Raw genomic sequence first — 230686 nt, forward strand, 5'->3', positions numbered from 1 at the left:
ATGAATTGATGCTCGCTGATTTTGTCAAGGAAATGGACGAATTGCAGAGTAAAATGTATGCGCACAACCGTTACGGACTGCTCATAATTTTTCAGGCTATGGATGCTGCGGGAAAAGACGGAACAATCAAACACGTGCTCGCTGGTGTAAATCCCGTAGGTGTTAAAATTCACTCCTTTAAAAGACCATCAGAAACTGAACTTGGCCACGATTTTCTCTGGAGAACGAATAACTTACTGCCTCAGCGTGGTACAATTACAATTTTCAACCGCAGTTATTACGAAGAAGTACTGGTTGTGAAAGTTGATCCGACCATCCTGACAAATTCACAGAGACTGCCGGTGGAATTGACTCAGGATATGGATAAATTGTGGGATCAGCGTTATTCTGATATTAAAAATCTTGAAAAATACCTGTATCGTAACGGAATTCGCGTAATCAAGTTTTTCCTGAACGTTTCAAAAAAAGAACAGGCTGAACGCCTGATTGAACGGATTGAAGATCCAAATAAAAACTGGAAATTTGAGGAGCAGGACGTTAAAGTCCGCGATCACTGGGACGAATATATGGAGGCATATCAGGAAGCTATCAATGAAACAGCAACAAAAAAATCGCCCTGGTTTGTTGTTCCGGCTGATGACAAAAAGAATATGCGACTAATTGTGGGTAGTATAATTATTGAAGAATTGAAAAAAATGGATATGGATTATCCAGAAGTCAGTCCTGCAAGAGCAGAAGAGCTGCAACGTTTTATTGAGATAATTAAAAATCAGAACGAGGTGTAATTAATGCTTTTATATAACAAAACAGAGCCGGACATTTGCCCGGCTCTGTTTTTATTCGCAAACACTGTCAGAGTTATTATTTGATCGTGAAATTAGTTCCACCGATTTTATAACCTTCTGAATAAAGTTCTACACTGTATTTTCCAGGACGAAGCTGCGAGTTATCATAAAGCATCTCAACTTTCTGATTGTTGTTCTGGTAAGCAACTGATTCACGTGCTGTGAATTTAGAAGGCGCACCGTCAACTTCAAACTCTCCTGAACCTGTTGCGTCATTGGCAACCACTGCTCCTTGCGGATCAAGAACTCTTAAATAAATATCTTTTGATTCCTGTGCTGTAAGTGCATTTTCAGGTAGGTTGAAAACCAGTTTCAACTTATCAACTCTTTTAGCTTTGTATTCTTCTTTGTCTTTTGTTTTTCCTCTCGAATTAACGGTTAGTACTTTCAGGTTTTGCGCTTTCAGAGCTGCTGCCTGACTCACCTTTGCAGAAAGTTCTTTATTAACAGCGGTAAAGGTTACTACTGAATCCGATAATTCCGTTTGACGTTTAACCAACCTTTCACGTTCGCTAGTAAGCGTTCCTACGTGGGTACTAAGCGAATCATTTGAAGCTACCAATTGCTCGTTTTCAAGTTTAAGCTGAGCGATAACTTCGTCTTTTTCAACCAGGAATTTTTCGTATTCTTTGATCTTAGCAAGATATTTTCCAGTTTCAACTTTGTTGCTTCTTCTGAAAGCTGCTTTATCTGCTTCCAGCTGCGTTTTCATTTTGGTAAGCTCTGAAACATCTCCGCCCAACTTTTCGATTTCAGCAATTTTTGTGTCAAGAACTGTCGATATAGAATCAAGTTTTGTTTTAGTAAGTGCCAATTCTCTGGCCTTTTCTACAACCATTGATTCTTGTTGAGTCAATTCACTTTTCTGTGTTGTGAAAAGATAGCCAAACATGGCTGTCGCTAGACCCAGGACAACTACCATTGCCCATGCTATTGTTTGCTTGTTTTTTTGTTCTGGCTGCTGCATTGATAATAATTTAGGTTATGTAATGTTTGATTTATTTAGATTTCAGTTAAATTCTGAGAGTTCAATAAACAATATCATTCCCTAGCCTTTCAATCAACTGAAAATTATCAATAACAACTGAAAAATATATTTACACAAAACAAAAAACTGCGAATTCTTTAAAATTTGGCATATAATGAATTATTAAAGCAAATCACAGAATTTAACGCATCATGTAACAGGTAATTCATTCAAAGAAAAATCCTGAGGACACCACACACAAATTAGGGCAAAATAGGACAACTTGTAACATAGAATTTTAATGCTTTACTTTTGCGCTTACATCAAATTCTTTCTTCTCCATGGTAGCGAGTTTTTGATATCCTTTAATTATGTAATTTTCTAAATGCCACTTGCCGCCTTGAAATGATCCATGCATTTCTATATTTTTTTCCGATTGATATAGTTTGTTCTCAGAGCGTAATAAGGCCTGAATAACAACCGGCGTTCCGGATATTTTATCCATTTCTATTTTCAAATATCGTACAGGCAAACTTTCTTCTGTTTTTAGCTTATATAAAACTGTCAGAGAATCCGGTTTAGTAATTGCATAACTTTTGCTATACGCCGGCTTATTGATATCAGCCTGTATAAATAATTCCAGTTCCTTTTTCCAATCCATATTACGTGACGTCAGCGTTTCGTTTTTACCGGATACGCGCATGGTCTTGGTAACTTCCGGCTTTTCTTTATTGAGCGAGGAAACCTGCGATTCAATAAATCCTTTTAGATCATAATAAGTCATGACCTTACTTTCCCGCTCCTGCGCAGAGTCACAGCTGGTCAGAAAAAGTAAGACATATAGAATAGGGGTAAATAAGGAAAATTGAAAAGATGAAATTGTTACTTTATTATTCATATTTCTGTGAAGAAGCAAAATCGAAAATCTAACAGTTATAGCACAAAAAAATCAGAGAGCCTGATGCAGACTCTCTGACAAAAATAACACCTTTTATTGGCGTATAGTTTAAAGAATACTATTACCGGACATTTCCAGCGGTTTTTCAATCCCCATTAATTCGAGAATTGTCGGTGCCATATCAGCAAGTTTACCGTCTTTAATCGGTTTTTGATAATCATTGTCAACCAAAATACACGGAACCAGATTCAGCGAATGCGCCGTATTTGGTGACCCATCATCATTGGCCATATAATCAGAATTGCCATGATCTGCAATAATTATCGAAGTATATCCGTGTTCCAATCCGGTTGTCACAACTGATTGTACACACTGGTCAACCGTTTCGCAAGCTTTTACAGCAGCTTCAAAAACCCCGGTATGGCCCACCATATCCGCATTGGCAAAATTCAGACAAACAAAGTCAACCTCTTCTTTTATCAGCTCAGGAACGATCAGATCACGAAGACCAAAAGCAGACATTTCTGGTTGTAAATCATAAGTCGCCACTTTTGGAGAAGGACTTAACAAACGGCTTTCACCTTCAAACGGTTTTTCACGTCCACCGGAAAAGAAGAATGTTACGTGTGGATATTTTTCAGTTTCGGCAATGCGGATCTGTTTTTTACCGGCACCTTCCAAAACTTCTCCCAAAGTATTGTTAAGATTATCTTTGTCAAAAATGACAGATACACCTTTAAAGGTATCGTCATAATTAGTCATTGTAATGTAACGCAGGTTCAGTTTGTGCATATTCTGCTCATGAAAATCCTGCTGCGTAAGTGCTTCTGTTATTTCGCGCCCTCGATCTGTACGGAAGTTGAAACAAACAACTACATCGTTCTCTTCAATAACCGCAACCGGCGAACCATCTTCCTTTACAGCAATAATCGGCTGGATAAATTCATCCGACACGCCTGCTTCGTAAGATTCCTCAATTGCTGCCAAAATGCCGTCCGCTTTTACATGTTTACCTTCGCCTAAAACCATGGCATCGTAAGCAAGTTTCACACGTTCCCAGCGTTTGTCACGGTCCATTGCGTAATAGCGACCTGTAACGCTTGCAATTTGCCCGGTTGAAGATGTCATGGTTTCCTGCAACTCCGTAAGAAAACCCAGACCACTTTTTGGATCTGTGTCACGGCCATCCGTAAAAGCATGAACAAATACATTGCTTAAACCCTTATCAGCCGCGATTTTGCAAAGCCCTTTTACGTGATCAATATGAGAATGCACACCACCATCAGAAACCAATCCGATGAAGTGTACCTTTTTATTATTTTCTTTTGCAAAAGTAAATGCATCTACCAATACCGGTTCGTTGGCCAGTGTTCCCGAAGAAACCGCCAGATTTATCTTTACCAGATCCTGATAAACAACACGGCCGGCACCCAGATTGGTATGTCCAACTTCCGAGTTACCCATTTGACCATCCGGCAAACCAACGGCCAGGCCGCTTGCTTCCAGTTTACTATGAGGATATTTTGTTAATATGCTGTCGTAAAATGGAGTGTTGGCAGCTAAAACCGCTGAACGATTTTCCTCTCCGGCCTTGGCGATTCCCCAGCCGTCCATGATGATAAGAATTACTTTTTTTCCCAATTTCGTACTTGTTTAAAATTCCTGCTTTATATTAATTAGCTGACACCAGATTACCGGGCTTAATTTTCCTGATAATTTTTCTCTTTTGTCAATCCATGTTTTTCTATCAAAAAATCTAAAAAAGCATTTCCGCTGCGTTCAACAATTTCATATACATTGTCAAAGGCCGGAAGCTCTTCGTAATAAGGATCTGGCACAATAACGGCCTCACCTCGCTCAGGATCGAACATTCTGTATAAATATAACTGATCTTCGGGCAAATAAAATCCATGCGCACGGAAGCTTTCCTTTCGAATATTTTCGAAATTGGATTTGTCCATGGCCATGATATAGTTGAAATTTATAAAATCCTCGAAAGAAAGTTGTCTTGCCTGGTGTGTCAGTGTGATGCCATGAGACAATGCTACTTTTCTCATGCGCTTATCCGGTAAGCTGCCAATATGATAAGCTCCCGTACCGGCAGAATCGCATTGGATAATATGATCTAGTCCCTTTTCATTAACAAGTGCTTTAAAAACGCCTTCTGCAATGGGAGACCGGCAAATATTCCCTAAACAAATAAAAAGTACGTTAATCAAGGCGCAGGAGTGATATTGGTTAATGTTTGAAGAATAGCTAAAAATTACTCTTCCTGTTTACTTTCAATGGGCTGGTTGTTTTCATCTACGATTACATAAACATCTTCATGCGGTTTGCGCATCAGATATTTTTCTCTTGCCCATTTTTCAAGCATTTTAGGCGTACCGAATACTTCGTTACGCTCTTTTTTAACTTGTTTAATTTTATCTTCCAGGATTACTTTTTCCTTTTCCAGCTCTTTCATTTTGACACGGTTTGACAAAACTACTTTGAGATTATTGTTATCCAAAAACAAAATCCAGACAAGCCATACCACAAATGTTGCGGTATAGAATTTGCGCATGTGCGGTATAAGACTTTTAAAATCGATCATGCCGGGAAAAGAGAAAACCGGAGCCTGAGCTCCGGTTTTATTAAACTTAAATTAGAATTTCAATCCTGGGAAGTAAGCGCTTTCTCCCAATTCCTCTTCAATACGAAGAAGCTGGTTGTATTTCGCCATACGGTCAGAACGGGAAGCAGAACCAGTTTTGATCTGTCCTGTGTTCAACGCTACTGCAAGGTCAGCAATTGTAGAATCCTCAGTTTCACCAGAACGGTGAGACATGATTGTTTTGTAACTGTTTCTTTTTGCAAGGTTTACAGTATCAATTGTTTCAGTCAAAGAACCGATCTGGTTTACTTTAACCAAAATAGCGTTAGCGATCTGAGATTCGATTCCCTGTTGTAGACGCGTTACGTTTGTTACGAACAAATCATCTCCTACTAACTGACATTTAGAACCAACTGATTCAGTAAGTGTTTTCCAACCTGCCCAGTCATCTTCGTCCATACCATCTTCGATCGAGATAATTGGATATTTAGCAACCCACTGAGTCCAGTAGTCAGCCATTTCAGGAGATGTCAGTTTACGGCCATCTGATTTTTTGAAGTGGTAGAAACCATCTTCGTAGAATTCAGAAACGGCAGCATCCATAGCGATGAAAATATCTTCGCCTGGTTTGTAACCTGCTTTTTCGATCGCCTGAATAACGATTTCGATCGCTTCTTCATTTGATTTAATGTTTGGAGCAAAACCACCTTCGTCACCAACGTTAGTAGAATATCCTTTGCTTTTCAATACAGTTTTCAAAGTGTGGAACACTTCAACACCCATACGAAGAGACTCAGAGAAAGTATCAGCTTTCGCAGGAAGGATCATAAATTCCTGGAAATCGATTGAGTTATCTGCATGGCTACCACCGTTCAAAATGTTCATCATCGGAACCGGAAGTGTGTTTGCATTAACACCACCGATGTAACGGTACAAAGGAAGACCAGCTTCCTGTGCCGCAGCTTTGGCAACTGCCAGAGAAACACCAAGGATTGCGTTAGCACCCAGCTTGCTTTTGTTTGGCGTACCATCCAATTCAAGCATTATTTTATCAATCAGGTTTTGTTCGAAAACAGAAGCGCCGATCAATTCAGGGAAAATGATATCGTTAACATTTTCAACAGCTTTCAAAACTCCTTTTCCAACGTAAACGCTCTTGTCGTCATCGCGAAGTTCTACTGCTTCGTGTTTACCGGTTGATGCTCCGGACGGCACCGCAGCGCGTCCTAAATAACCATTTTCGGTACGAATATCTACTTCTACTGTAGGGTTTCCTCTTGAATCCAGAATTTGTCTTGCATGTACTGACTGAATCGTACTCATTTGCAGCTTTGGGTTTGATTTGAAATTGGATATATTAACGGTACAAAATAACACAAAAAAAATGTCATACGTGAGCCGGCAATCTATTTTAAGGTAAATTTACATTATCATAGAATTAAATTTTATAACATGAAAAGTATTCTCATATCATTTCTGGGCATATTGCTAACTGGCTCCGCTGTACTGGCGCAGACCCAGTTATCTACAAATGATTTTCAAAATAAGCTGAATGCGACCAAACAGGCGCAATTGCTGGATGTTAGAACACCCGAGGAATTTGGCCAGGGGCATTTGGAAAGTGCAGAAAATATCGATTACAGAAATGCTGCGTTTAAAGAAAAGGTTGAAAAACTTGATAAAAATAAACCGGTATTTGTTTATTGCCTTTCCGGCGGACGCAGTTCAGCAGCGGCCAAAGTCCTTCATGAAAAAGGTTTTACCGATATTTATGAAATGCAGGGTGGTTTTATGAAATGGACTTCATCCGGCAAATTGATCGATGCACCAAAGGATGCAAGTGCCGTGAATAAGGGAATGAGCACAGCGGATTTCAAAAGACTTATAAGCTCTGATAAACTGGTTATGGTCGATTTTTACGCAACGTGGTGTGCTCCCTGTATCAAAATGCTTCCAACAGTGCATAAGCTGGCAGAAGAATATAAGTCAAAAGCTAACATTGAAACAATCCACTACGACCAGAATAAAGCACTGGCAAAGGAGCTTGGTATTGATGAAATTCCTGCGTTTCTGTTTTACAAAAAAGGAAAATTGATTCTTCGGAAAAATGGGTTGATGGAAGAAGCAGAGTTTAAAAAGTTGATTGATGAAAATATTTAAATTATTATTCAACACCAAAAAATCCCGCCGAATTTCGACGGGATTTTTTGGTGTATTTCTATTTTAATTCTAAACCTCTGACAGAAGCTTGGCAAACTCGTCAAATAAGTAACGCGAATCATGCGGTCCTGGTGAAGCTTCCGGGTGATATTGTACCGAGAACGCTGGATAATCTTTACGACGAATTCCTTCAATCGTTTTATCATTCAGGTTAACGTGGGTAATCTCAACGTCCGGGTGACTCTGGATTTCGTCAGGATTAACAGCAAAACCATGATTTTGAGATGTGATCTCGCACATACCCGTGATCAGGTTTTTAACCGGATGATTTAAACCACGGTGGCCATGGTGCATTTTATATGTATTAATTCCGCTTGAAAGCGCCAGCAACTGGTGACCAAGACAAATACCAAACAATGGCTTGCCTGTTTTCACCATTTCGTCCACTGTCTTTATTGCGTAAGGCATCGCTGATGGATCGCCGGGTCCGTTGGAGATAAAAAATCCGTCCGGGTTCCAGCTCATTACTTCTTCGAAAGACGCCTGTGCAGGAAAAACCTTGCAGTAACATCCGCGCTGTGTAAGATTATTCAGAATGCTTTTCTTGATACCATAATCCATTACCGCAATTCTCCATTTGCTTCCAGCTTCCGTGCCCATGAAATAAGGCGTGTCCGTGGTTACAAGGGACGATAATTCAAGACCATCCATGGAAGGCACTTTGTGCAATTCGTCCATCAATTCTTTTTCATCCAAGATCTGGGATGAAATAATGGCGTTCATTACTCCTTTTTCACGAACGTGGCGAACAATATGTCTGGTGTCAACATTACTAACACCAACAATTTTCGCCCTTTCAAAATATTCTTGAAGAGAATAATCAGCTGTATCCCGTGAATAAATCGTAGAGAAGGTATTGCATACCATTCCTTTGATTTTTACTGAACTTGATTCTTCTTCATCTTCCAGCTGAACACCATAATTTCCGATGTGGGAATTGGTGTTAACTATGATTTGTCCAAAATAGGAAGGGTCAGTATAAATTTCCTGATACCCCGTCATTCCCGTGTTAAAGCAGATCTCGCCACCGGTTGTGCCGTCTATCCCTAAAGCTAACCCTCTATATGCTGTTCCGTCTTCCAGCAGTAATAAAGCCTCTTTCTTTTGATTCATATATGGTTAAATCGATTTGCTAATTATAACGCTCTTACTGATAAAGCAGTTCAATTCATGCACAGTAAGAAACAAAGCACCATCTTGCTATTAAATTTGGCGCTGCAAAAGTATATATTTTTAGTCAAAAAAAAGGGTTAAACGAAAACGTTTAACCCTTTTAATTAATATTTATCGGATGCTTTCCACAAAACTATTCGCTTTTAGCATCTTCTTGAGATTCATCAGACTCAGCTTTTGGAGCTTCTGGTGTTTCGTCTTCAGCTACGATCGGGAAATCAGCTTTCGGCGCAGCTGGTGCTGCTTCTACTGCTGATGTTTCTGATCCGCCTTCTTTCTTACCACCACGACGGCTACGACGAGTTTTCACAGGTTTGTCTGCGTTAGCAAGTAGTAATGCATCGTTGAAATCAACAAGTTCCATCAAAGACATTTCAGCAGCATCACCCAAACGGTTACCCAATTTGATGATACGCGTGTATCCGCCCGGACGGTCAGCAATTTTATCAGAAATAGTACCAAAAAGTTCTTTAACTGATTCTTTGTCGTTCAAATAACCAAAGATCACACGACGATTGTGGGTCGTATCTTCTTTCGCGCGAGTTAACAAAGGCTCAACAAACTTTTTAAGTTCTTTCGCTTTTGCAAGCGTTGTCTCAATTCTTTTGTGAAGAATCAACGAGGAAGCCATATTCGCAAGCATTGCTTTTCTGTGTGAATGCGTTCTTCCCAGGTGATTTACTTTTCTTCCGTGTCTCATTTTGTTTTTGTTTAGTTGCTTCGAGCTGCGCATTGCTACGCGCTACAGAATACATACTTATTATGGAATTTATTTTATTCTTCGTCCAAACGATATTTGGCAACATCCATTCCAAATACGAGTTGTTTGTCAGCAACAAGTTGCTCCAACTCAGTCAGAGATTTTTTACCGAAGTTACGGAACTTCATCATGTCCGAAATTTCAAGTCTTACTAAATCACCCAAAGATTTCACGTCAGCTGATTTCAAACAGTTGTATGCACGAACTGAAAGATCCAACTCTGACAATGAAGTTTTAAGCAATTTCCTCATACGCAACATTTCTTCATCAACCTGATTATCTTCTTCGGCTTTCTGTTTCTCAAACGTCATCGTCTGATCAGAGAATAGCATAAAGTGTTGAATCAAAATATTCGCAGCTCCTTTAAGAGCATCTTCCGGGTGGATTGACCCATCAGTTTGAATATCAATTAAAAGACGTTCGTAATCGGTACGTTGTTCAACACGCGTATTTTCAACGCTGTATTTAACATTTTTAATCGGCGTATAGATCGAGTCCATTGCGATGTATCCGAAAGGCAATTCATTTGCTCTTGGCTCATCAGCAGGAACGTATCCTCTTCCTTTATCCAACAAAAGTTCCATTTCGAACTCCTTGTTGTCGTCAATATGACAAATTACTTGATCAGGATTTAAAACTTCGAAAGCGCTGGTAAACTTGCTGATGTCACCGGCTGTGATAACCGAAACATTTTTAAGATTAACAACTATTCTGCTTTCGTTTAAATCCGATACTTTTTTAAATCGAACCATCTTAAGGTTCAGGATGATTTCTGTTACATCCTCAACAATACCTTCAATGGACGAAAATTCATGAAGAACACCAGGGAACTTCACGCTCGTGATGGCATAGCCTTCCAAAGATGAAAGAAGAATCCTGCGTAACGCATTACCGATTGTTACGCCATACCCTTTCTCTAAAGGCTTAAATTCAAACAACCCGTGAAAGTCGTCTGCTTTTTCCATGACGACCTTATCAGGCATTTGGAAAGCTAATATTGACATAGTCCTTGCTCCTTTTATAGTAGTAAATGATAGTTGATCACGCTACCGTTACCTTTGCGATCGCAAATATTGCCGTTTTTCGGCTACAAGCACGCTCCAAGACTGAAGCGTGCTCATAAAATTTTGAAGATTACTTATTATTTCGAGTACAACTCAACGATAAGTTGCTCGTTGATGTTTTCAGGAATCTGCTCGCGGTCAGGGAAAGTTATGAACTTACCTGAAAGCTCTTGTCCATTCCATTCCAACCAGTTGAATCCTTTTGAACTGTGGCCAGCTAAGCTTTCCGAAACAGCTTCAAGAGATTTAGATTTTTCACGAACTGTAACAGTTTGTCCAGGACGTAAAGAATAGGAAGGAATGTTAACGATTTCTCCATCAACAAGGATGTGTTTGTGAGAAACCAGCTGACGAGCTGCACGTCTTGTAGGTGCGATACCTAAACGATAAACTGTGTTATCAAGACGAGCTTCGCAGAAACGAAGTAAGTTTTCACCAGTAAGACCTTCTTTTACAGACGCTTTTTCGAATAGATTACGAAACTGTCTTTCAAGAATACCGTAGATAAACTTAACTTTTTGCTTTTCCATTAATTGTAAAGCGTATTCCGATTTTTTGGAACGACGACCCTTTCCGTGTACTCCGGGTGGGTAATTTTTCTTTGCAAGTGCTTTGCTAGGGCCTAAAATTGGTTCTCCGTAGCGTCTTGCAATCTTTGATTTGGGACCTGTGTAACGAGCCATTTGATACTAATTGTTTGTAATGTTAATGATAACCATTCTGTAACCCCAGTGTCCAAATTACGAATGAAGGAATCATTGGATAAAAAATAAACTAAACTCTTCTTCTTTTCGGAGGACGACATCCGTTGTGAGGAAGTGGAGTAATATCACGAATCGTGGTTACTTCAATTCCTGCATTCTGAATCGTACGGATTGCCGACTCACGACCTGAACCAGGTCCTTTAACAAAAATTTCAGCTTTACGCATTCCAAGATCAAACGCAACCTGAGCACAGTTCTGTGCCGCAGTCTGTGCTGCATAAGGTGTGTTTTTCTTAGAACCACGGAATCCCATTTTACCAGCCGAAGCCCATGAGATCACCTGTCCATTGCTGTTAGTGATAGAGATGATGATGTTGTTGAAAGAAGCTCTGATGTGTACCTGACCCACCGATTCTACTACAACAACTCTCTTCTTTGCCTTGTCTTTTCTTTTATTTTGTGCCATTGCTTATGGAATAAGATGTGGCTGTGATGCCACACTCATTGTTTATTTAGTAGCCTTTTTCTTGTTCGCGATTGTCTTGCGTTTACCCTTACGAGTACGAGAGTTATTCTTGGTTCTCTGTCCGCGCAATGGCAATCCCTTACGATGACGAAGGCCACGGTAACAAGCAATATCCATTAAGCGTTTGATACTCAATTGAACCTCCGACTTTAGTGCTCCCTCTACTTTATATTCGCCTGTAATTACAGAACGAATAGCCCCTGACTCTTCATCTGACCAGTCAAGTACCTTTTTATCCAGATCCACACCTGCTTTGTCCAGAATTTTCTTCGCAGTACTGCGACCAATTCCAAAAATGTAAGTTAAGGCAATTTCGCCTCTTTTACGGTCGGGGATATCAACTCCTGAAATACGTGCCATAATTATTAACCTTGTCTTTGTTTATACCGTGGGTTCTTCTTATTAATTACGTAGACCTTACCCTTCCGGCGTATGACTTTGCAGTCTACACTGCGCTTTTTTACTGATGCTTTAACTTTCATGTTACTTACAATAGTTATTTCCTAAACTAATCTATTCAAATTCTTAGCTTATTTGTATCGGTATACAATTCTCGCTTTTGATAAGTCGTATGGAGACATTTCAAGCTTTACACGGTCGCCAGGTAAAATTTTAATATAGTGCATCCTCATTTTACCTGAAATGTGTGCTATTACTTCGTGCTTATTTTCCAATACTACACGAAACATTGCATTTGAGAGTGCTTCTAAAATGACTCCGTCTTGTTCAATTGATGCTTGTTTTGCCATTCGTAGCTTTTATTACTTTACTTCAACCATTAGGCTGGTATTCGCCGTGACTTGTTCTATATAATCAAAAGTGGTAAGAATTTCAGCTTTTCCTTTACGCACTACAACCGTATGTTCAAAATGAGCTGAGTATTTACGATCCGTTGTCCTGATTGTCCAGCCGTCTTTTTCCTGCATAACTGACTTAGTACCTAAGTTAATCATCGGTTCGATCGCCAGGACCATTCCCTCTTTCAAACGTAATCCCTTTCCTCTTTTTCCGTAATTAGGAACTTCCGGTGCTTCGTGGAGTTCTCTTCCCACGCCATGGCCAACAAGTTCGCGAACGACGGTGTAACCTTTTTGTTCACAATAATGCTGTACTGCAAATCCGATATCGCCTACTCTTAATCCGTCAACTGCCTGCTCAATTCCCTTATAAAGAGATTTTTTGGTTGCAGTTAAAAGATCCATTACCTCTTTCGATACTTCACCCACAGGATATGTATAAGCACTGTCGCTGTGGAATCCATTTAACTTAACACCGCAATCAATTGAAACAATGTCTCCGTCTTTTAGTTCATAATTCCCGGGAATACCGTGAACTACAACTTCATTTACAGACATACAAAGTGAAGCAGGGAAATTGTTGAAGCCTTTGAACGAAGGTATTCCTCCAAAACTTCTTATATAATCCTCAGCGATTGTGTCAAGCTTTTTAGTTGTGATACCTGGTTTAACCCATTGCGCCACTTCGGCATGTGCCTTACCTAAAACCTGAGCACTTTCTTTAATGAGGTTTATTTCCTCCTCTGTTTTCAAATAGATCATTCCAAATCAGATAGCGACACTTTCAGTCCTACCTTTTACACGTCCTGATTTCATTAGCCCCTCATATCTCCGCATCAACAGGTAACTTTCAACTTGTTGCAATGTATCCAGAACAACACCTACCATGATAAGTAAAGATGTCCCACCGAAGAAGTGCGCAAAGTCTGTTGACACACCAACCATACTTGCAAAAGCAGGCAGGATAGCTACCAGCGCCAACATAAGTGAACCAGGGAAGGTAATGCGATCTAATACAGAACTGATATATTCAGAAGTCTGCTGACCCGGTTTCACACCTGGAATAAAACCACCTCCTCTTTTCATATCATCTGCAATTTGCTGCGGATTAACCGAGATTGCAGTATAGAAAAAAGTAAAGACGATGATAAGAAATGCAAACAACAAATTGTATTGCCAGGTTGTATAGTTTGCAAAAATCGTGGCTACGTTACTGGCGAAGTCACTTTTTTCAGCAAAGTATGACGCTCCAAGAGAAGGAATAAACATCAGGGCCTGTGCAAAAATAATTGGCATAACACCTGCTGCATTCAATTTCAATGGAAGGTATTGACGCTGGCCACCCATAACCCGGTTACCAACTACCTGTTTTGCGTATTGTATCGGTATACGGCGAACTGCTTGTGTTAACATCACAGCACCCATGATTACGAAATACAAGGCTACAATTTCTAATACGAAAAGCAGAATTCCGCCCGTTCCTCTTGATTGAAATTCTTTAAGAATCGCACCCGGAAAACGGGAAACAATACCAATCATAATCAACATCGAGATACCATTTCCTACACCTTTATCAGTAATACGCTCCCCCAGCCACATACAGAACATAGTGCCGGCTGCAAGAACAAAAACTGATGATATAGAAAACAAGCTGCGGGAAACAAGCAATGCTTCATCAGGAACAGTTGTATTCAAATACGCTGTTCCTTGTACCAGTGTCACAACAATCGTCAGAACCCTTGTAATTTGATTTAACTTCTTACGCCCTGACTCTCCTTCTTTTTGCATCTTCTGGAAATACGGCAACGCCATAGTCAGAAGCTGAATAGCAATGGAAGCAGAAATGTAAGGCATGATACCAAGTGCAAAGATGGAAGCTTTACTAAAAGCTCCACCTAAGAAAGTATCAAGAAGACCTAATAAACCCTGTGATGAAAAATTCATCTGATCCGGTTCTACACCAGGCAAAGCTACATAAGACCCTAAACGGAATATTGTTATAAACAAAAGAGTGTTGAGAATTCTGGTTCTCAACTCCTCAATCGAAAATATATGTTTTATCGTCTCAAAAAATCGTTTCATGTTATGGGGCTTACATTATCTGTTCGATAATCAAACATACACGGTTTAGAACTGAACCAACAAGGTTACAATTTAACTGCCTTACCACCTGCTTTTTCAATCGCTTCGATGGCCGATGCAGAAAAACCATTTGCCTGAACTTCAACAGCAGATGTAATCTCTCCACGGTTAAGAATTTTCACAAGGTCTTTTTTCGCACAAAGTCCGTTCTCACGAATCAATTCAAGCGTAATTACAGTAGCATTTGTTTTTTCAACAAGAGCCTGAATTGCATCAAGATTTAATGCTTTGTATTCTACTCTGTTAATGTTGTTAAAACCGAATTTCGGCAAACGTCTTTGAAGCGGCATCTGGCCACCTTCAAAACCCAATTTACGGCTGTAACCTGAACGAGACTGTGCTCCATTATGTCCACGTGCAGAAGTTCCGCCTAAACCGGATCCCTGACCACGTCCGACACGTTTTCCGACTTTAACGGATCCAGCTGCCGGTTTTAATGAACTAAGATTCATACTTTTAGTATTTATTAGATTTCTTCAACTAAAACTAAGTGACTTACCTTACGGATCATACCCGCAATGGCGTCGGTATTTTCCTGCTCAACCGAACGGTTAATCTTACCCAAGCCTAAGGCTTTGATAGTTAACTTTTGTCTTTCCGGACGATCGATAACACTTTTAATTTGTGTAATACGTACTTTTGACATAATTACTCTCAGATAAAAGGATAATCCCTTGTAAGGATTATCCGTTGAATACTTTGTCCAATTTAACTCCACGTTGGAAAGCAACCTGATGAGGAGCTCTCATTTTTAAAAGAGCGTCAATTGTAGCTTTGATAACGTTATGCGGATTCGAAGATCCTTTTGACTTAGCAAGGACGTCTTTGATACCGGCACTTTCAAGAACGGCGCGCATTGGGCCACCCGCAAGAACCCCTGTACCAGGAGCTGCTGGTTTGATCAATACAAATCCACCGCTGAATTTACCTTCCATCGCATGAGGAACAGTGTTTTTCAGCATAGGAATTTGAATCAAATTCTTTTTAGCATCGTCAATTCCTTTGGCAATAGCATCTGTTACTTCATTTGCTTTACCTAGTCCATGACCTACCACACCTTTTCCGTCACCCACAACCACGATGGCAGAGAAACTAAAACGACGACCGCCTTTTACTACTTTTGCTACCCGATTGATCGCAACAACGCGTTCTTTCAGATCCGATTCGTTAACCTTTGAAGGTTTTGTATTTGTAGACATAGTCTTTGCTTATTCTTAGAATTTCAGGCCACCCTCGCGAGCTCCTTCGGCCAATGCTTTTACTTTACCATGGTACAAATATCCGTTACGGTCAAATACTACCGCAAGAATACCTGCTGCCTGCGCCTTTTCGGCAATCTTCTTTCCAACTGCAAGAGCTGCCTCTACGTTAGAACTTTCTTTTCTCTCACCAAGGTCAAGCGTCGAAGCACTTACCAGGGTTATACCTTGAATATCATCAATGATTTGAGCATAGATGCTAGTGTTTGAACGGAAAACCGAAAGACGGGGACGTTCAGCACTACCTTTCACTTTCTTACGAATGTGATATTTAAGGCGTTGTCTTCTATCTACTTTTGAGGTAGCCATTTTAAATCTTATCTAAACTTAGTTAACAAAATCATCCTGTGGCTACGCACTATTTCTTAGCAGACTTACCAGCTTTGCGGCGAACGATTTCACCAACAAAACGGATACCCTTACCTTTATAAGGTTCTACTTTACGTAGAGACTTAATTTTAGCAGCAACAGAACCTATCAATTCCTTGTCAATACCTTCCAAAATTACTTTTGGATTCTGACCCTTTTCGGAAGTGGTTGTAATTTTTAGTTCATCAGGTATAGACATAAAAATATTATGTGAATAACCCAATTGCAACTCCAAAACGTTACCAACGGCGCTGGCTTTGTAACCCACACCGATGATTTCCATTTCCTTTTTGTATCCGGCTTCAACACCAATAACCATATTGTTAATTAGTGAGCGGTACAAACCGTGCAACGCTTTGTGGCGCTTTTGTTCGCTAGGACGTTTTACTTTCAATTCATTTCCTTCGATTTCGATTGCGATATCGGTGTCAACAGACTGAGTAAGCGTTCCTTTTGGACCCTTAACTGATACCAGGTTATCGTCAGATACAGAGATCGTAACGCCTGCTGGTATAGTGATTAATTTATTTCCTATTCGTGACATTTCCTGAATAACTTTAAAATATTAGTACACGAAACATAACACCTCTCCACCTACATTCAGTGTTTTGGCTTCCTTATCTGTCATAACACCTTTCGATGTCGAGATAATTACAGTTCCAAGACCACCCAAAACGCGAGGTAGTGTAGATGTCCCGGAGTACTTGCGTAACCCTGGCTTACTAACACGCTGCAATTTTACAATTGCATTTTGTTTCGTAACAGGATTGTATTTCAAGGCTATCTTGATCACACCCTGAGGGCCGACTTCGTCAAATTTATAACTCTGGATATACCCTTTATCAAAAAGTACCTTCGTTATTTCTTTTTTTATGTTGGATGCAGGTATCTCAACAACCCTGTGCTTCGCTTTGATGGCGTTTCTGAGTCTCGTCAGATAATCTGCTATGGGATCCGTTAACATTTTTTATGCCTAGTTTAAACACTCCCTTAAAACGGGAGTGCAAAGTTAAGTAATTGAAATCAGAATTGAAAGTATTCCTACCAACTTGATTTTGTAACACCCGGAATTTTACCATCAGAGGCCATTTCCCGGAACAGAACTCTTGAGATTCCGAATTTGCGCATATATCCACGAGGTCTTCCTGTGATCTTGCAACGATTGTGCAGACGTACAGGCGATGAGTTACGGGGTAATTTATCCAGGCCAACCCAATCCTCAGCAGCCTTTAATGTTTTACGCTTTTCAGCATAACGAGCTACTAATGCTTGTCTTTTTCTTTCCCGTGCTTTTACTGATTCTTTTGCCATTGTCGGTAAATATCTTAATCTTAAGAATTATCCTTGTTTGTTCGCATTAGTGAAAGGCATACCAAGTGCTTTCAACAATTCGTAACTTTCTTCGTCAGAATTAGTTGAAGTAACAAATGTGATATCCATACCTGTGATCTTGTTTACCTTTTCGATAGAGATCTCAGGGAAGATGATTTGTTCTTTCACACCAAAAGTATAATTTCCACGACCATCAAATCCTTTGTCGCTGATTCCTTTAAAATCACGTACACGAGGCATCGCGATAGAAGTCAAACGGTCAAGGAATTCGTACATACGGTCTCCGCGTAGTGTAACTTTTGCTCCAATCGGCATGTTTTCACGCAACTTAAAGTTGGAAACCGCCTTTTTAGAAATGGTAGCAATTGCTTTCTGTCCTGTAATCAATCCAAGCTCTTCAACTCCTGTATCAACCAATTTCTTGTCAGATACGGCTGCGCCGATACCTTTGTTGATAACAATTTTAGTCAAGCGAGGTACTTGCATTACAGACTTGTACTCAAACTTTTCTTTCAGTTGCGAAACTACTTCGCTAACGTACTTTTCTTTTAATCTTGGCTGTGCCATTTTTCTGAGTTAATTATGTGGATTGCCGACCCACGCGCTTCGTATATAAAACTAACAACTGGTCCGGAAACCGGGAGACCTATAAAAAGTCTCCTGATTTTTTAGAGAACCGTTGTAACTTTCCTTTATCGTTTGCTTTACGGCCCGTACGAGTCGCTTCGCCAGTTTTAGGATCTACTACCATCAGGTTACTGATATGAATAGTACCTTCACGTTTTTCGATGCTTCCCTGTGGGTTCTGTGCATTTGGTTTTACGTGTTTCGTAATCAAATTTACACCTTCCACAGTTGCTCTTGATTTCTCAATAAGCACAGTTTTGATAACCCCTGTTTCACCTTTCGCGTTTCCGGAAATTACTTTTACAGTATCTCCTTTGCGGATATGCAATTTTGCAGGTACGTTTTTATTTTTGCTTTCCATTTGAGGTATTCTCTAATCGGTTCTGAAGAAATACTTTTGTCTTTATTTCTTACAACACTTCCGGTGCCAGGGAAACAATCTTCATAAATTGTTTTTCACGCAATTCACGCGCTACTGGACCGAAGATACGTGAGCCACGTGGTTCGTCGTTGTTGTTAAGTAAAACGGCTGCATTATCCTCAAAGCGAATGTATGTACCATCCTTGCGGCGTACTTCCTTTTTAGTCCGTACAACCACGGCTTTTGAAACCGTTCCTTTTTTCATGCTGCTCGAAGAAAGAGCAGACTTTACTGTTACGACGATCTTATCGCCTACTGAAGCATAGCGTTTGCCAGTTCCGCCAAGTACACGAATAACGAGTACTTCCTTCGCCCCACTGTTGTCTGCTACCGACAGTCTTGATTCTTGCTGTACCATTTGTTACTTAGCTTTTTCAAGGATTTCAATTAATCTCCAACGCTTATTCTTACTAAGCGGACGGGTTTCCATAACTTTGATTGTATCACCGATACCAACCTGGTTATTTTCGTCATGCACCATAAGTTTGGTAGTTTTAGTCATAAACTTACCATATTTCTCGTGCTTAACTTTACGTTCAACAGTGATCACGCAGGATTTCTCCATTTTGTTGCTCACTACTTTACCGACTCTTTCTTTCCGTAAATTTCTTTCTGTTGCCTCCATAATTTCTTAAACTGATTTACTGTTGGTTAGTTTTAGCCGACAGTTCGGTCAATAGTTTTGCAATTTCCTTACGCGAGGCGCGAATACGCAAAGGGTTTTCGATCGGCGAAATAGCGTGCGCGAATTTCAAACGAAGTAGGCGCTCTCTTTCTTGTGCGATCTGTTCTTTCAGCTGATCCTGCGACAGGTCTTGTATTTCTTTACTAGTCATTGCTTTTAATAATTAGCGTTCTTAGATAACGTTCGGGGTTGGTCTATTCTTGATAATCCCGACGTACCACGAACTTTGTTTTAACTGGCAGCTTTTGTGCAGCCAGACGCAATGCTTCGTTAGCAGTTTCCAGTGGAACACCGGTTGCTTCGAAGATGATTGTTCCCGGCTTGATTGGTGCAACCCAATACTCAGGAGCTCCTTTACCTTTACCCATACGAACCTCTGCAGGTTTCTTTGTAATAGGTTTGTCAGGGAACACACGAATCCATACCTGGCCTTCACGTTTCATAGCACGTGTAACTGAAATACGCGCTGCTTCTATTTGACGTGCTGTTAGCCAGCCTGGCTCAAGCGACTTGATTGCGAAAGATCCGAAAGCGATTTCAGCACCACGAGTGGCTAGTCCCTTTTCTGAACCTTTGTTTTTTTGTTGCTTGCGAAATTTTGTTCTTTTCGGCTGTAACATGATTCTAATCTATTTGAACCGATTTCACAAAATCGGAAAATGTCTGATTACTTCTTCTTATTTCTACTTCTCTTACGACGATCAGCTTCGCTTCCGCCGCCACCGCCTTCACTACCACCGCCACGGTTACTATCGTTTCCGCCGCGACCACCTCTTCTGTCCTTGTTACGGTCGTTTCCGCCGCCTGATCCTGTTCCTCTGTCGCTTCTGTCAGCAGCAGCTGTTGCAGCACTTGGGGTCAAATCACGCTTTCCGTACAATTCACCTTTGAAGATCCAAACTTTGATACCTATTTTACCATAGATAGTTTGTGCTTCCGAGATTGCATAGTCAATATCCGCTCTCAGTGTATGTAGAGGAATACGTCCTTCTTTATACTCTTCAGTACGAGCCATTTCAGCTCCACCCAAACGTCCCGCAAGACGGATTTTGATACCTTGAGTTCCTACACGCATAGCAGAAGCGATTGATTGCTTCATAGCACGACGGTAGGAGATACGAGCTTGTAGTTGTTGTGCAATTGCTTCTCCAACTAATTTTGCATCAATCTCAGGACGTTTGATTTCGTAGATGTTAATCTGAACGTCTTTTCCTGTGATTTTTTTAAGCTCTTCTTTGATCTTGTCAACTTCACTACCACCTTTACCAATTACGATACCCGGACGAGCCGTGTGAATTGTAAGTGTGATACGTTTCAGTGTACGCTCGATAACTACTTTAGAGATTGATCCTTTTGGGATACGTGCTTTTATATAGTTACGAATTTTTTCGTCTTCAACTAGTTTATCAGAAAAATCTTTTCCTCCATACCAGCTAGAGTCCCAGCCTCTAACAATTCCTAGTCTCAGACCTATAGGATTAACCTTTTGTCCCATTCGAAATAGATCGTTTACTTATGATTCGGTGATTACTTTGTTTTCAACGCTTGCGGCAACATCCGTTGTAGCAACTTCCGCTTTGTCATCAACCACAAGTGTAATGTGATTTGAACGCTTACGGATTCTGTGTGCTCTTCCTTGCGGTGCAGGGCGCAAACGCTTCAACATACGTCCACCGTCAATAAATACGGTTTTAACATAAAGATCAGCGTCTTCCAGCTTTGCATCTTCATTCAATTGCTGCCAGTTGGCAACTGCAGAAAGTAAAACTTTATGCAAAATTGGTGAAGAAGCTCTTGGTTGAAACTTTAACAGCGCCAACGCTTTGCTGACCTTTTGTCCGCGAATCATGTCGGCTACTAATCTCATCTTACGAGGAGAAGTAGGCACATTTCTTAATATAGCTCTTGCTTCCATGTTCTTTCAGATATAGGCTGGTTCCGATTGACGAAACCCAGCTATCGTCGACTAATTATTTTCTACCTTTATCTTTTTTGGCGGTGTGACCACGGAAGTTACGCGTTGGCGAAAACTCTCCTAATTTGTGTCCAACCATGTTTTCAGTTACATAAACCGGTATGAATTTGTTACCGTTGTGAACTGCGAATGTATGTCCAATAAAATCCGGAGAGATCATTGAGCGTCTTGACCATGTCTTTATTACCGACTTACGTGCTGCGCTGTTCATCGTCTGAATCTTGATGTCCAGACGAAAGTCGATGTATGGTCCTTTTTTTAATGAGCGTGCCATATTATTCTAATTATTTTTTACGACGGCTGATAATCAATTTCTCAGAATGCTTATTACGATCACGAGTCTTAAGTCCTTTTGAGAACTGTCCGTTTCTTGATCTAGGCTGGCCTCCTGATGAGCGGCCTTCACCACCACCCATTGGGTGATCGACTGGGTTCATAGCAACACCACGAACTCTTGGGCGACGACCTAACCAACGTTTACGGCCTGCTTTACCGTAATTCACATTCATGTGACTTGAATTGGAAACTGTTCCAACCGTTGCGATACAAGTTGAAAGAATCATACGCATTTCGCCGGATGGCATTTTAATTACTGCGTATTTACCTTCACGCGCTACAAGCTGAGCATAAGCTCCCGCGCTTCTTGCAAACTGACCACCTTTACCAGGAGTCAATTCAATATTGTGAACAATTGTACCAATTGGCATTGAACCTAGTGGAAGCGCATTTCCCATTTCTGGTGCTACTGAACTTCCTGAAACAATTACTTGTCCTACTTTCAATCCGTTTGGAGCGATTACGTATCTTTTTTCGTCATCAGCATATTGTACCAGTGCGATACGTGCTGAGCGGTTTGGATCGTATTCTATTGTAAGAACTGTTGCTGGTGCATCAAAACGATTTCTTTTGAAATCGATAACACGATATCTGCGTTTGTGACCACCACCTATATGACGCATGGTACGATGTCCGGAGCTATTACGACCACCTGTTCTTTTAACAGGCTCTAATAGGCTCTTTTCAGGTTTTGACGCTGTGATCTCCTCAAAAGCAGGAGCCATGCGAAAACGTTGACCAGCACTTGTCGGTTTTAATTTTTTAACTGCCATTGCTATACTTAACTCTTCTAAGATTTGAATAGATCAACCAAAATTCTAAGCTTCACCGTAAATGTCGATGATCTCACCTTCAGCTACTGTTACAATAGCTTTCTTAATGGTTGACGTTTTTCCACTTACAAACTTTCCACCCGATGTACGGGATTTGCTTTTACCAATGCTACGCATTGTATGAACGCTCTCTACGGTAACCCCAAACAGTTTCTCGATAGCCTTTTTGATTTCAACCTTGTTTGAAGTAAGTGTTACTTCAAAGGCATACTTTCCCTGACCACCCTGAGCCGTTACCTTTTCTGTTATAATCGGTCGTTTCAGTACACTCATCACTATTTGTTTAATAGGGTTTCCAAATTAGACAGAGCAGATTCACTTATTAAAAGGCGGTCTGCATTCATCAGATCATATGTATTTACCAAATCAACAGTAGTAACTTTCGCTTTAGGAATGTTTCTGCTTGACAGGTACACATTGCTATCAACCTCAGGAAGGATCAACAATGTTTTTGTGTTCACTAATGAAAGTGAATTAAGTACAGTCAGATATGACTTTGTTTTTGGGGCGTCAAAAGTAAATGACTCCAAAACAGATATTGCGTCAATTTTCGCTTTCGCAGAAAGAGCAGAAATACGCGCTAACGTTTTCACTTTTCTGTTGATCTTGAAAGTATAATTACGAGGGCGAGGACCGAATATACGACCACCACCTACGAACACCGGGGATTTAATGCTACCTGCACGTGCTCCACCTGTACCTTTTTGTTTCTTGATCTTACGTGTTGAGTGATTGATCTCAGCACGTTCTTTTGACTTGTGTGTACCTTGGCGCTGATTGGCCAAGTACAATTTCACATCGAGATAGATCGCATGCTCGTTAGGTTCGATTCCGAAAATTTCTTCAGACACACTTACCTTCTTGCCGGTATCTTCTCCTTTTATATTTAATACGGACAGTTCCATGGTACTATTTCTCAATGATTAGAAATGAATTCTTTGAACCCGGTACTGAGCCACTTACAACTAGCAAGTTTTGCTCAGGTATCACTTTCAGAATACGCAAATTCTGAATTTTTACACGATTGTTACCCATGCGCCCACCCATACGAATGCCTTTAAATACGCGTGAAGGGAACGAACAAGCACCAATCGAACCTGGGTGACGTGCACGGTTATGCTGACCGTGAGTTTGTCCACCAACCCCTGCGAAACCATGGCGCTTTACAACACCCTGAAAACCGCGGCCTTTGGCAGAACCAACTACATCTACGAATTCACCTTCTGCAAAGATATCTTGCACTGATAGTGAAGTTCCAAGTTCATGCTCCACTTCAAATTCCTTGAACTCTACAAGCTTGTGCTTTGGAGTTGTTCCGGCCTTTTTGAAGTGACCTATTAACGGCTGAGTAGAGTTTTTCTCTTTTCTCTCGCCAAAACCTAATTGGAGGGCCTTATACCCATCCTTTTCCTCGGACCTAACTTGTGTAACAACACAAGGACCAGCTTGAATCACAGTACATGCCAGAGCCTGCCCGTCAGCATTGTACAAACTAGTCATTCCGATTTTTTTACCTATTAAACCAGACATCGTAATTAATTTAAATTAGCAGGTAAAACCCTATTCTTTAAAACGGACTGCAAAGATAGAAATTTGAAATTTTATATCAAAGCGGTATTTTATTATTTCTCACTGATAATCAGCAAAAAAGGTCAGATGTACTAAACATCTGACCTCAGTTAATTCCTGGCATTGATCGAACACAAAAAAACATTCGAATTATTACCTGAATGAGCTCAGATGTGGTTTCCAGAATTCCGGACCTTCATCCAATTATGTAATAGGTTTAAATAATAAACCTGTAAGAATCACTAAACTTTGATCTCTACGTCAACTCCGCTTGGCAATTCAAGCTTCATTAGTGCATCAACAGTTTTTGCACTTGTAGAGAAAATGTCTACCAGACGTTTGTAAGTACAAAGCTGGAATTGTTCACGGGATTTTTTGTTCACGTGAGGAGAACGTAAAACAGTGAATTTTTCTGTTTTAGTCGGCAAAGGAATTGGACCACTAACAACGGCACCAGTTGCCTTAACAGCCTTAACGATTTTCTCAGCTGATTTGTCAACTAAGTTGTGATCGAATGACCGCAGTTTGATACGAATTTTTTGATTCATCTTATTTGCTTATTTCCGGTTCTTGAAAAACTTGATGGGAACTGATCCCGACAATCCACCAGCGAAAGAACCATTTACTTCACTGGCTTAAATATTTTTAGCCACTGCCCTTTTCTGAGCAGTGGCTAATATTTTTATTAAGCTTTAACTAAGCCTTTTGCTTTTTCAATTACTGTATCAGAGATATGCTGAGGCACAACTTCGTAGTAAGCGAATGTCAGAGAAGCAGTAGCGCGTCCTGATGACATCGTACGAAGATCCGTTACATAACCGAACAATTCTGACAAAGGAACGTCCGCTTTGATAACCTGAGCACCATTACGTGAATCCATACCTCTCATGATACCACGACGACGGTTAAGGTCACCTGTGATAGGTCCAGTGTATTCATCAGGCGTAAGTACTTCAACATGCATGATAGGCTCCATCAATTTCGAACCTGCGTGACGTGCTGATTCTCTGAAACCAATTTTAGCAGCTAATTCAAAAGATAGCGCATCTGAATCGACATCGTGGAATGAACCGTGGTACAAACGTACTTTCATCGAATCCAAAGGATAACCTGCAAGGGCACCATTTGACATAGATGCTTCGAAACCTTTTTGGATTGGTGCGATAAATTCACGAGGAATAGTACCACCCACTATTTGGTTAACGAACTGTAAACCAGTTTTTGGCTCTTGTCCTTCTTCGTTGTCGTCTCTCGGTCCGATTTCAAAAAGGATATCGGCAAATTTACCACGACCACCTGTTTGTTTCTTGTAAACTTCACGGTGCTCATAGTTCTTCGTAAGAATCTCTTTGTAAGCAACCTGAGGTGCACCCTGGTTTACTTCCACCTTAAATTCACGACGCATACGGTCGATGATAATTTCAAGGTGAAGCTCTCCCATTCCTTTGATGATCGTCTGACCAGTTTCCTCGTTACTTTCAACCTGTAACGTAGGATCTTCTTCGATCAACTTCGTGATTGCCTTAGAGAAGTTATCACTATCCGCAGCTTTCTTAGGCTCGATTGCGTAACCAATTACCGGCTCAGGGAATACCATTGATTCAAGAACGATTGGGTTCTTTTCGTCAGATAACGTATCACCAGTTTTAATATCTTTGAAACCTACTACCGCTCCAATATCACCCGCTTCAAGACGATCGATTTGATTTTGCTTGTTTGCGTGCATTTGGAAGATACGAGAGATACGCTCCTTATTTCCTGAACGGTTGTTCAATACATAAGAACCTGAATCCAGATATCCTGAATAAGAGCGGATAAAGCAAAGACGTCCTACATAAGGGTCAGTTGCAATTTTAAACGCAAGTGCACAGAAAGGATCTGCATCCGTTGGCTGGCGAGAAATTTCAAGACCAGTACGTGGATCAGTTCCGATAATGCTTTCACGATCCTGAGGAGAAGGCAAAATTGCCATCACGTAATCAAGCATCGTTTGAACACCTTTGTTTTTGAAAGAAGAACCACAAACCATAGGAACGATTTTCATGCTGATTGTCGCTGCGCGCAAAGCTGCAAGAATTTCGTCTTCTGAGATTGAAGCTGGATCTTCAAAATATTTTTCCATCAAAGTGTCGTCAAATTCAGCAACAGCTTCAAGAAGTTTTTCTCTCCATTCAGTTGCCTCTTCCAACATATCCTCAGGAATAGGAACTTCTCTGAAAGTCATTCCTTTATCTTCTTCATTCCATTCGATACCACGGAAGTTAACCAAGTCAACTACTCCTCTGAACGTATCTTCAGCACCGATCGGCAATTGAAGAGGTACAGCGTAGCTACCAAGCATTTCTTTCACCTGCGCACAAACTTTAAGAAAGTCTGCACCAGAACGGTCCATTTTGTTTACGAAACCGATACGTGCTACATTATAATTGTTAGCCAGACGCCAGTTAGTTTCTGACTGAGGCTCAACACCATCAACCGCACTGAATAAGAAAACCAATCCATCCAATACACGAAGGGAACGGTTTACCTCAACAGTAAAGTCAACGTGACCCGGTGTATCAATAATGTTGATATGGTATTTTTCATTACGGTAAGTCCAATCAACTGTTGTAGCCGCCGAAGTAATGGTAATACCACGCTCCTGCTCCTGCTCCATCCAGTCCATTGTAGCAGCACCATCATGTACTTCTCCAATTTTGTGGCTTACTCCTGCGTAATAAAGGATACGCTCGGTGGTTGTAGTTTTACCCGCATCGATGTGCGCAGCAATACCAATATTTCTTGTTAATCTTAGATCACGTGCCATGGCAAATGGTGCTGTTATTTATATTCGTTGCAATTCAATTCTTGTAGGAAGCTCTGAATAATATTAGGGCATTTTCACACCACTGCAAAAAATTCAGAGTGCAAAAGTATAAATAGTTGATTATAAAAACAATGAGTATGGATTATTTTTTGAATAAAATTTGAAAAATGACATGATCATTGGCATTCCTTAAACAACGTGATGAACTTACGTAAGCAGGTAGTTAGCGAGAGAACCAAAAAAAAACCAGATTATTTAAAAATATTTATCAAAATATATGACTATTTGTAATTATTATTTACAAATTATCAACAGTCATTGAGAAACACTTTTTCCTTAGTCTGCTTGACTATTTCATGATTCCGCAAGTTGCCATTATCACCGGGGAATAAGAAAGTTAGTGATCAGACATTAAAATCTAAACCCTCATACACAAAAACAGGTACTGCTATTTACATGCAGTACCTGTTTCATATTGTATCAAAACGCTTTCCTAGAAACGGAAATGCGAGAATGCTTTGTTCGCATCCGCCATACGGTGCGTATCGTCTTTTTTCTTAACAGCAGCTCCTTCACCTTTAGCGGCAGCAACGATTTCGCCAGCCAAACGGTCTACCATAGTTTTTTCTCCACGCTTACGAGCGTAGTTGATCAACCATTTCATACCCAAAGCTTGCTTACGTTCCGGACGTACTTCTGTTGGAACCTGGAAAGTAGCACCACCAACACGACGGCTTTTTACTTCAACAGATGGAGTTACATTGTTCAATGCTTTTTTCCAAGTTTCAAGACCACTTTCGCTGGTTTTTTTCTCAACCACTTCTAATGCGTCATAAAAAATTGTGAAAGCAATGCTTTTCTTGCCTTGAAGCATCAGGTTGTTTACAAATTTTGTAACCTGTACATCTCTGAACTTAGGATCAGGCAGGATATATCTTTTCTTTGGTTTGGACTTTCTCATTTTTGTACTTAATGTTTTACACGAGGTTTCGTTTTGCAACTTATTCACCCTGAACAGAATCCAGGATTACTTCCCTTTTATTTATCAGAATAGTTCTTTAATAAAAGCAGAGAGAGTTACTTTTTATTTTTTCTTACCTTTTACCGGTGCTGCAACTTGTCCTGGTTTAGGGCGTTTTGCACCGTATTTAGAACGACGTTGTTTACGTCCGTTAACACCAGCTGTATCCAATGCACCACGGATAATGTGATAACGCACACCTGGTAAATCTTTAACACGACCACCACGGATCAAAACGATCGAATGCTCCTGCAAGTTGTGGCCTTCACCCGGGATGTAGGCATTCACTTCTTTGTTGTTAGAAAGACGAACACGCGCAACTTTACGAAGTGCTGAGTTCGGTTTCTTTGGCGTTGTGGTATATACACGAGTACATACTCCACGACGCTGAGGGCAAGAATCCAAAGCCGGTGACTTGGATTTCCATGTAATGGTCTCTCTACCTTTACGGACTAATTGTGAAATAGTTGGCATTTAATGAATTGATTTTAATCTAGTTAATCAACTAATCGATTGTTTTACAAACGGTTTTCCCGAAAAATCGGACTGCAAAAGTAACAGACCAAGACTGATTTTCAAAATGTTAATTCCTTTTTTTTTATTAATTAGTCTATAAACGTTACTCAAAATCCATAAATGATTAATTACTGCGCTCACTTTCAAGATTCTCCTTTTATGAGTTGCGATGCAAATAGCGGGTTTTGTTATATTAAAAACTTACTTTGCAACAAAAGAGCGGTATATTTCGATTGATAGGAGTATCCTGAAAATATGAATTCTGATTTGTCCGGGATCAAAATAAATCTTTAATAAAAAAATTAAATAAAAGTTGCCGCAGCGAATAATCAAGATTTGTAACTGTTATTAAACAATAAATAACGTAAAACGATTAATTATTGACTGCGAGTCACTATTTTAGGAGATCATTTTATTTTTTCATTAAAAATATTTGTCCTTCATATCCAGAATTTTATTTCCAAACGTTGTTTAGTAGTATTGTCTTTTAGAACCCATAAACGCTCATCAAATTCGTTAGCATTTATACATAATTATATGAAAATATTGCGGTGTAATTTTACCCTCGTTATTAGTATTCTGGTACTGGGCACGTTGCTGGCTGGTTGTAATTCTGCCATGCAGGCTTACAAAGACGGAGTTAAGAAATTTGATAATGGCGAGTATGATCTTGCTATTAAAGGACTGGAAAAAGCGGCAGCCGCCAACTACGAACCAATTCAGACCAGTTTCCTGATCGCAGAATCTTATCGCTTATCCAACAGGTTTAAACAAGCTATTCCTTATTACAAAAAAGCATTGGATGCCGGTGTTACAAATCCGGAAGCGCAATTCCAATATGCTTACGCGTTAAAAACAGCAGGCCAATATAAAGAAGCCGCTGATCAGTTTGCATTATTCGCCAAAGCACCGAACAGCCCTAAAAATTTGCAGGAGCGTGCTTTACGTGAAATTGAAATTCTAAAAATTACAGATAAACTTAGCATTGAGAAAATGCCGGATATTGAGTTGAAAGATATTCCTTTCAATGGCCCGGGTTCTGAATTCTCTCCAACTGTGCTTGGTAACGAACTTGTTTTCTCTTCTTCCAAAAAAGAAAAGGTATATAAAAATAACGGCCAGTCTATGCTGGGCCTTTATAAAATAACACTTGGAAAAGATGCGGGCGAAACCCAGGGAACGTCTGAATTATTTAGCAAAGAGATTTTTGCCCCGGATGCAAATGAAGGTTCGCCGGCATTTAGCCCGGATGGTAAGACCCTGATTTTTGCACGCGGTAATACCGGGAAAAAGAAAGGAACTGCTGATGTGGATTTATACCAGAGCCGTAATGTCAACGGACAATGGACACTACCGGCGATTTTACCGATCAATGATTCTCTGGCCTGGGACGGTTCTCCGTCTTTCTCCCGTGATGGCAAAACATTATATTTCGCCTCCAACCGTGCTGGCGGAGCAGGTGGTATTGATTTATACAGAACGAATATTGATGCATCCGGCCGTTTTAGCAAACCTGTGAATATGGGCCGCGATATCAATACCGCTGGTGACGATATGTTCCCATATGTTGCCGAAGGTGGCAAACTTTATTTTGCTTCCGATGGTCACCCGGGCCTGGGAAAACTGGATTTATTTTCGGCAACCCGTACGCAGGGTGTGATCACAATTGAAAATCTTGGCTTGCCCTTTAACAGTCCGCAGGATGATTTTGGTTTGATGTTCTATAAAGACAAAGACCAGGGATTTTTTGCTTCAAACCGTGAAGGCGGCAAAGGTGATGATGATATTTACTATTTCTTTACACCAAAAGCGCCGGATACTACAATTGCTGTACTTGATCCGATGGATCCTTTGAATCCAAAAAATCCGAATTATATTGAAGGAAAATTAAAATCAGTGCGCTATTTCCTGGCGGGTGATGTTTATGACAATTCAACAAATCCTACGCCGATCGATTCTGCCATCGTTCATATTCTACCTGATACTTCCGATACTCAAATTACAGAACTCAAAACAAATGCTGCCGGTAAATTCGGAACGCAGCCTGTTGAAGAAGGAAAATCCTATGTTCTTTTAGTAACGAAAAAAGGTTTTATAAGTAAAAGAGAGCCGTTCTCAATGAATGGACGCAGTATTCCGCCAATCTTTTTGACCAAAGCATTAACGGATACTACATACCAGGTTTCTATCAAACTGGACAGATTGGAATTGAACAAAACATTTGTTCTTGACAATATTTATTACGATTTGAATAAATACAATATTCGTCCTGATGCTGCTGTCGAACTGGATAAACTTGTTCAGATCCTGAAAGATAATCCTACGATGAATATTGAGCTGAGTTCTCACACGGATGCGCGTGCTACGGATGCCTATAACATGACACTTTCTCAGAACAGAGCGGAATCGGCTGTAAAATATTTAAACCTGAAAGGGATTGAAGCCGAAAGATTAACTGCCAAAGGTTACGGAGAGCGCCAGCTTATCATTCCAAACGCCAAAACAGAAGAAGAACATCAGCGTAACCGTCGTACTGAATTTACGATTTTAAGCTATTAAAATTCTTTTTGAAAATTTAAGAATCCAACAAAATCAGTCATCACGAGACTATTTTGTTGGATTCTTTGTTTCGTAGCCACTTGCCGGTAGCATCGGCTATCCGGACGAATTTTAGTATACTTGCAACAACAATAAATTTTTCTTCTATTATTTCCTTCAATGATTCACCGTATAATTTATTGGTTCCGTAACGACCTCAGACTTCAGGATAATGAAGCCTTTTTTGCTGCAACGCAATCTGCTCAGGAAGTTGTTCCGGTTTATGTATTTGACCCTCGTCAATTTGAAAAGACAAAATTTGGCTTTCGTCGTGCAGGTGCATTAAGAGCTCAGTTTTTGTTGGAATCAGTTTTGGATTTAAGAAACCGGCTGCGTGAAAAAGGTGGAGATCTGCTGATACGTATTGGTGAACCCGAAAAGATCATCGCCGAGCTCGCAGAAGAATATAGTGCTCAATATGTATACACAAGTAAGGAAATAGCACCAGATGAAACCAGTGCAGAGACTTCACTGAGCAAAAATATCAAGGTGATGAACGTTGATATCAAACTTTTCTGGATGACAACTTTGGGAAGTGCAGTTGACCTGCCATTCTCTATTGCCAAACTTCCTTTTGATTTTCCTGAGTTTTATGAAAAGATGAAAGCGGGGCTAAAAGTGAAAGCTGCTTCCAAAGAGGCAGATCATATCAACTTGCCGCAAGGATACGAAGCGGGACTGATCCCGTCGCTTCCAATGCTTTCTATTGATCCGTTTGAAATAACAGAATCAAATAAAAAATCATCCGGTTTTTTACAAAAAGGCGGTGAAACCACAGCATTGGCCAAGTTGGATCAATTTATAGAAGAATATATTAAACCCGGAAAAGCACTCAATTCCACGGAACCTATTGTCGACCATGAATTATCGACCTGGATTTCATTAGGATGCCTTTCACCCAGAACGGTCTATTATGCTTTGCTTCCTTATTTAGATCAGAATCCCGATGCAACAATTGTTGTCAGAGATCTCTTGAAAAGGGATTTTTCCAACTGGACATTACTTCGCCACGGTTCACGGCTTTTTAAACCAGGGGGTATTAAACACGAAATCAATAAACGCTGGCTCAATGAGCTGCCGGTTTTTGAAAAATGGACCAGCGCAACGACGGAAAACGAAGAAGTAAACAATGCCATCAATAAATTGACCACAACCGGATATCTTACAACAACAGAAAGAAATCTCGCCGCAGATTACCTGAGCAATGAACTTGGCATTAACTGGACCTGGGGTGCTATGTTCTTTGAAAGTTTTCTGATCGATTATAATGTTTCAGGAAACTGGGTTCGGTGGAATACCGTGGCTGGCGTAGGTAGTATTTAATCCTGTCATCACGGGCTGGGACACTGTATACTGTCCCGTTGCCGGTTATGTAGTTTTTCTTAAAGATTTTGCTAGCTTTGGCCAACTTTGGACCAAATCATTAACTCTAAATCAATTATTACAATGTCAAAAGGACTAATCGCAGTTGTTGTCATTCTGCTTATTTTCGGATTTGTTGGATGTGGCAAATATAATGGCATGGTAGGCAAGGACGAAGTCGTGAAAGAATCATGGGCAAAAGTCGAAAGCCAGTATCAGCGCCGTGCTGACCTTATCCCTAACTTGGTAAGTACTGTAAAAGGTGCAGCGGATTTTGAAAAAAGTACATTGACAGCTGTTATCGAGGCACGTGCCAAAGCAACATCAACAACGATAAACGCTGACCAGTTAACGCCAGAAAACATCAAACAATTTCAGGGAGCACAAGATCAGTTAGGCGGCGCACTTTCCCGTCTTTTGGTTTCTGTTGAAAAATACCCGGATCTGAAAGCAAACCAGAATTTCCTTGAACTTCAGGCACAATTGGAAGGAACTGAAAATAGAATCACGGTAGCCCGTAATGACTTCAACACCGTGGTAAAAGATTACAATCAGGAAGTACGTACCTTCCCGACCAATCTCTTTGCAGGTATTTTCGGCTTCGCTCAGAAAGGTTATTTCACCGCAGCAGCAGGTTCTGAAAAAGCACCTTCAGTCAAATTCTAATATAAAGAGTTGGCTTTTATACCCTTATGAAAGCCAACTCTCAACTGCCTTCGGCCCGGTTTCCACTTTTAACTTTCAACTAATCCATGCCTGATTCACTTTTTTTCTCAGACGAGGAACAAAAGCAAATTATTGCTGCAATTCAGGAAGCTGAAAAACAAACTTCCGGTGAGGTCAAAGTGCATATTGAGAAAAATTGCACTGCAAGCGACGTCCTGGAAAGAGCAAAAGAAGTTTTCGGTATCCTGGGTATGCATGCAACTCAGCAGCAAAACGGGGTCCTGTTTTATCTTGCTTATGAAGACCGGAAATTTGCTGTTTTGGGAGACAAAGGAATCAACGAAAAGGTGCCGGCTGATTTTTGGGATAGTACAAAAGATTTGCTCCGAAGTTATTTCTCTCAAAGCAAATTTACCGACGGGCTCTCTGCCGGAATAAAAGAAGCCGGAATTCAATTAAAAATTCATTTCCCATATCGTTCAGACGACGTCAATGAACTGCCTGACGATATCTCTTTCGGGTAATTATTCTATGAAAAAATACATCATTTTTTCTTTCCTGTTTCTTACTATCCTTTGTCGCGTTGCGGCTCAGGATATACCGGCGAAGCCTAATCCGCCTCGTTTGGTAAACGATTTTGCCAAGCAGCTCAATCCGACAGAAATCAGTGCGCTTGAAAGAAAACTGGACGCTTATAATGACTCAACCTCTTCACAAATCGCCATAGTTGTGGTTCCGACAACCGGAGATTATGCCATTGCCGATTATGCGCTAAAACTTGGTAGAGAGTGGGGTGTTGGAGGAAAAGGAAAAAACAATGGTATTGTTATCCTTTGGGCATCAACGGACCGGAAAATTTATATTAGTACGGGTTATGGCATGGAAGGCGCAGTGCCAGATGCGATAGCTAAAAGAATTATCACTCAGGTTATAACACCGGAATTCAAGAACGGTATGTATTATCGGGGCCTTGATAAAGGTGTTGATACAATTATTAAATATGCCACAGGAGAATATAAAGCAGATCCAAAAGAAGAAGAAGGCGGCGGTGGTACTTCTCCGATATTAATCCTGGTAGTCGTTTTCATCGTGATTGTATTTATCATTTCCCGTAACAGAGGCGGTGGAGGTGGCGGCTTCCGTAATATGGGAGGCGGCGGCCCAATATTCTTTCCATATACAACACATTCCAGCGGAGGAAGCTCATCAGGAAACTGGGGAGGAGGCTTTGGTGGAGGTGACGGCGGTGGTTTCGGTGGTTTTGGAGGCGGAAGTTTTGGTGGTGGCGGAGCCGGAGGAGACTACTAATTGCGGAATTATTCGCCAATTTGCATTAAAAATGGGTTTCCTTAAATCCAGAAGAGCTAAAAATAAAAGGAAAAACCCGTTCAAAGTATCTGACTTTGAACGGGTTTTTCCTTTTTAATTCAAAACTGAATATAAACGTATAGCATGGCACAGTTCTTTATAGAACATTAACAAGAATAAGTGTAACCTAAATTAAATGTTATGGAAAATAAGAATAATACCGGCCTTGTAATAGGCCTAATCATTATGACCGTTGTTGCTGCCGTCTTCGGTTATCTATATTATCAGGAGCGTAACATCACAACAAAACAGGAAGCAGATTTAGAAGTCCGGGTTAACGAACTGGCAATGAACGAGATTAAACTCGATTCTATTTCCAAACAACTTGATGCAAAGATTATTGAAGTACAAGGGCTGGGTGGGAACATTGAAGAACTTGAAAAAGCAAAGGCAAATTTGGAAAAAGACCGTGCAGCTTTGCGTAAAGGCACGATGACTTTGGGAAATAAAATAAAGGAATATGAAAGTTTCCTTACCAAAAAGGACGAAGAAATTGCTCAGTTAAGAGAAGAAAACCAGCAATTGATCAGTAAAACTGAAACATTGACACAGGAAAAAGCTGAGTTGGAAACCAGCAAAAAAGCAGTATCGGATTCCTTAACCGGAGTTGTTACAAAAAATGCTGAACTCGAATCCAAAGTGACAATGGCAGCTGCGTTGCGTGCACGTAATGTGAAGGTTTATGCGATTTCATCCAAAGGAAAAGTTCGTGAAGGTGAAAACGTAAAGGCTAAAAGGATTGATAAAATACGTGTGGATTTTATTCTTGAAAAAAATCCTTTGACTCAAAATGATACAAAGAAAATCTATTTGAGAGTCATCGATCCGAGCGGAGCGACGATTGCTGACGACGCAACGGGTTCTGGCAAGTTTGAATATAACGGACAGGAACAAGGATATACAATCAGTCAGGATGTATCTTACAGTAACAACAATCAGGATGTGAGCATTTTGTATGACAGAAATGCTGGTTTCAAATCCGGAACTTATACAATTGAATTGTATTCGGAAGGATTCCAGGTTGGACAAGGATCATTTTCTGTGAAATAAATATAAGTAGTTACAAAAAAAGGGGTAATATGGTTGATAGCCATATTACCCCTTTTTTTATGATAAAGAAAATCAATTTCGTTCGTAGTAATTTTATTGAATTATGACATTAATTAAAAGGCAGGAAATAATTGCTTAAACAAATAAATATTTAAAATTTGGTCATAATTCCTATCTTGCGCTATTAAAACCACCTGGCGCACGCGTATTGCCAAATAAAATACTTGTATTCTCTTTATGACTTCGACTCTATCACAGAAGCACCCTCGTGGTCTTTATGTTTTGTTTTTTGCTGAAATGTGGGAGCGTTTTAGCTTCTATGGTATGCGGGCTATTTTACTTCTTTTCCTTTTGGATAATGTCCGGGGAGGAATGGGACTAGAAGCAGCCGAAGCAGCCGCAGTATATGGTCTTTATACATCATCCGTTTATTTATTAACACTTCCCGGAGGCTGGCTGGCCGACAATATTCTTGGGCAGAAGAAAGCAATCTGGTATGGTGGTATTGTGATCATGATTGGTCATATCATCCTTGCCATTCCCGGAGGCACGAGTGTTTTTTTTATTGGATTGATCACTGTTGCTATTGGGACGGGATTACTTAAAGCGAACATTAGCTCTATCGTTGGGGAATTATATCCGGAAGGCGGAGCAAGACGCGACGCAGCTTTCTCCATTTTTTACATGGGAATTAACCTCGGCTCTGTACTCGGTATCACAATTGTAGGATTTCTCGGCCAGAAAATCAACTGGCATATGGGCTTTGGTGCAGCGGCAGTTGGTATGTTGCTTGGTTTAACAGTATTCCACTTTGGCAGTAAAAAATATCTTCAGGGCTTTGGGGAAGTTCCGGCTGCGAAAATCAGCACGCCGGAATCTGTCGCAAAATCCGGCACAGACAAGAAACTTGGTTACGGACTCATTGCTCTGCTTGTTTTGTTCTTATCTGTGATGCAATTGAAAGGGTACATAGATATGACCACCGCTCAGGGTCTGGCCCAGGGGGCAGGTATTATCATCGTAACGGTTTCTTTGTTCTACTTCATATATATTCTGGTAGCAGGAGGATTGGATCCTGTTGAAAGAAAGAGAATTTACGTATTGATCGTTTTCTTCCTTGCCGCAGCCATCTTCTGGTCAGGGTTCGAACAGGCAGGTTCTTCGCTTCAAATTTTTGCAGAACGCTATACGCAGCGGACATTTGGCGGCTGGGAAATGCCTTCAAGCTGGTTCCAGAATTTTAACGGTACATTTATCCTGATATTCGCGCCCGTAATGGCAAGTTTGTGGATCTATTTATCCGCAAAAGGAATAAACCCGGCGACGCCTATCAAGTTTGCAATTGCTTTGCTACTGGTTGGAACCGGATTTTTCATTATGGAAATGGCATCTAAAATTGCGGTTACAGGTCAGCTTGCTTCTCCCCTCTTTTTAACATTTACTTATCTGGTCCATACCATAGGCGAACTTTGTCTGAGTCCGGTTGGATTAAGTTCTTATACGAAACTGGCACCGAAACGTTACGTCAGCCAGTTAATGGGAATTTGGTTTGTGGCTGCCTCACTAGGAAACCTGATCGCCGGATTATTTGCAGGTGGTTTTGATGAAGAAAATTTACAACAAATGCCTGCCTTATTCCATCAGGTGACTTTATTTTCAGTCGGATTTGGACTGTTGCTATTGATATTCTGGAAGCCGGTTAAAAATTGGATGGGAGGAATTCAGTAGTCAATGAAACATCTGAAAACCGGGATGTTATCATATGAAACTGATATACAGACAGGGAACAATTCTCGATTTGGCAGAGATGAAAGATCTGGCAGTCAAGTCATGGAGCCAATTTCAACAACAACTGACTGAGGAAAACTGGGCAAAGCTTTACAGTACGCTTACCGACATCAATACCTTTACAGACTTGCTTAACCTGGCAAATTGTATTGTTTGCTGTGACAATGACAAAATTATTGGTATGGCTTTTCTTGTGCCAAGCGGAAATCCAACGGTAATATATGATCAAGCGTGGAGCTACATTCGTTTTATCACCGTTGATCCGGATTTTGCAGGTCGGGGAATTGGCAGGAAATTAACGACTACTTGTACTGATCTGGCAAGACAAAGTGGTGAAAGTGTCATCGCTTTGCACACCTCAGAACTTATGAATAATGCAAGGCATATTTACGAAAGTCTGGGATTTAAAATAGTAAGAGAAATTGATCAACGTCTGGGAAAGCGGTTCTGGCTATACAAACTTGATTTGATATCATAACCCACTTAGAGAGTCAACCTTAAAAAAGTTGACTCTCTTTCATTTTAAAATATCATTTCCCCAAAGACTTTTCTCTGACCGCCTTAAATTCCGAACCCTTTTTCCAGCCTGGAAACGTAGCTTCGTTACTCAAACTATACCCAACATTAAACAGCAGCTGCATATCTTCAATAATTCCAGAGATATCCCAGGATGTTGAATATTCATCTGCCGGCGAATGATATCTGTTATCGTTATAATCCTTTTTCTGAGCTTCGCCCCACGCCTCTCCGTGTTCTACCGAGACTGATCCGTTTTCAATATACAAAGCCGGAATTCCAACTTTGGCAAAATTGAAATGATCAGAACGGAAATACCAGCCACCTGACGGATTCGGTTCTCCGCGTGTTGTACGCCCTTGTCTGGCGGCGGCTTCATCCGCATAATCATCCAGATCGGATTGGCCTTTTCCCACCAGAATTATATCTTTCATTTTGCCAAACGGCTGCAAAACGTCCATATTGATATCCGCGACTGTTTTATTGACCGGATAAACCGGATGCGATGTATAATACTCGGAACCCAATAAACCCTGTTCTTCTGCTGTAACCGATAAAAACAAAATGGATCTTGACGGCTTTTTTTTCAGTTTGGTAAAGGCACTGGCAATTTCAAGCAAAGCCGCAGTACCGGATGCATTATCCGCTGCACCGTTATAGATAGAATCTCCACTGATTGCCTCACCTTTTCCAAAATGGTCCCAATGCGCGGAATAAATGATATATTCATCCTTTCGGTCAGTTCCGGGCAATAACGCCAGGACATTGTTTGAAGTTGATTTTTTGATCTTGTTATTGATTACCAGTGAAGTTTTAAGATTTAACGCAACTGGCTTAAATCCTTTTTGCCCCGCTTTGATCAGCAAACTATCCGAAACGCCCGACAATTGAAATAATTTTTTTGCAGATTCGGAAGTGATCCAGCCTTCCACGTTAGCCCTTGACATATTATTATCTTCGGAATCCAGGTATAATTTAGATTTTGACCAGCCGCTTCTGACCACTGCCCAGCCATAACTCGCCGGTTTTGTATCATGAATGATCAGAACCCCTGCCGCACCCTGACGCGCTGCTTCTTCAAATTTATAAGTCCAGCGACCATAATATGTCATCGTTTTTCCTTTAAACAAAGTACTATCAACAAAACCAGGATCATTGACCATCACGACTACTGTTTTCCCTTTGACGTCCAAACCTTCGTAATCATTCCAGCCATATTCAGGTGCCACAATGCCATAACCCGCGAAAACCAATTCTGAGTTTTCAATTTTTACCTGCTCCTGAACGCGTCGCGAAGCGGCGACAAAATCATCCAGATATTTCAGCGTTACCTTTCCTTTTTTGTTTTTAATAACCAATGATCCGGACGGTTTTGACATAATATCAACCATAGGCACCTTCTGAAAATAACTGTCGCCATTACCGGGTTTTAATCCAAGTTTTTCAAACTCTGTTTTCAAAAATTGAATCGTTTTTTCCTCCCCGGTTGAAAAAGGCTTTCTCCCTTCCAGAGAATCAGAGGCCAAAGCAGCAATTTGTGTTGAAAAAACTTTGCCGTCAATGGGCGACAACGGTACATCCCTTTCCAATTTTTCAGACTTTTTACAACCGGTAAGTATCAAACCAAAAAGGGCAGCGTAACAGAAAATGCGTTTAAATTTCATTTGATAAGCGATAATGTGTTGAGAAATCTCAGTCGGGAAACAGAAATCATAATACTTTTTGATAAAAGATAAAGATAAACCGATCATCATTATGTTAATAAACTTATTTGTTTAAATAATTACATTTGCTTACGTAGTTTAATCAACAGCAAAATATATTTTATGAAATCAGCTTTTTTGAAATGGTCTCTGATGGCGTCTGTGGTCGTGGTCGGTGCTTCCTGTAACAAAGAAAAAGACAAAGAATCAACGACTGAAAAAGTCCCTGGATTTTCTCTCACGTCACTGGACTCAACCGTTAAGGCTTGCGACGATTTTGACAGTTATGTCAACGGAGGCTGGAAAAAACTCAATCCGATTCCAGGCACAGAAAGTCGCTGGGGTGCATTCGGGATTCTGGACAAAGAAAACAAGGAAGTAAGACTGAAAGGAATTATTCAGGAAATTACTGATCAGAAAGACCGCAAAAAAGGCAGCGAAGAACAACAGATCGCCGATTATTACCAGTCTTTCCTGGATACCACAACGGTTGAAAAACGTGGTATACAACCATTAAAACCTTATCTGGATAAAATTGATGCAGTTAAATCACTGAAAGATCTTGCTTCGGTCGCTGGCGAACTGCAAAAAGTTGGTGTTTCAACCGTATTGGGTTTTGGTGTTGAAGGCGATTTGAAAAACAGCAAAATGAATGTGCTTTATGAAGGTCAGGATGGATTAAGCCTGGGTGAAAAAAGCTATTATGAAAGAACTGATTCAAGCACAGTTAAGGTGCGTACCGAGTTTGTAAAACATGTAGACAAAATGTTTGGTTTTGCAAGTTTCAAGGACGCAAATCCTGGTAAAACGGTTCTTGATTTTGAAACAAAAATAGCAAAACTTCAATTGAGCAATGTGGAGTTGCGCGATCCTGTAAAAACTTACAACAAGACTTCTTTCAAAGATTTCAAACTTCTGGCTCCTGATTTTGATTTGCAGGAATTCGCCGACAAACAGGATATCAAAACGGATACTGTCATTGTTCAGAATATTCCTTATTTGAAAAGTGTAAATGCCTTACTGAAAGCTACGCCGCTGGAAACTTTGAAATTATATACCCGCTGGCAGTTGCTTTCTACTTTTGCGGCATACCTTCCAAAAAGTTTTGATAAGGAAGATTTTCATTTTTTCAGTACGGTGATGCGTGGAACAAAACAGCAAAGAGCCCGTACCGAACGTGCGATCCGATCAACAGACGGACTTTTGGGTATGCCATTAGGAAAGTTATTCTCAAAGAAATACTTCCCCGAAGAGGACAAGAAAAAGGTGTCTGAAATGATTGAAAACGTGCGCAGCGTTTATGGTGAAAGAATTGACAAACTTACCTGGATGAGCGATTCGACCAAGGCAAGAGCCCATAAAAAGTTGAAAGCGTTTACCTATAAAATCGGGTATCCGGACAAATGGAAAGACTATTCATCTATTGAAATTGCGCCGGATAAATTATTTGAAAATGTAATTTCTTCATCTTTATTTCAACATAAAGAAAGCATCAGGAAAATTGGTAAGGAAGTTGACAAAAGCGAGTGGCTGATGACACCACAAACTGTAAATGCTTATTACAACCCGTTAAATAATGAAGTGGTTTTTCCTGCCGGAATTTTACAACCACCATTTTATAACAGAAATGCGGACGATGCCATCAATTATGGCGGAATTATCGCGGTAATCGGCCACGAATTTACGCACGGTTTTGATGACCAGGGATCGCAGTTTGATGAAGAAGGAAATCTTAAAAACTGGTGGACTGCTTCCGATCGTACCAATTTTGACAAACTGACTAAAAAGTATATTGACTATTTCAGCGGAATTGAAGCATTACCAGGTTTTAAAATCAACGGTGCTTTAACGATTGGTGAAAACGTAGCAGATTTAGGCGGATTAACATTGGCCTATTACGCTTTGGAAAAATCATTAAAAGGAAAACCGGAACCGGCACCCATTGATGGCTTTAACTGGAAACAGCGTTTCTTCTTAGGCTGGGCGCAGGTTTGGCATATGAACACAACAAACGAAGCACTTCAAAACCAAATTCAAACGGATCCACATGCACCGGCAAAAGATCGTATCAACGGTCCATTGCCACATTTGAAAGAATTCCAGGATGCATGGAGTTGTGGTGCAGGAAGTAAAATGGTTTTGCCGGAAGCATCGAGAGTTGTTATTTGGTAGATTATTTAAAAAATATAGAAAAGCGGAATCAGGTTTTCATATCTGATTCCGCTTTTCATTTTATAAGCAGATCATTACTTCCCTGCCAGATGCCGGTTGCGGTACTCGCTCGGGTTGCATCCTTTTACCTGCCGAAATTGCCTGGCTATATTCTTACTGTCGGTTAATCCCATATCCAGCGCAATTTCAAAAACCGACATATCGGTATCCAATAGTTTCTGTGTAAATTTTTCAATCCGGAGATTGTAAATGTATTTGTAGATCGGATAACCCATAACCTCAATAAAACGTTTTTCCAAAGCCCGCCTGGACAAAGGAACCTGTTTTACGACTTCATCCACATGCAGGTTTTTATCAATATTCTGATGAATGTATTTTAAAGAAGTAGCGATGTGATCATCATTCGTTGCATAAATGTCGGTTGAATGCCGGGTAAATATCTGGGTTGGTTTCACGATGATATCATGAAAATCATGCATTCCGTTTTTGATCATGTGATGCAGCAATTTGGCCGCATCGTATCCGCCTTTTTCCGCATCCTGACCAATACTTGAAAGTGGCGGATCAGAAAATTCACAGATCATTTCATCATTATCAACACCCAAAACAGCCATATCTTCCGGAATCCGGATTCCATAAAGCCGGCAGGCTTCGGTGATATGCTGGCCCTGATTGTCGTCGCAAGCCATTAAGGCAATCGGCTTGGGAAGAGATTTAAGCCATTTTCCGATTGAATTGGGTTTATAATACCAGAGCTCGGAAGGTCGCGCCATTTTATGTTCAAAAAAATGAACCTTATAACCTGCCCGCGTTATACGTTCCTCAAATCCTTCCGCCCTTTCCTGTGACCAGACGATGTCTTTGAAACCATAAAAGGCAAAGTTTTTAAAACCCTTTTTCAAAAAATAATCTGCACCCATACCGCCGGCTTCATGGTGCGCGCCGGTAATGTTCGGGATCTCATCAAACCGTTTTTTGAAATCCTGAGCGATAACCGGAATACCCGCTGCTGTAATTTTACCGATATTAGGATCATTGTAAAACTGTCCGATCATACCATCAGCGCCCCATTCCAGAGCCCATTTCAATATACCTTCAATACCGACAGTTTCACGATGAAAAAGCGGCATTCGGGTAAAAATCCACGGTCCGTGCTCTCTGGAATATTTGGCGATGCCCTTTAAAAGTGCCTTACTATATTCCTCCGCAAAATCAATCAGTAAGATTATTTTATACATAACAGGCTGTACATTAAAACGCCGGAAGTATTACTGTTGTTAAAAATTAAGAATTTTCCGGCTAAGTTTTGTCACGCAAATAATTCTTTGAAACTTTTAACCGTATCATTATTAACCAAAGGTTTGGCCCAGATACCTATACTCAGAATGTAACCCAGCGTAACCAGCAGAAAAAGCATCGCCAGTTTTAAACCAACAACTTCACCTAAGCCGCCAATGATAAGCGGAACAACGGCACCACCAGCGATTCCCGCACATAAAATTCCGGAAAATGTTCCATGATGGTTAGGGACGGAATTAAGCGCGAGTGAAAAAATAACAGAATACATGACCGATGCGAAAAACCCGGTTATGGCAAAAGCATAAAGACTAATTTCTTTTGATCCGAAAAGAGCTGCGAGTAAAGATATTATGGCACCAATGGTAAAGAAAATTAACACTTTCCGGCTATCAATCAACTTTAAAAGTATCAATCCAAGAAAACAACCGATGGTTAATAATCCCCAGAAATAAGAAATAACTGAAGCGCCCGTTGTGGCCGGATCTACATTGTGATAGGTTTGTAAAAACTTGGAGATCCAGTTGGCAATTCCCTGCTCGGTACCCACATATGCGAATATGCCAAAAAAGAAAAGTAATACCGATTTGTTAGCCAGCAGCTCGCCAAAAGTTTTTCCAACATCTATTTTCTCATCTTCTTTCAAATCAACTTTTGGGAACTTCACTACCGCAATGATCACAACCATCAATAAAGAAATGACTGCAAAAACCCAGTAAAGCGAAACCCATTTCAAATTTTCCGGAACGAGTTTATTTAAAATATCAATCAGAAAACCGGAGTTGGAAGAATGAACATTCAAAACCAGATAACTATAAAGCAGCGGACTAAGAAATGAAGCTGCTCCAAAAAATAACTGGGCAAGAACTGAATTAAAGGCAAATTTCTCTTCGCCGCCAGCTACCCGTAAAAGCGGATTAATCACAACCTGCAACATCGCCATACCCACGCCAATCAGAAAAAGCGACAACAGGGCGATTGAAAATCCGGGGATAACTGCAAAAAGCAGCGCGCCGCCGAAAGCAAGAATGAAAGCCAAAAGCAATACTGTTTTCTCCCCATATTTTTCAACCATTAAACCTGCGGGAATCGACATCACGCCATAGGCGACAAAAAAAGCAAAGGGAAGAAAACCGGCAAGACCGATACTAAGGTCAAAACTTTCAACAATGTCAGGAATGATGGGTCCTAAAATGTTGGTAAGAAAAGATATGACAAAGAAAATCAGTAAGATCAGGACAACAATAAATACATTTCGTTTCATAAAGGTGGGTTTGGAAGGGTATACTTTCTGAATTGCAAGATACCATTATCCGGTCAGGATTATTGATCCATCAGGGCTGCGGCACCTAACAGCGCAATATTTTCATTTTCAGAAAGTAATAAAGTTAGCCTTTTGATGGATTCCGGATAAGCAAAATCTTTAAGACTATCCAGCATTCTGGCTTTGAAAAACTGGTGTGCCTTGGTCAACGAACCTCCTAAAATAATCGCTTCCGGATCGTAGGTATACAGGATCGTTTTAATAACAACGCCCAAATGACCACCAAATTCTTCCCAGATTTTTATGACTTTAGAGTCTCCCGCTATCGCAGCCTCATGCGCCTTGAAGGCATCCATTCCTAATGTATCCTCAAAAAAACGGTTGCAGACATAATTTTCCAGGATAGAATCACGGTAAGGCAGCATACCAATTTCCCCGGCACCACAATTATTTCCCTGATACAACTCATTATTGATAATGACACCGGAACCAATTCCCGTCCCGATAGCCATTCCAACCACGGACTTATATTTTTTTGCAGCACCAAAACGATGCTCGCCCAACGTAAAACAATTGACATCGTTATTAATAGAGACGGGAAGATTAAATTCCTTTTCCACGAGGTCTCTTAACGCTACTTCCTCCCAGGAAGGAATATTCATCACATTGTAAACAATTCCCTTGTCAACATTTACGACTGAGGGAACACCAATACCAATTCCTTTTACCGGATATTTGGTATAGGGACGGATCAAATCCATGAGCTGGGTCAAGGTAGAGGAAAGTGAATCCTTATTTTCGAGCAGCACATTACTCTGACTGGTAATGGATCCGCCCAATTCTATCCCGGCACGCATGTTGGTCCCTCCGATATCTACGCCTATATTCATCAAAAAACAGAAGTAATAAATTTTATTGGATATGCTTAGGTAGTAGTCTTTTTGATCGATAAAGGGCTATTGTTTTCCGGATCAATTTTAAAAAATTGATCCGGAAATGATCAGGTTATTTTGCCTCCACAACACTGGCCCGGCTCGATTTGCCTGCTTTATCAAAACTTTTCAGTTTCACAATACCCGAAACTTTCACAGGTGCGCTGTATAACGCCGATTGCGCAGTAGGTTCGGAACCATCCGTAGTATAACGAATGTCCAATCCGGGTAAGTCAACATTTGCTTTCAGCATTCCGCCTTCCACAATGGCACCCGGAAGTGGCAACCGATAATTGTAGCCGCCGTTCAGATAACTCAATCTTGGAATTTCTTTTTGTGCGATAGAATTGGCAAAAATATTCCAGCCTGCTGCAATGGCCTTGTCACGGGTTGTCTTGTCTTCTATTGTTTCCCAGGTTCTTTCCTTAGACCAGGCGCTTTCTGAGAACCCTAATAATTTAGGAAGAATGGAATATTCCATCATATCTCTGCCTTTGATCGTTTCAGCCCAAAGCTCCGCTTCCAGGCCGAGAATATTCTTCCTGGCTTCCGGTTTCAATTTCTCTTTCCCCACAAATTCTTCCTTCATAGGTTTTCCCATCCCGGTCGAAAACGTTGTTTTGAACATATCAAAAGGAGCAAATGCCCAGTTGTCCCAGGTACTTACAAAACCTCCCCAATACAATCCCGGCTCTTTCGGATCATTGTTGTATGACATGTCGAAGTAGAAATTGGTAACATTACAGAGTACCACCTGATACCCTGAATTCGCCAGACGGTTTCCAAGATCCACATCAAATACGTTATTCCAGATATAAGGCACCACGTTGCGACCAACAAATTCAGGATTTGGTAAATATTTTCCGGCCGGTGTTTTGGTCAGAGCAATTTCTTCCCAGCCATGAATTTTAAGATTCCGCTTTTCCAGACGTGGCACCAGTCTTCTGAAAAAGTAAGATTGCAGATTTCGCGCGCTTTTTATTTCCGGGTTTTCTTTGATCAGTTTTGCAGCCATGGGAGAACCTGTCCACGCCCCCTCAGCTACTTCATCTCCGCCGGTATTAAAAGTATCCATTGTCAAACCTGCTTCCTTATACATTTTCGCCATCTCATCCACCACTTTTTCAAAAAAATGATAGGTTGATTCACGGGCAACGCTTACGACATTATCCTTATATCCCTGGGCAGAAAGATAAACCGACTTATCATCCGGATCGATCAAACGATATTCGTTGGCCTCCTTCTCTTTTCCTTCCTTCATCAGGCGTTCATAACGCGCTTCCATGGATTTGATCGCAGCACGTGCATGTCCCGGGAAGTTCAGTTCCGGAATTACCTTGATATGTCTTTCATTGGCATATTTCAGGATTTCGATAAAATCTGCTTTCGTGTAAAATCCGCTTCCATATTTCCCCTCCGCGTTTGCAAACGGGCCAGAACCATAAGAAGGGTGTAAAACAGACGTTTCTTTACCGGTTGTATGCTGGCGTTGCGCACCCACTTTTGTCAGTTCAGGCAAACCATCAATTTCTACACGCCAGCCTTCATCTTCTGTTGTATAAAATAAGAGATGATTGATTTTATAGGTAGCTAGTAAATCCAGAATACGTTTGACAGATTCTTTCGTCTGGAAATTACGGCTCACATCCAGATGTAAACCGCGGAAATAAAAACGCGGTGCATCTTCAATTTGGGTAAAGCCCAATGCAATTGTAGCAGCCGGTTTTTGATAAATTTCCAGCGGAATAAGTGCCAGTAAGCTTTGTATACCGTAAAAAACACCAGCCGCATCATTTCCTGTAATCGTAACACCACTACCATTTATTCCCAGATTATAAGCCTCACGCGAAGCACCGTTAACCTGGATTTTCCCTGATTTCAAAATGATATCATTCGTTCCTGCTGTTGCCGGCAAACCGCTTTTGGGCTGATAATCCTTGCCGGTAAGCGTTTTTAACTTTTCACTTAAATATTTCACCTCTCCTTCAAGTCCCGCTTCGAAGTAAATAGCCGTTTCATTATTCAGATTGAAAGTACCGGCACTGTTCACAACTTTCACCGGAGCCGGGAAAATCTTTTGAAGCTGATCTGTACCCAACGTGGACATCACCAGATTTTGATTGTAACGAAGTTCTGCTGTGGGAAGTGGCTCCAAATCCATTTTTCCACGTAAAATTTGTTCTTTCGTTGTGAAAGGCTCAACCGTGTAATTGGCAACTTCAACGATATCCTGCTCCTTTCCATCATTGTCATAAAAAACAAAATACAATCCCATGGGTGCGTCCGTTTCCTTGATTACACCTTCCGTTCCGGTATAGTTGATAGTAATGGAATCGCCGGCATTCAATTTAAAATCTTTACCGGGTTTCAGTTTATACCAGTCGCCGTTGATATGCTCCACAATGGCTGGCTCAGGTGTTTTATTGGTTTGGATCGGCCTTGGCGACATGTTGAAAAACAATGTCCAGTTCTTATCATTCAGGGCAATATTACCTCCGTTTTTAATTGTGAATTTTGCCTGAAACACCCCGTCAACGTCAGTAAAGTTTGTAATGAGTTTCCAGGAAACGGCAATTTTTTGCGCTTCTTCTTTGGAAAATTTTCCGGATGGACTGCATGAAGCCAACATCATAAAAGAGGCAATAATGAATGAGAAAGTTTTCTTCATTTTAAATATCTATGAATTCGTTAAGGTTTTTTTTCAAAGTTACTTCCCGGAAATAAATTGTCTCGCCTGATCGTAATGATGATACTGCAAATTCGGTAAAACATACCATTATAAAAAGGATTTCAAACGATTACGGAATTCACAATCTTATTTCCTTAAACCGATAGCCCTTAACATATTCAGCTACGTATATAAATCTAAAAACGTGAAATATGATTAATCGGAGCGGAACATTAACGCGCTTAATTTCTCTGGACGCCATGCGCGGTTTTACCATTGCGCTGATGATCACGGTAAATTTTCCGGGAAGCGAAGCATATGTTTACGCCACTTTGCGTCATTCCAAATGGAACGGACTTACTTTCACTGATCTTGTTGCACCATTTTTTCTCTTTATCGTCGGCGTTTCCATTGTTTTTGCTTTTTCAAAAAAGTTGGAAGAGAAAAGTCCCAAAACTGAGTTATACAAAAAGATCATTATCCGGTCTTTTAAAATATTCGCCGTTGGCATGTTTCTGAACATGATGCCGGATTTTGATCTGATGCACTTGCGGTGGACCGGCACTTTACACAGAATCGCCCTCGTTTTTCTTGTTTGCGCCATTTTATTTTTGAATACCAACTGGAAACAGCAAGCGATTACCGGGATAATTATTCTGATTCTCTATTGCCTCGTCATGACATTGATCCCGACACCAGGATACGGAAAGATAATGCTTGAACGCGGGGTGAATCTGGCCGCCTGGGTTGATCAGCAATATTTACCCGGAAAAATGTGGCAGGGAACCTGGGATCCGGAAGGGATTTTAAGCACTTTTCCTTGCATAGTGACGGGAATCACCGGAATGCTGGCTGGAAAACTGATGCTGACTGATTATTCTCCAACAGAAAAAGTTAGTTATCTGATGACAATTGGCCTTTTCACCGCCGCTGCCGGCTATTTCTGGGGACTCGGTTTTCCTGTGAATGAAAATCTCTGGACAAGTTCTTTTGTGCTGGTCACTTCGGGTTTTGCGGCTTTGCTTTTTGGCGCATTGTATTTCATAACAGATATTTCAGGTTATCAGAAAGGCACTAAACCGGGCATTATTTTCGGTGCAAATGCCATTACTATTTATGTTCTGGCTGATGTTTTTGCGCTTTTCCTTTATCTCCTGCCTTTTGGTGACAAGACATTAAACAAGCACTTTGTGGATACTTTGATAGCAACCGGTGTTCCTCCAGAACTGGCCAGTCTGATCTATGCTTTGATTTTTGTTTCAATCAATTTTATACCTGCTTTGCTGCTTTACAGAAAAAATATCTTTATCAAGCTTTAAGAAAGCTCACAATAAGTTTGGCAAAAAGAAGCCAATATTGTTGCTCACAGCTTTGATGTGGCTCTTTTCACGCAACGTTTGCGACATGATTTTGATATTATTAAGGATGCCGTTGGTGATGTAGAAAAATCCTGGAAATAATACTTCGATGGTTGTTTAGTTTTTCACCACAAAGCACACAGCGTATATATTTATTTCCCTCCCCTGTGCATCATTAAAGATTCAATAATCATGGCTAATTCATTAAAAGGCATTTCGGGTGTTAGGTAGGCGTGCGGTCCCATCGGGTCGTCGCGCCATGAATTTTTGGCTCCATCCACAACCATTTTTCCTCTTTTCAGATCAAAATAATGCTGAGCTCCGCGAATTGCTACGAGCACGGCCGTCTGGTCCCAGCTCATTCTGCCCTGTTCGTCCTCCTTGCTTTTTGGCATTGCCAGGGCATACACATCCTTTACCGGACTTTCCAGCTTTTGATCAGCAATTAATCTAAGTCCTGTTTTAATTTCTTTTCCTATTTCAAAACCGCTGAAAATAATTTGTGTCGGCCATTTTGTAAATACTTTTTCAGAAGCTGTGGAATCAATATAAACATTAAATTCCCTTCCATTTGGAAAACCACCGGCCATGGAAACCAGTTCTTTTACCTTTCTTTTTACCAGATCCATACCTGATAAATTGGAAATTTTGTCTGGCTCAGATTCCAGCAAATTGGAAAGGTTGGTCAAAAAACCGATCGTCACAATGGTTACGCTTTGATCTGGCTGTGATGCGAGGATTTTACGATATGTCTGGATAGCATCCGGCGTTTCGTCCGTTGATTTTATTTCATGTGGATATTTATCAACCAGCATTTCCGGCCATTTCTGGGACGCGCCCATATCGGGCGCATTTCCTTTCGGACCGGCGATTGGTAATTCAGGTCGACCGAAATAAGTATTCAGAATTTCTATCGTTGGTGCTACAAAAGCATTTTTATTGCTGGCGATTACAGCTAGCGGCTTCACTTCTCCCCTATCCGCCAGTGCGTGCATAACTGCCATGGCACCCACATCGTCATAATCCGGCCCTATGTCTGTATCCAGTATTATTGAAACTGGCTGCGTACGCGAAATTTGTGCGGAAGCTACGAAATTGATCAGTAGAAAAAGGAAGGCTGAATAATACTTCATTTTGATAGAAAGGATGAATTGCATACTCATAACTTAAACAGATAAACAGAAATAATCCATAATTATACTTTCGGACAGGCATGAATTTCTGTTGCAGATCTGATATTTTTTCTTCTATATTTAGATTCACTCTTATCACAACTCCATGAAACGCAGAAATTTTATTCATACCAGTTCCCTTGCCGGTTTGTCACTTTTTGGTATAACCATGTCCGATTTCAATTCGACACCAAATCATTTGAAAAATTATGATGGAAAAGACTTTAAGCTCAATGAACTGACTATTGATGATCTTAAAAAGATGATGGAATCCGGGAAGGCATCCTCTGAATCATTGGTGAAACTTTATCTTGAACGTATTGCTGAAATTGACAAAAAGGGACCGGGAATAAATGCTGTTATAGAGTTGAATCCGGATGCACAAAAAATCGCGGCCGACCTTGACAGGGAAAGAGCCGCCGGCAAGATCAGGGGGCCGTTACACGGAATTCCGGTTTTGTTAAAAGATAATATTGACACGGCCGATAAAATGCAAACCACCGCCGGATCCATAGCTTTGGAAGGAAATATTGCCAAAACAGATGCTTTTGTTGTGAAACAATTACGCAATGCAGGCGTGGTAATTTTGGGAAAAACCAACCTTAGCGAATGGGCAAATTTCCGCTCCGACCGGTCATCCAGCGGATGGAGCAGCCGGGGCGGACAAACAAAAAATCCTTATGTGCTTGATCGTTCTCCCTGCGGTTCAAGTTCCGGTTCTGCGGTAGCGGTTGCGGCAAATTTGTGTGTGGTATCGGTAGGAACTGAAACAAACGGATCCATCGCTTGTCCGGCTTCGATGAATAATATAGTAGGAATAAAACCAACTGTCGGATTAGTAAGCAGATCAGGCATTATCCCGATTTCCAAAACCCAGGATACCGCCGGGCCGTTTGGCAAAACAGTCCGTGATGCCGCGTTGCTTTTGGGTGGAATGACGGGAATTGATATTAATGATGAAGTCACAGCTAGCAGTAAGGGAAAAGCGTTGACCGATTATACTTCATTTTTAAAAGCTGACGGCCTGAATGGAAAACGGATTGGGATAGAAAAAACCTTTCTCAAAAAACATGAAGGCGTTGATTCCTTGTTTAAGGATGCGATTGATCTGATGAAAAGTAAAGGCGCCGTACTGGTTGAACTGGAATTTGTAAAGATAAAAGACCTGGGAAATTCCGAAGGCCCTTTGCTTCAATATGAATTTAAGGATGGTTTGAACGCTTATCTGAGCAAAGCGAATGGTAAAGTAAAATCATTGGAAGAACTTATAAAATTCAATAACGACCATAAGGAAAAAGCAATGCCGATTTTCCCGCAGGATCTACTGGAACTTTCACAAACCCGGGGTGATCTGAAAAGTGCTAAATATCTGGAAGTTCACGAAAAGATAATGGGTGTCAGAAAAGTGATTGACCAGCATCTTGACGAGCATAAACTGGATGCCTTATGCGGTCCGGCAACAGGTCCGTCCTGGTGTATTGATCCTGTAAATGGTGATTTCTTTACGGGTTATGGCTCTTATGGCCCCGCGGCCATGGCGGGTTATCCATCCATTACGCTGCCAATGGGACTGGTCAGGGAGCTTCCGATCGGGCTTTCGTTTTTGGGAAGATCATACGATGAACCCGGACTTTTGAGTATTGCTTATGCGTATGAACAAGCTTCGAAAAAAAGAACTGCGCCGAAGTTTATCAACCACATTTAAAGTATAGAAAACTAAAAAACGCACAAGCCGACAAAAGTTGGCTTGTGCGTTTTTTAGTTTTAATTTGATTTCATTACCCTGAACACTTCCTTTTTCTTTCCTGCCACAACCTCTACAAAATACAATCCCGGTGAAAACTGCGCAGATCCCAGATTGACCTGATGTTTTTGAACTGAGCCATTTGCGGATAAGTTACTTTGGGATGAATATCGCCCGGTCAGATCAATGACATTGACAGAAACCTGGTCACCAACATTGGCCTGGTAGACTATGTTAAAAATATCTTTGGATGGATTTGGGTAAACCTGCCAGTCAATTTTGTTTTCAATAATTACAGAAACGGCCTTCGAATATTGAAATGATTCATCCAGATCAACCATTTTTAAACGATAATATCTGACGTCGGATTTATTCGCTTCATAATCAACAAAGGAATAATGCTGACCTGATTTTGGACTTCCGTCAGCTAAAATATCTCTCAGTTTTATAAACTGACCGAGTTTTAAAGCATCATTTCCTTTGGCAACTTCAACTTCAAAATGACTGAAATTGACTTCTGATGAGGTTACCCACTCTGTTATAACATCCGTGGAAGAATCCGGACCGTCTTTTTTCCTGGCCGTGAAACTGAGCAATTCCACTGGTAAAGGAGCAACCACGCCCATCGTTTCTTTACTAAGCCAGAATTCCGAAAGATTTTTCACTTTAAATTCTGCATAATACCCTTTGTCAAAAGGCACCTTTCTTACTTTTGGTGCATTGATAAACAACCAGCCGGAGCTGTTATTATTGGCAACACTGCCATCCTCATTGGCATCATTGTTATCGCTGTATTTTGAAATCCCAAGCTCCGTTGCAGATGCCGGTTTCCCACAACCATTGCACCCTGTGGCGTTGATCAGCTTTTCTGTTTCTGTATCAAGAAAGTAAAAACGTACCGTTACAGAATCTGCGAGGGTATAATTTGCAGGTTTGATCGTAATATTTCTATTACCATAATATTGAGCGTTAACATTACGAATTGAGCCGGAATTGATATAAACACGGACATCCGTAGCACCCAGATTTTGATTATTAGAATAAACCGAAGCAATTAAAGCGCCGTTGGAAGTATAATTGATCCATTCTTTTTCCCCGGCTGAACTTGTTGCTGCAACAGACATACTTGATCCGTCATAAATGCCATTGCGATTATCGTAAATGTGAATATCATCAATCGCAATTCCTTCGCGGGTGATATCTCCATCACTTTTCACTGCAAAACGAAGGCGTAAATTGGCACTACCTGCTGGTAGGGCAATTGTCGCAACATGCCAGCGGGTATAATCCTGAGTACTCCATGCATTATTATTTGTATAGGTTTTGTTATACCAGTTTGTCCCGATATTATTTGCACCCAGGCGCCGCCAGGTAATTCCGTCTGTTGAATATTCCATAAAAGCAAAATCGCAGGCTGCTTTTCCGCAATCTTCAAAATCCAGGGCCACGTTAAAACTTAACGTGGGCACGACCATACCCCGCACATCGAGACAAGGTGAATAAAGATAAGATGTTTCATTTATGTTATAAGTGCTCGTCAAACCGGTTTTCCAGGCTTTTGTTCCGCTTGCCGCCCTGCTGACTTTGGAGGAGGCGGGTGTTCCATAGGCAAGTGAAACGTTGGTTCCGCTGGTATACCAGTATCCGCTTCCCTTTTCAAAATCTTCCAGATAAGGGAAAGAAGAAATTACAGGAGAATTATACATCTGGGTAGTAACAACGTCGTTCGACCGGTTAGAATCTGACAACAGATCCGTCCAGACTTTCACAGTGTGCGGGCCAGGACCAGACAAATCCGCGGTGGCCTGGAAAGTGTAATCCACATTGGTTTTTCCATTTAAAGAAGCGATTGCTTCTGCGATGACGGCACCATTATCGATCTGGAATTTAACAGGAATTTGTGAAAGGCTGTTAGCAGAATTGTTACGAACCGTGACTTTAACCAGTTCTGAATTCCCCATTCCACAGCCTCCAACCGGATTGTTCAGGCTCACAAGCTGGGCATCGTTGGAAACCTGGAAAAGTTGAATATTGTCAAAACTATAACCAGCACCATTGTAAACGTCAGAAACCAGAAGTTTGCCGAATTGTCCCCAGCGGATTTGAAAACTTGGTGAAAAGGTTTTTCCATTAGCTGCAAGAATGTGGCTGATCTCAATATCCGCTGACAATTTATAGGGTTCGGTAACACCACTTTGATTTGTAAAAAGATTATATACTTCAATCCAGCCATCAGTATCCTTTCCTCTTATCCAAACCTTATTGTCCGCGCTGCTGGCTTCTCCGTGATTTTTGTATCTGAAATTCATCCGGATATCATCCGTCGCCGCGTTGAAAGCGGATAAATTAAAGGTAGCATCCAGATAATTCGTATTGCCATCCGCTACGTAACGATCTGTATCCATTGTAAGCGCCCTGTTTCCGGAAAATGCAACGCCGGAATTTACAAAAGTACGGATCCGCCCGGAGGCAGTACTCCCCGTAAAATCATACCGATCTGAACCCGAAAAACCCATTTGTTTTGCCAGATATTCCTGCTGTGATAAAGTTTCCATATCATCCGAAAACGGCATAGCTACACTGGCATTACTCAGCTGGACAAATGTTTTAGTCAGCGTATTATTCCCCGCAACTGCATCACTAGCTTTATTTACAACTACTTTCAGCACATAGGATTTTACAGCGGAAAGATCAGCAGTGACATCAAAAGTGTGATCATAAGTACCGCCGGCAGCGATGGCAGGCGAAATATTTTGTTCTCTTATCAGATTATTATCAAGGTAATAACTGATGTTGAAACTTCCGTTACTGGTGGCATCATCCAGGTTTTTTATTCTGACTTTGATACTTGCAGATGCTGATAATTCCGTAGAAGTAAATTTCCGTCCGGAAGATGCCGGAGAGAGAATCGCATCAATTTTTAAATCATTATCCGACATCGTTCCGCCGCAACTTCCATTATCTGGTTTTCGGGATAAAGCAACTCCCCTTCTTCCCGGAATGTTATTTACCCGCGCTCTGACCGAGACCCAATAAATCTGATCTTTTGACAAACCGCTGAAAGTATAATTATTAGCTGTGGTGGTTGCGACAGAAACCATTTCATCACCTTGCAGCATCATTATTTCATAGTCGGTCGCACCCGCAACAGCGTCCCAGTTCATGGCAATATACCCCTCGCATTGCACCGGATTTAATGTTGGCACCGGGACACCGACGATTGTAAATGCTTCACTGGTACTTACCTGATCTGTACCATTTTTGGAAATTCTAATTTTTGCCTGCGTTGTTGTTACCGATGGGACTGTCCAGCTGAGCTGTCGGAGACCAGGATCAACAGCCGTGTTAATATCAATCCAGGAAGAACCATTATCAATAGAATACTGAACTGAAAAACCATTTGTTTCATTACCGAAAGAATCCCAGTTGATATACATAACATCCCCGTCCTTCACGTGTTCATTTCCGATCGGATAGGTAATGGTGGTTTCTACCGGAAGTGCGTCATAAACTACAAAATATTCCTGTCTGGGATTTTGGTTGATGGCCGTTCCTTTAATTGTTATCGTGTAATTTCCAGCTGCTGGTTTATCAATCACCACCTGTTCAATATTATTGATATGGTCGGCACCGGTGGATGCAGGATTATTAACATTGGAAGGTGCTGCGTCCAGAAGTTTGGGTAAGGTCTTTACCGACGAAGCGTCTGTAACTTCAATATCCAGATCGTTAACCAATGTTTGTCCGGAAAAAATTGCGGCGGCAGGATCATTCCAATACAACATCACTTTGAGCTGCGCAGTGTTTTCCGGAACCGTGATAACGTGTGTTTTTGAAGACCCGTTTGTCAAAGAGTCATTCAGATAACTTTTACTTTCCATCATTTTAACAGAACGCAAAAGGTCAATCCAGCCAAAACCATATTTGAAATCAGGACCCGCATTTCCTTTATCAATTCCGCCATTACAAATCAGCGCTTTTATTAATGCGTTTTTTGGATTAGTGCCATTGTTTAAACTTCTATACCGCTGGTAAAGCAAAGCAATACTTCCGGTCACTGCCGGTGTTGACATGCTGGTACCCGATGAGGTTCCGTATAAATTCGTTGGAATAGTGGATGTAATACTAGATCCCTGCGCTACGATTTCAGGTTTGATACGTCCATCTTTTGCAGGACCTCTGCTTGAACTTTCAGAAATATTACCTTCCAGAGAAGTATTTCCAACACTGATTATATTTTTTGCACTTTGATATCCGCCCAGGATATTTCCAAAACCGGTTTGAAACGGGCTGCATGTACTCGTTCCGCTGTTACCAGCCGCAAAAACATTCTGCAGGTAAGGCATTTGAAAAGCCTGCTGATCCAGCATTTGAGAATATAAATCGTAAGTACCGAATGACTCACAACTAGTCACGTCATTACCGTAGGAGTTATTGGTAACAACCATACCATAATCTTTGACATAAGTTGGTAAATAAGCCAGTATGTTTGAAAAATAATGGGCGACGATGGTTGCTTTGGGAGCATATCCCTTATATTTTTCATTAAGAATTCCAGCACCACCAAGAGTGCCCATAACATGCAGACCATGTGAGCCACTTACCTCAACAGCTTCTCTGTTAATAATCCGGTTTGTAAAATCTACATGTAAAAGCGGGTCTGAATTATCCCCAATCCCTATTACCACACCTTCTCCATGCAAATTACGACCTCCTGCCAAAGAAGAACCCAACACATTGGCCCGTGCATTTACGATGCTGTGATCATTTATTGGCATATCTTCTTTTGGAACAGCCTGCACATATTGAACAAACGGAAGCAAGGCCAGTTCGCCAATACGGTTTACAGGTATACGTAACTCCAGGATACCATACTGCTTGAAAAGATCAGAAGTGATAGAAAAATTTTTATTCCTCAGTTCATCCGAAACTTCCTGAAAGGAAAAGGTTTTAGGGAAACTCACCCAAACATCTGCCGTGCCGGCAACTTTGACAGCATGCGTCGGAACATTTCCATTTGCCAGGGAAACCTGTATTTTCTGTCTCGCCGATAATTCAATTACTGATCTTGCCTTAACACGCTGTAAAACAGCTGCTGAAATGTTTCCGGTGACGGTAGCAGAATAGGCATTATTTGGAATATAGTCAAGCAATTCAATTCCATTTGTTTTTAATTCAGCGGTTTCCGCCTCTGTTGGAGTTCCTTCAAATTGTATGATGACAAATGACTTTCGGTTAAGAGAAATCTTTTTACGGTTTAGCTCAGCCACACCTGTCACAGAAACATTTTTTTCCGGTGTGAACGACTCGTTTCTTAAAAGCAGCCGATACTGCGCAAATGCAGCATTAGAGATTAACATAACTAATGTAGCCAGGAGGTAGAATTTTTTCAATATCATTAATTAATAAAGTAGAATTATTTCAGAGAGTTGTAGAGAATTACTTCTAATGTTAACTAAAAAATAGTTAGATACAATAGATAGACAAATATTTTTTATTACAAAAATTAGCTAACCAAAAACAGCCGTTAAATAAATTCAGTGTTTAAAACTTATTTCCTGTTTAAAACAGATCGCTTGACGCTGTAATGTGTTTTTGTTATTCATGAAAGAGTGAAGTAACTTCGTCTCTTCTAACAAAGAATATTTCTAAAAAACTATTCGTTTTCCACTTCGTAAAATGCTGACGATCAAGTCTGATGGCGTTATATGATTCCCAATATTGTACTTATGGATTTATATGGATTAATAGGTTTCCCTCTTACACATTCTTTTTCGAAGCGTTATTTTTCAGAAAAATTTGTACGTGAGGGGATTTTGAATTGCAGCTACGATCTGTATGAAATGCCAAAACTTGAAAATCTTTCTGCTTTACTGAAAAGACATCCTGAACTCAAAGGTCTAAACGTAACAATTCCTTACAAACAGGAAGTAATTCCATTTCTGGATGACCTGGATGATGCATCTGCCGAACGAATTGGGGCGGTAAATACAATTAAAATTTTCGCAGATGGAAGCACAAAAGGCTTTAATACAGACTATTACGGATTCAAACAATCTATATCAGAGTGGATGGACCGCCGTGGAGAGGCCTGCTGTAATTTTAAAGCACTGGTATTGGGAAATGGGGGTGCTGCACAAGCTGTTAAAACGGCCCTGGAAGATATGCAAACAGAATATGTAGTAGTATCCAGACAAAAAAGTGCAGACTCAATTACTTATGAAGAGTTGACACAGGAGATTATAGAAAGCCATATGCTGATAATTAATACTACACCACTTGGCACTTTCCCAAATACCGAGACCTGTCCGGAAATTCCATATCAGTTTATTTCCAAAGGCCATTTTCTATACGATTTAGTCTACAACCCTACTACAACGCTATTCATGAAAAACGGTGCCGCGCAAGGAGCCGCTGTTCATAACGGATTAAAAATGCTCGAAATGCAGGCGGAGAAAGCCTGGGATATATGGACTTCCGAAGAGGATATGTGGAGTGTTTGATATAGAAATAATGTTTAGAAGCATATCTATTTAATTAAATAACGCAGATGAGACGTAGTGACGCTCTTTCGGAATTCTCGTCAAATTCACATCAGATTAATAAGTTTTAGTATTTCAAAAGTTACCAGTGATATGACACCATCTACTGAAAATATTGCTAATGGATTTAAAATACGCTATGATGGCCAATATCACCAGATTGATGCTAATGTATTTATTAACAGCCTCTTACACATAACAACCATTATTCAGGAAATAAATAAAATTTCCCATTCGGATAAAAAAATTGAAATAAAAATAAAAGCTCTTGAACAGGGTAGTTTTCTGGTTTCCTTAGAGATTATCGAAACTATTATAGAAGCGTTAAAACATATTTTCACACCCGAATTCTTCACACTTGGAGCTATAATTACAACTCTAAAAGAATTTTTAGAACTAAAAAAGCTTTTAAAAGAAAATAAGGAGCACGCCACAGAATTTGATAATGAAAAGGTCAAAATAACCACGAATAATGGAAAGGTTATTATTATACAGAACCTTACTTACGAAGTCTATAAAAACAGCCCGCTTGCTAATGAAGCAGTTGCACAAAATTTCGAAACCTTACAAAATGACCCATCAATTGAAGCTTTTGAGATAACAGATAATAATGAAAATACACTAGTGAAAATCGAAAAAATTGATTTCCCACAAATGAGTGTGCTACATGAAGAAATTGATTCTGAAACAAAAACTATTTATGAGGTTGCGTTATTAAGCATCATAAAAATTTCTTTTGAACCCAATTTAAAGTGGGAATTTTATCATCGTGGAAATAAAATAGCTGCCAAAATAAAAGATACAACGTTTATGCAGCTAATTGATAATGGTCAGGCTTTTTCAAAAGGTGACAGGCTCGAAGTAGAATTAAAAGTTACGCAAAAATATGATCTGAGTGTAAATACTTATGTTACAAAGGAATACATAATTGAACGAATAATTAGGCATATCCCACGTTCGGAGCAGCAAAAAATAAATTTTACGGATAAATAGGTTAGTTATAATCCTTAAAAACTATTCAAATAATAACTCCACAAATCGTCCTCAACTTTTTCAGAACCTGTCAATACTCCCATCGGCAGTGGTGCTTTGATACCGCTGCCGATTGTTTTTAAACTCTGGCATCTCCTGATTTCATCCCACAATCCTGAATTCAAAAAGGAGGACAAAACTTTCGAACCACCTTCCACGAGTATGGATTGAATACCACGTTTATGCAGTTTGAATAGAATTTCTTCTATTTCATTTTCGCCTTGATCAATTTTCAAAAAAGAAGTGTGAAAATTTTGAGCATATCTTTCCGGAACACTTACCTGCTCTGATTCCCTGATGTAATTAACAACGATCGTTGGTTGTACGTTATCGAATAAATTTAACGAATCCGGAAGTTGCAGATTTCGATCCAAAACTATTCTTACCGGATTTCTTCCTTCCCAATGACGGACATTTAAATTCGGATTATCATTGATTGCAGTATTAAAGCCAACCAGAATCGCATCTTCTTCCGATCGCCATTTATGTACATGCATACCGGAAAATGCTCCGCTGATCTGCACCGGCTTTCCATCTTCTCCTGCCAAAAAACCATCCGCCGTTTCAGCCCATTTTAAAATAATATAAGGCCGCTTTTTTATAAAACTTGTAAAAAAACGTTTGTTTAATTTCCATCCTTCGGCAGCCAATACGTCACAAACCACTTCAATCCCTGCATCACGTAAAATTGAAATTCCTCTGCCAGATACCAAAGGATTAGGGTCTCCATTGCAGATAACAACCTTTTTAACATTTTTGCTGACCAGCAAATTTGCACAAGGAGGCGTTTTTCCAGTATGCGAACAAGGCTCCAGCGTGACATATGCCGTTGCTTCCGGAAACAGGTGATCATTCTTTCTTTTGATCACATCCTCAACAGCGCGCACTTCTGCATGCGGGCCCCCATATTGCCGGTGCCAGCCTTCTCCTATAATCTGGTCGTTATGTACGATCACACAACCCACCATAGGGTTTGGACTAACACTTCCGCGACCATATTCTGCAAGCAATAATGCCCGCTGCATCCACTTGATATCCTCATTCATTTGACAAAAATACAAACCTCGTTTCAAACTCAACTTTCGTGAGTTCTTATAATTTGCTAACTTTCCGACATCAGAATAAAAAATCAACTAAAAATGACTTCGGCTCGTCAGTTATATCAACATATTATTAGTGGAATTAATGTTTATCCGCCCAAAGAAACCCAGGCCATAGCGTTCATGCTTCTGGAACATTACATGCGGTTAAGAAATATCGATGTTCTTGTTGACCGCCCTGTTCCTGAAAATACAGCACAGCCTGATTGGGAAGGAATTATTGAACGTTTGAATAACAACGAACCCGTTCAGCATATTATAGGATCAACAGAATTTTGCGGACTTGAATTCCGTGTTTCATCCTCCGTTTTAATACCTCGCCCGGAAACAGAAGAACTCGTTCAAATGGTAACGCGTGATTATGCCGAACCGGATAAAGATGTTTCCATTCTGGATATCGGTACGGGAAGTGGGTGTATCGCCATTGTTCTTGCACGTTTTCTTCCGCATGTTACGGTTCATGCCTGGGATGTTTCGGATGAAGCTCTTTCTGTGGCGCGTGAAAATGCGAGACAACTCATTGCAGATGTACAGTTTGCAAAACAGGATATGCTGAATGTCACTTTCCCATTACCTGGAAATATTATAAAATTCGATTGCCTGGTAAGCAATCCGCCTTACGTAACTTATTCCGAAGCTGAAACCATGCGCCCGAATGTACTTCGTTTCGAACCGCATGAAGCACTTTTTGTTGAAGACAGCGACCCACAATTATTCTATAAAGCCATTGCTGATTTCGGAATTCATCATCTTAAAACCGGTGGAAAATGTTATGTCGAAATAAACGAACATTTTGGGGCAGGAACAAAGCAGGTTTTTGAAGAAAGAAATTACAAACAGGTAGAAATTCTTCGTGATATTCATGGGAAGGACAGATTTGTACGTGCTGTTTGGGATAAATAATGTGAATGGTATTATTTATCTATCTGAATTCGTGGCAGCGTTTAGGAAGGCAAAATTAAATCCCGAAGGGATGACATTATTATAGCCAGATATTCGGCTGCCGACCAAAAAACCCCGAAGGGGTGACATAGGATTATCAACCAATTGTCAATAATATAAATTCTTTGCTAAACCCCGGAAATCTGAGGTAAAATAATCACTAGATGTATTTAGAAAAAGTAAAAGAAGTACTTGACGAAATGAAGAAAGTAGTGGTTGGGCAGGACAGACTGCTCAACAGATTACTGATCGGACTTTTCACCGGCGGACATATTCTTCTAGAGGGCGTGCCCGGACTTGCCAAAACGCTGACGATCAACGTAATGGCAAAAGTGCTGCAACTGGATTTCCGCCGTATACAATTTACGCCCGATCTGTTACCTGCCGATTTAATTGGTACAATGATCTACAAGCCAAAAATCGGTGATTATGAAGTAAAAAAAGGGCCGATTTTCTCCAATATTATTCTTGCTGATGAAGTAAACCGTTCTCCTGCAAAAGTACAATCTGCACTTCTGGAAGCGATGCAGGAAAAACAGGTGACGATCGGTGATCAGACTTATCTGCTTGACAGGCCATTCGTGGTATTGGCAACACAAAATCCGGTTGAACAGGAAGGAACTTATCCGCTACCGGAAGCGCAGATTGACCGTTTTATGATGAAAGTCTATGTGGATTATCTCAATAAAACAGAAGAACTGGAAGTTATGCGCCGGATGTCGAATATCAACTTCGATTATCAGATCAAACCGATTCTGAACAAAGAAGATCTTTTTGCAATCCGTGAAAATGTGAATAATGTAAATATTTCCGAAACACTGGAACGGTACATTATCGAACTCGTTTTTGCTACACGCCGTCCTTTGGATTATGGTTTGCGTGACGAAGCGCGTTATATTCAGTTTGGTGTTTCTCCACGGGCAACTATTTATCTGAACAGAGCAGCAAAAGCACTGGCTTATCTGGAAGGACGCGATTATGTATTGCCTGAGGATATTAAAGAGCTCGCTCCCGATATCATGAATCACCGGATTTTATTGAACTATGAAGCAGAAGCCGACGGCGTAAAAACCACAACAATTATTGATTCAATATTAAGAAAAGTAGCCATCGGATAATTGTCAAGTTACGGAACAGGATCATGTCCGTGACCGCCCCAGGGATGGCACCTCGAAAATCTTTTCAATCCCATCGGAACACCTTTCAAAACACCATATTTAGTAATGGCCTGAATCATATATTGTGAACAGGTAGGCGTATAACGGCACGAATTTGGCAAATAAGGTGATAAAACGCCTTGATAAATTCGAACCAGTCCAATGAGTAGAAATTTCATTTTGCTTCGTTGTGTAAAGTATTATCTTTGACAATTAACATCATAAACGCATGATTTCCTATATAATTTGGGACGTTAATCCCGAAATCTTTACAATCCCCCAAATGCTGGGTTTCGGCCCGTTTCCTGTCCGCTGGTACGGCCTTCTGTTCGCTGCCGGTTTTTTAATCGGACAACAAATTATGATCCATATCTTCAAAAAAGAAGGAAAACCGCTGGAAGATATTGATGCACTGACTTTGTACATGGTTATTTCAACCGTGGTTGGTGCAAGAGTCGGTCATTTCCTTTTTTATGAGCCGGAAGTGCTTTTTAAAAAGCCTCTTGAAGTCATTTTACCGCCTTATGCCGGTTTGGCCAGTCACGGCGCTGTGATTGGTATTGTTACGGGTTTATATCTCTATTCCAGAAGCCGAAAAGCCACAGGACAAACATTTCTCTGGATATCCGACCGTATGGTTATTTTAGTGGCACTGGCAGGCTCATTCATCCGCTTCGGAAACCTGATGAACTCTGAAATAGTTGGACGCCCGACAGATGTGCCTTGGGGATTTATTTTTATGAAAAACACTGAATTCCTGCAAATTCCAAGGCATCCGGCTCAGTTATACGAATCCATTTCCTGCTTCATTCTCTTCTTCATTTTATTGGGTCTTTGGAATAAATTCAAAGAAAACACACCACGTGGACTTTTGCTTGGCGTCTTCTTCGTTTGGGTATTTACATTGAGATTTCTGTACGAATTTTTGAAAGAAAATCAGGAGGCTTTTGAAGCAAATTACGCACTGAATATGGGACAAATACTAAGTATTCCGGTGGTTATTCTTGGGTTGTACTTCATCATACAATCAAGAAAACACGCGATACAGAAAATCTAGGAATTTGTTGAAAAGGGTAGTTAACTGCATGATTGTCAAATAAATTTATTTTACTAAATTGCATTTATCCCGAAAACATTATAATCCTGCTCGTATGAAAAAGACATCTATATTATCCCTGGCTCTTGCATCAGTGTTTTTATTATCCGGTTGCGGAGGCAAAAAGGAAGCAGAAGAAGAAAAAGAAGAACCAGCCAATGCCGTTGAAGCCATGCAGCAATTTGCCGATAAAGCAAAAACAATGCAAAACAAGGAAGCGGTAGATCCGGTTGATTTTCGAAAACTGAAAGAATTACTTCCGGAAAAAGCAGAAGGACTAAACAGAACGGAAGCTACCGGTGAGAAAAACGGAGCGATGGGTTTCACAATTTCCCGGGCAGAAGCGAAATATAATGGTGAGGGCGATGCATCCGCACATGTGGAAATATTTGATACTGGCGGTGTAGCTGGCGTAGCAACTATGGCTCTGGCTGCATGGACAATGGCTGACATTGACAAGGAAACGGCCACTGGTTATGAAAAAACCACGAAGCTGGAAGGACATAAAGGTTATGAAAAATATGACAACCAAAATAAATCCGGAGAACTGAACGTACTGGTTGGTGACAGATTTGTTGTGAATGTCAGTGGAAATAATCTTTCCATAGAACAGCTAAAAAGTATTTTAGGCGCAATTGATCTTGATAAACTTTCGGATTTGAAATAATTTACTTTCAGTAATTACAAAAAAAGGAGCCTTTCGGCTCCTTTTTAGGGTTTAGGGATCTTGTGTAGAGTTATCGGGGTAAAATGAGTAAGTTAATTTTTACAGTCTGCGAACTAAACAATTCTCAATTGCTACACAGTAGCAAAATCCACTTTCTCTCTCAATATCTGTTTAGCTTTGACAAGCTGATTCTTTACAGTATTTTTTGAAATTCTAAGAAATTCGGCAATTTCCTGATAAGATTTTCCTTCTTCAATATTCAATCGAAGGATTTGCTTTCTTTTCAAAGACAGGGAATCCACCGCAGCCTGCACCATATAAATCCGTCGTTCCTTTTCCTCCTTTTCATCATCCACAGAAGCCTTCATTACTTCCATATATTGCTTACGCAAAAATTCACTTTTCTCAATTTTCTTGAAATGGTCGAACGCCATATTCCTGAGACAAGTAAATAAATAGGAATTAAAATTCAGGTCTGGTTTGATCTGCTCCCTTTTCAGCCAAATTTTCACAAAAACATCTTGCAGCATATTTTCTGCTTCCTCCTCATCTTTCAGAAGTGAGATCGAAAACCGCAAAGCGGGCGTTTTGTAGTAATTATAAAGTTCAGCAAAAGCGGCTTCATCGCCTTGCGTTACTTTGAACAGAATTTTTTCGTCAGGATGGGCCACGTTCGTAAAAGTTTATGTCAAGGAAAACCGGGTCTGAATTAAAAGAAATTGGTCAATTTAAAGCTCTTTATTTAGTCAATTTTATTCTTAAATTAATATTATTTTGAAATTCTGAAATCTTATCTAAGAAATTGAACTCAATTAATAAGCTTAAAACCTTTTATCAGGAAATAAAATATGCTAAAACACTATATAAACAATTGTATGTTTTGCAATTATAATCGTCTCTAATGTTTTATATTGATGAAGCTGCCAGAATTATGATTATAAATTTACGGGGAGATTTCATAATTGATATCGCAACTTGCGTAAATATATCTTCATTTTGCGCAAATCAGATTTATTTAATAATTCCGTAATAATAATTTCTCAAAAAGGCCACAAATGCTCATAATCAGGCTCTTTTTAGTCTGAAAAAATATTTTGAAACCAGCTTTTTTATTGAAGGAGGATAGATAAAATACTATATCAGCGGTATTGCCGATACGAAAGGAAATGTTCTGCGATAGTCCAACTTATTACGTGCAGAGTATATATTCACAATCCGAATGTTACTAAAATATATTCAAAAAATTAAATTCCTGAACATAACAATCTGGCTGACCAATGGATCAAAATAGAATCGAATATATTCTGGAAAAAATTTCTACTGTTAATATTGCGGTATATGGCGACTTCTGCCTTGATTCCTATTGGATCATCGATGACCAAGGTTCTGAAATTTCCGTGGAAACTGGATTAAAAACACAAGCGGTTTCCCGTCATTATTATACGCCGGGTGGTGCGGGAAATGTGGTAGCAAATCTTTCAGCATTGAATCCTGCGAAAATCAAAGTTATCGGCGCCATTGGAAATGACATTTTTGGAAGAGAATTAACTGCGCAGTTACAATCTCTGGGTGCGGATACAACTTCTCTTTTTTTACAGCAGGATAATTTTAATACTTATAGTTATTTAAAACGGCTTATCGACGGTCAGGAAGAGCCAAGAATTGATTTCGGAATTTTTAATCAACGGAGTACTGAGACGGATGAAAAAATTCTGGAAGCAATAGAAAACGCATTGGTTGAATCTGATGCCGTTATTTTCAACCAGCAGGTTACTGGAAGCATCAATAATGAATCATTTATTGTGCGTGCTAATGAGTTGTTTCAAAAATATAATGACAAAATCATTATGCTTGATTCCCGTCATTTTAATCACCGCTTCATGAACACTTTATTAAAAGCGAACGACCGGGAAATAGCCTCCCTTTCGGGCATTCAAATTAGTCCCGAAGAAATAATTCCTGCTGACGATCTAAAAAAATATGGTAAGGCAGTTTTTGACAAAACAAATAAACCCGTTTTTGTAACGTCCGGGGAACGTGGTATTCTGGCATTTGATCACAATGGAATTTATAAAATCCATGGATTGCAATTAAAAGGCAAACTGGATACGGTTGGCGCGGGAGATACCACCATCAGTGCACTTACATTATGTCTGGCAGCAGGAATTCCTGCAAATGAAGCAGCTGAGTTCGCAAATTTTGCGGCCGCAGTTACAGTTCAGAAGCTATATACAACCGGAACTGCAAGCGGAGAAGAAATTATCAAAATAAGCCATGAGCCTGATTACATATTCAACGCTGATCTCGCTGAAAATGAACGGCAGGCAGTATATGTTCCGGAAACAGAGTTTGAAATTTGCGACCCTGATGTGATGGAACGTCTTGGACATATCCGTTATGCCGTTTTTGATCATGACGGAACAATCAGTTCTATGCGCCAGGGTTGGGAGGAAATCATGGAACCGGTCATGATGAAATCAATATTGGGCCGCCGGTACGACACCATTGACTCCGGAACGTTTCATAAAGTACAGGAAAAGGTTAAAGATTTCATTCACAAAACAACCGGTATCCAGACTATCTTTCAAATGGAAGGACTGGTAAATCTGGTCCGGGAGTTCGGTTATGTACCTGATGATGAAATTCTGGATAAGTTTCAATATAAAGAAATCTATAATGAGGGCCTGATGGAAATGGTGAACAAGCGCATGCAAAAGCTTGAAGCCGGAGAGTTAAGCCAAAGCGATTTTATTATGAAAGGTGCGGTAGATTTTCTTTATGAATTGAAAGAACGTGGTGTTACCATGTATCTGGCAAGTGGAACGGATGCCGAAGATGTACGGCATGAAGCAGAAATACTGGGTTATGCACACTTGTTTGACGGTGGAATTTACGGTGCGTTAAAAGATTACACAAAGTTTTCCAAAAAGATGATTATTGAAAAAATCATCCGTGACAATAATTTGAGCGGAAATGAACTGGCTGTTTTTGGCGACGGACCTGACGAAATCCGTGAAGGGCGCCGCGCAGGCGGCGTTGCAGTTGGCATAACCAGCAACGAATTGCAGCGTTTTGGACACAATCCTGCAAAACGTCCACGCCTTGTACGCGCAGGAGCTCAGTTGCTGATCCCTGATTTTTCTCAACATAAAAAACTGATCTCACTGCTCTTTCAGGAAAATGTTGACTACGCTTCCTGAAAATGTTAAACGCAGGGTTCTGGGAGTTTATCGCGGAGTTTTAAGAGTTTTTATTAGTCTCTTACTACATAAATTAAGTATACATTAAGACCGATCCTCAGCAAAAACTGCCGGTGATAAAAATATCAATAATTTACGTACTCCTTTACCGTATGTCTAAACCCTTTTATTTATCCCTTCTCTTCCTTTTTGCTGCTTTAATTTTCAATTCTTGTAGTAATACAATAACTAAGCAACCCGTTTACGAAGACAAACCTTTTGTTCAGGATTTTAGTATTAAATATTATGCTGATACGACAAAACTAAATTTATTGTCTGCTTTTTCGGATAGAAATGGTGTCATCCAGATTCTTGCAAAAGAAGGATTACAACATCCTTACGACGGACAATTCCTATATCATGGCTCGATAGAAGCAGATAATTCTTATCGCTTCATGAAATCAAAGAAAATTTCTGCAATAGGGAATTATGATAAACAGCTGGTTTATCTGAGTGATTCTGTCGTTTTCAGCAATGCCTGGGCGGGGACTTTGTTTTCAAAACATACATTACCCGCTGCAAAGCTTTTTGCAGATGGAAAGGATTTCACTTTTCTGGTTTCGGATGGAAAATCGCTGCAACTGATCAAAGATTCAAAAAATCTGTATAGTGGTACTTTGCCGGATGACGAAATTATTTCGATTCGTTACCAGCAAAATACGGGTGATTTCTGGATTCTTGGAAAGAAAACTTTGTATGTTTTGTCTTCTGACAATACATTAACAAAAGCCTTCGACGGTCTCGACTTCACTTCATTTGATATTGTAAAAACAGGTCAAAAAATTATCATTGGTACCACAGAAGGCTATATTGACTTTGATCCTGCGGCTAAAAAACAAATTGGAGCCATTAATAAAAAACTGCCTGTTACGAATATCACTTTTGTCAAGGAAATAAACGAAAAAATCTGGTTTGGATCCAATCAGGGGGCATTTGCGCTTCGTGCTGATAACAAATTCGATTATTATTATGGTGAACGCTGGCTGCCGGGGAATAAAGTAATCCATATTTCAGAAGGACCCAAAAACTCTGTTTTGGTTTTGACAACAGCTGGTTTGGGACAAATTGCATTTAAAGAAATGACGCTTCACGATAAAGCTATTTATTTTGAAGAGCAGGTTCGTTTAAGGCATATCCGGAACGGATTTAACGCTTCGCTGGACGGTATGGAGAAAGGAAATCTGTCAACCGGATATATGTCAGATTCTGACAATGACGGTCTTTGGACAACCATGTATCTGGGCGGAGAAATTTTCCGTTATGCGGCAACGAAAGATTCTTTCGCATTGCAAAATTGCCGCGAATCGCTGGATGCTATTGAAAGACTTTATACAGTCAATCCGGTTCCCGGTTTCCCCGCCAGATCTTTTGAACGCAGCGGACATATCGAAAACCTTTCTGATTCTGAGCGTTGGCAACCATCTCCTGAAAAAGAATGGAGCTGGAAATCAACCACCAGCAGTGATGAAATTATCGGCCACGTTTTTGCCTTCGGCGCAATAGCAGAATTGATTGACGACGAGCCAATGAAGAAAAAAGCCATTATGCTGCTTGATACGGTAATGTCACATATTGTAAAAAACGATATGTATCTGATCGATTTCGACGGCAAACCGACCATGTGGGGAAAATGGAATCCGAAGTATGTTAACGCATTTCCAACCAATGTTGGTGACAGGAAATTAAATTCTTCCAATATTGTTTCGATGCTGCAAACCGCCTATTATTTTACCAAAAAGGAAAAATACAAAGCCAAAGCGTTCGAGCTGATGAATCAATATGGTTATTACGAAAACATGATGCGCCCAATGAGTGAAATAGGGAAAGCACCTGCCAATGCCGACGAACATGCAAAACACATGTCGGATGGCTGGAATCACTCGGATGATGAAATGTATTTTATCGGATACTGGGGATTGTATCGCTATCCATTTAATGATACTTTAAAAACCGCTTACAAAAAACAGATCCTGGATCACTGGCAGGTTGAGCGACCGGAAAAAGATGGTGCCTGGAATATATTTACAGCTTTGACCGGTACAGAGGAATTTGATTTAAAAGAAGCAATCTGGTATTTGCAGGAATATCCGATGGATCTGATCAATTGGTCAATTAAAAACAGCCATAGAAAGGATATAGAGCTAATGGAGCCTAATTTCCGTAAACAAACAACAAAGGAAGTTTTGCCTCCTGATGAAAAACCGGTTAAACGTCATAACAGCAATACCTTTGACCTTGATCGCGACGGCGTCGGCGGAACCTCTGAAGAAAGCGCGGGTGATATCTGGCTTTTGCCATACTGGATGGGAAGATATCTGGGCATAATCAGCGCACCGGCTAAATAACCAAGTTTTATGAGCACCATTTTTTCAACCGCATTTTTTACACTATTATTTTTATCTACAATACTATTTTTATCAATGTTATCCCCGCAACCTGAAAAAGATACTGAAGAAAAACAGATTACTCATGATCTGACTTACAATCATGATCTGGACAATAATGATAATTTTTCTCCCGACGGTGAATGGCTGGTATATGATACGCGCACGGATGATGGCGGAATTGCTGAATCTGCACGGATCGAAAAAGTAAATGTAAAAACTGGTGAAATTAAAGTGCTTTTCAAAGTTGAAAATAATGAAATCTGGGGACCCGGTGCAGGAGCAGTAAGTTATAGTCCAAAGGAAAATTCAGTTGTCTTTATTCATGGTTTGGCAAAAAGTACCAAAGAAAATCCATATCAGCAGTGGCGGCGTACCGGAGTGATCGTTGAAGATTCCAAACCCAACGTACCAATCTATATGGACGCACGCGATCTGACATTTCCCTATACTCCAGGTGCTTTACGGGGCGGTACACATCGTCACGAATGGAGCGGAGATGGCCAATGGATTGGGTTTACCTACAACGACGCTATTTTGAAAGCGCTTGAAGATTCCATAGGCAAAAAAAGAAATCTCAGAACGATTGGCGTTTCAAAAAGAAAAAAGGCTGTTCATGTTGACAAAAATACGGAGAATGTCTCCGGCGAATGGTACAGTGCATTGGTAGTCCGTGTAGTGCCTGAACCCAAACGGGGCAGTGATGAAATCAGTCACGCTGCTGGTGACAGCTGGATCGGAACAAACGGATATCTTCGTCCGGATGGAAAAAGACAGATTGCAAGAGCATTTTTGGGAACTGTTGTTGACAAAAATGGGAAAGACGTACCGGAAGTATTTGTGGTTGATATTCCTGATGACATAACCAAACCGGGAGAATTTGGGCCGTTGGAAGGAACTGAAACTGATTTCCCTATGCCTCCCAAAGGTACATTGCAAAAAAGGCTGACTTTCACGGCTGATTCAAAATATCCTGGCTGTTCCGGTATTGTACGCTCTTCGCCGGATGGAAACTCTCTTGCTTATTTTGCAAAAGATATAAAAGGTGTATTACAAATATTTTTGATGTCTCCCAAGGGTGGAAAACCTCAACAATTAACTGAACATGAATCCGATGTTTCCGGTAATTTACGCTGGCATCCGGACGGTCAACATGTAAGTTATGTCTGGAACGGAAGTATTATGTTGTGCCAAACCGAAAGTGCTCCTTTTCAGGATCGCTGTCAAACTTTAACGACCTCATCAAATCCAGCTCCGACAAATATTGTCTGGGCGCATGATGGAAAAATGTTTGCTTTTAACAGAGCGGTAAAAGCTAAAAATGGGAATGATGCAACTTTACAAGTTTTTGTAAAATCGTTTGAACAAAAGTGATAATAAATCAAACTGCCTTTTCAAAAGAAACTTTCCTATAAACTGAGTTGAGCGGTAATTCTATGTTGAAATATATAAGTTTAATTACCTCATCCATTTTTTCATAAAATTCAACATACCACCTTTCTCCTTCACGAATATAAATTTCGACGAAGCAATTATTTTGTTCAACAATAATATAATATTGTAATGACGATATGGATCTGTATTCGTTAAGTTTTATGATTCTATCTATCTTTTCTGTGCTTTCTGAAATTACCTCAACGATCAACAATGGCTCGGTTGCGTACTTGATTTTATTCCCCTCTTCTTTGAAAATGAAGAAGTCGGGAATGCGAAAAATTGCTTCTTCCTTCACTTGCGATTTAACTGCATTTTGAACAAAAAAATATGGTTGGTCTTGCAGCAAACCACGTAAATGAAAATGAATATTTCCAGCGATCTGATTCGCTGTAACCGATTCTCCTGACATCTCTGTAATTTCTCCGTTTACGAATTCGAAACGTCCTTCGTGCGTTTCGCAAAACTCAAAGTATTCTTCCAGGCTGTGAAGTTTTTCGGCTAATGCTTCCATAAAGATTTCATTTTTATCAAATCTACATTTTAAATTCGAAATTGTAAATCATTATTCCCCATAGTTATATTTTAATCGAATGATTCATAATGGTTTGTAAGAGAATTATATAGTATCAATTTCAAAAGCAATTTATATTAAATTTGATACAGAGCCTGAAGAAATTAACCAAAATAAAAAGACTATGGGAATTGAAGAGTTTTTGCTCGATCGGGCTGAAAAGAAGGGAATTCAAAAAAATAAAATTACTGTTGTCAAATCTCTTTTAAAAGAAACAGAGTTCTCTAATGCAAAAATTGCATCATTGGTTGACGTTTCTGAGGAGATGGTACAAAAGATAAAAATGGAGTTGCAAAGTAATTATCAATAAGATTTACCTGTTTTCAATGAAGATCCTCTGACGATAAGTTTTGACTGCAAGACAATTTTACTGGCAACATCAATTTTCTGAATCCTTTTTAAGTGATTGACTAAACTCCTGATTGCTATCTCCCCCATTTGTTTTCCCGGATAATAAACCGTTGTTAAATTAGGTACAATTACTTCTGAAATGGGATCATTATTAAATCCCACAACGGCAATATCATCTGGAATAATATATCCTTTTTCCTTTAAAGACTGCATACAGCTTACGGCACATATATCATTGGAAATAAATATTCCATCCGGCTTCACCTCCATCTCATCGATTTTCTGAGCCACCAGCTTACCAGCTTCCTGGCTTAAATCAGTTATCATGACGAAATCGTCCTGAAAAAGCAAACCGTTCTGACTAAGGGAATTCTGATAACCTTTCAATCTTTCTGAATAAACATTTCTTTTCAAATTTCCGGTAACATGCATAATTTTTGTGCATCCCTGGTTTATCAGATGAGAAGTCGCCTCGAAACCTGCAAATTCATTATCAATCACAACATTGCTGCATTTTGGATGATCAATAATCCGGTCGAAAAAAAGAATTGGAATGCCTCTATTTATGAAAGTCTCAAAATGTTCAAAACTGTCAGTATCATAGGCAACCGAAACCAATAATCCATCTACCCGACTATTAAACATAGTCTTCGCATTAGCAATCTCTTTTTTTTCAGATTCCAACGACTGGCTTATCAAAAGATTATAACCTGATTCATTTGCTTCCTCTTCCATCCCAGCCAATACAGCAGACATGAAATGGCTGTTCAAACGTGGAACAATTACGCCTAACGTATGGGTGCTACGTCGGCGCAGATTACTCGCAAAAGTATTGGACCGATACCCAAGCTCATGTGCCTTTTCACTAATCAAAAGTTTCGTTTTGATGTTGATGGCCGGGTGATTATTCAGTGCCCTGCTAACCGTAGCCGGAGAAATTTCTAGTATTCTGGCAATATCGTAAATGGTAATTTCCCTGTCCATATCTGATCATAACACCTTATAAAATGGAAAGATAGCAAGAAAACACGATCTATAATTAATTTATGCAATCGGTTGCAATGCAAATTAATATTCGGATATTTATACCTTTGGAATTATTAAAAAATCAATTTTTGCTTTTTATGATACACACCATGCGCTGGTTTGGTCCCAATGACCCTGTTTCTCTAATGGATATTCGTCAGGCCGGATGCAGCGGCGTGGTGAGTGCGCTTCACCAGATTCCGGTTGGCGACGTCTGGACTTTATCAGAAATAGAAAATCGCAGGAAATTAATTGAGGCTAAAAATGATCAATATTCAACGCTAGCATGGTTGGTTGTTGAAAGCCTTCCTGTGCATGAGGATATAAAAAAAGGCTTACCCTCGCGTGAATTTTATATTGAAAATTATAAACAATCCTTAAAAAATCTTTCTGCTTCCGGGATTAAAACGGTCTGTTACAATTTTATGCCGGTGCTTGACTGGTCGCGTACGGCACTCGATTATGAAATGCCGGAAGGTTCAAAAACACTTCGGTTTGTTTGGGTGGATTTTGCCATTTTCGATTTGTTCATTTTAAAAAGGCCTGGCGCAGAACTGGATTATGAGCCGGAAACCAGAATAGCAGCAGAAAGCAAATTTCAGGGTATGTCTTCCTATCAGCTTTCTGTATTGACCAATACAGTTCTGCTTGGTCTGCCAGGTTCAGAAGAAGCATTTAACCTCGCCGTTTTTCAAAGTTTACTGGATGAATATGCCCATATCACGGACAGCCAGTTAAGACAAAATCTCTATTATTTTATTGCTCAGATAACACCATTAGCGCAGGAGCTTGGTGTAAATCTTTGTATTCACCCGGATGACCCGCCGAGATCACTCCTTGGACTTCCACGTGTTGTCAGCACAGAATCTGATTTTGAGCAACTAATGCATGCTTGTGATGTCAGAGCTAATGGTATCACCTTTTGTACCGGTTCTCTGGGTGTGAGAGAAGATAATGATCTACCAGGAATGATCAGGCGTTTTGGCGACCGGATACATTTTGTTCACCTGCGAACCACCAAACGCGAAGAAGGCACAAGAAATTTTCACGAAGCTCCTCACCTGAATGGGGACGTGGATATGTATGATGTAGTAAAAGCATTATTGAAAGAAGAAAAGAGGAGAAAAGAGGCTGGTTATGCCGATTCTGCTTTACCTATGCGGCCCGATCACGGTTTTCAAATGCTTGATGATCTGCATAAAAAAACGTATCCGGGTTATTCAGCCATTGGCCGTCTGAAAGCACTGGCCGAATTACGTGGATTGGAAATGGGAATCTCTGGATCGCTGAACATTTAAATCCGTAACAAATAATTCAAGATGGTCCCGTTGATATTCACAAACGAATTCAACCTTCGAAAGACCAGGTTTTTCATCCAATATCCTTCAAATAATGCCTGAATCAATTAAAGAAGAAATCTTGAAGCCATCCGTTTTTTCACTGGAAAGCAGGTTAGCCCTGATTACCGGTGGCGGCAGCGGAATTGGATTTTACATCGCGCAATGTATGGTGCAAGCCGGAGCAAAAGTTGTTTTGACTGGTCGCCGGGAATCTGTTTTACAGGAAGCAATTGAAAAGTTAGGGTCAAAAGCTACTTACTTCGTCAATGACATTACACAACTGGATACCATTCCCGCGCTTGTTGAAGCAATTGAGAATAAATGCGGACCGATTGATATTCTTGTAAATAATGCAGGTATCAATATGAAGAAATTTGCTGTGGAAGTGACAGACGCCGATTTTGACAAGGTCATACAAACGAACTTACATGCTGTTTTCTCCATGACACGTGAATGCGGAAAACGAATGATCGAACGAAAATCCGGCTCCATTATCATGATCACATCCATGGCGGCTATTTATGGAATAGACCGGGTTGTAGCATATACAGCTTCCAAATCAGCTGTTGCAGGTATGGTAAAAGCTTTAACGACTGAATTTTCACCATATAACGTAAGGATCAATGCCGTTGCACCAGGATTTATAGAAACACCCATGATGCTAACCGCGATGAACGGAGACCCTTCGCGAAGGAATAAAGCCATGGACCGTACACCCATGGGAACCTGGGGAAAACCTGACGATGTGGGCTGGGCAGTAGTATTCCTGGCATCAAATGCATCAAAATTTATAACCGGTGTATCACTTCCCGTGGATGGCGGAAATTCAATCGGATTCTGAAAAATATTCCCTGACTTTTATAAATCAATGATTTAACAATGAAAAGAACAGTTTTTGCGAGTTTTACATTTCTGCTTCTGGCACTTTCTCTTGTATTTTTGAGCATACCGGCACATGCTCAAAAAATCAAATGGAACAAAGTTAAAATACTGGTTTATACCAAAAATGGAAAAGGTTATGTTCATGACAACATTGCTAATTCTGTTGAAGCGATTCAGGCTCTTGGAAAACAGTATGGCTTTACCGTTGACGCAAGTGATGACCCTTCCAAATTCACTGACGAAAACCTGAAACAATATGACGCCCTGATTTTTTCAAACACCAATAATGACGTTTTTGATACTGATGCACAGCGTGTTGCTTTGATGCGCTACATTCAGGCTGGTGGAAATTTCGTTGGATTACATTCAGCCTGTGGTACAGAAAGGAGCTGGACATGGTTTAAAAATATGCTGGGCGGAACATTTTTCTGGCATGAACCGGGACAAAGTTTTTCGGTAAAAATGCTTGACTCAAAAAATCCGTCACTGGCACATTTACCAAAAAAGTGGGATAGAGAAAAAGATGAGTTTTATTTTTTGAAAGAAATGAGCGTAAACCTGAACGTTCTGGCGGTCAACGATCACACTACGATTCAGAAACCTGCGGGAAAAGCGCTTGATACTTTTGGAACCATATTCCCATCGGTCTGGTGGCATGAATACGATGGCGGACGTGCATTTTACACTTCCATAGGACATGAAAAAGATGACTATTTAAAAGACGATTTACGAAAGCATATTCTTGGAGGAATTGAATGGGCGATTGGACCACAAAAACCGCGGAATTACAGCAAAGCCTACGCAAAAACCCCATCCGACGAAGTCAAAACCAACTAGGCCTGAAAGGCCGACATACCTTAACATAGGGCATCGCCCTATGGGGCTTACCATCTCCATCACCCAACAATCCTGAATCCAATGAATAGCTCGGAAGAAAAAAATCAAAGCAGAAGATCATTTCTAAAAACTGCCGGAACAGGTACCGCAGGTATCATTGCCGCGTCCATGTTCCCAACCATTGTTCCCGCCAGTGTTTTTGGAAAAAATGCGCCAAGTAATAAAATTAATATCGGACAGATCGGATTTGGCCGGATTGGCTCCTCTCACGATTTACCGGAAATTATAAAAAATGAAGCTGCGCATGTGATCGCCGTAGCGGATCTGGACAAAAACCGTTTGGCACAGGGTAAAATCTGGATTGAAAAGAAATATGCTGAACGTACCGGAAAAGAGAAATATGTGGAAGTAAAAACATACGACGATTACCATGAGATTTTAGCAAGGAAAGATATTGATGCCGTAATCATTAGTACGCCGGATCACTGGCATGCACAGCCAGCCATGGAAGCGGCGGTAGCCGGAAAACATATCTACATGCAAAAGCCAACTTCCCTTACTATCCGTGAAGGAAGGCAAATGGCTGATATGGTAATTAAGAAAAAAGTCATTTTCCAGCTAGGCAGTCAGCAACGGTCAATGAATCCCTGGCCGCAATTTAAGAGAACTTGCGAACTGGTCAGAAATGGCAGGATTGGTAAATTGAAAAAAGTATATGTCGGACTTCCTGGTGATCCTGCCGGAGGAAACCCTGATAAAATGCCCGTTCCTTCTAATTTAAATTATGATATGTGGCTGGGTTCCACGCCTGACATTTATTATACAAAAGACCGAGTACATTCTCAGACTGATATGCTGAATGAGCGTCCGGGGTGGTTACGTTTGGAACAGTTTGGAGCGGGAATGATCACAGGCTGGGGTTCTCACCATATCGATATTGCGCATTGGGGAATGGATACCGAATTAACAGGACCAATTGAGATTGAAGGAAAAGCAACGTTTCCTGCACCAGGATCAGGATTGTGGGATGTCCACGGCGATTTTTTAGTCAATTCGAAATATGCCAATGGCGTTGAAATGGAAATTGGCGGAACAAATCCGAATGGTGTAAAATTTGAAGGAACAGAAGGCTGGATATTTGTCTCTCGCGGAAATGTCGGCGTAACTGCTTCTGATCCTGGCGCCGCAGTTGCTGCAAAAGAAAATAAAGCATTTTACGCAAGTGATCCAAAAATTCTTGGATCAGTGATCGGACAAAATGAAATTCATTTATACGAAAGTCCGGAACAACACCAGAACTGGATTGAAAGTATCCAAAGTGGGAAACAAACGATAAGTCATGCGGAAATAGCCCAACGCTCGTGTACCGCTTGTCTACTCGCGCATACTGCGATGAAGCTTGGCAGAAAACTGAAATGGGATCCTAAAAAAGAAGATTATATAGGTGATAAAGAAGCAAGTGCCACTTTGTCAAGACCTCAACGCGGACCTTATGGAACGACCAAAGTGAAAGGTTAAGACGATTTCAACAAAAAAAATCCCTCCAAAATTGAAGTTTGGAGGGATTTTTTTGTTTGTATCCAATCTTTTTTCACTGATTGATTTATGATAAATTATTTGACTTAAATTGGATAAAAACTAACCTCACTCCGAAAACTCAGCTTCATGAAACATTTGCTTCCCTTAATATTTTTCTGCACCTGCCTGTTTTCTTGTTCTTCTAAAACAGAGTATGATACAATCATTCGTAACGGTACGATCTATGATGGAAACGGTGAAAAACCTTTCATGGCTGATATTGCCATTAATGCCGATACCATCGCCTTTATTGGTGACCTGAAAAATGAAAAGGCTAAAAATGAAATTGATGCAAAAGGACAAGCTATTGCGCCTGGTTTTATAAACATGCTGAGCTGGGCAACGGAATCGTTGATTCAGGATGGCCGCAGCCAAAGTGATATTCGTCAGGGTGTAACTCTGGAAGTGATGGGAGAAGGTACCAGCATGGGTCCATTAAACCCGAAGATGAAATCTGATCTGCAAAAAGGACAGGGTGATGTCAAGTATAAAATCGATTGGAATACGCTTGGAGAATATTTGAATTTTCTCGAAAAGAAAGGTATAAGTTGTAATGTTGCTTCATTTATCGGAGCCGGCACAGTCAGGACTTATGTTGTGGGCGAAGATAACCGCAAAGCCACGCATGCCGAATTAGATAGCATGCAATTATTGGTAAAAAAAGCCATGGAAGAAGGTGCCATGGGTGTGGGATCTTCATTAATTTATCCGCCCGATTTTTTCGCTGACACACAAGAACTGATCGCGCTGTGCAAAGAAGCGTCGAAACATGGCGGTATGTACATTTCGCATATGCGCAGCGAGGGGAATAAGCTGGATGAAGCTGTTGAAGAATTGATTACCATTTCAAAAGAAGCCAATATTCCTGCCGAAATTTATCACCTTAAAGCAGCTGGAAAAGACAACTGGAAGAAAATGGATGGTGTGATTAAACGTATTGAAAAAGCACGAGCAGAAGGTTTGCACATAACTGCTGATATGTACACATATCTTGCCGGTGCCACGGGACTTACTTCCTCCTTTCCACCTTCTTTGCAGGATGGCAGTTTTGGCAAATTATGGCTCCGGTTGCAGGATCCGGCGATCAGAGCTAAAATGGCGATAGCTATGAAAACGAATCCTTCTGACTGGGAAAATCTTTATTACGGTGCCGGATCTGCTAAAAAAGTTCTATTGCTCGGGTTTAAACAAGATTCTTTGAAAAAATATACAGGAAAAACTTTGGCAGAAGTTGCCAAAATCAAAGGCAAATCGCCCGAAGAAACTGCCATGGATCTTATTGTGCAGGATAGCACCAGAATTGGCGCTGCGTATTTTTTAATGAATGAAGAAAATGTAAAAAAACAGGTAGCGCTGCCCTGGGTGAGTTTTGGATCTGACGAAGGAAGTTTTTCGCCGGAAGGGGTTTTTCTAAAATCCCAGCCTCATCCACGGGCCTATGGAAATTTCATTCGTGTGATCGGGCATTATTCAAGGGATGAAAAGCTGTTACCCTTGGAGAAAGCGATTTACAAACTGGCCAAACTACCTGCAACAAACTTAAAACTCAAAAAACGTGGTGAACTTAAAGTTGGATATTACGCCGATGTGGTAATTTTCGATCCAAAAAAAGTTAACGACCTGGCTACTTATGACAAACCTCAACAATTTGCCACCGGTATATCTGATGTTTTTGTAAACGGCGTAGCTGTTTTGAAAAACGGGGAACATACAGGCGCTACTCCCGGAAGATTCGTAAAAGGCCCCGGCTACAAACCCGAAAATAAACAGCCCTGAAAGGGCGTTATATTTTAGAATAGGGCAACGCCCTATTATTTTGGGCAATGTACGTTTTAGATCCGTTTTTATTCATATCAATCATCGCATATTCCGCGCGGGTGGCCAATTCCCACGGGCATTACCCGTGAATGTACCACGGGCATTACCATAAATTCCAAACGGCGTTATTCGTGATTCCCCCACGGGCGTTACCCGTGGCTAAAATATAACGCCCTTTCAGGGCTAAGTTTCAATAATTACCTTTGTATTCTCTTGGGGTGTGGCCGATGTAACGTTTGAAGTTCCGGTTAAAGTTTGATAGTGAATCGAAACCGCTGTCGTATGCGATTTGCGCGATTGTCCATTGGTCTTCCAGGAGCAATTTACAGGCATGACCGACCCTGATTTCATTGACAAAATCAATAAAAGTTTTGTTAGAACGGGCTTTGAAATACCGACAGAATGCGGCTTCGCTCATACCAGCCAATGAAGCAACATCGCCCAGCCTGATTTCCTGGGCAAAATGCTGAAGCACATAATTATGCACTTTTTGCATTCTTTCTGTTTCCGAAACTTTGTAAGTATTTACATAACCGTAACTGGCTATCGGCGTGCCGCCTTCCCGATGTGCCAGCTTGTTCAACAAAGTCAGTAGTTTCAATATTCCCTGAAAACCTTCTGTATTTCTTAAGTCCAAAAGTTCCTGACGGATATGATCGCGTAGTTCACCTTTGTAAGCGATACCCCGTTTTGATTCGATTAGAAGCTGCTTTAACGCAAGCATTTCTGATTTTTCAAAAAATTCTTTGCCTAAAAAATCTTCCTGGAAATAAAGCACGATACCGTGTGTCGACAAATCATGATTTCCACCAAAATAAGCCGGATCGCTTCTCCATAAATGTGGAATATCCGGTCCAAGAAAAACGGTATCGCCCGGTTCAAAAGTATGAATAGAATCTCCGATCAAACGTTTTCCGGTTCCTTCCAAAACCGTGAAAAGCTGGTAATGCGGATGAAAATGCCAGTTTGGATCAAAATGCGGCTCTTTTAATTCATGCACCGTCACCAGGCGAACCTGACTTTCAATGTTTTTATGTATCGGAGCTTTCATAATTACGACTTATCTGAATTTTGCCAAAATTAGCAAACATATTTAAACAAAAGTCAAAATACAGCTAGTACTAATCAAATGACGAAAAGTATTTAGTATTTTGTTGTTGTAAAATTGTATTAAAAAAAATACTCCGCATGAAATATAGCATGAATCTTCTCCTCTGGGGAAATCAAATTGACGACTCACTTTTCCCTACCCTTGAACTGATAAAAGAAATTGGCTTTGACGGGGTTGAAGTACCCATATTCAATACTAATCCTGAACACTGGTTTAAATTCCGCAAAAAGCTCGATGACTTGGGTTTAGCTTGTGAAACCGATACGATTTGTGGTCCTGACAATCATTTGATCAGCGCGGATCCATCGATGCGCAAATCCACTTTGGAACATTTAAAACGCGTAATTGACTGTTCATTGGTTTTGGGCGCAACCAAATTAATGGGCCCCTATCATTCTGCGTTAGGCGTTTTTACAGGCCAACCTGCCACTTCCGAAGAATGGAAATGGGGCGTTGACAGCATCCGCGAACTGGCAGATTATGCCGGAGAACTTGATATCACTTTGGGTCTGGAATATCTTAACCGCTTCGAATTATATTTGACCAGCTGCGGGGACGAATTGATCCGATTTGTTGATGAAGTAAATCATCCGAATTGCAAGATCATGTTTGATACTTTTCATGCCAATATTGAAGAAAAAAATATTGGTGATACCATGCGCAAAATGGGTGACCGGATTTCTTTCATCCAGCTTTCCGAAAATGACAGATCTACGCCTGGTAAAGGAAATGTAGACTGGGAAGGAATTTTTGGCGCCATTCGTGATCTTAAATATGATGGCTGGATCAGTATTGAAGCTTTTAGTCCGAAATTACCTGTTGCTAATATCTGGCGGAAAATGTTTGATTCGGAAGAACAATTGATGCGTGATGGTTTTTCATTTATCAAATCAAATATTGAAAATCCACAAATTCCAAAATTGATCTCGCTTTAAAATTGACAGTTTTAATACCTGTCGGACGGTAAAAAAAAGCCATCCGACAGGCTTTCCGTCCGATGGTTTTTTCCAGCCGTCGGACGGATTCAAAAAACTTCTTAATGCCCAAAAAGCTGTTACTCTACTTCATCACAAACTATTCTTCCCAAAAATGCATTAATAAAATACATTTTAAGAAGAATAACATATGAAAAAGATCTTAGCAAAATATAAAGCCGGATATACGGATATGGGTGGTTTGGATACATATCGCGTCATGCCTTCACAGGAAATTGCAATTGATGCCCTCGAACCCTTTCTTTTCCTAAATCACCACGGACCGCAAATTTACCCGGCTAATAACCGCGGTTTACCTTTTGGTCCTCACCCACACAAAGGCTTCGAAACAGTGACCTTTATTGTCGACGGCGATATTGTCCATACCGACAGCACAGGTTATAACAGCAAAATTGAAGCAGGCGGAATCCAGTGGATGACGGCTGGAAAGGGAATTATTCATTCCGAAAATTCATCAAAAGAGTTTCTGAAAAACGGAGGAAATGTTGAGATTTTGCAGCTGTGGGTGAATCTGCCGGCAAAATTTAAAAATGTTGATCCGGCATATACCGGTCTTCAAAAAGATGAAATTCTACATTTAATTTTAGATCAGGGAAAAGTTATAATCGACGCTATTTCCGGCCTTTGGGAAGGAGAAAGAGGCGCAATACAATCATTAGCGGATATTCATCTTGCGACAATTTCTTTTGAAAAAGATGGAAAATATTCTATTCCAATCCCCGAAGGAAGAACGGTTTTGTTTTATTTGATCAATGGCCGGTTGATTGTAAATGGCGAAAAAATTGATAAACTCGACCTGGTTGAATTTGATGATACGGAAGGAGTAATCCAAATGGAAGCTACTGAAAGAAGCCTGTTATTAATCGGTCATGCAATGCCCAATAATGAACCGGTTGTAGCGCAGGGACCTTTTGTGATGAATACCAGATTGGAAATTCAGGAGGCTTATGCTGATTATCAGGAAGGAAAATTTGGAAAGTGGAATCACTAAAAATAAAAAACCGGCTTTGAAAAAATTTCAGAGCCGGTTTTGTTATATCAAAACGTATTAATAAATCTTCGCTAATAAATGCGGTCTTTCTTTTTCCAGTTTCAATATTAGCTCTCCAAATAAAGTATTTACCCAGGCAAACCATTTTCTGGTAAACTTGGCCTGATCATCCTTATTGAAAGATTCATGCATGAAACCGGTATGGTTATGCGTATTTTTCAGTTGTTTCAGTTGCGCTTCGATTTCCTTATCATCCGTTGAGGTTATGGCGCGGGCAATTATGCCCATTGGCCAGATCATATCAATCAGAGTATGCGGACTACCTAAACCTTCGCCTGCTTTTCCTTTGAAATAATAAGGATTGGAATCACTCAGAACAAATTTCCGGGTATTGATATAAATCGGATCTTTTACTGACATGGCATTCAGATAGGGCATACTGATCAAACCAGGAATCCCTGCATCATCCATTAATAAATGATTGCCAAATCCATCGACTTCAAAAGCATAAATTTTGCCAAACTGTGGATGCGGGTATACTGCATATTTTTTCAGCGCATTTTCAACTTCCAATGCCAGAGCCTTAAATTCAGCCGCCAGTTTTGGATCCTGATTCGTCTTTTCCAATAATTCAGCTACTTCGCGGAAAGATACAACGGCAAAAAAATTGGATGGAATAAAAAACGGATACACCGCAGCATCATCCGAAGGGCGAAAAGTACTCGCAATCAGGCCAACCGGTTTGATCGGATTTCCATATCCATCACCCGGCACCGTGTCTGTAGACCAGGCAGTACTGCGACCGAAAGTATAAGGGCCACGATTTTCTTTGCGCTGCTGCTCCTTACACGTTTTCAAAATCAGCTGAACCGCTTTCAGCCAATCGCCATCGAAAGGTTTTGTATCACCAGATGTTTTCCAATAATTGTATGACAGCCGAATTGTATAACACAAAGAATCCAGCTCCCATTTCCGCTCGTGGAGCATCGGTTTCATTTCAGTTCTGTCGGAAGTCCATTCACTTTTTTTCGGACTGTCATAAAAAGCATTGCCGTAAGGATCTATCAGGATGCATTTGGTCTGACGGTTTATCAATCCGGCAATCATTTCCTGTAATTTCGGATCGTCTTTCATCAAAGGTAAATAGGGCCAAACCTGCGCAGAACTATCACGAAGCCACATTGCATCAATATCACCGGTAATTACAAACGTATCGGGTTTTCCGTCGATAGGTTTATAATGTACGGTGGTATCAATCGTATTAGGGAAGCAATTTTCAAATAACCACGCCAGTTCAGGGTCTTTGATTACTTTTTTCATGCGCAAAATTGTAGCTTCAACCGCTGTGCTTTTGAAGCTCCTCTGATCTGCTGCTACTCTTACTATGGGGAAATCGGCTACATTTCCTTTGGCAAAAGACCAGTTACCGGCAGTGATGCCAGCGGCTGCCAAAGCGCCGGTTTTCAAAAATGTTCTACGTTCTATCATTTGAAATTTAATGGGTAATCTGAATTTTCAAAAAGTAATTTGACCAAAAAGTATTTCATTTTATTACACCTTGAATACCAGTTTTTTCTTGTAAAGAATATACAAAATCACAAACCACAAGGTCAAATAAGCGAGTGCATAAGCCAGTGAAGCATTGATCGGGTCCGAAAAAAGCGGAGACAATAAAAAATCATAAAAGTAAGCCTGCAAACCAATAGGTTCATGTGCCGGATCATTTGGATATGCCACTTTTATCCCGCTTAAAACTCTTGGTATGATACCGGAAAAAAAGAAAACGACCATTGGATTTACACCAAAAATCACGAAAAACTTCGTCCAGCCCGAAATACCTAAAACATCAATAATGTAATATAAAATTACCAGACAAAGTGAAGCGATGCCACCTGCATAAACGACATAGGAACTTGTCCATAGTGCTTTGTTAATCGGAAAAACCATATTCCAAATCAGACCAATAACAATCCCGGAAATAGCTCCAATTAGAAGATAAAGCGCTTTTTTATCTTTTGAGAAAGAACTTGTCAGCAAAGTTCCAGCCAATAACCCGGCAATACCAGTCCCTATTGCAGGAAGTGTGCTCAGAATTCCCTCCGGATCCCAGGTTTTGGAAGTGACCCATAAATGGCCGGGAAGTAAATAATTATCCAGCCAGGCAGCCAGATTTGTACCCTTTTCAAAATTCGGTTCACCAACGCCTGGTACCGGAACTAAGGCCATCAATGCCCAGTATGTCAATAAAACGATTACACCAAAAATTGCCTGTGTTTTCCAGTTTGTTTTAAGATATAATATGGAAACAATAAAATATACAATGGCAATCCGTTGCAGGACGCCTGGAATCCTGACGGTTTCGTAATCTTTAAATCCCGCAAAAGCCAAAACCATCATGATGACAAAAACTGCCAGTGCAACAAACAGTTGAAGTTTTTTATCATAATCACTGAAAAGTGCAACCACAATCACTGCCGTTAAAATCAGACGGAATCCTAACAGCGATAATCCTTCCAGTCCAAAGGCCTGGATCTTGGAAAAGAAATATAAAAACATCCCGAGACAGAAAATCCGTAACGTTCGGGTAATTATTTTTTGAAAAGAATTTACGTTCAGTATCTTTTGCGGAGTAGCTAATACGACCGAAACGCCTACAATAAAAAGGAAGGTTGGAAATACCAGATCGGTAGGTGTGCAGCCATGCCATTCCGCATGTAAAAGCGGCGAATAAACGTGTCCCCAATCACCGGGATTATTGACAATCGTCATGAGGATAATGGTCAGTCCGCGCAGGACGTCCAGAGATATAAGGCGGGTTTTCATCAGGAAATGATACTTTCGTTAAGGTTAGGAGAACACAAGTTAATGCTTTTTCAAATCACGAATGAAGAATATCGCTAAATCTATTTAGCTGAATCGTTTACCACAATTTTATCATAATCTTTCACCATATGAAAATATTGATGACCCATAAAATACCTTGTACCAACTTCATAAAATCCGAGATTTGTATATAGTTTCCTGGCATCGGGATTATCCATATCAACAATTAATCCGATCCGTTTATAACCCAGTCCAAAGCCAAGATCACAGAAAGCATTGATCAGTTTTTTACCAATTCCTTTTCCCTGCTGGTTTTCTTTAACATTAACACAATCCAGATAATATTCACCCGCTTCTGTTTCGTCATTGGGTATAAAATCCGGATCCTGTTTTCTCAACTCGTCCAAAATCGGCTGTCTCAATTCCCGGAGAAATTCTCCGTCATAGCCCGTTACAGAGCCTATAATACCATCTTCATTTTCGTAAACCAGGGTATTGACATAACTATATTGATTATTTTCCATTTTGAAAAACATTTCAAAAAAGGGAATTGCATCTTCATAATTTTCTGAGTTCGCAAAAATGCCGGCAATATGCCCCATCGCCAAAATCATCAGCGGAGCTACGGCAGTCGCGTCAGCCGGTGTAGCTGCTCTTATCATGTTTTAAATTTTAAATTCATATTGAAATATTAATCTTAAAGATTTCTGTTATAGCTATATTTTGCCTTAAATAGATTCAATACTTAAAAGAAAGTCAAAATACAGTCATTACTAATCAAAAGAAAGAAAGTTTTTAGCATTATTTTGCTGTAAAATTGTATTGTTAATAAATGAGTTACGGTCAATCCCGAGGCTCTGTTTGATCGAAATTGGAAAAATCCAGAAAACTGCCTTTAAAAATCCTGAATTTATATTTCAAACAGGAAAAACCGAATCTTTAATCCTTTACTTCATATGTCTCAAAAAATTAACATTGCAATTGTTGGTCTTGGCTTCGGTGCTGAATTTATTCCTATTTACCAGCGTCACCCCAACGCTAATATGTACGCGATTTGTCAGCGTACAGAATCGAAATTAAACGCCGTTGGCGACCAATATGGCATTGATGTGCGCTACACAAGTTATGAAGACCTTTTGAATGACCCAAAAGTTGACGCTGTCCATATTAATTCTCCAATACCAAATCACGCAGAGCAAACTTTAAAGGCACTACGTGCCGGAAAACATGTGGCATGCACGGTTCCCATGGCAACCAGTGTTGAGGATTGCATGGAAATTGTAAAGGTTTGTAATGAAACAGGCAAAAAATATATGATGATGGAAACCGTGGTTTATGCCCGTGAGTTTCTGTTTGTGAAAGAGTTATATGAAAAAGGAGAACTGGGTAAAATACAATTTTTAAAAGCCAGCCACCAGCAGGATATGGAAGGATGGCCTGACTATTGGCCAGGTTTGCCTCCGATGCATTATGCCACGCATTGTGTTGGACCTGTTGCAGGATTGTTAAAACTGGAAGCTGAATATGTTTCATGCTTCGGATCGGGAACAATCAGTGAAGATCTCGCAAAGATCCACAATTCTCCGTTTGCTGTGGAATCTGCACATATTAAATTTAAGGATAGCGATTTATCAGCTTATGTATACCGTTCGCTTTTTGATGTTGCCCGTCAGTATCGTGAAAGTTTTGAGGTTTATGGAAGCAAAAAATCTTTTGAATGGCCATTGATCGAAGGTGAAGATCCGGTGATCCATACAGCAAAAAAACCTGAACATGAAATTGCGGAACACGTAAAAACGCCTGATTATGCGCATTTGCTGCCTTCTGAAATTCAACAATTTACAGGTCATGGCGTTTATGATGCGGATGATAATTCACATCTTTCGTTTGTTCAGGGTGGAGGCCACGGTGGTTCACATCCACATTTGGCGCATGAATTTATTTCAGCATTAATAGAAGATCGTGATCCGTTCCCGAATGCATGGCAATCTGCGAACTGGACGAGCGTTGGAATTTTGGCGCACGAGTCAGCTTTGCAAGGAGGTACGTTGATTCAATTGCCGGATTTTAAGAATGCGTGAGGTTATTAAACAGTAAAGGGCATTTATCAGGAATCGGATTATTACGGTGCGCTGCACCTAAGCCTGATCTCTGTGGTTAGCTGATTCTACAAATATTTCAGTGCTCCGCACCTTTCGGTTCAGCAAAATATTTGTAGAATCAGTAATATCGACCATAGACAAAGTGCAGAGCACCGAAATATTTGTAGCAAGAAACCCATAAATAACAACTATACAAAAGGTGCAGAGCACCGAAATATTTGTAGCAAGAATCAATAACGCCAACAAAACAAAAGGTGCAGAGCAACGAAATATTTGTAGCAAGAATCAATAAATGCCAACAAAGCAAAAGGTACAGAGCAACGAAATATTTGTAGCAACAAACATAAAACCAACTATACAAAAGTTGCAGAGCACCGAAATATTTGTAGCAACAAAAAATAAACGCCAACAAAACAAAAGGTGAAGAGCACCTAAATATTTGTAGCAACAATCATAACACCAACTATATAAAAGGTGCAGAGCACCGAAATATTTGTAGCAAAAAACAATAAACGCCAACAAAACAAAGGTGCAGAGCACCGAAATATTTGTAGCAAGAATCAATAAACGCCAACAAAAAAAGGTGCAGAGCACCGAAACAATTGCAGCAAAAAGCATAACACCAACCAAACAAAAGGTTCAGAGCACCGAAATATTTGTAGCAAGAATCAATAAACGCCAACAAACCAAAAAGTGCAGAGCACCGAGATATTTGTTGCAAGAAACCATAAATACCAGCAAACCAAAAGGTGCAGAGCACCAAAATAATTGTAGCAAGAAACAATAAACGCCAACAAAACAAAAGGTGCAGAGCACCGAAATATTTATAGCAAAAAACAATAAAAACCAACCAAACAAAGGGTGCAGAGCACCGAAATATTTGTCGCAAGAATCAATAAATGCCAACAAAACAAAAGGTACAGAGCACCGAAATATTTGTAGCAAGAAACCATAAATACCAGCAAACCAAAAAGTGCAGAGCACCGAGATATTTGTTGCAAGAAACCATAAATACCAGCAAACCAAAAGGTGCAGAGCACCAAAATAATTGTAGCAAGAAACAATAAACGCCAACAAAACAAAAAGTACAGAGCACCGAAATATTTGTAGCAAGAAACCATAAATACCAGCAAACCAAAAAGTGCAGAGCACCGAGATATTTGTTGCAAGAAACCATAAATACCAGCAAACCAAAAGGTGCAGAGCACCAAAATAATTGTAGCAAGAAACAATAAACGCCAACAAAACAAAAGGTACAGAGCACCGAAATATTTGTAGCAAAAAACAGTAAACATCAACAAAACAAAAGGTGCAGAGCACCGAAATATTTGTAGCAAGAATCAATAAACGCCAACAAACAAAAGGTGCAGAGCACCGAAATATTTGTTGGCATGTTTGGCAAAATTAAATTCACACACTATATCAAATTATAATGGCTGATACATACACACAACTATACATCCAAATTGTTTTTTCAGTAAAGGGTAGAGAAAGCCTCATCAAAAAAGCCTGGAAAGACGAATTGTATGCTTACATCGGAGGGATTATAGCTAAACAAAAATCAAAGTTATTGGCTATTAATGGAATGCCAGATCACATTCATATTTTAATCGGTTATAATCCGACCGTAACAGTACCGAATTTGGTCGAGGAGATTAAGACCTCATCCAATAAATTTCTTAAAGAAAAATTCAAAGCTTTCAGTTTTAACTGGCAAAAAGGTTACGGTGCTTTTTCATACAGCCGTTCGCAAATTAATCCTGTAATAAAATACATTGGAAACCAGGAAATACACCACAAGACGCGTACATTTAAAGAAGAGTATATTAAGATGTTAAATGATTTTGATATAAAATATCAGGAGCAATATCTGTTTGACTTTCAGGATATTTCAATTTGGGACAACTAAGTAAATTCAAGAATAAACAAATCATATTTTAATAATTAAATGAAAACCAAAGCCTTATCCTTAATACTTGGCATTTTCCTTTTAGGATGTGCCGCCCATCAATCCTCGCAGACAGCATCTGTGAGCAAAACCGAGGCCAAAGGCCGCAGGATTGAGGTACTCTTCCTGGGTGACACCATCGGTCATCACAAATCTTCTGAACGCGTTCCTCAAATTATGGCAGCATTAGGGCCTAAGGGAATTAATTTCACTTATACGGATGACTTAAACGACCTTAATCCGGAAACCTTAAATAAATATGATGCATTGATGCTTTATGCCAACTGGGATTCCATTGCTCCCCAGCAGGCGAAAGCGTTGCTGGATTATGTTGCGAGCGGAAAAGGCTTTATACCGGTCCACTGTGCATCTTATTGTTTCCGTAACAATGCGGAAGTCGTTAAGCTGATCGGCGGACAATTCTGGAGACATACCTGGGATACTATCCAACCCGTTTGGACCAAACCTGACCATCCTGCCATTGCCGGTGTAAAACCATTCAAAACGGTTGATGAAACTTATTTACATAAATTATTACAGCCTGATAATGTGATCCTTACAGAACGCATTATTCAGAAAGATCAGGCGAAAGACAAACCAGGTGTTGAAAAAGAACCATACACATGGGTTCGTACGCATGGAAAAGGACGCGTTTTTTATACTGCTTATGGTCATGATGAACGTACGTGGGCAACGCCAGGTTTTCAGGACCTGTTAGAAAAAGGAATCCTTTGGGCGGTTAATGACGATGCTAAAAAGGCTTTTGTAGCACTGGCCCCAAAACCTTTCGAATATCGCGAAGCTAAACTTCCAAATTATGAGCAGCGCCCAGGTGCTCAGTTGCAGCAATTGCCACTTTCTCCGGAAGAATCTGTTAAACATATCCAGATTCCGGTAGACTTTACATTAGACGTTTTCGCGCATGAACCTGACGTGATGCACCCGATCGCAATGACTTGGGATGAGCGCGGAAGATTGTTTGTTTTGATCACCAAAGATTATCCGAACGAGCGGAAAGATACAGGCGGAAGCGATTACATTCTGATTTGTGAGGATACCAATAAAGATGGCAAAGCGGATAAATTCACAAAGTTTGCTGATGATCTGAGTATTCCTACCGGATTGGTTTTTGCCAATGGCGGTTTGATCGTTTCGCAGGCACCGCATATGTTGTTTTTGCAGGATACCAATGGTGATGACAAAGCGGATGTAAAGAAAATCCTTTTCTCAGGATTTGGAACGGGTGATACACACGCCGGCCCATCTAATATGCATTATGGTTTTGACAACTGGGTTTATGGATCTGTTGGATATTCCGGATTTAAAGGAAAAGTTGGTAAAAGCGATTCTCTGGACTTCGGACAGGCTTTGTTCCGTTTCAAACCGGATGGTTCGGATATGGAAATCGTGGCTAAAACTTCAAATAATACCTGGGGTTTAGGTTTTAACGAAGCAGGTGATTTATTTGGATCAACAGCCAACAATTCACACGGCTGGTATAGTGCAATTCCAAACCGTTATTTTGGATCAAGCAAAGTGGACAATGGAAGTCGCAGCACGGATACACATAAAGACATGCAGCCTATTACACCGAAAGTACGTCAGGTTGATGTTTTTGGTGGATTTACTGCCGCAGCCGGACAAAATTTCTATACTGCCCGTGCATTTCCGAAAAAATACTGGAACAATGTAGCATTCGTTTCCGAGCCGACAGGACATATTCTCCACCAGAATATGATGACGAAAAAAGGAACCGATTATGAAGATAATCTTGGCTTTAACCTTCTTGCAGGTGCGGACGAATGGGTCGCTCCGGTTTTTGCGGAAGTTGGTCCGGATGGAGCCGTTTGGATTGCCGACTGGTACAGCTATATCATTCAGCATAACCCTACACCAAAAGGATCTGAAAACGGAGCCGGAAATGCATATGAAACTAACCTGCGCGATTTTACACATGGCCGTTTGTACCGCGTAGCATATAAAAAAGCACCTGTTTACACACCAGTTTCTCTAAGCAAAAACCGCCCGGAAGAATTGGTGGCTACTTTGAAAAATAACAATATGTTATGGAGACGTCATGCGCAAAGATTACTAGTTGAACGCGGACAAAAGGATGTTGTCCCTCAATTAATTACTTTGGTTAATGATAAATCTGTTGATGAAGTTGGTTTGAATACTGCTGCGATTCATGCATTATGGACTTTGCACGGATTAAATGCTATGGAAGATCCAGCGGTTTTAGCTGCTGCAACTGCTGCGTTAAAACATCCAAGCAATGCTGTCCGTAAAACAGCAGTTCAGGTTTTACCACGTAACGCAGCAACCGGAAAAATTTTATTATCTGTTGATGCCCTGCATGACAAAGAGCCTTTGGTAGTACTTAACAGTCTTTTGGCTTTCAGCGAAATTCCTTTGACGCCTGAAATTGAAACTGCCGTTCTTGGTTTGCTTGATACTTATGCACAGGCAGATGATCGGTGGATGCCGGATGCTTTTGCTGCGATTTTGAATTCGCACGACGGAAAACTTCGTAAGGACTACCTGGCTGAACGTGTGAAAAAGGCAAAACTGCAAAAGCCTTCTACCACTGGCGGAGACAAAACTGCCATGGATCATTCCAAAATGAACCACGAGGGTCATGAAGCAAGTAATAAGGTTACAGTGCAGGGTTCTGCGGAGCTGGCAATTACCAATATTACGATCGAGCCTGCTACGCCATACGTTCGTGAATATGCCAAGGTGATTATTGAAATTACCAATCAGGGAAGTATTGCTGTGCCAAAAGATCTGGTTCCGGTTGTTAATGTTGGAATCAGAAGCCGTTCATTAAATACAAACTATGTTAGCCGCCAGCTTACCAACGGAATTGCTCCGGGTGAAACGATTAAACTGACAGAAGGTAATAACGGTCCATGGAGAAGTACTTTCGGATTTTCATCTGACGAAGCCGGGAAAGTTAATGTCACAGCCACTGTTGACGTAGATAATGTTGTTCCTGAAAAAGACGAAAATAAAAATAACACGTTAATCAAAAGCTTTGAAGTGAAACGCCTTGATCGCCTGTCTGACTTTTCCTTGGAACGTGCTGCCCGTGGTTACACTTCTTATGCAACCGGCGGTGAAGTTATTGATTTGATCAATACCGCACAATACCTTGATCCACAAGGAAGAAATGCAGTTATGAAAGGTGTTCTTGGTGCCTGGAATCCAAAACGCAAGGAAACGGCAACAGCCGCTGACCGCACTTTACTTGCCACAGTAAAAGCAAATACACAGGATGATATGGGTGCGAAACTGAATGTGCTTATGGAATCTTACGGTATCAAAGATGAGGTTGCGTCGGATCCTAACGTTCAGATTGTCCGTATCAAAGCGATTCGTGAAGAGATGAAATTTAGTGTTACTGAGTTCACTGCAGTTGCCGGAAAAACGGTTGAAATTGTTTTTGAAAACCCGGATGCTATGCAACATAACATCGTTGTTGGTAAACCAAAAACAAAGGAAATTATTGGTGCGGCAGCGGATAAAATGATCACGGCAAAAGATGGCGCGGAAAAAAATTACGTACCAAACATTCCGCAGATCATTGCATCAACCCCACTTGTAAATCCTGAACAGACTTACCGTTTGCGTTTTGTTGTACCAAAAGATCTGGGCGACTATCCATACGTTTGTACATTCCCGGGACACTGGAGACTGATGACAGGTGTTATGAAGGTTGTTAAGGAATAAAGTCTAAAACTTGAAAAAATAGCTGTCACCGAAAAGTGACAGCTATTTTTTTGTTCAATATTAAGCGATTATATACGAATTTTAACCAGATCGAATCGATAAAGCATAATCAATAGATAATTTTTGCATATTTATTAATCAATATATCTTGAAATGTAAACGGTTATGAAAGTTGTCCCCTTTACGATTCCCGTAGCCAAAGAAAGTACGATTGTAGTACAGGATAATGTTATTCCTCATTTTTACAATCACCTGCACCGTCATCCGGAAGTTCAGATTACCTGGATCAAGGAAGGTGAAGGAATGCTCATTGCCGGAAATTATATGCAGCGATTTAAACCAGGTGATATTTATATTATTGGTGCAAATCAATCTCATGTTTTCAAAAGTGATGACACTTATTACGATCCTTCACAAAACAAGATCGTGCATGAAATCTCGTTTTTTTTTAATCCGGACCATCTTTTCCGGAATTTGTTAAGACTCCCGGAGATGAGCGCGATTGGCAAATTTGTTGATGGTGTACATAACGGCCTGCAAATTCAGGAAACCTCTGCTGACCTCGTTAAAAAAACGATGACAGAAATTATGGAGAAAGCGGATAGTCTGAGAGTTGCGGCATTTATTGAGCTCCTGCACTTATTTTCAACCTTGAAAAATCTTAAACCATTATCTACCAACAACAACGAACAGATTATGTCAGACGTTGAAGGTATCCGGATGGATCAGATTTTTCAGTTTGTAGTTGGGAATTATAAGAATCATATTACGCTGAATGAGGTCGCATCCATTGCAAATCTTACGCCACAGGCATTTTGCCGGTACTTTAAAAAGCATACTGGCAAAACTTTGATCAGCTTTCTTAATGAAGTCCGTATTAATGAAGCTTGCAAGATTGTAGTCTCCAATAAATTTGACAGCTTTTCCGATGTCTCCTACAAAACAGGTTTTGATAATGTTACCAATTTTAACCGTGTTTTTAAAAAGACAATCGGAAAATCACCGCGCGAATATCACCGCGATTTTTTTAAAAAGCTGCAATAATTTTTTTCAAACTACATTATTTCACCCAATCTTTGAGAATCGCGCTTTGTAATTTATCAGGATCCGGAACTGGCGTAATCGAAAAAGAACGCTCCGATTTTGTACCTAAAACCACTGGATATGCAATTTTAGTATCATTTTTGATAAGATTCAGGCTCACCTTATCCCCAGCTTTTTTATCATTATAAATATAAGCAATACTTGCTTCCGAAGCCGGCGCACCGTTCACATCCAGTATCACGTTTCCTCTGCGCACACCAGCTTTCCAAGCCGGAGAATCCCAGTCCACACTGGAAACAACCAGACTGTCATTTTGAAGTTTTGCTTTGATTCCCAAATATGCGCCTGGTAATTGTTTGGGAGTTACATCAATATTTAGTCCGGCGTAGTTGAAATATTTTACATAATCCAATTCCTTGGTTGTATATACGTAATGGAAAATTTCATCCAGGGAGGTTCCCGCCACTTTCTCACAAACCTTTCTGAATTCTGCTTCTGTGAATCCGCGGTTTTGTTTCTGGTAAAAATCCTGATACAAAGTCCGCATTACATCATCCAGGGACTTCTTGTTATTTGTTTCGTGCCTGATCTTGAAATCCAGTAATAACCCAACGATCGGCCCTTTGATATAATAAGATATCGTTTTATTAAACTCATCATTGACTCTGCCACTCGGCCCGTCCGACCATGTTTCTGCACTTGCCTGCGCGAGGGATTGGTATAATCTTCCCGGTTGCGTTTCCAAAGCTACAATCAAAGATTTGTACGCATCCAAAACCTGGGTTTGCGTCATCAGTCCTGCCCGGTTTAAAACAGGATATTCATAATAAACTGTTAACCCTTCAGAAACCCAAAGCATGTTTGTTTTGCTCCCTTTATCATAATTAAATGGCCCGAGTTCGACAGGACGAATCCTTTTCACATTGTAATGATGAAAATATTCATGCGTTAAAAAACTCAATATCCGGGTACGTTTTACAGGATCATTCAGCAGATTTCCATCAAAACTTACGGCAGTTGAATTCAAGTGTTCAATACCTCCGCCTCCCGGACCAATCGCCAGAAATGTATAATGTTTATAGGGAATATCGCCAATCAGAGTAGATGCGGCTTCAACCATTTTTTTGATATCCTGCATAAATTTCACTTTATCAAAATCACCCATTTTATAACCTATAAAACGATGTGGAATTCCTTTGACCTCGAATGCCGGCAACTCTTCAAGGTTTCCCATCAAAATCGGGCTGTCGTAAAGTATATCAAAATCGGGAGCTGCGTAGGTGAAGTTTTTACCAGGAACCGGATCAAGTCCTGTGGCAACATCTTTCCATTTGTCAAATGGTTTGATGGTAATCTCGGCCGGTCTTTTGATTTCATTTTCGAGATACATACATAAGCCAGCCGGAATGATGTAACCATGTTCTTCATCTACAAAGCTGGTACCCACAAATTCACGGGTAGTCAAAACATCATACTCAACATGTAAAGAAGTGGCTTTGGCTTTTTCGATATGCCATTCGTTTTTCCCTTTTTTGTCAAAAAACAATTTATTCCCCGCTTGATCTGTCACCAGAAAATTGCTGACGAAAGATTCAAAATCCATGATCTGATAATATCCCGGCGACCATGCAGGCATTTTTAATCTCGAAGTTTCATGCGGACCGACCTTGCAATCCATCACCACATGAAAAGTATGATTGGCCGTATTAGGAACCGTGATTGTGAATTTAACAGGATCCTGCGTCTGACCAAAAATTGCTACCGATTTCAGAAGCAAACTCGCCAGAACAATCCAGTAAAAATGGAAATTTCTTTTCATTCTAATATAAATAGATAGATGAACAATTCTTAAAGTAGGGATTTTTAATACAATAACCGCTCACAACTCCTATTCCTGAGTTTGACCAGATAAAACAAAGAGGTTTGATGAATTTCAGCAATGTTATTTTCAGGTATAAATTCTTTCAGCAATTCGGCGTCGTCACACAAAACATAATCATAACAAAATTCCTTTTGTACATTTTTCAGCCTTGTAAACTCACGCATATACCGGATGTATTCCATCTGTCCCGGATTTTTAAGTTTCGTCGCCACTGCACTCCAGTAATGATAATAACCGTTTCCCTTTTTAAATAGTACGCCAATGTTTTTATTATCACCGCTAATATATTGCAGCAGAGGTTCAAAACCGTAATAATTATCAAGGTGACTGAGAAAATATGCTTTTGTCCTGCTGGTACCAAATACTGTTGCCGATTTGTCATCATCATAATAACCGGCTTTTTCAAAAATATCAAAAATTTTCAGTCGCTCCTTATAACCTGGTACTTGTTTAAGCGTATGACAATTGTCTTTCCCCGGAAAGTTATAATATGCGCCCAGATTTTTCTCATAACTTTTCGCCTGTAAACTATCAGTAACACAAAACCCGACAGGAATATGAGCCATTGCTTTTTTTGTATAGAAGCCAATAGGAATCAACGCCTTGTTTGGATTACCTACCACAAATACGGTGGAAATGAGCATCAGAGGAAAAACCAGATACCCTGTATTCCATTTTAAAACCTGGGTATAAACATAGGCAATCAAGACAGCACCCATAGCAAAAAATGGCATATGGGTACGGGTGCTCCATAATTGAAACTTCAAAAGAGAGCAAAATAATACAAATCCAAGTACCGAAAAAAGCCAGAACCATTTGAAACTTCTTGCGCCTTTTAAAAACAACAATGGTATTGTGGCCAGCAACATTAGCCAAAGATGTATGGTATTCGGCACCATATCTTCATGCACAGAATACCGGACCGAAAAGGGATCCAGCCTTAGTGCCAGATCATCAATTTCAACGCCTATTGCATTATGAAAATTCAGAATTTTTGATGTCAGAAATGCATTAAAACCTGTACTTGGGAGTCCGAGATGCAATCCTATATTTTTAACAATTCCTAAAATGGCAAAAAGAAAAGAATGTTTGTCGACCGGAATTTTTTCTGCAAAAAATATAGAATTTTCCGGTGGGCTCATCACATTTCCAAACAACTGATAATTTCTGTAAAAAAAGGGAGTGAATGTAAAAACCAAGATGACAAGTGCTATGGCCAGAACCTTTGTTGCATAAGAAAATCCATACTGCAACAATATCCGGAGGGCAAAAAAGATAGTAAACGGAATAGCAAAAATGAAGACTGTATACTTTGTAAAGCCACCAAAGGATAATGACAAAAGCATTATCAAGAGTGTCAGCCAGGATTTTCTTTCCAACAGGTCAAACCCGGTATATACAAACACAATGAAGAAAAAACAGGCAACATAATCTACCTGCGCACTGGTACTTTCAAAAATACCGATAGGAAGTGTCAGCAAAATAATGACAGAAAGCAACTGACCGTTTTGGCTCAAACCAAATCTTTTAGCCAACAGGCCTATTCCGGCTAGCGATCCTAAAAAAGCGCCAAATTGAACCAAGCCGGCAAAATAATCTGACCCCGAAAGCAAAACGGTGTCCAGTACTATATACTCTGCAAAGACGTTCAGATACAGCTGTTGAATATGGACTGTTGGAAAATGATCAAGATTTCCGTTGTTGATCCAATAAAGAATCCGGTTAAGATGATAGCTATGCGCATCGAAGTTATTTGGAGGGGAATAAACGGCTAGAAAAAGAAGAGGGATAATAAAAAACAGGGATGCTGAAATAGAAATTATTTTATTGTTTTTACTTAATCCTTTTAACCGGACCGCATCCATTATGGCATATAATTCAGATAATTTTATTTTATCAGTTGATTTCCAACGGACCAGAAGCACAGATAGGCCCAAAACTTCTGCAAGCCAAAAAATGAAAGCCGATGTAGAATTGAGAGAATCAAAAAAAGAAAATACTTCATTATAAACCAATATTACTGCTGCATTAGCAACGAGAGAAAATATAAAAGAAACCCTTATTCTGGTATATAAGCCACTTTTCGCAGATTTTAAAAAAAAGAGGCCAAATGTTAAGAGAACTGATAACAGGAGTAAACAGAAATTCATAAACGTTGTATAGAGGATTAATTCCGGTATTTCAAACTATTCAATTAAGGTTTGAAGATAACAGGTATTAATAAAAAAGGCTCCTTAACGGAGCCTTTAATTTTTTCGAGTGTGTATAGAAATTAGTTATTTGAGAGATTCCTGAATTTCAATCACAAATATTTCAGTTACCCCGGCAAAATTTGAAATTTCTTCCACTGTAAATCGATTAGCTAAAAGCAGATTTCTTACCACTTCTTCTTTTGCCATATCAATGCCCTCATTTTTGGCTTGATCCAACACCAATTCTCTAATACCCATGGCCGTTTTGTTTTCGATTAACCCATCAATCTCTTTATCAAATTTAACATTATATCCTGAATCTGCAAAGGTTACGTAGCGTTGTAAAAAAATCAGTAGATCGTTAATCTTCTTTTTTTCTATTCTTTTTGAAACCAAAGTTTTAGCAAGCGAATATTTTAAACTATAAAGATCATCGTTGCTTACTTTCTTACTTTTTAATGCCAGCAGTACTGTTAAGATTACGATTGAAAACGGATTATCATTTTGCAATAATAAAGTTTCGTCCTGATCCATAATTTTATAAGTATTAAACTGAAACGTAAGTTTTGTCCCAAGATAGTTGTACTCATAAATATAAGGATTGAAGTTTTTGTCACCATCTGTGAAAAGAGCTATGCTTGTAATCTTTCTTTCATACCTGTCCAGAATCCGATAAAAATAAGTAAACATCCGCTCTCCGAATTGCTTATCCTCATATCCCTGTACCTCAATATGCACGAGTATCCACTTTTCGTCGCCGTCCCGGGAATAGACTTTTACAAGTTTATCGACAAATTTCGGAGCCTTAATTTGTTCGGTGGGAAAAAGTTGTTCAAGTTCTTTATCCAAAAATTCAAACCCCTTATCCAGATCAAACAAAGCGTCTGCATCTTTGAAAAAGAATCTTAGAAAGTCTGAAAATGTATTCTCCAGTATACCTTTCCACAATGTGTCGTTTCTTTTCATTCCAGATTCTTTATAGTGTGTGAAAGACCAAAATGTCCTTTACAAATTTCAGAAAGGTTATTGAATAAAAGCCTGCAGAAAACCACTTACTTTATTCGATTTTCGAATATTTATATCGCTGGTTCCTCATTTTGCGGTTTTACAGAAAATACAATGTAATTTGGTAAGCAAAAAATCTGCGCTAAACCTACTGTTTTGAACAAGCTAACCAAACCAATCTGGAAAATCAGTATTGATACCGGAGGAACCTTCACAGACTGTTTTGCCACCGACCCGGATGGGTCAACTTCCAGAATAAAAGTGCTGAGTTCGGCGCGTTTACGGGGAAAGATTATTCGTAAAATCAGGCCATTCGTTTATGAATTTGAATCTCCCTGGAAATATGCCAGCGCGTTACTCAACGGGTATCAGTTAAAAGTTGGTGGCAGTAACACGACTGCTCTTCTGATCTCTGTCGACTGTGAGCAGAATTTCATGAGGCTCGATACTGACATTCCGGAAATATCGGATATTGATTTTGAAATATTCAGCGGAGAAGAAGCGCCGGTTTTGGCAGCCAGGTTGTTAACTAAAACACCATTAAACGATGCACTTCCGCCTATGGAAATGCGCCTGGGCACCACAAAAGGTACCAACGCTTTATTAGAAAGAAAGGGAGCAAAAACCTTGCTGGTGGTCACAAAGGGCTTTAAAGATCTGCTCTATATAGGAAATCAGCAACGGCCCTCGCTTTTTCAACTCAACATTCCTGAACCGAAATTATTATATCATGATGTTATTGAACTTCATGAGCGGATGGATTCGAATGGGAATGTGATCAAAGAATTGGAAAGTACAGATTTCAGCCTTTTTCCGGGAATTCATTTTGATTCTATCGCGATTTCATTATTGCATTCGTATCAAAATGATCAGCATGAAACCGCAATTGCATCCGCTTTCAAGCAAAACGGTTCGAAATACATTTCTTCCTCATCGCAGCTTTTCCCTTTTTCGCACTATCTGAGAAGGACCCAAACGGCCGTTGTCAACGCATATCTTGAACCCGTTTTAGATCAATACTTTACTAATATTAAAAATACGCTGAACGAAGGCAGCCTGAAAATCATGACCAGCACCGGAAGTTTATCAGAACTGGATGGTTTTAAGGCAAAAGACAGTTTGCTAAGCGGGCCAGCCGGTGGCATGGTGGCGGCAACCAACGCTGCGAAACGTCTCGGGTTTTCCAGGGTCCTGACTTTTGATATGGGCGGCACCAGTACGGATGTAGCCAGGATTGACAGCGAACCAGAATTAAAATACATTACTGAAATTGACGGGATTGAATTCCACAATCCGACTTTGGCCATAGAAACCGTGGCAGCCGGTGGTGGTTCTGTTTGCTGGTTTGATGGTTTTTCTTTGCAAGTGGGCCCGGAAAGCGCAGGTGCATCTCCTGGCCCTGCGTGTTATGGGGCAGGCGGGCCGCTTACAATCACTGACGTAAATCTGCTGCTTGGAAAAATGGATGCGGCAAAGTTCGGTATCCCAATCAGGCCTGAAGCTGCACTGAAAGCGTTAAAAAAACTACAAAATGAGATTTTCGAAAAGAATGGAAATTCACTTTCGGCCCTGGACATCCTGACCGGACTTGAAAGAATTGCCAATGAAAAAATGGCGGATGCAGTTAGAAAAATTTCGATCGCCAAAGGAATTGATCCGGCTGCGTATGCTTTGATCACTTTTGGCGGAGCTGGTGGATTGCACAGTTGCCAGCTGGCCGATCTTCTGGAAATTAAAAGTGTGATCATACCATATGATGCCGGACTTTTCAGTGCGGTCGGTATTGGTGAAGCGCGGATCAGCACTATTGTTTCAAAACAAATTCTGCTACCATGGCAAAATGCTGAAAGTCAAATTGAGGACTGGAAAAACGAATTGCTAAGAAAAGCAGAAGCTGAATTGCAAAAACAAAATGTTGATACTTATGACATTGCCTTTTGCTCGCTTTTCCTGCGCTTGGCAGGACAGGAAAATACCATCGAAGTCGCTTTTCAAAAAGATCAGATTCATAAAAAATTCAAGGATTTATACACTTTGCAATTTGGTTATTACCCCGAAAATGCAACCATTGAACTGGAAAGTATACGCCTGAAAGTTCAGGAAAAAACGGAGCAATTTGAAACAATAACAGTGCTGAAAGACGGGTTTCCTGTTTCACCCCTGCGACAGGTTAAGCCAATATATAATCACGAAGATATTCGTCCCTCAGCTATATATGAATGGGATGTTTTAGAAACCGGCCAGGAAATTTCAGGTCCGGCTATCCTGCTGAATGATACGTCAACTGCCTATATTCCTATGGGCTGGAAACTGGTGATCCAGGAAAACAAGGATGCAATGGTTTTTAAAACCGATCTTCAAACCAACTTTTCCGAAGAAGAAAATGAGGAAGTTGCCTTACAACTTTTCACAAACCGTTTTGAAGCAATTGCAGAAGAAATGGGCGTTCAGCTTCAAAGGACTGCGTTTTCAGTGAATGTAAAAGAGCGGCTCGATTTCTCCTGCGCACTTTTGGATGCGGATGGAGAACTGCTCGTCAATGCCCGGCATATCCCGGTCCATTTGGGCAGTATGGGTATTTGCGGCAGACTGGTTCGGGAGGCAATCCGCATTGGTCCGGGCGATGTTATTATCACAAATCACCCCAAATACGGTGGATCTCATTTGCCCGATATTACACTGATTGCCGGCGTTTTTACAGACTCGGGCGAGTGTTTGGGGTATGTTATCAATCGTGCACATCATGCCGAAATCGGAGGAAAAACACCAGGTTCTATGCCGCCCGATGCCACTTGTCTGGCCGAAGAAGGCGTTGTGATCCTGCCACAATATCTGGTAAAAGCCAGTGAATTCCAGTGGGCCAAAATCCATGATCTTTTTACAAATTGCGCTTATCCAACGCGTAATTTCCCATCGAATGAAGCCGATATTATTGCGGCTTTATCTGCGCTTAGAAAAGGAAGTCAGCAGCTGTTAAAACTGGTTGAAAACCATGGAAGCAATGTCGTAAAAAAATATATGACCTTGCTTAAAAACAATGCTGCGCTCCATTTACAAAACGCATTGAAGCCCCTGGAAGGCAGGACTTTTGCAGCCACAGAATTCCTGGATGACGATTACCGGATTCAGGTTTCTGTCTCTATTACAAAAAATAAACAGGTCTTCGATTTTACCGGAACATCCTCCGTTCACCCGAATAATCTAAATGCGAATATTTCTATTTTGCACAGTGCTGTTCTTTATGTACTAAGATTACTCGTAAATAAAGAGGTACCGCTAAATGACGGACTCATGAAAAACGTAGAAATAATTCTGCCCGATAACAGTTTTCTTCATCCGGATTTTTCAGATGATCCGTTAAAATGTCCCGCAGTTGTAGGAGGAAATACAGAGGTCAGTCAGAGATTGGTTGACACATTAATAAAGGCTTTTGAACTGGCCGCCTGCAGCCAGGGAACGATGAATAATTTCCTGTTTGGAAACCAGAATTTTGGTTACTATGAAACCATCGGTGGCGGTGTCGGGGCGGGCCCAGGTTTTAATGGACGAGCCGCAGTTCATCAGCACATGACCAATACCAGAATTACCGACCCCGAGCAACTGGAAAAAAAATATCCGGTCAGATTACTTGAATTTGGTATCAGGAAAAATTCCGGTGGTGATGGAAAATTCAGCGGAGGCGATGGAATTGTCAGAAAAGTAGAATTTCTGGAACCATTGCAGGTAACACTTCTAGGCCAGCACAGAAACTATGCACCCTATGGAATGCATGGTGGTGAAGATGGAAAAACAGGTCAGCATACACTGACTTCAAAAAATCATATTACCACAAAACTAACCGGAATATGTAGTCTGAATGTTCAAAAAGGCGATATTTTGACAATAGAAACACCCGGTGGCGGCGGATACGGTGCATCGGTTTAAATTACACAGAGGCACACGGAGATAGAAAGAGGTACACAGAGAATTTTGTTGTTACGAAGAAAATTCTCTGTGTACCTCCTTTTGAACTCCGCGTTCTCTGTGTCCCTTTTTCACTTCTGGAAATCATAAATTGATGGCTTCGAACACATCCTCCAAAGCACTTTTAGGTGCTGCTTTTTTAATGGCAACTTCCGCAGTCGGGCCCGGTTTTCTGACGCAGACAACTGTTTTCACAGAGCAGCTTGCCACCAGTTTTGGTTTTATTATTTTGATTTCTGTCATCATCGATCTTTGCGTTCAGTTTAATATCTGGCAGATCGTAATAGTTTCAGGAAAACATGCGCAGGATCTTGCCAACGAACTTTTTCCTGGTCTTGGATATCTTTTAGCTTTTCTGATTGTGATCGGCGGACTAGCTTTTAATATTGGGAATGTGGCTGGTGCAGGCCTGGGAATTGAGGCAATGACAGGCGTTCCTGTGAAAACTGGTGCCATGGTAAGTGCCGCTATGGCAATAGGAATTTTTCTATTCAAAGAAGCAGGAAAAGCGATGGATACTTTTTCAAAAATTCTTGGGCTTATCATGATTGGCCTTATTCTTTATGTTGCGTTCACAACGCATCCGCCATTTATTGAAGCCATCCATCATACCTTTTTACCGGTAAAATTTAATGCCATTTCAACGCTGACTCTGGTGGGAGGTACTGTTGGCGGTTATATCTCTTTTGCCGGAGCGCACCGGCTTTTAGATTCGGGGATGAAGGGAGAAGCAGCATTACCCCAAGTTAATCGTGGAGCAGCAACAGGAATTTTACTCACTGCGGTTATCAGGTACTTCCTATTTTTAGCAACTTTGGGGATTATTCTGACGGGCGCACAGATCAATCCTGATAACCCTACCGCTTCGGTTTTCGAAAATGCTGCCGGACATTTGGGCAAACGGATGTTTGGATTGATGATCTGGTCTGCCGCTATCACGTCCGTTGTCGGCGCGGCTTATACTTCGATATCCTTTCTCCGGTCCTTCCATCCTTTTTTGGAAAAATATCATACTTATTTAACCATTGCTTTTATACTGATTTCCACAACCATTTTTCTGTTCGTTGGCAAACCGGTTAAAGTTTTGATTTTTGTAGGAACCCTGAATGGTTTTGTTTTGCCTATCGCCTTAGCAATATTGCTTGTCGCCAGCCGGAAATCAAAAATCATGGGACTTTACAAACATTCGTATTTTCTTCAAATTATTGGGTGGATTGTGGTTTTGGTAATGGTCGGGTTGGGGATTCAGGCGATCTGAGGCCAATAAAGTTAACAGTTGCACAATCTGCAATTTTCATGCAGTTTACACACATTAATAATTAAATAAAATGGAACAGAAAAGGTGGATTAATTATTGGAAGAAAAGTCTGAGTGACTCTTTGAAAGCGGACATTGACATTGAAAAACTAAAATGTTTTGAAGTATCAGATTTTGATATGAACGCTCAAACCGTAGAACGCCTGGCAGAAGTAAATGAACTTATCGACGTTGAAGAAGAGCGAATCAACAAGAAAAAAGGAATAACCGACAAAGACAATAAGCGCTGGGAAAAACTTGAAAGCATCCAGGTTTTAATAGCACCAATAAAAATAACTCCATTACCAGAACATCTTACTTACCTGAAAGACAAAAAGCCAAAGTTCCCGTTTTGGTATTTCACCAAGATAAACAGACAAGGTTTGCTATCAATACCGGAAGAATTATTTCCGGTCATTCAAAGAAAATATCTGGAACCGCTCGCCGATGAGCGGACTGAATTTATATTCAGTACTGTTGAGAAAGTTGATAAGGCCACATCAATCGGAAAAGAGAAATATAAATTATTCCACGAGTACATCAGCTATGTAAAGGATGTTTTTAAAAGTGCTGTGGAGCAAACCATTGATACTTATGCCGCTGATGGATACGAAACTGTTCAAAATGGGATTATTCTGCTGCCGGATGAAGATATCAATGCAGCGGCCGGAATTATTCAGCTTTATGAGAAAATAGCCGCCGAAGGTACGATTCCGCCCCTTTTGTCAGACTTTATCAATTTAGATAATAATATAGAAAATCGGCCGCTTCCTGTTTCTAATCTAATGGACGCCAACTTTCTGCATTTAGGACAGATGGGTTTTGATTTCCCTCTTTCGGTTTCACAACGGAAAGCTTTGTATACTTTTTTGTCTGGAAACGATATGGTTTTTGCAGTCAATGGCCCTCCAGGTACCGGAAAAACGACATTGTTACAAAGTATTGTAGCCAATAAGTTTGTTGAAAGTGCAATTGCTGGTGAAAACCCTCCGGTCATACTGGCTTGCTCAACCAATAATCAGGCCGTTACCAATATCATTGACAGCTTCTCAAAATCAACGACCAAACCTGGAAAACTGGAAGGAAGATGGCTGCCTGAACTGGATGGATATGCGACCTATTTGCCCTCAAATGGAAAATCAGAAGCTGAGTTAAAAGGAATTAATTATAAGAAACAAAGTGGAAACGGACTTTTCAGTTCGATTGAAAATAAGGAATATCTGGAAAAAGCAGTATCGTATTTTCACCAAAAAAGTACCGGATATTTTAATACTAAACATCTCAGTATTGAAGAAATAGCCAAAAAACTGCGTGCCGAAATTGTGGCAATCGAACTTTCCCTTAAAGATGCTTCTTTGAAATGGAAGGAATATTTAAATGCAGAAATTACGCTGAAAAACTATACCGGAAATCAGGAACCGAATGCTTATTATTCCGGGAATAATATTGACGAAAATCTATTAAACAAAGATATCAGCAGCTTGTTGGCTTTGGAAGAACGCATCATTTCGCACTTTCTCAATGAATCTTTCTTCCGAAAAATATTTTGCTCCTTTGGTATTAAATCTGCTTTAAAAAGCAGAGCGGAGGAAATCCGGATTCTTTTGCGAGATACGCTGATCGATGAAAAGGATAACTTTCAATTTATAAAAAGTGAGATACTGGATGCCATCAATGATAAAATCAAAACTGCGAAAGAAATAAGTAAAACGGTTACCGAATGGAAAGATTGGAAGAGTAAACATTCAATTCATGGAAATCCGCCGAAGACAGAGGAAGAGTACTGGGATTTTGAATATTTGAAAATCGATGGCTTAAAGGAGCATAATAAAGAAAAATCAAAACCCAACTGTTTCTATGATGAGCTGGATGTAACGCTCCGGCATAAAGCATTTCAACTAAGTCTGCACTATTGGGAAGCAAGGTGGTTATCCAAAATTGAAGCCGATTTAAAAGACCCGAATTTCGATAAAAAAGGTGCGGATGCAGTAAAAAACCGGTGGAGACGGCAGGCTATGCTGACGCCCTGTTTTGTCAGCACATTTTATATGGCACCCAAGTTTTTCAGTTCTTTCAAATTTTTGAAGAAAAGTGAAGACGGAAAAAATATTTTTGACAATCCGCCACTGTTTGATTTCATCGATTTACTGATTGTAGATGAAGCAGGACAGGTTTCACCGGAAGTTGGCGTCGCCACTTTTTCACTTGCCAAACAGGCTGTCATAGTCGGTGATGTGAAACAGATTGAACCGGTATGGAATATTACCAGCAAAATTGATGTCGGCAATTTAAAAAAAGGCGGACTGATTGAAAGTTATGATGATACGGTTTATGAAGAAAAGTTTGATCCCAAAGGGTTTCTTTCTTCCACAGGCAGTATCATGAAAATGGCGCAAAATGCCTGTAATTATAAAGAGAAAGGTCTGGATGAAAAAGGTGTGATACTGGTTGAACACCGACGTTGTTACGATGAGATTATTAACTATTGTAATGCACTGGCTTACAATGGTCAATTGAAGCCGTTGAAAGGAAAAGCTGATCAGTCAAAACCGTTTCCGCCTATGTTCTGCCTACACGTGGAAGGAAATTCAACTGTTGTCAATGCTAGCCGGGTGAATCCTAATGAAGTTGACGCAATCGTCAGCTGGCTGCTGATGAACAGACAGAAAATCGAAATAAATTACGGGAAGATTGAAGAAGCTGTTGGAATAATTACGCCGTTTTCCGGACAAAAAAATGGTTTAAAACTTGCCTTAAAAAAAGCAGGATTCGATACTAATATTTTTAAGATTGGTACGGTTCATGCGCTGCAGGGTGCAGAAAGATCGCTTGTTTTATTTTCAATGGTATATGGAAAAGGAGATTCGGGAAGCATGTTCTTTGACCGAGACAACAAGCCCAATATGCTTAACGTGGCTGTTTCCAGAGCAAAAGACAGTTTTATTGTTTTCGCCAACACGGCTATATTAGACAAAAAGGCTAAAACACCTTCCGGTATTTTAGCCAATTATTTAACATATCAGTAACAAAACTACCGCCTCGCTCCCTGTTCTCCTCTCGCTTTTGGCAATTCTTTTCTAGGAATTTTCTGATCCATTTGAGCGGTGTTATACACAAAAGCAGCAACGACAACCGCCATTTGTTTTAAGTCATCCATAACCAGACGCTCGTAAGTATCTGCATTGCTATGGTGCGTACGCGTTCCATATTCAATCCCGTCCTGGATAAACTGAAAACCCGGAAGTCCAACGGCATCAAAACTCTGGTGATCCGTTCCGCCTGTGTTTCTTGACGTAACGGTTGGATGATCGATGATATCAGAAAATGAATTCAACCATTTTTCAAAAGTAGCACGTGGACCTTCGTTACCTTGCAAATAAATTCCGCGGATACGGCCGGTACCATTATCAATGTTATAATATGCTGACAATTTTTCGTGTGCCGGAGTCAGTTTCATTGTTTGCGGATCGCCAAACGTGTTTTTAACATAATTTCTTGAACCGTGTAGACCTTGTTCTTCACCAGACCAAAGGGCAATTCTGATCGTTCTTTTTGGTTTCAAACCGGACGATTTCAGGATTCTCATGGCTTCCATCATTACAGTACAACCCGCTGCATTATCCGTTGCGCCGGTTCCGCTATGCCAGGAATCAAGGTGACCGCCAAGCATCACAACTTCATCCTTTAACTTGGGATCTGAGCCCGCAATTTCTGCGATGACGTTACCCGTTGTCAATTTTTTATCATAAAAAGTCGTTGCAGATTCTGCTTCCAGCGTTACCGGAATGCCATCTTCAACCAAACGGGTGATCAATCCTGCATGTTCCGGCGACATTTCGAAAGATGGACCAGCCAATGGCGCTTTACCTGAATAAGAAGCACCATTGCTCGTGTAGAAAGTGCCGTGTTTTCCACTTCTGGCGGCTAATTCCAGTTTAATTTTCTGGGTTTTTAATGTGCTGTCTACCTTACTCCGGAATGAGCGCATTGTACGCATTTTTTCCGCTTGTTCCGGTGTAAAGTTTCCCTGGCCAAAAGGCTGGGAATTTGTCATTTTATCAAGATCTTCGGTAGTGTAACGAACAGCGTCCGGTTTGAAGGTCGGGTCGGTATCAACCGTACTTTTCATCAAAACAATTTTGCCGCTTAATTTTCCATCTGCATATTTTTGAAGATCTTCTTCATTTTGAATATTAACAACCACAACTTCTCCTTTGATCGGACCGCCAGTGCCTGAAGTCCATGCTTTTGGAATACCAATAAAGGGCATATAATAAGGCTTTGTCATGGCCAGGTAACTTTTTTCAACCTGCCAGCCCTTTCCAAATTCGCCCCATTCTTCGATACGGGAATTTGTCAAACCCCATTTTTTCATTTCACCAACAGACCATTCAGCGGCGCGTTGAAACCCTGGTGAATTGGTAAGTCTGGGACCAGAAACATCCGTCAGTTGATGGGCAATTTCTTTTACTTTTGAATTATCCAGACCCTCTTTCCGGATCCTGGCCATAGCGTCCATATCAATTTCCTGAGCAAATAACACACCCGGAAAAAGTATCAGCATAGGATAAAAAATTCTTTTCATGCGCTTGTTGGTTGTCTTTATTAATTGGGATTAGGATACAATTTCTTTTTTGGCGATCAGGTAATAAACCGGAATTCCAAGTAATACGATGATTAGTCCTGGCCAGGTATACTCCGGTTTGAAAATGATAAGCAGCACACAAAATGCAACACCCATGACGATATAAATAATAGGCAAAAATGGGTAACCAAACGCTTTGTAAGGCCTGTCGGCGTTGGGTCTTTTTTTACGTAGTATGAAAATTCCAATAATTGTCAGCATATAAAATACCACAACCACGAAGGATATCATATCCAGAAGGTTACCATATTTTCCACTCAAACTCCACAGACAGGCAATTACACACTGAATCCACAAACCAAATTCAGGAACTGAATTCTTGTTCAACTCACCCACTTTTTTGAAAAACAAACCGTCTTTTGCCATGGAATAATAAACCCGCGCACCAGACATAATCAAACCATTATTACATCCAAAAGTGGAAACCATGATCATAATCGCTATAATGATCGTTCCTGAATTCCCAAAGATGACATGTGAGGCGGCAACGGCAACGCGATCTTTATCAGCTGATGCAATTTCAGGCAATGATAAAACGCCGGTATACATTACGTTTGTCATCACATAAATAACCGTCACGATGATCGTACCCAGCGCAAGACTTAGGCCGATATTACGCTGAGGATTTTTGATTTCCCCTGCTATAAAAGTTACATTATTCCAGGAATCGCTGCTGAAAATGGATCCAACCATGGACGCAGCAATTGCACCAAAGGCAGCAAATGTGGTATAAGATTCAATACTTCCGTCAATATTCAGTTTGTGCAAATCCCACATCGTCGCCGAATCCCAGTTGATATGCCAGATCTCCGGCTTCATGAATAGCAATCCAAAAACGATCAGCCCGAGAAGACTTAAAAGTTTTGCCAGCGTGAAGGTTGTCTGAATTATTTTCCCGCTGTTCACACCACGCGTATTAATAAACGTAAGCAGCACGATGACGACAATGGATAGTAGCTGCGCCGGCGTAATCTGCATAAATCCCAGATCAATTGCGACCAGATCTTCACTAAAAACGGGAAGTAAATATGCTGTAAATTTTGCAAAAGCCACAGCAACAGCAGCAATGGTCGCCGTTTGAATTACCGTAAAAAAACTCCATCCATAAAGAAAACTGATGAGCGGGTTGTAGGCTTCTTTCAGATAGACGTATTGTCCGCCAGCTTTCGGGAACATCGCGCTCAATTCACCATAACTCAGTGCGGCGGTAAGTGTCATAAAACCTGTGATCAGCCAGACGAACATCAGCCAGCCAACGCTTCCTGTGTTTCTGGTAATATCGGCACTTACGATAAAAATCCCGGAACCGATCATGCTTCCGGCTACGAGCATGGTGGCATCTATGAGGCCAAGGGTAGGTTTAAATGAAGTCGTTTCTGACGTACTTTCTTGTGACATAAAAAGGTTTAGATTACTCAGAATTCGTTTTGTTTCCCGAAGCTACAATTTTATTTAGAACTATAAAACTTCCATTTTGTTTTAAAATCCCGGGTAGGCGGCTGATTTGTCAAAGTTGCCCTAAGCATCTCAACCGGAATATTGTTTTCCTTCATCATCAAATCATGGAATTTTTTATAGGTCATCTTGCCATTATCCACTAATTCATTCTTTAAGCTCCAAATCTGTAATCCGCCTAAAAGATAAGCCACCTGATAAAGAGGACTATAACCGCCTTCGAAGGATCTTCTGACCTCGCCTTCGGCATTTGCTTTCTCATGCCCTACCCGATCAACCAGAAAATTGATACATTGCTGCGGAGTCCATTTGCCTAAATGATAGTTGAGCGAAAAAATAATCCTTGCACAACGGTGCATCCGCCAGAATAACATCCCGATCCGTTCTTCCGGTGTTTTGGCAAATCCCTTGTCATATAATAACAGCTCCCAGTAAAGCGCCCAGCCTTCGGTATAAAACGCAGTCCTGAAATTTTCGCGGTATGTCTTGTAGTGACTACTCATATAATATTGCAAATGATGCCCCGGAACGAGCTCGTGCTGGACGGTGCCTCTGGAAAAATAAGGATTATTGCCGCGCATACTCATCAGTTTATCCTCATGCGACATGGTGCTGGTCGGATAAGAAATACTGATTTCTGTTCCACCTGTAAAAAACGGATTGACCAATTGCCGTTCCGGCGTCATCATAACCATTGCCCAGGTTTCATCAGCAATGGGCGGAATATCCATCAAATCATATTCCTTAATAAATCGTTGTGCATCGTTATAAAGTTTTAAAATAAGTTCAGGCTGGGATCCGGCGGGAACGTAGCTGTTTTTCACTTTTTCCTGCGCACTTTTCCAGTCATCCTTAAAGCCCATTTCCTGTGAAGCCTTCAATAATTCTTTATCACACCAGGCAAATTCCTTGTTAGCAATTTCAATCAATTCTTCCGGGTTATAATTAATCATTTCTGCCTGAAGCTGCCGGATCAATTCCTCTCTTCCAATCGGTACGCCCGTGATTCCGCTTCCGTCATCTTTTTGTGAGGTTGTCAGTTTCCCTTTGCTTTTAAGTAATTTGGCATATGCCATCAAAGCACTGTCCAGGGTCTCATAAGGCTCTGGTACCCACCATGAATAAAGCGGATCATAACCCTGATAAAACTCATTAACACCTTTTAATCTCGCCTGTAAACCCTTCACGGCCTGTTCGGCAAAAGTTGCCAGAGGCATATCAAGCGATTCGATTTTTTTCAGATTTTCGGAAACTGCTTTTATCTCCTTATTAACACTGTTGAGCATTCCGGCAACTTCCTGTCCATTTACAGTTACCCCTCTTCGCCTTCCTTTTTCAAGTTGATATAATTTGTCTGCAAAAGGAATGTATTTCGTAAGCTGTCCGTACTGTTTTTCTTCAATAGCCAAATCCCGCAAGTGATCATCAATATTTCTTTTCAGCAAAACGTAATCCACTTTGCCATAAATGCTCATGGCATCAAAGTCCAGTTTAGCAAGCTGATCCAGATAACTGTTGTCAATTTCCACCAGTCTTTTACGTTGCTCCGGAGAATTCAAAGGTTGATTGCGACTGTAATTGGCATAACCGCCACGGCCCAGGGTAACGGGGGAATAAAAATTCCGGATTGCAATCAGATCCTGATCGTATTGTATGATAAATCCGGCAACTTCGCTGGTTTGGCTGTAAAGGTTAAATTTGTCAGTCTGGGCGAAACTGATTTCAATTTTTGAAAGGAAAAACAGGAGGCAACAACAAGAGAATTTAAAAAAGTTGAAGTGTTTCATTGTATCAATTTAAATGTCAGGAACAGGGAATACACAAAATAGTTTATAACAGCGAAAACAAAAAAAGGCGGGTAGTTTTTTGATAAAAACACCCGCCATTTGAATACTGAAATAAATTTCTAATTATATCGCTGAGGATCGTAAACCGATATTTTGATAGAAGTCGGTTTTCTGTCCGCCAATTCTGCCACCACTTTTCCGGTTGCAGGACCGAGACTTATACCCATCATTCCATGACCGCCGGCAACGATCAGGTTTTTCAGTTTTTTACTATATCCCAGATAAGGCAAACCATCCGGTGAACATGGACGGAAACCGTACCATATATCTTTAACTTCCGGCAATTCCGTTTTCAGATCAGAATAGTAATTCGGTATTGAATTAACGATACCTTCAACCCGGTTCATGTTTACTTTGTCGTTGACCGGTGCAATTTCCATCGTTCCGCCAAAACGGACTTTGCCATTCATTGGTGTTACGGCAACTCTTGCTTCGATTAGTAACGAAGGATGGATAATCTCATGCTCGGAATTGGATTCCATAAATGAGTAACCTTTTCCCGGCATCACTGGTATTGTCAATCCTGCCAGTTTGGAAAGTTGTGGCAGCCAGGTTCCGCCGGTCATTACCACAAGATCTCCTTCAAAATTTCCAGATCTGGTCTGCACCGATTTTATCTCCCCACCTCTGATATCAAAACCGGTGACCTCGCTGTTTAATTTTATTTCGCCGCCATTTTTTTTGATATATTCTATCAGCTGCGGTATCAGCGCGTTAGGATATAAATGTGCATCGCAACGATAATGTACCGCTCCAATCACATCCAGGTGTGCGTTAGGTTCCAATACCTGAACCTGCTCCCTGCTTAATATATCAACATTTAAACCTAATTTTTGCGCATCACGACCCACATGGATTTCCTCTTCTCCTGCTTTCTCTGTTTTATAAAGCATAAGAATCCCCTTCGTTTCCAGACCAAAATCAAAACCAGGTTCTTTGGCCAGATCACGGTATAGTTGTCTGCTCAACAAATGGTAATCACGCAAAAACGGTGCTGAATTTTCTACATGACTAGCCGTAGCACTTTTCATGAATTTCAAGCCCCATGAAATCAGCGAAAAATCCAGTGAAGGTTTTACGTAAAACGGACTATGACTATCGAACATCCATTTGATCCCTTTTGAAATCATTCCCGGCGCAGCTAATGGAATAAAGTGACTTGGAACGATCATCCCGGCATTGCCAAAAGAACAATTATTTGTCAAATCGCCTTTGTCCAGCACCGTCACTTTCCATCCGCTTTTCAGCAAATAATATGCAGAAGCCAAACCCATAATCCCGCCACCGATAATGACAACTTTTCCTTTTTTTGTGTCCATTTTCATATAATTTAACCGCAATGGACGCAAAGTTATACGCAATGGACGCAAGCCTATAGTTTAAATTTCGCGTCCATTGCGAAACCCATTGCGCCTATTGCGGTTAAAATTTCCTATTACAACACTTGAAAACCATATGCATATGGATCGTCATCATCAATGATAATGGTGTTATAACCTGTCACCATTGCCCAACCTTCAATGCCTGGAATAATGGCCGGTTTATCCCCGATCATCACTTCATCCTCCACAGTTCCGATAAACTTGGAGCCAATGATACTTTCGTGAATAAACTGATCGCCTTTTTTCAGTTTTCCTTTGGCATGCCATTGCGCCATACGCGCAGAGGTTCCGGTTCCGCAAGGTGATCTGTCAATCGCTTTATCACCATAAAAAACTGCGTTTCTGGCTGTTGAAGTCGGATCCAGTACGGCACCAGCCCATAAAAAATGACTAAGTCCGTTGATGTGTTCATTTTCAGGATGCACAAAAGTGTATTGCTCATTCATGCGCTTCCGGCAAACACGGCTCCAGCTGATCAGCTGGTCCGCTGTATAATTTTCCAGTCCTTTGAAATTCTCCTGAGGATCAACGATGGCATAAAAATTCCCGCCATAAGATACATCAACCGTCAATGTCCCTAAGTCCGGACATTCAACTGTTAACTTTTCAGCAGCCAGGAAAGATTTTATATTAACCAGCTTAACCGATTTTACTTTTTTCCCTTCCTGAACATATTCTACAAGGACAAGTCCGGCCGGTGTTTCAAGTCTTAATTTCCCGGGAATCTTTGGTGTTACGAGCCCTTCTTCAATTGCGATCGTAACGGTACCAATGGTTCCATGTCCGCACATCGGCAGACAGCCACTGGTTTCAATATATAAAACACCAATGTCGTTTTCAGGATCAACAGGCGGATAGAGTATGCTTCCGCTCATCATGTCATGACCGCGAGGCTCAAACATTAAACCCTTTCTGATCCAGTCAAATTCTCTCAAAAAATGAAGCCTGCGCTCCATCATATTATTGCCTTGCAGCAACGGCCCGCCACCGGCAACCACTCTTACCGGATTTCCGCAAGTGTGGGCATCAATACAGAAAAAAGTTTTACGCATAAATTATTGGCTTTCGGCCGTCGGCAATCAGCTGTCGGCTTTCAATATTGTAAACACTTTGAAATGCTATTATAAAACACATTAACCGATCGCCGAAAGCTGATCGCCGACAGCCTTCTTTGTTCTTTCATTGTTGACCGTCCGCCAGATATTCAGCGGATTGGCGTTTTGTAATTCTTGCGGCAAAAATTCATCCGGCCAGTTCTGGAAGCTTAATGGTCTTACAAAACGTTTGATCGAATCTGCACCAACCGAAGTATAAGCACTGTTGCTTGATGAAGGAAAAGGTCCGCCATGGTGCATCGACTTAACAACTTCAACACCTGTTGGATAATTGTTGAATAAAATCCGTCCGCATTTGGTCTGCAAAAGAGAAATAATTTCTTCCCGGGCTGCCAGATCTTCGTTTGTTGCAAAAAGTGAAACGGTCAATTGGCCTTCAATTTTCTCCGTTACTGCCAGCATTTCTGCTGCGTCTTTACACTGAACGATCAAAGCAAACGGCCCGAAAACTTCATGAAGCAGTGCCGGATTTACAAGTAATTCAACGCCCGCAACTGTTGCAACGGTTGGAATTCCCTGTCCTTCTGCCGCTTCCGTTTCAGAAACCGCAAGCACTTCAACGCCGGATTGTCCGATAACTTTTTCACGACTATCGGCATATCCGGCTGCAATTTTCTTGTTAAGCATTACACCAGGAGCTATTTTAATGATCTCTCCTTTTAATGCTTCAATAAATTGATTCAATTCCTCGCCTGCCATCCCAACTACTAAACCGGGATTGGTACAAAACTGCCCTACACCCAATGTCAGTGATCCTGCATATTGTTTTGCCAATTCCTGTGGAGCTGAGCTTAATTTGCCAGGCAACAGAAACAAAGGATTGATACTGCCCATTTCGGCGAAAACCGGTATAGGTTCCGGGCGTTCGTTTGCCAGATCTACCAAAGCTTTTCCGCCACGATAGGATCCTGTAAATCCAACTGCCTTAATTAACGGATGACTTACCAGTTGCTGACCCGTTTCGTAGGTTGAACTATATATATGTGCAAAAGTACCTTCCGGCATTCCGCTTTTTTCAGCTGCGCGGAAGATCGCATCAGCCATAATTCCGGAAGTTACCGGATGGCCTTCATGCGCTTTTACAATCACCGGGCAACCTGCCGCAATAGCACTTGCCGTATCACCACCCGCTGTTGAAAATGCAAACGGAAAGTTACTTGCACCAAAAACAGCCACAGGACCTAATGGAACCGATGTTTTTCTCAAATCAGGTTTTGGTGGTGTGCGTTCTGCATTGGCGGTATCGATACTTGCATCAAGAGAATCACCGCGTTCCAAAGCATCAGCGTAACTGCGCCACTGAAATATTGTTCTGCCTTTTTCTCCCGTCAAACGAGCTTCCGGCAAATTGGATTCTTTTTGTGCTGTCTGAATTAGTTCAGGGCCAATGGCTTCAATTTCATCAGCCACAGCGCGCATGAAAGCGACACGTTTCTGAATCGGGGATTTCTTACTTATCAAAAAAGCTTCGTATGCTTTCTCGACTATTTTGTTTAGTTCTTCTTTTGATATATCCATTGTTATTGCATTTAACTTATCGGGTTCAGGATGACCAGTTAGAGCTTCTTTGGAGCCTCCAAATTCAAAAAGAAACGTGCCGGACTTCATGGGCGACTCCAATGGAGTCGGGCAAATAGTTCCATAATCCTGGGCTATAAACAGGGAACCACAATATGGTTATACTTAGTTCTCAAAAGCAATAAGCAATTACGCCAAAGTCGGATCTGCTACCAGATTAAGATATTCAGGTAACTCAGCTTGTGTTTCGATTGCTTTGTTAATGATCGCCAGCACTTTTTCCCTTTCTGCACCATCCAACACCAATCTTGGCGCTCTTACATATTCCGAACCAATACCTGCAAGTTTGGCGGCAAGCTTAATATTTTGTACCAGTTTAGGATGAATATCAAGTTCCAAAAGCGGAAGATACCATCTGTAAACGGCAAGCGCTTCTTTATACTGGCCAGCTTTTACAAGGTTGAAAATCGCAACAGTTTCTTTTGGAAATGCGTCAACCAATCCGCCAACAACGCCATCAGCGCCAAGCATAACTTCTTCCATAATTAGTGTATCAACACCACAGAAAACCTTGAAACGATCTCCAAACCGGTTGAAAATACGTGTTACATTACTTACATCACGGGTTGATTCCTTAATCGCCTGGATGTTTGGGTAAGCTGATAATTGCTCAAACATATCCAGTGTTACTTCAATTTTATAATCCACCGGATTGTTATAAATCATCAAAGGCAACGAAGTATTTTGTGCAATGGTTGAAAAATAAACAACCGTTTCATGATCGTCAGCCTTGTAACGCATCGGAGGCAAAACCATCAGTCCGTCTGCACCAATTGCTTCTGCCTGTTTTGCGATATTTACCGCTACAAAAGTGGATTGTTCTGCAATACACAAAACAACCGGCATACCGGCAGGAAGTGTTTTTTTTGCAAACTTTACCAATTCGAATTTCTCATCCGTGGTTAAAGTACTTGCTTCTCCCAACGATCCTGCAACTATAACACCCGAGATTCCGGCTTCCACCTGGGCTGAAAGATTTTTTTCAAACAGATCAAAATCGATTGTATCGTCGGCGTTAAACGGAGTTAAGAGTGCAGGAAAGATGCCCTGCCATGATGCCTTGTTCATAATATATGTTTTGATAAAATTAAGAATTCTGATTTTTAACAAAGATAATTCGCCGAATTGGCAGAAACCATTCTAGTATTAATCAATAATACACAGATTTTAACATAAATGCAGTTGCACTATACTTAAATAAGTATTGAAACAACTTAAAAAAATGAAAATGTTAATATTGGTCAAAAGTTGCTGCTCAGTGGTTCACATAGAACATACAGCATAACAGTAGCAAATGGCCAGACCGCTTCCAACTGATTTTTCCCTAAAACGGATTTAAATCCTTAATTTTGTAGTTAATATTCCTATCAACCCAATATTTGTAAATAACAATATTTCGTATGTCTGCTTCAATAAATGAAAATCCGGTTCGCGTTCTGGTGGTCGGCTGTGGTAATATGGGCGCTTCACACGCCATTGCCTATCAATTATCCGATGGTTTCGAAATTTGCGGAATTGTCTCAACCGGAAAAAGCAAAGAGGTTTTGAATGAAAAACTTGGCGGCGGTTATGCCTTGTTCAGTGATTATGATACTGCGTTGAATGAAACCAAACCGGATGCCGTTTGTATTTCCACTTATCCGGATACTCATGAAAGTTTTGCAATCCAGGCGTTACAGGCTGGTGCGCATGTATTTATAGAAAAACCATTGGCAGATTCTGTTGAAGGTGCGAAAAGAGTTGTAGCTGCTGCAAAGGAAGCGGGTAAAAAAGTGGTTGTCGGTTATATCCTGCGCCATCATCCGTCATGGGAACGTTTTGTTAAAGAGGCGCAGAATATCGGAAAACCGTTGGTAATGCGTATGAACCTGAACCAGCAGAGCCACGGATATATGTGGACTGTCCACAGAAATTTAATGAAAAGCCTGAGCCCGATTGTGGATTGCGGTGTGCATTATATTGATGTCATGTGCCAGATGACGCGCTCAAAACCAATCCGTGTCAATGCGATTGGTGCCCGTCTGACTGATGATATACCGGAAGGAAATTACAATTATGGCCAGCTTCAGATCTGGTTTGAAGATGGATCTGTGGGCTGGTATGAAGCGGGCTGGGGACCGATGATCAGTGAAACCGCATTTTTTGTAAAAGATGTGATCGGGCCAAAAGGTTCGGTTTCTATTGTTGCAAAAGATGCAGGCGGAGCCGGAAAATCCTCATCTGTGGAGGCGCATACCAAAACAGAATCTATTCGGGTGCACCATGCGGCATTGAATGATCAGGATGAATTTGTACACGAAGACAGCTGGATTAATCTGGAAGACGAGCCTGACCACCAGGAACTGTGTAACCGCGAACAGGCCTATTTTCTAAGAGCTATTAAAGAAGATATTGATCTTACAGATCATCTCGAAGATGCCGTAACAAGTCTGCAGATAGCATTTGCCTGTGATGAATCCGTGCGCAATGGAGGCAAAACCATTGATTTAGTTTAAGTTAGAGATTTCAGTTTAAATTCCTGCCAAAAAAAATTGCTGTTTTATTAAACAGTTAAATTTTTGGCAGGAATTTTTTTTGCAAACGTTTGCAATGAGGTTTTAATATTAATATTAAAATAGTATTTAAATATTCTGGTTATTTATCATAATATTGCCAGTACTTATTAAAAATTTGAAATTTCCATTGATAAAATTGCATTCCTCTCACTCTGACAAAAACGCAAATATGAAAACTAAGCGGATTCAGTTTATGGAATTTAGTGATGAAAACCTGCTCCTTGAAATTAAGCTTGATAATCATGATGCTTTCGAAGAATTGTATAGCCGCTACTTTTTCAGAGTCCTTAACGACGCTTATAAAAGGTTGCGCGACCGTGATCATGCGGAAGAGCTGGTTCAGGATCTCTTTGTTGGAATATGGCTCAAAAGGCATCAAATTGTAGTTGCTAAAACGTTTGATGCGTACTTGCATACTTGTTTACGCAATGCCGTAATTTCATTTTTCCGGAAGAATAATAAGGTTGTTGAGTATCCCGAAAACTTTACAGACCGTGAAGATACGCAGGCGACGAATGAAGAAATTGCTTACAATGATTTGAAGATTGCCTATGATCGAACCATTTCGGTTTTGCCGGATAAATGCCGTAATACTTACGAAATGTTTGAGAGTGGACTGACGATTCAACAAATTGCAAATTCTTCTAATGTCTCACCTAAAACGGTTGAAAGTCATCTGTTAAAAGCGCGTAATACCATTCGCTTTAAACTTCGTGAATTCTCTGCGGCATGTTCATTGTCCTTGTTGTTCAGCATCTTAGAACAAACCATTGAACTCGTTTAGTATCACAATAAAAATATTTTCTTTTTTTTTATAACACAACTAAGGTATCAGAGCCTCTTGTACGTCCTTGTACAAAAGGCTCTTTTTGCATTATAATAATTAATATTTATCCGAAACGAATGAATTCATGAATAGACCTGTACCTTCTGAACTTTTGGATAAATATTTAAACGGCACTTGTACATCACAGGAGTCGGCACAAGTAGAGGGTTGGTATCAGTCATTCGAAAATAACCCTGAGCTGGACGTTATGTTTCCGGAATCCAAAAGTGATGAGTATTCCAACGCCGTTTTTGAGAAAATCAGGTCACAAATAAAACTGAAAGAAATCAATGGCAAAATCTCCCGAAAGCAGCACAATGAAAGGTTGTCTGCGATAAGCAGCCTGATAAGCCAGGCCATGTACACTACCTGCACCATTAAAAATGTAAAATTTAGCCATTACAGCTCTGCATTTTAATAATCGAATTACACAGTTTACTACTCAAATAAATTTTACAAACCTTTAACTACAATTAACATTTATGAAAAAAACTTCCGTGACAAGAGATTTAGGCTGCATTCAGCAGATGATACCATTCACTTTAACATAATCTGCGTGAATAGAATATACCAAAACATTTTCATAATTAAAGCAACCAACCGTATGAAAAGGAATATTACCGGAAATAGTATGTCTCTCAAAGGAGCCATACAAAAAACAACATTAATGCTGCTTGCGCTTCTATGTTCTTTTGGAACATACGCCAACGGCCGGATTGAAAAAACAGTAACTACGGGAACAAATTCTGCAAAAACAGCAGACAGAACTATCAAAGGAAAAGTTACTGAAAAAGATAAAAACGAAGGCCTTCCGGGCGTAAACGTTGTTATCAAAGGAACCAGCACTGGTACAACAACGGATGCAACGGGTGCTTACACACTTTCTGTACCTGAAAGTGGTGCTACTCTTGTGTTCAGTTTTGTAGGTTATGTAAGTCAGGAAGTTTTAGTTGGCAACCGTTCTACAATTGATGTTGCTATTGAATCTGATACAAAAGCACTTAGTGAAGTGGTTGTTATCGGTTATGGTACTGCAAAAAAATCCGACTTAACGGGTTCTGTTGGATCCGTAAAAGAAGATCAGCTTAAAGAAAGACCTTCTCCTTCTTTAAATCAGGCTCTTCAAGGTAAAGTTTCAGGGGTTCAGGTTAACGTAAACTCTGGCCGTCCGGGTGGAAGAAGCAATATCCGTATCCGTGGTTTCAGTTCTATCAACTCTTCTAATAACCCATTGTATGTGGTGGATGGAGTAATGCTTCCACAAGGAACTCAAAATCAGTACAGCTCAGCCATTGACTATATCAACCCGAATGATATCGTTTCGGTTGAAGTATTGAAAGATGCATCTTCTACTGCGATTTATGGAGCAAGAGGTGCAAATGGTGTAATCCTTGTTCAAACTAAAAAAGGAAGATCAGGCGAAGGTGTGATCACATACAATGTCGATGTGAGCGTTCCAACAATCGGGCCGAAAAGACCGAAAGTATTGAATGCGCAGCAATATCTTGACGTTGAAGATCTTGCTTACAAAAACATCGAAAAATTCGATCCGGCCGGATGGGCTTCTGGAAAATATGCAAACTTGAACCCTCAGACGCGTAGAGCTGCTTTTAGTTTACAACATCCTGATGTATTTACCCTTGCAGCAGATGGAAGCTACAAACCAAACTATGATACTGACTGGTTCAAAGAAGCAACACAGAATAAAATCTCTCAAAACCATCAGTTAGGTTTCAGTGGTGGAAATGAAAAAACAACTTATGCATTGTCTCTTGGCTACCGTGATGATCAGGGTCTGTTGAAAGAATCTTATTTGAAACGTTATTCAACACGTTTCAGCATTGATGATCAGGTTAAAAAATGGTTGAAAATCGGAGCTACTCTGAGTTATAACAACCAGAGCGAAAACCTTGTCGATATCAATGATGCCGTTCCTCGTCAAATGGTGGAAGATTTTCCTTTCCTTCCTGTAAGATACCCGGACGGAACTTTTGCCAACAACCGTGATTATCCACAGGCAGAAGGTTCATTCAGTTCAATCCACCGATTGACAGGTCGTAAATATATCGTAAATACTGCTACAACATTAGGTAGTTTATATGGAAATCTTACCCTTGCAAAAGGTTTGGAATTACGCTCAGTATTGGGTATTAACGTGGTAAACCAGGAAGTTAACCAATCTCAGACACGTACTTTGGCTATCTCTGAATTTGGTACTGCCAGCAAAGACGCAAGAAAAGAAACGTTCTGGTCATGGGAAAACTATTTAACTTACAACAAGTCATTTGGTATCCACGCAATTAACGCACTTGCCGGTATTTCATGGCAGAAAACCAATATCACAACTACGGGAGCAAGCGTTCGTAACTTCTCAACGGATTATTTTGGTTTTGATAACCTTGGTGCTGGTGCTACTTTACCTGGTGTTTCTTCAGGTGCGCAAAGCTTTGCATTTAACTCGTACTTCGGTCGTGTTAACTATACCTTGCTTGATAAATACCTGGTTACATTCACAGGACGTGCGGATGGATCTTCTAAATTTGGAGAAAACCACAAATTCGCATTTTTCCCATCTGCTGCCCTGGCATGGAAAGTGTCTGACGAAGAATTCCTGAAAGGAAATTCAGTGATATCTAACCTGAAAGTTCGTACAAGTTACGGTTTGACTGGTAACTCTGAAATTCCTCCATACTCATCTTTGTCATTGTTGAGCTCTACTTATGCAACAATTTACAATGATACGAAAGTGAGCGGAACAGGTATCAACCGTTTGGCTAACCCTGATTTGAAATGGGAAAAAACAGCACAAACTGATGCAGGTGTTGAAATCAGTTTCTTAAAAGGAAGAATTTCGGTAGAAGCGGATTACTATTACAGAAAAACAACAGACATGCTTTTGGATGCACCGGTACCCCGTTCAAGCGGTTATGCTGTAATCAGAAAGAACATCGGTTCTATGCAGAACAAAGGGTTTGAATTCACTTTGAATACAACCAACATCGAAAGAGGTGACTTTACCTGGAATTCAAGTTTCAATATTTCTTTGAACAGAAATAAAGTACTTTCATTGGCAACACCTTCGGATATCTTCGGAGTGGGTGGTCCTAACTTTACAAACCAGACAGGTATTATCCGTATCGGCGAACCAGTTGGATCGTTCTGGGGATTGACACGTTTAGGAACATGGAGCGAAGCTGAAAGAGACGAAGCAGCTAAATTCACCAGCTACCGTAATAACCTTACGATGTTACCAGGTGATATCAAATACAAAGACTTAAATGGTGATGGAGCCATCACAGACGCTGACCGTTCGATCATCGGTAACGGTAGCCCGAAAGCTTGGGGTACATTCTCGAACACAGTTCGTTTTAAAAGCTTTGATTTGACGTTTGATGTGCAATATTCTTATGGTAATGATGTAATGGACATGACGCTTCACCCAAGTGAAGACCGCGTTTCTATCGCAAACAGCTACACTACTGTATTGAACGCATGGACTCCAACAAACCAGAATACGCCGGTTGCACAGATTCGCGAAACAAGAGCAGGATATGTTACAAACGTAGATTCTCACTGGATCTTTGACGGATCGTTCCTTCGCGGAAGAAACTTGTTGTTGGGCTACAACTTCCCATCAGCATTGACAAGCAAACTTAAAATGAGCAAACTAAGACTTTATGTTTCTGCTCAAAACTTCTTCTTGCTGACTAAGTACCCACATGGCGATCCGGAAGTTACACCAACAAACGGAGATCAGAACAGCAATGTGTTCTCACAAGGTATGATCTGGCACGGCTATCCAAAACCAACTACTTACATGGCAGGTTTACAGATCGCATTTTAATTGGCCAATTAATTTATCCTAAAAAACATTGATTATGAAGTTATATAATTTAAAAAATGTAGCCAAGGTACTTCTCTGCGGATCCATTTTACTTGGCCCCACAAGTTGTTCGGATTTCCTTGACGAAAAAGATCCATCTAACCTGACGCCGGAAAGCTTCTATACCATACCAGATCACGCAGAGGCGGCTGTTGCTGCTACCTATGCAGGACTCCGGTTTTATGGTGAGGGAGCAGGTATTTTCTCGGCAAACTGGCAGTTACTTGAAGCTGTAACAGGAACGGCTACAACAGAAACTGGTCAGAATTCAGATTTAAACAACCTTTACTCGCTGACTTACGACGGAAACACGGCGCATGTTAACAACTGGTATAATGGTTTGTACAGAATTATCGCTAATGCAAACCTTGCGCTGGAAAAAATTCCTACAATTCCTTTCCTGGCTCCGGCGACCGAAGCACAAAAAACAAAATTGCTTGGAGAAGCTCGTTTCCTACGTGCCTGGGCATATTTCTATGCGGTCAGACTTTGGGGTGATATTCCTTTGATCACGACTCCTCAAACAGCGAACTCTACGGATTTCCTTCCGTCGCGTGCTCCACAAGAAGAAGTTTACAAACTTATTGTTGAAGACTTACTTGCTGCTGAGGCTGCCGGTTTGCCTGTTACAGAAACGAATGGTCGTGCTACGCAAATTGCTGCCAAATCATTGCTGGCCAAAGTATATTTGACAATGGCTGGTTTCCCGCTTAGCAAAGGTGCTACGCACTACAAACTTGCTGCGGACAAAGCGCTGGAAGTGATCAACTATTCCAAAGCAAATCCTTCAACGCTTAATTTGTTTAGTACTTATAAAGAAGTTCATCAGGAAAACCTTAAAAACCGCGTTGAACACATCTTTATGATTCAGTACAATATTGCGGTTGCAGGTAACCCGTTGGGAGATTATTTACCAAACTTTAAACCAGTTACTTATTCTGGTCCGGGAGGAACGGGAAGTACTGTACCAACACGTTCTTTTTACGCTTCTTACGAAACGGGAGATCTTCGTACGGTTGATCAGGAAGGATGGTTTTATACAACTTACTATACCAATGGTGATGGTGCCAAATTTGATCTTGGTGCTCCTTATGTTTTCAAACATTTCAACCAGACAGCAAATGGTACATTAGGCGTTCCGGGTACACGTAACAATAACCTGAACGTTCCATTGATTCGTTATGCAGAAGTTCTGTTGATCTTCGCAGAAGCTCAAAACGAATTGGGCGCGCCAACGCAAGAGGCTTATGACGCTTATAAAAAAGTACATGACCGCTCTAAGTTGACAACGCCTGGTTTCGGAACTTTCACACAGTCGTCATTCCGTGATGCAGTTTTGAGAGAACGCTGGTATGAATTCGCTTACGAAGGAATTACCTGGTTTGATATGGTTCGTTTGCGTAAAGTGTTCAATGAAAAAACAAAAGGATTTGATCCGTTTGTTGGTCACCTTAACCTGAATGTAGGTTCTGGTGTTGCATTGCAAGCCAAACACCTATTGTTCCCATTAGGAATCCAGGAAATGAAAAACAACCCGAACCTGACTCCTCAGAATCCTGGGTATTGATTTTTAAATATTGCTGATTAAATTGAGCCAGTCCCGCAAGCCGGGGCTGGCTTTTTTAGTTAAGATTTCAGGCTGAAATATTCATTTACTACCAAATTACGTTTAAATTCAAAGCCTAATAAAAACAGGATGCGAATAAAAAATTACAAAATTCTCCTCTCTATTGTTATCCAAATACTGTTAACTTCGTTAGCTTTCTCTTCCTATGCACAGCTGATCATTTCAAATCCGGTTAATAATCAGATCTTTCAGCGTGATGCAAATGGCCTTGCAAACATCGCTATAACCGCCTACGCGCACTTTCACTATTCCCGGATTGATGCCCGCCTGATCCCTGATCAAAATAATAATCATTCAGGAAAAGCATTTTCTTTTACTTCCGATCAAATAGATCAGGGTTTTTTATATACAAGTTTACAGGCAGAAACGGGTTGGTATCGCCTGGAAATTACAGGCTATGGCGATATGGGAATTATTGATACCGCCAGTGTGGCACGTGTTGGCATTGGTGAAGTTTTTCTGGTTGCCGGAAATTCCAATGCGATGGGTTTGATAGATCTTGGAGCTAAAGATGCTTCGGATCAGGTTATTTCTTTCAACGCGCTTAATAAAACACTCAATTCGGATAATATAACGGTTGCGCCAGACGAGCCGATGCAGGCACCTGCTTACACACCGATCCGTGCCAAAAATAATATTTTCCCATCCGGCGAAACTTCGTGGTACTGGGGCGAATTGGGTGATATGATTTCCAGGAAAATGAATACACCAGTCCTGTTTTTAAATTCGGCCTGGGCTGCTGCCAACTCTGAAAACTATCGGGATGGTGCACAGGGGAAAGATGCTTTCAATATATATGTCGGTAAATATTGGCCAAACCGGCAGCCATATACCAATATTGTCAATACAATCCGTTACTTCAATTCTTCACTCGGGCTCAGAGCCGTTCTTTGGTCACACGGTGAAAATGATGCGCAACTAAATTTTACGGAAGAAAATTATTTCAATAATATAAAAACACTTATTGAAAACAGCAGGCGGGATTCCGGGTATCCGGCTCCATGGATCATAGCAAGAAACTCCGTCAGTTATTCGTTACCAAACCCTCCTGCGGCGGTTAAAAACGCACAAATCAGACTAGCATCCATACAAAACTTCAATACTTTTGCCGGCCCAAATCTTGATACTGTTCAAATCCCCCGACCAGCGCAGGGTCATTTTGAAAATATTGCCGGCGGACAACAGGGATTAACGCTGGCAGCCACAGCCTGGAACCGGATTCTTACTGATTCATTATTCAAAACCGTTATACCGCTCCAACCAAAATTTGCAATACATACCGGCCTTGTTCCCTCAAAACTTTTTCCCGGGGCAACATTTACTTTGCCATATAACATTACAGAGCTGGCTAATACGAATAATACAGTTCAGGTTGAGCTACTGGACGAAACAGGTAAATTTGTAAGGCTGGTTGGTACCGGAAACGCAAATCTTGCAAATGTTCAGATCCCGGCTGATATTCCTGATAGCCATTACAAAATAAGATTATCAACAATAAACCCAATACTGACCGGAAGTATTTCCGGTTCGTTTTTGATTGGAAAAAGCTATTCCAAGATTGAGTTTATAAATACCATTTCTGCGCGGAAAACTGATAACAGCATTATTATTTCGTGGCATGTAGCAGCAAACCGGTCACTTACAAAGATGACCCTGCAAAAAACGATTGATGGAGAAATGTATGCCGATCTGGCAAGTTTTAATGTTACAAACAATCAGGATCATTCCCGGATTTACAGTTTTTCGGATAACGCTGTAACAAATGAAAGTATTTATTACAGGGTAAAAGAAGAAGGTGTAAATGGAGAAATATCTTATTCAACCATTTTGGCAGTATTAAAAGAAGGCGCACCACCGAACTATGTTGTTTTTCCAAATCCGGTAACAACAAACCAATTTTTCATAAGGCCCGACAATTCTGATACAGCTATTCAATGCTCAATCTTTGATACGAGAGGGCGCGAGCATCCGTTGATTATATCGGATATTGAGATTATCGGACTTTTGTTGCTGCGTCCCGTTTACAGCCTGCCTACCGGAAATTATATCCTGAAAATCGTAAGCAAATCAGGTGTAAGTACACAAAATGTGGTTTTCAGATAAAAGAAAAAGGTAAGCGCCGAAACACTTACCTTCTTACTATATGAATTGAACCTTATTAATCTTCAAATAAACTTCCTAACCCACCGATTACCGAACCACCTTCTTTTCTGGCATTAGGTCCGCCAACAGATAACCTTTGGATCAATTTAGAGATTGGCATCGACTGTATCCAAACCCGGCCAGTACCTCTAAGTGTGGCCAAAAACATTCCTTCTCCACCAAAAACCATGGATTTCAATCCACCGGAACGCTGAATATCAAAGCTCAATGATTGCTCGAAAGCCACTACACAGCCTGTATCAATCCGCAGCGATTCGTTGTTAAGGTTACGCTCAATAACCACTCCGCCTGCGTGGACAAAGGCCATTCCATCACCTTTCAGTTTTTGAAGAATAAATCCTTCACCACCAAAAAGACCTGATCCAAAACGCTGATTGAAATGAATTTTCATACTCGTCCCCAACGCTGCACAAAGAAATCCATCTTTCTGAACAATCAGTTCATTACCGTAAATTTTTGATAAATCAATCGGCATGATCGTTCCCGGATACGGTGCAGAAAAGGCAACTTTTCTTTTTCCAACACCACGGTTTGTAAAATGCGTCATGAAGAGAGACTCACCGGTGATCACACGTGTTCCTGCCTGAAAAATCTTACCTAAAATACTCTGATTAGCCTCAGATCCGTCACCCATTTTGGTTTCAAACTGAATACTATCTTCCATAAAAAGCATAGCACCGGCTTCGGCGATTACCGTTTCATTAGGATCGAGTTCTATTTCCACGATTTGTATATCGTCGCCGATAATCTTGTAATCAATTTCGTGTGAGATCATTTTAGCTTTTGAAGTTTATATGTTTGTAGTAAAATCAAGCAAGTTCACCGATAACACCAACTATTCCTCCTCCTCTTCTTCCTCTGTTTTTTTAGCTTTTACTTTCTTCGTTTTTCTGCCCGGAATATCTTCCCGGTCGCGAAGTTTTTTGTCATCCACATTTTTATTTAAAAATGCGTTGATACGATCCATATCAAAACTGGTCGTTATTTCACCAAAGGAATTAATCTGGATATCAAAACCATCCAGATCTTTGTGCACACGCGGCTTTTCGTTAACGGGCTTTGCGGCATCAGGTTGTTTTTTCTTGGCCATAGTTTTAATCGGCTAACGGCCCTGGGCAGCGGCGCACCACTTTTGCTTGCAGGCCAGTAAAATAAATTACTGTTACGAAATTATACTACCAAACTTTCAATGACAATGCAAATTGATCGAACGGTTCATTTAGGATTATGCCAGGCGAATTTGGGCAGGCAAACGGTCAAGTGCCTGTGTTAATCTTGCCATCACCTGATCTTTTCCTAAAATTTCCATGATTACCATTAAATCCGGTCCAGCACCGGCTCCGGTAACAGCCAGACGTAATGCCTGCATGATTTTCCCCATTTTAATCCCGGCTGCTTCCATTTTTTCAGCAAGCAGATGTTTTATATTTTCAGCTACAAATGCCCCGTCGTAACCTTCCAGCGCATCTTTGAAATTTGAAACCGCATTCACAGCATCTTCATTCCATTTTTTCACAGCCACATCCTGGTCATATACTTCCGGCAAGCTGAAAAGGAATAGTGATTCTGCAACAATTTCTTTTGTAAAGTGTACCCGGTCTTTTAATAAGTGTACGATCTGCGCAAGCTGACCATCGTTCACTTCAATGCCTTTGGCTGCATAAAGCGGTTTAATTTCCGCAATTACCAAAGCATCATCTTGCAATTTCAGATATTGCTGGTTAAACCAGTTTGCTTTTTGTATATCAAATCGTGCTCCGGCCTTATGGACTCTTTCAAAGCTGAAAAGTTTGATCATTTCATCCATACTGAAAACTTCTTGTTCTGTGCCGGCATTCCAGCCTAATAACGCAAGAAAATTGGCAGTTGCTTCCGGTGAATAACCTTCTTCGCGGAAACCTTTTGCGATATCACCTGTAACAGGATCTGTCCATTGCAAAGGAAAAATCGGGAAACCGCCTAAATCTGCATCACGTTTTGACAGTTTACCATTTCCATCCGGTTTCAACAACAAAGGCAAATGCGCGAACTGCGGCATGGTACTTTCCCAACCCAGATAACGATATAACAAAACATGCAACGGAGCTGATGGAAGCCACTCTTCCCCGCGGATAACATGAGTGATACCCATCAAATGATCATCTACAATATTGGCCAGATGATACGTTGGCATACCATCCGATTTCAACAAAACCTTATCATCAATTTGTGACGAATGAACAACCACCCAACCACGGATCAAATCATTGAAACGAATATCTTCTTTTGGCATAATCTTCATCCGGATCACATAAGGTTCGCCGCTTTCGAGACGTGCTTTTGTTTCTTCCGGTGAAAGTGTCAGCGAGTTTTTCATTTCCTGACGCGTAATTGCATTGTACTGTACCGCTGCCACTTTCGCTTCTTCCAGGCGTTTACGCATTACGTCCAGTTCCTCGGCAGTATCAAATGCATAATATGCTTTTCCATCCGTTACCAGCTTTTCAGCATATTCACGGTACATTTCTTTTCTTTCCGACTGTTTGTAAGGCGCATGAGGCCCACCCTGCTGCGGCCCTTCGTCAATTTCGATTCCAAGCCATTCGAGCGCTTCCAATATATAAGCTTCCGCTCCTGGCACGAAACGGTTCTGATCTGTATCTTCAATACGCAGCAACATTTGTCCGCCTTGCTGACGGGCAAAAAGATAATTATATAAAGCCGTACGAACCCCTCCTGCATGGAGCGGTCCTGTTGGACTAGGGGCAAATCTCACCCGAACTGGTAACTTGTTCATTTCTTATCTCGACATTAAAAATATATTTGTCAGGGGTGGTCATTTATTGTCAGGAAATGGTCAGGAATTGTCATTTATCGTTGACACTCCCTGACTATTTCCTGACACCCCTTGACAATTTCCTGACTACTTCCTGACAATCCCTTGACTATAATTCTACGGCTATCACCGAAATTTCCACATTCACATCTTTTGGCAAACGTGCTACCTGGACAGTTTCACGTGCAGGTGGTTCACTGGTAAAAAACTGGCCATAAACTTCGTTTACAACAGCGAAATCGTTCATGTCTTTTAAAAAGATATTTGATTTCACTACATTTTCATAACCAAAACCTGCCGCTTTCAGAATATGACCTATGTTTTCCATTACTGCGCCAGCTTCAATTTTGATGTTCCCCAACTGGGAAGCTTCAAAAGCAATTTGTCCGGAAACATATAATGTGTTATTTACTTTAACAGCCTGGCTGTAAGGGCCGATTGGCGCCGGTGCTTTTTCAGAAAAAATTATCTCTTTTGGCATATTGTATTGAATGAGAGCGATATAAAATTACATTCGATTCCCAGGCTAAAAAAGCCGCTATTCATCTGAACGACTTTTCATCACTAAATGGTTGCCTGACAATCCGCAAAATTACCAAAAAAAGATGGCTTATGCCTTGTCTTCTTTGATTTCAAATAATGCTTTTAATTCGACCGCTTCGGAAGGTTTCATACGGCCGGCCAAAACAAGCCTCAATTGACGGCGGCGTAAGGCACTGGCAAACAATTCTTCGTCGGCCGGAGTTTCTGGTAAAAGCGGCGGAACTTCGATTGGCCGGCCATTTTGGTCAACGGCTACAAAAGTATAAAATGCCCGGTTGGTACTTACCCGGATACCGGCAGGAATATCCTCGGCCCAAACTTCCAGAAATACTTCCATGGAAGAATTAAAAGCACGGGTTACCCTTGCGTGCATGGTGATGATATTTCCTAAACGGATCGGTTCGGTGAAAGAAACGTTATCTACTGAAGCAGTCACCACAATACGGTTTGAATGTTTTTGTGCAGAAATTGCTGCGCAAATGTCCATCCAGTGAAGTAAACGGCCTCCCATCAAATTGTTGAGCGTGTTGGTATCGTTGGGTAATACCATCTCAGTCATCGTTACTTCCGATTGCTGTGGGGTTTTTGATTTTAACATTGGGCTGATATGATTTTAGCGATGAGCAATAAGCGGTTATGGACAGCGGACTGCTTTGCGCTCGTGTGCTTCTTTTCTTGTTCCAATTCTATAATTGGCACGAAACTGGAAGAAAAGGTATTTATCTTTTTTGGGAGATGTTCCTCTGTGCCAGCCCGGTTCTCGGGGAGGCTGTCCTATTTCAGATGAACGGTCGGAAAGTCTGCGGGCAAGATCGCTGGATAAACTCGCTGGATCCGGATATACGCCGCTCACATCATCCAGATAATCTGAGTTTACAAAGTTGTTACATAACTCAAGACCAACACTCCACCGGTCTGAAATTTTGGTTGAAACACCAATCCCGGCCATAAATACCAGTGGCAACCGACTGTATTTAATACCTTCGGTTTGCAATGGAGCCAGACTTCCGCGTTTTCCGTCGAGCACAGCTGTTGGCGTCATGTAGGTGACACCTACACCCGCCAGAAAATACGGATTGGTTTTTGCATGTCTGTTATAGGCAAACAAATCTGCCTGAATACCAATATTTATATCCGGATTGCTGGTTTTGAAAGAAAGATTCTGCACATAATTCTTATCGTATTTCTGATCAGCAGAAACCTGGTAAAAACGAATTTCACCCCGCGCACTGAAATGTTCTGACAACCTGTATAAAGCACCGATGGAAACAGAGGGGCCAAGTCCAAGATGTCTGTTGATGCTCGTCCGCAAATCGCCCTGATAATAAGCAATGCCAACGCCGCCTGTCAAGCTGAAAACGCCAAAAGGATGCAAATACCGCTCACTGACTGTTGACTGGGATTTTACCGGCTCAATAATCAAAAGGGAAAAAAATAATAAAATCAAACTGGCAAATGTGCGTTTCATGCGATACTGGCAAACTGATCAATAAAATTAATAACCGGGTGCTAAGTTAACAATGTCCCTAAATATATTACCCTTTAAATTACATCCGTAATGAATTCAATCTGCTATAAACCAAAATAAGCCGGACGATGCCGGCTTATTCATATTATTATGTCTCGAAAAATTTATTCTCTTTTTACAGAGCTTGCACCGGATGTATTGGAATGAATGTCTTTTGCATTTCCTGCATAACGGATACTGCTTGCGCCACTTGCATCTGCGTGAACTGTTGTACTCGCCACAACATGCGCATTACTTGCTCCCGAAGCATCGATATTAACTTCTTTTGCCGGAAAGTTTTGTCCTTTAAAAGATGACGCTCCTGAAACTTCACCATGCAAAATATCTCCCTGGCCTGTAATAGCTAGTGATGATGCTCCTGAAAGTTCAAAAGTAACTTTTGGTGCTGAAAAATCCATCGTAACCTGTGATGCTCCTGAAACTTCAATGGCCATTGATTTTGTACCAACAAATTTGTTAACCACAACTTTCGAAGCTCCTGAAAAATCCACCGCTTCCAGTGAAGGCATAACAATGTTGATATTTACTGTTTTCCGGCGTTTATTCCAGTTATTCCCTTTGTAGCCAACTTTTAAAACCCCTGAAACTACTTTTGCTTCCAGATCTTTCACATCGTCGCTTTCTCCGGATGCTGTCAGACTATACTGTTTTCCCTGTTTTACATCAACTTTAAATGCACTTCCCATGGAAAGTTTATCAAAATCAGATACGGAGAAGGTACGGCTTTCCTGAGCAAAGACGCTCACTGAGAACAGACACAGTAAGCCGAATAAAAGTAATTTTTTCATGTCTAATATTTTTTAGGTTTTGATTACGATGGAATGATGTCAAAATCAGGAAATAGGTTGCATCCCAGTTTTAATTATTCCTGAGATTCTATTTTACTGACACCTGTTGCATCTTTTTTCAGGTTAGGGACATGTCCTAATTCTGCTTTTGACGCACCTGTTGCAGATACATCTGCATTCTGGATATTCATTCCTGTACTGATTAACTTACAAGCTCCCGTCAGATCAAAATTAGCTGTGGTTGCAGATCCTCTCAATGTGGCTTTTGAAGCGCCGGTAAGCTCTACCGTTAATTCATTTGTTTCAACATCAATATCCGTTTTCGATGCTCCGGTCAAATCAATATTCAATTTTGAAAGACCTTTGAATCCGGAGATCTTTGCCTTGTTGGCACCGGAAAGAGAAACTCCCTCCAATGTTGGCATGGTGATTACGATCCCGATCCTTTTGTTATCGTTTCCAAACAAACTAAAACTATCATTGCCTTTAACTTTAAGAACACCGTCTTCCTCGGATATTCTCAGATCGTCTACGTCTTTTTCCTCACCATCCGCCGAAACGTTAAACTCAGTTCCCTGTTTAATGCTGATAGAATAGGCTCCGCCAACACTTATTTTTTTGAAATCCTTTACCTGGAATTGTTTGATATAATTTCCACGATCACCCAGATCAAAATCACTTTCGTCATCATCCATGGAATAATTTTCATTATTATCTTCATGATCGTCATCTTCTTCACGGACATATTTTGCCGGAATATTTGTGCAAACCAATCCTGAATCCCTGCGAATTGTCCAGCGCAGATTATTCCAGTTTATATCGTCGTCATTAAGATCATACGTAACAAGATGGTGATTTCCGCTGTAATAGTGAGAAATAGAATACCAGATTGATCTCGAAATGATAAATGGCTTGTCATAAGGAATATTCAGGGTCAGATCAATCTGCTGATTTCTAAACCGGCCTGCTGTACCTAATGTAGGCCCTTCCGGGAAGGTAAACACCGAATCTTTAATACTTACATTATACCTCAGTTCAGAAGCATTTTTACCTGCATCCTGTTTTGACCGTCCTCTTGATGTCATTTTTTTATCAAGTTTAAGACTGTCGGTGCCATTGTAACCTGCAAGGCGGATATCTACATCAATACTTTCGTCCTCATCATTATCCTGTTCATCAAGCGTAAGTGTTCCTGCCGGAACCGCATAAAATTCTGAGGTTGAGAATTCGCCGCGTTTGGCAAAATTCTGCTGGTAAGCCACGCCCTGAACTGTTGCAACAATAATTCCAACAATCCACAGTCCTAATAAAGTCAGCCAAACCGAACCGCTTACAATTTTCTTATTTGATAAAAGTGTTAAACCCAACAGCAGAAAAGTAACCAGAGGAACAGCAGATACAAGAAGTCCGGATAGAATCAGACTCGATGGCAATTCCTGGAAAATCCTGAAAGGAACAGGCATTCCGTCAAAAGTATCCACATTTGCGAAACCCATCACAACCGCTCCGCCTACTACAATTCCAAACAAGGAAACTGCTGCAAGAAGTACCAGAAATCCACCTGTCAAAATTCTAAGCACGGGCCCGAGGCCTTTCAACAACTTCCCCAAAGCCTGGATAATTAAAGCAATGGCACGGAAAGGGAAAAGCAGAATCTTGGTAATCGGATTTTCTTCACCCCCTTTATCACTTAAATTCAAACTTTGCTTGATATTCGATTCGATATTAGAAAGTGTAATCGGTTCTCCCTGCATTTCCATTTTTTCTGTCAATGTGTTGGCAGCTGGGGCAATGATCCATAAAACGATATAAATCAGAACGCCGGTACCAAAGACAAAAATCGAAAGCACCCATAAAAAACGGACAACACCCAGATCCACGCCGAAATAAGAGGCAACACCTGAGGCTACACCACCTACTACTTTACGATCAGGATTTCGATAGAATTTCTTGACCTTGGTATCTTCTTCCAAAGTTGTAGAACCCGGAAATGCGATCCACATGGCGATATAAAGCAATACGACAATGCCTGATAACGGTCCAAATTCATCTTCCATATTCAGGTCTAACATACCTGAACCGGCCGGTAAACCGATCACGGCAAACAAAAATGCTAGTCTTACCCAAAGTGGATCAATCGTAAAATAATGACCCAAACCGGCTGCAACGCCACCCAAAAGCTTTCTGCGAAGATCCCGGATTAGTTTTTTAGGATTTGCCGTTGTTTTGGTTTCTGTGCCAGCTGATGAGGTATATGCAGAAGAATAACTTTCTTCTTTTGGTGTTGAAGTTGCACCAGGAGTAGCTGATTGTAACGGATCTGCAAAAATATCCTCGGCCTGCTCAATGGCTTCAAAATCTGCCACCGTACCCATTGCCGAAATTAATTCATCCACATCCACAAGCGAAATCACTTGTTTTGCTTCTGCCTTTTGTTTGTTCAAAAACCGCTCAGCCACCCTTCCTTCAATGTCTGAAAGAATTTCTTTGCTGTCTGCAAACGAAGAAAAATATTTCTGAATAGAACTAAGATAGCTTTTCAGCTTTTCGTATCCGTCCTCCTCAATGTGGAAGATGACACCGCCTATATTGATACTGATTGTCTTTTTCATGATTGAAATAATCGAAGGTCTTTAAATGATCAGTTAGGAATTAGAAGTATCTGTTTTGCTCAGTTCTTCGGTACGACGAATCACCGTTTTTACCGAATCCGCAAGTTCAAACCATGTGGCCTGCATAGCATCCAGAAATATCTTTCCTTCATCTGTCAAAACATAGTACTTCCTGGGAGGTCCGGACGAAGATTCCACCCATTTATAATCCAGCCAACCCGAATTTTTCAGTCGTGTCAATAGAGGATAGAGTGTGCCTTCAACAACCATCATTTTTGCAGAAGTTAATTCATCCAGCATATCAGAGGCGTATACTTCGCCCCGGGATATGATGTGCAGGATACAGAATTCCAAAATTCCTTTCCGCATCTGCACTTGGGCATTTTCGATATTCATACAGTGTCATGTTTTACTAAATGAAATATTATTTCATGGCTAATAGACAGGATTTGCACCTTCTATACGTACAAAGGTATACACAGGTACTTTGTGATGCAAGGTACTAGGTAAAAATTTTTTCCGTGTTTTGATAAGTGGTTAATTTTCAGGTTGACCGGCAAAAAAATCATGTGTTTGAATTTTGAATATTTTTTAAGTTATATTTTCAAATCATTTGACCTAACTAAAAATCTTCATGACAACCAAACCAGGCTTATATATTATTGCGGCCATGAGTGAAAATCAGGTGATCGGGCAGGAAAACCGGTTACCCTGGCACTTGCCCGATGAATGGGTACATTTCAGGAAAGTGACGGATGGAAAGCCATTTATCCAGGGAAGAAAAAGCTTTGAGGCAGCTGACGCACTGCATTCTTCTTATAAAAATGTGGTATTGAGCAGGAATAAGAATCTGGAAAATTTTGACAAAACAGAACGTGCTGATGATTTAAATGAAGGAATTGCGTTACTTAAAGATGAAAACGAAGTATTTGTCTTAGGAGGTGCTTCTGTTTTTGAACAAGCCCTGCCTTTGGTGGAGAAATTGTATCTGACCATAGTACACACAACCATCGACGGCGACGCTTATTTCCCGAAAATTAACTGGGAAGAGTGGGAGTTGATTTCCTCTGAATTTCACCCGACGGATGAACGCCACGAATACTCATTTTCGATGAATCTCTACGAGAGAAAAGAATCATAGAAAGTTGTGTATGGCCATCCTGATTTTCTTTTGGGAATATGGAAAAGCTGTACACACATTATTTATTCAAAATTGTATTTCTTGTTCTGCTGACTACGCAGGTTTCAGCACAAAATAAATATGCAAATGAGTGGATTAATACCTCGCAAACCTATCTGCGCATTCCCGTTGTTCAGACGGGAATCTATAAAATCAGTGCATCCGAACTTCGGCAGGCAGGATTTCCTGTCGATTCTTTTCCGGTTACTTCTTTACAATTATTCAGAAGAGGACAAGAAATTGCTATTGAAGTTAATAACAATGAAGAAAGACTAAATCAGGAAGGTTCTCTGACTTTTTTCGGTGAAAGCAATGACGGTGCTTTGGATTCTTCACTGTATGTGAATCCAAAAGCAATGCCGCACGCCTATTATAGTTTGTATTCCGATACGGCTTCTTATTTTCTGACCTATAATAAGAATAATATCCCTGGAAAAAGAATTGCAGTTTCAGAGAATAAAGTTTCGGCGGAATTTACTGATTATCACCTTAAAGAAGTTTTGCAACTTAACACTACCGATTATCCAGCCGGAAATTTATATCCTATGGGTAGCAACTATGAGTCAGGAACCGCTTTGACTACTTATGATTATGGCGAAGGATGGACGGGAAAAGAGATTATAAATCAGCAAAAAGCCATTTTTAAGCTGACTACTGAAAATGCAATAGTCGAAAAATTCGACCAGGCAATAGCTGAATTATTGCTGGTCGGCAGAAATGCCGGAAGTCATCAGATTGAAATCCGGACAGATGATTCAACCGGACGGAAATTGACTACTGTTGAGTTACTCAATTACGATTCGAAAAAAATTACGTTGACGCTGGAAAAGGAAGATTTATCTTTTGATGGTAAGATCTCCGTTTCCGTCATTCCGGTCAATAATTCAGGCTCCGTTTCTGTTTCTTATATCAAATGGATTTATCCACAAAAACTTTCACTTTCTGACAACAATACCCAAACCAGATTTTATTTTAACCCTGAAATTTCAGATAAATCTGTATTGCTAAACAATACCGAAAATTGGGAGTTTTACGATTGCTCAAAGCCTGATCAGCTTAAAAAATTGATCGTCAGCAATTCTATTTTATCAGTCAACGGTGCTTCTCAGCTCATTGCTATGAAAGAGCCAATGAAGATTCTAACGCCAGCAATCGTAAAATTTAAAAACATCAAGCCCGGAACCGACTATCTGATCATCAGCCATCCTTTGGTTAGAAAACCTGTTAAAGAAAGCAAAGACCCGGTTGAAGATTATGCAGTATATCGTGCATCACAAACTGGTGGTAATTTTAAAACCTTGATTTTAAATAGTCAGGAAATCTTTGATCAATTTAATTATGGAGAACCAGGACCGCAGGGAATTAGAAATGCAATTTCGTTTTTGCATGAAAAAGCAGAGCTGAAATTCGTCCTTCTGCTCGGCAGATCAATCGATCCGCAAACGGCCCGACATCAACCCAAAGCCAGAGAAAATGATATGATCCCAAACGCTGGCTGGCCGGGATCGGATATTGTGTTGGCCATGGGTTTACAAGATTCTTCGAAATATATACCGTTGGTTCCCGTTGGGAGGGTTAATGCGGCGAATGCTCAAAACGTTTATGATTATTTACAAAAAGTAAAAGCGTTTGAAAGTCAAAACAAGGCAGCTCCGTGGCGAAAAAATATTTTGCATTTAAGTGGCGGACATACCGATGTTGAACGGGAAATTTATCGAGAATATATTCAATCTTTTGAAAAAGCCATTACTCCTCTTGGCAATAAAATCATTACGATTTCAAAGCAGACGAATGCACTGAAAGAAGATTTTCCGCTGGATACGATTTTAAACAAAGGCGTAGGATTAATCACACTTTACGGTCATTCCAGTTTAAATTCAACGGATGTCGAATTAGGGTTTGCCGATGACCAGAAAAGAAATTATAAAAACGATTCTTTGTTTCCCGCCATCATCATGAATGGCTGTGCCCTGGGAAATTCCTTTTATACTCCTTCAACCATTAGCAATAACTGGATTCTTGCACCAAAAAAAGGGGCTGTTTTGTTTCTGTCACACACCCATAACGGCGTTTCTTCTTCATTGAAAAATTATACCGATTCTTTTTATGAAGTATTAGCAGATACGTCTTTTACAAATCAGTCATTTGGTATAATCCAGCAGGAAGCGATCAGAAGAAACATGTTGAAAAATCCAACCCTGTCGGATGGAATTACGTCACAACAAATGAATCTGCAGGGAGATCCTGCTATTAAGTTGTTTCCTGCCACGATACCGGATTATGCCTGGAAACCGGATATGCTGAGATTTTCTAATCCGCATGGTAAAACACTTGCCGCGAAATCTGATTCAATTGAGGTCAAGATTGGACTTGTCAACTTTGGCAAATTTAAAAATGAGGAGCTTAAAATAAATATTTACCGGATGAGAGATTCGGTCAACATAGAAAACTATCAATTTACCCACCGGCCTTCAACTTTACTGGACACAATTTCATATACTATCCCAAACATCTACATCAATCCAGGTAACGAAATCTGGACTTTTACAATTGATCCAAAAAATGAAATAACCGAAGAGAATAAAAACAATAATCTTTTTTCAACAGAACTGCTTCTTACCGATACTGAAACTCCTGATACGCTGGAAATCATTTCAGCCTATGTTTCACCAAATCCTTCCGGTCAGTATTTTAAATTTAATATTGAGCTTGAAGGATCAGAACCGCCGAAAAAATGGAATATCTCAGTTTTTGATAAATCAGGAAGGGCCATTCAGAACAATGAAGTCATACCACATTTAGGAAAAAACGAATTCATCTGGCAACCAAAAGGAATTTCCCCGGGCGTTTATCTCTATCGCATGAAGGTTGATGCGCAAATTATTTCTTTAACTCCGGAGGCAAAAAAAGGAATAAGCGGGAAGTTGATCTGGATGCATTGATATGCAAGGCAAGTGGAATCCGAACTATCAATTAATTGCGCTATGGATTTTCCACAGCATACTCGTTCTGTTTCTGGCTTATATAAATCCAAATCATTACACCACGATCGACTCTCATTACTATCTGGAATCTGCTGAAAATATTCTGGATGGACGTGGTTACACTATTTTTGCGGAAAATGAATTCAAATGGAATGGAACATTTCCCGCAGGTTACTCCTTAGCAATCGCATTTGTTTCCCTTCTTACAAAAATCAATGTGCTTTGGGCATCGAAAATTGTAAATATCATTGCGTCAGGAATCTGGTTTTTCTTTCTAAATCTATGGTTTGGCAGGAAGCAATCTTTTTTAATTGGTTGTATTTTATTATCTGGCTCCTTTCTGAAACTTTGGGCTCATACCTGGTCAGAGCCGTTATTTCTGGTCATTTTATTTTACTGGGTTTATCAATTATTTAAATTAAAAAATTCAACAGAATTATCAATTCCAAAATTAGCTTCTGTGCTTTTACTTGGCTTTTTGTTGATGTTTGTTCGATATGCCGGGACCTTTATTATTCCTTTAAGTCTTGGTTATAGCATCTATTATTTCTGGAAAAATGAAAACAGAAAAAGCCTGCTTGCATTAATACTTTCCATTTCCTGGTTGGCCGGCTTCCTTTTTTATCTTTTACTTAATTATCAAAAAAGCGGAGAATTATTTGGTGGGACTCGTTTTGATGGAAATATATTGATAGGCAAAAATGTCATTTCTTTTGCAAAAGGTTTGATTAACGAAATATCAATTTTTGGAAACTTCGCATTTCACTCCCTGGAAGTGTTTTCATTGATTGGAATTGCCTTTCAGATTTTAATGGTCGTTTTGATAATTAAAGAATTGCGCTTAAAATTTGTCATAACACATTGGACCAAACATACTTTCATTATCGCGTTCTTCTATCTGATTTTTCTTTTTACTCTAAGAATTTTCAGTCAATTTGACGAACCTGGTTACCGGCTTTTATCTCCTTTTACTTTTCTTATTTTTTGCGGACTCGTTTGTGGAATTTCTGAGGAACAGATTACTGGTCGATTGAAAAATTTACTGATTGTTTTTGTTGTTTTTTCATGGGTGGAATTAATTCCGATAGATGGGTTGACAAAGATAATTTATGACTTATTACATAAGACAGAATATATACTTCCAAACTAAATAACAATTTTTAAAACCTTCAAAAAGAATTAACTTTATATTGATAAAATGAAGCAATTATGGAAACATTAATATTTCAATCCGACAATCATGAGAAATTAGATGCTTTAAAAGCATTTGCGAGATCTCTTGATATTTATTTTGAAACTGAGGAGAAACCATACGATCCGGAATTTGTAGCTAAAATTCAAGAAAGTAGGCGGCAATTTGAAAATGGTCAACATAAGGTGATTGACATAGAAGATTTGTGGAAATGATTAAAGAGCTCGATTTTTCTGAAAAAGCTCAACAAGATATTTCATATTGGAAAAAGACAGGGAACATTAAAATTCAAAAAAAGATCAAGGAACTCCTATTAGCAATTCAAGAAACACCGTTTCATGGAATTGGAAAACCAGAAGCTTTAAAATACGAGTTATCTGGCTCCTGGTCTCGAAGGATTGACCATGAGCATAGGATTGTTTATAGTGTAATGGAGAAATTCATTAAAATTGAATCGCTAAAAGATCATTATTGATTGCTTGGTATCAGTAATAAATATCTTCTTAGATTTTCAAAAGTGGTTTTAATCAACCATAATCTCCCGCTTTTTCATTTCTCCAACCCCACTTCTCGACCCATTACCTTTACTTTCCATAAAAACTTCTTATTTTTGTCAATTCTAAAAATCTTCGAAGCTCTTGAAAGAATACGGTAGCAACGTACAAAAACTTGCCGACCACATCGTGAAGATGGAGGATAAGGCTAAACGCAATCTCTACGCGCACATATTGATTGAACTCATGCGTCAGATACATCCTAACATGAGGGATAATCAGGATTATACCAACAAACTCTGGGATGACCTATACATCATGTCAGGATTTCAACTGGATGTGGACAGCCCATACCCACCGCCTTCTCCTGAATCTTTGGGTAAAAAACCTTTGACTGTCGGTTATAACCAGCATAATCTGATGTATCGCCACTATGGCCGGAATATTGATCTGCTGCTTCAAAAAGCAATTCAGACTGAGAATTCTGAAGACAGACTGGCTTTTGTTTCCTACGTTTTCCGTTTGATGCGTTCGTTTTTTAATACTTGGAATAAGGATAATCCTGAGGACCACGTATTGATCGGACAGCTTGAATTGTTGACAAAAGGACAACTAAAAGAAGAAATTGATTATATCCGTAAAAACGGCCCTGTTGATGCTGCACCAAAAGACCGTAACAGCAATCAGGACAGAAACCGCGGAAATCATTCAAACGCTTTCAAAGCACAGCCTAGCCAGGATCGTCAGGGATCGAACAATCCGAACAATAACAACAACCGGAATCGCCCGAACAATAACAACAGTAATAAATTCGCAGGCAGAAATAATAATAATAATAATAACAACAACAACAATCGTAACAACAACAATAATAACAATCGTAAAAAGCCTGGAATTTAATGTCCGGCCCAATTTTCTCAACCGGTTTTTAACTTCCATAATACTGCCTGCAACTACCTATGGCTTCATTTAAAATAACAGGAGACCGACGCCTGAAAGGTGAAATTGTACCTCAGGGTGCCAAAAACGAAGCATTACAAATTATTTGTGCCGTTCTTCTAACATCAGAACCGGTTACTATCCATAACATTCCTAATATCCGTGATGTCAATCAGCTTATTGATCTTTTAGGAGATCTGGGCGTCAGAAAAACGCGTTTGAGCGATTCTTCTGTTCGTTTCGAAGCCAATGATATCAATCTGGATTATCTTGAATCAGATTCTTTCCGTCAGAAAGCCTCGGCTCTTCGTGGTTCCGTGATGTTGCTTGGGCCAATGCTTGCGCGTTTCCGCAAAGGAAGAATTCCTCGTCCTGGTGGTGATAAAATTGGCAGAAGACGTCTGGATACGCACTTTATTGGTTTCGAAAAACTGGGTGCAGAATTCAGTTACGACGGTGAAGACGGAGGATTTTACCGTGTTGATGCCAAAAATCTGAAAGGTGCATATATGCTTCTGGACGAAGCTTCGGTAACCGGAACAGCCAACATTCTGATGGCGGCTGTAATGGCAGAAGGTACCACCACGCTTTATAACGCAGCCTGTGAACCATATCTTCAGCAGCTTTGTAAAATGCTGAACCGCATGGGTGCGAAAATTTCCGGTATTTCTTCCAACTTACTGGTTATTGAGGGTGTAAGTGAACTGAAAGGAACGGAGCATACCATGCTTCCGGATATGATCGAGATTGGTAGTTTTATTGGATTGGCGGCTATGACGCAATCCGAAATTACGATCAAAAATTGCCAGATTCCAGAACTAGGAATTATCCCTGAAGTTTTCCAGAAACTGGGAATCCAGATGGAATTCCGTGGTGATGATATTTTTATTCCCGCACAGGAAAAATACCGGATGGAAAATTACCTGGATGGTTCAACGCTTTCAGTTGCTGATGCACCATGGCCAGGATTTACGCCTGATTTGTTGAGTATTGTTTTAGTCACGGCCACACAGGCGCAGGGAACGGTACTGATCCACCAGAAAATGTTCGAAAGTCGTTTGTTCTTCGTTGATAAACTGATTGAAATGGGTGCACAGATTATTCTTTGTGATCCACACCGTGCAACCGTTATCGGACATAACCGCGAAACACAACTAAGAGGAATCCGTATGACTTCTCCTGATATTCGTGCAGGTGTCGCTTTGCTGATTGCGGCTATGTCTGCAAAAGGTGTTAGCATTATTGATAATATCGAACAAATTGACCGCGGATACCAAAATATTGACACGCGTTTAAATGCAATCGGTGCAGAAATTGTCCGTTTGTAAAACACTCAATTTATAACAAAGAAAGGCGCTTCGATGAGGCGCCTTTCTTTGTTATAAATGCATATTTAATTCTGGCAAACCTATTTTTTCTTATAAGTACAAGCCGAATTATCTGCTTTCACATAGTAATCTTTATAATTCGTCGCTTTCGGATCCATACAGCCTTTCAGGTTCAGAATTTCCACTTTTCTGAATTCAACCGGATGACTTTCGCTTTGCAGGGAAATGGATCCATGATCCAGTAACTTTCCTTCAATTACTTTTTCACTATTCCCGCTCACATTTCCACCGCCCATTTGCGGTTTATTATAAGCCAAAACCATTTCTCCGTTTGCAAAATGCTGGATTAATGAATCACCCAAAACCAAAACTTCTGCACGTACCCACTGATCTCCGTTATATGTTTTTGAAGTTGAGTTGACACAATGCTGCGTTACCAGTTTGCCATCAATTTCCACATTTGTCCCCGGCGTACATAAGTTACAGGTAGTACGTTTTTTACCATCGCCACCAAGTAACTGCACTTCAATGGATATTGGAAAATCCTGATCCTTGCCCATCGTAGCAGCCGGCTGGCCCTGTACCATAATCCCGCTGTTTCTCCACGCCCAGCCTTCACCTTTTGGTGCTTGTTCACCTACAAAACGGTATTCAACAGCGATACGGTAATAAGAGAAATCACTTTTGTAAAAAATGTGACCATATTTTTGTTTGAAATCGTCATACTTATCGTAGCGAACGACCATTTTCCCATCCTCCACCCGGAAAGTATTACCAAAATTGTCGTTCAAATCATAGCCACGGATTTTGATATCCCAGCCATCCAGATTTTTTCCGTTAAAAAGCTGCTTCCATTCTTTCTTATCTGCCTGTTTCTGCGCAAAAGCTCCCAGACAAAAAAGGGTAAGGGCAATACTGAATACTAATTTCATAAAGGTTTATTTATTTAAATGATGTAACATGCTAATTGTGAGACGATAGGAAAGATATATGCGATATACGAATTATCCTGCCCTAAATCCTGTTGTATGAAGGCAGATTAAAGCTTACTACTTTGTAAGCTCTGATTTTGTAAATATACTATGAGAACTAAAAATATAAAGCGTAAAGGACATTCGGAAGACTTTTTTGGTGAATACCGTGACTTTTGGTGGAATGAAGGATTTTTAAATTTACTTGCAAAACGATTACAACTGCATACCCATTTTAATTTGCTGGATGTCGGCTGCGGACAATGCCACTGGAGCCGTCTGCTGGTTGATTATCTTGGTTCGCCAGCCAAAGTTTCAGGCGTGGACAACGATAAAAAATGGGCAAAGGGAGAAAGTGAACTCCGTAGTTATTTCGAGTCAAAAGGAGTTGATTTTGATTTAAAAAAGGGAGACGCACATCAACTTCCATACGAAGATGACACTTTTGACATTGTCACCTGCCAGACCTTGTTGATTCACGTTCAACACCCTAAGGTTGTAATTGATGAAATGAAGCGGGTTTTGAAGCCTGGTGGCATAATTCTTTGTGTAGAACCAAATAACCTGGTACAAAGTCTGACGCAAAGTTCGGTATCAATGAATGACCCGATTGAAGAAGTGCTGGACCATGTAAAATATGCACTGATTTTTGAGCGTGGGAAAAAGAAATTAGGACTTGGCGACAATTCTCTTGGAGACCTTGTTCCCGGATTTCTCGCTCAGGCAGGATTTGAACAGGTTGAGGTCCGGCTTTCGGACAAGGCTATTGCCATGTATCCCCCGTATAATACCGAAGAGCAAATTGCTACCATGAAACAGTGGCAAAACGGAAATACGTGGAGTAATGAGGAGTTTTCTGATTATGATTATTTCAGGGCAATGGGTCAGGAAAATCTTGATTTTTTTGAAAAATATAGAAGAAAATATGCGCACCTTGGTGAGCGCATGCTGCGCAACATTGACGCTAATAAATACCATTCTGCGGGTGGGGCAATGATGTACGTAATCTCAGGGACGAAGCCAGTATAAATTACTTTCGGTTTAAATTGTAATTAGATTTATGAAAAAAGAGAAAATAGCGATTTTTTGGTACCGCCGCGATTTACGTCTTCATGATAACGCAGGTTTATATCGTGCATTAAAATCAGGATTGCCTGTTTTGCCGCTTTTCATATTTGATAAAATTATTCTGGATAAGATTGAGGATAAGGAAGACAGACGGCTCACCTTTATTTTCGATGCAGTAATTGAATTACAGAAAGGATTAAATAAGCACGGTTCCGACATTCTCGTTCGTTATGGAGCTCCCCTTGATATTTGGAAAGATTTGATAAATGAATATGATATAGCCGAAGTTTATACGAATAATGATTACGAATCTTACGCAAAAGATCGCGATGGACATGTAAAGGATTTGTTATCACAAAACGGGGCATTATTTAAAAGCTTCAAGGATCAGGTTATATTCGAAAAACAGGAAGTTTTGACTGGACAAAATACGGTTTACACTGTTTTTACACCATATAGCAGAGCATGGAGGGCAAAACTGGATGACTTCTATTTATCTTCCTATCCTACCGAAAAATATTTTTCCAATTTTTTCAAAACTAAATCTCATCCACTCCCTACGTATAAGGAAATTGGTTTTGTTGAAACAGATCACACTTTTCCTGACGATGATGTAAAATCTGATCTGATAGAGAAGTATGAAGAAAACCGCAATTACCCGGCCATACCCGGAACATCAAGGATGGGTATTCATCTTCGTTTTGGAACGATAAGCATCCGTGAGCTGGCAAGAAAGGCTTCTGAACATAGTCAGACTTATTTAAGTGAGTTAATCTGGCGGGATTTTTATTTTCAGATCTTATGGAATTTTCCTCAGGTTGGTCAGGGAAAAGCCTTTCGTTCTGATTATGACAAAATCAAATGGAGAGACAATGAAAAGGAATTTGAACTTTGGTGTCAGGGTAAGACCGGATATCCATTAGTAGATGCAGGTATGCACCAATTGAACGAAACCGGTTTTATGCATAACCGAATCAGAATGGTGACTGCAAGCTTTTTAACTAAACATCTTTTGATTGACTGGCGTTGGGGAGAGGCGTATTTCGCTGCAAAATTACTGGATTACGATTTTTCCGCGAATAACGGAGGCTGGCAATGGGTAGCAGGATCAGGAACGGACGCAGCACCATATTTCCGGATTTTTAATCCAGAAGCGCAGGCTGCCAAGTTTGATCCAAAGGGAGAATATATCAAAAAATGGGTTCCGGAACTCAATTCGATGAATTACCCGACACCCATTGTAGATCACAAATTTGCCCGCGAACGTTGTTTAAAAGCATATAAAGAAGCCCTTGATAATGGTTAATTGTTATGGGTTAATGGTTAATGATGGAGATAAGAAATATTTGGTCTGATAATACTTCTAATCGATAGATTTATCTAACATACCATCAAATTAAGAACCAGCTTACCAACCCCATTAACAATTAACCCTTAACCATTAACAATTAAGAATATTATTTCCCTCCTACCACTACCTCTATCATTTCTTCCGGCAGCAAATAGGTTGATGCCATCAGCTGAATATCTTCATGCGTAGTTGCGTGAATCTGATCGATGTATTTGCTGAAATAATCAGCTGGTAAATTATCAAGCAAAAGAATTTTTTGACGATCTGCAACTTCAAATGCAGTATTTAATGATCCTGCAAATTCTCCCGCCATGAAATTCTTTACGGTTTGCAATTCATCTTCACCAACAAGCTCTGTTTGCAGACGATACATTTCCTTTTTTATTTCGTCGATTGTTTGCTGCGTAAATTCTTTTTTTACATCAGTACCAATCATAAAATAGCCTTCACGGCCTAGTGTGATCATATGCGAGGAAATTCCGTAAGTCAATCCTTTCTCTTCACGGATATTCTTCATCAGACGTGACCCGAAATATCCTCCCAGAATTTCATTTGTTACCAGCATCTTGAAATAATCTGGATGTGTTCTGGTAAACAATTTTCTGCCGATACGAATTGTAGATTGTACACTATCCGATTTTTCAACCAGAACCTGTTTCCCCTGATATTCGGTATAGCTGTCATGCTCGATTTCAGTATCATCCGTTTTGTATTCGAGCTGACCAAAGTAATCGTTGACGAGTTTTACATCCTGATCACTAACCTGCCCGGCCAGTAACAAAGTACGTTTTCCATTTTTGATATGTTTTTCAAAATGTTCCTGAATCTTAGCCAGAGGTAATTCCTGAATATTTTTTTCTTCCTGACTTTGTCCATATGGATGTTCGCTTCCAAACAATTGTCTGCGGAATTCTGTCGTGGCCAGATATGCCGTTTTTTCCTTATTAATTTTAAGATTCTGTAAAGTGATATTCCTCATTTCATCCAGTTCCTTTTCCGGAAAAAGTGGATTTTCGATCAGTTCACGTATCAGCGTCAATACTTCCGGCAAAAACCTTGACAGGCAATAAACCACTAGCCCCGAACGATCAGAAGTATGAGTCATATCAATAAAAGCACCGATATTATCAAAGGCTTCGCTAAGCGCAGAAGAAGTATATGATTTCGTCCCTTCGGGAAGCATTTTGATGGCAAAAAATGAAGCCCCGGTTGCAGTTTCATGCCAGTTTCCCGATTCAAAAATACACTCAAAACGTACTACCGGCTGTTCACCAATATTGATTACGTGGAGAGGAATTCCATTATCAAGTACATGAGATTGCGGCTCAGGTAAGTTTATGGTTTTGATAATTTTAAAATCAGGAGCTTCGGTCCGGTCGAGTGTCATAGTCTTGTATTGATAAAAAAGCGAATGACGTTATGAAACATCATTCGCTTTTTATTAATTAATATGAAGTAAAGATATTAGTTGCTGTCACTAACATCAAGTTTTTCTGCTTTGTTTAAACTCAAACCAAGTGTGATACGCAGGGTTTGTGCCAATGGGCTGTTTTGAACAACCGGGAACATGTAAGCAAAGTCAACAGAATAACGTTCCAGGAATTTGGCACCTACACCAGCCGTAAAAAACTTACGGTCGCCCTTGTTTTTATTTTCACTGAAATATCCTGCGCGAAGTGCGAAAATGTCGTTGTACCAATATTCAGCACCAACAGCAATCGCAACTTCCTGAAGTTCTTCTTTGAAACCGTCCGGTGCATCCGAGAATGAACCAAAAGCCCCTGAAAGTGCTCCTTTTGTATAATTGGTATTAACGGCTCCTTTTGATGGTGTTGGCACCATCAGTTTACTTGCGTCAACAATAAAATTAAATTTGTTTCTACCATCAGCGGAGAAAGATAGTCCACCACCAAGTTTCAGGTTTGTTGGAATAAAGCTTTCCGTTTCAGTTCCTGAACCGTAGTTTACTTTACCTCCCAGGTTGGACAAAACAGCTCCCAACGACCAGGTCAGCTCGCTGCCTGTATCTTCATTTTTGATTTGTTTGCGATAGTAAGCACTGATATCACCAGCAACCGTACGAGCCGGACGAAGCGAAACACCTTGTACAACAGCCGTTCCTGCAAGGTTAGACGAGATATATTTCAGCGTCAAACCCATCGAGAAATTTTTCCCAAGCTGGCGTGAATACGTACCGCTGATGGCTACTTCTCTTGAATTGAAAGTACCCAGCTGGGTTCCAACCCCGTTGCGCAAGTCAAGCTCGCCACCGTTAAAGAAGTTAACAGAACCGGCAATGGCCTGATCTTTTCCTATTTTCTTGTAAGCCGTAAGATAACCCAGCCACATGTCATCAACCAGGTTACGTAACCATGGTGTATAAGAAGCTGAAACTCCAAAATCCTTTTGTGCGTAAGGAAGTTTTGCAGCGTTCCAGTAGGTAGCATTTGCGTCAGCACTTAGTGCAACACCTGCTTCACCCATACCGGCACTACGTGCGTCAGGTGCAAAAGTTAAAAATGATAGAGGTGAAGTCGGTATTCTACGCGTTGTGTCCACTGTGGACTGAGCAAGCAAAACACTCGTTGACAAAATGAGTAATGAAGATACACTTAAAAAAAATAGTCTCATATTTATTGGATTTGCGATAGGAAGTGGTGTTAGTCTACTTCTTTTAAAGGGTCAAAAATACGATGAAAGATATTTAATACTATAATTAAATTACAAGATTTATTATTCGCTAACGTAAACGTAGAAGTTTCCCTGAGCGGGTATCCACTGAATTATCTTTTAGCGATCGGATTTTTACTACATATATATAGGAACTGGTACCGGAAGTGAACCCGCCATGACGTATGGTTGGAATTGTTTGTCTGATAACAGACTCACTGTTATAATATTGCCATTGATAAGATCCGAGCGTTTGTCCGGAGTTAAGCAATATACTAAAAACAATTTCTACATCATCATCGGCTCTGCTCTGATTCAATTCAAATGAAAGATCCTGATCAAAAGGGTTTGGATAAACGGTCAAGCTATTTAGTTTTATCCCGGTTGGTAAACCTACTTGAAATCGGAACGTTAATTCTGAAGAGTTAGTATACGTATCCCAGACTTTAATACGAATAGTATAATTTCCCGGAGCAAGATTTTCAAATGGATAACGGACCATCCCATTTTTAAAATTATCAAGATCCGCAGTATAGTAGTCATTTAAGATCAAAGTCAATGTATCGTTGAGCGTTATCGTTATATCATGTCCAATACCAGCTTTTGACAGATTAATCCCATTTTCGTCACTTAACTTTAAAAATAAAACTGACGATCCACTCACTTTATCTCCATCATGAAAGTCGGTGGAATTAAGATAAGCTGATATTTTTGGCGGCGTGTTATCCACTAATAATGCCGCACTTCCGCCAACAAGAACATCAAGCTGAGCCGATGCATCTGTCAAACTATCCTCACTCAAAGCGTAAACATTAACCCTGCCCGTTCCGGTACGGTAATCTATATCTTTGGGCATTACAAATTCGCAAATAAATTGTCCATCTTTCACACGTACATTTCCGTCAAAAAGCTTACTTCTATATTCGTTGTAAGTCTCTATATCGCCTTCATTTCCCAGCGTCCGGAAGCTTGTCTGTTTGTCATAAATAATTACCCTGGCGGTACCCTGAAATGTTTTATCAATTGAGTTCTCATTTCCAATTTTTCCATTTAAAACAACCTTTTCCAGCGCCCGCAAAGTATCCGGAAAAACATTCCAAAAAACCTTTTTTTCAGCCCTGGCCAATTTCATGGACGGATCTCCCAACAATGTAAAATTCCGGTTCAGACTTCCAGCCAGACTTGCATTTTTGGTCATCCTGAAAATTTCACCCATTCTTCCGTTAACACCGGCTTTGATCAAGGACTCATAAAAGGCTTTGTTGATGGTAAAATTGGTACTGGAATAGACAGGTCTTGTTGTACTGACTGCCCCTATGGCAGCACCACGCGGACTTAGCACCATTAACTCGGCACCTGAAATCAAACCCGGATCATCATATCTTCCAAAGTCGCAGGTGGCGGTGATCAGCAATGGTAAATTATCATATCCACGAGCCGTCTGCATTTCAGATAAAGTTAAAACCTGTTCCTCAGCCCAACCGCTTGTACCGCCGTGTCCCGTATAGTTCAGGATCAGGGTTCCGTCATTAATACTTTTTTTGATTTCAGCATTTACAGCAGGCACTTTTTGTCCCTGGCTTGTGGTCGTTTGAGGATAAGCATCCAGAAAAATCCTGCCTGATAAAAATTCAGTCTGCGTCATTTTTGCAAGCGCGTCCGCATGTTCCTGATGAATATTTCCATCCCCATCGTCGGCAACAAATTTGATCGTATTTTGCCAGTTTCCATGCGACTTCGGTGAAGAGGCGTAATGGATCAGTTTGTCAACAATAATTTTGGCCTCATCGGCAGATTTTACAGGAAACCTTCCTATACCAATTTCAATTGAATAATCTCCCGCATTTGTCTCGATCCAGTCTCCTTCGTCATCTTCCAAAAAGCCGAAATAGTCATCAGAAGAATACGTATAAACCGGATTTAATGACTCGCGGCTTTCATAAACCGGCACCCAGTTATTTCGCTGGTCTTGTGACTGATTTTGCAAAAGGTTTTTATAATCATAAGTGGCATCACCAAACAGGAGAAGATATTTCAACTTTTCCGGATCATTTTTAAAAAGCAGCCGAACAAAATCACGCACCGCAGAAACGTCAGTTTTCCCGCCTGAGAATTCATTGTAGATCTGATCCGTTGTCACCAACAAAGTTTCCAACCCATCATTTTCACTTCTGAAGTCTGCCAGCCTTTTGGCTTCTGTTTCAAAAGCTTTTGCAGTGATAATTAATAAGTCAGGAGTAGGGTATTTTTGCAGATTCTGGTTTGAAATCCACTGCCAGAAAACCGGTGATTTAGCCTGTGAGGTTGTAAACCCAATATACTGGTTTAATTTCTTCGATTTATTTTCTGTTAATGTGTAGGTATTATTTCCATTATCTTTCAATACCGAAGCCGTAATCAGTGCCGGATCAGAAATATTCCACCAGTTCCAATCAGCAGGAACATTTTGAATCTGGTAAGAAATAGTATCCCTTGTATTTGGTATAAATCTGTAAAATTGTTGTTTATCATAAGCACGTAAAAGTCTTTTTACTTGTAAGCCTATATAATCAAGATAAGCCTGGGCCGAACTTTGCCCGTTTTTATTATATGTTACTCCAACCGTTGTCGTCGCTCCGGGATTTGCTGCCGCGGTTAAAACAAATTTACTTTTCGCTTGTTGCGCTTTTATGTCATAAGTACCTGCTCCTACAACGCCAACCGAAGATTCCCCAGCATTTTGTCCATTTAATTGCCACTGAAATTTAGTAGAAACCTGCGCTGTCCCGATGGCGGACGTGAGCATGATGATATTGGAAGAGGGAATAATATCAGGCAAATCAGCGGACAAAGTAAAAGTGGACGATGTGCCAACATATTCACCCCACCAGTCGCGACCGGATCTTAACAAATTAACAGATTCCGATTCGTGAAACCAGTAATCGTCGTATTGATTAATAAGCGATTGATTTGTGACTGAAAGTGAAGGTTTATTCTGAATTCTTAAACCATTTCCATTTCCATAGGTCAGGAAATAAAAAGTAGTATCGGAATAAATATTGATCTGATGGTAAAAATTAGCTTTTGCTGAATCATAGGAAATAACATTTGGACCTTCGGCATAAAAATAAATGGCATCCGCAGCATCAAATTTCCCATCCTCTTCGCCTTTGACCATAATCGCATTCTGGATCAGATCTTTGTTTCGTTTTCCACTATTTTTTTGTGGTAAAATGCTACCTCCGTTTCCGTAGATTTTTATTTGATTGGGTACCAAAGTTGAAATATCCACTCCCATGGATTTAAGCAGACTGGCATCTATTTTATAAACGCCGCTTTCGGTGATTGAAAGTTTCAGCCAGTTACCCGTCGACAAAACAGATGATTCCTGAGCATTTACCTGAAAAGTCAACAGCAAAAAAATCCAGCAGAAAAGTGCCGGATAACAAATTTGCCCTGAATTTTTAACAAGCTTCGACCAATGCATGAGCTGGAATTGTGTAACGGCGTTGAGAAGCTTTATCAATACATAAAACTCTTGTGCGTCGCAGGGAGCCTTTGACAAACTGTCTGTTATGAAAAACGAAATTGCTGCCTTCGGTGAGATGGATCAAAGCAACTTTATTCGGATTGAGTGAATGATCGTCGTATTTTTTTATTGAATTATATAAAATATGATCTCCGCTTGTAGATGCCTTTGGGTTTTTCGCATATTTCAAAAGCGGTTCAAGAATATCAGCCGGAAAAATCTTATCGTTCATTACCGGTATCAGCAAAATTTCGAATTCTCTTTTCCATTCCAAACCATGTGGCGCCACGCGTTTTCTCCCACGACTTTTCGTTTGGGTATACACGACGTGATGTGCAACCTCATGCAGATACGTAATCAGAAAATTATATGGATTGAGATTTTTATTGACAGTAATTCTTGGAACATATCCCGGTTTAACCGTATAATCGCCTAAGCGGCTTTGACGCGGACGAGACAGAAAAAAATCAAATTTGTAAATTTTGTGCAGATGATCACAGTAGGCATAAGCTAATTCCGGAACGTATGCCTCAAAGGATATTTTCTTTTCCATACCCCAAATAAAAAAAGAAAAGCCTTATAAATAAGGCTTTTCAATAACTTTCAAAAAAAGCTCAATGATTATTTCACTGAATCAGCTTTAACTGAATCTGTTGCAACAGAATCAACAGCTACAGTATCAACCATAGGAGTTTCAACAGTTACAGCAGTAGAATCAGCTGCTTCTTCTTTTGGCTTGCTAGTACAAGACGCGAATGCTACCATTCCGGCAACAAATGCAAATGCTACGAATTTTTTCATTTCTTGGGTGTAATTAAGGTTCGATACAAAGATAGCATGATAAGTATCAATAATCCCAATGTTTTGGATTGTATTTTTCCAAGAACTTAAAATTTCCTTAGAAAATAATGAAACCCCTTCCTTTAGTACAAAATATTACCCCTTCAGTCTAGTAAACCTTTTCCATTTGGAGGTTAAACATTTTTACGCTGGCCGCAACCTCGGAAAGCAGGTTTTGGTTTTGTTCTATTCCATTACCTACCACAATAACATCGGCACCGGCCTGCATTGCGATCAAGGCTTTCTCACTGGAATTAATTCCGCCACCAACAATAATAGGCGTATCAACCGAAGCCCTGACGGCTTCAATGATCTCGGCCGAAACAGGATACAGGGCTCCGCTACCGGCGTCAAGAAATATATTTTTCAAACCCAATAACTCGCCGGCCATTGCAGTACATGCTGCAATTCCGGGTTTGTCACTTGGAAGAGGTATTGTATTGCTGATATAGGAAACTGTCGTCAACTTTCCGCTTTCAACGAGCATATAACCCGTTGGAAGCACTTCAAGACCACTTTTCTTTAACATAGGTGCCGCAATAACATGCTGTCCTATAAGGAAATCCGGGTTTCTGCCTGAGATGAGGGAAAGAAAAAGTATGGCATCCGCAGACTGATCAATATGCAGGCCATTTCCCGGGAATAGAATCGTTGGGATGTTTGTATGTTTTTTTATAGCCAGAATAAGCTGGTCAATGGCATAATTGGTTATCAGGCTGCCACCGACAAAGAAAAAATCTACTTCGTTCTCCACAGCCTGCCCCAAAAAATCAGGGAACGTAGCCAGATCCACTTTATCAGGATCCAGGAGTACTGCAAAAGATTTCCTTTTTTCTTCTTTTCTGGTTGAAAGGAGGTCTGCTATTTTATGATTTGTTATTTTCATCCGATTCGTGATCATCTGCAATAAAATTCTGTAGCTTTTTGCGAGCCCACCCTATAGCCAATGTCCAAACTAAGCTTTGTACGGCTTCCCCTACCGCAAATTTGCTTTTCCTTTTTGGAACCGTTTGATAATAAACTGGTCTAACAGGCTCAGCAAGTTCAATATTTTCTTTCTTTTTGGCATCAGGAAGTATTGCTTCGAGCAATAAATATGTCGTAACTACTACGCCTCCTATGATTAAAGCCTGTTTTCCATAGCCGGACGCATCTTGTTTAAGATTGTCCCACTGCGACTCAAGCTTGCCTCTGTAAAGGTCTGCTTCTTTAAGCAAATCCTCTTTTTCCGTTTCTGTATCTGACGAAAATGGTTTCGTCAATTGTACGGTTGAATCTATTGGTGAACTACTCATATCTTTAGCTTAAATTAAAAATATTGTGCAGAGATTACCATAACAGAATCCAAAAATAGCAATTCCATTTGGAAAAGATCATTCTGGATACCATTTAACGATGGTTAATCTTCTTTAATTTGGACAAAACGAATGATAATATTACGTAGAAAGCCTATCAGCTTTGTTCTGAATGTGATTACCAGTATCAGTTTCAAAACAAAAAACCCTAATAAAATAAGATATCCCAAATAATCACTGTCCAGCCATTTATTCAAAAATGTGCCCAGCAAAATAACAATCAGGATCAGAACGACTAATACAATACTGAGGACAAGCAGTGCATAAACACCAGTGACGGCGGCACGTTCTATCTTGTCCCGTGTCTCTATCTTAAACAGATCGATTCTTGTTTCGAAATATTTAAAAAGAGTCTCCTTTATTTCTTCGAGTTGACTAAACATAGGCGTGTAGTTTGCAAAACATACGGTTTGGTTTTGATTAGTTTTTAAACACTAATCTAAAAACATACCAAGGACAGCAGATACTACAGAAACCACAAAACCAAAGATAAGTGCAGATATAAATCCACTTATAGCAAATCCATCAACGAAATAGCTCGCCAGATAGATTATGAATACATTTATTACGAAATAGAAAAGCCCGAGTGTAAGAATTGTGATAGGTAATGCCAGGATTTGCAGCACTGGCTTAAGAAATGTGTTTAAAAGTCCCAGCACGATGGCTACCACAAAAGCGGTTGTCCAGCCATTCACTGTTACACCAGGAACGAAGTGGGCGGCAGCATAAATGGCCAATGTACTGATTAGAAGGCGTATTAATAAATTCATATAGCTTTTAGTTATTATGAGTGACGGCTACGAAGTACGCTAATTACCTCGTCTAAGTCAATGTTTTTTTGTTCTAAAAGCACCAGAAGGTGAAAAAGTAAGTCACTGACCTCACCTTTGAAGAGATCATCATCATTGTCTTTTGCTTCAATCACAACTTCAACGGCCTCTTCCCCAACTTTCTGAGCAATTTTATTGATTCCCAGTTTAAACAAACTGCTGGTATAAGAACTATCTGACGGATGTAACTTTCTGTCACGAATTGTATCTTTTTGCAGGTAATTTAAAAACGCGGCTTCCCCGATCCGTGAATTTCGGTTATTTTTTTCCCCAAAGCAGGTATCATCCCCAGTATGGCAAGTTGGCCCGGCCGGCGACGCCTTGATCAGGATTGTATCTCCGTCACAGTCAGCGAGAATCTCTTTTACGAAAAGAAAATTATTGGAAGTTTCGCCCTTTGTCCACAGACGCTGTTTGCTTCTGCTGAAAAATGTAACCGTGCCATCTTCCTGTGTTTTTTCGAAAGCTTCGCGGTTCATATAACCCAGCATCAAAACAACGGAAGTGTCAGCATCCTGGATGACAGCCGGCACAAGGCCGTCTGCTGATTTTGCAAAATCTATGGTTGAAAGTTCGTTAGTCATTTGTATTGATTATTATAAAATTTGAGCTGTCATCGACAGCAGTGAATCTATTTTGTCATGCGCATCGGAAGCGCTTTATTTTGTAAATATTGCTTCAAATCAGGAATATCTATTTCCCGGAAGTGAAAAATACTGGCTGCTAGTCCGGCATCTGCTTTTCCTTCTGTGAAAACATCATAAAAATGCTCCATATTTCCTGCTCCTCCGGAAGCAATGACAGGAATGTTTGCATTGGCCGAAATTGTTGAAGTCAATTCCAGTGCGAACCCGTCTTTAGTACCGTCGGTATCCATGGAAGTTAACAAAAGTTCTCCCGCACCACGGTCTTCAACTTCCTTTGCCCAGGGAATAGTGCGAAGTTCGGTAGATTTTCGACCGCCATGTGTGTGAACGATATGTTCAAAAACACCTTCGCTTGTTTCGACATATCTGGTATCAATAGCAACCACAATACATTGACTTCCAAATTCCAGGGCAAGTTCATTGATCAGATCTGGATTCCGAACAGCTGATGAATTGATCGAAACTTTATCTGCACCGGCATGTAACAAAGCCGAAACATCGGCGATGGAGGAAATTCCCCCGCCAACAGTAAAGGGTATATTGATGGTATGCGCTACCCTCCGAACCAGGTCGATAAACGTGGAGCGTCCTTCGACCGTAGCTGCAATATCCAGATAAACCAGTTCATCCGCGCCCTGAGCTGCGTACATCGCACCCAGCTCTACTGCATCACCGGCGTCACGGAGATTTACAAAATTTACTCCTTTTACTGTCCGTCCGTCTTTTACATCCAGACAGGGTATAATGCGTTTTGTCAGCATAATTTTAAGCTATAAATCGTTGTAAATCTACCAGACTGATGCGGTTTTCGTAAATCGCTTTTCCAATAATTACGCCGTAAATATTCATTTCTGCAAGTTTTTCAACATCAGCCAATCCGCTGATTCCGCCGCTGGCAATGATATTCAGGTCCGGGCATTTGTCTTGCAAATTTTTATACAGATCAAAAGAAGGTCCTTGTAAAAGTCCGTCTTTGGCTACATCCGTACTGATTGCATACTTCACGCCTTTGTCCACATACTCTTCAACAAAATCATAAACCCATAATTCTGTTCCTTCTTCCCAGCCACTTACGGCTACTTTTTCATTTTTGGCATCAGCACCTAAAATGATTTTTTCGCCTCCGTAACTATCCAGCCAGCTTTTGAATAAATCCGGCTGTTTAACTGCTACGCTTCCGCCGGTTACCTGTTTTGCGCCGCTTTCAAATACGATACGAATATCTTCTTCGGATTGAACACCGCCGCCAAAATCAATATGCAGGGAAGTCTGGGAAGCTATTTTTTCCAAAACTTTCCAGTTGATCACTTTTTTTGCTTTGGCGCCGTCCAGGTCAACAAGATGTAACCTGGTCAGGCCTGAATCCTGGAATTCCAGGGCTACTTCCAGTGGGTTTTCGTTGTATATAATTTTTTTTCCATAATCGCCCTGCGTTAATCTTACGCATTTTCCTTCGATCATGTCTATGGCTGGAATTATCTGGATCATGTTTTTGTGTCGTAATGGTATCGTTATTTCTAAATCCACGAATCCGGATGTCCGGAATTCTGAATCCCCGGATTTCCATCCCGGATCCCCCAGGCCGTTGACCCGGGCTAAGATATGACGGCCTTTCAGGCCTGGTTGGTTAGAGTTTCAGGAAATTTTCGAGTATTTTTTGTCCGATGTCGCCGCTTATCTCGCAGTGAAATTGCGCTGCGTGGAAATTGTCTTTGTGTAACATGGCACTGAACGGATTGATATAATCGCAGGTCGCTACCGTGTATTCGCAAACGGGTGCGGCATAACTATGAACGAAATAAACATAGGCATTATCAATCAGATCTTTCGTAAGTGCTGACTTGTAATTCGTAATATTATTCCAACCCATGTGTGGCACTTTGATTCCTGGTGTAGCCGGAAAACGTTTAACATCTACGTCAAAAATTCCCATGCAAGTTGTGTTATTTTCTTCCGAAAAACGGCACATTAACTGCATTCCGACACAGGTCCCCAAGACAGGTTGTGTTAAAGATGGAATAAGTTTATCCAAACCCTTTTCTTTAAGGTAACTCATCGTTGTACTGGCTTCGCCGACGCCCGGAAAAATTACCTTATCCGCTGAACGAATTTCTTCTTCGTTGTCTGTGTACAAATAATCAATACCAATCCGGTCGAGCGCATACATTACCGACTGCACATTTCCTGCATTGTATTTGATAATAACGGTTTTCATTCGCTTAGAATTAAGATTTTAGCCGGATGGATTTTAAAATTTTTGACGAAACCAGTAAAGTTAAATTTATATCTCAAAAATAAAGCCCGATTCGGTTTAGGAATCGGGCTTTTGGGATACTATGTATTCAACCTTATTACAACACTACTTGCAAAAACACATCACCCAAGACGCCCGGAAACCAAATGGTTTTGATGAAAATGATGATATGTTTCAGCTCTTAACATGCTGCAAATATAAGAAAACTTTGTTAGAGAATAGAACAATTTATGCAAATTATCCGCAGAAAAACGCGAAGAAATTGTATGGCCGATTTTAAGGAATGTACTTACTTTTGTCTTGTCAATATCAAATAATAATTAACTGCCTGATATATTTTAAATTACGCGCCGGCCAAATCCTGATTCATGAATCTAAAATCCATATTCCACACTTCGCTTTACAATTCCTACGAATCATTTAAGGAGAACACATTATCAAATCGCCGGTTTAAACAGACTTTGGTTAATACTTTAATTGATAAACGAATAGGAAATCCGGCTTATGAAATTAAAAAAGCCGGAGAATCTTTTGAAGGCAGACCGATACATTATATAAAAACCGGAACAGGTCCCCGTAAAATTTTACTATGGACACAGATGCATGGTGACGAAGCTACGGCAACCATGGCTTGCTTTGACATTCTCAATTTCCTGGAAGCTAAAAATGATGAATTTGATGAAATCAGGAAATTAATTCTATCCCAAACAACTTTATATTTTGTACCCATGTTAAATCCCGATGGAGCTGAACGCTTCCAGCGGCGTAATGCACAAAATATTGATATCAACCGCGACGCATTACAATTACAAGCACCGGAATCAAGGATATTAAAGGAATTACAACAAAGTCTGCAACCGGAATTCGGTTTCAATTTACACGATAAAAATCCACGTTATTCTGTTGGCAATACTTCCAAACTTGCTACAATTTCTTTTCTGGCTACGGCTTATGATCAGGAAAGGAATGTAAATGCGGTGCGAGAAAAAGCTATTCAGGTTATTTCGGGTATGAACCGGATGTTACAAAATTATATCCCTGACGCTGTTGGCCGCTGGAATGAAGATTTTGAACCGCGTGCTTTTGGTGATAATATTCAAAAATGGGGTACAACTTTAATTCTTATCGAATCGGGTGGATATGTGGGCGATCCGGAAAAACAATATATCCGTAAGCTGAATTTCATGTCAATTCTGACGGCTCTGGATTCTATTGCTGACAATTCTTACACGCTGGAAGGCCGGGAAGATTATTATAAATTACCCGAAAACAGTCGCTACATTTTTGATTTTCTGATCCGGAATGCAACTGTCAGCGAAGATGGAAAAAGTTATCAGACCGATTTGGGAATTGATCGTACAGAAGTAAATTATGATAACGCTACGAAATTTTTCTATCGGAGTACAATCGAAGATTACGGAGATCTATCTATTTATTTCGGTAATGAGGAATTTGATGCGACAGGTTACCTATTAGAAAAAGGAAAAACACTTGCCGTTTCCTATTCAGAAATCAGCCAGCTTGATAAATTTGATCCCTGGGAATTGCTCAAAGAAGGATATACCTATATTAAAACAGATCTGACATCTGACGGATTATTTTTCACTAATCTACCTTTGCATATATTGATGGATAAACCAGCCCCCACCTCCGCACCGACTTTTGAAGACATTGCAACTTTTATTTTAACAAAAAACGGGGTGGTGGAATATGCGGTGGTGAATGGGTTTTTATACAATCTGTCTGGGGAAGTTCCTGCTTTTTATAATGGAGTGATAGAATGAAGGTCACGCAAAGAAGAGAAGAAAAGGGTAAAGAACGCAAAAAAACTTAGCGATCTTTACCCTTTATCTTTGCGGCATTGCGTGAAAAAAATATGAAAATGAAAGCACTCTTATCTTTATTTCTCTTCTTAATAACAACATCATCTTATTCACAATCAATTGAGATTGCTGAAAAGCTCATGAAATCCCATGACAGGTATAAGGAGAAATCACTGACCAACCGAAGGTTCAAGCATAAGGATATTCAGCTTTTAATCACAAAAAGAAGCACCCTGAAATCTTATGAAGTTTCGAAAGTGGGCGAATCTTTTGAAGGGAGAAGCATTACGATGCTCAAAGTTGGAAATGGCCCGCATAAAATCATGGCCTGGTCGCAGATGCATGGCGATGAACCAACAGCCACCATGGCCACTTTTGACATTTTCAACTTTCTGGAAGCGAAAGGTGACGGTTTTGACAAATTGAGAAAAACCATTCTGGATAGCACCACCATTTATTTTATCCCGATGCTCAACCCCGATGGCGCAGAAAGATATCAACGAAGAAATGCCCAGGGATTTGATCTGAACCGCGATGCCGTTTTCCTTCAGGCACCGGAAGCAAAAATCCTGAAAGACCTTCAAAATAATATTAAACCTGAATTTGGCTTCAACCTTCATGACCAAAGTCCGAGATATTCTGTCGGAAGATCTGAGAAAAAAGCAACAATTTCATTTCTTGCCACGGCTTATGACTATCCGAGGTCTATCAATTCTGTTAGGGAAAAATCCATGCAGATGATTATAAACATGAACCGGAATCTCCAAAAGTTTATTCCGGGACAGGTCGGTCGTTACTCAGACGATCATGAACCTCGTGCTTTCGGTGACAATTTTCAGAAATGGGGCACGACGTTAATCCTCGTAGAATCTGGCGGATATGCGGGAGATCCCGAAAAACAATATATCCGGAAGCTGAATTTCATGACACTTCTGACAGCCTTTGAAACAATTTCACTTAAAACTTACGCAAAAGAAAATAAAGATCAATACGAAGATATTCCTGAAAATGGCCGTTCACTTTTTGACCTCGTCGTTCGTGGCGCGACTATCAAAAAAGGTGGAAAATCATTTCTTTCTGATCTTGGAATTAACAGAAATGAAGTTAATTATTCCAACGCCGAAAAGTATTTTTACTCTGGTAAAGTAGAAGAATATGGAGACTTATCCACCGTTTTCGGAACAGAAGAAATAAATGCATCCGGCTTGGTTCTGGAAAATGGTAAAGTGTATCCAACTACAATTAGTACAAAGGACGAATTGAAAAAATTAAGTGCCAAAGAACTCTTTAAGCAGGGATACACTTATGTCAAACTTACCGGTCCGGACAAGGAAAAAGCATCACTTCCCTCCGTTTATGATCAACCGTTCCATTTGCTGAGGAATGGAAAAAACGCTCCGTCTGTTACACCGGAAATAGGAAGTTTTGGTACATTTTTATTGAAGAAAAATGACGTGGTCAGATATGCTGTCGTCAACGGATTTGTTTACGACATGGAAAATTTCAAGGTTTTTAGTGGAAATGGGGTTATTGAATAGTTTATAATTCTCTTTCTGACAATAACTCATTTTCCTTTAATACTTCACGTCGAAGAAATACCACAAACCGTGTAAATAATTGATTTACAGATATTTTAATCTTATTTTAATAACTAAGCCATAATACTGAGTTAACACTGGGATAATATTGAGGTTCTACTTTTGCTGTCGAAAATTTGACACCTTGATATGAAAACCAATTTACTCACTACTCTCAGTTTATTACTACTTTCAGTTTCCATTTGCCTGGCTCAGACAGGATCAATTAAAGGAACCATTGTAGATGCCCAGTCCAAAGAAGCCATTATTGGCGCAAGTGTAATTTTAAAAGGTACAACACCTCCTGTTGGCACAGCGACAGATCCAGATGGGAAATTTGATATTCCAAATATCCCAACAGGAAAACACACCGTACTTGTTAGCTACATTTCTTACAAAAACAAGGAAGTGGAGGTAACAGTTTATCCAAATCAGGCTGTTCTTATCAACGCAACGCTGGAAGAAGACGTCGCAAACCTCCAGGAAGTAAAGATTGTTGGTCAGCGACAAACATTTACTGACGTTTCAGTTATTACTGAAATCAGAAAGTCAGAACAAATTGCCGTTGGTATTTCTGCGCAGCAGATTCAAAAATCTCAGGACAGAGATGCTTCCCAAGTTGTTCGCCGGGTACCGGGCGTATCTATTCAGGATGATCGTTTTGTTATTATTCGTGGATTAAATGAGCGTTATAACACAGTAATGCTTAATGATGCAATTACACCTTCATCTGAAGTTGATGTTAAATCTTTCTCCTTTGACCTTATCCCAAGTTCGGCAATTGACCGTATTATGATATACAAGTCAGGTGCGCCTGATTTGCCAGGAGAGTTTGCAGGTGGCGTCATTAAAATTTACACCAAAACAGTACCTGATGAAAACGGTTTTACGCTAAATCTTTCAACATCTTTCCGCGGAGGAACCACATTTCGTGATGCGAAAGATTACAAAGGCAGCTCTTTAGATTGGACAGGGTTTGGTGCCGGTGATCGCATTTTGCCCTCGAACTTCCCAAAAACAAGTACGATTATCAACGAAAATACGCCTTCTGATAAAACGTTAAATGCGTTCCGTAATCTTACAAATTTCTACGATCTGCAAACAAAAAGCATTCGTCCAGATCTTCGCTTTTCGGTTGGTTATAACAGAAGCATGAACATTGGTGATAAAAAGCTGACAACTTTCAACAATGTCAACTATACGCATACAAACCAGTTCATGCCAACAGAGCAATTCAGATATCTTGCATATGACGAACAGAAAAAGAAATCAGAAATTCAGCTTAACTATAACGATCAGTTTTACGGACAAAATACACGTGTTGGAGTAATGTCTAACTGGGGTTTTATTATTAACCCGAATCACAAGATTGAGTTCCGTAATTTATTTAATCAATTAAGTAATAAAGAAACTACATACCGCCAGGGATATAGCACAGATAACGGACGTGAAGTCCAAAATTATGCCTTCCGTTATGAATCTAAAAGTATTTATTCTGGGCAGTTAAGCGGCACGCATGATGTTTCGAATGCAACGACTATTAAATGGACAGGTGCTTTCGGATGGACTCACCGAGATGAACCTGATTTCCGCCGCTTTGTTTCAAGCCGTAATATTGGTTCAAGCGATCCTTTCACGATTGAGACTTTGCAGGGAAGTGGTGCCAGCTTAACGCGTAACGCTCGTTTCTTCTCTAAACTTAATGAATATTCAAGTTCATTCCGTGCCGATATAGAGCACCGGATTGAAAGAAATGGCTATGAAGGAGACGAAAAAATGCAGATTAAATTGCGTGCAGGTGGAATGGCTGAATACAAAGACCGCGTTTTTAGTGCGCGCTGGTTTAACCTGAATAATCCAGGGGGAGTATCTTCCGAAATCTTGAACAGCTCGCCAGCTCAGTTTTTTGATAAATCAAATATTGCGGCTGACAAATTGTATTATGTAGAGCACACTAATACTGATGATAAGTACAAGGCACAAAATACACTTACGGCCGGATATGTTGGAGCTTATATCCCTTTAACAACAAAATTTAATGTTTCTCTTGGTTTCCGTGGCGAATACAACATTCAGAAATTACAAAGCCAGGAAAGAGGAGCAGGAGCTCGAATAAGAGTTAATAATCCAATTTTCCGCGCACTTCCATCGGTTAATATGGCATATAACTTCACTGAAAAATCATTGCTTCGCCTGGCTTATAGCATTACATTGAACCGACCTGAATTCCGTGAATTAGCTCCGTTCAATTACTATGACTTTAACTTTGACGTTTCGCGTGTTGGAAATCCTAACCTAAAAACGCCGTCTATTCAAAATATTGACTTGCGCTACGAGTTTTATCCAAGTGATGGTGAGGTTATATCAGTGGCCGGTTTTTATAAACATTTCAAAAACCCTATCGAATCCCGTATCAGATATTCAGGTTCAGGGGTAACGTTTACAGTTGACAATGCAGAAAAGGCATATGCATACGGTGCAGAGGTTGAAGTTAGGAAGTCTCTTAAAGAAATTACAAACTCAGCTTTTGTCAACAATTTGACGCTAATACTAAATGGTTCTGTAATTAAAAGTGATGTATTGACAGGTTTTGCAGGACAAGAAGCAAACAGGCAGTTACAAGGTCAATCACCCTACTTGATCAACACAGGTATATATTACAGCGAGCCTGCTCTTGGATTACAAGTGAACGCCCTGTACAACGTAATTGGAAAGCGAATATTTCTTGTAGGAGATAATGAAGTTCAACCTACAGTATATGAAATGCCTCGTAACGTGATTGATCTGAATATCATCAAATCAATTGGTCAGCATATGGAGCTTAAACTAGGTGTACAAGATATCTTAAACCAACAATTCCGCCTGATTCAGGATAGTAATCTTGATGGCAAGATTACAGGAGTTGATGAAAGCTACCAAAAATATCGTCGCGGATCTTACTCGACAATCGGCCTTACCTATAAGTTTTAATTACACCAGTATCTAACAAAGCAAATCAATTTAATAAACCAAGAATTGTATGAAAAAAGTAAGCAAATTTTTTAACCTGTTAATGATCGGGTTAGTTATGGCAGGTTTTGTTGCTTGTAACAATGATGACGATGATGATGATATTGTAACACCACCAGTAGTTGTTCCGGGTGCGTTGAACACGGTTACTGGAAGCATTACAACAAATACTACATGGAAAGCAACAGATCAATATTTGCTAAGTGGTTTTGTTTATGTTGAAGCAGGAGCTACGCTTACCATCGAACCAGGTACAGTAATTAAAGGTGATAAAGCAACAAAAGGTGCTCTTTTCATCAAACCAGGTGCTAAAATTATAGCAGTTGGAACTGCTGACAAACCTATCGTTTTTACATCTAACCAAGCTATTGGTGCACGTAAAGCCGGTGACTGGGGTGGGTTAGTAATTTTGGGAAAAGCTCCTGTTAATAAAACTCCTGCTGTGGTGGAAGGTGAAGAAAAAACAACTTTCGGAGGAACAGATGTTGCAGATAATTCAGGTGAATTGAAATATGTTCGTGTTGAATTTGCTGGTATTGCTTATGAAACTAACAAAGAAATCAACAGCTTTACATTTGGCGGTGTTGGATCAGGCACTAAGATTGAATATGTTCAGGCTTCTTACGGTGGTGATGATTCATTCGAATGGTTTGGTGGAACAGTTAACGCAAAACACCTTATTGCATATCGTGGTCTTGATGATGACTTCGATACTGATAATGGTTTCAGTGGAATGATTCAGTATGGTTTCATTCTTCGTGATCCAGCTATTGCGGATCAGGCTGGTGACTCAAACGGATTTGAATCAGATAACGACGCTAATGGAACTACTGCAACGCCACAAACGGCTGCTAAATTTGCTAACGTAACTGTGGCAATGGGTGCAGGGACTGCAAACGAAAAATTTGCTTCCGGAATGCGTATTCGTCGTAATTCTGCAATTTCTGTTTACAATAGTGTTTTCACAGGTGCTTGGCCACGCTCAGGTCTTCGTGTTGAAAATGACTTGACCATTGCAAATTATACTTCTGGTCTTATCAAAATGGACGGTGTAGTGTTGGCTACTACTGCAAAAGTGCAAGTAGAAGGTATTACTGAGGCTCAGTTCAAAGCAGCAGGTGCAAAAAATGCAGTTTCTCTTGCTGCCGACCTTAAAATGGATGCTACGTTCAATGTTTTGGGTGCTAAGCCAAATGGAATTCCTGGAACCGGCTCTCCATTATTGACTGGCGGTGCTACGCTTCCTGCTGGTTTTGAAGCAACCACTTATATTGGAGCTTTCGGAACAACAGACTGGACTGCAACCTGGGCTAACTGGGATCCACAAAATACAAACTACGATCTTAAAAAATAATAATCTTATATAATTGGTGTCAGAATTTAAAAAGACCGGAGGCGTTTGCTTCCGGTCTTTTTGCTGTTTTATGGCAATACATTAACAAACTCAAATGGGCAGTGGTAGATTTAAATTACAGCTCGTAGTAACTTTGATTCTTCATCATAGTACTTAATCCTCGTTGCCAAATCACAGTTAGCACTTCTAATCTACAAAATGTAAATACTCCATGTGATGGACCAACCCAATAAGAAATAGTGCCATCACGAACACACTATCAGTTTTCTTACTAAGATTAATCTTTCAACATAGTACATCACCTTTAAATCCAATGTGCTTAATATTTTCCTTTGCTAGTCTTTACTCCAACAAAGCCTTCTTACTGCCACAATTATATTTTGCTTAGAATAAGAATGACATCAGAATTTCTCTCATTTTGTATGTAATACGAAGTAATTTTACAATATTGTAAAATAAATATTACATTAAATATTCATATTATATATAACTAAATTGTTAATTATTAATATTTCATTGGTTACATTGCTAATTATCGAGAAATTAGTTGTGTTAAATTATCTCACAACTCAATTTTTTTTTATGAAACAAATGTACCGTGCTGGCTTCGGTCTGGCAGTAGTTTTGAGTTTATCGTTATTTTCCTGTAAGGAAGATACGAATGTTACAGATGTTGTTGAAAAAGCAATTTCTGATGAAGAGAAAATAGAAGTGGGAGAAGTTGCCAAACTAGAATTTTCAAAAGCACTCGCTAAGGCACTTCAAGAAAATGATGTGAGAGCCTTTTTAAAGAACGAAGCCCTAAGCCAGTATGACGGCGATTATGATGTATTATATGCCCTCGTAAAAAATAAGACACTTGCCAACGGAGAGACATTTGAACAAAGACTTTCTAAGCATGCAATGTCAGCTGATTATAAGACATGGAGTGAAAGAGCACCATTGATGACTATTTTTGTTCCTGACTTAAAGGAATTTTCTGTTAAAACATGGGATTTGAACACTCAAATTCCCGATGTTGTGATTGACAACAGTCATTTGAAAGAAAAGCCATCTGATAAACTTGTTGCTATCTCTTCTGATCTTAAACAGTATGAAGTCGATTCTAAAGTAGCACCTTCTTTTCCCGTTGTAGTCATCAAGGAGAATGAAAGGATAATTGCTAAGAGTAAACTGAATCAAACGGCTAAAAAGACAGCTACTCTATTTGAAGAAAACTCTAAACAAGTGATTAATGAAAACGATACCCATTCATTTTACTTTATTGGAGATGTAAATCCAAAAACAGCAAATAAAAATAATGCTCGTACGACTTCCCAGTCGGCACTTGATGTCATACAAAGCTTCAACTATCACAAGAGCCAATACCCTAATGAACCCGGAAGCCAACGTGATTGGGTTTATTATCGGATTTGGCCGAAGTATAACGACATTGAATTAGTCAACCCAAATATTAATGGCGGAGTAGACTATGATTGGAGTAAAGGTGTTTTTGGGGATTATTATTCTGAAAGAATAACTGGATTTAAATTTGATTCTGCTCTTGGGATTCAGGCAGTAACTGATAGTTGGACTGAGGGAAATCTTGAATTCCATTTGATACTTGCTTTTATTCATAGGGACGGAGGGATAACAACAGATACAAAGGTGTTTTTCTGTACTCCTGATCAACTAAGAGATAGTAGTGGGAATCCTGTAAATTTTAATCCGAATACAGAATTAATGGCATGGGACATATATCGATACGGTGATGAATGGAAGTTTTCGGTAATGGAACATGATGCAGGAGGATCTACTACTAAAACTGTATCAGCAAAATCAAATTTTGGTTTAAATTTTGAAGTTAATGCCACGATCTTAAAGATTGGAGCAAAATTTGGAGCTTCTGCTACTTTTGAAAAATCCAATTCAACGGTAGTTATGGTTAATTCTGAATCAGACCAACTCGGTGACGCCAGAATATTGTTCGATAACCCCGTAATTATACCAGGTGGGGACGTAAGGTATACCTTTGGTACTGGTGCTGTAAATATTTCAATTGAACCAGTCTTAAAAATTAATGATCCTAGGCCATACCCATATGTAGATTAGGACAAACTCATAAAGACACTATCCTAATTGGTGTCAGAATTTAAAAAGACCGGAGGCATTTGCTTCCGGTCTTTTTGCTGTTAAACAGAGTCATTTTATAAAATAACCCTACATTTCGGTGTAACTTTTGTTTTCCTTCGTTTAATGAAATATCTTCGGAACTTTGTTTTGACAATAATTACAAAGCGTTAGATAATATTCCTTAAACCTCCTCAATAACCCACTTTATTTATTAAGTTTCATGTCCGAATTTCAAGCTTACTTTCAATTAGGTTTTGATCATATAACAGATTCCAATGGCTACGACCATATACTATTCATCGTTGCCCTTTGCACAATTTACACACTTGTTGACTGGAAAAAAGTAATCATCCTGGTTACTGCTTTTACCATCGGGCATTCAATCACACTTGCCCTGGCAACCATGGGAATGATTTCGATCCGTCCTGATGTTATCGAATTATTGATTCCGGTTACTATTCTTATCACAGCCATTCTTAACTTTTTCCATAAAACCCCTAAAACTTCCTATGTCAAAGAAAAAACATACAGCTCACGTTATCCGCTTGCTCTGACTTTCGGCCTAATTCATGGCCTGGGGTTTTCCAACTATCTGCGGGCATTGCTTGGCAAAGAAGCTGACATCCTGAATCCGTTACTGGGATTTAACATCGGACTGGAAATTGGTCAGCTGATCATTGTCCTGATCATACTGTCGGTTTCTTTTGTTATGATCGAATTGTTCCGTTTGTCCAAATTGAAATGGAACGACATTCTTTCCGGAATAATTGCCGGAATGGCACTTTCACTTATTCTTAACAACATGCTTTTTAAAGAAATCATGGGATTATCATTAAATTAACCACAACTACTGAATAACACTCCAATTATCTATGAAACAACTGTTTTTACCCTTTCTGCTGCTGCTTTCACTGGCTGTAAATGCCCAGCAGATGCCAACATCACCTAATTACAAGGCAAATGATCGTTTTGAACAATTAGGAACTGTGTTGCCAACGCCCAATACTTATCGCACGGCTTCGGGTGCGCCAGGCAAAGAATACTGGCAGATGCGTGCAGATTATGACATCAAAGTTGAACTTGATGACGAAAAACGCCGTATCATCGGTTCTGAATCCATTACATTTTTCAATAATTCCCCGGATGAATTAAAATACATCTGGCTGCAATTGGAACAGAATTTGTTCAAAAAAGACGGAATAGGTGCAACAACCCGTACCGGAAGTATCAATGAAAAAGGCATGAGTACAGGCCAGCTTCAAAACCTGAACAATGGCCGTGGTTCTTCTCTTGATCCAAAAGTGGAATATGGTTATGAAATCAAGAAAGTAAAAGACAAAGCCGGAAACGCGCTTCCTTTTACGATCAACAATACCATGATGCGTATTGACCTGCCAACGCCATTGAAGCCTGGGACAAGTATTGTTTTTGGTGTGGATTGGGCTTATAATATTACCGAATATTATGGCCGCAGCGGATATGAATTTTTCCCGAAAGACGGAAATTCAAACTATTTCATCGCGCACTGGTTCCCTCGTTTGGCACCATATGACGATGTAAACGGATGGAACCACAAACAATTCCTTGGACAAGGGGAGTTTGCTTTGATTTTCGGAAATTACAAAGTAGCAATTACCACACCGGCTGACCACATTGTTGCAGCATCAGGTGAGTGCCAGAATTATGCAGCAGTTTTGACCGCAACGCAAAAACAACGTTTGAAACAGGCAGAAACTTCTAAAACGCCGGTAATCATTGTTACACAAGCCGAAGCTGAAAAAGCTGAGAAACGTGAAAACAAATCGGTTGGTAAGAAAACCTGGATTTACAAAGCGGATAACGTTCGTGATTTTGCTTTTTCAAGCAGCCGGAAATTTATCTGGGATGCGATGCAGAGTGATGTATACAAAAACGGAAAGAAAATCTGGTGTATGTCATTTTATCCGAAAGAAGGAAATCCGCTTTGGGAACAATATTCAACCCGCGCCGTTGCCCATACTTTGAAATCTTATGGTAACCGTACTTTTGAATATCCTTATCCGGTTGCGATTTCTTGCCATGCTACACAAGGCGGCGGTATGGAATATCCGATGATCAGCTTTAACGGCGGTCGTCCGGAAGAAGACGGAACATATAGCGAGCAGGTGAAATATGGTATGATCGGTGTGATCATCCACGAAGTTGGACACAACTTTTTCCCGATGATCGTGAATTCTGATGAGCGCCAATGGGCATGGATGGATGAAGGTTTGAATACTTTCTGCCAGTATCTTGCCGAAAAAGAATGGGATTTCAATTACCCGTCACGTCGCGGCGAACCGATGTTTATCACGGATTATATGGCTTCTGACAAATCGGTTCTTTCACCAATCATGTCATCTGCTGAAAACGTAATCGGACTTGGACCAAACGCTTATGCAAAACCTGCAACGGCATTGAACATTTTGCGCGAAACCGTTATGGGCAGAGAGCAATTTGACCATGCGTTTAAAGAATATGCTACACGCTGGAGATTTAAGAGCCCGACTCCATCTGACTTTTTCCGTACGATGGAAGATGCCTCAGGTGTGGATCTTGACTGGTTCTGGAAAGGCTGGTTTTATGGTGTAGAACCTGTTGACCAGGATCTGGTAAGTGTTAACTGGTTTAGCATCGATACGCAGAATCCTGCTATTGAAAAGGAAATTGCCCGTAAAGATGCAGCGGCAAAATCACAAACGATCAGTAAGATCCGCGACGCTGCCGACAAATCGAAAACTGTGGTAGCGCAGGATTCAACCATGGCTGACTTCTACAATTCTTATGATCCGTACAAAGTAACCGATACAGATAAGAAGAAATATGAGGATTACCTGGCTACGTTAACCCCTGGTGAAAAAGAGCTTGTTCAGAAAAATACAAATTTCTATACGCTTTCGATCAAGAACAAAGGCGGTTTGCCGATGCCGGTTATTGTGAAAATGGGCTTTGAAGATGGTACAGATTCTCTCGTAACTTTCCCGGCAGAAATCTGGCGTTTCAACGATCAGCAAATTTCAAAAGTTCTTTCTACTTCCAAAAAAGTAGTTCAATGGACGTTGGATCCTTACTACCAGATTGCTGATATTGATACAGAAAACAACTCTTATCCAAGAGTTGCAAAACCAACACGTTTCCAGATTTTCAAACAATCACAAATGCGTCGTCAGCCAAATCCTATGCAGCAGCAGGGAACGGGCGCAGGAAAAGTAGGTGGAGCACCCAAGAATTAGAAAATACAAACTAACAGTTAAGAAAATCCCTCTTTGTATTGATCATACGGAGAGGGATTTTTATTTAATTGATACTTCAATGGCCTGATTCCGCTTTCTTTGGGTACAAGAAATATTGACAATATTGTTCCGGAACAGCGTAGTTATTAAATTCATTTTACGACGATTTATTCTTAAAAATAATACACATGAACATTGTCATTTTAGACGGCTATACTTTAAATCCCGGTGATCTGGACTGGGCACCGATTTCGAAGCTGGGAAATACTACCATTTATGATCGTTCAAAAGCCGGAGAAATTGTTGAAAGAGCAAAAAATGCTGACGTTATTCTGGTTAATAAAGTAGTGCTCAATGATACACTGCTAAGTCGGTTACCAAAATTGAAATACATTGGCGTTTGCGCAACTGGTTATAACAACATTGATATAGTTGCAACAAAAAAACATGGCGTCATAGTCACCAATGTAAAAGCATATGGCCCGGCATCTGTCGCGCAGCATACTTTTGCATTACTGCTGGCTTTGGTTAACCGTATAGAAACACACAGCCAAAGTGTATTTCATGGCGACTGGTCTACCTCGGCTGACTTTGCTTACTGGAAAACTCCGCTGGTAGAATTGGCAGGAAAAACGATGGGATTAATCGGGCTGGGTGATATTGGTTCTCAGGTAGCAGGCATTGCACTTGCTTTTGGCATGAAGGTAATTGCCCATCGGAAAAATCCCGGTCAAACGGAAAATCCTAATATTGAAATGGTAGCTCTGGAAGAACTTTTTAAAAGAAGCGATGTGATCAGTCTGCATTGCCCGCTGACGGATGAGACAAAAAACATCATCAACAAAAACAGTTTATTGATGATGAAGCCAGTTTCTTACTTACTAAATACCGGACGAGGACCACTTATAAATGAACAAGACCTGGCAGAAGCACTGGCAAATAAAACCATAGCAGGTGCCGGACTGGACGTTCTATCGTCTGAGCCTCCTGTTTCCACAAATCCTTTGTTAAATGCTCCTAACTGTGTGATTACCCCGCATATTGCATGGGCTTCTTTTGAATCAAGAGGGAGATTACTTCAAATGGTTGCGGATAATCTGAGTGCTTTTATTGAAGGAAATCCATGTAATACCGTTGAATAACTTTTCGTAGATTTTAAATCATAATTTACTCTAAATAAGTAATTTAGAAGAAAAAAAACTGACAGGGAAGTTACCTTTCGCAAACCTCTATTTCCGGAATTTCTGCAAATCAGCAGTCGGGATAAGATCAGGCAGTGTACTATTCCACCTTTTCTTATTGCGAATAATTAGCCTGTACAATACAATTTTATCAATATAACCTGCTCTCTATATGAAATTTAAATTTACTCCCGAATTACAATTTTATCGTTGTTACATTTTAGCTCTGGCAGTTGTTTTCTTCATTGCCACCGTAACTTCTGCTCAGCCCATTACTTCCATCATACAATCCAACATTCCCATAATTATCATTAACCCTGGTAATGTGGAGATTCCAAATGATCCGAAAGTAACAGCAAGTTTCAAAATTATCGGTGCCGATGGAGAAGGTTTTTACAGTTATAACAGACCTTCATTTACAGATATATATCAGTATGAAGGCCAGATCGGTATTGAAATCAGAGGTAATACTTCAACCGAATGGCCTAAAAAATCTTATGGTTTTGAAACCCGTGACGCTGCCGGCGCCACCATTGATGTTTCTTTATTTGGTATGCCTGCCGAATCAGATTGGGTTTTGAATGCTTGTTATGGTGATAAATCATTTATACGCGAGGTACTAGCCCAGCAAATGTACCGCCAAACAGGACGTTATGCGCCACGCACACAATACGTTGAAGTATTTTTACAGACCAACGGGGCTATGACTTACATGGGGGTTTACATTTTTATGGAAAAAGTCAAGCGTGGTGCTGATCGTGTCAGTATTAAAAAACTTAGCGAAACAGATTCTGATCCTGCTAAAATAACCGGTGGTTTTCTTTTACAAGTCGGAGAAGACGAACCTGAGAAATGGACCTCAGGTATTTCCCCAAATAATAATCCTTCAAACCCTAAACCCATCTATCACGTAGAATATCCGAAGCTGGAAAAATATACCAACGCAACAAATAAGGCACTGCAGTTTAATTACATCAAAGGATTCGTCGACAATTTTGAACAGGCTTTGAATGGAGCTAATTTTAAGGATGTAGCGACAGGTTACAGAAAATATCTGGATGTAGATTCAATGGTTGATTATCTGCTTCTTCAGGAATTTACCAAAAATTCTGATAACTGGCGGGCCAGTACCTTTTTTTACAAAAAGAGAAATGATGAAGGCGGATTATTAAATATGGGCGCGCCATGGGATTTTGATAAATCAATGGGCAATCAGCAATGGTGTTACGAGCTGAGTGTTTTACCAACCGATTCGTGGGCATGGAAATTTAATTCTTACTGCCCGGATCGACCTCCATTGACAGTTTCATGGCCGGAGAAAATTTTAAATGATTGTTATTTCGTTCAAAAACTGGTGACCCGTTATAAACAACTACGACTTACTGTCTGGAGTGATGCCAATGTACAAAGCTTCGTTGAAGCTCAAAGCGACGTATTGAAAAGTAAAAATGCCATAAACAGAAATTTCACCAAATGGCAAACGCTTGAGACCGGTATTATGTACAATGAACATTATAGTTTGGCCGGTAATACACCACAGAAAGAAGTTGATTATTTAAAAACATGGCTTCAGCAACATCTTGCATGGATGGACTCCAATATTGCAACCATCACATCCACTGATTGCTCAACAGCGTTGCCGGTTACTTACAAAAGTTTTCAGGCAAATAAAGAAGATGACAATGTTATTATTACCTGGGTGACGACTTCAGAAAGCAATAACAAACGCTTTGAAGTACAAAGAAGCAAAGATGGTTTGCTTTTTGCAAAAATTGGCCTGGTGGAAGGAAGGGGAGATTCTGAAAGTGAAATTAAATATCAGTTTATTGATTCTAATCCGGAGATTGGAATTAACTACTACCGTCTCAGTCAGATTGATTTCAGTGGTAGCGAAGAGTTGTCCAGAACCATTGGGGTAAATTTTGAAAAGCCTGCAACCTCACCCTACTTATATCCAAATCCTGCCACGAAGGAAATTAATCTGAAAGATGTAACTCCCGGATCTATCATTACAATCATGGACAGCAATGGCAGGGTATTTATTAAAACAACTTCAAATAATCCCGAATTAAATTTGTCTGTTAATAACTTATCAAACCAGACTTACTATTTGACAATTGATGATAAAACGAATATAAAATCCTTCACTTTAATCATTAATCATTAGTCAATAATTTCAGGATGGCTGCTATACCGCAGGGGCAGGGTTATCACAAACTCGGAACCCACACCTTCTTTGCTGGTAGCGGTTATGCTGCCGTTATGTTTGTCAAGAATCTTTTTTGTGATGGCCAGTCCAATTCCTGAACCCTCATATTTGTCCTTGGTATTGAGACGTTGAAATAGGGAGAATATCTTTTCTCCATATTTCTCGTCAAATCCAATTCCGTTATCCGATACTGAGATGTAACAATCCGTCTCACCAGAATTTTCACCTGTTTTTACTGATTTTATTTTGATGACCGGGGTTTCATTGACCTTTGAAAATTTAAGCGCGTTCCCAATTAAATTTTGGAATACCTGCCGGATCTGCCCGTGATTTACTTCGATTTCGGGAAGATTGTCAATCTCAAACTTTGCCCCTTTGTCTTGTATCAAAAGCTCAAAATCATCCAGAACTTCCTGAACTACATCATTCAGGTTAGTCAGTTCAAACTGGCTGTTGTTAACAGCCAGCCCGGAATAACTCAAAATATCGATGATCATCGTCCGCATACGACCCGATGACGCTATGATTTTTTCCAAATATTGCAGGCTTTCCTCCGGAAGTTCGTTAAAGTGTTTGCTTTTAAGCAAACCCGAAAAAATCAGGATTTTACGCAAGGGTTCCTGCAAATCATGAGATGCCACAGACGCAAACTGCTGCAAATCGTGATTACTCATTTTAAGCGCAAAATTTGTCTTTTCTAAACGTTCATTATTTAATTTCAAAAGTCGTTGAACTTCCTTTTGATAACTCAGATCGGTAATGATGATACTTAAAGATACACCTTCATCCAGTTGAAGTGTAGTAACAGAAAGCTGGCAAGGTATGAGGCTGTCATGGCTGCTGATTGAAAGCTCGAACTTACCATCCTGCGTCCAGCCTTTCCTGAATATTTCCTGGTAGACATCCAGACAATTTTCAGCAATAAATTTATCAAATGACATGCCAATAACTTTTGAAAGCGGGAGGTCCACCATCGTAGCAAACATGGAATTACAGTATAATATAATCCCGTCCTCGTTCAGCGTAACTGCGCCCTCATTCATTTTCTCAATAAAAACGCGATAGGTCTGATCCGCCGTTTTAAGCGTGTAAAGCTCGTGCCCGTCTTTACCTTTAACAACCAGCGCATCAATCTGGCCTGTACGTATTGCATGAATAATTTCGGTAGCTTCCTCCAATTGCCAGAGTAAGCTCTCGTTTTCCTTTACAAGCTGATCGTACGTTTTTACTGGATTCATTAAATTGTTAAGATAAAAGTCCCAATCCTTTTAGTACCTTTTGAGTATCTGACATGTCCCCTATCAACCTTCTTTCCGGAAATGGGTAGCTTTTTATTAATAATGGTAGTGCTATAATCTGCTCTTTTTCGGCTATATCTTTCTGTTGATAAACATCTATTATTTCCAGAGAGTAATTACCAATCAGATATTTTTCACATATTTCACGTATGTTGCTGATCGCTCTTAACGAATTAGTTGAGGCACCAGTCACAAACAATCGCAGCGCATATCGCTCATTTTCGATGACCCCGTCATCATTATCGGATATATTTGACGGTTCGTTCATACAAGTTTTTTCGCAGGGCGAATGTTCAATCCTACCAAAACCTTTTCCTCGTTGGAAAGATCACCAATTATTTTTCTGATTGGCTCAGGGACTTTCTTTACGAGTGTGGGAATGGCCAGAATCTGATCACCTTCTGCAAGTTGAGGCTGCACCAACAAATCAATAACCTCAATAACATACTTGTCTTTTAAATGCTCTTCACAATATTTTTTCAGGTTATTGAGGGCTGTAACTGACTTTAAAGTCTTACCTGCTACATATAATCTCAATTCCCAGATTTCTTCATTTACTTCTATATCTTCCATTCTGATAGGTCGGTTTACGGTTTATTCTTCGTCATGTCTGTTTTTGGTAAGCTTCTCCCTGTTTAGTTCGAGAACATCTTTCCGAAGCTTATCTTCGATATAACTCTTGTTAAGTTCATCCTGCACTGATTCAAATTCTTCCTGAAGACTCGCAATTTTTGCTTCTAAAACCTTTCGTTTACGATCAATTTCCATATCTTTTCTCGTCACCGCATGGTTTTTCAAAACATCCGTCGTCACTTCCTGCAATCTTTGCGCTTCTCGGGCTGAACCGGTCAGCACGCCTTCAGGTCCTAAATAAACGTCAACAAGATTCAGACCTTCATCAGAAATTACAAATTCACGAACCTGGTTAGAGTGTTTCATCCCCCTGGATTTCATCACATACATGCCCCGATTCCTCTCGCCATTAAATTCGATATCTCTGACCAAAAGCCAGGCATCAACCAGTGAAGAAACACCTTCATCGGTTTGTTCATTTACAATGGTGTTCAAAGTAAGGGCGGTAAACATGACTGTAATCTGCTCCAACTGCAAGAAATCAATCAGGCGGATCAACATGACTTTTACCTCACTTACAGAACCAACAGTAATTAAATTAGTAATCGGATCGAGAATAACCGTTTGCGGTTGAAATTCCTCGACCAACTTATGAATCGAAACCAGGTGCATTTCCAGACCATTAAGCGTTGGTCTGGAAGCATGAAATTTGAGCAAACCACTATCAATATGATGCTGTAAGTCTATGCCGATCGATAACATATTTCGAACAATCTGCTTTGGAGATTCCTCAAAAGCAAAATAGATACAGCGTTCTCCCCTGTTACAGGTTTCATTTGCGAAGTATCCGGCTATGCTTGTTTTACCTGTTCCCGCCGTACCGGAAACCAGAATACTGCTGCCTTTAAAAAAGCCCAACCCACCCAGCATTTTATCCAGCGAAGGAATACCTGATGAGATTCTTTTTGTAGAAACTTCATGATTGAGAGTAAGCGATGTTACCGGAAGGACAGAAATCCCATCCTCATCAATCAAAAACGGATATTCATTTGTACCGTGCAACGAACCACGGTATTTTACAATGCGCAATAACCTGGTAGAAATCTGATTGGTGACACGATGATCAAGAAGAATTACACAATCCGAAACATACTCCTCTAACCCATGGCGCGTAAAAGTGCCGTCACCTTTTTCACCAGTGATAATTGTTGTAACATTTTTATCTTTCAGCCATTGAAAAAGCCGGCGTAATTCTGCCCTTATAATAGCCTGATTGTTCAGACTTGCAAACAGATTTTCTATGGTATCGAGCACCACTCTTTTTGCTCCGATACTATCAATGGCATGCCCCAGACGAATGAAAATCCCATCCAGATCATACTCGCCTGTTTCCTCAATTTCACTTCTTTCCACATAAACATGATCGAGTCTGATCATCTTGTCTGCCTGAAGCTGGTCGAGATCAAAACCTAATGAGGCCACATTTACGGCAAGTTCATCTGCCTTTTCCTCAAAAGCCATAAACACACCCGGCTCATTAAATTCAAGGGCTCCACGAACGATAAATTCCATGGAAAATAAAGTTTTACCACATCCCGCACCACCGCATATCAGCGTTGGCCGTCCCAGTGGTATACCTCCATCCGTTATCTTGTCAAGTCCAAGAATACCCGTCGGTGATTTTGGTAATAATTTTATTGTTCTATTGGTATGCGAATCAGTACTCATTGAAATCAGAATTTTTCGATGATAAAAAGGGCTTACGATTTTCTCTAATCACTTATTATTTTGGTCTAAAGCAATAACTATGCCAGAAAAAATTTCATAGCATAAATTCTGAATTTAATGCGATTCAAGCGCCTGGGAGTAGTTTTAATACTTGGTAATTTTGAAGACGGCAATAAAGCAATCCGATAAATATCAAATAAATCAACATGTTGTTGAAATGATATTTAGGATTGTTTGCGGGAAAAGTCAATTGGATATTAATAAATAAAAGCAGGGAATTTGTGCATATTATTGAAGATACGCTCAAAAGCAAAAATGCCCGTAAATCATTGATTTACAGGCATTTTGTTGATTTTAAAAACTTCTAAATGGGAGGGAGACGGGTCTCGAACCCGCGACCTCTAGAACCACAATCTAGCGCTCTAACCGACTGAGCTACAACCTCCGTTTGAGGACACAAAATTAGGAAAAGGTTTACAGCTTCCAAGACAAATTGGATATTTTTTTTCAAAAGCTGTAAACCTTTTTTATTTTTATCCGATTATTTTGCTGCAACATAAAGAGCGTCAGCGGCTTTCCAATCCACTACATTCCAGTATGCGTCGATATAATCAGGACGTTTATTTTGATATTTCAGGTAATATGCGTGTTCCCACACATCCAAACCAATAACTGGTGTTCCTTTTGTTTCAGCAATATCCATCAATGGATTATCCTGATTTGGCGAAGAAACAATGGCAATATCACCATCTGCTTTCACAATAAGCCACGCCCATCCAGAACCAAAACGACCGATTGAAGCTTTTTTGAATTCATCTTTGAACGCCGAAAAAGAACCAAATTTCGCTGTGATTGCTTTTCCAAGTTCACCTGTTGGTTCTCCGCCACCTGATGCAGAAAGTGATTTCCAGAAAAAAGTATGGTTCCAGTGGCCACCTCCGTTATTACGAACTGGTGCTGGTGCTTTGCTGATGTTGGCAATAATTTCTTCTATTGTTTTGCCTTCAAGTTCAGTACCCGTTACAGCTGCATTTAAATTGGTAACATATGCCTGATGGTGACGGTCGTGATGAATTTCCATTGTAAGCGCGTCAAAATGCGGTTCTAACGCGTTGTTTGCGTATGGTAAGGGATCAAGTGTAAATGCCATTCTTGAAATAGGTTTATTGGTTATTGAATATGTTATCTTGGTTGGTTAACAGCAGAAAATCGCTTTATGTTCTTAAACCCCTAAAAAATTTGAGTAACAGTGCCTGGGATTCATCTGCAAGAATACCGGTTTTAAGTTGTGTTTTGGGATGTAAAACATTTGTTCCAAGTTTTGAAAAACCCCTTTTTTCATCCATTGCCCCAAATACTACACGCTTCATTTGTGACCAGTATAACGCACCGGCACACATGACGCAAGGCTCCAGGGTAACATACAAAGTACAATCCTGAAGATACTTTCCTCCCAGATACTCAGACGCTGCTGTTATCGCAAGCATTTCGGCATGTGCTGTCACATCTTTAAGCCTCTCAGTCTGGTTATAACCTTTTCCGATTATTCTTTCACCTATTACAACAATTGCGCCAACAGGTATTTCTCCCTCTTCATAGGCCAACTGTGCCATTCTCAGGGCTTCTGCCATGAAATAATTATCCAGAAAATCGGAAGTCATTTTTTAAATTTTTATAATGGGTACCAAAACAAAAGCGGGAAGTTATTCACTCCCCGCTTTATTAGAAAATATCAGTTATTTAAGGTTTTAGAATTCTCTGTACCGAAGAATATTTACCATTTTGCACTTTTAAAAGGTACAATCCCGCTGGTCTCTGAGTAAAATCAACCTCTGTTATTTTTTGGTTAATTGATTTTTTAAACAAAGATCTTCCGTTCAGATCCAGGATTTCAACAGCTGCTTCTTTTGCTGATACGGCGGATGTTATTTCAACTGTACACTTCGAATCAACAAGTGTAGGATAGATTTTCAGCCAGTCGCCGGATACAACAGGCGGCTCTGTACCTAAAACCGGATCAACCTGAATTCTTGCACTACCAGCTCCTCTTCCCGATCCGCACTGATTTGAAACGGCTGTAATGGTATATATCGTCGTCTTTTTTGGAATAACCTTAACAATAATCGGGTTTACACTTGTTGATACCAGAGAATCAGTCTGTCCGTCATTTAAGCTGAAAGTCCATGGAGCATCTCCTGTAAGATCAACTTTCAGATTGGCAGTTGCACCCAGATAAATTGTAGTTGCACCTGATATGGTTGCCACCGGCAAAGGGTTCACTGTAATTTGTCCAGAACTTACATTTCCTGCTGCGATTAGTGCTCCATCTTTTCCAATATTGGCAATACGAACATAATAAATGCCTTTTACAGTAGTATCCGGAATTGTTGCTGTAATGACATTTCCGTTGATCACGGATGGGATTGAAATAAATTTGCTCGTTTCATTCACTGTTGAAATTTGCGCCTTCATTGAACTTCCATCCGGAAAAGTACCCGACTGCTGGAATTGTACTGTGAATGTTCTACCAGCACAAGATTCCGATACCGAAGGAACGCCAATTGTCAACGTCGGTACCTGAACCGTCACAAGGGCACTTCCGTTGATAATACCCTTACCGCAAGAATTTGAAACTTCGGTAACCACATAGGTAGTTGTCGTGGCTGGACTAACCGCAACGGAAAGATTTGCATTACTGGTTGTACCAGTTTTTCCATCTGATAGAATATAAGTCCATGGTGCATCACCAGTAAAGTTGATCACCACATTAGCAGTACCACCAAGAGGGATAGAAGAATTTCCTGAAATCGTAGCCGAAGGAAGCGGTTTGATGTGCACCTTAATTTCCGCTTTTGCGCTTTCACAGGTCTTATTACCAAATACCTGTGATTGGGTTACATAAAAAGAATAGTCTTCCACCTTTGCAGTATATGGAGTTAAAGGTGTTGTACGGGGACTGGTATCATCTATTGTTAAGTACCATTTAAGATTTGTTCCGGTAGCAGCAAGTGCCGGTGCTGTTTCATTTTGACAGTAAGCAACTGATGGTGTTGCAACTGTCGGTTTGTCTGCTACATTAGTTGTGACATCTATTTTAGCTCGACTACTCACACAGCCAGTAGCGTCTTTTTGAGCGACATAGTATGAAATTGTCCCTCCTGCTACTGTTGAAGGTACAGGAGCTGTTGAAGATTCAGCTCCTCCTGTTGCATTTGTCCCGTACCACAATAAAGCAGCCCCATTAAGAGGCGTTGCTGATAATGCAGAAGCATTTTCTGACTGGCAATATACCAATGGAGTAGACGAAACGCCTGGTATGGCAACAGGAGCATTAACAGTTACTTTAATTTCTGTACGGGCACTTTCACAACCATTCAAAGTTTGACTAACAAAATATGAAGTTGTTGCCGCTGCGTTAGTTGTAGGAGTAGGCGCAGACCCAAGCGCATTTCCACCTGATGCAGCCGCATACCATTTCAACCCTGTTCCGTTTGCACTTAAAATTACAGGGGTTTGGTTAAAACAATATGTAATAGATGAACTCGCAACAGTCGGAGCCGGGGTAACCGGATTCACGGTTACTTTGATTTCAGCTTTTACTGACTCGCAATTATTTAAAGTTTGCGTTACAAAATAGGAAATTGTTCCTGTAACCTTGGTATCAGGAGTGGGAGCTGTTGCCAAACTCGTACCGGCAGCGTTATACCATTTAAGTAACGCTCCGTTTGCTGTAAGTGCAGGAGCCGTTTCTCCAAAACAATAGTTTAAGGTGGCGCTTACTGTTGGCTTAGGTGTTTCAACTGTAACTGTAACTTTAAGTTCCGCTCTTGGCCCTTCGCAATTATTCAGTGTCTGGCTTACAAAATATGAAGTTATGCCTGATACAGCGGTCGAAGGAGTAGGTGCAGTCACAAGAGCAGTTCCACCTGACGCGGCAGCATACCATTTCAAGTTAGTTCCGGTTGCCGTCAAAGGCAGTGCTGCTGAATTGAAACAATATGTAATTGGACTTACTGTTGGAGCTACGGTTGAACATGAAGCCACACTTACAACAATTTCAGCACGCGGACCTTCGCAATTATTCAGTGTCTGACTTACAAAATATGATGTGGTTCCAGCCACAGAAGTTGAAGGAACAGGAGCCGAAGCCAAAGCCACTCCTCCAGAGGCGGCCGCATACCATTTCAAATTAGTTCCGGTTGCTGTCAAAGCTGATGCACTAGCTCCGACGGTATAATTTACAGGGCTGGAAACTGTTGGTGCAGGTGTTGAACATCCTGCAATAATAACTTTCAATTCTGCACGCGGGCCTTCACAGTTGTTTAAGGTCTGGCTTACAAAGAATGATAAGGTTCCAGCCGCAGAGGTCGAAGGAATAGGTGCCGAAGCCAAAGCCGTACCTCCGGAGGCGGCCGCATACCATTTCAAGTTAGTTCCGGTTGCTGTCAAAGCTGATGCACTAGCTCCGACGGTATAATTTACAGGACTGATAACAGTTGGCGCAGGTGTTGCACAAGTAGCCGCTGCCACATTCACAACGATCGCTGAACGTGTACTTTCACAACTTCCTACACTTTGACTAACATAATAAGTTGTTGTTCCAACAGTTGCTGTGGAAGGTACAGGTGCCGTTGTAGATGCCGTTCCGCCCGTTGCATTGGTTCCATACCAATTCAAAGTAGCACCAGATATTGCGGTGGCTGTTAAAGTTGCTGTTTGGCCAACGGTATAATTTAAAGGAGTGACAACCACAGGCGCAGCAGGTGTTGTACAGGCAGCAGCTGCCACATTCACAACGATAGCCGAACGTGTACTTTCACAACTTCCTACACTTTGACTAACATAATAAGTTGTTGTTCCAACAGTTGCGGTGGAAGGTACCGGTGGCGTTGCGGATGCCGTTCCGCCCGTTGTGTTGGTTCCGTACCAGTTCAAAGTAGCACCAGATATTGCGGTGGCTGTTAAAGTTGCTGTTTGACCTACTGTGTAATTTAAAGGAGTGACAACCACAGGTGCAGCAGGTGTTGTACAGGCAGCAGCAGCTACATTCACAACGATCGCTGAACGTGTACTTTCACAACTTCCAACACTTTGACTTACATAATAAGTTGTTGTTCCAACAGTTGCTGTCGAAGGCACAGGCGCAGTTGTTGTTGCGGTTCCGCCTGTTGCATTGGTTCCGTACCAATTCAAAGTGGCACCAGATATTGCGGTGGCTGTTAAAGTTGCTGTTTGACCAACGGTATAATTTAAAGGAGTCACAACCACAGGCGCGGCTGGTGTTGTACAGGCAGGGGCAGCTACATTCACAACGATCGCTGAACGTGTACTTTCACAAGTACCAACACTTTGACTTACATAATAAGTTGTTGTTCCCACAGTTGCTGTCGAAGGTACAGGCGCAGTTGCTGATGCTGTTCCGCCCGTTGCATTGGTTCCATACCAATTTAAAGTGGCACCAGATATTGCAGTAGCGGTTAAAGCTGCGGTTTGACCAACGGTATAATTTAGCGGCGTAACAACCACCGGTGCAGCAGGTGTTGTACAGGCAGCAGCTACATTCACAACAATCGCCGAACGTGTACTTTCACAACTTCCAACACTTTGACTTACGTAATAGGTTGTTGTTCCAACAGTTGCGGTGGAAGGTACAGGCGTGGTTGCTGATGCTGTTCCGCCTGTTGCATTGGTTCCATACCAGTTTAAAGTGGCACCAGATATTGCAGTAGCGGTTAATGCAGCTGTTTGGCCAACGGTATAATTTAAAGGAGTGACAACCACAGGCGCAGCAGGTGTTGTACAGGCAGCTGCATTTACTGTTACAACAATTTCAGCTCTTGCACTCTCGCAATCTCCCACAGTTTGACTAACAAAATAACTCTTAGTTCCTGCCGCAGTAACCGAAGGTGTTGGAGCACTTGCTAATGCAGTTGTACTTGTAGCTGTTTCGTACCATTTTAATGTCCCTGTTGAGGACGTTACGGAAAGTGGTGCTACGGAAGGATCATTAACTGTGTATGTTTTATTTGTAACTGTTGGCACAGAAGGTGCTGGATTAACATTTACTGTAACTTTCGCAACAGGACTTGGGCACCCTTGATAAGAATAACTTATTACAAAGTAATCTTTTGTCCCTATACTTGCCGTAGAGGGAACAGGAATTGTGCTTGAAAATGTCCCGTTTGCTGTATCTGACCAACGAAAATCAGTAAAAACACTTGCTTCTGGCTCATTGGATTTTACAGCACTCTTTAAAATATCAGCTGGAACGGTAGAATTTTGACAAAGATCTCCAGGATTTGATATAGTTGGTGTTCGCCCGTTATTATACACCGCCATTATTATAAGATTTTTATCACTTTCACATCCATCAACAGTTTGAGATACATATGCAAAAGGAACAGCTGCTGATTTGGAAGCAGTCGTACTTACGCTAGTGATGGGTGGAATTTCAGTATTTGGATCACTTCCTAAATACCATTTGACATTAGAACCAACGACAGTTGGTACAACTGCCGGAGATTGTCCTACACAATACGATAATGGGGGTAAACCAGGAGCAGATGGTTTTCCTTTCACCTTAACATTAGAACTTTCACTTCCAACAATTGCTAACGCAGTTGTAATTACCCTAACCTTGTAACCTGTACCCGCAATAGTACTGGAAGCAATTGTTCCTGTAATCGGAGACGCTGTTCCAGCTCCAATCGCAACAGGAGCAGTAAAGGCACCTGATGCATCAGATAGCTGAACCGTAAAGTCCTCACCAACCGTTCCAGTTGTTGTAAAAGGCACGGATATCGTACTTCCTGCACATACAGAAGCATCAACTGTACCTGTTGTAATTGTCTGAGCAAATGAAGAAGCTATTCCAACAATAGCGGCAATGCATGCAAAAATTCCTTTTCTAATAAATGTTTTTTTCATGTATTTATCTTAATATCTTTTCACTTACCTGTTTATGAAAGGTAAAGTTAGAGATATTTTCAAATACATTTCCTATGAAATCAACGAAGAATACTTTTGCGCTCAAGAAGTGACATATATACCACATCGTGAATCTTTCTGCGCGTGCGCTGTGTGGTAATGCTGTTGTTTTCTGCGTCCGGGTGAATACGGTTTGACAGGAATACAAAAATAAGATCTTCATCCGGATCTGCCCAGACAATGGCTCCGGTAAATCCTGTATGCCCAAAGGAATTTACAGATGCCTGAGGCGACACATAGGCACTATTACCATCGGCGGGTATTTTGTCCCAACCCAGGCCTCTGTGATGTGCCTCGTCATATAATCTTGAAAATAGTGGGACAGTACCCGAAGCGAAAAACTGTCTGCCGCCATAATTTCCTTTCCATAAATTCATTTGCATCAATACGGCCAGGTCCGTTGCGGTGGAAAACAGGCCCGCGTGTCCGGAAACTCCACCCTGCACGGCCGCCATCTGGTCATGGACCGTTCCCTGAATCAGTTGGCTACGAAAACGATAATCCTGCTCGGTTGGTGCAATTTGTTTTTCCGGAAACCTATGTAACGGATTAAATCCGGTGTAAGGCAACCCCAGCGGCTCATAAATGTTGGCAGCGACAAAGGCATTCATCGGCTGTCCTGTTACCTTTTCGATCACTTTTTGCAAAGTCAGAAAACCCAGGTCGCTATATAAATAACCAAATTTTCCGGCCTTGTCCTTGGTATTGTTCATGGGAGATTTCACAATCCATTTCCAAACAGAATCCCGCAATGCTGGTTTTGCAAAAAGTTTAGGTGCAACCTGAAGATTGTAAATACTGTCAGGTTTGGAACTATAATATTCAGGAAGCAGACCTCCCGCACTGGTTTTGGTTCTGTCCCATAATGTCGGATAAAAAGATACCAATCCGGACCGGTGCATCAGCAAATCACGAATGGTGAAATTCTGTTTGTTTGTACCAATCAATTCAGGCAGATAGTGCGAAGCCTTTTCATCCAGATCAATCAGTTTACGATCATAAAGCAACATCAAAGACTGCAATGTGGCAGCTACCTTTGTTACCGATGCAACGTCATAAATCGTCTCAGAACTAACTCTTTCCGGTGTTCTGTAATTCAAAGTACCAAAAGCCTTATCATAAATAATCTTCCCTTTTCTTGCGACCACTACCTGGCATCCTGGAAATACATGATCCGTGATAGCAGCATTGGCAATTCCGTCAATTTTTTGCAGCATGACCGCATTCACCCCAACACTTTCCGGTGTACCAAAACTAATCCTGTTTAAAGCTTCCGTTTCAATTCCATCACCGGCTTTGTAGGAAAGAACTGAAACAGGCAATTTTCCTTTGGCAGCAAGGGCACCAAAAATAATCTGCGGAACAATTTCCTGCTGATCCGAACCATCCTGATTTGCACAGATCAGCGCATCAGTTTCCGGAAAAAACTGGATACTGTAAGGACTGCCGAATAAACACAAAATGACTTTTTTGCCACTCTGTTTTAGTTGCTTAACAAATTCCGCAGTACCTGTTGAAATGCCATAATTATACTTAGGATTAGAAGAAATTCCGGTAACACCAACAACCACAGTTTCATAAGGTTGCAGGTAATTTAACATTTGCAAAATCTCTTCCTGCGAAGGCTCCGACAAAAAAGTATAAGGCCTCATAGGCTTATACGTTGACAACATTTTCTGAAAAACAGAAGTACTCCCCTCCCCGATCAAAACAGATGCCATCGTCTGCGCTATAATCGACGTAACCGGCAATATATTATTATCATTCCGGACAACCGTTACCGATGCCTCAGATAATTCTCTATACAGCTCCTTACTTTCCTCAGTATTCAGGTCTGCATACAAATTGGTGATATCAATCGGTTTATATTGTGCCAAACCGGACCAGTACTTAGCCTGTAAAATCCGTTTTACCTTATCATCCAAAAACTTCTGGGTGATCGTTCCCTGATTCAGTGCGTCTTTTATTTTAGTAATTGTTTCAGCCACATTTTCAGGATATAACAAAACGTCATTTCCGGCCATCAGTGCTTTCAGATTTACCTCAGCTGCCCGCCCGGTTTTCAAAACGCCACGCATATTCATCGCATCTGTAAAAACAAGTCCCCGAAAGCCCATCTGGTTTTTCAACAAACCAGTAATTACCTTTTCAGAAAGCGAACTGGCCAGCTGCGGCGAATTATCCAAAGACGGGATAAATAAATGTCCGCTTAAAACGCCCATCAGGCTATCCGCAATAAGCTGGCGATAAGGATACAGATCGATATTATTCAGCTGCTCGACAGAATGCGTTAAAACTGGCAGTGTAAAATGCGAATCCGCATCGGTATCACCATGTCCAGGGAAATGTTTTGCCGTAGCGATAATGCCATTATGCTGCAAACCTTTCATGTAGGCGACGGCTTTCCGTGTTACATTTTCACGGTCCTCACCAAAAGAACGAATGCCAATAACCGGATTTTTAGGATTGCTATTGATATCAGAAACAGGCGCAAAATTGATCTGAATTCCTAACCGCCGGCATTGTTTTGCAATATCGCTTCCCATTCTGTATATAAGCTCATCATTCTGGATTGCTCCCAAAACCATTTGTTTTGGAAAAGAAATCGTGCTATCCAAACGCATGCCCAAACCCCACTCTCCATCGATCCCGATAAAAAGCGGAACTTTTGAATGGGCCTGATAATGATTAGTAAGCTGCGCCTGACGCACCGGACCGCCCTGAAAAAAGATCAATCCGCCGAGGTGAAAATCGTCAATCAGCCTGTCGATATATCGTGTATTTGCCTCTTCCCTGTTGGAAAAAGTAGCAACCATAAAAAGCTGTCCGATTTTTTCTTCCAGTGTAAGAGATTTAAGGGTACTGTCCACCCACTGATTTTCGGGCAAAACAATAACGGGTTCTTCCCTCCTTTTTGGAGTTTTTTCCTGTCTCTTTTCTGTCACAGGTTTTTCCATTCCGGCATAGGTTTCCCTGGTCTGAATTAACTTCCAGGCGACCGAAACTGTACCAAAAAAGACCAAAACTAAAATACTTGTAACTACCCGAATACGGCTTCCCAACCTTTTTTCCATTTCTATTTACCCAATCTTTACGAGGAAGTATTATTCAAACATTTAAGGTCGCTGAGCCAACTTTTTCTTTATTTATTTATATCAATAACAAATTTGAAACTTAATAAATCCGCTTTTAAACCGTTTTAAGGCAATTCTAATGTTTGGCGGTTAGCTAGAAGCTATTGAATTTTAGCTCTAAGCTCATTATCAGATTGTTGCCGATTACTGTTAACAATTGATAACAAAACCATTAGACGGTTAAATTACGAAAAGTCTCTTCCAGTGTTTTCCCGGTTTGCCTTAACGCTTCAAGCGAGCTGTCACTCACCACACGACCTTTATTTATGATGATCACGCGGTCGCATAATGCTTCCACTTCCTGCATAATATGGGTTGAAAAAAGAACAGTTTTGTTATGTCCAGCGGTACGGATCAATTCTCTGATTTCCTGGATCTGGTTTGGGTCCAGACCTGTCGTTGGTTCGTCCAGAATGAGGACGGCCGGATCGTGCAGGAAAGATTGGGCCAAACCAACACGCTGCCGATATCCTTTGGAAAGCTGACCAATTTTTTTTCGTTTTTCAACTTCCAGTCCGCAGAGATTTATCATTTCATCGACACGTGATTTCAAGGTCGGGCCGCGCATTCCATACAGTTTTCCTGAAAAAAGAAGGAATTCGCGGACATACATATCCAGGTATAACGGATTGTGTTCAGGCAGGTATCCAATTGCCCGGCGCGCCGGCATGGCTTGTTGCTGCACATCAAAGTCGGCAACGGTGGCTGTTCCTGAAGTTGAATTCAGATATCCGGTAAGAATCTTCATGGTTGTGGATTTTCCTGCGCCGTTTGGCCCGAGAAAACCTACAATTTCTCCGGGTTTCAGGGAAAAGGTAATCCCGTCCACCGCTCGCTGCGTTCCGTATACTTTTGTAAGATTCGTTACTTGTATTGACATTTATCTGCTTTATTTCGTTGGGGTGACCGGGATATCGTTAGGATATCGTTGGGGTAATCCCTTGTGGTTACCCTTTCCCTCCTGATCTTCTTTATTTTCCGGTAAATATCTGGAAATTATTGAAAAACTATCCGGAAATTATTAAGGGATTTCCGGATAGTTCTTTTGGCGAATTTTTAGATGGTTTCATGGACGCAATTCCTGATGGTTCCTGGTCGAAGTTTCCGGATAGTTCCAAGGGCGAATTTCCGGATGGTTCCAAGTCCAAGTTTCCCGACAGTTCCAAGGGCGAATTTTTGGATGGTTCAAGGGCGACCACAAGGGTCGCCCCTACACCTTTAAAAATAATTTATTTCTCCATAATAAATACATGAATGCCCACTGCACGCCTATGAATGCCAGGACACCTCCAACTGCTGTCACAGGTTCAGGGAAGAATTCCAGTAGTCCTCCAAAAAGTGCTTCTGCGGTGTATTCAAAATTGATGTAACGGCCAACCATGTAGATTACGATGGAGTTCATTCCTATCACAACAAAGAAAAATGTCCAGCGGCGGTAATTTAATACATCTACGATCCAGTAGAAAAATGCCAGTAATAATACGCTGCATCCGCCGGCACAAAGCACAAACGAACTCGTCCATAAGTTCTTATTGATTGGAAAAACAATATCCCAAAGCTGTGAGATAATTATACTAACCACGCCACCTGCCACCAGGTAAAGTACCTTTTTGTTTTGTGAAAGTTTAGCCGGATCTGTTCTCAATATTTCTCCGGAAAATATTCCCATTAATCCTGTTGCAATGGCAGGAATTGTTGAAACCAATCCTTCCGGATCGTGAATTTTCAAATGCAAACGTCCGGGAAGAATCATGCGGTCAAAATAACTGGCGGGGTTACATTCCATCGTCATCATACCTGCCTCACATCCCGGAACCGGATAATACATCATGAAGGCCCAATAGCCTAACAATAATCCTGCAAACCAGATCCACCGGCTTGTTTTTCCGGTGTATAAATAAATAATCTGCGCGAACATTCCTGCCAATCCGATACGTCCTAATACACTCGGATAACGCATGTTATGCCATTCGGTATGAAAAATTCCGTTGTTATAAATAATTCCCAAAAATACCAGGATAAGCCCTCTCTGTATCACTTTACGAATTAAATCTGATGCCGGCACTCCTTTTTCCAACCGGCTTCCCAACGAAAATGGCGTTGATACACCAGCCATAAAAAGAAAAGTCGGAAAGATTAAATCATAAGCCCGGAAACCGTTCCAGTCGGGATGGGTAAGCTGATGCGCAATAAATACGGCCCACGACCAGCCGGTAACTTTGGCTAAAACAGCAAAGATATCTTCGCCACCGGAAATCCAAAACATGTCAAACCCACGCAGCGTATCCAAAGACAGCAACCGGTGTGAAGTAGAATTTTCTTTCATTAGAAAAATAAAGAGTATAGGAAATAATATTTGGCAAAAGTAGCACTTACGAAAAACTTTTATGGCTCAGTCTCATAAACACAATTACAATTACTGGATTCTTAATGAAAAATACTATCAGTGATATTGCACCAAAGTAATTTTATTTGAATAAACATATTTCAGTAATGGATAATGAAAGAAGTTTTAACAGATTTCATTTTGGTTTTATATTTTTCCAAACCGGATCTTCGTTAGTACCATCAATATTCATATCAACGAAATGCAGTCCATGAAAAAACTTATCTTTTTGCTCCTGTCGGTCTCAACTTTATTCTTTACCGGGTGCGCGTCATCAGGCAACTCTTCATTAAATGATTCGGAAGATTACCAGGAAGTAACAACCATCAACCCCAAGCTTAATAACAAAAGACTTGAAAAAAATCTTGAAAAGTTTGCAGCAGATCTTGATCTTTCCAAAAGACAGGTAAAACAGATTAAGAAAATTGAGAAACGATACGCACGCAAGGATAGAAAACTATCCAGAAATGATGAAGCAAAACGACGTGATCACAAACAGCTTGCAGAAGCGAAAAGGGAAGATATTATATCAGTGCTGTCCAACGAGCAACAGCAAAAACTGGAAGTATTATCGAAGAAAAATCGGTTTAGTTTTGATCGGATTTTTGGGAAGTAAATTGTAAAAGTGGGATTTCTATTATTATAATTCGTTAGAGTTAATAGAAGTCCTGTTTTGAATTCAAAAGATCATTATCTAAATTGATGAAGAATAGAATTTGGCTTCCTCAATTTGTCATTTAAATTTTCTGACTATAAGTAAAAGATTATGATAGCTTTACACCCCAAATACATAGTTGGCAACGAAGGAGAGCAACTCGTTGTTCTTCCACAAAACGAGTTTGACAATATCATAGAAGCATTGGAAGATCAGGAAGATGTGCGACTGTATGATGAAGCAAAAAAGGAAAACGATGGAACTCGAATCCTATTTTCGGATTACTTAAAGAATCGCGAATCAAAAAATGCCTGAGTATTCTGTTTACTTATCAAAGAAAGCTCAAAAGCAATTGGATAATCTTCCTGACAAAATTGTGTCATCAATTATTCCTTCAATTGCCGCACTTGAAAATAACCCAAGACCTGATGGCTGCAAAAAATTGAAAGGCAGAGATGGTTATCGGATACGAAGTGGTAATTATCGGATTATTTATGAAATATTGGATAAGGAATTAATAATCGATGTTATCGCATTAGGCCATCGAAAAGATATTTATGAATAGTCTACTTTCACCGGGACCTCATAATAATCTAAAACCAATTCGTGTATTCGTGGCAAAAAAATTATTGCAACCTTTCCAGCCAAGCCTGGACCGTCGGTCCGGTCATATCAAATAATAATCCTGGTAAAATCCCCAGCAAAACTGAAAGAATAGCAAGCGGAACCAAAAGCGCTGTTTCGCGAATTGTTAAATCAGTCAGTATAATTGAACTATCCTCTTTATACCAAAAGGAGCCAAAAAACATACGTTGGTATGTCCAGAGAAAGTATGCTGCGGCCAATACTATTCCCAAAGTAGAAAGTGCCGGTACCCAAACAGGCAAGGCAGCCGCTTGAAATGCGCCCATCAAGGTAAATAATTCCCCTACAAATCCTGAAAAACCAGGTAGTCCAAGTGAGGCAAAAAATGCGATTCCTGTCAAAACGGTATAACGCGGCATCGGACCGATTAATCCACGGTAATTATCGATTTTTCGATCGTGTGTACGGTCATAAATAACCCCGGCTAAAAGGAATAACATCGAAGACAGTACGCCATGGCTTACCATCTGATAAATAGCCCCGTTGATTCCTTCTGCTGTAAAAGCTGCAATACCGAGCAAAACAAAACCCATATGCGACACAGAAGAATAAGCGATCATCTTTTTCAGATCACTTTGGCCCAATGCGTTAAATCCACCGTAGACGATAGAAATCATTCCTAAAACTGCCAGCGGAACCATACTGTACTGCGCTTCAACAGGGAAAAAACCATCAACAATTCTTATAAAACCATAACCTCCGATTTTCAAAAGTATTCCTGCCAACACTACCGAAATAGGCGTTGGTGCCTCTACGTGCGCATCGGGTAACCAGGTATGTACGGGCACTACGGGTAATTTTACTGCAAAACCAGCAAACAAAAACCAGAAAGCCAGTAACCGAACAGGAATTCCAAATAGAACAAACTCTGTTTCAGGACTTAAAATAGAACCGGGAATATAGTTTCCGGCATCAGCTAAATAGGAAAACCGGAATGTATGAACCAACTGATCCGCTCCAATTCTGCCATCAGCAAGCCATTGTTGAATTTGTAAAACTACATCCGGTTGTACCAGATCCTCCGGTCCAAGAATCCCGACAGCGCGTGCGGTTTCAACAGGATCGATCACTGAAAGATATAAACCGATCATGACGATCAGTATTAACAAGGATCCAAAAAATGTGTAGACGAAGAATTTAAGCGCTGCATATTCCCTTCTCGGCCCGCCCCATAAACCAATGAGAAAATACATAGGTAAAAGCATAAATTCGAAGAAAAGATAGAAAAGGAAGAAATCCTGAGCGAGAAAACAACCGATTATACTGGCACTTAAAATTAAATATAAGGCAAAATAAGCTCTTGTTTTCTGACTGATGCTCCATGAACTGATCATCCCGACAAACAGCACAACAACCGCTAATAATACCAATGGAAAACTGATTCCATCAACCGCCAGTGCATAATCAATGGAAACTGTGCCCAAAGAACCAATCGGAAGCGTAATCCAATCCACCGTTTCGCTTAGCTGAAATCCTGTATTTTGATTATCGAAAAAGAGAAATAAGGAAAGTCCGGTAAGTAATTCCAAAAGTAAAACCGAAAGCGCGATCAATCTGAAATCAGCCGGACGCTGGGAAGGCCAGACAGAAACGGCTACGGCTCCAAATAATGGAATGGATATCAGTAAGGAAAGTATATGATCAATCATTAGGATAAACTGAAACGAATATATGATAAAGAGCAAACCGTGCTCCTGAATTATTTCTATAAAATCATTAACCACAAAACGAGCAGAACTACTCCCAATGCAGTAACTAAATAATAGGATTGTATTTTCCCGTTTTGTAAACCACGAACACCCTGACCAGCCGATCTGATCGTAAAAACGGTGAGTTTCACACCACCATCTACAATATTCTTGTCTCCCCAGCTTACCACATGCGCCATCACAACGCTCCATTTTGCAATACCATCCACAAAGGAATTGACAATTTTTGCTTCAAACTGCATTAAACCAGCTGAAATAAAAGCAAAGGATTTTATAAAGAAATGCTCTCTTGAAAATTCATTCAGGCCGGCCAGGTGTTTCAATCCAGGAATTGAATTATTAGCACTTCCGGCATACATCGAGAACGGATCTTCTGTTTTGGTTTCCTTAATGGCCAGAAAAATAGCCAGCACAGTTATGCCCGTTGCTACAAATGGCACCCATAAAATATGTCCGAATTCCTCCGCTCCTACCAGCTCTAAAAACCAGCCATAGGAAGCATCAAACGGATTCCATGAAAACCAGATAAAAACGGAAAGTACAGCGAGCAATGCCATAGGCGCCCACATTGTTACAGGAGATTCGTGGGGATGAACGGATTTAAAAATCTGGTAACGTTTTTCTCCAAGAAAAATGAGCCAAACCTGGCGCGTCATATAGTAAGCCGTAACTCCGGCAGAGATCATAATGATAACCGGGAAAAAATACGCCCAGGCCCCATGTTGTTCAGCCCAGAAAAATGCTTCGACGATGATCGCATCCTTTGAAAGAAATCCTGAGAAAAACGGAAGTCCTGCCAAAGCGGATGAGCAGATTACAAAACAGATAAAAGTGATCGGCAAATATTTCCGGAGACCACCCATGGTACGCATATCCTGCGGATCAAAAGTTTCATCGTTTTCCAAAGGCGTCACCGCATGAATGACCGAACCGGCCGAAAGGAATAAACCGGCTTTAAAAAATGCGTGTGTTGCAAGATGAAAAAGTGCAGTCCGCCAGCTACCAAGCCCGACGGCGATAACCATCAGACCCAACTGTGACATCGTTGAGTAAGCCAAAACCCTTTTTATATCCCAAACCTGCGTTGCTTTTACAGCACCAATCACCATCGTGATGGTTCCGATACAGGCAATAACAATTTGTGCTTCCGGTGTTAAAAGAAAGGAAATTCGCGCTAGTAAAAATATTCCGGCAGCCACCATCGTGGCGGCATGGATTAAGGCAGAAACAGGCGTTGGCCCTTCCATGGCATCCGGCAACCAGCCTGACAATGGAAACTGAGCCGATTTACCCATACAACCACCAAAAAGACATAATCCAATTCCCGTTAAAATGCCCGGATCGAGTGATTGGACGGAAGTGGCAAGCACCTTAAAGTCGGTAGAACCAATATAGTAAAACAGCATTAAAATTCCGGTCAGGAATGCTGCATCTCCAATTCTGTTTAGAACAAAAGCTTTCTGCGCCGCCCAGACAGCTCGTGGCTTAAAGTACCAGAAACCAATCAGTAAATAAGAAGAAAGCCCGACCAGCTCCCAGAAAATGTACATCACAAGAAGATTTCCGGCAAGCACAATTCCTACCATTGAGAAAAGGAAAAGCTGGATAAAGGCAAAATATCGGTGAAGATTCTGGTCGCCATGTAAATAAGACATGGAATAAATCTGAACCAGAAAAGCTACAAAATGAACAATGACCAGCATGATCAGCGTCAGTTCATCGAAGCGGAAAGAAAGTTCTATGTTAGTTTGACCGATGAAGGCCCAGTTCATTTTAACTGTATGAAGTGTTTCAATATCAGCATATAACACACTGATTATGAATCCAGTTGCAGTGATGAAAGCACCAATCCAACCCGCTGGTTTGTTCAAGGTTTTCCCGCCAAGCCATAAAACAAAAAATGCCAGAATCGGTAAACCCAGAAGTAAAAATGCAGGTATGGTATAAGCGGTTTCTGACATTGAGGTGAGTATTCGTTACGTCCGGCAAATATCCTGAATTAACCGCCGATTTCAAACTAAGCTAAAGGTCTTTCTCAATATCTTCCAGCTTTTCACTTTCGCTGCCATGCAGCACGGTCAATAACTCTTTGATATCGTAAATATTTTTGTTGTATGAATTTCCCAAAATGATAATAACCGCTTCGTCTTCCGGACAAATCCAGAACATGGAATTATAACCTTTCCACCAGCCGCCATGATAAATGAATCTGGTTGAATGATCCGGTTTGACGTGCATCCGGAATCCGTAGCCATAATTTCTGATCCCGTCACGTTCAAAACTTCTCGGCGTCCAGGCTTCGGTCAGCAGTTTTTTGTTGATTAGTAAACCCGAAGTTAAACCGGCGTAAAAACGGTAAATATCTCCCGTGGTTGAATACAAACCTTTATCGCCGACAACATCGTCATAATAATCTTTTGCCAGCATACGCCCATATTGATGCCCGACGGTTCTGTACATCATGGCAGCTTCTGAAGTATCCGTTACCAAAACGGTATTGTTCATGCCAAGCGGCGTAAAAATCTCGTTATGAACAAAATTGTTGAAAGAATCTCCGCTCACTTTTTCAACAATGGCTGCCAGAACGCAATAATTTGTATTACAATAATTGAAGGAGCGACCTGGCCGGTTGTAGGGATGTGGTGTAGGAACGACTTTCGCGTACCAGTCCATCACCGTCATGTTGGTTGGAAACTTTTTACCGTGACGAACACTGTCCGGAAAAGAATAAATATAATTTGGCAAACCACTTCTGTGACTTAGCAGCATATCCACTTTTACGCCGTGGTATGGGAAATCCGGAAAAAATCTTTGTACGGAATCATCCAGACTTACCTTTCCCTCCTGAATTAATTTTAGAACAGCAACTGCTGTAAACGGTTTTGACAAAGAAGCAAGCTGAAATTTGGAGTGACTTTGCAGTGAATCCTTATCACGCAAATGCGCATAACCAAAAGAATTCTGGTATAAGATCTTTCCTTTCTGAACGATCAGCACATTTCCATTAAAACCGGCATTCCGTTTTCTTCTGAAAATATCCTGGATTTGTTCTATTTTTGCTAAGGTTTTTGCATCCGGATCTTTGATCTCAACAGGATCCAAATTGGGGTTTGATTTGGCATTTCTTTTGAAATTGACCAGATCGTGAGATTTACTGTTTCTTACCCAAACCAGGGAAAGCACTATTACAAATACGGCAAATAACGCCGCCCACCACACTTTCGGCTGCACTTTTTTCAACATAGGCTTTTGGCCATTAAAGTTTTTTAAACGTTAAATACTAACGCAAAACCGTCAGTATTTTCTATATTTTATCTAATCTATTTCAATATGTTCGCAACCTGGTTATGCGTTATCTTCGTATTACATTACAAATTCAAATACGTACAAATCAAAATTTCCAGGCTTACAAAGATATATATTAGAAAGTAAAGAACCTGACTCCGGTTTAGATTGATTCCAAAATAAGTTAGCACCACAGACAAACCCGGCAAAATAAATGACAACTCCATTAGAACAAAAATCGACAATCCATGAAATAAAGACACGTTTTGACAATGATGTCGAACGTTTCAGCAAGCTCGAAACCGGCCAGCAGGCAACCATTGACGCGCCTCTGGTACTCGATCTGGTTGCCCGGACTGCCGCTTTACATTTAAAACCGAATGATAGTATTCTGGATATTGGCTGCGGTGCAGGAAATTTTACATTGCGCGTTTTGCAGGAAGTTCATCCCTTGGCCTGTCATTTGGCAGATCTCAGCCAACCAATGCTGGAAAGAGCAAGCGAACGAATCGAAAACGCAGGAGTTAATTACGTCCAGACTTATCAATCAGATCTGCGTGATCTGGATTTTGAAGAAAACGCTTTCGACTGTATTCTGGCAGGTGCCGTTTTACACCATCTTCGTGATGATGAGGATTGGCGGGAGACCTTTGAAAAATTATATAACTGGCTAAAACCGGGCGGGAGAATTTATGTATCTGATCTTGTTTCCTTTGATGAACCGGGCGTTCATAAACTGATGTGGAAACGGTATGGTGATTACCTGGAATCTTTGGGCGGCTAAGACTATAAAGAAAAAGTCTTCACCTATATTGATAAGGAAGACTCTCCGCGTTCTTTGCCGTTTCAGCTTGGTTTGCTGCGTTATTCCGGCTTTTCTCATTATGATATTCTTCACCGTAACAGCGTTTTTGCCTGCTATTACGGTGAAAAATGATTTTAAAAAGTGCTGATCAAAACTCAGCGCTTTTTGGATATCTTGGGAAAGGAATCACATCACGGATGTTGCCCATTCCGGTTACGAACAAAACAAGACGTTCAAAACCCAGACCGAAACCGGAGTGTGGTGCCGTCCCGAATTTACGTGTTTCAAGGTACCACCAGATCGTTTCCGGGTCAATTCCTACTTCGTGCACGCGTTCAAGCAATTTCTCATAATTGTCTTCACGCTGACTTCCACCAATAATTTCCCCAATACCCGGGAAAAGAACGTCCATTGCGCGAACCGTTTTTCCATCATCATCAAGTTTCATGTAGAACGATTTGATTTCACGCGGATAGTTGGTCAGGATAACCGGTTTTTTGAAATGTTTTTCAACCAGGTAACGCTCGTGTTCGCTGGACAAATCAATTCCCCAGCCTACCGGATACTGGAATTTCTTTTCTTTATGTGGTTTTGATTTTAAAAGAATATCGATCGCTTCGGTGTAAGTCAGACGCTCAAAGGCATTTTCAACAACAAAATTCAGTTTTTCCAAAAGAGGGATTGAACGTTCGTTTTGTGGTTTGTTTTTATCTTCGTCTGCCAAACGGTTTTCAAGGAAAGCCAGATCATCTTTGCAGTTTTCCAGTGCATACGTGATGACCGTCTTGATGAAATCCTCGGCAAGATCCATATTATCTTCCAGCTCGAAGAAAGCCATTTCAGGCTCGATCATCCAGAATTCTGCAAGGTGACGTGTTGTATTAGAATTTTCAGCACGGAAAGTTGGCCCGAAAGTATATATTTTCGAAAGTGCCATCGCTCCTAATTCCCCTTCCAATTGTCCGGATACCGTCAGGTTCGCTTCTCTTCCAAAAAAGTCTTCCTTAAAGTTAATCGCTCCTTCATCCGTTCTGGGCAATTTGTCCAGATCCAGCGTTGTTACGCGGAACATTTCACCAGCACCTTCCGCATCAGAAGCTGTGATGATGGGTGTATGTAAATAGAAAAATCCTCTGTCGTTGTAATATTTATGAACTGCAAAAGCGAGCGCGTGGCGAATACGCAAAATCGCGCTGAAAGTATTCGTACGCGGACGCAAATGCGCGATTTCACGTAAGAATTCCAGCGAATGTCTTTTTGGCTGCAAAGGATAAGAATCCACATCCGCCGTTCCATAAACAAATATGTCATCAATTTTAACTTCCACAGCCTGACCTGAACCCTGAGATTCAACAAGCTGGCCTGTTATTTTTAGACAGGAACCCGTGGTTACAGTCAGCAAAAGCTCAGCAGAGAATTGACCCGGAGCGGCAACGGCCTGAATATTATGGATGGTTGATCCGTCGTTAAGCGCAATGAAAATCGCGTTTTTACTTTCACGTTTCGTACGTACCCAACCTTTCAGGGTAACGGATTGTCCATCCGGAGTCTGTTGTAATAATTCTTTGATCTGTAAAGGTCCCATCTTACTATAAATTCAATCCTTATATAAAACTCAAACTTCCAATTTTTCTGAGGCGCAAAATTACAAAATACACTACGAAAACCTATTCTTACATGCCAACTTACTTTTATGTTCAAAAAGGGCATTGACCAAAGCGGTTTATGGCTTAATTTTGTTCTTAGCAAACTATGACTAACGCATATCCAATTTTGAATACCCGCATCGCCACATTTTTGTCCGTAGTATTTCACCCACTGATCATCACTACGTATCTTTTCGCTGTTCTTTTTCTGATCACACCCGAGCTGGCCGGTGTCAGTGCTTTGGAACTTCCGGGACTGGGCAGCCTGCTTCTTTTGATTTTTTTAAATACGTTTGTCGCACCGACAATCATCATATATTATTTCTACCGGCTGGGCATTATCAGCACTTTACATGTAGATTCTTTGCGTGAAAGACGACTCCCCTATCTGGCATCGGCCATTATTTATGCGATTGCTACTTATTTATTTGGATGGAAATTGCAGCCGATCGCAGAACTGGCACCTCAAATTTCAATTCTTCTTGGAAGTGTTACCGTATCTCTCATCATCGTCGGCATCGTCAGTTTATCCTGGAAAATAAGTGCTCACGCTACCGGAATGGGCGGTGCAATCGGTATTCTTGCCAGTTTAATTATTCGTTTTGAAGAACACTTGTTACTTACCCCCTTACTGATTGCCGTATTAATCAGCGGTTTTTTATTAAGCGCCAGACTTTATCTGAATGCCCATACCCCGGGACAAATACTGGCCGGTTTGGCTTGCGGACTTTCTGTCAGCAGTGCAGCGGTTTATTTTTTATTTTGAGAAAAACCATTAAAAACAGTCAGAAGTTTAACAATTTATTTTGCCTATATTAAGTCCCTGATCAATATATATCCGGACTATGGGTACTTTTCAAAATCTTATTTTCAATAATAACGATGGTATTGTCAGGATCAGCCTGAACAGACCGGAAGTACATAATGCCCTCTCACTAAACTTAATCAGAGAAATTACCGAGGCCATTGAGGAAGCTTGTGCAGATCCCTCTGTGCGGGTTATCATTTTAACCGGTGAGGGTGAAAAGGCATTTTGCTCGGGAGCTGATTTGAAAGCTGCCATGGAATCGGGAAAAACCGCAGGAGAAATGCTTCGCGACGGTTACAACCCTATGATTGAAGCCATAAGGAATATTCCAAAACCCGTTATTTGCAGACTGAACGGATTAGCCGTTGGTGCCGGATGCTCATTGGCCCTTGCCTGCGATTTGGTTATTGCCAGCGAGGATTCTTATTTAAGCCAGATGTTTGTGCATATCGGATTGATGCCGGATGCAGGAGCGTCTTTCTTTTTGCCAAGATTGATAGGAATGGCCAGAGCTTTTGAATTATCCTCAACCGGACGAAAAATTTATGCCCCCGAGGCTGTTCAAATCGGATTAATCAGCAGATCAGTTCCAAAAGAAAAACTGGACGAAGCCGTGGAAGAAGCAGTTTCTTATTACCGCCATGCACCTACCAAAGCGATTGGGGCTATGAAAAAAGTTTTTAACCAGTCGTTTCAATCCAGTTTGAACGAAATTCTGAATCTGGAAATGGAAAATCAGGATTTATTATATCATACCAAAGACGCGGCCGAAGGAATTGCATCTTTTTTACAAAAGAAAAAACCTGATTACCAGGGTAAATAAAAATCAATAGGAAAAATTATCAATATTTTTCTTTCCAGGATTTGCATAAACCAAACCCATCTGTTACCTTTGCAGTCCAATTCAAGGGACGGATTTGTAGCTCAATTGGATAGAGCACCTCACTACGGATGAGGAGGTTTGGGGTTCGAATCCCTACAAGTCCACGAAAAGCACTTATCAGACATGATAAGTGCTTTTTACTGAAAAGAAAAAATCTTGATTCGGGGAGTGGCGCAGCCCGGTAGCGCATCTGGTTTGGGACCAGAGGGTCGCAGGTTCGAATCCTGTCTCCCCGACAAAAAAAGAAACACTTGACATTGATTTGTCAGGTGTTTTTTGGTTTTAAGAGTTTCTTAACTTTTAAGTTAAAAACTTATCTGCTCAACTGGTTTATCCGTAAATTGCATTATAAGTCTTAATAATCCGGATCATGAATCTTCTGAAATGATTTACCTTGATAATAACGCCACTACCCGCATTGATCCAAGAGTTTTGGAAACGATGATGCCATACCTGACAGACAATTTTGCAAATGCTGCCTCCACACATACTTTTGGCTTGGGAGCCAATGATGCGGTAAAAATTGCCCGCCAACAGGTAGCGGATTTAATTAATGCACGAACAGAGGAAATTGTCTTTACTTCCGGTTCTACGGAGGCCATTAATTTGGCCATAAAGGGTGTTGCGGAAAACTATCAAAACAAAGGAAAACACATTGTAACTGTTCAGACCGAACATTCTGCCGTGCTTGACGTTTGTCGTTATCTTGAAACTAAAGGTTTTGAAGTAACCTATCTCCCAGTACAAACGGACGGATTATTGGATATTGAAGTTCTAAAATCCTCATTACGACCAGACACAATTTTGGTATCCGTTATGCTGGTAAACAATGAAACAGGCGTAATCCAGGATGTTCAAACAATATCAGAAATTGCACATCAAGCCGGCGCTCTATTTATGACGGATGCCACACAAGCCGTTGGCAAATTACCTGTTGACGTGGATAAGCTAGGCATTGACCTGATGCCCTTATCGGCACATAAATTTTATGGACCAAAAGGCGTGGGCGCATTATTTGTGCGGCAGCGGCGTCCGTGGCGTATCAAATTGGAAGCCTTGTTACACGGTGGCGGACATGAAGGCGGAAAACGCTCAGGCACCTTAAATGTAGCAGGAATTGCAGGATTAGGGAAAGCTGCTGAGTTGGCTAAAAAAGAAATGAAAGATGATTCCGCCAGAATAGGCGCTTTGCGTGACATGCTTGAATCAAGCCTTCTTCAAATTGAAGGTACCAGAATCAACGGAAACCGCGAGAACCGGTTATACAATGTTACCAATATTCTTTTTGAGGGCTGCGATTCTGATGCGCTGATTATTGGCCTGAACGATATTTCTGTTTCCAATGGCTCTGCCTGTACCTCTGCATCCATTGAGCCTTCGCATGTGCTTTTAGCGCATGGACTTTCTGAAATGGAGGCTTTTTCTTGTTTAAGGTTTAGCTTGGGGCGGTTTAATGAGGTTGAAGAAGTGGCCAGTGTGGCAGGGAATGTTAAGCAGGTGGTTGAGGGGTTGCGGGCGATGGTAACAAAATAATAATTAACAAAGCTAACTAATATATGAGCGTCTATCCATTTATAAACTCAGTGTTATTTATCATTGATGGATTTTTTATGAAATTTTCTATTCGTTGTGTCAAAAAGTAATCAAATTGATTTTTGTCTCCTTTTGAATAACCTACAAACTTTATATACTCGCTCATATCCATCACATGAATAGAAATTTTCGTTCTTAACATAGCTTGCAATATGGTATTTAAAGTCTCTTTCCAGTCACCAAATGGCAATAACTCTGAAACCAATATAATTCCATGAAGCAATAAGGCGCGTTCGAATATAATTTCCTTGTTATCGACTGAGAAAATAGACTGACCGCGAGTTATCGTTCTAGTAGCACCAATTAGTTGCTTAATCCCCTTTGAAATATCCTTATTCAAATTTGCAACTTTTCTACTCATAGAAATGTCCGCAGAAGTATTTAATATACCCAATGCCTTTGCTTCAATAAGAAAAATACCATATTCCGAGTAGGCGAAAATGTCTATCAGCTCTCGCTTATGTGCTTTGCTTCAAATTTGTGGACTTCTCCAGACACACTCACTAAATAAGGATTCCATCAGGACCATTGCTTCCAACTCAAGAGTTTTTCCTTCAAACAATTCCGAGATTTTAATTTCAGCATCTTCGTTAATACCAAAGAATTTATTCTGAACAATTTGCCAATTACGAATACTTGCACATACAACAAGAATCTCGATTGGTTTTGGAGTTAAAGAAAATGAATAGTTGATACCAAGGCTAAATTGAAAGTTGTCTAGCGATTGTCTGAGGATATTGTCAAAATCTCCTTTATATAATGTTTTAGGATTACCAAGTAGAGAATGGACGTCATGTTTATCTCGAATATTAAATGTCACCATACCCAATACTTGGCAAACATTAATTTCATGATAGAAGTGAATCTCTACTTGTTCAAGATGCATTATCTTAGCAATCGATAGATGTTCATCTAAGAATCTTTGAACATTGCAAATTGATAGGTAATGTACCTGGTCATCATATATCCTAAGACCTGTATGCGAAATATTGAGATTTTGATTTTTATCACGACCGAAAACAAACTCAATACTACAACCCTTCAATAGCGCTTTTATGGAAGCCGATGGCACCTTCACCATAATTTTCGATCCGTATTCATCGCTTATATACCAAATACCAGCGCTTTCATGTTGTAGTTCTCGGAAAATTCTTTCGTGCTTATACATTATATCATAACTTGAAATGGTATAGCTCTAATTCATAATTATATAAGCATTTAAATTCGAACCTTGGTAAGAGATATAATGGACGAATAGCATAAGATTTATAAATATGATTATCCTTTAAAAACATTCCTTCTGTGCCAAATGAAGTTTTCCACATTTGGCCAAAAGTTATGATCCTTGGGTAGACCAATCGTCTTTTCATCAAACTTCCTTATTGAATAATCACTTTCTCCCTCACTAAACACTTTCGAGACGCGCACCTGGTAATTCTCATCAATGGAAATTAATCCCCGATCAAATGCCCGGTGCAAATTTGGACATAAAGCAATTCCATTAGAAACTGTATCGTTATAACTTTCAGAGAATGGTACTATATGGCATGCATCAATAAGAGATATTTGTAAAGTGACGTCAATTCTCATTCCTGAAATGCAACAAGTATTATTATAGATTTTAGGGATCTCTCGTTTAAATACTCCTCCACGAATAAAAATTTCCTCATCTTCCTGCTGTTTTAGAAGCGTCTGAATCTCTCTTTTATATTCCTCGGCTGGTTCATATAGAATTTTTTCCTCAATTGCATCGTACTTATTTTTAATATAATTGGATGTTTCCGTGAGTAAGTGCTTGGTCTCTGGAAAATATTCGTCTAACAGAAATTGCATTAGCACTTCATTAGTATCCGTATTTTTCATTAGAAGAAATAGATCGTCATCCAGAAAAGCATAATCCACGGCTGCGTTCAGACCAGAAAAACTTTTGATTGCAGATTTAATCGTAAGTAATATTTCGTAACCTGACTTTGGTACTAATTTCCAAAAAGACTGACTCGAAAGGTGATAGAAGGGAAGAAAAAACTTACAATGATGGTTTGTTGAAGAAACCAAAACACTCCAGTTAGCATTAAATAATGATACGATTTCCGGAGTAATAAAAATTTTATTTTGCTGAATCAAAGAACTTCGAACAGCTTGTAGGATTGAGAGTAACAGAATCGGTTTATGAGGAGCTAACCCATGTGACCTGTCAATTCTTAGTTTTTTGAATACGAGAAGATACTTTTGTAATGGAGAAGTCAACTTAACGATGAGTAATATTCTAATTATATAGTAACAAATTTCTTATCCGCTAGCTCCTTTCGATCAATGTAATTATCAAGCAAGTTTTCAATATCATTTTGCATTCCTCTTTTCTTAACCATAATCGACTTGCTTTTCACCAATTTAACTGCTTGCTGAATAATGTCAAAATGTTCAGGCTCGTTAATGCAAACTTCTCTTAAAAGCTGCTCCTCTTCGCGCATCTTCAAAACACGTTTACTCATATCGATATGTGTATTGAATATGCTATTGTAGATATCGGCAACGCTATTTCGGAAAAGCCCTTCTCTATACCAAATTACTTGTATAGCAATAAGTTCCTGATGAGATATTAGCTGCAACGTTTCGCCTTGTTCCTGCTGGATTTCATATTGTGCATATAAAAGCTTTCTCAGCATCGTAGCCCGAACGTCTTCAACATAAGGCCCCCAGGTTTCTTCATCCTCCACATTCTTAGCCTCAAAGCGGCGGCGTTTTTCCCGGTTTTCCCGTATGTCTCTGGATTCCAACAAATAGTCTCTGAACTCCACCAAAGGAAGCATCCATTCTTCACCGTTACCTATAAGTCCTTCCATGGACTTGTCACGTTTTACCACGGTACATACCCAGCATCCAAAACGGCTATTACCACAACTAGGTGTGCTTTCGTCTATTACCAAAGGACAATCGCCGGAATTTGCATTTTTATACAAGGTAACCAACTCTTTATGTGTGCCGCCCCACGGAGGTGACACCTGCATAAGATATTGCCAAAGCTCACTGGTTTCCATATCGCTGATCGGCGCATAGACAAAGGCATTAGGCAACATGTGCTTACGTAATCTCTGCCCTTTTAGCGCATGTTTCTTCATGGACCGCGAACGGGTTGAACTTTCATCCGTTCTTGTGCCTAAAAGAATAATTACTTCACCTCGCTCATCAATTTTACTTTTGATAAATTGAGTAGTGGGATTGATTTTCAATCTTTCGGTACACCATCTAAATGAATTGTTGGGAGCCGGATAACCCTTTCCTATTAAATTCACCCAAAACGTATCCTCTAATCTTGGAGTCGTCCGTTGCACTTTAATTGGTAACCCCTGCTCAACCGCAGCAATCTCAATCCTTTTAAGCGTCGATTCAATAAATTTGACAATTCTTGGGTTTTCTACAAGCGTATCGTTACAAACAACATATATCTCCCTGGTTCTCAATTGTTCAGGGGCTTTTTTTAATGCATTCCAGATTAATTGTAAGAGAAGCGTAGAATCCTTTCCTCCGCTAAAACCAATAACCCAGGGACGAGCATTTTCGTCATATAGGTATTGATCAAGGATTTCGCTTTCAATAAATGGTACTTTAATAGACATGAATTCGGCAATTAATAATAATATGCAAATTAGCAAAATTTAATGTGCAAAGTGCAAGAAACAAGTATACCTTCGGCTACTTGAAAGATTTAATATAGTATAAGGAGAAGAAAGCAAGAGATAATTTATGCTTCCAACTAAGTACAACCGTAACGAGAAAATTACCTCACCAACAAAACCGTTCCGTTTCTAGTCACAGTTTCTCCACCAGTTGTAATGGCTTCCATTTTCCAAACGTAAACACCGCTATCAGATTTGATCCCTTTTATTTTTCCATCCCAACCTTCGTTCAGTTGTTTTGAAAAATAAATTATTTCGCCCCAGCGGTTGTAAATTCTTAGGTAATTAAGGGAAGCTATACTACTGGCAATGGGCAGCAACACTTCATTTTTACCATCACCATCAGGGGTAAATATATCAGGAAGTGTTATTAACGGAGGAGGAATTACTGTCAATACGACTTTTCCAGACCCGCTGCATCCCTGCGGTGTGCTCAATGTTATAGAGTATAGCTGACTTGTATTGAGCGTTGCGACTGGATTTGAGATGGACGGATTATTCAGACCATAGGGCGGCGCCCAGCTGTAACTTACGCCCGCTATACCCGCAAGCTGCTGCGAAGATGAAGTAAGTTGAAAAGGTTTATTGGCTGGTATCTCGGAATCTGGTGTGTTTATTACCTGAATTTCAGGAATAACCGTTATTGTGACGGTATCTGTGGACTTGCAATTTTTATCTGTTGCGGTAATAATGTATTGGGTATTTTGTTGAGGTGACGCCATAGGTTCCAGTGCAGTAGCATCATCAAGCCCTGTGGCCGGAGTCCACGCATAACTTGCGACGTTTGTTGTAGTAAGCAATTTTATTTCCTGGCCGAAACAAATTGTCGTATCAGCCAGGGTTTTCAACTGAATTGTCCCATTAAGTTTAACTTTCACCAGCGTATCATTGATACAGCCGTTGTAATCCTTCACAAAAATTTTGTAGTCTTTGGCCGTAACATTAAAAATGTTTGAGGCCTGGAAATTCACCGAATCAATGGAATATTGAAAAGGAGAAACTCCCCCAACCGGATTTACAGTCATTGTAGCATTGCCATCACATTTTTTGTCATCTAAAACCGTCGCCAGATCCATGAATGAAACATGTGTAACCTTGGTATTGACGATTTCCTTACCACATACTTCATTTCTCACGGTAAGTGTTATTTTCTTACCACCTTCCGAATTCCAATGTATAACATAAGGCCCCTTTCCCGATCCACTTATAACCGTTGCACCATCAAAATCCCACTGAAAAGAATATCCTGTTGATGATGGCAATACGCCCGTATAAGCCACTTTTATGTTTTTGTTGCTGCATGTTAAGCTTGGATCAATTGAAAAATCCGCACTCACATTGATGTTGGCGGTGCTGCAAATACTCCGGTAAACAGATGACACAGCAGATTGGGAAGAATAGTAATTTGTAAATAACAAATAAGCAAAGTTGGCCTCGCCAGACTCACAGGAAATTTGATCATCGTCACGAAAAATATAGATCGGTACTCCTGTCTTACCGATAAATCTTTTGCCGCTGTCGTTGTAAGAAACAAAAAGTTTGTCATTGACATAAACGTCCATAACATCAGTTTGTCCATTCCGGGTGAAGGTGAGTAAATAATATTTATCCAACTTAAAATAAGGGCATTCACCAACAATTCCTGTTGGATAAAAATCCAGACAACGATCAGCTGAACCGCCTGGATTTTTGAAATAAATCCCTTCATCCAGTTGTCCGTTTGAAAAATCAATAATCCGCGACAGGGTTTTGCCCCAGTTCGTATTCTTGATATACATTTGAATCGTGTAGGTTTCTGAAACAGTTCCTTCTGTATTGGCATACATAAGTCCGTAATTCAGATTGGTGTGATAAACGGTCCGGGAAATCTGGCAATCCAGATTGTCTATGACAAAAGAGCCAGGTGAAGCACCCAATGTGCAGCTGCCAAGGGCGTTTGCCTGTGTCAAATCAGATGCACAGGCGGGTTGGGATACGCTAAAATTATTAATAAACCGATATGCATCTTCTACATTTTGCGCCGGGCAAATGATATGCAGAAGCAGAAAGATCATAGTTTGTAAAAATCCCGACTTCATATCGACAACGCCATGGGCATGATTACAAGTTAACGTTGAGTGACTTCAAAACTAAACTTCAAATAATTCTTTCTACAAATTATTTGAAGTTTTCAATTTAATGCGGGGATCGGTCTCAGATTTAAAATATACCTGAATGTGGCTGCACTTATTGGAATTCCCTTTCTGCTATTGCTTTTACTGCACGTTCCAGAATCTCTTTATCTTCCGTGATCCGTTTTACCATTTTTGCGGCTTCGGCATAAACGCTCATGGGGTGTTGAGGAACAAAATCTTTATCCATTTCAACCATAGGTACTTTTAGCCGCGCATGTTTGATACTTTCAAGGTGGTCTATGGAAACATAACTTAATTCTGTATGCCCCTGGCCAAGATCACAAAGTCCGAACGCAATGTTGTTGGCCGGATCGAGCTCAGATAAAAGCCAGATTGCCTTACCATATTGTGAATATAATTTAACTACCGGCGCATGATCTTTTCCAAGCTCATTCTGAACTTCGAAAGCATTCTGAATCATGATCGCTCTAAGATCTTCTGAAATCATTTTTGACATACTCCAAATATAACAGCTGAAGCATTATTTGACAATTAATATTAATGTCAAGTTTTGAAAATTCAAAGCAAGACGAATTGACAATAAAAAAAGAGGTCTAATGAAGGACCTCTGTATAAATTCCGGAATTTTCATTCCGCATATTTAAAAAAAATTAGTTTTTAACCATATCGATCAAAAACTGCGCCAGTTTTTCAACCTGATTTTTATCCTTCGACAAAATAAAGGTCTGCCATAAACCTGTAAAATTTGCGGCTATAAATTCCGCAAGAAGCTTCGGATCCTTATCCGCCGAAATTTCACCCTGTGCTTTGGCATCTGTTAAAAGCTGTTCAAAAAAATCAACGATATCTTTCCAGTTATTCTTGATAATGGAATGAACACTCTGATCCACAGCCGCAAGCTCAAAAGTTGAATTGACCGCCATACAACACTTTCCAGTATTGACTGTCGCTTCTACGGCACTCCGGATCATATTTTCAACACGCTCCATCGGTGAGGTCCCCGACGCAGCTTCCTTATGCTCTTTTAACTTTTCAGCGGCATAATTACCAAGACACTGTAAATATAAACTATGCTTGTCGCCATATGTATCATATATACTACCCCTGTTCAGGCCCATGGTCTGTACGAGGTCTTCCATCGAAGTTGCGTTGTATCCTTTTTCCCAAAAAAGATCACGCGCCTTTTCCATTCTTTCTTCCGGATCAAACTCCTTTTTTCGTGCCATAACACAAATATACCTTCTTGAACGATTGTTCTAAAATTATTTTACTACTTAGGAACAATTGTTCCTGAATTTTGGTGCAATATATTTTAAAAGATGTAAAAATATGCCGGGATAATTAATTATCGACTATTATTAAAACAAAAAATCAGGCTGTGAGCCTGATTTAGAGCATTTTCCGGTAAGAAAATTTTAAAGGTAGGAATAGATAAAATCTTAAAAAATCATGGCTAACCAGAATTATTATTTGCCAAGTCCCCAGTTTTTGTTGGGTTTTGGACCCATTTCAAGTTCCAGCGTTCCGCCGGCAACAAGTTGTTCATGTGTAAAAGTGGGAACGTTCAGAACCTTGCCGTCAAATTTTGCACTCAGGATATATTTGTTGACCACTGAACTATGGTTGGCAATTACTTTAAAATGTTTTCCATTTGGCAAAGCAATGGATACTTTTTCAAAAACCGGACTCCCGATTGTATATTCGGGCCGGCCGGGTGTGATTGGATAAAAACCCATGGAAGAAAATACAACGAAGGCCGTCATACCACCACCATCCTCATCACCCGGAATACCAAAAATGTTATCCTTGAACCATACGTCCAGTAGAAAACGGATTCTCTTTTGCGTTTTCCAGGGCGAATCAGTAAAATTGTATAAATACGGAATGTGAAAACTTGGCTCATTTCCCATTGAATACTGACCAACCAAGCCTGTTGCATCAGGGAATTTTCCCCAGAATTCATATTTACTTCTGCCCAGATCTTCACGGTATAGCTGATCCAGACCATTTTCAAATTGTTTTTTTCCACCCATCAATCCGATCAATCCCGGGATATCATGCTGAACCTGCCATTTGTAGGTATAGCCGTTGTTTTCATCGTAATATTCACGACCACCCATACCACCATCAAATTTAGGATCGATAGAAACCCAGGCACCTTTGCTGTCCCTTGGTATGAACATGTTTTTCTCAGTGTTCCAAAGCTTTTTATAGTTCAGTGCCCGGACATTGAAAGTTTTATAATCTTCCGTTTTACCAAGATCTTTTGCAAGTTCACCCACAGCCCAATCATCATAACTTCCACCCAAAGTCACGGCTACTGCCTGACGTTTTTCAAAAGGATCAACTAGTTTTACAGTTTCTTTTTCATCTTTTCTCAAAGCCGGGAAAAATCCTTTGGTTCGATAAATATCGTCCAGTTCGCATTTCGGGCCGTTTTTCCAGGGAAGCATCGTGGCTTCGGTAGCATTCTTATACATACCGGAATATGCTTTTGAAACATCAAAATTGCGCAGTCCTTTTCTATATCCATCTAAAAAAGTAACCGAAGAATGAAAGCCATTCATACAGGCATGATCACCAAAAAGCACCGGAAATGTTGGCATCCAGCCACTTTGGTCATACATGCTTACAAATGAATTCAGCATGTCTTCTTCCTGGGCCGGATTTAAAATAATTCTCAAAGGATGGTGCGCCAGATAGGTATCCCAGGTCCAGTCGTCCACATAAAAAGGGCGATTGCTGGTATGTATTTTTTTATCAAAACCGCTGTAATACTGATTGTCCTCGGAGATATCAACCATGCGCTCGTAAGTCCGGTAAAGGGAAGAATAAAAACTTCGTTTCTGACCTTCCGTTCCACCTTCAACCTGAATCTGGTTTATCATGTCTGACCAAGCTTTTTCACCTTTTTTCTTTAATTCATCAAAACCTGTTGACTTTAATTCTGTTTCAAAATTCTTTTTTGCCTGTTCAGGACTGATATATGAAATGGCATATTTCAATTCGATTTTCCCGTTTTGGTTATCAGGAAAACTAATCCAGGCTTTGGCGTTTTTACCTTTAATCGTTTGTTCTGTTGATATTTTATCGTTTTGTAAAATTCCGGCCGTCCCCTTTTCACTGAAAATGCCATACATGTAAACCGGAATATCGCCGTGATAGATTTCAGTTGCCGTGATCTCATTTCCGGAAATAAATTTCCAGGAACCTTCTCCCTCATTGTATAGATTTAACAAAAGACTTTTAGACGCTTTTTCAGGAAATTCGAAAAGAAAAATTCCTGTTTTCTTGCCTGGTGTAAATTCAACGGTTACTTCATCATCGACAAGATAAGTTGAATAATACCAGGGCTGCGTTACTTCCAGATCATGGTCATAAGCAAGTTTTTGTTTCCAGCCGGCCGCAGTTACCGGGTTTACTGAAGGTTTTATCGAAAAAGCCTGTCCGAGGCGATGGGAAACTACGATGAGCGGAAAACTTGAAATCTGATCATCCATATAATCCTTGCGTTCGGGGTACATCCGGACCATCTGATTTGGAAGTTGAATCGTAGGTCTGGTTGGTTCCAAAAGCTGACCCACATTTCCAACACGCAGATCTACATATTTTAGATTATCTGAAACGTTTTTTTGTGCATGTGCATTTACGTAAATACAAAAAACCAGTGGCAGTAAAAGAGGTACTCTAAAATTTTTGAAGGGGGAAATCATGTAATACTAAATTTTATTAATTGTAATGTTGCTTATAATTTGAAGAATTTCTGCTTTGTTGAATTCATTGATAACTTCGCTTCCTCTTTTTTATCTATTTGCGCTGTTATTAAAACCACTAACTATTGTTTAACTTTAAATCAATAATTTCATATTATGATTGAAGTAGTGCGCTAATTTAGAATTGACCCATTAAAAAATAATTAATAATTGATTAACAAGACCCTTAATGAATGCCTGGAGGGAATTTTAATTTTATTTCTCTCTACCTTATACCTATGAAATTTAGATTTCTTGCCCTTTTATTAACTTCCATTCTCATTCCCGGCTTGTTTCGTTTTTGCCAGGCTCAATCCTATGGCCTCGGCTTTGACAGCTTCGAAGTGGTTCAGGACAAAAGAACTGGTCTGGATTTAAGTCCGGGTAATACTTTTTGTTTTGATAAGGATTTTGAATTATCCTTCGAGCTTTCTTTTCTGGCAAACAAAAAAACTTATTTCGGATATATCGTAAGACTGATTGAAAACGATAAACAGAATATCGATCTGATTTATGATAACAGTGTGAGAAACCAACACTTCAAATTAGTAATCGGCGATAAATTTTCTCCTGTTTCCTTTGACTTTCTAGGTAATGATCTTTTTAAAAAATGGAACAGGATTACGTTGAAATTTAATAAAGACAAGAAAAATATTCAGGTTGTTTATGGCGATAAAAGTTTTATTCAGCCCATAAAATTTTCGGACAAAGGTTGTTTCAAAATTCTATTTGGTGCCAATCAATATAAAGAATTCAAGTCCACGGATGTACCTCCGATGAAGATCCGGAATATCTCCATTATTGAAAATAAACAGCAAAAATATCGTTGGGCACTGGACGAAACGGATGGGTTAAAAGCAACAGAAGAAATTCAGAAGAAAGATGGCCTGACTATAAATCCGGTTTGGATTCGAAAATTGCATTACGAATGGCAGTTGGTACGGACGCTGAGTATGCAGGATTTTGTTAAAACAGGTTTTGATCAACGGCAGGGCAATCTATTTTTCATGTCTAAAGATTCCTTGGTCAGCTATAATACAGCCGCAGACAGCTTGCGGATTGTGAAATTTAAGGATCAAAAACAATCATTATTTATTGACAATCAAATACTGTTTGATGATACGAGTAACAAATTATTTAACATTTTCATCGACGAGCAGCAGGTTTCATCTTTCGATATAAAAAACCGGAGCTGGGATAAGATCGGAATAATATCAGCTCCAAAAAGAAATTTCCTTCACGCCAATAAATTTTATTCGGCACAGGATTCCTCCATTTATATTTTGGGAGGTTATGGACATCTTGCTTATAAAAACGATGTGCAGAGATATCATGTACCATCAGCAAAATGGGAAAATATTAAGCTGAAAGATTCGGTTTTCACACCGAGATATCTGGCCGCACTTGGTACGACAAAAAATGGCGCATACATTCTTGGCGGTTATGGAAGCTCCACCGGACAACAAATGTTAAATCCCCGAAACTGGTATGATCTGCTCTTTTTTGATACAAAAACACAAAATTTCAAAAAGATCTATGAGCTGAAAACACCAGAGGAAGATTTTGTCTTTGGAAATTCTTTAATCATTAATGAAAAGGACAGCAGTTATTATGCCCTTATTTTTCCAAAAAACAAGTTTAATTCGGAATTGCAGCTTATTAAAGGATCACTGACTCATCCGGGTTTTACGGCTGTCGGATCCAGAATTCCTTACCAGTTTGTTGATATTCAGTCTTTCGCTGACTTGTTTTTTGATACGTTAAGCGGGCGTTTTATTGCCGTAACCTTATATCAGGCCGAAGATAACCAGACAAAAATTGGTGTTTACTCGCTTTATTCTCCACCACTTGCATCAATAAAACCTGTTGCGGTGATAGAAGCGGACAACTACAAAACCGTTTGGATCGCAGCCGGTTGTATCATGCTGGCATTGCTTGCTTTCGGATATTTCAAATATGCTAAAAAGGATACAAAATCCGTAATCCCTGTTTTGGCGACAGAACCAGAAGTTATGCCGTCCATCATTGCTGAGCCCGCAGTTCTTTCAGCTTTGAAAGGAATGGTGACTGAGGAAAAGACGGTTTCTCCGCAGGGCAACGTATTTTTGTTTGGTAATCTTCAATTGTTTGATGAAGATGGTAATGAAATCACCAAGCAGTTTAGCCCGCTTGTGAAAGAGTTATTTCTGGTCATACTGCTCTACTCGATCCGTTGGGAAGGTATCAGTTCTGAGAAATTGAAGGAGCTGCTCTGGTTTGATAAATCGTCAGAAAGTGCCCGTAACAATCGCTCTGTCAATATTGCCAAATTGAAAGGGATTTTGGATAAAATGAAATATTGCCAGGTTTCAAAAGAAACCGGCTACTGGAAAATCAAAATCGATTATGATAAAATCCATGTGGACTATATGCATTATCTGTCCATTATTGGAAATAAGCAGGCACTTAACAAGGACAGTATCACAGAACTGGCAGAAATTACTAAACGCGGGAATTTCCTGTCTAATGTTGAATATGAATGGCTTGACAATTTTAAATCTGAAATTTCAAATGAAATTGTCGATACCTATTTACGTTTCGCGGCTACTGTAAAGATTTCTGATGATCCGGAATTTCTGATTAAACTGTCCAATTATATTTTCTACTTTGATGCGGTTAACGAGGAAGCCATGATCATCAAATGCAAAGCGCTGGCTCATTTAGGGAAACATTCCCTGGCAAAAACTACCTACGAGAATTTTGCAAGAGAATATAATCGTATTTACGGTGAAGATTTCCAGAAAGATATGCCGGAGGTGCTGCAATCCTGAAATGCTAATTGTATTTCATTTGTATCGTCCTGATTTCACTATGCCCGCCTTTGTTACCGGAAACGTTAATCCCAACCCTTGGAGCACGATCCCAGCGGGGAAGCCATGAACCTTCAATTTTTAATGGCGGCTGATCCGCTTTTTTACCTGTGACGTTCCAGCTGAATTCGTAATAACGTCCAAAGCGACTTTGTAAATTGAGGTTAATGGTCTCCGATTTTCCGGAAATTTCCTGACTACTCACCTCTTTATAAACACCATCTTTTCTCTGCCACAAAGTAAGCTTGTCTTTCATTATACCAAATCCGATGGCATTACCGGCATCGCCATAAACAGTAATATTTTGTGCGATATCATCTTTCGGAATTACCTCTGTGGAAAAATTATAATTACCATTTTTTACAACTAAACCCAGGAAATTACCCGTAGAAGCCGGATTTTTATTTTCAATTTCTAATAGTCCGCTTTGAATTTTATACGCAGGTTTTGGAAAACTGACATCATATACCCATGAAATATCAGCAGTTTTTTTATCAAAACTAACCTGTAAATCTTCGTTGGTTTTTGTACTTGCAGCTTGTGGTACTTCGGCTTGTGCGGGTGTTGTTTTACCGTAGCGGAATGTTGGCCATTGGGAAGTTTCATCCCAAACAAGTTCGCTTAGCACGCCTTGTCTGCCTGCATAGTTAAAATCTGCACCATTGTAAGCGTGGTGTAAATAAAAATATCGGTTATCAGGTGTTATAACGACCGTTCCATGCCCTGGACATTTCCAGGTTTCATCGCCTACAAGAACCGGATTTCCTGAGAATTTTTTCCACGGGCCTTGTAATTTTTCCGCTCTTGCCATACCAACCTGGTAATTGCAATTTTCACCACAACATGCGTTTCCGGAATAAAGCATATACCAGTATTTTCCCTTTTTAAATATGGCCTGGCCTTCCGCACCGCCACCTTCCCAGTTATTGGCATCCGCTTTTATCAAACTAAATTCTTTTCCGATCACCTTTAAACCATCATCAGAAAGTTCAGCACCGAGTATTTCAATACCCCTTCCTTTATCCAGACCGTACGCTTTCCAGGTAAAAAATAATTTCCCATGATCCTCCACAACAAAACCGTCAATAGCTTCCTTTGTCCATTCCAGAAGTAAACCATGGTCGGTAAAGCCTTTTTTTATATCTTTTGTACTGGCCACACCTATAAAAGATTGCTTGTCAGATTTGCGGCGGGCAGTGTAATAAACAAAGAAGGTACCATTGCGATAAAACAATTCCGGTGCCCAATAACTGCCCATTGTCCATGCAGGTAATTCGGCAAAAACAGGACCTAAATATTCCCAGTCCACCAGGTTTTTTGATGTGTAGATAGGATAAGCCGGTCCCCATTCCGATGAAGTTCCTGCTGCGTAATAAGTGTCCCCTACCCGAATAACAGAAGGGTCAGCGAAATCTCCGGCAATAACCGGATTTCGATAAGTACTAACAGATTTTGGATTTATTTTTTGAGCAAAAACAGTTCCGGTAAGAATGAGGTAAAGGAATGAGACACGGAGAAGCAGATTCATAAAGTTTTATTGGTTACAAAATCAGGTGAATAAAGAGAATTATTTGTAAGAAACCAATTTGTATTAATTACAGTAAACCGGATTTTGCTATTAAAACCATTTTTGAAAATCAGAAAAATTGTAAAATGAATAATAGTTTCCAGTTGTAAACAGCTTGTAGGCGTGTGATGGAATAAGATTTGTATGGTTTGGCCGGATGACAAAGTACATATTATGAACGAAGATTATTTAAGATATAGCGACCTGAATTTAGCCGAGGCGAAAGAAATTCAAAATGAATTACGTGAAAAAATAAGCCTTAAACCGAATACCAAACCGATTCAGACTATTGCTGGTGCAGATATATCCCTCAACAGATTTAGTGAAATTATTTTCGCAGGAATAGTAATTCTTCGATATTCTGATTTACAACCCATCGCTTATTCTATGGTGGAAAGTAAAACAAGTTTCCCTTACATACCCGGATTTCTGGCTTTCAGGGAAGTCCCGGCTTTGGTTCAGGCATTGAAACAGATTCCGGTACAACCAGATGTTTTTATGATTGACGGTCATGGAATTGCACATCCCAGACGCATGGGAATTGCCGCACATTTTGGAGCGTTGACAGGCACGGTAACGATGGGTTGTGCCAAGAATATTCTGTTTGGTAAATGGCAGGAGCCAGGGATTCAGAAAGGTGATTATAGTCTAATAATAAACAAAGAGGAAACCATTGGATATGCTTTCCGATCAAAATTCAAAACCAATCCGGTTTTCATTTCTCCGGGAAATGGTATGAGCTTAGCGGATAGTCTGGATATAGCCATCCGTTGTGCAGGAAATTACCGGTTACCAGAACCTACGCGCAGAGCGCATGAATTTGTTAATTTATTTCGTACAGGAAAGTTGAAAGAAGGTTATCATGAACTATCGCCTCAGCTCTTATTTTGAAGCCAACGTTTTTTTATTTTTCTGAGCAGCACCTGAAATCCGTATTTTGAATAAAGTTGGCCAGTTTTTACCTGTTATGTAAAAGGCATTTTCCAAAGGCTGATATGCGATACCATTCAAAACACTCGATCCGGTTTGATCAACTTCTGCCGGAATGATTTTCTTCATATCCATGGAAGCTACAACTTTTCCGGTTTCCACGTCAATCTGAATAATTTTATCGGTCTCCCAGATATTGGCAAAAACATATCCGTCAACATATTCCAGTTCATTGATTTTAAGAACAGGTCCTTTGTTGTCATAAATTTCAACCTCACCGGTTTTTTGAAATTCGGTGTCGAAAAAGTAAAGTTTATTAGATCCGTCGCTCATGATTATTGTTGAATCATGATGTGTCATTCCCCAGCCCTGTGTATAATAAGTAAAAGTTTTGTCCAGGGTAAAATCCATATTATAACGGAAACCTACACCGGTCGTCCAGGTTAACTGGTAAATTTTATCATTTACAATTGTTAAGCCTTCTCCAAAATACTGATCCGTAAGCGGTACCGATTTTATAGTTGCACCTGTTTTTAAATCAATTTTCAATAAAAGTGATTTCCCGTTTTCTCCGGTACTTTCGTATAGTTCACCTTTATAAAATTCCAGTCCTTCTGTAAAGCTTGTTTTTTGATGTGGAAAGGATGATAAAACGTTGTAAGACATTTCTTTTGGTGTGATATCAGATACCAGTTCAACCGATAAAGTGTCTGTAAATTTCTCTTTGGATTTTGTAGTACCGCTTACAATAAGCTGTTTCCAACCTGTTTTTTCGGATTCTGCTTTTACAAAAACAGAGTCAGAAACTGGTTTGGCACTACTTACCTCTGCACCATTCCATTTCACTGCCAGTTCGGCAACAGGTTGCGTAAAACCAATAGCAATAGAATCTCCTATACTAAATCTGCTTTTTGAAGTAACGGCTACCGGTATTTTCTGAACTGGCGATGTCTCTGCTTTCTTTTCCTGTTTACAAGAAAAAACAACAAAACTTATCAATATAACAAGAAGAAAATGTGTGTTACGCGTATTCATAAATGTGTTTTTCAATTTGATTGCAATATCTGTAAAATCGTCAAAACGACTTCCTGTTTTCCAAGAATATTTAGACGGTGTTCAAAAACAATATTAATTTCCTGATTTTATTAAAACAAAAAATCCTGCTGCCATCGTATCAGGCAGCAGGATATAAGAAGAAGTTTTAAAGCCTAAGCTTCTCCGCCCGGTCCGCCAAAACTGATTGGAAAATTAAAAGAAGGATCCGTGTCGTGATTACTTTGTATCGGACCATACTGGTCTTCATATTTTTCTATGTTATCATTAAGCGCAGCTACCAAACGTTTGGCATGTTCTGGCGTAATGATAATACGTGCCTTCACTTTTGCACGGGGAACACCTGGCATCAGACGTATAAAATCCAATATAAATTCGCTGTTTGAGTGAGCGATCATAGCAAGATTTGAGTAAACTCCTTCGGCCATCTCCTCCGAAAGTTCTACATTAATTTGCTGCTCGTTTTCTTTGTTGTCTTCCATCGTTAAGTTTTCGGTAGTAATTGGGTGCAGGATATATTTTCAAAAAGTTCTTAACATCATTCAAAAATGAAAATTACTAAAATTATACAGCATCTAAAAACAAAGAGCCGGTTCCGCTTGCACAGAACCGACTCTTTTTATCTTATACTTAAATCCTTACTAAACCAACTCACGTTTTTTACGTGATTGTTTTTCGCGGGATTCAGCCAATGCATCGTATTCTTCTTTCGATCCAACGATGATATCAACGTATTTACGCATACCAGTACCGGCCGGGATTAAGTGACCAACGATTACGTTTTCTTTCAAGCCTTTCAATTCGTCACGTTTTCCACGTACGGCAGCTTCTGAAAGTACTTTCGTTGTTTCCTGGAACGAAGCCGCAGAAACAAAGCTTTCAGTACCTAACGAAGCTTGTGTGATACCCATCAAAGTAGGTTTCGCCACAGCAGCCTGTGCATCACGCGCAGCAACCAATTTTAGGTCACGACGTTTCAAGCTTGAATTTTCATCACGTAAACGACGTACTGAAATGATCATACCTGGTTTAAGTGTTTCCGAGCTACCAGCATCTTCAACCACTTTCATGTCAAGTATTTTATCATTTTCTTCACGGAATACAACGCGGTCAACTGCCTGCATTTCAAGGAAGTTAGTATCACCTGCGTCAAGTATTTCTACTTTCTGCATCATCTGGCGTACGATACACTCGATATGCTTGTCATTGATCTTCACACCTTGCAGACGATATACCTCCTGAATTTCATTCACAAGATATTCCTGAACTGCTGTTGGTCCTTTGATAGACAAGATATCAGCTGGTGTGATCGCTCCATCGGATAACGGATCACCTGCTTTCACGAAGTCACCATCCTGAACAAGAATGTGTTTCGAAAGAGCAACCATGTAGCGGCGTTGTGTACCATCTCTTGATTCGATATGAATCTCGCGGTTACCACGTTTAACACCACCATAAGCAACTACACCGTCGATTTCAGAAACCGTTGCAGGGTTTGATGGGTTACGCGCTTCGAATAATTCCGTTACACGCGGCAGACCTCCCGTAATATCGCGGGTTTTTCCAACCACACGTGGGATTTTCGCCAAAGGCTGACCCGCTTTAATCGGCGAACCATTCTTAACAACCAAACGAGCTCCAACTGGTAAGTTATATCCTTTTTCAGTTTGGTCTTTCAACAACGTGCTCTTTCCTTTAACCACCAATGCAGGGTTTTTGGTTTTATCACGTGTTTCAATAATAACTGATTCCTGGAAACCTGTTTGCTCATCGAATTCTTCACGGTAGGTAATTCCTTCTTCAATAGCATCGAATGAAACGGTACCAGTGAATTCAGAAAGAATAACTGCGTGATATGGATCCCATGTACAAAGCTCCTGTCCTTTTGTTACTTTGTCGCCGTCTTTTACAAGAAGCTGAGCACCGTAAGGAACGTTATTAGAGATTAGCAACTGACCAGTTTCAAGGTTAACGATTTTCACCTCACCTGAACGGCCCATTACTACTGTAATAGGATCTCCGTCATTATTTACTGAATCAACCAGACGAAGTTCTTCAAACTGAATAGTTCCGTCAAACTTCGCTTTGATGTTGGCATCAACAGAAATGTTGGATGCCGTACCACCCACGTGGAATGTACGAAGTGTAAGCTGCGTACCTGGCTCACCAATTGACTGCGATGCAATTACACCGACAGCTTCACCGATGTTAACCATGTAAGCCGAAGCAAGAGAACGTCCGTAACATTTCGCACAAACACCATTACGTGTTTCGCAAGTAAGTACAGAGCGAATTTCTACGCTTTCGATACTTGTTTCATCAATATAAGAAGCGATTTCTTCTGTGATTTCCTGACCAGATGTAAGGATAATTTCTCCTGACAAAGGATCAAATACATCATGCACACTAACACGGCCTAAAATACGCTCAGAAAGTGGTTCAACGATATCTTCGTTGTCTTTCAAAGCAGAGATGGCAATACCACGAAGTGAACCACAGTCATTTTCAACCACTACAACATCCTGCGCAACGTCATGTAAACGACGGGTCAGGTAACCTGCATCCGCTGTTTTCAAGGCTGTATCCGCAAGACCTTTACGTGCACCGTGCGTTGAGATAAAGTATTCCAAAACGTCAAGACCTTCTTTAAAGTTAGAAAGAATCGGGTTTTCAATAATTTCACCTGCTCCACCAGCCATGTTTTTCTGAGGCTTGGCCATAAGACCCCTCATTCCACCCAGCTGACGAATTTGTTCACGGGAACCACGTGCACCTGAGTGCATCATCATATAGATGGAGTTAAATCCACCCTGATCCGTTTCCAATTGCTTCATCAATGTTTCTGTGATACGTGAGTTAACACGTGTCCAGATATCGATAACCTGGTTGTAACGTTCGTTTTCAGTGATAAGACCCATCAAGTAGTTACTCCAGACGTTTTCAACGTCTATTTTCGCCTGCTCGATCAGTTTTACTTTTTCGTCTGGTACCATTACATCATTAAGCCCCATTGACAAACCACCTTTAAAGGCCATTTGGAAACCGAGTTCTTTGATCTCATCCAGGAATTGCGCTGTACGGGCAACACCTGCAAGTTTAAATACCAAACCGATGATCTGCTGTAATTTTTTCTTGGTAAGCAATTCATTAATATAACCTACCTCAGCTGGAACCGCCTGGTTGAACAGGATACGGCCGGCAACTGTGTCGACTAATTTAATTTCAAACGTTCCATCATCGTTACGTACACGCAGACGGCATTTGATATTGGCATGCTTGGAAAGTTTGCCTTCGTTGATCGCGATGATAACTTCATCAGGACCGTAGAAAATCATTCCTTCACCAATAATTGGATACTCAGGAGTGCTTACACGACCTTTTGTTACATAATACAGACCCAAAACCATGTCTTGTGATGGTACCGTAATCGGTGCACCATTGGCAGGGTTAAGGATGTTATGTGAAGAAAGCATCAACATCGAAGCTTCCAAAACGGCTTCCTGACCCAATGGCACGTGAACGGCCATCTGGTCACCGTCAAAGTCAGCGTTGAATGCAGTACACACCAATGGGTGTAACTGGATCGCTTTTCCTTCGATCAGCTTAGGCTGGAACGCCTGGATACCTAAACGGTGAAGCGTTGGAGCACGGTTTAGAAGAACAGGGTGTCCTTTCAAAACGTTTTCCAAAATATCCCAAATCACAGGATCCTTACGATCTACGATTTTCTTAGCTGATTTTACAGTTTTAACAATTCCGCGCTCGATAAGCTTGCGAATGATAAACGGCTTGAATAATTCAGCAGCCATATCTTTCGGCAAACCACACTCGTGCAATTTCAATTCCGGTCCTACAACAATTACAGAACGACCAGAATAATCGACACGCTTACCAAGTAAGTTTTGACGGAAACGTCCTTGCTTACCTTTAAGCATATCAGAAAGTGATTTCAAGGCACGGTTCCCTTCAGAACGTACCGCGTTCACTTTACGACTGTTATCAAAAAGCGAATCAACCGCTTCCTGCAACATACGTTTTTCGTTACGCAAGATTACTTCAGGAGCTTTGATCTCGATCAAACGTTTCAGACGATTGTTACGAATGATAACGCGGCGATACAAGTCATTTAAGTCAGAAGTCGCAAAACGACCACCGTCAAGAGGTACAAGCGGACGAAGTTCTGGTGGAATTACCGGAACCATTTTGATCACCATCCATTCCGGGCGGTTTTCAACACGTGTATTTGCATCACGGAAAGCTTCAACAACTTTCAGACGTTTAAGCGCTTCCGCTTTACGTTGCTGAGATGTATCTGTTGCAGCCTGGTGACGAAGTTCGTAAGAAAGCTCATCCAGTTTGATACGGTTCAAAAGCATTTCCAGCGCATCAGCACCCATCTTCGCGATAAACTTATTTGGATCCGTGTCCGGAAGCAATTGGTTTTCACGAGGAAGTTTGTCAACGATGTCAAGATATTCGTCTTCTGTAAGGAAGTCAAGGTAGCTAACGCCATCTTCTTCTTTAACACCCGCCTGAACTACGGCATATCGCTCGTAGTAAATGATCTGATCCAGTTTTTTGGTAGACAATCCAAGCAAATAACCGATTTTGTTCGGTAAGCTACGGAAGTACCAGATGTGTGCAACAGGAACCACAAGCTCAATGTGTCCCATACGCTCACGACGTACCTTTTTCTCAGTAACTTCTACACCGCAACGGTCGCAGATGATACCTTTATAACGGATACGTTTATATTTTCCACAATGACATTCCCAGTCCTTCACAGGACCGAAAATACGCTCACAGAACAAACCACCCATTTCCGGCTTATAAGTCCGGTAGTTGATAGTTTCAGGCTGGGTTACTTCACCGAATGAACTTTCCAGTATCGATTCAGGTGATGCCAGACTGATTGTCATTCTGGAAAAATCACTATTTAGTTTTTTGTTCTTTTTGAAAGACATAATTAAAGAGTCGTTTGTCTGTTAGTCGAAACTCAATTTGTATTGCATTTCTAAGCAGAGCGACATTGCTGCCGCTCTGCTTACGACTAAAATTAGTCCAGCGTAATTTCCAATGCCAATCCACGAAGCTCGTGAACAAGTACATTGAATGACTCCGGAATATTAGGTTTCGGAAGGTTTTCACCTTTTACGATAGCTTCGTATGCTTTGGCACGACCCACTACATCATCCGATTTCACGGTAAGGATTTCCTGAAGAATGTGAGATGCACCGAATGCTTCAAGTGCCCACACTTCCATTTCTCCAAAACGCTGACCTCCAAACTGTGCTTTACCACCCAACGGCTGTTGTGTAATAAGCGAGTATGGCCCAATCGAACGTGCGTGCATTTTATCATCAACCAAGTGACCCAGTTTCATCATGTACATAAGTCCAACTGTAATCGGCTGATCAAAACGTTCTCCGCTTAGTCCGTTGTAAAGATAAGTACGTCCCCAATCCGGCAATCCAGCTTCTTTCAACTCAGCTGCAACTTCTGCTTCCGTAGCTCCATCGAAGATCGGAGTAGCATAGCGACGACCAAGTTTAAGACCTGCCCATGCAAGAATTGTTTCGTAAATCTGACCTATGTTCATACGTGAAGGTACCCCAAGTGGGTTCAATACGATGTTCATTGGTGTTCCGTCTTCAAGGAATGGCATATCTTCATCACGTACAATACGGGCAACTACCCCTTTGTTACCGTGACGACCCGCCATTTTATCCCCTACTTTCAATTTACGTTTCTTAGCGATATATACTTTCGCAAGTTTCACGATACCGGCAGGAAGTTCATCTCCAACTTCAAGAGCGAAACGGTCACGTTTGAAACGGCCCATCAACTCGCTGCGAGCGTTAAGATAATTCTTCAATGCAAGAGAAACCTGACGGTTTGTATGCGCATCCTCAGTCCATGAATCAGTTAATACATCACCGATCAAGTTTACTTCCTCAACCACTGCATACTGGCTTTCATCACGGTATGGGTTGTTTGCAGGGAACAAGTTTTCAGAGATATTTCTCACGTTAAACTTCATTCCTTTGCTGATCAGCTCATCACCGAATTTATGTTTAACACCCTGGCTTGTTTTACCATCAACCAAAGCAACAAGCTTTTCAATAATACGTCCGCGAAGTGCTGTCAAATCACGGCCATATTTCTTCATAAGCAATTTCAATTCGTCCTTGTGCTTAGCACGCTCTTCTTTCGTCGGACGAGAGAAAAGTTTAGTATCAATAACAACACCTTTCATAGATGGAGGTGCTTTTTTCGAAGCATCTTTCACATCACCGGCTTTGTCACCAAAGATCGCACGAAGAAGTTTTTCTTCCGGAGTTGGATCGGATTCACCTTTTGGTGTAATCTTACCAATTAGAATATCACCTTCTTTTACTTCAGTACCAACTTGTACGATACCGTTTTCATCAAGGTTTTTAACAGTTTCTTCGCTTACGTTAGGAATCTCAGCAGTAAGTTCTTCTTCTCCACGTTTCGTATCACGAACTTCCAGTTCAAATTCTTCAATGTGAATAGAAGTAAAGATATCATCACGAACCACTTTCTCAGAGATTACAATCGCATCCTCAAAGTTATATCCCTGCCAAGGCATGAACGCTACCAAAAGGTTACGACCCAATGCAAGTTCTCCACCTTCTGTACCGTAACCCTGGCAAAGTGCTTCACCCTTAGAAACCCGCTGTCCTTTAAGAACCATAGGCTGAAGGTTTAAACAAGTATCCTGGTTGGTACGACGGAATTTAACAAGATCGTAAGAAACGCTGTCTTCAATAAAGCTGACAAGTTGTTCTTCCGGTGTTCTTTCGTAGCGAACAACGATTTTAGTTGCATCTACATATTCAATCACACCGTCACCCTCAGCTACTACCAATGCACGTGAATCCATCGCAACACGTTTTTCAAGGCCAGTTCCAACGATTGGCGCTTGTGGGCGCAACAATGGAACTCCCTGACGCTGCATGTTCGATCCCATCAGGGCACGGTTGGCATCATCATGTTCAAGGAAAGGAATAAGAGAAGCTGCAACCGATACAATCTGGTTAGCGGCAACGTCCATATAAGATGCCTGCGATGGATCAACCATCGGGAAGTCACCTTCAAAACGCGTCTTGATCTTGTCTACCGTAAAGTTTCCTTCTGCATCAACCGAAGCGTTAGCCTGGGCGATGTATTTGGAATCTTCCTCTTCGGCAGTCATATAAATAAGTTCGTTCGTCAGCTTTCCGCCGCTGTCGATCACACGATAAGGAGTTTCGATAAAACCCATTCCGTTAACTTTGGCAAATACGCAAAGAGATGAGATCAAACCAATGTTCGGTCCTTCCGGAGTTTCGATTGTACACAGACGACCGTAGTGGGTGTAGTGAACGTCACGAACCTCAAAACCTGCTCTTTCACGGGAGAGACCACCAGGCCCAAGCGCAGACATACGTCTTTTGTGGGTAATCTCAGCCAATGGATTTGTTTGATCCATGAACTGTGATAACTGGTTTGTACCAAAGAATGAGTTGATAACAGAAGAAAGCGTACGCGCGTTGATCAAATCAACAGGCTTGAAATCTTCGTTATCACGTACGTTCATACGTTCTTTAATGGTACGGGCCATACGAGCCAAACCTACACCGAACTGTGCGTAAAGTTGCTCTCCAACAGTACGAACACGACGGTTTGACAAGTGGTCAATATCATCGACAACTGCTTTCGCATTGATAAGACCGATCAAATACTTAACGATTGAAACGATATCACCAGTTGTCAGAACGCGAACGTCAAGACTTGTGTCAGAACCTAATTTTTTGTTGATACGATAACGACCAACATCTCCAAGGTCATAACGTTTATCACTGAAGAACAAACTTTGGATTACATCTCTTGCCGTTTGTTCATCCGGTGCTTCTGCGTTACGAAGCTGACGGTAAATTTGCTCAACAGCCTCTTTGTCAGAGTTTGAGCTATCTTTTTGCAGCGTGTTATAAATGATATTATAATCCGCAACATTCATGTCTTCTTTGTGAAGGATCACTGACTTCTGGCCAGATTCCACGATAACTTCGATATCCTCAGGAGTGATCGTTGAATCACGCTCAAGCAATACTTCGTTACGCTGGATAGAAACTACCTCTCCGGTATCTTCATCCACGAAATCTTCTGTCCAGGTGCGGAGAACTCTCGCAGCCAAACGACGGCCAACAGCTTTTTTCAAATTTGTAGGTGTCGCTCCGATTTCTTCAGAAAGTCCGAAGAGATCAAGGATGTCCTTATCAGAACCAAAACCGATGGCTCTTAAAAGCGTAGTAACCGGGAATTTCTTCTTACGGTCAATATATGCATACATAACATTATTCACGTCAGTTGAGAATTCAATCCATGAACCCTTAAACGGAATAATACGTGCAGAATATAATTTAGAACCGTTTGTGTGCTTGCTCATAGAGAAGAACACACCCGGCGAACGGTGTAACTGAGAAACAATAACACGTTCAGCACCATTGATTACAAACGAACCGCGATCCGTCATATAAGGGATATTTCCTAAAAATACCTCTTGTTCAATGGTTTCAAATTCTTCGTGATCAGCATCATTACATATCAAACGTAATTTTGCTTTTAGAGGAACGGCATAAGTCAATCCACGATCAATAGATTCGTCGACAGAATACTTTGGCGGCTCTAATAAATAATCGATAAATTCCAGCACGAAGTTGTCGCGTGAATCTGCAATAGGAAAGTTCTCAGCGAAAACTTTGTACAATCCTTCGTCAGAACGATCTTCTACTGATGTATCAAGACTGAAGAAATCCCGGAATGATTGTACCTGGATTCCCAACAGATCCGGATAATCAATAATCTGATTAATCCTGGAGAAATTTTTTCTGGGAGTTGCTTTAATTGTAGCCAAGGCTATGTCTGATTTTGGGTTAGTAGAACGAAAACCAAGCGACGATGTAACTCTTTACAACACGCAATCGTACTAATTAGTTTAAAACCTTAATCGTTTGCCTCGTAGAGAAATTTAGATAACGATCCCTTTTCTTCTTTTCTACGAGTAAAGAAGTGTTTCAGACCAATTATCCGGGAAGGAGAATTAGATTACCGAAAATGAAATTTTACTTTCGGCCATATATACCAAACGAAAAGAAGTGAAATTTGTTTGGTTTACATGCAAAATAGGAAAAGACCTGACGAAAGTCAGGTCTTGTTCCCAAGATTTTATTGATGTTTGGTATAAAGCAAATTACTTCACTTCAACTTCAGCACCAGCTTCTTCAAGTTGTTTTTTCAAAGCTTCTGCTTCGTCCTTAGCAACTCCTTCTTTAACTGGTTTCGGTGCACCGTCAACAAGTTCTTTTGCTTCTTTAAGTCCAAGACCTGTAAGGTCTTTAACCAATTTCACAACAGCTAGTTTACTAGCACCTGCTGCTTTCAAAATTACATCAAAAGACGTTTTCTCTTCAACTACCGGAGCGTCACCGCCACCAGCTGGACCTGCAACCACAACTGCACCTGCAGCAGCTGGTTCGATACCATATTCGTCTTTAAGAATTGCAGCCAATTCGTTCACTTCTTTAACCGTAAGGTTAACAAGCTGTTCCGCGAAAGCTTTCAAATCTGCCATTTTTATTTTTGATTTTGTGATTATACAAATAGATGAATTTTTGAGCTCAATATTAACTCTGACCCGCGGAGCTCAACCGGGCAGATATTCAATAAATTAGTCTTCTTTCTCAGATAAAGTCTTAAGAATACCAGCCAATTTGTTGCCACCGCTCGAAAGAGCCGAGATAACGTTTTTGGCAGGAGATTGCAACAGACCGATAATCTCTCCAACCATCTCTTGTTTAGATTTAAGAGCGATCAGAACGTCAAGCTGGCTTTCACCAACAAAAACAGATGAATCAA

At 40.4% G+C, this 230686-nt stretch carries 188 protein-coding genes and 3 tRNA genes (2 of these 191 only partly in view); 72 read left to right on the top strand and 119 right to left on the bottom strand.

The window, feature by feature from the left end; genetic code table 11:
- A protein-coding gene (locus LXL81_RS17135) for a polyphosphate kinase 2 family protein (protein ID WP_234648023.1) crosses the window boundary here: on the top strand, positions 1–785 show its 3' portion. The gene continues 106 nt to the left of window position 1, outside the view; the window shows 785 of its 891 coding nt (coding positions 107–891); its start codon lies beyond the left edge, outside the window; the stop codon is at positions 783–785.
- Positions 786–861: 76 nt separating this feature from the next.
- On the opposite strand, the gene LXL81_RS17140 is transcribed toward LXL81_RS17135, so the two are convergent.
- From LXL81_RS17140 to eno, 6 genes are all read right to left on the bottom strand, one after another.
- Positions 862–1812, bottom strand: coding sequence for a hypothetical protein (locus tag LXL81_RS17140; protein ID WP_234648024.1), 951 nt, complete (start codon positions 1810–1812; stop codon positions 862–864).
- Between the two features lie 298 nt (positions 1813–2110).
- On the bottom strand, positions 2111–2710 hold the full coding sequence (locus tag LXL81_RS17145; RefSeq protein ID WP_234648025.1) for a hypothetical protein: 600 nt from the start codon (positions 2708–2710) through the stop codon (positions 2111–2113).
- Between the two features lie 108 nt (positions 2711–2818).
- Positions 2819–4351, bottom strand: a complete 1533-nt coding sequence (gpmI, locus tag LXL81_RS17150; protein WP_234648026.1) for a 2,3-bisphosphoglycerate-independent phosphoglycerate mutase — start codon at positions 4349–4351, stop codon at positions 2819–2821.
- Positions 4352–4410: 59 nt separating this feature from the next.
- Positions 4411–4929, bottom strand: coding sequence for a low molecular weight protein-tyrosine-phosphatase (locus LXL81_RS17155; protein WP_234648027.1), 519 nt, complete (start codon positions 4927–4929; stop codon positions 4411–4413).
- 44 nt (positions 4930–4973) lie between these two features.
- Positions 4974–5273: a septum formation initiator family protein gene (locus tag LXL81_RS17160; RefSeq protein WP_234648028.1), complete on the bottom strand. Its 300-nt coding sequence runs from the start codon at positions 5271–5273 to the stop codon at positions 4974–4976.
- An 81-nt stretch (positions 5274–5354) separates the two neighbouring features.
- On the bottom strand, positions 5355–6626 hold the full coding sequence (eno, locus tag LXL81_RS17165; protein ID WP_234648029.1) for a phosphopyruvate hydratase: 1272 nt from the start codon (positions 6624–6626) through the stop codon (positions 5355–5357).
- 129 nt (positions 6627–6755) lie between these two features.
- On the opposite strand from eno, the gene LXL81_RS17170 reads away from it, so the two are divergent.
- The gene (locus LXL81_RS17170) at positions 6756–7463 is read left to right on the top strand and encodes a thioredoxin domain-containing protein (RefSeq protein WP_234648030.1); all 708 of its coding nucleotides are present in this window, start codon (positions 6756–6758) and stop codon (positions 7461–7463) included.
- Positions 7464–7532: 69 nt separating this feature from the next.
- Here LXL81_RS17170 and carA read toward each other — a convergent pair whose 3' ends face one another.
- The 34 genes from carA to rpsL all read right to left on the bottom strand — a co-directional run bounded on the left by carA (position 7533) and on the right by rpsL (position 28396).
- A complete protein-coding gene (carA, locus tag LXL81_RS17175) occupies positions 7533–8636 on the bottom strand; it encodes a glutamine-hydrolyzing carbamoyl-phosphate synthase small subunit (RefSeq protein ID WP_234648031.1) in 1104 nt (367 codons plus the stop codon).
- Positions 8637–8829: 193 nt separating this feature from the next.
- Complete coding sequence (rplQ, locus tag LXL81_RS17180) at positions 8830–9396, bottom strand: 50S ribosomal protein L17 (protein WP_234648032.1); 567 nt, start codon at positions 9394–9396, stop codon at positions 8830–8832.
- Between the two features lie 74 nt (positions 9397–9470).
- Positions 9471–10460 (bottom strand): DNA-directed RNA polymerase subunit alpha, encoded by a 990-nt coding sequence (locus tag LXL81_RS17185; RefSeq protein WP_090341206.1) that lies wholly within the window; start codon positions 10458–10460, stop codon positions 9471–9473.
- A 137-nt stretch (positions 10461–10597) separates the two neighbouring features.
- The gene (rpsD, locus tag LXL81_RS17190) at positions 10598–11203 is read right to left on the bottom strand and encodes a 30S ribosomal protein S4 (RefSeq protein WP_159469530.1); all 606 of its coding nucleotides are present in this window, start codon (positions 11201–11203) and stop codon (positions 10598–10600) included.
- A gap of 91 nt (positions 11204–11294) precedes the next feature.
- Positions 11295–11690 (bottom strand): 30S ribosomal protein S11, encoded by a 396-nt coding sequence (gene rpsK, locus LXL81_RS17195; RefSeq protein ID WP_159469528.1) that lies wholly within the window; start codon positions 11688–11690, stop codon positions 11295–11297.
- Positions 11691–11732: 42 nt separating this feature from the next.
- A complete protein-coding gene (gene rpsM / locus LXL81_RS17200) occupies positions 11733–12110 on the bottom strand; it encodes a 30S ribosomal protein S13 (RefSeq protein ID WP_234648033.1) in 378 nt (125 codons plus the stop codon).
- Positions 12111–12115: 5 nt separating this feature from the next.
- Positions 12116–12232: a 50S ribosomal protein L36 gene (gene rpmJ, locus LXL81_RS17205; RefSeq protein ID WP_090341197.1), complete on the bottom strand. Its 117-nt coding sequence runs from the start codon at positions 12230–12232 to the stop codon at positions 12116–12118.
- Between the two features lie 48 nt (positions 12233–12280).
- Positions 12281–12499 carry a translation initiation factor IF-1 gene (infA, locus tag LXL81_RS17210; protein ID WP_090341195.1) on the bottom strand — a complete coding sequence of 73 codons (219 nt, stop codon included), beginning with the start codon at positions 12497–12499 and terminating at the stop codon, positions 12281–12283.
- 12 nt (positions 12500–12511) lie between these two features.
- Positions 12512–13309 (bottom strand): type I methionyl aminopeptidase, encoded by a 798-nt coding sequence (map, locus tag LXL81_RS17215; protein WP_234648034.1) that lies wholly within the window; start codon positions 13307–13309, stop codon positions 12512–12514.
- Positions 13310–13315: 6 nt separating this feature from the next.
- Positions 13316–14629, bottom strand: a complete 1314-nt coding sequence (secY, locus tag LXL81_RS17220; protein WP_090341193.1) for a preprotein translocase subunit SecY — start codon at positions 14627–14629, stop codon at positions 13316–13318.
- Positions 14630–14694: 65 nt separating this feature from the next.
- The gene (gene rplO, locus LXL81_RS17225) at positions 14695–15141 is read right to left on the bottom strand and encodes a 50S ribosomal protein L15 (protein WP_159469521.1); all 447 of its coding nucleotides are present in this window, start codon (positions 15139–15141) and stop codon (positions 14695–14697) included.
- 14 nt (positions 15142–15155) lie between these two features.
- Entirely contained in the window at positions 15156–15335 is a 180-nt protein-coding gene (gene rpmD / locus LXL81_RS17230) for a 50S ribosomal protein L30 (protein WP_159469519.1), read from the bottom strand.
- 37 nt (positions 15336–15372) lie between these two features.
- Positions 15373–15888: a 30S ribosomal protein S5 gene (rpsE, locus tag LXL81_RS17235; RefSeq protein ID WP_090341189.1), complete on the bottom strand. Its 516-nt coding sequence runs from the start codon at positions 15886–15888 to the stop codon at positions 15373–15375.
- 15 nt (positions 15889–15903) lie between these two features.
- Positions 15904–16257: a 50S ribosomal protein L18 gene (rplR, locus tag LXL81_RS17240; protein ID WP_137342285.1), complete on the bottom strand. Its 354-nt coding sequence runs from the start codon at positions 16255–16257 to the stop codon at positions 15904–15906.
- Between the two features lie 49 nt (positions 16258–16306).
- Complete coding sequence (gene rplF / locus LXL81_RS17245) at positions 16307–16861, bottom strand: 50S ribosomal protein L6 (RefSeq protein ID WP_234648035.1); 555 nt, start codon at positions 16859–16861, stop codon at positions 16307–16309.
- Between the two features lie 21 nt (positions 16862–16882).
- Positions 16883–17281, bottom strand: a complete 399-nt coding sequence (rpsH, locus tag LXL81_RS17250; RefSeq protein WP_090341180.1) for a 30S ribosomal protein S8 — start codon at positions 17279–17281, stop codon at positions 16883–16885.
- Between the two features lie 77 nt (positions 17282–17358).
- Positions 17359–17628, bottom strand: a complete 270-nt coding sequence (rpsN, locus tag LXL81_RS17255) for a 30S ribosomal protein S14 (protein ID WP_090341179.1) — start codon at positions 17626–17628, stop codon at positions 17359–17361.
- Positions 17629–17655: 27 nt separating this feature from the next.
- Positions 17656–18216 carry a 50S ribosomal protein L5 gene (gene rplE / locus LXL81_RS17260; RefSeq protein ID WP_090341178.1) on the bottom strand — a complete coding sequence of 187 codons (561 nt, stop codon included), beginning with the start codon at positions 18214–18216 and terminating at the stop codon, positions 17656–17658.
- A gap of 79 nt (positions 18217–18295) precedes the next feature.
- On the bottom strand, positions 18296–18637 hold the full coding sequence (gene rplX, locus LXL81_RS17265; RefSeq protein WP_234648036.1) for a 50S ribosomal protein L24: 342 nt from the start codon (positions 18635–18637) through the stop codon (positions 18296–18298).
- A 49-nt stretch (positions 18638–18686) separates the two neighbouring features.
- Complete coding sequence (gene rplN / locus LXL81_RS17270) at positions 18687–19055, bottom strand: 50S ribosomal protein L14 (protein WP_090341176.1); 369 nt, start codon at positions 19053–19055, stop codon at positions 18687–18689.
- Between the two features lie 3 nt (positions 19056–19058).
- Entirely contained in the window at positions 19059–19322 is a 264-nt protein-coding gene (gene rpsQ, locus LXL81_RS17275; RefSeq protein ID WP_090341174.1) for a 30S ribosomal protein S17, read from the bottom strand.
- 16 nt (positions 19323–19338) lie between these two features.
- Positions 19339–19533, bottom strand: coding sequence for a 50S ribosomal protein L29 (gene rpmC / locus LXL81_RS17280; RefSeq protein WP_137342289.1), 195 nt, complete (start codon positions 19531–19533; stop codon positions 19339–19341).
- Positions 19534–19576: 43 nt separating this feature from the next.
- Positions 19577–20002 (bottom strand): 50S ribosomal protein L16, encoded by a 426-nt coding sequence (gene rplP / locus LXL81_RS17285; RefSeq protein WP_090341168.1) that lies wholly within the window; start codon positions 20000–20002, stop codon positions 19577–19579.
- 47 nt (positions 20003–20049) lie between these two features.
- Positions 20050–20877, bottom strand: a complete 828-nt coding sequence (gene rpsC, locus LXL81_RS17290; protein ID WP_137342291.1) for a 30S ribosomal protein S3 — start codon at positions 20875–20877, stop codon at positions 20050–20052.
- A gap of 18 nt (positions 20878–20895) precedes the next feature.
- On the bottom strand, positions 20896–21297 hold the full coding sequence (rplV, locus tag LXL81_RS17295) for a 50S ribosomal protein L22 (RefSeq protein ID WP_090341163.1): 402 nt from the start codon (positions 21295–21297) through the stop codon (positions 20896–20898).
- Positions 21298–21352: 55 nt separating this feature from the next.
- Entirely contained in the window at positions 21353–21631 is a 279-nt protein-coding gene (gene rpsS, locus LXL81_RS17300) for a 30S ribosomal protein S19 (protein WP_137342292.1), read from the bottom strand.
- 10 nt (positions 21632–21641) lie between these two features.
- On the bottom strand, positions 21642–22466 hold the full coding sequence (rplB, locus tag LXL81_RS17305) for a 50S ribosomal protein L2 (RefSeq protein ID WP_090341157.1): 825 nt from the start codon (positions 22464–22466) through the stop codon (positions 21642–21644).
- Positions 22467–22511: 45 nt separating this feature from the next.
- Complete coding sequence (rplW, locus tag LXL81_RS17310; RefSeq protein ID WP_090341154.1) at positions 22512–22799, bottom strand: 50S ribosomal protein L23; 288 nt, start codon at positions 22797–22799, stop codon at positions 22512–22514.
- Between the two features lie 2 nt (positions 22800–22801).
- Complete coding sequence (gene rplD, locus LXL81_RS17315) at positions 22802–23431, bottom strand: 50S ribosomal protein L4 (protein WP_090341152.1); 630 nt, start codon at positions 23429–23431, stop codon at positions 22802–22804.
- A 4-nt stretch (positions 23432–23435) separates the two neighbouring features.
- Positions 23436–24056: a 50S ribosomal protein L3 gene (rplC, locus tag LXL81_RS17320; RefSeq protein ID WP_234648037.1), complete on the bottom strand. Its 621-nt coding sequence runs from the start codon at positions 24054–24056 to the stop codon at positions 23436–23438.
- Positions 24057–24337: 281 nt separating this feature from the next.
- A complete protein-coding gene (gene rpsJ / locus LXL81_RS17325; protein WP_015813787.1) occupies positions 24338–24643 on the bottom strand; it encodes a 30S ribosomal protein S10 in 306 nt (101 codons plus the stop codon).
- Between the two features lie 137 nt (positions 24644–24780).
- On the bottom strand, positions 24781–26901 hold the full coding sequence (gene fusA / locus LXL81_RS17330; protein ID WP_234648038.1) for an elongation factor G: 2121 nt from the start codon (positions 26899–26901) through the stop codon (positions 24781–24783).
- Positions 26902–27394: 493 nt separating this feature from the next.
- Positions 27395–27862, bottom strand: coding sequence for a 30S ribosomal protein S7 (gene rpsG / locus LXL81_RS17335; protein WP_090341140.1), 468 nt, complete (start codon positions 27860–27862; stop codon positions 27395–27397).
- A 123-nt stretch (positions 27863–27985) separates the two neighbouring features.
- Positions 27986–28396: a 30S ribosomal protein S12 gene (gene rpsL, locus LXL81_RS17340; RefSeq protein WP_090341137.1), complete on the bottom strand. Its 411-nt coding sequence runs from the start codon at positions 28394–28396 to the stop codon at positions 27986–27988.
- 660 nt (positions 28397–29056) lie between these two features.
- Here rpsL and LXL81_RS17345 point away from each other — a divergent pair.
- The 8 genes from LXL81_RS17345 to LXL81_RS17380 all read left to right on the top strand — a co-directional run bounded on the left by LXL81_RS17345 (position 29057) and on the right by LXL81_RS17380 (position 37748).
- The gene (locus LXL81_RS17345) at positions 29057–30997 is read left to right on the top strand and encodes an OmpA family protein (protein ID WP_234648348.1); all 1941 of its coding nucleotides are present in this window, start codon (positions 29057–29059) and stop codon (positions 30995–30997) included.
- 159 nt (positions 30998–31156) lie between these two features.
- Positions 31157–32359, top strand: coding sequence for a deoxyribodipyrimidine photo-lyase (locus LXL81_RS17350; RefSeq protein WP_234648039.1), 1203 nt, complete (start codon positions 31157–31159; stop codon positions 32357–32359).
- A 123-nt stretch (positions 32360–32482) separates the two neighbouring features.
- Positions 32483–33064: a LemA family protein gene (locus tag LXL81_RS17355; protein WP_234648040.1), complete on the top strand. Its 582-nt coding sequence runs from the start codon at positions 32483–32485 to the stop codon at positions 33062–33064.
- Between the two features lie 86 nt (positions 33065–33150).
- Positions 33151–33588, top strand: coding sequence for a TPM domain-containing protein (locus LXL81_RS17360; protein ID WP_234648041.1), 438 nt, complete (start codon positions 33151–33153; stop codon positions 33586–33588).
- Positions 33589–33595: 7 nt separating this feature from the next.
- A complete protein-coding gene (locus tag LXL81_RS17365; protein WP_234648042.1) occupies positions 33596–34372 on the top strand; it encodes a YgcG family protein in 777 nt (258 codons plus the stop codon).
- A gap of 201 nt (positions 34373–34573) precedes the next feature.
- Entirely contained in the window at positions 34574–35482 is a 909-nt protein-coding gene (locus LXL81_RS17370; RefSeq protein WP_234648043.1) for a hypothetical protein, read from the top strand.
- 237 nt (positions 35483–35719) lie between these two features.
- Positions 35720–37210, top strand: a complete 1491-nt coding sequence (locus LXL81_RS17375; protein WP_234648044.1) for a peptide MFS transporter — start codon at positions 35720–35722, stop codon at positions 37208–37210.
- A 34-nt stretch (positions 37211–37244) separates the two neighbouring features.
- Positions 37245–37748, top strand: a complete 504-nt coding sequence (locus tag LXL81_RS17380) for a GNAT family N-acetyltransferase (RefSeq protein WP_234648045.1) — start codon at positions 37245–37247, stop codon at positions 37746–37748.
- Between the two features lie 52 nt (positions 37749–37800).
- Here LXL81_RS17380 and LXL81_RS17385 read toward each other — a convergent pair whose 3' ends face one another.
- Positions 37801–39450 (bottom strand): M28 family metallopeptidase, encoded by a 1650-nt coding sequence (locus LXL81_RS17385; RefSeq protein ID WP_234648046.1) that lies wholly within the window; start codon positions 39448–39450, stop codon positions 37801–37803.
- A gap of 162 nt (positions 39451–39612) precedes the next feature.
- On the opposite strand from LXL81_RS17385, the gene LXL81_RS17390 reads away from it, so the two are divergent.
- Positions 39613–41661: a M13 family metallopeptidase gene (locus LXL81_RS17390; protein ID WP_234648047.1), complete on the top strand. Its 2049-nt coding sequence runs from the start codon at positions 39613–39615 to the stop codon at positions 41659–41661.
- Positions 41662–41735: 74 nt separating this feature from the next.
- Here LXL81_RS17390 and LXL81_RS17395 read toward each other — a convergent pair whose 3' ends face one another.
- The 4 genes from LXL81_RS17395 to LXL81_RS17410 all read right to left on the bottom strand — a co-directional run bounded on the left by LXL81_RS17395 (position 41736) and on the right by LXL81_RS17410 (position 47821).
- Entirely contained in the window at positions 41736–42899 is a 1164-nt protein-coding gene (locus tag LXL81_RS17395; RefSeq protein ID WP_234648048.1) for a DNA-binding transcriptional regulator, read from the bottom strand.
- Between the two features lie 71 nt (positions 42900–42970).
- Positions 42971–44221, bottom strand: coding sequence for a sugar MFS transporter (locus LXL81_RS17400; protein ID WP_234648049.1), 1251 nt, complete (start codon positions 44219–44221; stop codon positions 42971–42973).
- 59 nt (positions 44222–44280) lie between these two features.
- On the bottom strand, positions 44281–45111 hold the full coding sequence (locus tag LXL81_RS17405) for an ROK family protein (protein WP_234648050.1): 831 nt from the start codon (positions 45109–45111) through the stop codon (positions 44281–44283).
- A gap of 115 nt (positions 45112–45226) precedes the next feature.
- On the bottom strand, positions 45227–47821 hold the full coding sequence (locus tag LXL81_RS17410) for a family 20 glycosylhydrolase (RefSeq protein WP_234648051.1): 2595 nt from the start codon (positions 47819–47821) through the stop codon (positions 45227–45229).
- Positions 47822–48033: 212 nt separating this feature from the next.
- On the opposite strand from LXL81_RS17410, the gene LXL81_RS17415 reads away from it, so the two are divergent.
- Positions 48034–49140 carry an acyltransferase family protein gene (locus tag LXL81_RS17415; protein WP_234648052.1) on the top strand — a complete coding sequence of 369 codons (1107 nt, stop codon included), beginning with the start codon at positions 48034–48036 and terminating at the stop codon, positions 49138–49140.
- Between the two features lie 191 nt (positions 49141–49331).
- On the opposite strand, the gene LXL81_RS17420 is transcribed toward LXL81_RS17415, so the two are convergent.
- Entirely contained in the window at positions 49332–50312 is a 981-nt protein-coding gene (locus LXL81_RS17420; RefSeq protein WP_234648053.1) for a nucleoside hydrolase, read from the bottom strand.
- Positions 50313–50457: 145 nt separating this feature from the next.
- On the opposite strand from LXL81_RS17420, the gene LXL81_RS17425 reads away from it, so the two are divergent.
- Positions 50458–52056 (top strand): amidase, encoded by a 1599-nt coding sequence (locus LXL81_RS17425; RefSeq protein ID WP_234648054.1) that lies wholly within the window; start codon positions 50458–50460, stop codon positions 52054–52056.
- Positions 52057–52115: 59 nt separating this feature from the next.
- Here the strand turns inward: LXL81_RS17425 and LXL81_RS17430 are convergent, their stop codons facing one another.
- Positions 52116–57455 (bottom strand): S8 family serine peptidase, encoded by a 5340-nt coding sequence (locus LXL81_RS17430; RefSeq protein ID WP_234648055.1) that lies wholly within the window; start codon positions 57453–57455, stop codon positions 52116–52118.
- A gap of 369 nt (positions 57456–57824) precedes the next feature.
- On the opposite strand from LXL81_RS17430, the gene LXL81_RS17435 reads away from it, so the two are divergent.
- Positions 57825–58598, top strand: a complete 774-nt coding sequence (locus tag LXL81_RS17435; protein ID WP_234648349.1) for a shikimate dehydrogenase — start codon at positions 57825–57827, stop codon at positions 58596–58598.
- A 132-nt stretch (positions 58599–58730) separates the two neighbouring features.
- Positions 58731–59630: a hypothetical protein gene (locus LXL81_RS17440; RefSeq protein ID WP_234648056.1), complete on the top strand. Its 900-nt coding sequence runs from the start codon at positions 58731–58733 to the stop codon at positions 59628–59630.
- A gap of 14 nt (positions 59631–59644) precedes the next feature.
- Here the strand turns inward: LXL81_RS17440 and ribD are convergent, their stop codons facing one another.
- The gene (gene ribD, locus LXL81_RS17445) at positions 59645–60715 is read right to left on the bottom strand and encodes a bifunctional diaminohydroxyphosphoribosylaminopyrimidine deaminase/5-amino-6-(5-phosphoribosylamino)uracil reductase RibD (protein WP_234648057.1); all 1071 of its coding nucleotides are present in this window, start codon (positions 60713–60715) and stop codon (positions 59645–59647) included.
- A gap of 93 nt (positions 60716–60808) precedes the next feature.
- Between ribD and prmC the strand changes: the two genes are divergently transcribed.
- Together prmC and LXL81_RS17455 are read left to right on the top strand one after the other, a co-directional pair.
- Positions 60809–61672 carry a peptide chain release factor N(5)-glutamine methyltransferase gene (gene prmC, locus LXL81_RS17450; RefSeq protein WP_234648058.1) on the top strand — a complete coding sequence of 288 codons (864 nt, stop codon included), beginning with the start codon at positions 60809–60811 and terminating at the stop codon, positions 61670–61672.
- A gap of 203 nt (positions 61673–61875) precedes the next feature.
- A complete protein-coding gene (locus LXL81_RS17455) occupies positions 61876–62829 on the top strand; it encodes a MoxR family ATPase (RefSeq protein ID WP_234648059.1) in 954 nt (317 codons plus the stop codon).
- An 8-nt stretch (positions 62830–62837) separates the two neighbouring features.
- Here the strand turns inward: LXL81_RS17455 and yidD are convergent, their stop codons facing one another.
- A complete protein-coding gene (gene yidD / locus LXL81_RS17460) occupies positions 62838–63047 on the bottom strand; it encodes a membrane protein insertion efficiency factor YidD (RefSeq protein ID WP_137342320.1) in 210 nt (69 codons plus the stop codon).
- 50 nt (positions 63048–63097) lie between these two features.
- On the opposite strand from yidD, the gene lgt reads away from it, so the two are divergent.
- Together lgt and LXL81_RS17470 are read left to right on the top strand one after the other, a co-directional pair.
- Entirely contained in the window at positions 63098–63925 is an 828-nt protein-coding gene (gene lgt, locus LXL81_RS17465; RefSeq protein WP_234648060.1) for a prolipoprotein diacylglyceryl transferase, read from the top strand.
- Between the two features lie 94 nt (positions 63926–64019).
- On the top strand, positions 64020–64631 hold the full coding sequence (locus tag LXL81_RS17470) for a hypothetical protein (protein WP_234648061.1): 612 nt from the start codon (positions 64020–64022) through the stop codon (positions 64629–64631).
- Between the two features lie 131 nt (positions 64632–64762).
- On the opposite strand, the gene LXL81_RS17475 is transcribed toward LXL81_RS17470, so the two are convergent.
- On the bottom strand, positions 64763–65302 hold the full coding sequence (locus tag LXL81_RS17475; RefSeq protein ID WP_234648062.1) for an RNA polymerase sigma factor: 540 nt from the start codon (positions 65300–65302) through the stop codon (positions 64763–64765).
- 606 nt (positions 65303–65908) lie between these two features.
- On the opposite strand from LXL81_RS17475, the gene LXL81_RS17480 reads away from it, so the two are divergent.
- From LXL81_RS17480 to LXL81_RS17490, 3 genes are all read left to right on the top strand, one after another.
- On the top strand, positions 65909–67831 hold the full coding sequence (locus LXL81_RS17480; protein WP_234648063.1) for a PfkB family carbohydrate kinase: 1923 nt from the start codon (positions 65909–65911) through the stop codon (positions 67829–67831).
- A 152-nt stretch (positions 67832–67983) separates the two neighbouring features.
- A complete protein-coding gene (locus tag LXL81_RS17485) occupies positions 67984–70215 on the top strand; it encodes a hypothetical protein (RefSeq protein ID WP_234648064.1) in 2232 nt (743 codons plus the stop codon).
- Positions 70216–70224: 9 nt separating this feature from the next.
- Positions 70225–71628 carry a DUF3748 domain-containing protein gene (locus LXL81_RS17490; protein ID WP_234648065.1) on the top strand — a complete coding sequence of 468 codons (1404 nt, stop codon included), beginning with the start codon at positions 70225–70227 and terminating at the stop codon, positions 71626–71628.
- A gap of 7 nt (positions 71629–71635) precedes the next feature.
- Here the strand turns inward: LXL81_RS17490 and LXL81_RS17495 are convergent, their stop codons facing one another.
- On the bottom strand, positions 71636–72202 hold the full coding sequence (locus tag LXL81_RS17495) for a Uma2 family endonuclease (protein ID WP_234648066.1): 567 nt from the start codon (positions 72200–72202) through the stop codon (positions 71636–71638).
- A gap of 184 nt (positions 72203–72386) precedes the next feature.
- On the opposite strand from LXL81_RS17495, the gene LXL81_RS17500 reads away from it, so the two are divergent.
- Positions 72387–72572 carry a hypothetical protein gene (locus tag LXL81_RS17500; protein ID WP_234648067.1) on the top strand — a complete coding sequence of 62 codons (186 nt, stop codon included), beginning with the start codon at positions 72387–72389 and terminating at the stop codon, positions 72570–72572.
- Here LXL81_RS17500 and LXL81_RS17505 read toward each other — a convergent pair.
- The gene (locus LXL81_RS17505) at positions 72566–73597 is read right to left on the bottom strand and encodes a LacI family DNA-binding transcriptional regulator (RefSeq protein WP_234648068.1); all 1032 of its coding nucleotides are present in this window, start codon (positions 73595–73597) and stop codon (positions 72566–72568) included. The genes LXL81_RS17500 and LXL81_RS17505 overlap by 7 nt on opposite strands.
- Before the next feature lie 140 nt (positions 73598–73737).
- On the opposite strand from LXL81_RS17505, the gene uxuA reads away from it, so the two are divergent.
- The 5 genes from uxuA to LXL81_RS17530 all read left to right on the top strand — a co-directional run bounded on the left by uxuA (position 73738) and on the right by LXL81_RS17530 (position 80052).
- The gene (gene uxuA / locus LXL81_RS17510; protein WP_234648069.1) at positions 73738–74937 is read left to right on the top strand and encodes a mannonate dehydratase; all 1200 of its coding nucleotides are present in this window, start codon (positions 73738–73740) and stop codon (positions 74935–74937) included.
- 94 nt (positions 74938–75031) lie between these two features.
- On the top strand, positions 75032–75820 hold the full coding sequence (locus LXL81_RS17515; protein ID WP_234648070.1) for an SDR family NAD(P)-dependent oxidoreductase: 789 nt from the start codon (positions 75032–75034) through the stop codon (positions 75818–75820).
- 38 nt (positions 75821–75858) lie between these two features.
- Positions 75859–76698, top strand: a complete 840-nt coding sequence (locus tag LXL81_RS17520) for a ThuA domain-containing protein (RefSeq protein WP_234648071.1) — start codon at positions 75859–75861, stop codon at positions 76696–76698.
- An 81-nt stretch (positions 76699–76779) separates the two neighbouring features.
- Positions 76780–78216, top strand: a complete 1437-nt coding sequence (locus LXL81_RS17525) for a Gfo/Idh/MocA family protein (RefSeq protein ID WP_234648072.1) — start codon at positions 76780–76782, stop codon at positions 78214–78216.
- A gap of 147 nt (positions 78217–78363) precedes the next feature.
- On the top strand, positions 78364–80052 hold the full coding sequence (locus LXL81_RS17530; protein WP_234648073.1) for an amidohydrolase family protein: 1689 nt from the start codon (positions 78364–78366) through the stop codon (positions 80050–80052).
- 232 nt (positions 80053–80284) lie between these two features.
- On the opposite strand, the gene LXL81_RS17535 is transcribed toward LXL81_RS17530, so the two are convergent.
- Positions 80285–81145: an AraC family transcriptional regulator gene (locus tag LXL81_RS17535; RefSeq protein WP_234648074.1), complete on the bottom strand. Its 861-nt coding sequence runs from the start codon at positions 81143–81145 to the stop codon at positions 80285–80287.
- A gap of 137 nt (positions 81146–81282) precedes the next feature.
- Here LXL81_RS17535 and LXL81_RS17540 point away from each other — a divergent pair, with 137 nt between their 5' ends.
- Together LXL81_RS17540 and LXL81_RS17545 are read left to right on the top strand one after the other, a co-directional pair.
- Positions 81283–82140 carry a sugar phosphate isomerase/epimerase gene (locus tag LXL81_RS17540; protein WP_234648075.1) on the top strand — a complete coding sequence of 286 codons (858 nt, stop codon included), beginning with the start codon at positions 81283–81285 and terminating at the stop codon, positions 82138–82140.
- Between the two features lie 190 nt (positions 82141–82330).
- Positions 82331–83191, top strand: coding sequence for a pirin family protein (locus LXL81_RS17545; protein WP_234648076.1), 861 nt, complete (start codon positions 82331–82333; stop codon positions 83189–83191).
- A gap of 57 nt (positions 83192–83248) precedes the next feature.
- On the opposite strand, the gene LXL81_RS17550 is transcribed toward LXL81_RS17545, so the two are convergent.
- The 3 genes from LXL81_RS17550 to LXL81_RS17560 form a co-directional block, all read right to left on the bottom strand.
- A complete protein-coding gene (locus tag LXL81_RS17550; protein WP_234648077.1) occupies positions 83249–84679 on the bottom strand; it encodes a glycoside hydrolase family 125 protein in 1431 nt (476 codons plus the stop codon).
- Between the two features lie 63 nt (positions 84680–84742).
- A complete protein-coding gene (locus tag LXL81_RS17555) occupies positions 84743–86014 on the bottom strand; it encodes an acyltransferase family protein (RefSeq protein WP_234648078.1) in 1272 nt (423 codons plus the stop codon).
- A gap of 80 nt (positions 86015–86094) precedes the next feature.
- On the bottom strand, positions 86095–86676 hold the full coding sequence (locus LXL81_RS17560) for a GNAT family N-acetyltransferase (RefSeq protein WP_234648079.1): 582 nt from the start codon (positions 86674–86676) through the stop codon (positions 86095–86097).
- Positions 86677–86970: 294 nt separating this feature from the next.
- Between LXL81_RS17560 and LXL81_RS17565 the strand changes: the two genes are divergently transcribed.
- The 4 genes from LXL81_RS17565 to LXL81_RS17580 all read left to right on the top strand — a co-directional run bounded on the left by LXL81_RS17565 (position 86971) and on the right by LXL81_RS17580 (position 94840).
- Positions 86971–88095 carry a Gfo/Idh/MocA family protein gene (locus LXL81_RS17565; protein WP_234648080.1) on the top strand — a complete coding sequence of 375 codons (1125 nt, stop codon included), beginning with the start codon at positions 86971–86973 and terminating at the stop codon, positions 88093–88095.
- Between the two features lie 1453 nt (positions 88096–89548).
- Positions 89549–90025: an IS200/IS605 family transposase gene (tnpA, locus tag LXL81_RS17570; RefSeq protein WP_234648081.1), complete on the top strand. Its 477-nt coding sequence runs from the start codon at positions 89549–89551 to the stop codon at positions 90023–90025.
- A 39-nt stretch (positions 90026–90064) separates the two neighbouring features.
- Entirely contained in the window at positions 90065–93796 is a 3732-nt protein-coding gene (locus LXL81_RS17575) for a PVC-type heme-binding CxxCH protein (protein ID WP_234648082.1), read from the top strand.
- A 165-nt stretch (positions 93797–93961) separates the two neighbouring features.
- Positions 93962–94840, top strand: a complete 879-nt coding sequence (locus LXL81_RS17580; protein ID WP_234648083.1) for an AraC family transcriptional regulator — start codon at positions 93962–93964, stop codon at positions 94838–94840.
- Positions 94841–94856: 16 nt separating this feature from the next.
- On the opposite strand, the gene LXL81_RS17585 is transcribed toward LXL81_RS17580, so the two are convergent.
- The 3 genes from LXL81_RS17585 to LXL81_RS17595 form a co-directional block, all read right to left on the bottom strand.
- On the bottom strand, positions 94857–96659 hold the full coding sequence (locus tag LXL81_RS17585; RefSeq protein WP_234648084.1) for a M61 family metallopeptidase: 1803 nt from the start codon (positions 96657–96659) through the stop codon (positions 94857–94859).
- A 44-nt stretch (positions 96660–96703) separates the two neighbouring features.
- The gene (locus LXL81_RS17590; protein ID WP_234648085.1) at positions 96704–98587 is read right to left on the bottom strand and encodes a glycosyltransferase family 39 protein; all 1884 of its coding nucleotides are present in this window, start codon (positions 98585–98587) and stop codon (positions 96704–96706) included.
- A 411-nt stretch (positions 98588–98998) separates the two neighbouring features.
- Positions 98999–99880, bottom strand: a complete 882-nt coding sequence (locus tag LXL81_RS17595; RefSeq protein ID WP_234648086.1) for a hypothetical protein — start codon at positions 99878–99880, stop codon at positions 98999–99001.
- Positions 99881–100075: 195 nt separating this feature from the next.
- Here LXL81_RS17595 and LXL81_RS17600 point away from each other — a divergent pair, with 195 nt between their 5' ends.
- The 3 genes from LXL81_RS17600 to LXL81_RS17610 all read left to right on the top strand — a co-directional run bounded on the left by LXL81_RS17600 (position 100076) and on the right by LXL81_RS17610 (position 108204).
- On the top strand, positions 100076–103843 hold the full coding sequence (locus LXL81_RS17600; protein WP_234648087.1) for a hydantoinase B/oxoprolinase family protein: 3768 nt from the start codon (positions 100076–100078) through the stop codon (positions 103841–103843).
- 133 nt (positions 103844–103976) lie between these two features.
- On the top strand, positions 103977–105140 hold the full coding sequence (locus LXL81_RS17605) for an NRAMP family divalent metal transporter (RefSeq protein ID WP_234648088.1): 1164 nt from the start codon (positions 103977–103979) through the stop codon (positions 105138–105140).
- A 70-nt stretch (positions 105141–105210) separates the two neighbouring features.
- Entirely contained in the window at positions 105211–108204 is a 2994-nt protein-coding gene (locus tag LXL81_RS17610; RefSeq protein WP_234648089.1) for an AAA domain-containing protein, read from the top strand.
- 5 nt (positions 108205–108209) lie between these two features.
- On the opposite strand, the gene LXL81_RS17615 is transcribed toward LXL81_RS17610, so the two are convergent.
- From LXL81_RS17615 to LXL81_RS17645, 7 genes are all read right to left on the bottom strand, one after another.
- Positions 108210–109763 (bottom strand): M20/M25/M40 family metallo-hydrolase, encoded by a 1554-nt coding sequence (locus LXL81_RS17615; RefSeq protein ID WP_234648090.1) that lies wholly within the window; start codon positions 109761–109763, stop codon positions 108210–108212.
- Between the two features lie 30 nt (positions 109764–109793).
- Positions 109794–111221: an APC family permease gene (locus tag LXL81_RS17620; RefSeq protein ID WP_234648091.1), complete on the bottom strand. Its 1428-nt coding sequence runs from the start codon at positions 111219–111221 to the stop codon at positions 109794–109796.
- A gap of 50 nt (positions 111222–111271) precedes the next feature.
- Positions 111272–113065, bottom strand: coding sequence for a DUF885 family protein (locus LXL81_RS17625; RefSeq protein ID WP_234648092.1), 1794 nt, complete (start codon positions 113063–113065; stop codon positions 111272–111274).
- Between the two features lie 119 nt (positions 113066–113184).
- Entirely contained in the window at positions 113185–114444 is a 1260-nt protein-coding gene (locus tag LXL81_RS17630; protein WP_234648093.1) for an FAD-binding oxidoreductase, read from the bottom strand.
- A gap of 116 nt (positions 114445–114560) precedes the next feature.
- Positions 114561–115559 (bottom strand): 4-hydroxyproline epimerase, encoded by a 999-nt coding sequence (locus tag LXL81_RS17635; RefSeq protein WP_234648094.1) that lies wholly within the window; start codon positions 115557–115559, stop codon positions 114561–114563.
- Between the two features lie 81 nt (positions 115560–115640).
- The gene (locus LXL81_RS17640) at positions 115641–117140 is read right to left on the bottom strand and encodes an aldehyde dehydrogenase (NADP(+)) (RefSeq protein ID WP_234648095.1); all 1500 of its coding nucleotides are present in this window, start codon (positions 117138–117140) and stop codon (positions 115641–115643) included.
- Positions 117141–117329: 189 nt separating this feature from the next.
- Positions 117330–118268 carry a dihydrodipicolinate synthase family protein gene (locus LXL81_RS17645; RefSeq protein ID WP_234648096.1) on the bottom strand — a complete coding sequence of 313 codons (939 nt, stop codon included), beginning with the start codon at positions 118266–118268 and terminating at the stop codon, positions 117330–117332.
- Positions 118269–118600: 332 nt separating this feature from the next.
- Between LXL81_RS17645 and LXL81_RS17650 the strand changes: the two genes are divergently transcribed.
- The 6 genes from LXL81_RS17650 to LXL81_RS17675 all read left to right on the top strand — a co-directional run bounded on the left by LXL81_RS17650 (position 118601) and on the right by LXL81_RS17675 (position 128194).
- Entirely contained in the window at positions 118601–119695 is a 1095-nt protein-coding gene (locus LXL81_RS17650) for a Gfo/Idh/MocA family protein (RefSeq protein ID WP_234648097.1), read from the top strand.
- 229 nt (positions 119696–119924) lie between these two features.
- Positions 119925–120539, top strand: coding sequence for an RNA polymerase sigma factor (locus LXL81_RS17655; RefSeq protein WP_234648098.1), 615 nt, complete (start codon positions 119925–119927; stop codon positions 120537–120539).
- Between the two features lie 127 nt (positions 120540–120666).
- Positions 120667–120999: a hypothetical protein gene (locus tag LXL81_RS17660; protein ID WP_234648099.1), complete on the top strand. Its 333-nt coding sequence runs from the start codon at positions 120667–120669 to the stop codon at positions 120997–120999.
- Between the two features lie 186 nt (positions 121000–121185).
- Positions 121186–124425 (top strand): TonB-dependent receptor, encoded by a 3240-nt coding sequence (locus LXL81_RS17665; protein ID WP_234648100.1) that lies wholly within the window; start codon positions 121186–121188, stop codon positions 124423–124425.
- 34 nt (positions 124426–124459) lie between these two features.
- Entirely contained in the window at positions 124460–126031 is a 1572-nt protein-coding gene (locus LXL81_RS17670) for a RagB/SusD family nutrient uptake outer membrane protein (protein ID WP_234648101.1), read from the top strand.
- A 129-nt stretch (positions 126032–126160) separates the two neighbouring features.
- Positions 126161–128194, top strand: a complete 2034-nt coding sequence (locus tag LXL81_RS17675) for a sialate O-acetylesterase (protein WP_234648102.1) — start codon at positions 126161–126163, stop codon at positions 128192–128194.
- Positions 128195–128249: 55 nt separating this feature from the next.
- On the opposite strand, the gene LXL81_RS17680 is transcribed toward LXL81_RS17675, so the two are convergent.
- From LXL81_RS17680 to LXL81_RS17720, 9 genes are all read right to left on the bottom strand, one after another.
- A complete protein-coding gene (locus tag LXL81_RS17680; protein WP_234648103.1) occupies positions 128250–129029 on the bottom strand; it encodes a TIGR00266 family protein in 780 nt (259 codons plus the stop codon).
- Positions 129030–129089: 60 nt separating this feature from the next.
- The gene (locus LXL81_RS17685; protein ID WP_137342365.1) at positions 129090–129344 is read right to left on the bottom strand and encodes a hypothetical protein; all 255 of its coding nucleotides are present in this window, start codon (positions 129342–129344) and stop codon (positions 129090–129092) included.
- A gap of 135 nt (positions 129345–129479) precedes the next feature.
- Positions 129480–131030: a glutamate--tRNA ligase gene (gene gltX / locus LXL81_RS17690; RefSeq protein ID WP_234648104.1), complete on the bottom strand. Its 1551-nt coding sequence runs from the start codon at positions 131028–131030 to the stop codon at positions 129480–129482.
- A 148-nt stretch (positions 131031–131178) separates the two neighbouring features.
- Entirely contained in the window at positions 131179–131550 is a 372-nt protein-coding gene (locus tag LXL81_RS17695; RefSeq protein WP_234648105.1) for a Rid family detoxifying hydrolase, read from the bottom strand.
- A gap of 129 nt (positions 131551–131679) precedes the next feature.
- Positions 131680–132210 (bottom strand): acyl-CoA thioesterase, encoded by a 531-nt coding sequence (locus LXL81_RS17700; protein ID WP_234648106.1) that lies wholly within the window; start codon positions 132208–132210, stop codon positions 131680–131682.
- A 36-nt stretch (positions 132211–132246) separates the two neighbouring features.
- Positions 132247–133080 carry an outer membrane beta-barrel protein gene (locus LXL81_RS17705; protein ID WP_234648107.1) on the bottom strand — a complete coding sequence of 278 codons (834 nt, stop codon included), beginning with the start codon at positions 133078–133080 and terminating at the stop codon, positions 132247–132249.
- A 164-nt stretch (positions 133081–133244) separates the two neighbouring features.
- Entirely contained in the window at positions 133245–133928 is a 684-nt protein-coding gene (locus tag LXL81_RS17710; protein WP_234648108.1) for a head GIN domain-containing protein, read from the bottom strand.
- Positions 133929–134002: 74 nt separating this feature from the next.
- The gene (locus LXL81_RS17715) at positions 134003–136540 is read right to left on the bottom strand and encodes a PspC domain-containing protein (protein ID WP_234648109.1); all 2538 of its coding nucleotides are present in this window, start codon (positions 136538–136540) and stop codon (positions 134003–134005) included.
- A gap of 33 nt (positions 136541–136573) precedes the next feature.
- Positions 136574–136936 carry a PadR family transcriptional regulator gene (locus LXL81_RS17720; protein WP_234648110.1) on the bottom strand — a complete coding sequence of 121 codons (363 nt, stop codon included), beginning with the start codon at positions 136934–136936 and terminating at the stop codon, positions 136574–136576.
- Between the two features lie 238 nt (positions 136937–137174).
- On the opposite strand from LXL81_RS17720, the gene LXL81_RS17725 reads away from it, so the two are divergent.
- From LXL81_RS17725 to murA, 7 genes are all read left to right on the top strand, one after another.
- Positions 137175–137681 carry a dihydrofolate reductase gene (locus LXL81_RS17725; RefSeq protein WP_234648111.1) on the top strand — a complete coding sequence of 169 codons (507 nt, stop codon included), beginning with the start codon at positions 137175–137177 and terminating at the stop codon, positions 137679–137681.
- Positions 137682–137719: 38 nt separating this feature from the next.
- A complete protein-coding gene (locus tag LXL81_RS17730; RefSeq protein ID WP_234648112.1) occupies positions 137720–140662 on the top strand; it encodes a C25 family cysteine peptidase in 2943 nt (980 codons plus the stop codon).
- A 1-nt stretch (position 140663) separates the two neighbouring features.
- A complete protein-coding gene (locus LXL81_RS17735; RefSeq protein ID WP_234648113.1) occupies positions 140664–141854 on the top strand; it encodes a hypothetical protein in 1191 nt (396 codons plus the stop codon).
- A gap of 59 nt (positions 141855–141913) precedes the next feature.
- Positions 141914–142111, top strand: coding sequence for a DUF2683 family protein (locus LXL81_RS17740; protein WP_234648114.1), 198 nt, complete (start codon positions 141914–141916; stop codon positions 142109–142111).
- On the top strand, positions 142108–142371 hold the full coding sequence (locus LXL81_RS17745; RefSeq protein WP_234648115.1) for a Txe/YoeB family addiction module toxin: 264 nt from the start codon (positions 142108–142110) through the stop codon (positions 142369–142371). Before LXL81_RS17740 ends, LXL81_RS17745 begins: the two co-directional genes overlap by 4 nt.
- A gap of 163 nt (positions 142372–142534) precedes the next feature.
- Positions 142535–143290 carry a DUF4290 domain-containing protein gene (locus LXL81_RS17750; RefSeq protein WP_234648116.1) on the top strand — a complete coding sequence of 252 codons (756 nt, stop codon included), beginning with the start codon at positions 142535–142537 and terminating at the stop codon, positions 143288–143290.
- A gap of 59 nt (positions 143291–143349) precedes the next feature.
- Positions 143350–144657 (top strand): UDP-N-acetylglucosamine 1-carboxyvinyltransferase, encoded by a 1308-nt coding sequence (gene murA / locus LXL81_RS17755; RefSeq protein WP_234648117.1) that lies wholly within the window; start codon positions 143350–143352, stop codon positions 144655–144657.
- Positions 144658–144737: 80 nt separating this feature from the next.
- Here the strand turns inward: murA and LXL81_RS17760 are convergent, their stop codons facing one another.
- Positions 144738–145589 carry a DUF1080 domain-containing protein gene (locus LXL81_RS17760; protein ID WP_234648118.1) on the bottom strand — a complete coding sequence of 284 codons (852 nt, stop codon included), beginning with the start codon at positions 145587–145589 and terminating at the stop codon, positions 144738–144740.
- Positions 145590–145739: 150 nt separating this feature from the next.
- Between LXL81_RS17760 and LXL81_RS17765 the strand changes: the two genes are divergently transcribed.
- Both LXL81_RS17765 and LXL81_RS17770 read left to right on the top strand, forming a co-directional pair.
- Positions 145740–146657 carry a class I SAM-dependent methyltransferase gene (locus LXL81_RS17765; protein WP_234648119.1) on the top strand — a complete coding sequence of 306 codons (918 nt, stop codon included), beginning with the start codon at positions 145740–145742 and terminating at the stop codon, positions 146655–146657.
- A gap of 31 nt (positions 146658–146688) precedes the next feature.
- Positions 146689–148002, top strand: coding sequence for a deoxyribodipyrimidine photo-lyase (locus tag LXL81_RS17770; protein ID WP_234648120.1), 1314 nt, complete (start codon positions 146689–146691; stop codon positions 148000–148002).
- A gap of 151 nt (positions 148003–148153) precedes the next feature.
- Here the strand turns inward: LXL81_RS17770 and LXL81_RS17775 are convergent, their stop codons facing one another.
- The 13 genes from LXL81_RS17775 to hisH all read right to left on the bottom strand — a co-directional run bounded on the left by LXL81_RS17775 (position 148154) and on the right by hisH (position 160112).
- Complete coding sequence (locus LXL81_RS17775) at positions 148154–149434, bottom strand: pitrilysin family protein (RefSeq protein ID WP_234648121.1); 1281 nt, start codon at positions 149432–149434, stop codon at positions 148154–148156.
- Positions 149435–149511: 77 nt separating this feature from the next.
- Positions 149512–150678 carry a type IX secretion system outer membrane channel protein PorV gene (porV, locus tag LXL81_RS17780; RefSeq protein WP_234648122.1) on the bottom strand — a complete coding sequence of 389 codons (1167 nt, stop codon included), beginning with the start codon at positions 150676–150678 and terminating at the stop codon, positions 149512–149514.
- A 109-nt stretch (positions 150679–150787) separates the two neighbouring features.
- Positions 150788–154183, bottom strand: coding sequence for a type IX secretion system sortase PorU (gene porU, locus LXL81_RS17785; RefSeq protein WP_234648123.1), 3396 nt, complete (start codon positions 154181–154183; stop codon positions 150788–150790).
- Positions 154161–154778, bottom strand: coding sequence for a hypothetical protein (locus tag LXL81_RS17790; RefSeq protein WP_234648124.1), 618 nt, complete (start codon positions 154776–154778; stop codon positions 154161–154163). The genes porU and LXL81_RS17790 overlap by 23 nt, the downstream gene beginning before the upstream one ends.
- Positions 154779–154846: 68 nt before the next feature.
- Positions 154847–155026, bottom strand: coding sequence for a hypothetical protein (locus LXL81_RS17795; protein WP_194123757.1), 180 nt, complete (start codon positions 155024–155026; stop codon positions 154847–154849).
- Between the two features lie 148 nt (positions 155027–155174).
- Entirely contained in the window at positions 155175–155951 is a 777-nt protein-coding gene (locus LXL81_RS17800) for a geranylgeranylglyceryl/heptaprenylglyceryl phosphate synthase (RefSeq protein ID WP_234648125.1), read from the bottom strand.
- Positions 155932–156360 carry a hypothetical protein gene (locus LXL81_RS17805; RefSeq protein ID WP_234648126.1) on the bottom strand — a complete coding sequence of 143 codons (429 nt, stop codon included), beginning with the start codon at positions 156358–156360 and terminating at the stop codon, positions 155932–155934. The genes LXL81_RS17800 and LXL81_RS17805 overlap by 20 nt, the downstream gene beginning before the upstream one ends.
- A 104-nt stretch (positions 156361–156464) precedes the next feature.
- On the bottom strand, positions 156465–156803 hold the full coding sequence (locus tag LXL81_RS17810) for a phage holin family protein (protein WP_234648127.1): 339 nt from the start codon (positions 156801–156803) through the stop codon (positions 156465–156467).
- A 51-nt stretch (positions 156804–156854) separates the two neighbouring features.
- Positions 156855–157190 (bottom strand): phage holin family protein, encoded by a 336-nt coding sequence (locus LXL81_RS17815; RefSeq protein WP_234648128.1) that lies wholly within the window; start codon positions 157188–157190, stop codon positions 156855–156857.
- 14 nt (positions 157191–157204) lie between these two features.
- Entirely contained in the window at positions 157205–157834 is a 630-nt protein-coding gene (gene hisIE / locus LXL81_RS17820; RefSeq protein WP_234648129.1) for a bifunctional phosphoribosyl-AMP cyclohydrolase/phosphoribosyl-ATP diphosphatase HisIE, read from the bottom strand.
- A gap of 47 nt (positions 157835–157881) precedes the next feature.
- Positions 157882–158658, bottom strand: a complete 777-nt coding sequence (gene hisF, locus LXL81_RS17825; protein WP_234648130.1) for an imidazole glycerol phosphate synthase subunit HisF — start codon at positions 158656–158658, stop codon at positions 157882–157884.
- Between the two features lie 4 nt (positions 158659–158662).
- Positions 158663–159385 carry a 1-(5-phosphoribosyl)-5-[(5-phosphoribosylamino)methylideneamino]imidazole-4-carboxamide isomerase gene (gene hisA / locus LXL81_RS17830; RefSeq protein WP_234648131.1) on the bottom strand — a complete coding sequence of 241 codons (723 nt, stop codon included), beginning with the start codon at positions 159383–159385 and terminating at the stop codon, positions 158663–158665.
- Positions 159386–159524: 139 nt separating this feature from the next.
- Positions 159525–160112 carry an imidazole glycerol phosphate synthase subunit HisH gene (gene hisH, locus LXL81_RS17835; RefSeq protein ID WP_234648132.1) on the bottom strand — a complete coding sequence of 196 codons (588 nt, stop codon included), beginning with the start codon at positions 160110–160112 and terminating at the stop codon, positions 159525–159527.
- A gap of 407 nt (positions 160113–160519) precedes the next feature.
- Between hisH and LXL81_RS17840 the strand changes: the two genes are divergently transcribed.
- The 9 genes from LXL81_RS17840 (at position 160520) to LXL81_RS17880 (ending at position 176625) form a co-directional block, all read left to right on the top strand.
- The gene (locus tag LXL81_RS17840; protein WP_234648133.1) at positions 160520–161935 is read left to right on the top strand and encodes a M14 family zinc carboxypeptidase; all 1416 of its coding nucleotides are present in this window, start codon (positions 160520–160522) and stop codon (positions 161933–161935) included.
- Positions 161936–162033: 98 nt separating this feature from the next.
- A complete protein-coding gene (locus LXL81_RS17845) occupies positions 162034–163512 on the top strand; it encodes a M14 family zinc carboxypeptidase (RefSeq protein WP_234648134.1) in 1479 nt (492 codons plus the stop codon).
- A gap of 189 nt (positions 163513–163701) precedes the next feature.
- Positions 163702–166521: a TonB-dependent receptor gene (locus LXL81_RS17850; RefSeq protein ID WP_234648135.1), complete on the top strand. Its 2820-nt coding sequence runs from the start codon at positions 163702–163704 to the stop codon at positions 166519–166521.
- A 49-nt stretch (positions 166522–166570) separates the two neighbouring features.
- Complete coding sequence (locus LXL81_RS17855; protein ID WP_234648136.1) at positions 166571–167914, top strand: T9SS C-terminal target domain-containing protein; 1344 nt, start codon at positions 166571–166573, stop codon at positions 167912–167914.
- Positions 167915–168496: 582 nt separating this feature from the next.
- Positions 168497–170005 (top strand): hypothetical protein, encoded by a 1509-nt coding sequence (locus tag LXL81_RS17860; RefSeq protein WP_234648137.1) that lies wholly within the window; start codon positions 168497–168499, stop codon positions 170003–170005.
- 241 nt (positions 170006–170246) lie between these two features.
- Entirely contained in the window at positions 170247–170867 is a 621-nt protein-coding gene (locus LXL81_RS17865) for a HupE/UreJ family protein (RefSeq protein WP_234648138.1), read from the top strand.
- A gap of 31 nt (positions 170868–170898) precedes the next feature.
- Entirely contained in the window at positions 170899–173277 is a 2379-nt protein-coding gene (locus tag LXL81_RS17870) for a M1 family metallopeptidase (RefSeq protein WP_234648139.1), read from the top strand.
- A gap of 188 nt (positions 173278–173465) precedes the next feature.
- A complete protein-coding gene (locus LXL81_RS17875) occupies positions 173466–174419 on the top strand; it encodes a D-2-hydroxyacid dehydrogenase (RefSeq protein WP_234648140.1) in 954 nt (317 codons plus the stop codon).
- Between the two features lie 211 nt (positions 174420–174630).
- Positions 174631–176625 carry a CotH kinase family protein gene (locus LXL81_RS17880; protein WP_234648141.1) on the top strand — a complete coding sequence of 665 codons (1995 nt, stop codon included), beginning with the start codon at positions 174631–174633 and terminating at the stop codon, positions 176623–176625.
- On the opposite strand, the gene LXL81_RS17885 is transcribed toward LXL81_RS17880, so the two are convergent.
- The 11 genes from LXL81_RS17885 to LXL81_RS17935 form a co-directional block, all read right to left on the bottom strand.
- Positions 176622–177905 (bottom strand): ATP-binding protein, encoded by a 1284-nt coding sequence (locus tag LXL81_RS17885; protein WP_234648142.1) that lies wholly within the window; start codon positions 177903–177905, stop codon positions 176622–176624. The genes LXL81_RS17880 and LXL81_RS17885 overlap by 4 nt on opposite strands.
- A gap of 7 nt (positions 177906–177912) precedes the next feature.
- The gene (locus tag LXL81_RS17890; RefSeq protein WP_234648143.1) at positions 177913–178233 is read right to left on the bottom strand and encodes a circadian clock KaiB family protein; all 321 of its coding nucleotides are present in this window, start codon (positions 178231–178233) and stop codon (positions 177913–177915) included.
- Positions 178230–178538, bottom strand: a complete 309-nt coding sequence (locus LXL81_RS17895; protein WP_234648144.1) for a circadian clock KaiB family protein — start codon at positions 178536–178538, stop codon at positions 178230–178232. The genes LXL81_RS17890 and LXL81_RS17895 overlap by 4 nt, the downstream gene beginning before the upstream one ends.
- Positions 178539–178559: 21 nt before the next feature.
- On the bottom strand, positions 178560–180266 hold the full coding sequence (gene kaiC / locus LXL81_RS17900; protein ID WP_234648145.1) for a circadian clock protein KaiC: 1707 nt from the start codon (positions 180264–180266) through the stop codon (positions 178560–178562).
- A 370-nt stretch (positions 180267–180636) separates the two neighbouring features.
- Positions 180637–180712: transfer RNA gene (locus tag LXL81_RS17905), tRNA-His, on the bottom strand.
- Positions 180713–180807: 95 nt separating this feature from the next.
- Positions 180808–181416 (bottom strand): superoxide dismutase, encoded by a 609-nt coding sequence (locus LXL81_RS17910; protein WP_234648146.1) that lies wholly within the window; start codon positions 181414–181416, stop codon positions 180808–180810.
- 64 nt (positions 181417–181480) lie between these two features.
- Entirely contained in the window at positions 181481–181927 is a 447-nt protein-coding gene (locus tag LXL81_RS17915; protein WP_234648147.1) for a nucleoside deaminase, read from the bottom strand.
- Positions 181928–182006: 79 nt separating this feature from the next.
- The gene (locus LXL81_RS17920; protein WP_234648148.1) at positions 182007–187193 is read right to left on the bottom strand and encodes a T9SS type A sorting domain-containing protein; all 5187 of its coding nucleotides are present in this window, start codon (positions 187191–187193) and stop codon (positions 182007–182009) included.
- Between the two features lie 80 nt (positions 187194–187273).
- A complete protein-coding gene (locus LXL81_RS17925; protein ID WP_234648149.1) occupies positions 187274–190327 on the bottom strand; it encodes a glycoside hydrolase family 3 N-terminal domain-containing protein in 3054 nt (1017 codons plus the stop codon).
- A 232-nt stretch (positions 190328–190559) separates the two neighbouring features.
- The gene (locus LXL81_RS17930; protein WP_234648150.1) at positions 190560–191267 is read right to left on the bottom strand and encodes an ATP-binding cassette domain-containing protein; all 708 of its coding nucleotides are present in this window, start codon (positions 191265–191267) and stop codon (positions 190560–190562) included.
- A gap of 330 nt (positions 191268–191597) precedes the next feature.
- Positions 191598–192713 (bottom strand): acyltransferase family protein, encoded by a 1116-nt coding sequence (locus LXL81_RS17935; RefSeq protein ID WP_234648151.1) that lies wholly within the window; start codon positions 192711–192713, stop codon positions 191598–191600.
- A gap of 271 nt (positions 192714–192984) precedes the next feature.
- On the opposite strand from LXL81_RS17935, the gene LXL81_RS17940 reads away from it, so the two are divergent.
- The 3 genes from LXL81_RS17940 to LXL81_RS17950 all read left to right on the top strand — a co-directional run bounded on the left by LXL81_RS17940 (position 192985) and on the right by LXL81_RS17950 (position 193993).
- Positions 192985–193389 (top strand): hypothetical protein, encoded by a 405-nt coding sequence (locus LXL81_RS17940; RefSeq protein WP_234648152.1) that lies wholly within the window; start codon positions 192985–192987, stop codon positions 193387–193389.
- Between the two features lie 150 nt (positions 193390–193539).
- The gene (locus LXL81_RS17945) at positions 193540–193743 is read left to right on the top strand and encodes a hypothetical protein (protein WP_234648153.1); all 204 of its coding nucleotides are present in this window, start codon (positions 193540–193542) and stop codon (positions 193741–193743) included.
- A complete protein-coding gene (locus LXL81_RS17950) occupies positions 193736–193993 on the top strand; it encodes a type II toxin-antitoxin system RelE/ParE family toxin (protein WP_234648154.1) in 258 nt (85 codons plus the stop codon). Before LXL81_RS17945 ends, LXL81_RS17950 begins: the two co-directional genes overlap by 8 nt.
- A 61-nt stretch (positions 193994–194054) precedes the next feature.
- Here LXL81_RS17950 and LXL81_RS17955 read toward each other — a convergent pair whose 3' ends face one another.
- From LXL81_RS17955 to LXL81_RS17965, 3 genes are all read right to left on the bottom strand, one after another.
- The gene (locus tag LXL81_RS17955) at positions 194055–195722 is read right to left on the bottom strand and encodes a NuoM family protein (protein WP_234648155.1); all 1668 of its coding nucleotides are present in this window, start codon (positions 195720–195722) and stop codon (positions 194055–194057) included.
- A 56-nt stretch (positions 195723–195778) separates the two neighbouring features.
- On the bottom strand, positions 195779–197743 hold the full coding sequence (gene nuoL, locus LXL81_RS17960; protein ID WP_234648156.1) for an NADH-quinone oxidoreductase subunit L: 1965 nt from the start codon (positions 197741–197743) through the stop codon (positions 195779–195781).
- A gap of 61 nt (positions 197744–197804) precedes the next feature.
- Positions 197805–199025: a serine hydrolase gene (locus LXL81_RS17965; protein ID WP_234648157.1), complete on the bottom strand. Its 1221-nt coding sequence runs from the start codon at positions 199023–199025 to the stop codon at positions 197805–197807.
- Between the two features lie 256 nt (positions 199026–199281).
- On the opposite strand from LXL81_RS17965, the gene LXL81_RS17970 reads away from it, so the two are divergent.
- Entirely contained in the window at positions 199282–199851 is a 570-nt protein-coding gene (locus LXL81_RS17970) for a class I SAM-dependent methyltransferase (RefSeq protein ID WP_234648158.1), read from the top strand.
- A 169-nt stretch (positions 199852–200020) separates the two neighbouring features.
- On the opposite strand, the gene asnS is transcribed toward LXL81_RS17970, so the two are convergent.
- On the bottom strand, positions 200021–201457 hold the full coding sequence (asnS, locus tag LXL81_RS17975) for an asparagine--tRNA ligase (RefSeq protein WP_234648159.1): 1437 nt from the start codon (positions 201455–201457) through the stop codon (positions 200021–200023).
- A gap of 167 nt (positions 201458–201624) precedes the next feature.
- On the opposite strand from asnS, the gene LXL81_RS17980 reads away from it, so the two are divergent.
- The 5 genes from LXL81_RS17980 (at position 201625) to LXL81_RS18000 (ending at position 204742) form a co-directional block, all read left to right on the top strand.
- Positions 201625–202284: a hypothetical protein gene (locus tag LXL81_RS17980; protein ID WP_234648160.1), complete on the top strand. Its 660-nt coding sequence runs from the start codon at positions 201625–201627 to the stop codon at positions 202282–202284.
- A gap of 79 nt (positions 202285–202363) precedes the next feature.
- Complete coding sequence (locus tag LXL81_RS17985; protein WP_234648161.1) at positions 202364–203149, top strand: enoyl-CoA hydratase/isomerase family protein; 786 nt, start codon at positions 202364–202366, stop codon at positions 203147–203149.
- A gap of 90 nt (positions 203150–203239) precedes the next feature.
- Positions 203240–203313, top strand: a tRNA-Arg gene (locus tag LXL81_RS17990).
- 58 nt (positions 203314–203371) lie between these two features.
- Positions 203372–203445 (top strand) — tRNA-Pro (locus tag LXL81_RS17995).
- Between the two features lie 148 nt (positions 203446–203593).
- Positions 203594–204742, top strand: a complete 1149-nt coding sequence (locus LXL81_RS18000; RefSeq protein ID WP_234648162.1) for a cysteine desulfurase family protein — start codon at positions 203594–203596, stop codon at positions 204740–204742.
- A gap of 31 nt (positions 204743–204773) precedes the next feature.
- On the opposite strand, the gene LXL81_RS18005 is transcribed toward LXL81_RS18000, so the two are convergent.
- From LXL81_RS18005 to LXL81_RS18040, 8 genes are all read right to left on the bottom strand, one after another.
- The gene (locus LXL81_RS18005) at positions 204774–205163 is read right to left on the bottom strand and encodes a hypothetical protein (protein ID WP_234648163.1); all 390 of its coding nucleotides are present in this window, start codon (positions 205161–205163) and stop codon (positions 204774–204776) included.
- Positions 205164–205274: 111 nt separating this feature from the next.
- On the bottom strand, positions 205275–205970 hold the full coding sequence (locus tag LXL81_RS18010; RefSeq protein ID WP_234648164.1) for a hypothetical protein: 696 nt from the start codon (positions 205968–205970) through the stop codon (positions 205275–205277).
- Positions 205971–206080: 110 nt separating this feature from the next.
- On the bottom strand, positions 206081–207049 hold the full coding sequence (locus LXL81_RS18015) for an HNH endonuclease (RefSeq protein WP_234648165.1): 969 nt from the start codon (positions 207047–207049) through the stop codon (positions 206081–206083).
- A gap of 23 nt (positions 207050–207072) precedes the next feature.
- Positions 207073–208455 carry a DNA phosphorothioation system sulfurtransferase DndC gene (gene dndC, locus LXL81_RS18020; RefSeq protein ID WP_234648166.1) on the bottom strand — a complete coding sequence of 461 codons (1383 nt, stop codon included), beginning with the start codon at positions 208453–208455 and terminating at the stop codon, positions 207073–207075.
- A gap of 125 nt (positions 208456–208580) precedes the next feature.
- Positions 208581–210533: a gliding motility-associated C-terminal domain-containing protein gene (locus LXL81_RS18025; RefSeq protein ID WP_234648167.1), complete on the bottom strand. Its 1953-nt coding sequence runs from the start codon at positions 210531–210533 to the stop codon at positions 208581–208583.
- A 172-nt stretch (positions 210534–210705) separates the two neighbouring features.
- On the bottom strand, positions 210706–211101 hold the full coding sequence (locus tag LXL81_RS18030; protein ID WP_234648168.1) for a DUF2958 domain-containing protein: 396 nt from the start codon (positions 211099–211101) through the stop codon (positions 210706–210708).
- 163 nt (positions 211102–211264) lie between these two features.
- A complete protein-coding gene (locus tag LXL81_RS18035) occupies positions 211265–211840 on the bottom strand; it encodes a TetR/AcrR family transcriptional regulator (RefSeq protein ID WP_234648169.1) in 576 nt (191 codons plus the stop codon).
- A 240-nt stretch (positions 211841–212080) separates the two neighbouring features.
- Entirely contained in the window at positions 212081–214327 is a 2247-nt protein-coding gene (locus tag LXL81_RS18040; RefSeq protein WP_234648170.1) for a GH92 family glycosyl hydrolase, read from the bottom strand.
- 278 nt (positions 214328–214605) lie between these two features.
- On the opposite strand from LXL81_RS18040, the gene LXL81_RS18045 reads away from it, so the two are divergent.
- Positions 214606–217176 (top strand): galactose oxidase, encoded by a 2571-nt coding sequence (locus tag LXL81_RS18045; protein WP_234648171.1) that lies wholly within the window; start codon positions 214606–214608, stop codon positions 217174–217176.
- Between the two features lie 4 nt (positions 217177–217180).
- Here the strand turns inward: LXL81_RS18045 and LXL81_RS18050 are convergent, their stop codons facing one another.
- Positions 217181–218743, bottom strand: a complete 1563-nt coding sequence (locus LXL81_RS18050; protein ID WP_234648172.1) for a glycoside hydrolase family 43 protein — start codon at positions 218741–218743, stop codon at positions 217181–217183.
- A 213-nt stretch (positions 218744–218956) separates the two neighbouring features.
- Between LXL81_RS18050 and nfi the strand changes: the two genes are divergently transcribed.
- Entirely contained in the window at positions 218957–219673 is a 717-nt protein-coding gene (nfi, locus tag LXL81_RS18055; RefSeq protein WP_234648173.1) for a deoxyribonuclease V, read from the top strand.
- Here nfi and LXL81_RS18060 read toward each other — a convergent pair.
- The 6 genes from LXL81_RS18060 to rplJ all read right to left on the bottom strand — a co-directional run.
- Entirely contained in the window at positions 219665–220747 is a 1083-nt protein-coding gene (locus tag LXL81_RS18060; RefSeq protein ID WP_234648174.1) for a glutaminyl-peptide cyclotransferase, read from the bottom strand. The genes nfi and LXL81_RS18060 overlap by 9 nt on opposite strands.
- A 173-nt stretch (positions 220748–220920) precedes the next feature.
- The gene (locus LXL81_RS18065; protein ID WP_234648175.1) at positions 220921–221247 is read right to left on the bottom strand and encodes a DUF3467 domain-containing protein; all 327 of its coding nucleotides are present in this window, start codon (positions 221245–221247) and stop codon (positions 220921–220923) included.
- A gap of 159 nt (positions 221248–221406) precedes the next feature.
- Positions 221407–225729, bottom strand: coding sequence for a DNA-directed RNA polymerase subunit beta' (gene rpoC, locus LXL81_RS18070; protein WP_234648176.1), 4323 nt, complete (start codon positions 225727–225729; stop codon positions 221407–221409).
- A 92-nt stretch (positions 225730–225821) separates the two neighbouring features.
- Positions 225822–229685, bottom strand: a complete 3864-nt coding sequence (gene rpoB, locus LXL81_RS18075; RefSeq protein ID WP_234648177.1) for a DNA-directed RNA polymerase subunit beta — start codon at positions 229683–229685, stop codon at positions 225822–225824.
- 336 nt (positions 229686–230021) lie between these two features.
- Positions 230022–230402, bottom strand: coding sequence for a 50S ribosomal protein L7/L12 (gene rplL, locus LXL81_RS18080; RefSeq protein WP_137340928.1), 381 nt, complete (start codon positions 230400–230402; stop codon positions 230022–230024).
- A gap of 96 nt (positions 230403–230498) precedes the next feature.
- A protein-coding gene (rplJ, locus tag LXL81_RS18085) for a 50S ribosomal protein L10 (protein ID WP_194123883.1) crosses the window boundary here: on the bottom strand, positions 230499–230686 show its final stretch. The gene runs 343 nt beyond the window's last position; 188 of the gene's 531 nt are visible here — the last part of the coding sequence; the start codon falls outside the window, past its right edge — the gene reads right to left on this strand; the stop codon is at positions 230499–230501.

The organism is Dyadobacter sp. CY356 (genome assembly GCF_021440195.1).
Classification (GTDB): domain Bacteria; phylum Bacteroidota; class Bacteroidia; order Cytophagales; family Spirosomataceae; genus Dyadobacter.

What these genes read in the sequence shown, in the direction of transcription:
- LXL81_RS17140 (WP_234648024.1), bottom strand. Translation starts at nt 1,812, where the DNA reads ATGCAGCAGCCAGAACAAAAAAACAAGCAAACAATAGCATGGGCAATG.
- LXL81_RS17145 (WP_234648025.1), bottom strand. Translation starts at nt 2,710, where the DNA reads ATGAATAATAAAGTAACAATTTCATCTTTTCAATTTTCCTTATTTACC.
- LXL81_RS17160 (WP_234648028.1), bottom strand. Translation starts at nt 5,273, where the DNA reads ATGCGCAAATTCTATACCGCAACATTTGTGGTATGGCTTGTCTGGATT.
- eno (WP_234648029.1), bottom strand. Translation starts at nt 6,626, where the DNA reads ATGAGTACGATTCAGTCAGTACATGCAAGACAAATTCTGGATTCAAGA.
- LXL81_RS17170 (WP_234648030.1), top strand. Translation starts at nt 6,756, where the DNA reads ATGAAAAGTATTCTCATATCATTTCTGGGCATATTGCTAACTGGCTCC.
- carA (WP_234648031.1), bottom strand. Translation starts at nt 8,636, where the DNA reads ATGAATCAAAAGAAAGAGGCTTTATTACTGCTGGAAGACGGAACAGCA.
- rplQ (WP_234648032.1), bottom strand. Translation starts at nt 9,396, where the DNA reads ATGAGACACGGAAGAAAAGTAAATCACCTGGGAAGAACGCATTCACAC.
- LXL81_RS17185 (WP_090341206.1), bottom strand. Translation starts at nt 10,460, where the DNA reads ATGTCAATATTAGCTTTCCAAATGCCTGATAAGGTCGTCATGGAAAAA.
- rpsD (WP_159469530.1), bottom strand. Translation starts at nt 11,203, where the DNA reads ATGGCTCGTTACACAGGTCCCAAATCAAAGATTGCAAGACGCTACGGA.
- rpsK (WP_159469528.1), bottom strand. Translation starts at nt 11,690, where the DNA reads ATGGCACAAAATAAAAGAAAAGACAAGGCAAAGAAGAGAGTTGTTGTA.
- rpsM (WP_234648033.1), bottom strand. Translation starts at nt 12,110, where the DNA reads ATGGCACGTATTTCAGGAGTTGATATCCCCGACCGTAAAAGAGGCGAA.
- rpmJ (WP_090341197.1), bottom strand. Translation starts at nt 12,232, where the DNA reads ATGAAAGTTAAAGCATCAGTAAAAAAGCGCAGTGTAGACTGCAAAGTC.
- infA (WP_090341195.1), bottom strand. Translation starts at nt 12,499, where the DNA reads ATGGCAAAACAAGCATCAATTGAACAAGACGGAGTCATTTTAGAAGCA.
- map (WP_234648034.1), bottom strand. Translation starts at nt 13,309, where the DNA reads ATGATCTATTTGAAAACAGAGGAGGAAATAAACCTCATTAAAGAAAGT.
- secY (WP_090341193.1), bottom strand. Translation starts at nt 14,629, where the DNA reads ATGAAACGATTTTTTGAGACGATAAAACATATATTTTCGATTGAGGAG.
- rplO (WP_159469521.1), bottom strand. Translation starts at nt 15,141, where the DNA reads ATGAATCTTAGTTCATTAAAACCGGCAGCTGGATCCGTTAAAGTCGGA.
- rpmD (WP_159469519.1), bottom strand. Translation starts at nt 15,335, where the DNA reads ATGTCAAAAGTACGTATTACACAAATTAAAAGTGTTATCGATCGTCCG.
- rpsE (WP_090341189.1), bottom strand. Translation starts at nt 15,888, where the DNA reads ATGTCTACAAATACAAAACCTTCAAAGGTTAACGAATCGGATCTGAAA.
- rplR (WP_137342285.1), bottom strand. Translation starts at nt 16,257, where the DNA reads ATGGCTACCTCAAAAGTAGATAGAAGACAACGCCTTAAATATCACATT.
- rplF (WP_234648035.1), bottom strand. Translation starts at nt 16,861, where the DNA reads ATGTCACGAATAGGAAATAAATTAATCACTATACCAGCAGGCGTTACG.
- rpsH (WP_090341180.1), bottom strand. Translation starts at nt 17,281, where the DNA reads ATGTTAACGGATCCCATAGCAGATTATCTGACGAGACTCAGAAACGCC.
- rpsN (WP_090341179.1), bottom strand. Translation starts at nt 17,628, where the DNA reads ATGGCAAAAGAATCAGTAAAAGCACGGGAAAGAAAAAGACAAGCATTA.
- rplE (WP_090341178.1), bottom strand. Translation starts at nt 18,216, where the DNA reads ATGGCACAGCCAAGATTAAAAGAAAAGTACGTTAGCGAAGTAGTTTCG.
- rplX (WP_234648036.1), bottom strand. Translation starts at nt 18,637, where the DNA reads ATGGAAAGCAAAAATAAAAACGTACCTGCAAAATTGCATATCCGCAAA.
- rplN (WP_090341176.1), bottom strand. Translation starts at nt 19,055, where the DNA reads ATGGTACAGCAAGAATCAAGACTGTCGGTAGCAGACAACAGTGGGGCG.
- rpsQ (WP_090341174.1), bottom strand. Translation starts at nt 19,322, where the DNA reads ATGGAGGCAACAGAAAGAAATTTACGGAAAGAAAGAGTCGGTAAAGTA.
- rpmC (WP_137342289.1), bottom strand. Translation starts at nt 19,533, where the DNA reads ATGACTAGTAAAGAAATACAAGACCTGTCGCAGGATCAGCTGAAAGAA.
- rplP (WP_090341168.1), bottom strand. Translation starts at nt 20,002, where the DNA reads ATGTTACAGCCGAAAAGAACAAAATTTCGCAAGCAACAAAAAAACAAA.
- rpsC (WP_137342291.1), bottom strand. Translation starts at nt 20,877, where the DNA reads ATGGGACAAAAGGTTAATCCTATAGGTCTGAGACTAGGAATTGTTAGA.
- rplV (WP_090341163.1), bottom strand. Translation starts at nt 21,297, where the DNA reads ATGGAAGCAAGAGCTATATTAAGAAATGTGCCTACTTCTCCTCGTAAG.
- rpsS (WP_137342292.1), bottom strand. Translation starts at nt 21,631, where the DNA reads ATGGCACGCTCATTAAAAAAAGGACCATACATCGACTTTCGTCTGGAC.
- rplB (WP_090341157.1), bottom strand. Translation starts at nt 22,466, where the DNA reads ATGGCAGTTAAAAAATTAAAACCGACAAGTGCTGGTCAACGTTTTCGC.
- rplW (WP_090341154.1), bottom strand. Translation starts at nt 22,799, where the DNA reads ATGAGTGTACTGAAACGACCGATTATAACAGAAAAGGTAACGGCTCAG.
- rplD (WP_090341152.1), bottom strand. Translation starts at nt 23,431, where the DNA reads ATGGAACTGTCCGTATTAAATATAAAAGGAGAAGATACCGGCAAGAAG.
- rplC (WP_234648037.1), bottom strand. Translation starts at nt 24,056, where the DNA reads ATGTCTGGTTTAATAGGTAAAAAAATCGGAATGACTAGTTTGTACAAT.
- rpsJ (WP_015813787.1), bottom strand. Translation starts at nt 24,643, where the DNA reads ATGAATCAAAAAATTCGTATCAAACTGCGGTCATTCGATCACAACTTA.
- fusA (WP_234648038.1), bottom strand. Translation starts at nt 26,901, where the DNA reads ATGGCACGTGATCTAAGATTAACAAGAAATATTGGTATTGCTGCGCAC.
- rpsG (WP_090341140.1), bottom strand. Translation starts at nt 27,862, where the DNA reads ATGAGAAAGTCCAAACCAAAGAAAAGATATATCCTGCCTGATCCTAAG.
- rpsL (WP_090341137.1), bottom strand. Translation starts at nt 28,396, where the DNA reads ATGCCAACTATTTCACAATTAGTCCGTAAAGGTAGAGAGACCATTACA.
- LXL81_RS17345 (WP_234648348.1), top strand. Translation starts at nt 29,057, where the DNA reads ATGCAGGCTTACAAAGACGGAGTTAAGAAATTTGATAATGGCGAGTAT.
- LXL81_RS17350 (WP_234648039.1), top strand. Translation starts at nt 31,157, where the DNA reads ATGATTCACCGTATAATTTATTGGTTCCGTAACGACCTCAGACTTCAG.
- LXL81_RS17355 (WP_234648040.1), top strand. Translation starts at nt 32,483, where the DNA reads ATGTCAAAAGGACTAATCGCAGTTGTTGTCATTCTGCTTATTTTCGGA.
- LXL81_RS17360 (WP_234648041.1), top strand. Translation starts at nt 33,151, where the DNA reads ATGCCTGATTCACTTTTTTTCTCAGACGAGGAACAAAAGCAAATTATT.
- LXL81_RS17365 (WP_234648042.1), top strand. Translation starts at nt 33,596, where the DNA reads ATGAAAAAATACATCATTTTTTCTTTCCTGTTTCTTACTATCCTTTGT.
- LXL81_RS17370 (WP_234648043.1), top strand. Translation starts at nt 34,574, where the DNA reads ATGGAAAATAAGAATAATACCGGCCTTGTAATAGGCCTAATCATTATG.
- LXL81_RS17375 (WP_234648044.1), top strand. Translation starts at nt 35,720, where the DNA reads ATGACTTCGACTCTATCACAGAAGCACCCTCGTGGTCTTTATGTTTTG.
- LXL81_RS17380 (WP_234648045.1), top strand. Translation starts at nt 37,245, where the DNA reads ATGAAACTGATATACAGACAGGGAACAATTCTCGATTTGGCAGAGATG.
- LXL81_RS17385 (WP_234648046.1), bottom strand. Translation starts at nt 39,450, where the DNA reads ATGAAATTTAAACGCATTTTCTGTTACGCTGCCCTTTTTGGTTTGATA.
- LXL81_RS17390 (WP_234648047.1), top strand. Translation starts at nt 39,613, where the DNA reads ATGAAATCAGCTTTTTTGAAATGGTCTCTGATGGCGTCTGTGGTCGTG.
- LXL81_RS17395 (WP_234648048.1), bottom strand. Translation starts at nt 42,899, where the DNA reads ATGTATAAAATAATCTTACTGATTGATTTTGCGGAGGAATATAGTAAG.
- LXL81_RS17400 (WP_234648049.1), bottom strand. Translation starts at nt 44,221, where the DNA reads ATGAAACGAAATGTATTTATTGTTGTCCTGATCTTACTGATTTTCTTT.
- LXL81_RS17405 (WP_234648050.1), bottom strand. Translation starts at nt 45,111, where the DNA reads ATGAATATAGGCGTAGATATCGGAGGGACCAACATGCGTGCCGGGATA.
- LXL81_RS17410 (WP_234648051.1), bottom strand. Translation starts at nt 47,821, where the DNA reads ATGAAGAAAACTTTCTCATTCATTATTGCCTCTTTTATGATGTTGGCT.
- LXL81_RS17415 (WP_234648052.1), top strand. Translation starts at nt 48,034, where the DNA reads ATGATTAATCGGAGCGGAACATTAACGCGCTTAATTTCTCTGGACGCC.
- LXL81_RS17420 (WP_234648053.1), bottom strand. Translation starts at nt 50,312, where the DNA reads ATGAAGTATTATTCAGCCTTCCTTTTTCTACTGATCAATTTCGTAGCT.
- LXL81_RS17425 (WP_234648054.1), top strand. Translation starts at nt 50,458, where the DNA reads ATGAAACGCAGAAATTTTATTCATACCAGTTCCCTTGCCGGTTTGTCA.
- LXL81_RS17430 (WP_234648055.1), bottom strand. Translation starts at nt 57,455, where the DNA reads ATGTTAATCTCTAATGCTGCATTTGCGCAGTATCGGCTGCTTTTAAGA.
- LXL81_RS17435 (WP_234648349.1), top strand. Translation starts at nt 57,825, where the DNA reads ATGGATTTATATGGATTAATAGGTTTCCCTCTTACACATTCTTTTTCG.
- LXL81_RS17440 (WP_234648056.1), top strand. Translation starts at nt 58,731, where the DNA reads ATGACACCATCTACTGAAAATATTGCTAATGGATTTAAAATACGCTAT.
- ribD (WP_234648057.1), bottom strand. Translation starts at nt 60,715, where the DNA reads ATGAATGAGGATATCAAGTGGATGCAGCGGGCATTATTGCTTGCAGAA.
- prmC (WP_234648058.1), top strand. Translation starts at nt 60,809, where the DNA reads ATGACTTCGGCTCGTCAGTTATATCAACATATTATTAGTGGAATTAAT.
- LXL81_RS17455 (WP_234648059.1), top strand. Translation starts at nt 61,876, where the DNA reads ATGTATTTAGAAAAAGTAAAAGAAGTACTTGACGAAATGAAGAAAGTA.
- yidD (WP_137342320.1), bottom strand. Translation starts at nt 63,047, where the DNA reads ATGAAATTTCTACTCATTGGACTGGTTCGAATTTATCAAGGCGTTTTA.
- lgt (WP_234648060.1), top strand. Translation starts at nt 63,098, where the DNA reads ATGATTTCCTATATAATTTGGGACGTTAATCCCGAAATCTTTACAATC.
- LXL81_RS17470 (WP_234648061.1), top strand. Translation starts at nt 64,020, where the DNA reads ATGAAAAAGACATCTATATTATCCCTGGCTCTTGCATCAGTGTTTTTA.
- LXL81_RS17480 (WP_234648063.1), top strand. Translation starts at nt 65,909, where the DNA reads ATGGATCAAAATAGAATCGAATATATTCTGGAAAAAATTTCTACTGTT.
- LXL81_RS17485 (WP_234648064.1), top strand. Translation starts at nt 67,984, where the DNA reads ATGTCTAAACCCTTTTATTTATCCCTTCTCTTCCTTTTTGCTGCTTTA.
- LXL81_RS17490 (WP_234648065.1), top strand. Translation starts at nt 70,225, where the DNA reads ATGAGCACCATTTTTTCAACCGCATTTTTTACACTATTATTTTTATCT.
- LXL81_RS17495 (WP_234648066.1), bottom strand. Translation starts at nt 72,202, where the DNA reads ATGGAAGCATTAGCCGAAAAACTTCACAGCCTGGAAGAATACTTTGAG.
- LXL81_RS17500 (WP_234648067.1), top strand. Translation starts at nt 72,387, where the DNA reads ATGGGAATTGAAGAGTTTTTGCTCGATCGGGCTGAAAAGAAGGGAATT.
- LXL81_RS17505 (WP_234648068.1), bottom strand. Translation starts at nt 73,597, where the DNA reads ATGGACAGGGAAATTACCATTTACGATATTGCCAGAATACTAGAAATT.
- uxuA (WP_234648069.1), top strand. Translation starts at nt 73,738, where the DNA reads ATGATACACACCATGCGCTGGTTTGGTCCCAATGACCCTGTTTCTCTA.
- LXL81_RS17515 (WP_234648070.1), top strand. Translation starts at nt 75,032, where the DNA reads ATGCCTGAATCAATTAAAGAAGAAATCTTGAAGCCATCCGTTTTTTCA.
- LXL81_RS17520 (WP_234648071.1), top strand. Translation starts at nt 75,859, where the DNA reads ATGAAAAGAACAGTTTTTGCGAGTTTTACATTTCTGCTTCTGGCACTT.
- LXL81_RS17525 (WP_234648072.1), top strand. Translation starts at nt 76,780, where the DNA reads ATGAATAGCTCGGAAGAAAAAAATCAAAGCAGAAGATCATTTCTAAAA.
- LXL81_RS17530 (WP_234648073.1), top strand. Translation starts at nt 78,364, where the DNA reads ATGAAACATTTGCTTCCCTTAATATTTTTCTGCACCTGCCTGTTTTCT.
- LXL81_RS17535 (WP_234648074.1), bottom strand. Translation starts at nt 81,145, where the DNA reads ATGAAAGCTCCGATACATAAAAACATTGAAAGTCAGGTTCGCCTGGTG.
- LXL81_RS17540 (WP_234648075.1), top strand. Translation starts at nt 81,283, where the DNA reads ATGAAATATAGCATGAATCTTCTCCTCTGGGGAAATCAAATTGACGAC.
- LXL81_RS17545 (WP_234648076.1), top strand. Translation starts at nt 82,331, where the DNA reads ATGAAAAAGATCTTAGCAAAATATAAAGCCGGATATACGGATATGGGT.
- LXL81_RS17550 (WP_234648077.1), bottom strand. Translation starts at nt 84,679, where the DNA reads ATGATAGAACGTAGAACATTTTTGAAAACCGGCGCTTTGGCAGCCGCT.
- LXL81_RS17555 (WP_234648078.1), bottom strand. Translation starts at nt 86,014, where the DNA reads ATGAAAACCCGCCTTATATCTCTGGACGTCCTGCGCGGACTGACCATT.
- LXL81_RS17560 (WP_234648079.1), bottom strand. Translation starts at nt 86,676, where the DNA reads ATGATAAGAGCAGCTACACCGGCTGACGCGACTGCCGTAGCTCCGCTG.
- LXL81_RS17565 (WP_234648080.1), top strand. Translation starts at nt 86,971, where the DNA reads ATGTCTCAAAAAATTAACATTGCAATTGTTGGTCTTGGCTTCGGTGCT.
- tnpA (WP_234648081.1), top strand. Translation starts at nt 89,549, where the DNA reads ATGGCTGATACATACACACAACTATACATCCAAATTGTTTTTTCAGTA.
- LXL81_RS17575 (WP_234648082.1), top strand. Translation starts at nt 90,065, where the DNA reads ATGAAAACCAAAGCCTTATCCTTAATACTTGGCATTTTCCTTTTAGGA.
- LXL81_RS17580 (WP_234648083.1), top strand. Translation starts at nt 93,962, where the DNA reads ATGAAAGTTGTCCCCTTTACGATTCCCGTAGCCAAAGAAAGTACGATT.
- LXL81_RS17585 (WP_234648084.1), bottom strand. Translation starts at nt 96,659, where the DNA reads ATGAAAAGAAATTTCCATTTTTACTGGATTGTTCTGGCGAGTTTGCTT.
- LXL81_RS17590 (WP_234648085.1), bottom strand. Translation starts at nt 98,587, where the DNA reads ATGGATGCGGTCCGGTTAAAAGGATTAAGTAAAAACAATAAAATAATT.
- LXL81_RS17595 (WP_234648086.1), bottom strand. Translation starts at nt 99,880, where the DNA reads ATGAAAAGAAACGACACATTGTGGAAAGGTATACTGGAGAATACATTT.
- LXL81_RS17605 (WP_234648088.1), top strand. Translation starts at nt 103,977, where the DNA reads ATGGCTTCGAACACATCCTCCAAAGCACTTTTAGGTGCTGCTTTTTTA.
- LXL81_RS17610 (WP_234648089.1), top strand. Translation starts at nt 105,211, where the DNA reads ATGGAACAGAAAAGGTGGATTAATTATTGGAAGAAAAGTCTGAGTGAC.
- LXL81_RS17615 (WP_234648090.1), bottom strand. Translation starts at nt 109,763, where the DNA reads ATGAAAAGAATTTTTTATCCTATGCTGATACTTTTTCCGGGTGTGTTA.
- LXL81_RS17620 (WP_234648091.1), bottom strand. Translation starts at nt 111,221, where the DNA reads ATGTCACAAGAAAGTACGTCAGAAACGACTTCATTTAAACCTACCCTT.
- LXL81_RS17625 (WP_234648092.1), bottom strand. Translation starts at nt 113,065, where the DNA reads ATGAAACACTTCAACTTTTTTAAATTCTCTTGTTGTTGCCTCCTGTTT.
- LXL81_RS17630 (WP_234648093.1), bottom strand. Translation starts at nt 114,444, where the DNA reads ATGGACACAAAAAAAGGAAAAGTTGTCATTATCGGTGGCGGGATTATG.
- LXL81_RS17635 (WP_234648094.1), bottom strand. Translation starts at nt 115,559, where the DNA reads ATGCGTAAAACTTTTTTCTGTATTGATGCCCACACTTGCGGAAATCCG.
- LXL81_RS17640 (WP_234648095.1), bottom strand. Translation starts at nt 117,140, where the DNA reads ATGGATATATCAAAAGAAGAACTAAACAAAATAGTCGAGAAAGCATAC.
- LXL81_RS17645 (WP_234648096.1), bottom strand. Translation starts at nt 118,268, where the DNA reads ATGAACAAGGCATCATGGCAGGGCATCTTTCCTGCACTCTTAACTCCG.
- LXL81_RS17650 (WP_234648097.1), top strand. Translation starts at nt 118,601, where the DNA reads ATGTCTGCTTCAATAAATGAAAATCCGGTTCGCGTTCTGGTGGTCGGC.
- LXL81_RS17655 (WP_234648098.1), top strand. Translation starts at nt 119,925, where the DNA reads ATGAAAACTAAGCGGATTCAGTTTATGGAATTTAGTGATGAAAACCTG.
- LXL81_RS17660 (WP_234648099.1), top strand. Translation starts at nt 120,667, where the DNA reads ATGAATAGACCTGTACCTTCTGAACTTTTGGATAAATATTTAAACGGC.
- LXL81_RS17665 (WP_234648100.1), top strand. Translation starts at nt 121,186, where the DNA reads ATGAAAAGGAATATTACCGGAAATAGTATGTCTCTCAAAGGAGCCATA.
- LXL81_RS17670 (WP_234648101.1), top strand. Translation starts at nt 124,460, where the DNA reads ATGAAGTTATATAATTTAAAAAATGTAGCCAAGGTACTTCTCTGCGGA.
- LXL81_RS17675 (WP_234648102.1), top strand. Translation starts at nt 126,161, where the DNA reads ATGCGAATAAAAAATTACAAAATTCTCCTCTCTATTGTTATCCAAATA.
- LXL81_RS17680 (WP_234648103.1), bottom strand. Translation starts at nt 129,029, where the DNA reads ATGATCTCACACGAAATTGATTACAAGATTATCGGCGACGATATACAA.
- LXL81_RS17685 (WP_137342365.1), bottom strand. Translation starts at nt 129,344, where the DNA reads ATGGCCAAGAAAAAACAACCTGATGCCGCAAAGCCCGTTAACGAAAAG.
- gltX (WP_234648104.1), bottom strand. Translation starts at nt 131,030, where the DNA reads ATGAACAAGTTACCAGTTCGGGTGAGATTTGCCCCTAGTCCAACAGGA.
- LXL81_RS17695 (WP_234648105.1), bottom strand. Translation starts at nt 131,550, where the DNA reads ATGCCAAAAGAGATAATTTTTTCTGAAAAAGCACCGGCGCCAATCGGC.
- LXL81_RS17700 (WP_234648106.1), bottom strand. Translation starts at nt 132,210, where the DNA reads ATGTTAAAATCAAAAACCCCACAGCAATCGGAAGTAACGATGACTGAG.
- LXL81_RS17705 (WP_234648107.1), bottom strand. Translation starts at nt 133,080, where the DNA reads ATGAAACGCACATTTGCCAGTTTGATTTTATTATTTTTTTCCCTTTTG.
- LXL81_RS17710 (WP_234648108.1), bottom strand. Translation starts at nt 133,928, where the DNA reads ATGAAAAAATTACTTTTATTCGGCTTACTGTGTCTGTTCTCAGTGAGC.
- LXL81_RS17715 (WP_234648109.1), bottom strand. Translation starts at nt 136,540, where the DNA reads ATGAAAAAGACAATCAGTATCAATATAGGCGGTGTCATCTTCCACATT.
- LXL81_RS17720 (WP_234648110.1), bottom strand. Translation starts at nt 136,936, where the DNA reads ATGAATATCGAAAATGCCCAAGTGCAGATGCGGAAAGGAATTTTGGAA.
- LXL81_RS17725 (WP_234648111.1), top strand. Translation starts at nt 137,175, where the DNA reads ATGACAACCAAACCAGGCTTATATATTATTGCGGCCATGAGTGAAAAT.
- LXL81_RS17730 (WP_234648112.1), top strand. Translation starts at nt 137,720, where the DNA reads ATGGAAAAGCTGTACACACATTATTTATTCAAAATTGTATTTCTTGTT.
- LXL81_RS17735 (WP_234648113.1), top strand. Translation starts at nt 140,664, where the DNA reads ATGCAAGGCAAGTGGAATCCGAACTATCAATTAATTGCGCTATGGATT.
- LXL81_RS17740 (WP_234648114.1), top strand. Translation starts at nt 141,914, where the DNA reads ATGGAAACATTAATATTTCAATCCGACAATCATGAGAAATTAGATGCT.
- LXL81_RS17745 (WP_234648115.1), top strand. Translation starts at nt 142,108, where the DNA reads ATGATTAAAGAGCTCGATTTTTCTGAAAAAGCTCAACAAGATATTTCA.
- murA (WP_234648117.1), top strand. Translation starts at nt 143,350, where the DNA reads ATGGCTTCATTTAAAATAACAGGAGACCGACGCCTGAAAGGTGAAATT.
- LXL81_RS17760 (WP_234648118.1), bottom strand. Translation starts at nt 145,589, where the DNA reads ATGAAATTAGTATTCAGTATTGCCCTTACCCTTTTTTGTCTGGGAGCT.
- LXL81_RS17765 (WP_234648119.1), top strand. Translation starts at nt 145,740, where the DNA reads ATGAGAACTAAAAATATAAAGCGTAAAGGACATTCGGAAGACTTTTTT.
- LXL81_RS17770 (WP_234648120.1), top strand. Translation starts at nt 146,689, where the DNA reads ATGAAAAAAGAGAAAATAGCGATTTTTTGGTACCGCCGCGATTTACGT.
- LXL81_RS17775 (WP_234648121.1), bottom strand. Translation starts at nt 149,434, where the DNA reads ATGACACTCGACCGGACCGAAGCTCCTGATTTTAAAATTATCAAAACC.
- porV (WP_234648122.1), bottom strand. Translation starts at nt 150,678, where the DNA reads ATGAGACTATTTTTTTTAAGTGTATCTTCATTACTCATTTTGTCAACG.
- porU (WP_234648123.1), bottom strand. Translation starts at nt 154,183, where the DNA reads ATGCATTGGTCGAAGCTTGTTAAAAATTCAGGGCAAATTTGTTATCCG.
- LXL81_RS17790 (WP_234648124.1), bottom strand. Translation starts at nt 154,778, where the DNA reads ATGGAAAAGAAAATATCCTTTGAGGCATACGTTCCGGAATTAGCTTAT.
- LXL81_RS17795 (WP_194123757.1), bottom strand. Translation starts at nt 155,026, where the DNA reads ATGAAAAAATTCGTAGCATTTGCATTTGTTGCCGGAATGGTAGCATTC.
- LXL81_RS17800 (WP_234648125.1), bottom strand. Translation starts at nt 155,951, where the DNA reads ATGAAAATAACAAATCATAAAATAGCAGACCTCCTTTCAACCAGAAAA.
- LXL81_RS17805 (WP_234648126.1), bottom strand. Translation starts at nt 156,360, where the DNA reads ATGAGTAGTTCACCAATAGATTCAACCGTACAATTGACGAAACCATTT.
- LXL81_RS17810 (WP_234648127.1), bottom strand. Translation starts at nt 156,803, where the DNA reads ATGTTTAGTCAACTCGAAGAAATAAAGGAGACTCTTTTTAAATATTTC.
- LXL81_RS17815 (WP_234648128.1), bottom strand. Translation starts at nt 157,190, where the DNA reads ATGAATTTATTAATACGCCTTCTAATCAGTACATTGGCCATTTATGCT.
- hisIE (WP_234648129.1), bottom strand. Translation starts at nt 157,834, where the DNA reads ATGACTAACGAACTTTCAACCATAGATTTTGCAAAATCAGCAGACGGC.
- hisF (WP_234648130.1), bottom strand. Translation starts at nt 158,658, where the DNA reads ATGCTGACAAAACGCATTATACCCTGTCTGGATGTAAAAGACGGACGG.
- hisA (WP_234648131.1), bottom strand. Translation starts at nt 159,385, where the DNA reads ATGATCCAGATAATTCCAGCCATAGACATGATCGAAGGAAAATGCGTA.
- hisH (WP_234648132.1), bottom strand. Translation starts at nt 160,112, where the DNA reads ATGAAAACCGTTATTATCAAATACAATGCAGGAAATGTGCAGTCGGTA.
- LXL81_RS17840 (WP_234648133.1), top strand. Translation starts at nt 160,520, where the DNA reads ATGAATCTAAAATCCATATTCCACACTTCGCTTTACAATTCCTACGAA.
- LXL81_RS17845 (WP_234648134.1), top strand. Translation starts at nt 162,034, where the DNA reads ATGAAAGCACTCTTATCTTTATTTCTCTTCTTAATAACAACATCATCT.
- LXL81_RS17850 (WP_234648135.1), top strand. Translation starts at nt 163,702, where the DNA reads ATGAAAACCAATTTACTCACTACTCTCAGTTTATTACTACTTTCAGTT.
- LXL81_RS17855 (WP_234648136.1), top strand. Translation starts at nt 166,571, where the DNA reads ATGAAAAAAGTAAGCAAATTTTTTAACCTGTTAATGATCGGGTTAGTT.
- LXL81_RS17860 (WP_234648137.1), top strand. Translation starts at nt 168,497, where the DNA reads ATGAAACAAATGTACCGTGCTGGCTTCGGTCTGGCAGTAGTTTTGAGT.
- LXL81_RS17865 (WP_234648138.1), top strand. Translation starts at nt 170,247, where the DNA reads ATGTCCGAATTTCAAGCTTACTTTCAATTAGGTTTTGATCATATAACA.
- LXL81_RS17870 (WP_234648139.1), top strand. Translation starts at nt 170,899, where the DNA reads ATGAAACAACTGTTTTTACCCTTTCTGCTGCTGCTTTCACTGGCTGTA.
- LXL81_RS17875 (WP_234648140.1), top strand. Translation starts at nt 173,466, where the DNA reads ATGAACATTGTCATTTTAGACGGCTATACTTTAAATCCCGGTGATCTG.
- LXL81_RS17880 (WP_234648141.1), top strand. Translation starts at nt 174,631, where the DNA reads ATGAAATTTAAATTTACTCCCGAATTACAATTTTATCGTTGTTACATT.
- LXL81_RS17885 (WP_234648142.1), bottom strand. Translation starts at nt 177,905, where the DNA reads ATGAATCCAGTAAAAACGTACGATCAGCTTGTAAAGGAAAACGAGAGC.
- LXL81_RS17890 (WP_234648143.1), bottom strand. Translation starts at nt 178,233, where the DNA reads ATGAACGAACCGTCAAATATATCCGATAATGATGACGGGGTCATCGAA.
- LXL81_RS17895 (WP_234648144.1), bottom strand. Translation starts at nt 178,538, where the DNA reads ATGGAAGATATAGAAGTAAATGAAGAAATCTGGGAATTGAGATTATAT.
- kaiC (WP_234648145.1), bottom strand. Translation starts at nt 180,266, where the DNA reads ATGAGTACTGATTCGCATACCAATAGAACAATAAAATTATTACCAAAA.
- LXL81_RS17910 (WP_234648146.1), bottom strand. Translation starts at nt 181,416, where the DNA reads ATGGCATTTACACTTGATCCCTTACCATACGCAAACAACGCGTTAGAA.
- LXL81_RS17915 (WP_234648147.1), bottom strand. Translation starts at nt 181,927, where the DNA reads ATGACTTCCGATTTTCTGGATAATTATTTCATGGCAGAAGCCCTGAGA.
- LXL81_RS17920 (WP_234648148.1), bottom strand. Translation starts at nt 187,193, where the DNA reads ATGAAAAAAACATTTATTAGAAAAGGAATTTTTGCATGCATTGCCGCT.
- LXL81_RS17925 (WP_234648149.1), bottom strand. Translation starts at nt 190,327, where the DNA reads ATGGAAAAAAGGTTGGGAAGCCGTATTCGGGTAGTTACAAGTATTTTA.
- LXL81_RS17930 (WP_234648150.1), bottom strand. Translation starts at nt 191,267, where the DNA reads ATGTCAATACAAGTAACGAATCTTACAAAAGTATACGGAACGCAGCGA.
- LXL81_RS17935 (WP_234648151.1), bottom strand. Translation starts at nt 192,713, where the DNA reads ATGAAAGAAAATTCTACTTCACACCGGTTGCTGTCTTTGGATACGCTG.
- LXL81_RS17940 (WP_234648152.1), top strand. Translation starts at nt 192,985, where the DNA reads ATGAAAAAACTTATCTTTTTGCTCCTGTCGGTCTCAACTTTATTCTTT.
- LXL81_RS17945 (WP_234648153.1), top strand. Translation starts at nt 193,540, where the DNA reads ATGATAGCTTTACACCCCAAATACATAGTTGGCAACGAAGGAGAGCAA.
- LXL81_RS17950 (WP_234648154.1), top strand. Translation starts at nt 193,736, where the DNA reads ATGCCTGAGTATTCTGTTTACTTATCAAAGAAAGCTCAAAAGCAATTG.
- LXL81_RS17955 (WP_234648155.1), bottom strand. Translation starts at nt 195,722, where the DNA reads ATGATTGATCATATACTTTCCTTACTGATATCCATTCCATTATTTGGA.
- nuoL (WP_234648156.1), bottom strand. Translation starts at nt 197,743, where the DNA reads ATGTCAGAAACCGCTTATACCATACCTGCATTTTTACTTCTGGGTTTA.
- LXL81_RS17965 (WP_234648157.1), bottom strand. Translation starts at nt 199,025, where the DNA reads ATGTTGAAAAAAGTGCAGCCGAAAGTGTGGTGGGCGGCGTTATTTGCC.
- LXL81_RS17970 (WP_234648158.1), top strand. Translation starts at nt 199,282, where the DNA reads ATGACAACTCCATTAGAACAAAAATCGACAATCCATGAAATAAAGACA.
- asnS (WP_234648159.1), bottom strand. Translation starts at nt 201,457, where the DNA reads ATGGGACCTTTACAGATCAAAGAATTATTACAACAGACTCCGGATGGA.
- LXL81_RS17980 (WP_234648160.1), top strand. Translation starts at nt 201,625, where the DNA reads ATGACTAACGCATATCCAATTTTGAATACCCGCATCGCCACATTTTTG.
- LXL81_RS17985 (WP_234648161.1), top strand. Translation starts at nt 202,364, where the DNA reads ATGGGTACTTTTCAAAATCTTATTTTCAATAATAACGATGGTATTGTC.
- LXL81_RS18000 (WP_234648162.1), top strand. Translation starts at nt 203,594, where the DNA reads ATGATTTACCTTGATAATAACGCCACTACCCGCATTGATCCAAGAGTT.
- LXL81_RS18005 (WP_234648163.1), bottom strand. Translation starts at nt 205,163, where the DNA reads ATGAGTAGAAAAGTTGCAAATTTGAATAAGGATATTTCAAAGGGGATT.
- LXL81_RS18010 (WP_234648164.1), bottom strand. Translation starts at nt 205,970, where the DNA reads ATGTATAAGCACGAAAGAATTTTCCGAGAACTACAACATGAAAGCGCT.
- LXL81_RS18025 (WP_234648167.1), bottom strand. Translation starts at nt 210,533, where the DNA reads ATGATCTTTCTGCTTCTGCATATCATTTGCCCGGCGCAAAATGTAGAA.
- LXL81_RS18030 (WP_234648168.1), bottom strand. Translation starts at nt 211,101, where the DNA reads ATGATTTCAGAAGATCTTAGAGCGATCATGATTCAGAATGCTTTCGAA.
- LXL81_RS18035 (WP_234648169.1), bottom strand. Translation starts at nt 211,840, where the DNA reads ATGGCACGAAAAAAGGAGTTTGATCCGGAAGAAAGAATGGAAAAGGCG.
- LXL81_RS18040 (WP_234648170.1), bottom strand. Translation starts at nt 214,327, where the DNA reads ATGATTTCCCCCTTCAAAAATTTTAGAGTACCTCTTTTACTGCCACTG.
- LXL81_RS18045 (WP_234648171.1), top strand. Translation starts at nt 214,606, where the DNA reads ATGAAATTTAGATTTCTTGCCCTTTTATTAACTTCCATTCTCATTCCC.
- LXL81_RS18050 (WP_234648172.1), bottom strand. Translation starts at nt 218,743, where the DNA reads ATGAATCTGCTTCTCCGTGTCTCATTCCTTTACCTCATTCTTACCGGA.
- nfi (WP_234648173.1), top strand. Translation starts at nt 218,957, where the DNA reads ATGAACGAAGATTATTTAAGATATAGCGACCTGAATTTAGCCGAGGCG.
- LXL81_RS18060 (WP_234648174.1), bottom strand. Translation starts at nt 220,747, where the DNA reads ATGAATACGCGTAACACACATTTTCTTCTTGTTATATTGATAAGTTTT.
- LXL81_RS18065 (WP_234648175.1), bottom strand. Translation starts at nt 221,247, where the DNA reads ATGGAAGACAACAAAGAAAACGAGCAGCAAATTAATGTAGAACTTTCG.
- rpoC (WP_234648176.1), bottom strand. Translation starts at nt 225,729, where the DNA reads ATGTCTTTCAAAAAGAACAAAAAACTAAATAGTGATTTTTCCAGAATG.
- rplL (WP_137340928.1), bottom strand. Translation starts at nt 230,402, where the DNA reads ATGGCAGATTTGAAAGCTTTCGCGGAACAGCTTGTTAACCTTACGGTT.